The 228,447-nt window shown below is 62.7% G+C and carries 220 protein-coding genes and 1 tRNA gene (2 of these 221 running past the window's edge); 134 read left to right on the top strand and 87 right to left on the bottom strand.

What is annotated here, in order from left to right:
• The 9 genes from PY254_RS07440 to motB all read left to right on the top strand — a co-directional run.
• Positions 1-507, top strand: partial view of a response regulator transcription factor gene (locus PY254_RS07440; RefSeq protein ID WP_281014821.1) — the 3' portion only. It extends 96 nt beyond the left edge of the window; 507 of the gene's 603 nt are visible here — the last part of the coding sequence; the start codon falls outside the window, past its left edge; it ends in the stop codon at positions 505-507.
• 78 nt (positions 508-585) lie between these two features.
• Complete coding sequence (gene queA, locus PY254_RS07445; RefSeq protein ID WP_281014822.1) at positions 586-1,617, top strand: tRNA preQ1(34) S-adenosylmethionine ribosyltransferase-isomerase QueA; 1,032 nt, start codon at positions 586-588, stop codon at positions 1,615-1,617.
• 8 nt (positions 1,618-1,625) lie between these two features.
• Positions 1,626-2,234, top strand: coding sequence for a flavin reductase family protein (locus PY254_RS07450; protein ID WP_281014823.1), 609 nt, complete (start codon positions 1,626-1,628; stop codon positions 2,232-2,234).
• 49 nt (positions 2,235-2,283) lie between these two features.
• Positions 2,284-3,399 carry a tRNA guanosine(34) transglycosylase Tgt gene (tgt, locus tag PY254_RS07455; protein ID WP_281014824.1) on the top strand — a complete coding sequence of 372 codons (1,116 nt, stop codon included), beginning with the start codon at positions 2,284-2,286 and terminating at the stop codon, positions 3,397-3,399.
• A gap of 154 nt (positions 3,400-3,553) precedes the next feature.
• Positions 3,554-3,889 (top strand): preprotein translocase subunit YajC, encoded by a 336-nt coding sequence (gene yajC / locus PY254_RS07460; RefSeq protein ID WP_281014825.1) that lies wholly within the window; start codon positions 3,554-3,556, stop codon positions 3,887-3,889.
• A 110-nt stretch (positions 3,890-3,999) separates the two neighbouring features.
• Entirely contained in the window at positions 4,000-5,883 is a 1,884-nt protein-coding gene (gene secD / locus PY254_RS07465) for a protein translocase subunit SecD (protein WP_281014826.1), read from the top strand.
• Positions 5,884-5,892: 9 nt separating this feature from the next.
• Positions 5,893-6,855 (top strand): protein translocase subunit SecF, encoded by a 963-nt coding sequence (secF, locus tag PY254_RS07470; RefSeq protein ID WP_281014827.1) that lies wholly within the window; start codon positions 5,893-5,895, stop codon positions 6,853-6,855.
• 165 nt (positions 6,856-7,020) lie between these two features.
• Positions 7,021-7,890 carry a flagellar motor stator protein MotA gene (motA, locus tag PY254_RS07475; protein WP_281014828.1) on the top strand — a complete coding sequence of 290 codons (870 nt, stop codon included), beginning with the start codon at positions 7,021-7,023 and terminating at the stop codon, positions 7,888-7,890.
• Entirely contained in the window at positions 7,887-8,984 is a 1,098-nt protein-coding gene (gene motB / locus PY254_RS07480; protein WP_281014829.1) for a flagellar motor protein MotB, read from the top strand. The genes motA and motB overlap by 4 nt, the downstream gene beginning before the upstream one ends.
• Here motB and murU read toward each other — a convergent pair.
• Both murU and PY254_RS07490 read right to left on the bottom strand, forming a co-directional pair.
• Positions 8,954-9,715: an N-acetylmuramate alpha-1-phosphate uridylyltransferase MurU gene (gene murU / locus PY254_RS07485; protein WP_281014830.1), complete on the bottom strand. Its 762-nt coding sequence runs from the start codon at positions 9,713-9,715 to the stop codon at positions 8,954-8,956. The two genes, motB and murU, sit on opposite strands and share 31 nt — an antisense overlap.
• The gene (locus tag PY254_RS07490; RefSeq protein ID WP_281014831.1) at positions 9,712-10,722 is read right to left on the bottom strand and encodes an aminoglycoside phosphotransferase family protein; all 1,011 of its coding nucleotides are present in this window, start codon (positions 10,720-10,722) and stop codon (positions 9,712-9,714) included. Before PY254_RS07490 ends, murU begins: the two co-directional genes overlap by 4 nt.
• A gap of 346 nt (positions 10,723-11,068) precedes the next feature.
• On the opposite strand from PY254_RS07490, the gene PY254_RS07495 reads away from it, so the two are divergent.
• From PY254_RS07495 to panE, 9 genes are all read left to right on the top strand, one after another.
• Complete coding sequence (locus PY254_RS07495) at positions 11,069-12,352, top strand: MFS transporter (protein WP_281014832.1); 1,284 nt, start codon at positions 11,069-11,071, stop codon at positions 12,350-12,352.
• 157 nt (positions 12,353-12,509) lie between these two features.
• Positions 12,510-12,998, top strand: a complete 489-nt coding sequence (locus tag PY254_RS07500) for an SUF system Fe-S cluster assembly regulator (RefSeq protein ID WP_281014833.1) — start codon at positions 12,510-12,512, stop codon at positions 12,996-12,998.
• Positions 12,999-13,006: 8 nt separating this feature from the next.
• Positions 13,007-14,473 carry a Fe-S cluster assembly protein SufB gene (gene sufB, locus PY254_RS07505; protein WP_281014834.1) on the top strand — a complete coding sequence of 489 codons (1,467 nt, stop codon included), beginning with the start codon at positions 13,007-13,009 and terminating at the stop codon, positions 14,471-14,473.
• Positions 14,470-14,922, top strand: a complete 453-nt coding sequence (locus PY254_RS07510) for a lysozyme inhibitor LprI family protein (RefSeq protein WP_281014835.1) — start codon at positions 14,470-14,472, stop codon at positions 14,920-14,922. Before sufB ends, PY254_RS07510 begins: the two co-directional genes overlap by 4 nt.
• Before the next feature lie 157 nt (positions 14,923-15,079).
• The gene (gene sufC, locus PY254_RS07515; protein WP_281015181.1) at positions 15,080-15,832 is read left to right on the top strand and encodes a Fe-S cluster assembly ATPase SufC; all 753 of its coding nucleotides are present in this window, start codon (positions 15,080-15,082) and stop codon (positions 15,830-15,832) included.
• Positions 15,829-17,151 carry a Fe-S cluster assembly protein SufD gene (gene sufD, locus PY254_RS07520; RefSeq protein WP_281014836.1) on the top strand — a complete coding sequence of 441 codons (1,323 nt, stop codon included), beginning with the start codon at positions 15,829-15,831 and terminating at the stop codon, positions 17,149-17,151. Before sufC ends, sufD begins: the two co-directional genes overlap by 4 nt.
• 156 nt (positions 17,152-17,307) lie before the next feature.
• Positions 17,308-18,552, top strand: a complete 1,245-nt coding sequence (locus PY254_RS07525) for an aminotransferase class V-fold PLP-dependent enzyme (protein ID WP_281014837.1) — start codon at positions 17,308-17,310, stop codon at positions 18,550-18,552.
• Between the two features lie 87 nt (positions 18,553-18,639).
• Positions 18,640-19,554: a 1-acylglycerol-3-phosphate O-acyltransferase, YihG family gene (locus PY254_RS07530; protein WP_281014838.1), complete on the top strand. Its 915-nt coding sequence runs from the start codon at positions 18,640-18,642 to the stop codon at positions 19,552-19,554.
• Between the two features lies 1 nt (position 19,555).
• Positions 19,556-20,491, top strand: a complete 936-nt coding sequence (gene panE / locus PY254_RS07535) for a 2-dehydropantoate 2-reductase (RefSeq protein WP_281014839.1) — start codon at positions 19,556-19,558, stop codon at positions 20,489-20,491.
• Between the two features lie 69 nt (positions 20,492-20,560).
• On the opposite strand, the gene PY254_RS07540 is transcribed toward panE, so the two are convergent.
• Positions 20,561-22,597 carry a M13 family metallopeptidase gene (locus PY254_RS07540; protein WP_281014840.1) on the bottom strand — a complete coding sequence of 679 codons (2,037 nt, stop codon included), beginning with the start codon at positions 22,595-22,597 and terminating at the stop codon, positions 20,561-20,563.
• Between the two features lie 176 nt (positions 22,598-22,773).
• Here PY254_RS07540 and PY254_RS07545 point away from each other — a divergent pair, with 176 nt between their 5' ends.
• Both PY254_RS07545 and PY254_RS07550 read left to right on the top strand, forming a co-directional pair.
• Complete coding sequence (locus PY254_RS07545; protein WP_281014841.1) at positions 22,774-23,322, top strand: GNAT family N-acetyltransferase; 549 nt, start codon at positions 22,774-22,776, stop codon at positions 23,320-23,322.
• Positions 23,319-23,633 (top strand): Rieske (2Fe-2S) protein, encoded by a 315-nt coding sequence (locus PY254_RS07550; protein WP_281014842.1) that lies wholly within the window; start codon positions 23,319-23,321, stop codon positions 23,631-23,633. The genes PY254_RS07545 and PY254_RS07550 overlap by 4 nt, the downstream gene beginning before the upstream one ends.
• 134 nt (positions 23,634-23,767) lie before the next feature.
• Here PY254_RS07550 and PY254_RS07555 read toward each other — a convergent pair whose 3' ends face one another.
• On the bottom strand, positions 23,768-24,160 hold the full coding sequence (locus PY254_RS07555) for an EamA family transporter (RefSeq protein ID WP_281014843.1): 393 nt from the start codon (positions 24,158-24,160) through the stop codon (positions 23,768-23,770).
• Between the two features lie 434 nt (positions 24,161-24,594).
• Between PY254_RS07555 and PY254_RS07560 the strand changes: the two genes are divergently transcribed.
• Both PY254_RS07560 and PY254_RS07565 read left to right on the top strand, forming a co-directional pair.
• Positions 24,595-25,386 (top strand): PRC-barrel domain-containing protein, encoded by a 792-nt coding sequence (locus PY254_RS07560; protein WP_281014844.1) that lies wholly within the window; start codon positions 24,595-24,597, stop codon positions 25,384-25,386.
• A 243-nt stretch (positions 25,387-25,629) separates the two neighbouring features.
• Positions 25,630-25,830 (top strand): SHOCT domain-containing protein, encoded by a 201-nt coding sequence (locus PY254_RS07565; protein ID WP_281014845.1) that lies wholly within the window; start codon positions 25,630-25,632, stop codon positions 25,828-25,830.
• A 99-nt stretch (positions 25,831-25,929) separates the two neighbouring features.
• Here PY254_RS07565 and PY254_RS07570 read toward each other — a convergent pair whose 3' ends face one another.
• The 6 genes from PY254_RS07570 to PY254_RS07595 form a co-directional block, all read right to left on the bottom strand.
• A complete protein-coding gene (locus PY254_RS07570) occupies positions 25,930-26,337 on the bottom strand; it encodes a hypothetical protein (protein ID WP_281014846.1) in 408 nt (135 codons plus the stop codon).
• A 343-nt stretch (positions 26,338-26,680) separates the two neighbouring features.
• On the bottom strand, positions 26,681-28,963 hold the full coding sequence (locus PY254_RS07575; RefSeq protein WP_281014847.1) for a copper-transporting P-type ATPase: 2,283 nt from the start codon (positions 28,961-28,963) through the stop codon (positions 26,681-26,683).
• Between the two features lie 182 nt (positions 28,964-29,145).
• Entirely contained in the window at positions 29,146-29,400 is a 255-nt protein-coding gene (locus tag PY254_RS07580; RefSeq protein WP_281014848.1) for a heavy-metal-associated domain-containing protein, read from the bottom strand.
• Between the two features lie 455 nt (positions 29,401-29,855).
• Entirely contained in the window at positions 29,856-30,212 is a 357-nt protein-coding gene (locus PY254_RS07585; protein WP_281014849.1) for a hypothetical protein, read from the bottom strand.
• 105 nt (positions 30,213-30,317) lie between these two features.
• Positions 30,318-30,959 carry a hypothetical protein gene (locus PY254_RS07590; RefSeq protein WP_281014850.1) on the bottom strand — a complete coding sequence of 214 codons (642 nt, stop codon included), beginning with the start codon at positions 30,957-30,959 and terminating at the stop codon, positions 30,318-30,320.
• 106 nt (positions 30,960-31,065) lie between these two features.
• Complete coding sequence (locus PY254_RS07595) at positions 31,066-31,866, bottom strand: MipA/OmpV family protein (protein ID WP_281014851.1); 801 nt, start codon at positions 31,864-31,866, stop codon at positions 31,066-31,068.
• A 208-nt stretch (positions 31,867-32,074) separates the two neighbouring features.
• Between PY254_RS07595 and PY254_RS07600 the strand changes: the two genes are divergently transcribed.
• From PY254_RS07600 to PY254_RS07620, 5 genes are all read left to right on the top strand, one after another.
• On the top strand, positions 32,075-32,740 hold the full coding sequence (locus tag PY254_RS07600; RefSeq protein ID WP_281014852.1) for a response regulator: 666 nt from the start codon (positions 32,075-32,077) through the stop codon (positions 32,738-32,740).
• Positions 32,737-34,149, top strand: a complete 1,413-nt coding sequence (locus tag PY254_RS07605) for a sensor histidine kinase (RefSeq protein WP_281014853.1) — start codon at positions 32,737-32,739, stop codon at positions 34,147-34,149. The genes PY254_RS07600 and PY254_RS07605 overlap by 4 nt, the downstream gene beginning before the upstream one ends.
• A gap of 124 nt (positions 34,150-34,273) precedes the next feature.
• Entirely contained in the window at positions 34,274-34,582 is a 309-nt protein-coding gene (locus PY254_RS07610; protein ID WP_281014854.1) for a PepSY domain-containing protein, read from the top strand.
• Between the two features lie 69 nt (positions 34,583-34,651).
• Positions 34,652-35,128, top strand: coding sequence for a DUF2127 domain-containing protein (locus tag PY254_RS07615; protein WP_281014855.1), 477 nt, complete (start codon positions 34,652-34,654; stop codon positions 35,126-35,128).
• A 257-nt stretch (positions 35,129-35,385) separates the two neighbouring features.
• Positions 35,386-36,420 carry a glycosyltransferase family 9 protein gene (locus tag PY254_RS07620; RefSeq protein WP_281014856.1) on the top strand — a complete coding sequence of 345 codons (1,035 nt, stop codon included), beginning with the start codon at positions 35,386-35,388 and terminating at the stop codon, positions 36,418-36,420.
• 80 nt (positions 36,421-36,500) lie between these two features.
• Here PY254_RS07620 and PY254_RS07625 read toward each other — a convergent pair whose 3' ends face one another.
• The 5 genes from PY254_RS07625 to PY254_RS07645 all read right to left on the bottom strand — a co-directional run bounded on the left by PY254_RS07625 (position 36,501) and on the right by PY254_RS07645 (position 43,870).
• Complete coding sequence (locus PY254_RS07625) at positions 36,501-37,535, bottom strand: YncE family protein (RefSeq protein WP_281014857.1); 1,035 nt, start codon at positions 37,533-37,535, stop codon at positions 36,501-36,503.
• Between the two features lie 62 nt (positions 37,536-37,597).
• Positions 37,598-40,645 carry an efflux RND transporter permease subunit gene (locus PY254_RS07630; protein WP_281014858.1) on the bottom strand — a complete coding sequence of 1,016 codons (3,048 nt, stop codon included), beginning with the start codon at positions 40,643-40,645 and terminating at the stop codon, positions 37,598-37,600.
• Entirely contained in the window at positions 40,642-41,787 is a 1,146-nt protein-coding gene (locus tag PY254_RS07635) for an efflux RND transporter periplasmic adaptor subunit (RefSeq protein ID WP_281014859.1), read from the bottom strand. Before PY254_RS07635 ends, PY254_RS07630 begins: the two co-directional genes overlap by 4 nt.
• Positions 41,784-43,178 (bottom strand): TolC family protein, encoded by a 1,395-nt coding sequence (locus PY254_RS07640; protein WP_281015182.1) that lies wholly within the window; start codon positions 43,176-43,178, stop codon positions 41,784-41,786. The genes PY254_RS07635 and PY254_RS07640 overlap by 4 nt, the downstream gene beginning before the upstream one ends.
• A 68-nt stretch (positions 43,179-43,246) precedes the next feature.
• Positions 43,247-43,870 carry a phosphatase PAP2 family protein gene (locus tag PY254_RS07645; protein WP_281014860.1) on the bottom strand — a complete coding sequence of 208 codons (624 nt, stop codon included), beginning with the start codon at positions 43,868-43,870 and terminating at the stop codon, positions 43,247-43,249.
• Between the two features lie 168 nt (positions 43,871-44,038).
• On the opposite strand from PY254_RS07645, the gene PY254_RS07650 reads away from it, so the two are divergent.
• Complete coding sequence (locus tag PY254_RS07650) at positions 44,039-44,737, top strand: MtnX-like HAD-IB family phosphatase (RefSeq protein ID WP_281014861.1); 699 nt, start codon at positions 44,039-44,041, stop codon at positions 44,735-44,737.
• Positions 44,738-44,791: 54 nt separating this feature from the next.
• Positions 44,792-46,195: an aspartate aminotransferase family protein gene (locus PY254_RS07655; RefSeq protein ID WP_281014862.1), complete on the top strand. Its 1,404-nt coding sequence runs from the start codon at positions 44,792-44,794 to the stop codon at positions 46,193-46,195.
• Positions 46,196-46,380: 185 nt separating this feature from the next.
• Here PY254_RS07655 and PY254_RS07660 read toward each other — a convergent pair whose 3' ends face one another.
• Both PY254_RS07660 and PY254_RS07665 read right to left on the bottom strand, forming a co-directional pair.
• Positions 46,381-47,610 carry a beta-ketoacyl-[acyl-carrier-protein] synthase family protein gene (locus tag PY254_RS07660; RefSeq protein ID WP_281014863.1) on the bottom strand — a complete coding sequence of 410 codons (1,230 nt, stop codon included), beginning with the start codon at positions 47,608-47,610 and terminating at the stop codon, positions 46,381-46,383.
• Positions 47,610-47,882 carry a phosphopantetheine-binding protein gene (locus PY254_RS07665; protein ID WP_281014865.1) on the bottom strand — a complete coding sequence of 91 codons (273 nt, stop codon included), beginning with the start codon at positions 47,880-47,882 and terminating at the stop codon, positions 47,610-47,612. The genes PY254_RS07660 and PY254_RS07665 overlap by 1 nt, the downstream gene beginning before the upstream one ends.
• A gap of 65 nt (positions 47,883-47,947) precedes the next feature.
• Between PY254_RS07665 and PY254_RS07670 the strand changes: the two genes are divergently transcribed.
• Positions 47,948-49,018, top strand: coding sequence for a GNAT family N-acetyltransferase (locus PY254_RS07670; protein ID WP_281014866.1), 1,071 nt, complete (start codon positions 47,948-47,950; stop codon positions 49,016-49,018).
• Positions 49,011-49,892 carry an arginase family protein gene (locus PY254_RS07675; protein ID WP_281014867.1) on the top strand — a complete coding sequence of 294 codons (882 nt, stop codon included), beginning with the start codon at positions 49,011-49,013 and terminating at the stop codon, positions 49,890-49,892. Before PY254_RS07670 ends, PY254_RS07675 begins: the two co-directional genes overlap by 8 nt.
• A 1-nt stretch (position 49,893) precedes the next feature.
• Here the strand turns inward: PY254_RS07675 and PY254_RS07680 are convergent, their stop codons facing one another.
• The 10 genes from PY254_RS07680 to PY254_RS07725 all read right to left on the bottom strand — a co-directional run bounded on the left by PY254_RS07680 (position 49,894) and on the right by PY254_RS07725 (position 59,327).
• Positions 49,894-51,105 carry a DegT/DnrJ/EryC1/StrS family aminotransferase gene (locus PY254_RS07680; RefSeq protein ID WP_281014868.1) on the bottom strand — a complete coding sequence of 404 codons (1,212 nt, stop codon included), beginning with the start codon at positions 51,103-51,105 and terminating at the stop codon, positions 49,894-49,896.
• A 21-nt stretch (positions 51,106-51,126) separates the two neighbouring features.
• Positions 51,127-51,534, bottom strand: a complete 408-nt coding sequence (locus PY254_RS07685; RefSeq protein ID WP_281014869.1) for a DMT family transporter — start codon at positions 51,532-51,534, stop codon at positions 51,127-51,129.
• A complete protein-coding gene (locus tag PY254_RS07690) occupies positions 51,531-51,908 on the bottom strand; it encodes a DMT family transporter (protein WP_281014870.1) in 378 nt (125 codons plus the stop codon). Before PY254_RS07690 ends, PY254_RS07685 begins: the two co-directional genes overlap by 4 nt.
• Before the next feature lie 2 nt (positions 51,909-51,910).
• Positions 51,911-52,747 (bottom strand): alpha/beta hydrolase, encoded by an 837-nt coding sequence (locus PY254_RS07695; RefSeq protein WP_281014871.1) that lies wholly within the window; start codon positions 52,745-52,747, stop codon positions 51,911-51,913.
• A gap of 75 nt (positions 52,748-52,822) precedes the next feature.
• Positions 52,823-53,791 carry an efflux RND transporter periplasmic adaptor subunit gene (locus PY254_RS07700; RefSeq protein WP_281014872.1) on the bottom strand — a complete coding sequence of 323 codons (969 nt, stop codon included), beginning with the start codon at positions 53,789-53,791 and terminating at the stop codon, positions 52,823-52,825.
• Positions 53,788-54,549, bottom strand: a complete 762-nt coding sequence (locus tag PY254_RS07705) for an ABC transporter ATP-binding protein (RefSeq protein ID WP_281014873.1) — start codon at positions 54,547-54,549, stop codon at positions 53,788-53,790. Before PY254_RS07705 ends, PY254_RS07700 begins: the two co-directional genes overlap by 4 nt.
• A complete protein-coding gene (locus PY254_RS07710) occupies positions 54,546-55,676 on the bottom strand; it encodes an ABC transporter permease (RefSeq protein WP_281014874.1) in 1,131 nt (376 codons plus the stop codon). The genes PY254_RS07705 and PY254_RS07710 overlap by 4 nt, the downstream gene beginning before the upstream one ends.
• Positions 55,676-57,100, bottom strand: a complete 1,425-nt coding sequence (locus tag PY254_RS07715; RefSeq protein WP_281014875.1) for a TolC family protein — start codon at positions 57,098-57,100, stop codon at positions 55,676-55,678. Before PY254_RS07715 ends, PY254_RS07710 begins: the two co-directional genes overlap by 1 nt.
• A 95-nt stretch (positions 57,101-57,195) precedes the next feature.
• Positions 57,196-58,641: a sensor histidine kinase gene (locus PY254_RS07720; RefSeq protein WP_281014876.1), complete on the bottom strand. Its 1,446-nt coding sequence runs from the start codon at positions 58,639-58,641 to the stop codon at positions 57,196-57,198.
• Positions 58,638-59,327, bottom strand: a complete 690-nt coding sequence (locus PY254_RS07725; RefSeq protein WP_281014877.1) for a response regulator — start codon at positions 59,325-59,327, stop codon at positions 58,638-58,640. The genes PY254_RS07720 and PY254_RS07725 overlap by 4 nt, the downstream gene beginning before the upstream one ends.
• A 205-nt stretch (positions 59,328-59,532) precedes the next feature.
• Here PY254_RS07725 and PY254_RS07730 point away from each other — a divergent pair, with 205 nt between their 5' ends.
• The 4 genes from PY254_RS07730 to PY254_RS07745 all read left to right on the top strand — a co-directional run bounded on the left by PY254_RS07730 (position 59,533) and on the right by PY254_RS07745 (position 64,839).
• Positions 59,533-59,847, top strand: coding sequence for a hypothetical protein (locus PY254_RS07730; RefSeq protein ID WP_281014878.1), 315 nt, complete (start codon positions 59,533-59,535; stop codon positions 59,845-59,847).
• Entirely contained in the window at positions 59,844-61,541 is a 1,698-nt protein-coding gene (locus tag PY254_RS07735) for a sulfite reductase subunit alpha (RefSeq protein ID WP_281014879.1), read from the top strand. The genes PY254_RS07730 and PY254_RS07735 overlap by 4 nt, the downstream gene beginning before the upstream one ends.
• 257 nt (positions 61,542-61,798) lie before the next feature.
• Entirely contained in the window at positions 61,799-63,922 is a 2,124-nt protein-coding gene (locus PY254_RS07740) for a M1 family metallopeptidase (protein ID WP_281014880.1), read from the top strand.
• The gene (locus tag PY254_RS07745; protein WP_281014881.1) at positions 63,922-64,839 is read left to right on the top strand and encodes a hypothetical protein; all 918 of its coding nucleotides are present in this window, start codon (positions 63,922-63,924) and stop codon (positions 64,837-64,839) included. Before PY254_RS07740 ends, PY254_RS07745 begins: the two co-directional genes overlap by 1 nt.
• A gap of 115 nt (positions 64,840-64,954) precedes the next feature.
• Here PY254_RS07745 and PY254_RS07750 read toward each other — a convergent pair whose 3' ends face one another.
• From PY254_RS07750 to PY254_RS07760, 3 genes are all read right to left on the bottom strand, one after another.
• A complete protein-coding gene (locus tag PY254_RS07750; RefSeq protein ID WP_281014882.1) occupies positions 64,955-65,494 on the bottom strand; it encodes a GNAT family N-acetyltransferase in 540 nt (179 codons plus the stop codon).
• A 5-nt stretch (positions 65,495-65,499) separates the two neighbouring features.
• Positions 65,500-65,973, bottom strand: coding sequence for an SET domain-containing protein-lysine N-methyltransferase (locus tag PY254_RS07755; RefSeq protein ID WP_281014883.1), 474 nt, complete (start codon positions 65,971-65,973; stop codon positions 65,500-65,502).
• Positions 65,974-66,075: 102 nt separating this feature from the next.
• Positions 66,076-66,426, bottom strand: coding sequence for a ComEA family DNA-binding protein (locus PY254_RS07760; RefSeq protein WP_281014884.1), 351 nt, complete (start codon positions 66,424-66,426; stop codon positions 66,076-66,078).
• Positions 66,427-66,633: 207 nt separating this feature from the next.
• Between PY254_RS07760 and PY254_RS07765 the strand changes: the two genes are divergently transcribed.
• From PY254_RS07765 to PY254_RS07780, 4 genes are all read left to right on the top strand, one after another.
• On the top strand, positions 66,634-68,058 hold the full coding sequence (locus PY254_RS07765; protein WP_281014885.1) for a M20 family metallopeptidase: 1,425 nt from the start codon (positions 66,634-66,636) through the stop codon (positions 68,056-68,058).
• Between the two features lie 14 nt (positions 68,059-68,072).
• The gene (locus tag PY254_RS07770; protein ID WP_281014886.1) at positions 68,073-68,804 is read left to right on the top strand and encodes a YggS family pyridoxal phosphate-dependent enzyme; all 732 of its coding nucleotides are present in this window, start codon (positions 68,073-68,075) and stop codon (positions 68,802-68,804) included.
• A gap of 187 nt (positions 68,805-68,991) precedes the next feature.
• Positions 68,992-69,735, top strand: a complete 744-nt coding sequence (locus PY254_RS07775) for a C40 family peptidase (protein WP_281014887.1) — start codon at positions 68,992-68,994, stop codon at positions 69,733-69,735.
• Between the two features lie 136 nt (positions 69,736-69,871).
• A complete protein-coding gene (locus PY254_RS07780) occupies positions 69,872-70,489 on the top strand; it encodes a rhomboid family intramembrane serine protease (protein ID WP_281014888.1) in 618 nt (205 codons plus the stop codon).
• Positions 70,490-70,610: 121 nt separating this feature from the next.
• Here PY254_RS07780 and rapA read toward each other — a convergent pair whose 3' ends face one another.
• The 8 genes from rapA to PY254_RS07820 all read right to left on the bottom strand — a co-directional run bounded on the left by rapA (position 70,611) and on the right by PY254_RS07820 (position 88,935).
• On the bottom strand, positions 70,611-73,466 hold the full coding sequence (gene rapA, locus PY254_RS07785; RefSeq protein WP_281014889.1) for an RNA polymerase-associated protein RapA: 2,856 nt from the start codon (positions 73,464-73,466) through the stop codon (positions 70,611-70,613).
• 83 nt (positions 73,467-73,549) lie between these two features.
• Complete coding sequence (locus PY254_RS07790) at positions 73,550-74,227, bottom strand: Fe2+-dependent dioxygenase (RefSeq protein WP_281014890.1); 678 nt, start codon at positions 74,225-74,227, stop codon at positions 73,550-73,552.
• A gap of 54 nt (positions 74,228-74,281) precedes the next feature.
• The gene (locus PY254_RS07795) at positions 74,282-76,606 is read right to left on the bottom strand and encodes a catecholate siderophore receptor Fiu (protein WP_281014891.1); all 2,325 of its coding nucleotides are present in this window, start codon (positions 76,604-76,606) and stop codon (positions 74,282-74,284) included.
• A gap of 353 nt (positions 76,607-76,959) precedes the next feature.
• Positions 76,960-79,089: a M13 family metallopeptidase gene (locus tag PY254_RS07800; protein ID WP_281014892.1), complete on the bottom strand. Its 2,130-nt coding sequence runs from the start codon at positions 79,087-79,089 to the stop codon at positions 76,960-76,962.
• A gap of 217 nt (positions 79,090-79,306) precedes the next feature.
• On the bottom strand, positions 79,307-81,448 hold the full coding sequence (locus PY254_RS07805; protein WP_281014893.1) for a M13 family metallopeptidase: 2,142 nt from the start codon (positions 81,446-81,448) through the stop codon (positions 79,307-79,309).
• 131 nt (positions 81,449-81,579) lie between these two features.
• Positions 81,580-83,403, bottom strand: coding sequence for a M14 family metallopeptidase (locus PY254_RS07810; RefSeq protein WP_281014894.1), 1,824 nt, complete (start codon positions 83,401-83,403; stop codon positions 81,580-81,582).
• Positions 83,400-84,077: a DUF502 domain-containing protein gene (locus tag PY254_RS07815; protein ID WP_281014895.1), complete on the bottom strand. Its 678-nt coding sequence runs from the start codon at positions 84,075-84,077 to the stop codon at positions 83,400-83,402. Before PY254_RS07815 ends, PY254_RS07810 begins: the two co-directional genes overlap by 4 nt.
• A 430-nt stretch (positions 84,078-84,507) precedes the next feature.
• Positions 84,508-88,935 (bottom strand): chemotaxis protein CheB, encoded by a 4,428-nt coding sequence (locus PY254_RS07820; RefSeq protein WP_281014896.1) that lies wholly within the window; start codon positions 88,933-88,935, stop codon positions 84,508-84,510.
• Between the two features lie 323 nt (positions 88,936-89,258).
• Here PY254_RS07820 and PY254_RS07825 point away from each other — a divergent pair, with 323 nt between their 5' ends.
• From PY254_RS07825 to PY254_RS07905, 17 genes are all read left to right on the top strand, one after another.
• The gene (locus PY254_RS07825; RefSeq protein ID WP_281014897.1) at positions 89,259-89,831 is read left to right on the top strand and encodes a GNAT family N-acetyltransferase; all 573 of its coding nucleotides are present in this window, start codon (positions 89,259-89,261) and stop codon (positions 89,829-89,831) included.
• Between the two features lie 149 nt (positions 89,832-89,980).
• Positions 89,981-90,385 (top strand): hypothetical protein, encoded by a 405-nt coding sequence (locus tag PY254_RS07830; RefSeq protein ID WP_281014898.1) that lies wholly within the window; start codon positions 89,981-89,983, stop codon positions 90,383-90,385.
• Positions 90,382-91,875, top strand: coding sequence for an ATPase domain-containing protein (locus PY254_RS07835; protein WP_281014899.1), 1,494 nt, complete (start codon positions 90,382-90,384; stop codon positions 91,873-91,875). The genes PY254_RS07830 and PY254_RS07835 overlap by 4 nt, the downstream gene beginning before the upstream one ends.
• Before the next feature lie 24 nt (positions 91,876-91,899).
• Positions 91,900-93,510 (top strand): diguanylate cyclase domain-containing protein, encoded by a 1,611-nt coding sequence (locus PY254_RS07840; RefSeq protein WP_281014900.1) that lies wholly within the window; start codon positions 91,900-91,902, stop codon positions 93,508-93,510.
• A 303-nt stretch (positions 93,511-93,813) separates the two neighbouring features.
• A complete protein-coding gene (locus tag PY254_RS07845; protein WP_281014901.1) occupies positions 93,814-94,065 on the top strand; it encodes an SHOCT domain-containing protein in 252 nt (83 codons plus the stop codon).
• A 24-nt stretch (positions 94,066-94,089) separates the two neighbouring features.
• Positions 94,090-95,316, top strand: a complete 1,227-nt coding sequence (locus tag PY254_RS07850) for an acetate/propionate family kinase (RefSeq protein WP_281014902.1) — start codon at positions 94,090-94,092, stop codon at positions 95,314-95,316.
• Positions 95,297-97,732 carry a phosphoketolase family protein gene (locus PY254_RS07855; protein ID WP_281014903.1) on the top strand — a complete coding sequence of 812 codons (2,436 nt, stop codon included), beginning with the start codon at positions 95,297-95,299 and terminating at the stop codon, positions 97,730-97,732. Before PY254_RS07850 ends, PY254_RS07855 begins: the two co-directional genes overlap by 20 nt.
• A 111-nt stretch (positions 97,733-97,843) precedes the next feature.
• Positions 97,844-98,236 carry a SpoIIAA family protein gene (locus PY254_RS07860; RefSeq protein WP_281014904.1) on the top strand — a complete coding sequence of 131 codons (393 nt, stop codon included), beginning with the start codon at positions 97,844-97,846 and terminating at the stop codon, positions 98,234-98,236.
• A gap of 63 nt (positions 98,237-98,299) precedes the next feature.
• Entirely contained in the window at positions 98,300-99,766 is a 1,467-nt protein-coding gene (atpD, locus tag PY254_RS07865) for a F0F1 ATP synthase subunit beta (protein WP_281014905.1), read from the top strand.
• A complete protein-coding gene (locus tag PY254_RS07870; protein ID WP_281014906.1) occupies positions 99,756-100,148 on the top strand; it encodes a F0F1 ATP synthase subunit epsilon in 393 nt (130 codons plus the stop codon). The genes atpD and PY254_RS07870 overlap by 11 nt, the downstream gene beginning before the upstream one ends.
• The gene (locus PY254_RS07875; RefSeq protein ID WP_281014907.1) at positions 100,138-100,476 is read left to right on the top strand and encodes an AtpZ/AtpI family protein; all 339 of its coding nucleotides are present in this window, start codon (positions 100,138-100,140) and stop codon (positions 100,474-100,476) included. Before PY254_RS07870 ends, PY254_RS07875 begins: the two co-directional genes overlap by 11 nt.
• Entirely contained in the window at positions 100,469-100,777 is a 309-nt protein-coding gene (locus PY254_RS07880) for an ATP synthase subunit I (RefSeq protein WP_281014908.1), read from the top strand. The genes PY254_RS07875 and PY254_RS07880 overlap by 8 nt, the downstream gene beginning before the upstream one ends.
• Entirely contained in the window at positions 100,774-101,481 is a 708-nt protein-coding gene (locus PY254_RS07885) for a F0F1 ATP synthase subunit A (protein ID WP_281014909.1), read from the top strand. The genes PY254_RS07880 and PY254_RS07885 overlap by 4 nt, the downstream gene beginning before the upstream one ends.
• Before the next feature lie 28 nt (positions 101,482-101,509).
• Complete coding sequence (locus PY254_RS07890) at positions 101,510-101,791, top strand: F0F1 ATP synthase subunit C (protein ID WP_281014910.1); 282 nt, start codon at positions 101,510-101,512, stop codon at positions 101,789-101,791.
• A 3-nt stretch (positions 101,792-101,794) separates the two neighbouring features.
• Positions 101,795-102,646 (top strand): F0F1 ATP synthase subunit delta, encoded by an 852-nt coding sequence (locus tag PY254_RS07895; RefSeq protein ID WP_281014911.1) that lies wholly within the window; start codon positions 101,795-101,797, stop codon positions 102,644-102,646.
• Positions 102,646-104,211 carry an alternate F1F0 ATPase, F1 subunit alpha gene (locus PY254_RS07900; protein WP_281014912.1) on the top strand — a complete coding sequence of 522 codons (1,566 nt, stop codon included), beginning with the start codon at positions 102,646-102,648 and terminating at the stop codon, positions 104,209-104,211. Before PY254_RS07895 ends, PY254_RS07900 begins: the two co-directional genes overlap by 1 nt.
• Positions 104,208-105,101 carry a F0F1 ATP synthase subunit gamma gene (locus PY254_RS07905; protein WP_281014913.1) on the top strand — a complete coding sequence of 298 codons (894 nt, stop codon included), beginning with the start codon at positions 104,208-104,210 and terminating at the stop codon, positions 105,099-105,101. The genes PY254_RS07900 and PY254_RS07905 overlap by 4 nt, the downstream gene beginning before the upstream one ends.
• Positions 105,102-105,580: 479 nt before the next feature.
• Here the strand turns inward: PY254_RS07905 and PY254_RS07910 are convergent, their stop codons facing one another.
• Positions 105,581-105,814 (bottom strand): hypothetical protein, encoded by a 234-nt coding sequence (locus tag PY254_RS07910; protein WP_281014914.1) that lies wholly within the window; start codon positions 105,812-105,814, stop codon positions 105,581-105,583.
• Between the two features lie 225 nt (positions 105,815-106,039).
• Positions 106,040-109,555, bottom strand: coding sequence for a bifunctional diguanylate cyclase/phosphodiesterase (locus PY254_RS07915; RefSeq protein ID WP_281014915.1), 3,516 nt, complete (start codon positions 109,553-109,555; stop codon positions 106,040-106,042).
• A gap of 280 nt (positions 109,556-109,835) precedes the next feature.
• On the opposite strand from PY254_RS07915, the gene PY254_RS07920 reads away from it, so the two are divergent.
• Entirely contained in the window at positions 109,836-110,357 is a 522-nt protein-coding gene (locus PY254_RS07920; protein WP_281014916.1) for an RNA polymerase sigma factor, read from the top strand.
• Between the two features lie 2 nt (positions 110,358-110,359).
• Positions 110,360-111,025, top strand: a complete 666-nt coding sequence (locus PY254_RS07925) for a hypothetical protein (RefSeq protein WP_281014917.1) — start codon at positions 110,360-110,362, stop codon at positions 111,023-111,025.
• Between the two features lie 105 nt (positions 111,026-111,130).
• Here PY254_RS07925 and PY254_RS07930 read toward each other — a convergent pair whose 3' ends face one another.
• Positions 111,131-111,583, bottom strand: a complete 453-nt coding sequence (locus tag PY254_RS07930; RefSeq protein ID WP_281014918.1) for a DUF4442 domain-containing protein — start codon at positions 111,581-111,583, stop codon at positions 111,131-111,133.
• A 174-nt stretch (positions 111,584-111,757) separates the two neighbouring features.
• Positions 111,758-112,624 carry a thioredoxin gene (gene trxA, locus PY254_RS07935; protein ID WP_281014919.1) on the bottom strand — a complete coding sequence of 289 codons (867 nt, stop codon included), beginning with the start codon at positions 112,622-112,624 and terminating at the stop codon, positions 111,758-111,760.
• Between the two features lie 124 nt (positions 112,625-112,748).
• Here trxA and PY254_RS07940 point away from each other — a divergent pair, with 124 nt between their 5' ends.
• From PY254_RS07940 to PY254_RS07980, 9 genes are all read left to right on the top strand, one after another.
• Positions 112,749-113,366, top strand: coding sequence for a paraquat-inducible protein A (locus PY254_RS07940; protein WP_281014920.1), 618 nt, complete (start codon positions 112,749-112,751; stop codon positions 113,364-113,366).
• On the top strand, positions 113,363-114,016 hold the full coding sequence (locus PY254_RS07945) for a paraquat-inducible protein A (RefSeq protein ID WP_281014921.1): 654 nt from the start codon (positions 113,363-113,365) through the stop codon (positions 114,014-114,016). The genes PY254_RS07940 and PY254_RS07945 overlap by 4 nt, the downstream gene beginning before the upstream one ends.
• On the top strand, positions 114,009-115,703 hold the full coding sequence (locus tag PY254_RS07950; RefSeq protein ID WP_281014922.1) for a PqiB family protein: 1,695 nt from the start codon (positions 114,009-114,011) through the stop codon (positions 115,701-115,703). Before PY254_RS07945 ends, PY254_RS07950 begins: the two co-directional genes overlap by 8 nt.
• Positions 115,700-116,317: a PqiC family protein gene (locus tag PY254_RS07955; RefSeq protein WP_281014923.1), complete on the top strand. Its 618-nt coding sequence runs from the start codon at positions 115,700-115,702 to the stop codon at positions 116,315-116,317. The genes PY254_RS07950 and PY254_RS07955 overlap by 4 nt, the downstream gene beginning before the upstream one ends.
• A gap of 98 nt (positions 116,318-116,415) precedes the next feature.
• Positions 116,416-119,181: a leucine--tRNA ligase gene (leuS, locus tag PY254_RS07960; protein ID WP_281015183.1), complete on the top strand. Its 2,766-nt coding sequence runs from the start codon at positions 116,416-116,418 to the stop codon at positions 119,179-119,181.
• Between the two features lie 5 nt (positions 119,182-119,186).
• Complete coding sequence (gene lptE / locus PY254_RS07965) at positions 119,187-119,735, top strand: LPS-assembly lipoprotein LptE (RefSeq protein WP_281014924.1); 549 nt, start codon at positions 119,187-119,189, stop codon at positions 119,733-119,735.
• The gene (gene holA / locus PY254_RS07970; RefSeq protein ID WP_281014925.1) at positions 119,735-120,745 is read left to right on the top strand and encodes a DNA polymerase III subunit delta; all 1,011 of its coding nucleotides are present in this window, start codon (positions 119,735-119,737) and stop codon (positions 120,743-120,745) included. The genes lptE and holA overlap by 1 nt, the downstream gene beginning before the upstream one ends.
• Complete coding sequence (nadD, locus tag PY254_RS07975; protein WP_281014926.1) at positions 120,742-121,371, top strand: nicotinate-nucleotide adenylyltransferase; 630 nt, start codon at positions 120,742-120,744, stop codon at positions 121,369-121,371. Before holA ends, nadD begins: the two co-directional genes overlap by 4 nt.
• Positions 121,372-121,660: 289 nt before the next feature.
• On the top strand, positions 121,661-122,857 hold the full coding sequence (locus PY254_RS07980; protein WP_281014927.1) for a GGDEF domain-containing protein: 1,197 nt from the start codon (positions 121,661-121,663) through the stop codon (positions 122,855-122,857).
• A gap of 65 nt (positions 122,858-122,922) precedes the next feature.
• Here the strand turns inward: PY254_RS07980 and PY254_RS07985 are convergent, their stop codons facing one another.
• Both PY254_RS07985 and PY254_RS07990 read right to left on the bottom strand, forming a co-directional pair.
• Positions 122,923-124,797 carry a 3'-5' exonuclease gene (locus PY254_RS07985; protein ID WP_281014928.1) on the bottom strand — a complete coding sequence of 625 codons (1,875 nt, stop codon included), beginning with the start codon at positions 124,795-124,797 and terminating at the stop codon, positions 122,923-122,925.
• A gap of 52 nt (positions 124,798-124,849) precedes the next feature.
• Positions 124,850-125,791, bottom strand: coding sequence for an oxygenase MpaB family protein (locus PY254_RS07990; protein ID WP_281014929.1), 942 nt, complete (start codon positions 125,789-125,791; stop codon positions 124,850-124,852).
• Between the two features lie 237 nt (positions 125,792-126,028).
• On the opposite strand from PY254_RS07990, the gene PY254_RS07995 reads away from it, so the two are divergent.
• The 7 genes from PY254_RS07995 to PY254_RS08025 all read left to right on the top strand — a co-directional run bounded on the left by PY254_RS07995 (position 126,029) and on the right by PY254_RS08025 (position 130,409).
• Positions 126,029-127,120: a 3-deoxy-7-phosphoheptulonate synthase gene (locus PY254_RS07995; protein WP_281014930.1), complete on the top strand. Its 1,092-nt coding sequence runs from the start codon at positions 126,029-126,031 to the stop codon at positions 127,118-127,120.
• Between the two features lie 73 nt (positions 127,121-127,193).
• Positions 127,194-127,469, top strand: a complete 276-nt coding sequence (locus PY254_RS08000) for a GNAT family N-acetyltransferase (protein WP_281014931.1) — start codon at positions 127,194-127,196, stop codon at positions 127,467-127,469.
• A gap of 121 nt (positions 127,470-127,590) precedes the next feature.
• Positions 127,591-128,184, top strand: coding sequence for a DUF1345 domain-containing protein (locus tag PY254_RS08005; RefSeq protein WP_281014932.1), 594 nt, complete (start codon positions 127,591-127,593; stop codon positions 128,182-128,184).
• A gap of 135 nt (positions 128,185-128,319) precedes the next feature.
• Positions 128,320-128,712, top strand: coding sequence for a ribosome silencing factor (rsfS, locus tag PY254_RS08010; protein ID WP_281014933.1), 393 nt, complete (start codon positions 128,320-128,322; stop codon positions 128,710-128,712).
• Positions 128,713-128,863: 151 nt separating this feature from the next.
• The gene (gene rlmH / locus PY254_RS08015) at positions 128,864-129,334 is read left to right on the top strand and encodes a 23S rRNA (pseudouridine(1915)-N(3))-methyltransferase RlmH (protein ID WP_281014934.1); all 471 of its coding nucleotides are present in this window, start codon (positions 128,864-128,866) and stop codon (positions 129,332-129,334) included.
• 21 nt (positions 129,335-129,355) lie between these two features.
• Positions 129,356-129,805 (top strand): GNAT family N-acetyltransferase, encoded by a 450-nt coding sequence (locus tag PY254_RS08020; protein WP_281014935.1) that lies wholly within the window; start codon positions 129,356-129,358, stop codon positions 129,803-129,805.
• A gap of 28 nt (positions 129,806-129,833) precedes the next feature.
• Positions 129,834-130,409: a Maf family protein gene (locus tag PY254_RS08025; RefSeq protein WP_281014936.1), complete on the top strand. Its 576-nt coding sequence runs from the start codon at positions 129,834-129,836 to the stop codon at positions 130,407-130,409.
• Here the strand turns inward: PY254_RS08025 and PY254_RS08030 are convergent.
• Both PY254_RS08030 and PY254_RS08035 read right to left on the bottom strand, forming a co-directional pair.
• On the bottom strand, positions 130,393-131,241 hold the full coding sequence (locus tag PY254_RS08030) for a CPBP family intramembrane glutamic endopeptidase (RefSeq protein ID WP_281014937.1): 849 nt from the start codon (positions 131,239-131,241) through the stop codon (positions 130,393-130,395). The two genes, PY254_RS08025 and PY254_RS08030, sit on opposite strands and share 17 nt — an antisense overlap.
• Before the next feature lie 9 nt (positions 131,242-131,250).
• Positions 131,251-131,643 carry an MAPEG family protein gene (locus PY254_RS08035; RefSeq protein ID WP_281014938.1) on the bottom strand — a complete coding sequence of 131 codons (393 nt, stop codon included), beginning with the start codon at positions 131,641-131,643 and terminating at the stop codon, positions 131,251-131,253.
• A 116-nt stretch (positions 131,644-131,759) separates the two neighbouring features.
• Between PY254_RS08035 and PY254_RS08040 the strand changes: the two genes are divergently transcribed.
• Positions 131,760-132,626, top strand: coding sequence for a KPN_02809 family neutral zinc metallopeptidase (locus PY254_RS08040; protein ID WP_281014939.1), 867 nt, complete (start codon positions 131,760-131,762; stop codon positions 132,624-132,626).
• A gap of 145 nt (positions 132,627-132,771) precedes the next feature.
• Complete coding sequence (locus PY254_RS08045) at positions 132,772-133,158, top strand: YkgJ family cysteine cluster protein (RefSeq protein ID WP_281014940.1); 387 nt, start codon at positions 132,772-132,774, stop codon at positions 133,156-133,158.
• 156 nt (positions 133,159-133,314) lie between these two features.
• Here PY254_RS08045 and PY254_RS08050 read toward each other — a convergent pair whose 3' ends face one another.
• From PY254_RS08050 to PY254_RS08060, 3 genes are all read right to left on the bottom strand, one after another.
• Positions 133,315-134,097 carry a dioxygenase family protein gene (locus PY254_RS08050; protein WP_281014941.1) on the bottom strand — a complete coding sequence of 261 codons (783 nt, stop codon included), beginning with the start codon at positions 134,095-134,097 and terminating at the stop codon, positions 133,315-133,317.
• A 111-nt stretch (positions 134,098-134,208) separates the two neighbouring features.
• Positions 134,209-135,822 carry a tetratricopeptide repeat-containing sulfotransferase family protein gene (locus PY254_RS08055; protein WP_281014942.1) on the bottom strand — a complete coding sequence of 538 codons (1,614 nt, stop codon included), beginning with the start codon at positions 135,820-135,822 and terminating at the stop codon, positions 134,209-134,211.
• Between the two features lie 81 nt (positions 135,823-135,903).
• On the bottom strand, positions 135,904-137,820 hold the full coding sequence (locus PY254_RS08060) for a DEAD/DEAH box helicase (protein WP_281014943.1): 1,917 nt from the start codon (positions 137,818-137,820) through the stop codon (positions 135,904-135,906).
• Between the two features lie 159 nt (positions 137,821-137,979).
• Between PY254_RS08060 and fghA the strand changes: the two genes are divergently transcribed.
• Both fghA and PY254_RS08070 read left to right on the top strand, forming a co-directional pair.
• On the top strand, positions 137,980-138,828 hold the full coding sequence (gene fghA, locus PY254_RS08065) for an S-formylglutathione hydrolase (protein WP_281014944.1): 849 nt from the start codon (positions 137,980-137,982) through the stop codon (positions 138,826-138,828).
• Complete coding sequence (locus PY254_RS08070; RefSeq protein ID WP_281014945.1) at positions 138,825-139,379, top strand: GNAT family N-acetyltransferase; 555 nt, start codon at positions 138,825-138,827, stop codon at positions 139,377-139,379. Before fghA ends, PY254_RS08070 begins: the two co-directional genes overlap by 4 nt.
• 64 nt (positions 139,380-139,443) lie before the next feature.
• Here the strand turns inward: PY254_RS08070 and PY254_RS08075 are convergent, their stop codons facing one another.
• Positions 139,444-140,778, bottom strand: a complete 1,335-nt coding sequence (locus PY254_RS08075; protein ID WP_281014946.1) for a DEAD/DEAH box helicase — start codon at positions 140,776-140,778, stop codon at positions 139,444-139,446.
• 324 nt (positions 140,779-141,102) lie between these two features.
• Here PY254_RS08075 and PY254_RS08080 point away from each other — a divergent pair, with 324 nt between their 5' ends.
• Entirely contained in the window at positions 141,103-141,588 is a 486-nt protein-coding gene (locus tag PY254_RS08080; protein ID WP_281014947.1) for an FKBP-type peptidyl-prolyl cis-trans isomerase, read from the top strand.
• Positions 141,589-141,671: 83 nt separating this feature from the next.
• Here the strand turns inward: PY254_RS08080 and PY254_RS08085 are convergent, their stop codons facing one another.
• From PY254_RS08085 to PY254_RS08100, 4 genes are all read right to left on the bottom strand, one after another.
• Positions 141,672-142,157, bottom strand: coding sequence for a C40 family peptidase (locus tag PY254_RS08085; protein ID WP_281015184.1), 486 nt, complete (start codon positions 142,155-142,157; stop codon positions 141,672-141,674).
• Between the two features lie 159 nt (positions 142,158-142,316).
• Positions 142,317-143,567 (bottom strand): M56 family metallopeptidase, encoded by a 1,251-nt coding sequence (locus PY254_RS08090; protein ID WP_281014948.1) that lies wholly within the window; start codon positions 143,565-143,567, stop codon positions 142,317-142,319.
• Between the two features lies 1 nt (position 143,568).
• Positions 143,569-143,955: a BlaI/MecI/CopY family transcriptional regulator gene (locus PY254_RS08095; protein WP_281014950.1), complete on the bottom strand. Its 387-nt coding sequence runs from the start codon at positions 143,953-143,955 to the stop codon at positions 143,569-143,571.
• Between the two features lie 119 nt (positions 143,956-144,074).
• Positions 144,075-145,316 (bottom strand): hypothetical protein, encoded by a 1,242-nt coding sequence (locus tag PY254_RS08100; protein ID WP_281014951.1) that lies wholly within the window; start codon positions 145,314-145,316, stop codon positions 144,075-144,077.
• On the opposite strand from PY254_RS08100, the gene PY254_RS08105 reads away from it, so the two are divergent.
• Positions 145,315-145,557, top strand: coding sequence for a hypothetical protein (locus tag PY254_RS08105; RefSeq protein ID WP_281014952.1), 243 nt, complete (start codon positions 145,315-145,317; stop codon positions 145,555-145,557). The genes PY254_RS08100 and PY254_RS08105 overlap by 2 nt on opposite strands.
• Positions 145,558-145,569: 12 nt before the next feature.
• Entirely contained in the window at positions 145,570-146,349 is a 780-nt protein-coding gene (gene hutG / locus PY254_RS08110; RefSeq protein WP_281014953.1) for an N-formylglutamate deformylase, read from the top strand.
• 611 nt (positions 146,350-146,960) lie between these two features.
• Here hutG and PY254_RS08115 read toward each other — a convergent pair.
• The 7 genes from PY254_RS08115 to asnS form a co-directional block, all read right to left on the bottom strand.
• Positions 146,961-147,392: a RidA family protein gene (locus tag PY254_RS08115; protein WP_281014954.1), complete on the bottom strand. Its 432-nt coding sequence runs from the start codon at positions 147,390-147,392 to the stop codon at positions 146,961-146,963.
• Positions 147,389-148,054, bottom strand: coding sequence for a carbonate dehydratase (gene can / locus PY254_RS08120; protein ID WP_281014955.1), 666 nt, complete (start codon positions 148,052-148,054; stop codon positions 147,389-147,391). The genes PY254_RS08115 and can overlap by 4 nt, the downstream gene beginning before the upstream one ends.
• 32 nt (positions 148,055-148,086) lie before the next feature.
• Positions 148,087-149,574, bottom strand: coding sequence for an aldehyde dehydrogenase (locus PY254_RS08125; RefSeq protein WP_281014956.1), 1,488 nt, complete (start codon positions 149,572-149,574; stop codon positions 148,087-148,089).
• A gap of 80 nt (positions 149,575-149,654) precedes the next feature.
• Positions 149,655-150,446, bottom strand: a complete 792-nt coding sequence (locus tag PY254_RS08130) for an SDR family oxidoreductase (protein WP_281014957.1) — start codon at positions 150,444-150,446, stop codon at positions 149,655-149,657.
• An 18-nt stretch (positions 150,447-150,464) separates the two neighbouring features.
• Entirely contained in the window at positions 150,465-150,779 is a 315-nt protein-coding gene (locus PY254_RS08135; RefSeq protein WP_281014958.1) for a hypothetical protein, read from the bottom strand.
• Positions 150,776-151,609, bottom strand: a complete 834-nt coding sequence (locus PY254_RS08140) for a MalM family protein (RefSeq protein WP_281014959.1) — start codon at positions 151,607-151,609, stop codon at positions 150,776-150,778. Before PY254_RS08140 ends, PY254_RS08135 begins: the two co-directional genes overlap by 4 nt.
• Positions 151,610-151,623: 14 nt before the next feature.
• A complete protein-coding gene (gene asnS / locus PY254_RS08145; protein WP_281014960.1) occupies positions 151,624-153,024 on the bottom strand; it encodes an asparagine--tRNA ligase in 1,401 nt (466 codons plus the stop codon).
• A gap of 149 nt (positions 153,025-153,173) precedes the next feature.
• Here asnS and PY254_RS08150 point away from each other — a divergent pair, with 149 nt between their 5' ends.
• The 7 genes from PY254_RS08150 (at position 153,174) to radA (ending at position 159,262) form a co-directional block, all read left to right on the top strand.
• Positions 153,174-153,500, top strand: coding sequence for a HesB/IscA family protein (locus PY254_RS08150; RefSeq protein WP_281014961.1), 327 nt, complete (start codon positions 153,174-153,176; stop codon positions 153,498-153,500).
• Positions 153,501-153,721: 221 nt separating this feature from the next.
• Positions 153,722-154,153: a 30S ribosomal protein S6 gene (gene rpsF, locus PY254_RS08155; RefSeq protein ID WP_281014962.1), complete on the top strand. Its 432-nt coding sequence runs from the start codon at positions 153,722-153,724 to the stop codon at positions 154,151-154,153.
• 14 nt (positions 154,154-154,167) lie between these two features.
• Positions 154,168-154,398: a 30S ribosomal protein S18 gene (gene rpsR, locus PY254_RS08160; RefSeq protein ID WP_007081973.1), complete on the top strand. Its 231-nt coding sequence runs from the start codon at positions 154,168-154,170 to the stop codon at positions 154,396-154,398.
• Between the two features lie 135 nt (positions 154,399-154,533).
• The gene (gene rplI / locus PY254_RS08165) at positions 154,534-154,983 is read left to right on the top strand and encodes a 50S ribosomal protein L9 (RefSeq protein ID WP_281014963.1); all 450 of its coding nucleotides are present in this window, start codon (positions 154,534-154,536) and stop codon (positions 154,981-154,983) included.
• 200 nt (positions 154,984-155,183) lie between these two features.
• Positions 155,184-156,656, top strand: a complete 1,473-nt coding sequence (locus PY254_RS08170) for a replicative DNA helicase (protein WP_345781835.1) — start codon at positions 155,184-155,186, stop codon at positions 156,654-156,656.
• An 18-nt stretch (positions 156,657-156,674) separates the two neighbouring features.
• On the top strand, positions 156,675-157,763 hold the full coding sequence (alr, locus tag PY254_RS08175; protein WP_281014965.1) for an alanine racemase: 1,089 nt from the start codon (positions 156,675-156,677) through the stop codon (positions 157,761-157,763).
• Positions 157,764-157,876: 113 nt separating this feature from the next.
• Positions 157,877-159,262 (top strand): DNA repair protein RadA, encoded by a 1,386-nt coding sequence (gene radA, locus PY254_RS08180; protein ID WP_281014966.1) that lies wholly within the window; start codon positions 157,877-157,879, stop codon positions 159,260-159,262.
• Between the two features lie 7 nt (positions 159,263-159,269).
• On the opposite strand, the gene ccsA is transcribed toward radA, so the two are convergent.
• Positions 159,270-160,067: a cytochrome C assembly family protein gene (gene ccsA, locus PY254_RS08185; RefSeq protein WP_281014967.1), complete on the bottom strand. Its 798-nt coding sequence runs from the start codon at positions 160,065-160,067 to the stop codon at positions 159,270-159,272.
• A gap of 95 nt (positions 160,068-160,162) precedes the next feature.
• Here ccsA and ffh point away from each other — a divergent pair, with 95 nt between their 5' ends.
• The 5 genes from ffh to rplS all read left to right on the top strand — a co-directional run bounded on the left by ffh (position 160,163) and on the right by rplS (position 163,762).
• Complete coding sequence (ffh, locus tag PY254_RS08190) at positions 160,163-161,542, top strand: signal recognition particle protein (RefSeq protein WP_281014968.1); 1,380 nt, start codon at positions 160,163-160,165, stop codon at positions 161,540-161,542.
• A gap of 194 nt (positions 161,543-161,736) precedes the next feature.
• Entirely contained in the window at positions 161,737-161,997 is a 261-nt protein-coding gene (gene rpsP, locus PY254_RS08195; protein ID WP_281014969.1) for a 30S ribosomal protein S16, read from the top strand.
• A gap of 2 nt (positions 161,998-161,999) precedes the next feature.
• A complete protein-coding gene (gene rimM / locus PY254_RS08200; RefSeq protein ID WP_281014970.1) occupies positions 162,000-162,515 on the top strand; it encodes a ribosome maturation factor RimM in 516 nt (171 codons plus the stop codon).
• Positions 162,516-162,550: 35 nt separating this feature from the next.
• Positions 162,551-163,324, top strand: a complete 774-nt coding sequence (gene trmD / locus PY254_RS08205; protein ID WP_281014971.1) for a tRNA (guanosine(37)-N1)-methyltransferase TrmD — start codon at positions 162,551-162,553, stop codon at positions 163,322-163,324.
• A 42-nt stretch (positions 163,325-163,366) separates the two neighbouring features.
• Positions 163,367-163,762, top strand: coding sequence for a 50S ribosomal protein L19 (gene rplS / locus PY254_RS08210; RefSeq protein ID WP_281014972.1), 396 nt, complete (start codon positions 163,367-163,369; stop codon positions 163,760-163,762).
• Positions 163,763-163,864: 102 nt separating this feature from the next.
• Here the strand turns inward: rplS and PY254_RS08215 are convergent, their stop codons facing one another.
• Together PY254_RS08215 and epmB are read right to left on the bottom strand one after the other, a co-directional pair.
• Positions 163,865-165,907 carry an EAL domain-containing response regulator gene (locus tag PY254_RS08215; protein WP_281014973.1) on the bottom strand — a complete coding sequence of 681 codons (2,043 nt, stop codon included), beginning with the start codon at positions 165,905-165,907 and terminating at the stop codon, positions 163,865-163,867.
• A gap of 133 nt (positions 165,908-166,040) precedes the next feature.
• Positions 166,041-167,051 carry an EF-P beta-lysylation protein EpmB gene (gene epmB, locus PY254_RS08220; protein WP_281014974.1) on the bottom strand — a complete coding sequence of 337 codons (1,011 nt, stop codon included), beginning with the start codon at positions 167,049-167,051 and terminating at the stop codon, positions 166,041-166,043.
• A gap of 88 nt (positions 167,052-167,139) precedes the next feature.
• Between epmB and efp the strand changes: the two genes are divergently transcribed.
• The 8 genes from efp to PY254_RS08260 all read left to right on the top strand — a co-directional run bounded on the left by efp (position 167,140) and on the right by PY254_RS08260 (position 173,465).
• Entirely contained in the window at positions 167,140-167,718 is a 579-nt protein-coding gene (gene efp, locus PY254_RS08225) for an elongation factor P (RefSeq protein ID WP_281014975.1), read from the top strand.
• 136 nt (positions 167,719-167,854) lie between these two features.
• A complete protein-coding gene (locus PY254_RS08230; protein ID WP_281014976.1) occupies positions 167,855-169,186 on the top strand; it encodes a TRZ/ATZ family hydrolase in 1,332 nt (443 codons plus the stop codon).
• Positions 169,187-169,199: 13 nt separating this feature from the next.
• Complete coding sequence (locus PY254_RS08235; protein ID WP_281014977.1) at positions 169,200-169,451, top strand: YciI family protein; 252 nt, start codon at positions 169,200-169,202, stop codon at positions 169,449-169,451.
• Between the two features lie 92 nt (positions 169,452-169,543).
• Complete coding sequence (gene ubiG, locus PY254_RS08240; RefSeq protein WP_281014978.1) at positions 169,544-170,248, top strand: bifunctional 2-polyprenyl-6-hydroxyphenol methylase/3-demethylubiquinol 3-O-methyltransferase UbiG; 705 nt, start codon at positions 169,544-169,546, stop codon at positions 170,246-170,248.
• Positions 170,245-170,928 (top strand): phosphoglycolate phosphatase, encoded by a 684-nt coding sequence (gene gph, locus PY254_RS08245; protein WP_281014979.1) that lies wholly within the window; start codon positions 170,245-170,247, stop codon positions 170,926-170,928. The genes ubiG and gph overlap by 4 nt, the downstream gene beginning before the upstream one ends.
• A complete protein-coding gene (locus PY254_RS08250) occupies positions 170,925-171,779 on the top strand; it encodes an isoprenoid biosynthesis enzyme family protein (protein ID WP_281014980.1) in 855 nt (284 codons plus the stop codon). Before gph ends, PY254_RS08250 begins: the two co-directional genes overlap by 4 nt.
• Before the next feature lie 109 nt (positions 171,780-171,888).
• Complete coding sequence (gene folE2, locus PY254_RS08255; RefSeq protein WP_281014981.1) at positions 171,889-172,836, top strand: GTP cyclohydrolase FolE2; 948 nt, start codon at positions 171,889-171,891, stop codon at positions 172,834-172,836.
• A 32-nt stretch (positions 172,837-172,868) separates the two neighbouring features.
• Positions 172,869-173,465, top strand: coding sequence for a DUF1294 domain-containing protein (locus tag PY254_RS08260; RefSeq protein ID WP_281014982.1), 597 nt, complete (start codon positions 172,869-172,871; stop codon positions 173,463-173,465).
• A gap of 39 nt (positions 173,466-173,504) precedes the next feature.
• On the opposite strand, the gene yidD is transcribed toward PY254_RS08260, so the two are convergent.
• Entirely contained in the window at positions 173,505-173,777 is a 273-nt protein-coding gene (gene yidD / locus PY254_RS08265) for a membrane protein insertion efficiency factor YidD (protein ID WP_281014983.1), read from the bottom strand.
• A gap of 114 nt (positions 173,778-173,891) precedes the next feature.
• On the opposite strand from yidD, the gene dksA reads away from it, so the two are divergent.
• Positions 173,892-175,076 (top strand): RNA polymerase-binding protein DksA, encoded by a 1,185-nt coding sequence (gene dksA / locus PY254_RS08270; RefSeq protein ID WP_281014984.1) that lies wholly within the window; start codon positions 173,892-173,894, stop codon positions 175,074-175,076.
• 262 nt (positions 175,077-175,338) lie between these two features.
• On the opposite strand, the gene PY254_RS08275 is transcribed toward dksA, so the two are convergent.
• Both PY254_RS08275 and cysS read right to left on the bottom strand, forming a co-directional pair.
• Entirely contained in the window at positions 175,339-175,770 is a 432-nt protein-coding gene (locus PY254_RS08275) for a SufE family protein (protein WP_281014985.1), read from the bottom strand.
• Between the two features lie 61 nt (positions 175,771-175,831).
• Positions 175,832-177,202, bottom strand: a complete 1,371-nt coding sequence (gene cysS / locus PY254_RS08280; protein ID WP_281014986.1) for a cysteine--tRNA ligase — start codon at positions 177,200-177,202, stop codon at positions 175,832-175,834.
• 188 nt (positions 177,203-177,390) lie between these two features.
• Between cysS and PY254_RS08285 the strand changes: the two genes are divergently transcribed.
• The 11 genes from PY254_RS08285 (at position 177,391) to PY254_RS08335 (ending at position 188,832) form a co-directional block, all read left to right on the top strand.
• A complete protein-coding gene (locus PY254_RS08285) occupies positions 177,391-177,924 on the top strand; it encodes a glycine zipper 2TM domain-containing protein (RefSeq protein ID WP_281014987.1) in 534 nt (177 codons plus the stop codon).
• 302 nt (positions 177,925-178,226) lie between these two features.
• Positions 178,227-179,234 (top strand): N-acetylornithine carbamoyltransferase, encoded by a 1,008-nt coding sequence (locus tag PY254_RS08290; RefSeq protein WP_281014988.1) that lies wholly within the window; start codon positions 178,227-178,229, stop codon positions 179,232-179,234.
• Positions 179,235-179,241: 7 nt separating this feature from the next.
• Positions 179,242-179,862: an FMN-binding negative transcriptional regulator gene (locus PY254_RS08295; protein WP_281014989.1), complete on the top strand. Its 621-nt coding sequence runs from the start codon at positions 179,242-179,244 to the stop codon at positions 179,860-179,862.
• Complete coding sequence (locus PY254_RS08300; protein WP_281014990.1) at positions 179,859-180,332, top strand: OsmC family protein; 474 nt, start codon at positions 179,859-179,861, stop codon at positions 180,330-180,332. Before PY254_RS08295 ends, PY254_RS08300 begins: the two co-directional genes overlap by 4 nt.
• Positions 180,333-180,355: 23 nt before the next feature.
• The gene (locus PY254_RS08305) at positions 180,356-181,546 is read left to right on the top strand and encodes an argininosuccinate synthase (RefSeq protein ID WP_281014991.1); all 1,191 of its coding nucleotides are present in this window, start codon (positions 180,356-180,358) and stop codon (positions 181,544-181,546) included.
• A complete protein-coding gene (locus PY254_RS08310; protein ID WP_281014992.1) occupies positions 181,546-182,646 on the top strand; it encodes an acetylornithine deacetylase in 1,101 nt (366 codons plus the stop codon). The genes PY254_RS08305 and PY254_RS08310 overlap by 1 nt, the downstream gene beginning before the upstream one ends.
• Positions 182,643-183,959: an acetylglutamate kinase gene (locus PY254_RS08315; protein WP_281014993.1), complete on the top strand. Its 1,317-nt coding sequence runs from the start codon at positions 182,643-182,645 to the stop codon at positions 183,957-183,959. Before PY254_RS08310 ends, PY254_RS08315 begins: the two co-directional genes overlap by 4 nt.
• 55 nt (positions 183,960-184,014) lie before the next feature.
• Positions 184,015-184,971, top strand: a complete 957-nt coding sequence (gene argC / locus PY254_RS08320; protein ID WP_281014994.1) for an N-acetyl-gamma-glutamyl-phosphate reductase — start codon at positions 184,015-184,017, stop codon at positions 184,969-184,971.
• Between the two features lie 95 nt (positions 184,972-185,066).
• The gene (locus PY254_RS08325) at positions 185,067-186,362 is read left to right on the top strand and encodes an argininosuccinate lyase (RefSeq protein WP_281014995.1); all 1,296 of its coding nucleotides are present in this window, start codon (positions 185,067-185,069) and stop codon (positions 186,360-186,362) included.
• A gap of 14 nt (positions 186,363-186,376) precedes the next feature.
• The gene (proB, locus tag PY254_RS08330) at positions 186,377-187,564 is read left to right on the top strand and encodes a glutamate 5-kinase (RefSeq protein ID WP_281014996.1); all 1,188 of its coding nucleotides are present in this window, start codon (positions 186,377-186,379) and stop codon (positions 187,562-187,564) included.
• Positions 187,561-188,832 carry a glutamate-5-semialdehyde dehydrogenase gene (locus tag PY254_RS08335; RefSeq protein ID WP_281014997.1) on the top strand — a complete coding sequence of 424 codons (1,272 nt, stop codon included), beginning with the start codon at positions 187,561-187,563 and terminating at the stop codon, positions 188,830-188,832. Before proB ends, PY254_RS08335 begins: the two co-directional genes overlap by 4 nt.
• Positions 188,833-188,929: 97 nt before the next feature.
• Here PY254_RS08335 and PY254_RS08340 read toward each other — a convergent pair whose 3' ends face one another.
• The 3 genes from PY254_RS08340 to PY254_RS08350 all read right to left on the bottom strand — a co-directional run bounded on the left by PY254_RS08340 (position 188,930) and on the right by PY254_RS08350 (position 192,925).
• Entirely contained in the window at positions 188,930-190,114 is a 1,185-nt protein-coding gene (locus tag PY254_RS08340; protein ID WP_281014998.1) for an FAD-binding domain, read from the bottom strand.
• 396 nt (positions 190,115-190,510) lie between these two features.
• The gene (locus PY254_RS08345) at positions 190,511-192,073 is read right to left on the bottom strand and encodes a GMC oxidoreductase (protein WP_281014999.1); all 1,563 of its coding nucleotides are present in this window, start codon (positions 192,071-192,073) and stop codon (positions 190,511-190,513) included.
• A 6-nt stretch (positions 192,074-192,079) separates the two neighbouring features.
• Positions 192,080-192,925, bottom strand: a complete 846-nt coding sequence (locus tag PY254_RS08350) for an SDR family oxidoreductase (protein ID WP_281015000.1) — start codon at positions 192,923-192,925, stop codon at positions 192,080-192,082.
• A 223-nt stretch (positions 192,926-193,148) separates the two neighbouring features.
• Here PY254_RS08350 and PY254_RS08355 point away from each other — a divergent pair, with 223 nt between their 5' ends.
• Genes PY254_RS08355 through PY254_RS08370 form a run of 4 tightly spaced genes read left to right on the top strand, consistent with a single transcriptional unit; the run spans position 193,149 to position 195,916 of the window.
• Positions 193,149-193,658 (top strand): DoxX family protein, encoded by a 510-nt coding sequence (locus tag PY254_RS08355; RefSeq protein WP_281015001.1) that lies wholly within the window; start codon positions 193,149-193,151, stop codon positions 193,656-193,658.
• Positions 193,655-194,104, top strand: a complete 450-nt coding sequence (locus PY254_RS08360) for a cupin domain-containing protein (RefSeq protein WP_281015002.1) — start codon at positions 193,655-193,657, stop codon at positions 194,102-194,104. Before PY254_RS08355 ends, PY254_RS08360 begins: the two co-directional genes overlap by 4 nt.
• Before the next feature lie 10 nt (positions 194,105-194,114).
• Positions 194,115-195,026 carry an SMP-30/gluconolactonase/LRE family protein gene (locus PY254_RS08365; protein ID WP_281015003.1) on the top strand — a complete coding sequence of 304 codons (912 nt, stop codon included), beginning with the start codon at positions 194,115-194,117 and terminating at the stop codon, positions 195,024-195,026.
• Positions 195,027-195,049: 23 nt separating this feature from the next.
• On the top strand, positions 195,050-195,916 hold the full coding sequence (locus PY254_RS08370; RefSeq protein ID WP_281015004.1) for a VOC family protein: 867 nt from the start codon (positions 195,050-195,052) through the stop codon (positions 195,914-195,916).
• Between the two features lie 68 nt (positions 195,917-195,984).
• Here the strand turns inward: PY254_RS08370 and PY254_RS08375 are convergent, their stop codons facing one another.
• The 9 genes from PY254_RS08375 to PY254_RS08415 form a co-directional block, all read right to left on the bottom strand.
• Positions 195,985-197,421, bottom strand: coding sequence for a GH39 family glycosyl hydrolase (locus tag PY254_RS08375; RefSeq protein WP_281015005.1), 1,437 nt, complete (start codon positions 197,419-197,421; stop codon positions 195,985-195,987).
• 181 nt (positions 197,422-197,602) lie between these two features.
• Positions 197,603-198,103 (bottom strand): pyridoxamine 5'-phosphate oxidase family protein, encoded by a 501-nt coding sequence (locus PY254_RS08380; protein ID WP_281015006.1) that lies wholly within the window; start codon positions 198,101-198,103, stop codon positions 197,603-197,605.
• 104 nt (positions 198,104-198,207) lie between these two features.
• Positions 198,208-199,485, bottom strand: a complete 1,278-nt coding sequence (gene kynU / locus PY254_RS08385) for a kynureninase (protein WP_281015007.1) — start codon at positions 199,483-199,485, stop codon at positions 198,208-198,210.
• A gap of 109 nt (positions 199,486-199,594) precedes the next feature.
• Positions 199,595-200,113 (bottom strand): hypothetical protein, encoded by a 519-nt coding sequence (locus PY254_RS08390; RefSeq protein WP_281015008.1) that lies wholly within the window; start codon positions 200,111-200,113, stop codon positions 199,595-199,597.
• On the bottom strand, positions 200,110-201,144 hold the full coding sequence (locus tag PY254_RS08395) for an amidohydrolase family protein (protein ID WP_281015009.1): 1,035 nt from the start codon (positions 201,142-201,144) through the stop codon (positions 200,110-200,112). The genes PY254_RS08390 and PY254_RS08395 overlap by 4 nt, the downstream gene beginning before the upstream one ends.
• Before the next feature lie 80 nt (positions 201,145-201,224).
• Positions 201,225-203,339 (bottom strand): FUSC family protein, encoded by a 2,115-nt coding sequence (locus PY254_RS08400; protein WP_281015010.1) that lies wholly within the window; start codon positions 203,337-203,339, stop codon positions 201,225-201,227.
• A 91-nt stretch (positions 203,340-203,430) separates the two neighbouring features.
• Positions 203,431-203,802, bottom strand: a complete 372-nt coding sequence (locus tag PY254_RS08405; protein ID WP_281015011.1) for a hypothetical protein — start codon at positions 203,800-203,802, stop codon at positions 203,431-203,433.
• Entirely contained in the window at positions 203,799-204,362 is a 564-nt protein-coding gene (gene yeiP, locus PY254_RS08410) for an elongation factor P-like protein EfpL (RefSeq protein WP_281015012.1), read from the bottom strand. The genes PY254_RS08405 and yeiP overlap by 4 nt, the downstream gene beginning before the upstream one ends.
• Positions 204,363-204,494: 132 nt before the next feature.
• Positions 204,495-205,262 carry an SDR family NAD(P)-dependent oxidoreductase gene (locus PY254_RS08415; RefSeq protein WP_281015013.1) on the bottom strand — a complete coding sequence of 256 codons (768 nt, stop codon included), beginning with the start codon at positions 205,260-205,262 and terminating at the stop codon, positions 204,495-204,497.
• A gap of 195 nt (positions 205,263-205,457) precedes the next feature.
• On the opposite strand from PY254_RS08415, the gene PY254_RS08420 reads away from it, so the two are divergent.
• A complete protein-coding gene (locus PY254_RS08420; protein WP_281015014.1) occupies positions 205,458-205,916 on the top strand; it encodes an RcnB family protein in 459 nt (152 codons plus the stop codon).
• Between the two features lie 83 nt (positions 205,917-205,999).
• Here PY254_RS08420 and PY254_RS08425 read toward each other — a convergent pair whose 3' ends face one another.
• Genes PY254_RS08425 through PY254_RS08435 form a run of 3 tightly spaced genes read right to left on the bottom strand, consistent with a single transcriptional unit; the run spans position 206,000 to position 207,705 of the window.
• Positions 206,000-206,587 (bottom strand): GNAT family N-acetyltransferase, encoded by a 588-nt coding sequence (locus PY254_RS08425; RefSeq protein WP_281015015.1) that lies wholly within the window; start codon positions 206,585-206,587, stop codon positions 206,000-206,002.
• Between the two features lie 13 nt (positions 206,588-206,600).
• Positions 206,601-207,206: a YdeI/OmpD-associated family protein gene (locus tag PY254_RS08430; protein WP_281015016.1), complete on the bottom strand. Its 606-nt coding sequence runs from the start codon at positions 207,204-207,206 to the stop codon at positions 206,601-206,603.
• 10 nt (positions 207,207-207,216) lie between these two features.
• Positions 207,217-207,705: a GNAT family N-acetyltransferase gene (locus tag PY254_RS08435; protein ID WP_281015017.1), complete on the bottom strand. Its 489-nt coding sequence runs from the start codon at positions 207,703-207,705 to the stop codon at positions 207,217-207,219.
• A 108-nt stretch (positions 207,706-207,813) separates the two neighbouring features.
• Between PY254_RS08435 and PY254_RS08440 the strand changes: the two genes are divergently transcribed.
• A complete protein-coding gene (locus tag PY254_RS08440) occupies positions 207,814-208,446 on the top strand; it encodes a glutathione S-transferase family protein (RefSeq protein ID WP_281015018.1) in 633 nt (210 codons plus the stop codon).
• 44 nt (positions 208,447-208,490) lie between these two features.
• Complete coding sequence (locus tag PY254_RS08445) at positions 208,491-208,946, top strand: NUDIX hydrolase (protein ID WP_281015185.1); 456 nt, start codon at positions 208,491-208,493, stop codon at positions 208,944-208,946.
• Positions 208,947-209,033: 87 nt separating this feature from the next.
• Here PY254_RS08445 and PY254_RS08450 read toward each other — a convergent pair whose 3' ends face one another.
• The 4 genes from PY254_RS08450 to PY254_RS08465 all read right to left on the bottom strand — a co-directional run bounded on the left by PY254_RS08450 (position 209,034) and on the right by PY254_RS08465 (position 214,300).
• Positions 209,034-210,350 (bottom strand): metal-dependent hydrolase family protein, encoded by a 1,317-nt coding sequence (locus PY254_RS08450; protein ID WP_281015019.1) that lies wholly within the window; start codon positions 210,348-210,350, stop codon positions 209,034-209,036.
• 52 nt (positions 210,351-210,402) lie between these two features.
• Positions 210,403-211,305: a hydroxymethylglutaryl-CoA lyase gene (locus tag PY254_RS08455; protein WP_281015020.1), complete on the bottom strand. Its 903-nt coding sequence runs from the start codon at positions 211,303-211,305 to the stop codon at positions 210,403-210,405.
• A gap of 138 nt (positions 211,306-211,443) precedes the next feature.
• Positions 211,444-213,432 carry an acetyl/propionyl/methylcrotonyl-CoA carboxylase subunit alpha gene (locus PY254_RS08460; RefSeq protein WP_281015021.1) on the bottom strand — a complete coding sequence of 663 codons (1,989 nt, stop codon included), beginning with the start codon at positions 213,430-213,432 and terminating at the stop codon, positions 211,444-211,446.
• Between the two features lie 67 nt (positions 213,433-213,499).
• Complete coding sequence (locus PY254_RS08465) at positions 213,500-214,300, bottom strand: enoyl-CoA hydratase-related protein (protein ID WP_281015022.1); 801 nt, start codon at positions 214,298-214,300, stop codon at positions 213,500-213,502.
• 162 nt (positions 214,301-214,462) lie between these two features.
• Between PY254_RS08465 and PY254_RS08470 the strand changes: the two genes are divergently transcribed.
• The 3 genes from PY254_RS08470 (at position 214,463) to PY254_RS08480 (ending at position 216,309) form a co-directional block, all read left to right on the top strand.
• Positions 214,463-215,032, top strand: a complete 570-nt coding sequence (locus PY254_RS08470; RefSeq protein WP_281015023.1) for a hypothetical protein — start codon at positions 214,463-214,465, stop codon at positions 215,030-215,032.
• A gap of 88 nt (positions 215,033-215,120) precedes the next feature.
• The gene (locus tag PY254_RS08475; protein WP_281015024.1) at positions 215,121-215,444 is read left to right on the top strand and encodes a cupredoxin domain-containing protein; all 324 of its coding nucleotides are present in this window, start codon (positions 215,121-215,123) and stop codon (positions 215,442-215,444) included.
• A 4-nt stretch (positions 215,445-215,448) separates the two neighbouring features.
• Positions 215,449-216,309: an FTR1 family iron permease gene (locus tag PY254_RS08480; RefSeq protein ID WP_281015025.1), complete on the top strand. Its 861-nt coding sequence runs from the start codon at positions 215,449-215,451 to the stop codon at positions 216,307-216,309.
• Positions 216,310-216,473: 164 nt separating this feature from the next.
• Here PY254_RS08480 and rpsT read toward each other — a convergent pair whose 3' ends face one another.
• On the bottom strand, positions 216,474-216,737 hold the full coding sequence (gene rpsT / locus PY254_RS08485; RefSeq protein ID WP_281015026.1) for a 30S ribosomal protein S20: 264 nt from the start codon (positions 216,735-216,737) through the stop codon (positions 216,474-216,476).
• Between the two features lie 234 nt (positions 216,738-216,971).
• Between rpsT and murJ the strand changes: the two genes are divergently transcribed.
• The 11 genes from murJ to PY254_RS08540 all read left to right on the top strand — a co-directional run.
• Positions 216,972-218,567 (top strand): murein biosynthesis integral membrane protein MurJ, encoded by a 1,596-nt coding sequence (murJ, locus tag PY254_RS08490; protein WP_281015027.1) that lies wholly within the window; start codon positions 216,972-216,974, stop codon positions 218,565-218,567.
• Positions 218,568-218,615: 48 nt separating this feature from the next.
• Entirely contained in the window at positions 218,616-219,569 is a 954-nt protein-coding gene (locus tag PY254_RS08495) for a bifunctional riboflavin kinase/FAD synthetase (protein WP_281015028.1), read from the top strand.
• Between the two features lie 94 nt (positions 219,570-219,663).
• Positions 219,664-222,525, top strand: a complete 2,862-nt coding sequence (gene ileS, locus PY254_RS08500; protein ID WP_281015029.1) for an isoleucine--tRNA ligase — start codon at positions 219,664-219,666, stop codon at positions 222,523-222,525.
• Positions 222,526-222,686: 161 nt separating this feature from the next.
• Positions 222,687-223,187, top strand: a complete 501-nt coding sequence (lspA, locus tag PY254_RS08505; protein WP_281015186.1) for a signal peptidase II — start codon at positions 222,687-222,689, stop codon at positions 223,185-223,187.
• A gap of 87 nt (positions 223,188-223,274) precedes the next feature.
• The gene (gene ispH / locus PY254_RS08510; protein WP_281015030.1) at positions 223,275-224,237 is read left to right on the top strand and encodes a 4-hydroxy-3-methylbut-2-enyl diphosphate reductase; all 963 of its coding nucleotides are present in this window, start codon (positions 223,275-223,277) and stop codon (positions 224,235-224,237) included.
• Between the two features lie 52 nt (positions 224,238-224,289).
• A tRNA-Thr gene (locus PY254_RS08515) sits at positions 224,290-224,365 on the top strand.
• Positions 224,366-224,591: 226 nt separating this feature from the next.
• Positions 224,592-225,146 (top strand): GspH/FimT family pseudopilin, encoded by a 555-nt coding sequence (locus PY254_RS08520; protein ID WP_281015188.1) that lies wholly within the window; start codon positions 224,592-224,594, stop codon positions 225,144-225,146.
• A 23-nt stretch (positions 225,147-225,169) separates the two neighbouring features.
• Positions 225,170-225,673 (top strand): type IV pilus modification protein PilV, encoded by a 504-nt coding sequence (pilV, locus tag PY254_RS08525; RefSeq protein WP_281015031.1) that lies wholly within the window; start codon positions 225,170-225,172, stop codon positions 225,671-225,673.
• 32 nt (positions 225,674-225,705) lie between these two features.
• Positions 225,706-226,686, top strand: a complete 981-nt coding sequence (locus tag PY254_RS08530) for a PilW family protein (protein WP_281015032.1) — start codon at positions 225,706-225,708, stop codon at positions 226,684-226,686.
• Position 226,687: 1 nt separating this feature from the next.
• Entirely contained in the window at positions 226,688-227,281 is a 594-nt protein-coding gene (locus PY254_RS08535) for a pilus assembly PilX family protein (RefSeq protein ID WP_281015033.1), read from the top strand.
• A 67-nt stretch (positions 227,282-227,348) separates the two neighbouring features.
• Positions 227,349-228,447, top strand: partial view of a pilus assembly protein gene (locus tag PY254_RS08540; protein ID WP_281015034.1) — the start only. The gene runs 2,753 nt beyond the window's last position; 1,099 of the gene's 3,852 nt are visible here — the first part of the coding sequence; the start codon lies at positions 227,349-227,351; the stop codon falls past the right edge of the window.

A 228,447-nucleotide genomic window follows, 5' to 3' on the forward strand; every position in this document is an offset into this window, starting at 1 on the left:
GCGGCTGACGGCGAGGCCGCATGGCGCGATATCCAGAAGCACAAGCCCGATGCGCTGGTGACGGACATCGAGATGCCGGGCCTGACCGGTCTGGAACTGGCCCAGCGCATTCAGCGGCAGGAGTTGCCGATCAAGGTGGTGATCGTCACCACGTTTGCTCGCCCCGGGTTCCTGCGTCGTGCGCTGGATGCCGGTGTGTCCGGCTATCTGCTGAAGGATGCGCCGGCGGAGAATCTGGCCGAGGCGTTGCGTACGGTGCATCGCGGTGGTCGCGCGATTGACCCGCAGCTGGCGCTGGAAGCATGGTCGGAAGCCGATCCCTTGAACGACCGCGAGCGCCAGGTGTTGCGGCTGGCGGGCGAAGGCCAGTCGGCCGGTGACATCGCCACGCAACTGAATCTTTCGCACGGCACGGTGCGCAATTATCTGTCCGAGGCGATCGGCAAGCTCGGCGTGGCCAATCGCATCGAGGCGTTCCGGCTGGCGCGACAGAAAGGTTGGCTGTAGCGCCGCGCACCCGGGGATTTCGCAAGAAGCGGCCTGCTGCGAGATAATGCCGCGTTATCCACGCTGGCCGTCACCGTCTTGAAGAAGTCCGATTTCGATTTTGAACTGCCACCCGAGCTGATCGCGCAGGCCCCGCTGGCCGAGCGTTCGGCTAGCCGCATGCTCCTGCTTGATGTGCCGGCGCAGTCGCGGCAGGACCGCATGTTTCGCGAGCTGCCCGACTTTCTGCGGCCCGGTGACTTGCTGGTGTTCAACGACACCCGCGTCTTGCCGGCGCGCCTTTATGGCCACAAGGACACCGGTGGCGCGGTGGAAATCCTGATCGAGCGGCTCACCGGCGAACACGAGGCGATAGTGCAGCTCGGCGTCAGCAAGAAGCCGAAAGAAGGTGGCCGGATCGCGCTGGCCGATGGCAGCCATGCGGTGGTGCTGGGGCGTGATGAAGGCTTTTTTCGCCTGCGTTTCGAAGCGTCCGAGCCGCTGGAGAAGCTGCTGCTGAAGCTGGGCGAGATGCCGCTGCCGCCGTATATCGAGCGGCATGCCGATGCCAGCGACATGGAGCGCTACCAGACCGTGTTCGCGCGTGAACCCGGCGCGGTGGCGGCGCCGACCGCCGGTCTGCATTTTGATGAGGCGACGCTGCAACGACTGCGTGAGCGCGGTGTCGAGTTTGGCTATGTCACCCTGCATGTCGGCGCAGGCACGTTCCAGCCGGTGCGTGCGGATGATCTCAAAGATCACCACATGCATACCGAGTGGCTCAACGTCGGCGCGGAATTGGTAGGCCAGATCCAGCGCACTCGAGCGAACGGCGGCCGGGTGATCGCCGTGGGCACGACCGTGGTGCGCGCGCTGGAAAGCGCGAGCAAGGGCGGCGAGCTGCAGCCGTTTGCCGGCGAGACGCAGATTTTCATCTTCCCCGGCTATCAGTTCACCAGCATCGACGGCCTGCTGACCAACTTCCACCTGCCGCAATCGACCCTGATGATGCTGGTGTCGGCATTGGCAGGGCGGGAATTCATTCTGGACAGCTACCGGCATGCGGTCGAGCAGCGCTACCGCTTCTTCTCGTATGGCGATTCGATGCTGATCCTCCCACACGGCGAGTAAGCATCCTCATGCAAGTGGATTTCACCCAGCTCGACGCCGCCGAGTCCTACCGATGGCTGTCTTCCACCGTGACGCCGCGCCCGATTGCGTGGGTCTCGACGATATCCGCCAGCGGCGTCGCCAATCTGGCGCCCTTCAGCTTTTTCCAGGTGATCTGCGATGAGCCGGCGACGCTGCTGGTGAACGTCGGGCTGCATGCCGGTGGTCGGATCAAGGACACCGTTCGAAACGTGCGTGACACCGGCGAGCTGGTGATTCACCTGGTCAGCCGTGCAGCGGCGGAGACAATGAACGTCACCTCGGCCACGCTGCCGCACGATCAGAGCGAGTTTGCCTTGGCGGGTATTGAGACCGTGCCCAGCTGCCTGGTCAAGCCGCCGCGGATCGCCGCTGCGGCGGTGGCATTCGAATGCGAGTTGGCCGAAATCAAGCCTTATCCGGCTGAGAGTCCGCGCCAGTTCCTGATTTTTGCCAAGGTGCTGCTGGGGCACATCGACGCTGCCGTGATGACGGACGAGCGCCATGTCGACCCGGCCAAGCTTGATCTGGTGGGCCGCCTCAGCGGAAGTTTCTACAGCACTACGCGCGATCGTTTCGCGATGAAGCGTCCCGCTTGAAGTCCGGCAGAGCGAGCCGAGCGCGCAGCGTGCGGGTAAACTTGCGCGGATGACTTCCCTGACCTTCGATCTCTCGGCCACCGACGGCGCTGCCCGCCGTGGCCGCCTCACCTTCCCTCGCGGCACCATCGAGACGCCGGCGTTCATGCCGGTGGGCACGTATGGCTCGGTCAAGGCGATGACGCCGCGCGACGTGACCGAGACCGGCGCCGAGATCATCCTGGGCAACACGTTCCATCTGTTCCTGCGGCCGGGGCTGGAGATCGTCGAGAAGTTCGGCGGCCTGCACAAGTTCATCGGCTGGGACAAGCCGATCCTCACCGACTCCGGTGGTTTCCAGGTGTTCTCGCTGGCGCACAAGCGCAAGATCACCGAGGAGGGCGTGACATTTGCCTCGCCGGTGGATGGCTCGAAGGTGTTCCTGTCGCCGGAAGTGTCGATGCAGATCCAGAAAGTGCTGGATTCGGACATCGCGATGATTTTCGATGAATGCACGCCGTACCCCGCCACCGAGAAGGTGGCCTCGGATTCGATGGAGCTGTCGCTGCGCTGGGCGGCACGCTCGCGTCAGGCCTTCGACGAGCTGAAGAACCCGAACTCGCTGTTCGGCATCGTGCAGGGCAGCGTCTACGAAAACCTGCGTCGACGCTCGGCGGCAGGGCTGATCGATATCGGTTTTGATGGTTATGCGGTCGGTGGGCTGGCGGTGGGTGAGCCGGAGGCCGAGCGCAACCATGCGCTGGATTTCACCGTGCCCTTGCTGCCTGCCGACAAGCCGCGCTACCTGATGGGCGTGGGTCGGCCCGAGGACATCGTCGAGGCCGTACGCCGCGGCATCGACATGTTCGATTGCGTGATGCCGACCCGCAACGCGCGCAACGGCTTCCTGTTCACCGCCGAAGGCACGTTGCGTATCCGCAACGCGAAGTTTTCCACCGACACTCGGGTGATCGAGGAGGGCTGTGATTGCTACAGCTGCCGCAACGGTTTCAGCCGCGCCTACCTGCGTCATCTTGATCGTTGCAATGAAATTCTCGGCAGCCAGCTCGCCACCATGCACAACCTGCGTTACTACCAGCGGTTGATGGCGGGCCTGCGCGAGGCGATCGCCGGACAGGCACTGGAGGCGTTTGTGGCGAAATTTTACGCTCTGCGCGGGGTTTGAGCAGGGTTAGCGTTACTTTTCGCGGGGAAAAAGTGACTGTGACCCGGCCGGGAAGCTGCCGTGCACGCCCGGGGGGTGCATGGCATAATCGGGAATCTTTATTCAGGCATTCTGTCGAAAACCTCGACAGCGCCATAACTTGCGAGACAAATCCATGAGTTTTCCGATCTCTCCCGTGCTCGCCCAGGCCGCGGCTCCGCAGCCGGCCAGTAGTGGAAGCCTGCAAATGATCATCATGATGGTGGTGCTGTTCGGCCTTATGTATTTCATGATGATCCGCCCGCAGGCGAAGCGGCAGAAGGAGCATCGCGCGCTGATTGCCGGCCTGGCCAAGGGCGATGAAGTGGTCACCAACGGCGGCATTGCCGGACGTGTGGACGAAGTGGGCGAGACCTTCATCACCGTCGAGATCGCGGCCAACGTCAAGGTCAAGGTGCAAAAGGGCTCGGTGCAGCAGGTATTGCCCAAGGGTTCGCTGAAGTCTGTCTGAAGACGTGTCGCGCGCCGCCCGGCTTGGTTCGGGTGGTCATGGCGATGCAGCCTCTTTCCCGATTGTTGCTACCGCTGCGGCTTTTGCCGCGGCTTTGATGGATGCAAGGCATGAGTGATTTTCCTCGCTGGAAGTACGCGCTGGTCGCGCTGATGATGTTGTTCGGCGTGATTTACGCGCTGCCGAACGCGTTCCCGCCGCTGCAGGCGGTGCAGGTCACCGCAAATCGTGAAGCGCCGCCGATCAACGACGCCCTCAAACAGAAAGTCGAGGCCGGGCTGAAGGCGAAAAAAATTGCCGTGACGTCGGTCTTCGTCGAGGGCGACCACCTGCTGGCCACGTTCGCCAACTCCGACGTGCAGAAGAGTGGTTCGGACGAAATCAAGGCACTGCTAGGCGACGGCTACACGGTGGCGTTCAAGCTGCAGTCCAACGTGCCGCATTGGTTGGGCGCGATCGGTGCCCGTTCGATGCCGCTGGGCCTTGACCTGCAGGGTGGCGTGCACTTCCTGATGCAGGTCGACCAGAAGGACGCGATCGACAAGCAGGAAAACAGCTACGCCGACGACGTGCGCAGCCTGTTGCGGCAGAAGAACATCCGCTATGAGTCGGTGGTCCGCAATGCGGTTGCCGGGCAGGGCATCACGGTGATCCTGCGTTCCGCCGCCGATCGCTCCACCGCCTCGGATGCGATTGCCAACGAGTACACCGACCTCAACGTTTCCGAAGGCGCCAACACCGGTGACCGCTTCGTGTTGAACGTGGCGATCAAGCCGGAAAAGTTGCGTGAGCTGTCACGCAGTGCGATCACCCAGAACCTCGGCACCTTGCGTAACCGTATCAACGCGCTGGGCGTGTCCGAGCCGTTGATCCAGCAGCAGGGTGACAGCCGCATCGTGGTCGAGCTGGCCGGTGTGCAGGACCCGACCGAAGCGAAGAAACTGATCGGCGCCGTCGCCACGTTGCAGTACCGCCCGGGCATCGGTCAGCCTGGCGATCCGCGTGCCGTGGACGCGGCGCGTACGGGCAATATCCCGCCAGACGCCAACCTGTTCTACATGCGTGGTGATCATCGCCCGGTGCTGGTCAGCAAGCAGATCATCGTGACCGGCAACCAGCTGGTGGACGCTTCTTCCGGCATCGACCAGGAGAGTGGCACGCCGAAGGTCGACGTCACCCTGAACGCGGCTGGCGCCAGGAAGATGGCCGACTTCACGAATGCCAATGTCGGCAAGCCGATGGCGGTGGTGTACGTCGAAACGATTTACGAAACGAAGATTGTCGACGGCAAGGAAATCCGCGTACCGAAAGTCACCGAGACGGTCATCAATGACGCGAACATCGGCAGTCCCTTCAGCAGCAAGTTCCAGACCACCGGTCTGGGCAGCCCGAAGGAAGCATCCGAACTGGCCTTGCTGCTCAAGGGTGGCGCGCTGGCGGCTCCGATGGACATCGTCGCCGAGGGCGTGATCGGCGCCAGCCTGGGTCAGGACAACATCGACAAGGGTTTCATGGCGGTGATGCTCGGCCTGGCGCTGGTGTTGGTGGCCGCGGCGGTCTACTACAAGCTGTTCGGTCTGGTGGCCGATATCGCGTTGTTCTTCAACCTGGTGATCCTGGTGGCGGTGATGTCGCTGATCGGCGTCACCCTGACCATGCCTGGCGTGGCCGGTATCGTGCTCACCCTGGGCATGGCGATCGATGCGAACGTGCTGATCTGCGAACGCGTGCGTGAGGAATTGCGCAACGGTTCCAGCCCGCACGCCTCCATCCGCGCCGGTTACGAGAAGGCGTGGTCGACCATTCTGGACGCCAACGTCACCCACCTGATTGCCGCACTGGCACTGACCACAATGGGCAGCGGCGCGATCAAGGGCTTCGGCGTCACGCTGATGATCGGCATCCTGACTTCGCTGTTCACCTCGGTAACGTTGACGCATGCGTTCACCGCGGCGATCCACGGCAATCGCAAGCTCAAGACGCTGTCGGTCTAAGGAAACCCCATGGAAATCTTCAATCACGACAGCAATATCCACTTCCTGGGGATGCGCAAATACACCATTGCGCTCGCCATCCTGCTGATGATCGTCTCCATCGGCCTCATCGCGGTCAAGGGACTCAATTACGGCCTGGACTTCACCGGCGGCGTGTCGATGACCGTCGATTACGACCAGTCGGTGGAAATCGCCGATGTGCGCGCGGCGCTGGAAAAGGGCGGGCTGGATGGCGCCATGGTGCAGAGCCTCGGCGGCACGCGCGAGGTCTCCATCCGCATGCAGACCAAGGACGTGCCGGAAGCGGCCGATGCCAGTGGCAAGATCAACCTGGACCGCGTCGCCGCCAACGTCACCAAGGTGCTGCAGGCTGCACGCCCGGACGCCAAGTTGAAGAACCCCGAGTTCATCAGCGCCGAAGTGGGTGCCGAACTGCGCAGTGACGGTACCGTGGCTGCGGTGTTCGTGATCCTCGGCATCATGGCTTACCTGTGGATACGCTTCGAGCGTCGCTTCGCGATTGCCGCGGTGGCCACCGAAGTGCACGACGTGCTGGTCACGCTGGGCATTCTGGCGCTGGTGCAGCGTGAGTTCGACATGACCGTGCTGGCTTCGGTGCTGGCGGTGATCGGTTACTCGATCAATGACAAGGTGGTGGTGTTCGACCGTATCCGTGAGTTGTTCCGGCTGGCGCGCAAGGCCGAGCCGGAAGAGATTCTCAACCGCTCGATCAACAACACGCTGTCGCGAACCATCATCACCTCACTGTTCACCGCGATCACCATGGGCGCGCTGTTTTTCTTCGGCGGCACCGCGGTGCACGGCTTCGCGGTGACCATGCTGATCGGCATTCTGGTTGGCACGCTGTCCTCGATCTTCGTGGCCAGCCCGATCCTGCTGTGGCTGGGCGTGTCGAAGAAAGACTTGATGCCGGTGACCAAGGAAAACCCGGAGCTCGCACGGCGTCCGTAAGCGCAAGTATCTGCGGAGTCCACGAAAGGCCCGGCAATGCCGGGCCTTTCTGTTTGCGCGGGCTGTGATTTTTCTGCGACAGTCGACACCACGTGCGCCAGAATCCGGGTTACATATTTCTGGCCTGTGGTCGATAACTGGGGGTCGACCCCAAATGGAATCAGCATGCTTGTAGTTATTGGAACCCTGGTGGTCATCATCAGCGTGCTCGGCGGCTACATGCTGTCGCACGGCCACCTGCTGGCACTGTGGCAGCCGTATGAGCTGCTGATCATCGCTGGCGGTGCCGCCGGTGCATTCCTGATCGCCAATCCCATGAAGGTCGTCAAGGAGTCTTTCAGCGAAATGCTGGGTCTGTTGAAAGGTCCGGCCTATCGTCGGCAGGACTATGTCGACCTGCTCTCATTGCTTTACGACATTTTCAGTCTGATGCGAAAGAACGGCTTGCTCAGCCTGGAGTCGCATATCGAAGAACCCGCCAGCAGCGAGGTCTTTTCGGCGTATCCGCGATTGATGGGCGAGCATCATTTGATCGAGTTCATCACTGACTGCCTGCGCCTGATCGTGGGCGGCAGCATGAATCCGCATGAGCTGGAAGCACTGCTTGAACTGGAACTGGAGACCCATCACCAGGAAGCCGAGGCACCGGCGTCGGCCGTGATGAAGTCGGCCGACTCGCTGCCGGGCTTCGGTATCGTGGCGGCCGTGCTCGGTATCGTGACGACCATGTCGCAGCTCGGTGGCGACACCTCCAAGATCGGCGAACACATTGCCGGCGCACTGGTGGGAACCTTCCTCGGCATCCTGCTTTGCTATGGCTTTGGCGGGCCGTTGGCCTCGGCCATGGAAAGCCGGGCGCAGGAAGATGGCAAGGCGTTCGAGTGCGTGAAAGTGGCGATGATCGCCAACTTGCGCGGTTACAACCCGATGGTCTCGGTCGAATTTGCGCGCAAGTCACTGTCCGGCCATATCCGGCCGAGCTTTGTGGATCTTGAGGGGCATCTCAAGGGTGCACGTGCCGGGAACGGCGGATGAGCGACGATTCCGACCAGACCATCATCATCCGCAAGAGGCGCCGCCAGAAGCATGGCCATCATGGCGGTGCCTGGAAGGTGGCCTATGCGGATTTCGTGACCGCGATGATGGCGTTCTTCCTGGTGATGTGGCTGATCGGCGTAGGTACCCGCGAGCAGAAGGCGGCGATTTCCGAGTACTTCAAGAATCCCAGCATGACGCCCGGCACGGCGACTGTGGCGCCGCCAGGCAAGGACGGTCCAGGCGGTGCCAGCGACAGCATGATTGCGATGGGCGGCGCGATGGATATTTCACGCGGTCCCGGCAAGGACCGGCATGGCGTACCGGCGGTCAAGCACGACGTAGAGGAAGCGCGCAAACAGGCTCGTGCGGCGGACAAGGCGCGGCTGCAGGAGTTGATGAAGCATCTGAACGCGGCAATCCAGAACAGTCAGGCGCTGGCGCCGTTCAAGGATCAGCTGCTCATCGATATCACTCCGGAAGGTTTGCGCATCCAGATTGTCGACAAGCTCAATCGGCCGATGTTCGACATTGGCAGTGCCTCATTGAAACCCTACACGGTGCAGATCCTGCACGAGTTAGGCGAGACGATCGACGGCGTGCCGAACAAGATCAGCATTTCAGGTCATACCGATGACGCCCGCTATAGCAGTGAGCACAATTACAGCAACTGGGAATTGTCTGCCGATCGCGGCAACGCTGCCCGGCGTGCCTTGATTGACGGCGGACTGGACGCGGACAAGATTTCCCGCGTCGTCGGGCTGGCCGCCTCGGTGCCGTTTGACAAGCAACACCCTGCCGATCCGATCAATCGTCGCATCAGCATCATCGTGATGACCGATCAGGCTGAGAGTGCGGCGCGCGCGCAGGAGGCGCCGGACGCCAAGGGCGAAGTACCTCCGGCATCGTCGGCTTCCTCCGCGTCACCAGCGGCTTCCGCATCGTCAACGTTGCCGGTACCGCCCGTGGTGCAGCCTGCCTCCGTCGTGGCACTGCCGCCGTTGCCAGCGCTGCCTACGGTGATCAGCCGTGCCAACCCCGCCGGGATCGAGCCGGGCGAGGCTCAGCCGCCGGTGAAGTCAGCGTCACACTGACCCGTTGCCTGGTGACGCTCGACGGCAAGCCCCGTCAAGTGCGCGTCGATCTGTTCGAGGCGCGCCGGTGTGCCGACGTCGGTCCACTCGCCTTGATGGTGCACGCCGGTGACGGCATCTCGTTCCATGGCCGGCAGCAAAACGTGGCGCAGCTTGAAAGCAGGCGTGGTGGATGTCGGGTCGGCTGCGTTGCCAACGATATCCTTCCAGCCGTCCAGCAGTTCGCGGCGAAACACGCCGATGCCGCTGAACGTGAATTTCGGTGCCCCGGTGACATGCAGAACGCCTTGCGGATCCAGCGCAAAATCACCTTCGGGATGGTGCGCCGGATTGGCGACCATCAGCAGATGGGCCAGCCCGCGCGGTGCTGCCGGCAAGCTGGCCAGATCGGCGTCGCACCAGATGTCACCGCTGATCGCCAGGAACGGTTCGTGGCCAAGCAGCGGCAGCGCGTTCAACATGCCGCCGCCGGTTTCCAGCGGCGTCGGGCCTTCATAGGCGTAGCGAATTCGCAATCCCCAGCGCGAGCCGTCACCCAGCACGGCAGGAAACTGTTCGGCCAAGTGCGAGGTGTTGATCACCACGTAATGCACGTCAGCCGCCGCCAGCCGTTCCAGATGCCACACGATCAACGGCTTGCCGCCGACGCGCAGCAGCGGCTTCGGCGTGTGGTCGGTCAGCGGACGCATGCGCTCGCCGAGACCCGCGGCAAAGATCAGTGCGTGCCTCATGCGGCCACCGCCTGGCGCAGGTCGCGTGTGCCGACCTTTCGCTGCAGAAAACTCACCAGCTCGGCCAGTTCGGGATAGCGCTCCGCCACCTCGATCACGTAGTCATACACGCGGGGCAAATCGTCGAGATAGCCGGACTTTCCATCGCGGTAATACAGCCGGCAAAAGATGCCGAGCACCTTGATGTGACGCTGCAGTCCGATCAGGTCGAACCAGCGCAGAAAACGTTCGCGACAGACCGTGCTATCGATCAGGCCAGCATCCAGCAGGCGCATTCGGTACGACTCGGCCCACGCTTCCACTCGCATGCGATCCCATACGATGTAGCAGTCACGCAGCAGAGAGGCCAGGTCGTAGGTGATTGGGCCCAGCAGCGCGCCCTGAAAATCGATGATGCCCGGATTGTTGTGTGGCGTGATCAGCAGGTTGCGGCTGTGAAAGTCACGATGCACGAAGCAGCGTGGTTGTTCCAATGCATTTTTCAGCAACACGGTGAACGCTGACTCCAGCACGTCCCACTCTTCGCATTCGGGCGTGCAGCCAAGATGCCGTTGCAGGAACCACGTCGGCATGATCTCCAGCTCGCGTTGCAGGAAGGCATGGTCATACGCGGGCAAATCCTTGACGGCCACGTCGCGTTGCATTCGCAACAGTGCATCCATGGCGTCGCCATAGAGCGTGTCCACGCTGTGGTCGTTCAAGGCGGGCAGATAGAGCTGCGCGCCGAGGTCTTCGATCAGCAGAAAACCCTGCTCAAGATCCTGTGCGCGTACCGCCGGCACATGCAGCCCGGCAGCGGACAGCCGCGCGCCGATTTCCAGCCACGGTGCGGGATCTTCCTGTGCGGGCGGCGAGTCCATCACGATCCAGCTCTGTCCGGCCTGGTGCGTGCGCCAGTAGCTGCGGAAGCTGGCATCGGCAGACGCTGGTTCAAGCGTCAGCGTGGCGTCGGCCAGTACGGTACGAAGCCAGTTGAGACGGGCGGTGGCGCGAGGAGTGGCGATCATGGAAAGCAGCCGAAAAGAACAGCTGCAGCTTAGCGGGTAGATCGCCTTTCGGGGTGTTGGGCGAAGGTTTTGAGCGTGGCCTGTGCGTGCCCATGAGCCGGCCGTTTGAGGGTTCGGCGATACGCCGATGTCATCGCTGATCTGGCCGGTGCTGACCACACCGCTCGCCAGCCTTGCCAGGGAATGGTGTGCTGCAGTTGATTCCTGTCCCTCGCAAGCAGCATCAGACTCACGCTATCTGCCAGCACGCGCGCTCTTCGACGGCATCGTCGGGCAAGTCATGAGAATCTGCGTGCAGTGCCGGCGGTGGTGTATGAAGATGCTGGCTGGTCCAGGGTAATCCAACATGCACGACGATCAGCCGCACTCGACATGGCAAGCGCCTGCCGAAGAAGCTTCTTCAGCGGAGCCCGGCAGCGTTGGCTGGGGTTTTGTCGCCGCTTACGCCGCGTGTTACACCGGATTGTGGATGGCCTTGTTGTCGCCGATCCTGGTGGGCTTGACCTTGCGTGTGCGGGTGATCGATCCGCTGCATGCCGCCGGCAGTCTTTCCCTCGTGATGAGCGCGGGTGCCTTGCTGGCGATGTTCGGCAATCCCTTTTTCGGTCAGTTGTCGGATCGCACAACGTCGCGTTTTGGCATGCGCCGGCCGTGGCTGATCGTCGGTGCACTGGGCGGCTTGGTCGGGCTGGCCTTGGTGGCGCAAGCCGTGTCGATTCCGCAGTTGCTGTTGGGTTGGTGCATCACGCAGTTGGCCTTCAATGCGCAATTGGCCGCGCTGGTCGCCATCCTGTCCGATCAGGTGCCGCGGCATCAGCGGGGCACGGTGTCGGGCGTGGTGGGGATCAGCATGCCAGTGGGCATGGTGGGCGGTACATTCCTCGTGCAGATGCTGGCGGACTCCACGCTGGCCATGTTTCTTGTGCCGGGCGCTCTGGCTGTTGTCAGTGCGCTGGGTCTTGCCTGGGTGTTGCCTGATCGAACGCTGCCCGCAGGGACACATCCGCGTTATGCGTTGCGCGACTTTCTTGGCAGCTTCTGGATACGCCTCTGGCGCTTCCCTGATTTCGGCTGGGCCTGGAGCAGCCGCTTCCTGTTTTTCGCGGGGGTCTCGGTATTGTTGACCTATCAGGGCTTCTACCTGATCACACAACTGGGACGTGCGCCGGCGGAAGTCGCGCATTTGATCCTGCTGTCCACCCTGGTGCAGTCCGGCGCGCTGGTGATTTTCAGTGGGGTGGTCGGTCGATGGTCCGACGCCATCGGGCGGCGCAAGGTGTTCGTGTCAACCGCTGCCTTGATCTACACGCTGGCCTTGCTGGTGATCGCGTTTGCCGATTCCTACGGAGGGTTCCTGCTGGGCATGGCAATCAGTGGCGCCGGGCAGGGTATGTATCAGGCGGTTGATCTGGCCTTGGTGACCGACGTGTTGCCGCAGCGCGAAACGCATGCGGCCCGGAATCTGGGCATTTTCAATATTGCCAGCGTCATGCCGCAGTCGCTGGTACCGGCGCTGGCCCCGCTCATTCTGGTGGCGAGCCACGGCACGTATACAGCCTTGTTTGTGGTCGCGGCGGGTCTGGTGGCGCTGGGTGCGTGGGCCATTCAACCGGTCCGTGCGGTACGTTGAAAAGCTGGCCTGCCGACCACCCAGTGGTGCGTCGCGCGTGCCATGCAAGCTGTCGAAACGGCGGTTTTCCCGGCACGGGTACGGCACCGGGATTGACCTCGGCAGTTTGAATCAGTACCATTTTAGTCCCGATTCAAAAGCCCCCTCCGAGCGCCCCATGCTCCGCGTCAGCCGACTGACCGATTACGCCACCGTGGTGATGACCTGCATCGCTGCGCACCCGACCGAGGTGCTCAGTGCGGTGCAGATCGCTGACGAGACGCGGCTGGAGTTGCCGACGGTGAGCAAGCTGCTGAAGGCGCTGGGCCACGCCGCGTTGGTGGAATCCTTCCGTGGCGTCAACGGCGGCTATCGGCTGGCCCGTTCGGCCGACGACATTTCACTGGTCGAGATCGTCGAGGCAATCGAAGGCCCGATCGGCATGACCGAATGCAGCATGGCCGAAGGCCAATGCGATCGCGAAGCCCAATGCGGCGTGCGCGGCAGCTGGCAGCTGGTCAACAACGTGCTGGACAACGCGCTGCGCGCCGTCAGCCTCGCCGACATGCTGAAGCCACAACTCCCGCGGCCCTCGCGCCGAACGGTCGCCGTGGCCGTGAGCAGCATCGCGATGCCGGCCAAATCCCGCCGGGTCACCACCGAATGAACGAGATCATGAACGAGCAGAGCAGCACCGCCACCGCGTTGCGTGACAACGCCGCCGTCGCCGAGGCACTGGGCCGCACCTATAGCGCGGGCTTTGTCACCAAGATCGAGATGACCGGCCTGCCACCGGGGCTGGATGAAGATACCGTGCGGGCGATCTCGGCGGTCAAGGGTGAGCCGGAGTGGATGACGCAGTGGCGTCTGGAGGCCTATCGCCATTGGCTGACCATGCCCAAGCCCGACTGGGCCAAGCTCAATATCGATCCGATCGACTATCAGGCGATCAGCTATTACGCCGCGCCGAAGGTGCAGCCGAAGTCGCTGGCCGAGGTTGATCCAGCGTTGCTGGAAACCTACGAGAAGCTGGGTATTCCGCTGCACGAGCGCGCCGCGCTGGCGGGTGTGGCGGTGGATGTGGTGTTCGACTCCGTGTCGGTCGGCACCACCTTCCGCAAGCAGCTGGCCGCGGCTGGCGTGCTGTTCTGTTCGATGAGCGAGGCGATTCGCGAATACCCGGAAATCGTTCGCAAGTATCTCGGCAGCGTGGTGCCGACCGGTGACAACTTCTTCGCCGCGTTGAATTCGGCGGTGTTCTCGGACGGCAGCTTCGTGTTCATCCCCAAGGGCGTGCGCTGCCCGATGGAGCTGTCCACCTATTTCCGCATCAACGCGCAGAACACCGGGCAGTTCGAACGCACGCTGATCATTGCCGAGGAGGGCGCTCATGTGTCCTATCTCGAAGGCTGTACCGCGCCCAAGCGCGACGAAAACCAGTTGCATGCGGCGGTGGTCGAGCTGGTCGCGCTGGAAAAAGCGCAGATCAAATATTCCACCGTGCAGAACTGGTATCCGGGCGACGAAAACGGCGTGGGCGGCATCTACAACTTCGTGACCAAGCGGGGTGATTGTCGCGGTGACGATTCGAAGATCAGCTGGACCCAGGTTGAAACCGGCTCGGCGATCACCTGGAAATATCCTTCGGTGGTGCTGCGTGGTGATCGTTCGGTTGGTGAGTTCTATTCGGTGGCGCTGACCCATCACTTCCAGCAAGCCGACACCGGCACCAAGATGATTCACCTGGGCAAGCACACCAAGTCCAAGATCGTCTCCAAGGGCATCAGCGCCGGGCGCAGCTCGAACAGCTATCGCGGGCTGGTGAAGATGGAGAAGGGCGCCGAGGGCGCACGCAATTACACCCAGTGCGACAGCTTGTTGATCGGCAAGAAGTGCGGCGCGCACACCTTCCCGTACATGGAAGTGAAGAACCCCACCGCGATCGTCGAGCACGAGGCGACCACCTCGAAAATTTCCGACGAGCAGATGTTCTATTGCCGCAGTCGCGGCATCAGCGAAGAAGATGCCGTGTCGATGATCGTCGACGGCTTCTGCAAGCAGGTGTTCCGCGAGCTGCCGATGGAATTCGCGGTGGAAGCGAAGAAACTGCTTGAGGTCTCGCTGGAAGGAGCGGTCGGATGAAACTCGCTGCTGCGCTGACCGCGCTTCTTTTGGCGCTTCCCGTTGCCGTTCGGGCGGGGGACGCGGGTGGGGACTTCATCCAGTGCAATCCGCAAGGTTCGCAGACAGAGCTGAATGCCTGTGCGGGCGCGGGCTTTGGCCGCGCTGACGCCGAGCTCAATCAGGTGTGGAAGGCGATCCAGGCCAGATACGCTGATCAGCCACAGTTTTTGAGCCAACTGAAGACAGCGCAGCAGGCGTGGCTGGTATTCCGCGATGCGGAGCTGGCGGCGAAGTTCCCGCTGGCCGCCGGAGAGCGGGCGAACGTGCAGTACGGGTCGGTGTTCCCGATGTGCGAGAGCCAGTTCAAGGCCGAATTGACCAGGCAGCGCGTCGCGCAACTGAAGGTGTGGCTCGATGGTGTGGAAGAGGGCGAGGTTTGCAGCGGTTCGGTCAAGTTGAAAGAGTAATCGCGGTGACTCATGCCCATGCCACGCATATCGTGCTGCGATCCATCCACGCTAGTGACGTGTTGCAACCGCTGCGCTGATCGCGAGCCGTCGATGACGAAACCCGCGATGCCCTGTTGAACCCTCCAGAAATTATTTGTCAGGCAACCTCATGACCATGCTGAAAATTGAAAACCTGCACGCACGCGTCGCGGGCAAGGAAATCCTCAAAGGGTTGAGCCTCACCGTGAATGCGGGCGAAGTGCACGCGATCATGGGGCCGAACGGCGCCGGCAAGTCGACCCTGGGCAACGTGCTGTCCGGCCGCGACGGTTATGAAGTGACGGCGGGTACGGTGACCTACAACGGCATCGACCTGCTGGCGCTGGAACCCGAAGCACGCGCCGCTGCCGGCGTGTTCCTGGCGTTCCAATACCCGGTGGAAATTCCCGGCGTCAACAACACCTATTTCCTGCGTGCGGCGCTGAATGCGCAGCGCAAGCAGCGTGGCGAGAAGGAACTGGATTCCATGCAGTTCCTCAAGCTGGTGCGCGAGAAGCTGAAGGTGATGCAGATCTCCGACGAGCTGCTGCATCGCGCTGTCAATGAGGGTTTCTCCGGTGGCGAGAAGAAGCGCAACGAGATCTTCCAGATGGCCGTGCTGGAGCCGCAACTGGCGATCCTCGACGAGACCGATTCCGGCCTGGACATCGATGCGCTGAAGCAGGTCGCACAGGGCGTCAACACGCTGCGTTCGCCCGAGCGTGCATTCCTGATGATCACCCACTACCAACGCCTGCTCGACTACGTGGTGCCGGATTTTGTGCACGTGCTGGCCGATGGCCGCATCGTGGAAAGCGGTGACAAATCACTGGCGTTGCGGCTGGAAGAGCATGGCTACGCAGGCATCAAAGAGGGAGCGGCAGCATGAGCCAGCCGGCTTTGTTGCCCTTGGTCGAGTCGCTGCTCGACACGCCGCTGCCGGCCAGCGGCATTGCCTGGCTGGATGCCGCCAGGCAGGAAAGTCGCGAGGCCTTTGCGGCAGCGGGCTTGCCGGATACGCGGGTCGAGGCATGGAAATACACCGCCTTGCGCGCGCTCTCGCAGCGCCGCTTCGCGGGGGGTGACGCGACGGCACTGGCGCGCATGGTTGATGCCGCGACACTGGCCTTGCCCGGTGTGCAGGGCGCGCAGCTGGTTTTCGTCAACGGCGTTTTCCGCGCTGACCTTTCAACCTTGAACGCATTGCCCGAGGGGCTGACTCTGCAGCCGCTCTCGCAAGTGCTCAGCGAGGATGCCGAGCCGCTGCGCTTTGGCTGGTCGCGAGCGGCTGCTAGCGCCAAGGCGCAGGATGCCGGCGATGCTTTCGCGCGGATCAACGCCGCCAATGCCACCGATGGCATGGTGCTGCGGGTAGCGGCCAACACCACGATCGAGCAGCCGGTGCATCTGGTTTTCGTGGGCGCGGATGGCGAAGCCGAACTGGTCTGGCATGTGCGCAACCTGGTCGAGCTGGCTGCGGGTGCTTCGCTCACCCTGATCGAGCAGCACGTTGGCAGCGGCGAGCAGGCGCAGCTGGCGACCTTTGTCAGCGACATCCATCTGGGCGAAGGCGCAAAGCTGCGCCACACCACGCTGCAGAATGCGGCGCCGGCGACGAACCTGCTCCGCCACAGCCACCTGCGCCTGCAGGCGCGCAGCGAAGCGATCCTGCACGTGATCGAGCTGGGCGGCGCGCTGGTACGCCACGACCTGCAGGTCGAACTGGTCGGTGACGACGCGAAGCTGCAGACGCGCGGCGTGTTCATGCCGCACGGCCGCCAGCATATCGATACCCAGCTGGCGATCCGTCATCAGGCGCTGAACACCAGCTCCAGTTCCAACTGGCGCGGCGTGGCCAACGATCGGGCCCGCGGCGTGTTTCGCGGCGCGATCGTGGTGGCACCCGGCGCCGATGGCAGTGATGCCAGCCTCAGCAACAAGAATCTGCTGTTGTCGCCGAGCGCCGAAATCGACACCAAGCCGGAGCTGGAGATTTACGCCGACGAAGTGCAAGCCGCTCACGGTGCCACCGTCGGTCAGCTCGATGAGCGCTCGCTGTTCTACCTGCAGTCGCGCGGCATTCCGTTGGCCGATGCACGTGCCCTGCTGACCGCCGCATTCTGCCGCGCCGTGTTGGATGATTTGCCGAACTCCGAACTGCGCGAGCATCTGTCGGGTTTGCTGATCGCACAGTTGCCAGGCGCCTGATTCACGGAGCCGCGAAGTAGATCAAAACCCGGAAAAACCCTCTCCCCTGCGGGGAGAGGGAAGGGGTGAGGGGCCACGCCAACGCACAGCTTCATCGAAGCAGCACAGTCAATGCCCACTCTCGCGCCAAACCTCATCGAAGCGGACAGAGCCCGAATGAACGCACCAGCCAGCACGCCCACCGTCTTCGATGTCCAGCGCATCCGCGCCGACTTTCCGCTGCTGTCGCGCACCGTGCATGGCAAGCCGCTGGTGTATTTCGACAACGCGAATACCAGCCAGAAGCCGTTGTCGGTGATCGAGGCGATGAACGCTCACTATCGCCAGCACAACGCCAACGTGTCGCGTGCCGTGCATCTGCTGGGCGAAGAAGCCACGGCGGCTTATGAAGGTGCGCGCGACAAGCTGGCGCAGTTCATCAACGCGCCGTCGCGCAATGAGTTGATCCTTACCTCGGGAACCACCCAGGCAACCAACCTGGTGGCTTACAGCTACGCGCTGCCGCGTCTGAAACCGGGTGATGCGATCCTCACCACGGTGATGGAACATCACGCCAACATCGTGCCGTGGCAACTGGTGGCCGGGCGCGCTGGGGCCACGGTGAAAGCGGCGCCGATCAACCAGCGCGGCGAGCTGATCGTCGAGCAGTACATCGCCATGCTTACGCCCGAAGTGAAGCTGGCCTGCGTCACCCAGGTGTCCAACGTGTTGGGCACCGTCAATCCGGTGCGCGAGATTGCGCGTGAATGCAAAAAGCGTGGCATCCCGTTGCTGGTCGACGGCTCGCAGGCGGTGCCGCATCGGCCGGTCGACGTGCAGGCGCTGGGCTGCGACTTCTATGCGCTGACCGGACACAAGATGCTCGGGCCGACCGGCACCGGCGCGTTGTGGGCAAAGCGCGAACATCTGGAGGCGATGCCACCGTTCTTTGGTGGCGGCGAAATGATTCGTGAAGTGCGGTTCGAAGGCACCACCTTTGCCGAGGTACCGCACAAGTTCGAGGCTGGCACGCCGAATATCGCCGGCTTCGTGGGGCTGGCTGCAGCCATCGACTACTACCAGTCGGTCGGCTTCGACGCGATCCACGCCTGGGAGCAGCAATTGCTGGCCTACGCCACGGAGCGCCTGAGCGAGATTCCCGGCCTGCGCATTGTCGGCGAAGCTGCCGAGAAGGAAGCGGTGATCTCGTTCCTGATCGAGGGCGCGCAAGCCACGGACCTGGCTACCTTGCTCGATCTGCAGGGTGTGGCCGTGCGTTCCGGACACCATTGCGCGCACCCACTGATGCAGTTCTTCGGCGTACCTTCCACCTTGCGTGCGTCGTTGGCGTTCTACAACACGCGCGAGGAGGTGGACGAGTTCATCGTCGCCTTGCTCAAGGTGCGCAAGCTGCTGATGTGAAGCAGCTGCCGTTTCGCGCTTGCCAGCATGGCTCTTCCGGCCCGCGCAAGGCATCATGGTCGGCAGTTTTCCCTGCGTAGCCTGCCCATGCTTGTCTCCCTGCCTTCCGTGTTGCGCATCCCGCTGGCGATGCTGCTGCTTTTTTTGAACGTCGTGCTGCACGTGCTGCCGCTGATCGCGCTTGCCTTGCTCAAGGTGGTGGTGCCGCTGGGTTTCGTGCGGCGCCCGCTGTCACGCGTGCTGGTGCTGATCGCCGAGAGCTGGATCGGCTTCAACAATGTGCTGTTCAAACTGTTTACCCGCGTCCGCTGGCAAGTCGAGGGGCTGGACGGCCTGCGACGCGACGGCAATTACCTGGTGCTGAGCAATCACCAGAGCTGGGTCGATATTCCGGTACTGCAGAAAGTCTTCAACCGGCGCATCCCGTTCATGCGCTTCTTCCTGAAGCAGCAATTGATCTGGGTGCCGCTGCTGGGGCCGGCATGGTGGGCGCTGGATTTCCCGTTCATGAAGCGCTACTCGCGGCAGACCCTGTTGCGTCACCCGGAACTGCAAGGCAAGGACCGCGAGGCGACCAAGCGCGCCTGCGAGAAATTCCAGCACATGCCGGTGGCGGTGATGAATTTTGCCGAAGGCACGCGCTTCACCCAGGTCAAGCACGACGCGCAATCGTCGCCGTACCAGTATCTGCTGCGACCCAAGGCAGGCGGTGTGTCCTTCGTGCTTGATGCGATGGGCAAGGCGCTGCACGCGATCGTCGATGTCACCATCGTCTATCCGGAGGGCCCGTGCACGCTGATGGATCTGATTGCCGGCCGCGTGCACGACATTCGGGTGCATGTGCGCGAGCGACCCATCGATGCCGGATTGATCGGCAGCTATGACGAGGACGCGGCGTTTCGTGGCCGGGTCAAGGCATGGATGAATACCTTGTGGGTCGACAAGGACGCGCAGATAGCACGCATGCGTACGGCCACCGATGCCGCCTCGACGGGGCACTGACATGCGCATCCTGATGGTTGGCGCCGGTGCCACCGGCGGATACTTCGGGGGACGTTTGTTGCAGCACGGTCGCGATGTCACCTTCCTGGTGCGCGACCGGCGCGCCCGGCAACTGGCGCAGCATGGTTTGCTGATCCGCAGTGCCACCGGTGATGCTGATCTGCCCGCACCACCGACGATTGCTGCCCATGAATTGCGCGAGCCCTTTGACCTGATCGTGCTCAGCTGCAAAGCCTACGGACTGCAACAGGTGATGGCCGATATCGCCCCGGCCGTTGGCCCGCAGACGGCGATCCTGCCGCTGCTCAACGGCATGCAGCAACTGGATTTGCTGGATGAAAAGTTCGGTGCGCAGCAGGTTCTTGGCGGCCAGTGCGTGATCTCCGCCACGCTGGATGCGCACGGCGTAGTGCAGCACCTCAACCGGATGCACAGCATCACCTTCGGCGAGCGTGATGGCAGCAACTCGCCGCGCATGCAGGAAATCATCCGCGCCTTTGCCGATGCGGGGTTCGACTCGCGCCCCAGCAACACGGTGGTGCAGGAGATGTGGGACAAGTGGTTTTTCCTCGCCACCTTGGCCGGCATCACCTGCCTGCTGCGTGGTTCCATTGGCGAGATCGTGGCAGTTCCTGGCGGACGGGCGACCACGCTGGCGTTGCTGGAGGAATGCCGCACCGTGGCCGAGCGTGCAGGGCATGCGCCCAGTGAACGCGTGCTGGAACGGGCGCGCGGCATTCTCACCGATCCCGCATCGACGCTTGCCGCCTCGATGTTGCGCGACCTGCAGCACGGTCATCCGATCGAGGCCGATCATGTGGTTGGCGACATGCTGGCCCGGGCCGAGCGCGCCGATGGCGAGACTTCGTTGCTTGCCGTGGTCTACGCGCATTTGAAAGTCTACGAGGCCACGCGGGATTCCGCTGCTTCCGGCTGAGCAGCAGTGAAGAGCACAAAAAAGCCGCGGCCTTGCAGCCGCGGCTTTGTTTGACTCAGTGCTGCGGAGTTACCAGATTTTCACCTGCTTCGCGCCATCACGCACCATCGCATCGCCGCTCTTGCACTGGAACGCCTTGGCGAACTCCGGCATGTTCGATGGAGCACCGATGGCGCGGAATTGTGCCGGTGCGTGCGGGTCGGTGTTGAGCAAGGTCAACTGGGCTTCCGGACGGATATTGCCGCGCCACACCCGCGCCCAGTTGAGGAAGAAACGCTGGTCCTGGGTATAGCCGTCGATCTTGCTGGCCGCTTCGGTCGGGTTCTTCGACAAGGCCATTTGCAACGCGGTATAGGCCGCGTTGAGCCCACCCAGATCGCCGATGTTCTCGCCCATGGTGAGCTGGCCGTTGACGTGTTTGCCGGGCAGCGCTTCGTAGCCGTCGAACTGGGCAGCCAGTTTGTCGGTACGTGCTTCGAACGCGCTGCGATCGGCGGCAGTCCACCAGTTGACGTTGTTGCCGCTGGCGTCGAATTTGCTGCCCTGGTCGTCGTAGCCGTGGCCCATTTCGTGCCCGATCACCGCGCCGATACCGCCGTAGTTGATCGCGTCATCCGCCTTGGGGTCGAAGAACGGCGGCTGCAGGATCGCCGCCGGGAACACGATCTCGTTCTTCTGCGCGCTGTAGTACGCGTTCACCGTCTGCGGCGTCATGCCCCATTCGTCGCGATCCACCGGCTTGCCGATCTTCGCAACGCGGTAGGCGTAATTGAATTGCTGCGCGGCCTGCACGTTGGCGTAGTAGTTGGTCGGCTGCAAAGTCAGGCCGGACCAGTCGCGCCACTTGTCGGGGTAGCCGATCTTCGGCACGAAGGTGGCCCACTTCTGCAGCGCCTTCTGTTTGGTGGCGTCGCTCATCCACTCCAGTTGTTCGATGCGCGTCTTGTAGGCGGCGCTGAGGTTCTTCACCAGTTGCTCGGCACGCTGCTTGGAACTGGCCGGGAAGTTGTCGACCACGTACAACTGGCCGAGCGCCATGCCCATGCTGCCGTTGGTGGTTTCCAGCACGCGCTTCCAGCGCGGCTGCATTTCCTTCTGGCCGTTGAGCGTCTGCTGCTCGAATGCGAAGTCTTCCTGCTGGAACGGTGCCGACAGATACGGCGCGGCATTCGAGATTGCGTGATAACGGAAATACGCCTGCCACGTGCTGGCCGGAACATCGCCCAGCATCTTCTGCATTTCGGCGAAAAACTTCGGCTGCGCCATCGAGAAGCTGTTGCCCGCGTCCGCACCTTGCGCCTTGAAGAAGGCCGCCCATTCAAAACCCGGGGTCACCTTGTCGGCTTCGGCAATGCTGACCAGGTGGTAGCGGTTCTCTGGCTTGCGCATTTCCACGCGTGGCAGCGAGGCGGCGGCCAGTCGCGTTTCGAACGCGAGCACGGCGCTGGCCTGCTTCTGCGCTTCGGCCGGCTTGATGCCGGTGAGTTCGAACATCTTCGCGATGTGGCCGACGTAAGCGGTACGAATCTTCGCGAAGTCCGGCTTGCTGTAATAGTCGGTGGTGGGCAGGCCCAGGCCACCCTGGCCGGCGTAGGCAATTTCCTTGTTGGAATCCTTGAAGTCCGCATTGCCACCGAAGCTGAAGAGCACCGGCTCGCCGTGGGCATAACTGTCGCGGATATAGGCGGCCACGCCGGCGCCGTTCTTCACGGCGGCAATGCGTGCCAGCTTCGGTTTGATCGGATCAAAGCCGGCCTTGTCGATCGCCGCTTCATTCATGCCGCTGGCGTACAGATAGCCGATCTTCTGTTCGATGGAACCGGGCTTCGCTTGGGCGGCATGGCTGGCGGCGTTCTCGACCAGCTTGCGCTGCACATTGAGGCTGTCTTCGCGCAGCGCATCGAACGAACCCCAGCGCGTGCGATCGGCCGGGATCGGATGCGCGGCAACCCACTTCGCATTGACGAAGCCGTTGAAGTCGTTGCAGGCGTTGATCGAGCTGTCGAGTTCGCTGACATCAAACGTACTGGACGTAGCGGCAAGGGCGCCGGTGCTCAAGGTCAGGGCGACGGCAAGGGCCAGCGGTTTCAGAAGGCGATGGGGCATGAACGAAATCCTCAGCTTGGAGTGCATTCCCGGCGCGCCAATGGCTCGCAAGGAGTTGCGGAACAGCCAGTGGGACAAAACCAGCGCGTGCCGCCCAGTGTCGAAAGTCACGTGTACGCCCCGCGGGCTGCGCCAGATCATGGTGGACCCTTCCGGCCAGCCACTATCATTCGCGCATGACTACTCCTTCTATTCCGGTCTTCCGCGTGGCAACGCCCGCCGATGTCGACGCCATCGTTGCCTTGGTGCAGTCGGCGTACCGCGGCGAATCCGGCCTGCGTGGCTGGACCACCGAGTCGCATCTGCTGGATGGTCAGCGTACCGATGCCGCCGACGTCAGCGACTTGATCGGACGCTCCGGCAGCCGCCTGTTGCTGGCCGAGTCCGACGGTCGCCTGCGCGCCAGTTGCCACGTCGAACGACGCGACAGCCACGGTTATTTCGGCATGTTCGCGGTTGATCCCACACAGCAGGGCAGCGGTCTGGGCAAACAGGTCCTGGCCGAGGCCGAGCGCATCGCTCGCGAGGAATGGCAATGCAGCGGCATGCGCATGACCGTGATCGTGCAGCGCGAAGAACTGATCGCCTGGTACGGCCGACGCGGTTATCGCCGCACCGGCGAATACCTGCCATTCCCCTACGGTGACGAGCGCTTCGGCGTACCCCGTCGCGATGACCTGCGCTTTGAAGTGCTGCAAAAAGAGTTCGACGAGGTGGCCGCATGAACGGTTGGGTGAAAGTCGGTACCCGCAGCGATTTCCTGCCCGGCGAATACAAGATCGTCTGGGATGGCGACACCTCGATCGCGGTGTACAACCTCGACGGCGCGTTGTACGCCGTGGAAGACGTCTGCACGCATGACGGTGGCGAGCTGGCCGGTGGCGAAGTGTTCGGCTTCGAAGTGGAATGCCCGCGTCACGGTGCACGCTTCGATCTGCGCACAGGCGCGGTGACCAAGCCGCCGGCATATGAGCCGATCGCGAGTTTTCCGGTGCGCGAGGAAGATGGGGTGATCTGGACTCGCGACGATCGGTGAGGGGGTTGCGGGAGGTCGGCTATCGGCCCCAGAAGCAGTCAGTCGGTGCCTCGCTCAAGCTGTCGGATAGCCGTCGCTCAGCGCACTGACACGCACCACGTACCACCGTAAGCGTGTGCCCACGTTACGCAAATTCAAACGACCGTAAGTGAACCTGACTCCGTGTTTTCGATCCACGCCAACAGCGCGGTCAACACCGCCTCCAGGTTAAGCAACAACGATGCGGACGCTGCCGAGGTCTGCGTCAGACCGAACAGGAGTGCCACGGAGCCGAGTACGCCTCCGAACCCGATGGCGAGCAGGAGCCAGAGCCACTCTTTCGAGGTCATCGACGGTGCCTGCCAACCGCGATCGCGCGCAGTTCGGATCAACCCCAAGCCGACGCCGCTGCCGAGATACAGCAAACCGGCCAGAAGAATCGGCGATGTGTCGTGGAGCAGCCATTTGGCGATAGGCGTGCTGGCGCCAAACAGCAACGCCGCGGCAATCGCGGCAGCAATAGCCGGAGAGAATGAGATGCGGGGCATGCGCGAAGTCTAGCGGGCTTTGCAGAAGACGCGATCGCGTTTACTCCGTTGCACAGGACCACACCGAACCGAACCGCCGCCCGCAGTGCGTTTGTGCAATAGTGAGCCACAATGGCCGATTTGGAAGCGCGTGTCAGCTTCCTGCGCTCGTCGTTGTTCAGTCTCCCCAAAGCTGCTGTTCGTAACCGTCAGGAAACCGGCGGCAGCGCCTGTCGGCCAAGTCCGGATCTCCGCCCTTTCAGGTAGAAAGCCGCAAAGCGGACCCTCCCGACCGGCTGCAACGGGTCGTTAACCTGCGCTCAACGCGTTGCTGAACGTGTCATCGGTGTGTCCCATGAGTACTTTCCGAGACTGCCCGTCGCGCATCGACACGGATAGTGTGGGTAGGCAAGCAGCGCATCGCGCTTGTCCTTCGTCACACCTGGAGCATGGCCATGTTACGCAGCAGCAAGGATCTCGAGCATTACGCCATCCATGCCACCGACGGTCTGATCGGACACGTCCGGGACTTCTACTTCGATGACAAGGCGTGGGTCGTGCGATTTCTCGTGGTGGATACCGGAAGCTGGCTGCACGGGCGCGAAGTGTTGATTTCACCGATATCGCTCGGTCACTGCGATTACGTGAAACAGCTCTTGCCCGTGTCGCTGACCAAGGCGCAGGTGAAGGGGAGCCCGGACATTGATACGCACCAGCCGATATCGCGTCAGCACGAAATGGGCTACCTGAGCTATTACGGCTATCCGTATTACTGGGGTGGCCATGGTTTGTGGGGTGCAGGCTCATTCCCGAGCCTGATGCTCACCTCGGTCGATGATCCCGATGGGCGCGGTGTGCTGCCGCATGCCTCGCCGATGCACGAGGCAGGGTCGGCGCCCGGCGATGATCCGCATCTGCGCAGCATCAACGCGATGAACAACTACTGCATCGAGGCCACTGACGGCGAGATCGGGCATGTCCGCGGCTTTCTGGTGGAGGAGGGAACGTGGGCCATTCGGTACCTTGTGGTGGAGACAAGTCATTGGTGGTTGGGCCATCAGGTCCTCATCGTGCCGGAGTGGATTCGTGCGGTGAGCTGGCTCGATCGATCGGTCAACGTGGTCGTCACTCGACACCAAATAAGTACGGCTCCCGCCTATGATGCCGCGCTGTTGCTTGAACGCAAGGACGAAGAGGCTCTCTTCAAGCACTACGGAAGCCCCGGATATCGGGGTCTGCCGTTCTGACGTTCTGGATGATTTCAGCCGCCGTGTCCCCCCGCAATTGGCGACTATGGATGTGATGACACAGTCGACGGTGCAACGTGGTGCGTTCATCATGGTTTTGACGCTGGCCGTTGGCGTCCGCGCGGTCAGTTTCGCCCGAACTCGGTTCGGCTACGGCAAAAGGAGCGTGCGCCGAAATTTGATTCAACAGACTGGAGGTGTGCGATGTGGGGTCACATGGGTGCTTATGGTGGAGGGTGGGGCATGGGTTTCGGCATGATCGGCATGGTGCTGTTGTGCGTGCTTTTTATTGTCGCGATCGTCGTGCTGGTGAGGTGGACTTCCGGATCGGGGCCGCATGCACCACCTCATTCCAAGTCGGCTCTGGACGTCCATAAAGAGCGCTATGCGCGCGGCGAGATCGACAAGCAGGAGTTCGAGGAAAAGAGACACGATCTGGACTGATGCCGCGCGCTTATCCGGCATGGCTGTGATGTTGTACATGGCGAAACCACAGGTCTGCGCCGTAGCCGATGCGCCGGGGTTACCAGTGCGCGTCAGTGTCTATGGCTTGAGACGGCGCACGGTGACCAGGATGGCAACGGGAACCACGATCCATTGCAGTAACGGTGAGGCGCCGATACCGGCAATGAGCGGCATCGATGCCGCGTAAGCCCAGCTATGCACGAGATAGACGTTGCGCCATTCGCTCAAGGCCGTGTAGCCGACGGTCGAAGCCAGCATCACCGCTATTCCCACCCATGGCTTCGTGTACGGCCTTGGGCGAGAGCGCGTAACGCCGATCACAATCAGGTACGCGATCGCCGTGATGATGCAGTCGCCGAGTGTGCAGTGGACTACCGCATACGCGACGCTGGTGTGCATCGCGGACAGATCGTAAAGGCCCAGTTGTGCGAGTTCCCAGACGAGATTGAAGACAAGTGCGAGCGTCAACCAGAGCAGTTCGTACAAGGTGACAGGCCCGACTCGACGCGATGTTGCGGCCCATCGTAGTCGGCGCCGAAGTTTCGCCTGGATGGGAGCCGGCCCAGCGTTGCCCCTGCTCGGAGACGGGCCGGCGTTGGATGCTGTTGTGTCCGAGTGCTTCATTGTTCTTGGGTGGTCAGTCTGGCGTACAGCGGCGAGGCTCGACCACATTGTGCAAAGCAGCGTTGCCACTCTTTCAAGACAGGGTATGCCGGCGTGGAAATCGATCCTGCGTCACTGTTTCGATGGCATGGGTGCGCGCATACGCGGGACGCTATCCATCAAGGAGCCGGACAATAGCGAAAAATGTTGCATCCCCACCTTTCTCCTAAAGCTTCAGCGTGCGCAAACGCAATGCGTTCACGATGACCGATACGGAGCTGAGCGACATCGCAAGCGCGGCAACGATCGGACTGAGACGAAGGCCGAAGGCCGGGTAAAGCACACCGCCGGCGATCGGTATACCGATCGCGTTGTACGCAAAGGCGAAGACCAGATTCTGGCGGATGTTCCGCATCGTTGCGCGGCTCAGCGCCATGGCACGCGCGATTCCCGCAAGGTCGCCTTTCACCAGGGTGATGCCGGCGCTCTGGATGGCGACTTCGGTTCCTGTTCCCATGGCGATGCCGACAGCAGCCTCAGCCAGCGCCGGGGCATCGTTTACCCCGTCGCCCGCCATGGCGACGATGCGTCCCTCGGTGGCGAGCTTCTTGACGATCCGGCTCTTGTCCTCCGGCAAGACATCCGCTTCCACTTCCTTGATGCCGAGCTTGTGGGCGACCGCCTCGGCCGTGGTCTTGTTGTCGCCGGTCAGCATCACGATCCGCAGGCCGTCTTTTCGCAGGCTATTGAGTGCCGCTTGCGTGGTCGACTTGATCGGGTCGGCAATGGCGAGGACGCCGCCCGGCTTGCCGTCTACGGCGAGGAACAGCGCCGTCGCGCCGTCGCCGCGAAGCGCATCGGCCTTGGGCACAAGATCGCCCAGCGCGATGCCGAGATCCGCCATCAGCTTCGCATTGCCCAGCGCCACCGACCGGCCGTCGATTTTGCCAGTGACACCTTTGCCCGTGACGGAGGCGAAGTCCGTCGCCTCTTTAATGGCAGCTTTCCGCTCGCTTGCGGCGGCGACGATCGCCGCTGCAAGCGGGTGTTCGCTGGATCGCTCGAGACTGGCCGCCAGCGACAGAATCTCCGGCTCCGACAATCCCGCTGCCGGAACCACCGCCGTCACCTTGGGCTTGCCTTCGGTGAGCGTGCCGGTCTTGTCGACGACGAGGGTGTCCACCTTCTCCATGCGCTCCAGCGACTCGGCTGACTTGATCAGAACGCCGGCGCCGGCGCCTTTGCCGACGCCGACGCCGATCGACATCGGAGTGGCCAAACCCAGTGCGCAGGGGCACGCGATGATGAGGACAGAGACCGCAGCAATCAGGGCGTAGGAGAACGCGGGCGTGGGACCCCAGATACTCCACGCGATAAACGTCAAGACGGCAGTGCCGAGTACGGCCGGGACGAAATAACCCGATACGGTGTCCGCCAGTCGCTGAATGGGCGCGCGGCTCCGCTGCGCCTCACTGACCATCGTCACGATGTGCGCGAGCATGGTGTCCGCGCCCACTTTGTCAGCGCGCATGACGAAAGAGCCAGTCCCGTTCACCGTCCCTCCGATCAGCTTGTCGCCGGGCTGCTTCGCGGTGGACATCGACTCGCCAGTGACCATGGACTCGTTCACCGCGCCCTTGCCCTCAAGTACTTCGCCATCCACCGGTACGCCGTCGCCAGGACGCACACGCAGGCGATCGCCGACGTGTACCAGTTCGAGCGCTACGTCTTCATCCGTTCCGGCAGCGGTCACGCGATGTGCCGTCTGCGGCGCCAGTTTGAGCAAGGCGCGAATCGCCCCGCCGGTCTGCTCACGGGCGCGCAACTCCAGCACCTGGCCGAGCAATACGAGCACCGTGATCACCGCGGCTGCTTCGAAGTAGACCGGAACCACGCCGCCCATCCCGCGAAAGCCAGCGGGGAATATTCCGGGCGCAAAGGTCGCAACGACGCTGTAGAGGTAAGCGGCCCCCGTACCGAGGGCGATCAGGCTGAACATGTTCAGGCTGCGATGCACGACCGATGCCCACGCGCGCGTGAAAAACGGCCAGCCCGCCCACAGCACGACGGGGGTCGACAGCGCGAATTGAATCCAGACGGAGATACGCTCCGGCACCAGGTCATGCAGACCAAACGCCGGGATATGGCCGCCCATTTCCAGCACAAAGACCGGCAAGGCCAGCACCAGCCCGACCCAGAAGCGCCGGCTCATGTCGGCGAGTTCGGCGTTTTCGCCGACCTCGGCCGTTCCCTCCACCAGCTCCAGCGTCATCCCGCAGATCGGGCAGTTGCCCGGCTTCGGCTCGCGAATTTGTGGGTGCATCGGACAGGTATAAATGGCGCCCGGCTTGGTCGAGCCGGGCGGAGATATGTCCGGGAGGCTGTCTTCATGGACGGCGTGTGTTCCATGATCCGCTACGGGCGTCACCACGATGCTGGCTGCAAGCGCAGTACCGAATTCACGAAGTTCCGCGAGCATCACTTCCTGCGGATCAATAGGCTCTGACATGGGTCGACCTCCGTGGACGTGAATTCGTTGGCCAGCAGTGGATTCGCAACGATGTGCACCGCAGCGCGACAAGCTGGGCGGCGACACGCGCTCACTTCGCTGTAGCGGTTCTAACGCAAGCCAAGCGCTGCCAAAAACGGAATCCCGCTGAGGACTCAAACAGCGCGGCGCCGCTTGCGAGATCAGCCGCAGCATCCGCCCTTGGTTCGAGTTACGGTCGCTTCTTCGCCCGCAGCCGCGACACCATAGCCAGCATCCTTTACGGCCGATTGCAGGCGCTGCCGAGAGGTCAGCTTTTCGTCGAAGTCGACGGAAGCCGTGCCGGGCAGCGATATATCAACACGCCCAACGCCGCGCAAGGCTTTCAGTGCCCGGGTCACTTTGCTGACGCAGCCGCCGCAAGTCATTCCCGTCACGCTCATTGTTTCGGTTTGCATGGTCGTTCCTCGTGTGGCGGGTGATCGGACAGAAAAGCGCTCAGAAATGCCGAGTGTCGACATCCACGTCATGTTGGTCGGAAGTCCCGACATCGCGACGCTGGCAACCGGTGGTCTTGCACAGTGCACGCGGGTGGGAAATTTCTCGTGCGGCACCGCACATATGCCAGCCTAGCGCTGATGTGTGTGTCGGTGGCAGCCTCGGCTTATACCTAGAGCTGGCCAGTCGGCACCTCATCCGCGGTCGCTGCGCGTCGGCGTCGAGTTCTACCTGTAGACGTCTGCCAGCTTGGTGTGCTTGAACATCAGCGCGTTGTTCGCCATGCCAGGCCTCCCATCACCACCCCGAGGCAACCTGAGCGGGCGAACGAGCGCAGTGACGCACTCATACGCTCATCCGCACGCAGTTTCCGTGGTTTCCGGCAGCCTCAACTCTGGATGCTGATTTGGATGGATCAGGGTTTGCTGAAGCCCATGTGCAGGGTGATTTTGTCACCCGCTTTCAGGCTGGCCATCGACTTCGGCGGGAAATGGACTTTCAAGGCCATGCCTCCGGCCGCGATATCGACGACGCCTGTCGTCGTGTCGGCAGCGGTCACAGTGGCTGGCATCATGTGCATGCTGCCCATCATGTCCTTGTGCATGTCCTTGTGCATGCTATTCATGTCCGAATGCATGGCACCCATCTTGTCCATGTTTTGCGGGCTTCCGGCCGGCATGGTGTCCTGAGCCCAAGCGGAACCGCCGAAGGCGAACGCCAGCGCCAACGAACCTAACAGCGGAACCAACGATTTGCGGGACATGGTCGTCATGATCTATCTCCAGAATTAGGTTGCAATACGCAACGGCGCAACACTGCGCTCGGATAGGTGACGAGGAGTTGAAGGCGACGGTGTGCCCCAAGTGTCGAAGAGGTTCTATGCGGTTGGCGTACTGGCCGTTCGAATTTGTGGCCTTGCGCTCGGACATTCCGCCGGCTGATGGTTCAACCCCTCGGCCTCGATCTTGAAGCTGACCGCGGCGGGCTTGCCGTCTTTCCATGTCACCCGAAGCACGTACAGCGAGTCGAAGTCCTCGTTGGCCCAGTGTGGAACTTGTACGTGACCACCGCTGGCGTCGATGAGTTGCTGCGCGGCCTGCTGCGCGAGGTTGTGTTCCCACGCGACGTAGATCGTGGCGGTGCTGTTGGCCGGCTTCAGCAGTTCCTGTTCCAGCGGCTTGAGGTTGGTCAGGCCGAACGCGGTGTTGACTGGCAGGCCGAGGCGGATGGCGGTGGGTTCGATGGTGGCCAGTGGGCGCACGTAGTTGTATGGGACGCCTTTGTCCTTCGCCTTTGTTCCCGGATCGGGCGCATAGATCGCGCTGGGCGCACCGAATTTCGCCAGCAGCACTGGCGGCAGTGCCAGCGCGCGATTGAAGCCCTGACAACTGAGTTGACCCAGCCCGAGCGTCGGCTTTTCGCCATGCCGGAGGAACACGATGGTCTGCTCGGCGTGGGCAGGTGGCATGCCTGCGGTGAGCGCGACGGCGGCGAACAGCGCTGCAAGCATCCTGGTCATGTCGACTCCTCGTGCCCGGTCTGGATACGCCGCGAGTGTATGCCCGGGCAAAGTCAGCTGCGTACTTTGTGTCGCCAACAATGCACAGGGCGAGGAGGGCCTCGCTTCAACGGTGGTAGATAAACGCGAGCGACTCGTTCCATTGCGTGCGCGCACCGAACTGCGTTACCAGCGGGCTGTTGCCGGCCCCGCCGAGCAGTCGCCCATAGATCACCGCGAGCGCGATGCCGGTGTGTTTGCTGGTGGGCATGAACAGGTCGTACTCCAGCGAGGCGAGCTGGCTGCCGGCGCCGGGTTGCCACGACTGAACCTGCAAGGCGCTGGCTTGCGACCGGCTGATACCGAAGAAGCGGTGCATGGCCGCGCTGTTCATCGCCTGCCAGCTGAGCTGCAGCGACTGTTGCAACAACCCTGCCGGCGGCAGGTCCCACGCGGCATAGAGCTTGAGGTAGGCGCCGGCGCCATTGGTGTCATGGCTCAGGTCCGCGCCGGCATCAAGCTGCTTGTCGAGCTGCCATTCCAGGTAGCCGCCAAGGTTGAGTCGTGGCGATAGCGGTGCGATCTTGTGGCGCAGCACGCCGAGATCGCCGCTCTCGCGGCCCCATTGGTAGTCGCCATAGATGCCACCGTGCAGCATCGGTCCACCGATCAGGTCCAGATGCAAGCCGTCCTGGGTCGACAAGCTCAGGTGGTCGGGAATCTGGATGTCGATGTAAGGGATCGGTTGAGTTCGCGAGGTCTTGGCTCCGGCCCAGGCTGGCAGGCGCGTGATACCGATGCCACCGGCGAAGGTGGGCTCCTCTTCGGTGCCGGCCATGCACGCCGAAGTCCACAACAGGCAGGCCAGCACGCCGGCAGACGCCAGCTTGCGGAGGAATGGCGCGCGGAATTTGTTCGTTCGGGACATGGAAGGCAAGCTTAGTGGCTGGTGTGTCGAGGTGGGAGCCCGAGTGCCGCACGGCGTTGAGCTTTCGTTTTGCGGCCACTTGTTGGCAAGTATGTGGCATGGTCAGGTGCCACCTAAGCGTTTTGCAAGACAGTTGCGCGATAGTGGCAACGCGGCTCTGGCATGGTTGGTTGACCTGCCGCCGTGGCCGTAAATGTAGGGAGGCTCGATGCACATCATTCTGGTGGAAGACGATCCGCAGTTGGGCGCCGCGATCGAGCGTGCGCTGGAGCGTCTTGCCTATACCGTCAGCTGGCTGCGCAGTGGTCGCGAGGCCTTGATGGCGTTACGCGACGAGACGGCTGACCTGGTGTTGCTGGACCTGGGCTTGCCCGGCATGGATGGGCTGGACGTGCTGGTGGAAGCGCGTCGCGCCCATGTGACCACGCCGGTGATCGTGATGACAGCGCGCGACGGCGTGCAGGCGCGGGTGCATGGTCTGGATGCCGGCGCCGACGACTATCTGATCAAACCGTTCCATCTCGACGAGTTGTGTGCGCGCATCCGTTCGATCAGCCGGCGTAGCCAGGGCTTGGCCGTCAACCGCATTGAAGTAGGCGTGTTGATGCTTGATCTGGGTATCTCGCAGGTGACGTTCCGCGGTGAGGTGGTTGAGCTGACCCGGCGCGAATTCGCCTTGCTGCAGATACTCATGGAGCGTGCCGGCAAGCTGGTACGCCGGGAAAGCCTGATCAACTCGCTGTATGGTCTGGACAATGTGGTCGGTGACAACGCGCTGGAGGTACTGGTGCATACGTTGCGCAAAAAGCTGAGCTTTGATGCCATCCGCACGGTGCGCGGCTTCGGCTACATGATTCCTCGAGACCCCGGATGAGTCAGCAGAGTCTGCGTGGCCGGCTGCGTTGGCTGATCCTGCTGGTGATGCTCGCGGTCTTGCTGCCGCTGGCGGTGCTCAGCTTCCGGCGCACCATGCAGGAAATCAATGAATTGTCAGACGGCAGGTTGGCGCAGTCTGCGCGTACCTTGCAGGTCATTGTCGAGCAGGAGGGTGCCGAGTCGCTGGGTGGCGATGATGCACAGAGCAAATCCGTGCCGATCGAGGCACTTCAAGTACATATCCTGCATCGACAAAGCCATGCGATCGAATCCGAAGTGGGGTTTCAGGTATTCGACGCGACCGGCCGCCTGATCATGGCAACCAGCAACCTTGCTGCGTTGCCCGCGCCCCAACCGACTGACGCCGATTTTCACGATGTCCGGGCCGGTGGGTATCGCTGGCGACTGTTCACCCTGCAGGACAAATCCGATGGTGTGGTGATCCGCACCGGCGAGCGTTACGACAGCCGCCACGATATTTTGTGGGCCTTGTGGTTCGATCATGCGCTACCGCTGCTGTTCGGCTTGCCGCTGCTGGGACTGCTGGTGGGCTGGGCGGTCAAGCGTGGCCTGCGACCGTTGCAGGAGCTGACCAGTGCGCTGGCCTCACGTTCGCTGGGTAGCCGGGAGCCGATCATGCTGGAACAGGCACCGCAGGAATTACTGCCGGTACTCGATGCCTTGAACGGGCAGTTGCAGCGGCTGGCTGACGCGCTGGAGCGCGAGCATCGTTTCAGCGCCGATGTGGCACACGAGCTGCGCACGCCGCTGGCCTCGATCATGCTCAATATTGAAAGTGCGACGGCTACGTGCGACGCGACTGAAGCCGAAACCAGCCTCGCCGGTGCTCGCCACAATGTCGCGGCGCTGGCGCGGCGGGTGGAGCAATTGCTGGCACTGGCCCGACTGGAATCCGGCACGGCTGACGAGCAGCGGCAGTCGATTGACCTGGTTGGCGTGGCCATTGATGTGATCGAGGAACTGGCACCCGTAATTGCCGAGTCCGGCGCGGAGCTTGGCTTCAGTCATGACAATTTGCCGGTACGGGTGCAGGGGCACGAAGCCGCACTCGCCGCTCTGCTGCGCAACCTGATCGAGAACGCCATGCGTCATGTGCCCGCCGGTGGCCAGGTACAGCTGTCGATTACGCAGGGACCGAACGCTACGACGATTGATGTGGCCGACGATGGCCCGGGCATTCCACTCGAACGGCGCGCCGCAGTATTTGCCCGTTTTCATCGAGAGTCCGCCAGTCGCGGCGAAGGCTATGGTCTGGGCTTGTCGATCGTGCAGCGCGCGGCGGAACTGCATGGGGCAAGCATCGCATTGCTTGACTCGCCATTTGGGCGCGGGTTGCGGGTGCACATTGCCATTCCGCATCCTCAAATTCTGTACACAAGCGCCTGACGGATAAACACCACCTGACCAGAGCCGCGATAGCAACAGGGGGCGCGCAAAAAAGTCCCTGCGCTAAGCGTCAGCAAAGCTCCTCCTGCGATTCTGGACGTCCCCACTGAAGAAGGAAGAAGTCATGCGTAAGGTATTCGTTTCCGCTGTCTCGATGTCCCTGCTGCTTGCGGGTGCTGCCATGGCGGCGCAGGCCCCGTCGACGGCAAAGCTGGAGGCACAGGCGAAGGTCAGCATGACCAGCGCCCGCGCCATTGCGCTGAAGGCCTATCCCGGCAAGATCGTGAAGGAAGAGCTGGAGCAGGAGAAGGGTGGTAGCGGTCTGCGCTATTCGTTTGATATCAAGTCAGCCAAGGCGACCCACGAGGTCGGCGTGGACGCAAAAGACGGCAAGATATTGGAGAACTCGGTCGAAGGTGCGGATAACGACTGAGCACGACGCATCAAGCGGTTCGGTTGATTCATTCGACCGAACCGCTATCGCGTGCGAGCCTGCCTTGCGATGAAATGCGAACTGAAGGTCTTTTATCACCGTGCCTTCGACGTCGGCATCTTGCTGAAAGGCGTGGATGGTCTGCTCGAGTTGATCGCGGGCATGACCTTGTGGCTCACCCCCCAATCTGCCTTGGTGGGGGGCGTGCGTTGGCTTGCCCGGCAGGAGTTGATCGAGGACCCGGGCGATCCCGTGGCAAACTTTCTGCTGCATTTCGTGCAGGGGTTGCCGGTCGGCAGCCGCCACTTTGCCGCGGCGTACCTGCTCGGCCATGGTCTCGTAAAGCTGGGTCTGGTAGCCGGGTTGTGGCGTGGCGCACGGTGGGCCTACCCGACGGCCATCGTGACTCTGACAGCCTTCATCGGCTACCAGAGCTATCGATGGATTCAGCAACCGTCGGCTTTTCTCGCGGCCCTGACCGTGTTTGATGTGTTCATCGTGTTGCTGATCACCGTGGAGTGGCGCTCGCGTCAAGTCCTCGCATGAGATACGGCCCGTAGTAGCTGCCGGCCAGCCAACCAGCTTGACCCTCAACGGTCGATAAGCGTGCTGAAAGCTAAATGATTCATGCTGAAGGCATGACTATCCCAAGTGACGCCCGTTCCGTCATCGCTGCACCCCTAACCGTTGCAGGCTCCCTGCAGGCCCGGGTCTCATGGGATGCGCGGGGGCGAGCGTGGGCTGCCTCGATATTGCGCCGCAGATTGCGCCGTGTCGGCCATCATTTGTGCGAGCCAGGCGGGTTGCCCACAACCGGAATTCATCGGGTGCTGGTGTGCCGGCCTAACCATCGGCTGGGCAACAACGTGCTGATCAGTCCACTGATTGCCGAAATCGAGGCGCTGTATCCCGGAGCGGAAATCGACGTGCTCGGCAGCCATGCAGCCGAGAGCCTGTATGCCAGTCGCTTCAGTATCAACCAGGTGTTTGTGTTGCCGCAGAAAATTGCGCGGCACCTGTGGTATTCGGTCGGCGTCTTGCGCGCGTTGCGGCGTGGTCGCTATGACCTGGCGATTGATGCCTGCAACGGCTCGCAGTCCGGGCGCATCGTGCTGGCGTTGGCGCAGGCGCGCTACAAGCTCGGCTTCCCCGATCCGGTATTGAATCCTGACTCGGCCTGGCATGCTTTGGCCTGTCCCGATCATCTGGCGCACCGCAACGTCTTCCTGCTGCGTCAGGCTTATGCCGGGTCCACGCGCACCGACTATCCCCCGCTCAATGTAGAGCTCACGCCGGAGGAAAGACACGAGGCGGCCACCGTGCTGGACAGGGTTTGCGGTGCAACGCGCCTGCAACGTGGCGCGACGGTGGCGATCTTCCCCAATGCCACGGGTGCGAAGTGTTACAGCGAGGAGTGGTGGCAACAGTTCGTGGATACCTTCCAGTCGCTGTGCCCGCAGGTACGCCTGCTGGAAATGCTGGCCGCGCATGGGCGTTCACAGCTCGGTTCGCGATTGACCCCGTACTACTCGCGCAACCTGCGCCGGATGACGGCGATGATTTCCTGCATGGACGGGTTCATCAGCGCCGATTGCGGCGTCATGCACCTGGCCACGGCAAGCGGCACGCCCACCCTGGGTCTGTTCTCGGTTACCGCACCGGCCAAGTACGCACCTTATGGCGGCGCCAACGCCGCGCTCGACACGCGCGCCATGGATGCGGTGGCCGTGGCTACCGCCGCTGCCGAATGGTGCAACGGGATGTTGTCGACGCGTGCGCTCATGGATGCTGCGGCGGCACCCAATGAATCCGTGCCGGCCCTGCATGTCACACCATGAATCCGCGCCGGTCGTGACCGGCGCGGATTCATGCTACTGCGATGGCCATAATCAACGGCTGCCTGTAGCAGCCGTTTTCTTTACGGGCGACCCACGGTGAGTATGCCGAAGCTGTCCGGCACCAACATTGGCCGGCCGTTCGGCTGACGTGTCGCACCCAGCTTCGCTGCGGACAGATACAGCCGGTGCAGTTTCGGGTCCAGCGTCAGCGTGCGCGCACTGGTCTGGGTGGGAATGGTGGCGCTGACGCTGTAATGGTCCGCGTTGTCCTCGTGTACTGCGGTGATCGTGCCGCTCTGGCCATTGGAGCTGTAGATCATCGACTCGGCCGCATCGAACTCGACGGCGTCGGGGCCCTCGCCGATCGGCACGGTGGCGACGTGGTGGCCGTCGAGCGCGTCGGTAACCGCCATCACCTGGTTGTCGCAAACCGAGAACAGGCGGTGATGCGGCACGTCGAAGGCCAGCCCGCTGGGCGACTCGCACGGTGCCAGCGGCCACACGTGCAGAACCTTGTTGCTATGCGTATCGATCTCGACCAGCTCGGACTTGTCCTCGATGTTGTTGTAGATGTGACCGGCGCCATCGGACACCGCGAATTCCGGTTTGCCGGGCAGGTCGATGGTGGCGATCACCGTGCCCTTGGCCGGATCGATCACGCTGGCCGAATGGCCTTTGCCATTGAAGGTGAACACGTGGTGCGACGCGCTGTCGTAAAGGATCGCATCCGGATTCAAGCCGGTGCCTTCGATCGTCGCTACCGTCTTCAGCGAGTCCAGATCGAACTCGGTCACGGATGCGGCCTTGCCATCACTGATGAAACCGCGATGCAGGTCTGGCGCCAGCGCAATGCCGTGCACGCCCGCGGTGTTCGCAATGGTGCCGATCTGTTTGTTCTGGTCGACATCAATCACCAGGACGCGGTCGCCGCGGCTGACAAACAGGTGGCGATGCGGTGCATCGAAGCTGAGGTAGTCCCAGCCGCCCGGGCCACCCAGCGGCAACGTCGACAACAGCTGCGGCGTGGGTGGTGCGGGCTGCGCGGCATTAGCGGCCAGCGGCAGCATCAGCAGTGCCAGTGAAGCCGGTAGAACGGAACGAAGCAGTTTTTTCATGGCAGGCACCTTGGTGGGTGGGGTTGGGAACCCATCATCACGTGGACGCACAGGGGTGAAACTCAGGTGCTAGCGGCACGGGGGCGACGCAGCACGGAATACAGCACCGGCATCACCAGCAGCACCAGTGGCAACTGCAGCAACATGCCGGAGATGATCGCCACCGCCAGCGGTTGTTGCATCTGTGAACCCTGGCCGAGCGCGAGCGCCAGCGGCAGCAGGGTTAGGATCGCCGCCAGGGTCGACATCAGGATCGGCCGGGTTCGGTGTTCGCCAGCTTCGTGCAGGGCATCGTGCAGCTGCCGTTCCTTTTCAGCGTCCTGCAGTTCGGAAAAATAGAAAATCGCCAGTTCGGTGACGATGCCCACGATCATGGTCATCCCCATCATCGCGGAGATATTGAGCTCGATGCCGGTCAACCACAGTCCGACGAATACCGCCGGAATGGCCAGCAACGGCATCGCCATGATGGTGATCGCCACGCGGAAGCTCTCGTAGAGAAACAGCAGCAGGGTGAATACCAGCGCGAGGGCTGCACCGAAGACGATCATCAGGCCGCGGAATGCCTGCTGCTGCTGCTGATAGGTGCCGCCGAACTGGAACACCACGCCCTTGGGCAACATGTCTTTTTGAGCCAGTACCTTCTTGACGTCTGCAATGGTCGAGCCGAGGCTGCGCCCGCTGATGCGCCCGGTGACCGCGACCATGCGCTTGAGGTTGTCGCGGGTGATTTCGGGTTGCCCCTGTACCTGGGTCAGCGTGGCGAGGCTGGACAGCGGCACGCGGTGGCCGTCGGCGGCACGAATCGGCAGGTCGGCAACCTGATCGATCCGGCTATACGAACTCAAGGGAAGGCGTACCCGCACGCCGACCAGTTTGTTGTTTTCCGGCAGCTGCGCGGCCACCGTGCCATCGACTGCGGCGGCTACCTGGTCGGTGACACTGACCGGGTCCAGTCCGACCAGCGCCGCCTTGACCGGATCCACCTTGATGTTCAGCGCATCGCCGGCGGGATTGATGCCGTCCAGAACGCCGACCACGCCGTTGATCTTGCCGATGGCCGCCGCGACCTTCTTTGCGGTGGCGTCGAGCTGCTCCGGCGTTCCCCCATACAGCTGTATCTCGATCGGCTGGGGTACCGCTACCAGGTCGCCGATGAGATCTTCCATCAGTTGCGACAGGTCGATATCCAGTCCCGGCACCTGCTGCTCGACCTTGGTGCGCACTTGAGTCATCACCGCTTCGGTCGATGGTCGCGAGCCGCTTTTCAGGCGCACGAAGAAGTCGCCGGTGTTCGCTTCGGTCAGTCCGCCGCCCAACTGCAGGCCGGTTCGACGCGAGTAGGTATCCACGTAGGGGTTCGCCTGGATGATCGTTTCCACTTGCCGAAGCACCCGATCGGTCTCCTCCAGTGAGGTGCCCGGTGGCGTCCGGTAGTCGAGAATGAACCCGCCTTCATCCATGTGTGGCATGAAACCGGTGCCCACGCGCGTGTAGGCGAGACCACCCAGCGCCAACACCGGCACGATCACTACCAGCACCCACCACGGGCGTTTCAGCCAGCGTGCGAGCACGCTTTGATAGCCGTTCATCATGCCGCGGGTGAAGCGGCCGCGTGGATGCTCCACCATGTGCTTTTGATCGAGAAAACGTTCGGCCAGCAGCGGTACGGCAACCCAGGTCAGCAGGTAAGAAATGATCAGTGCGCTGGCCATGGTCAGCGACAGGGCCTTGAAGAACGCGCCGGTAACGCCGGAGAGAAACGCTAGCGGCAGGAAGATGATGATCGTGGCCGAACTTGAGCCGGTCAAAGGCCGGGTGAACTCGAACGCAGCGCTGGCAATGCGCTCGTGCACCTTGCCTTCACCCCCGCCGACCCGACGCATGATGTGTTCGAGCATCACGATGATGTCGTCGATGATCAATCCCACGGCGGCCGCCATCCCACCCAGAGTCATCATGTTGAAACTCATGCCCAGTACCGACAGCAGCAGCACGGTGATGGCCAGTACAGCGGGCACCACGATCAGCGCAATCAGAATCACCCGCGTGTTGCGCAGGAACACGAAGAGCACGAGTCCGGCCAGCACGATGCCGATCAGGATCGCGTCGCGGACACTGCCGGCGGCGGCCGTCACCAGTTGGGTCTGGTCGTACCAGTTGGCAATCGTCACGCCCGCTGGCAATTGTGACTGGTAGTCGGCCAGTTGCTGCTTGACCTCCGATGCAATCTGCACCGTGTTGCTGGCCGGCTGCTGATACACCTGCAGCAAGACCGCATTCTGGCCATCGGCATTGACCCGAATCCACTGCGGGACGTGGCTCATGCTGACGGTTGCCACATCGGTGAGGCGTACGATCCCGCCGGGTCCGGCACGCACCACGATATTGCGCAGCGCCGCCAGCGTTCTCGGCTGGTTGTTGGCGAGCATCAGGTACAGCTTGTAATGATCTGAAATCCGCCCCATGGCCTGGATCGTGGCTGCCTTGCTGACCGCTGCAGAAACGTCGGCCATGCTCAGATCCAGAGCGCGTAAGCGTCCCGGATCGACATCGGCATGGAACTCGGCCTGCTCGCCGCCCTGGATATCGACATGGGCAACACCGCTGATGCCACTGAGCATGGGACGCAGCTGGTATTTGGCCAGGTCGTAGAGTGCGGCGGGTGAAAGCGTGTGCGAACGCAGGCTGTAGCCGAGCACGGGAAACGTGGTCGGGTCCATCCGGCGTGTGCTCAGCTGGGTGCCCGTCGGCAACTGCGGCAGGACTTCACTTACCGCGCCGTTGATCTCCTGCAGCGCCGTATCCATGTTGGCGCCCCAGTTGAATTTGACTTCGATCTCGGCGCTGCCACGGCTGGTGGTCGAGCGTACATCCTGCACACCGCGAACCCGGCGCACCGCCACCTCGATCGGCGTGGTCACCTCGATCGCCATCTGATCGGCCGGACGATCGCCCGCATCCAGGCTGATCTGCACGCGCGGAAACGCCACGTTGGGGAACAGCGCCACCGGCAGAAAGAACGCGCTGGCAATGCCGCCGAGCATCAGCATGAACGCCAGAAACAGCAGCGAACGTCGATGCTGTTGCATCCATTGCGTGGCGCTCACTGTGCCTGCCCCGGCTTCCCGGTGGGCGGTGTTCCGGCAGGTACCGCCGGCGTGGTTGAAGCGGTCTTGTCTCCGCTCGGATGATTGCTCTGCTCGCTGACGGCGGCGCCGTCGTCGAGTTCGTAAACACCCAGCACGATCACCCTGGCCTGCGGATCAAGCGGGCCTTCCACACCCACCGTGACACCATCCGGGCTACGCAGCGTCACGTCGACGCGCTTGGCGTGGCCTTGCTCAACCTGAAACAGATAATCGCCGTGCTCGTCCTGCAACACGGCATTGCGTGGCACCGCCCAAGCCTTGAAATCATCGGTGCGGATCTGCGCGTCCAGCGGCGCGCCAGCGATGAGGCTGGCGCTGGCGGCGGCTGGCAATTCGACCTGGGCGGTGAGCAGGTGGGTCTGCGCGTCGATCGACTGGCCGACCATGCGCAGTTTGCCTACAAAGGTTTCTTTCGAGCCGTATACGGGCCGCACCTGAACAGCCATGCCGGGACGCAGCAGCGCACCATCCTGCGGCTGCACGCCGAACAATCCAACCAACGCGTGCGCTGGTGTGAAACTGAGCAGTGGTGCATTGGCGGCAACGCGTTCGCCAAGGCTAACCTGCAGCAGCGTGACTACGCCATCAGCAGGCGCGCTGACCGTTTCAGTCGCGGCGCCGCCGCCCATGGCGCGCTGCGCGTCGAGTGCGGACTGGGCATCGGCAAGCGCCTTGCGCGCTGTCGCCAGCTGCGATTGAGTGGCCAGTCGCTGCGCAGCCAGTTGTTCGGTACGCTTCAACTCGCCTTGTGCTGCCGTCAGTGCGCTCTGTGCCTGCTGAAACGCGCTGTGTGCCGCGGGGTCCGGGGTGATCGTCAACAGCGGCTGACCGCGTGTGACGGTTTGACCCGCTGTTACCTCCAGCGCCGTCACCTGGCCGGCGTGGGCCAGGCTGATCGAACGCGCATGTTGCGGATCGCCCACCGCGCTGCCCCAGGCTTCGACGGTGTCGTGAAAGAGCTGCTGCCGGACGCTGGCGGTGGTCACGGCCACCTGACCCGCGGGTACTGCGGCCTCATCCTCATCCGGCTGGTGACAGCCGAACAGCAGGCAGGACAGCACGAGCACCCAGGCGGCGCGTGGAAGGTCGGATCGGTTCATCGGGTGGTGGCCTGCCGCGGGACGGACGAAGTGTTGATGAGGTCGGTGTTGCCGAGCAGCGCCTCCAGAGCGATTGACTGCCGGGCACGCTCCTGTTTCAGCGCGAGCAGTTGCAGATCGGCTGCCAGTGCGTTGCCACGAATGGCCAGCCAGGTTGGCCAGTCCAGCGTGCCGGCCAGCCACGCGCGCCCGGCGGCGTCGCGCGCCTGGTCGAGTTGGTGCGCATGAGTGTCGAGTTGAATGATCTGGCCATCCAGCGTGGTGAGGTCGCTGCTGATGCGCTGCAGGTCACTGCGTGTTTGCTGCAAGCGCGCTGCATAGTCGTCGTGCAATTGCTGGCGCGTCGCGCGTTCGATCGCGATATTGCCGCGGTTGCGGTCGAACAGTGGCAGGGTGATGCCGATGCTGAAGCCATTGGTGTAAACCGCGCTGGTATCGCGAGCGCTGTTGAAGCCGAGTGTCAACGCCGGGAATTGGGCCAGGATGGCACCACGCAATTTTTCCTGCTGCGACTGGTAGCCGGCCTGCAGCGCCAGCAAGTCGGGGCGACGCTGCGGCAAGTGATGCAGTGCGGTTTGCAACTGCTGCGCTGTTGGTGTGGGTGCGTAAGCCGTACCGCTGAGCTGGAGTGGTGCATCCGCGGCCAGCCCCAGCAACAGGTGCAGTTCACTGTCAGCCTGATGGGTGGCGATGGCGTTGTCGGCGAGCCGCGTGCGCACGTCTGCTACGGCATTCAAGCCCACGCTGGCGCCGTCATAGGTGAGATTGCCTGCTTGCAGGGCAGCGGTGATCGCACGGTCAACCTGAGCCAGTGCCTGCTGCTCGGCGTCCAGCGCGTCGTGCTGTGCGCGCAGGTTCAGCACCTGATCGAACAGCAGGCGTGCCTGCGCTACGGTCTGCCACTCTTCCCACAACAAGTCGAGGTTGACCTGTTCGGCCTGGCTGCGTGCCGCCGCTTTGCGCGACGAGCGCGTCAACAGCGCGCTGATGTCTTCGCTGAGGCCGAGGCTGTAGGCGTTGCTCAGGCCGACCGCCGATTGTCGTGGAATGTCGGTGGACACAGCCAGTTGCGGGTCGGGCAGCAGGCCGGCGGCGAACGCTTGCGCGCGTGCGATGCCCAGTTCGTCGCGCTTGAGTCGCAACGACGGGCTGTTCGCCACGGCGAGCATTGCCACTTCGGTGGCATCCAGTCCGTCGCTGGGATCGAAGCGATGGGTTGCCAGCACCGGCAGCGACATCGCCGCGGTCGGTGCGCCCAGCTGTGCCACGCTGCCGGCGCCGTGACCCTCGTCCAGGGGAAGGTCGTGATAGGTGGCGCAGGCGGATAGAGTGGATGTGATCGCGAGAATCAGACACAGCCATGCGACGGTGCGAGTCGTTGGCGTGAACATCGGTCGAAGCAGGCCAGTGCACAGGTGTTTGGTGAGTGGGCTCACGGAAGCTGGGGTTCTACTCATCATTATTTGAAATGGTGGATGAAGCCGACCTGGAAGCCGCCGGGCAGCCAGCCGAGGATCAACGGAGAGTTTCGATGCGATGCCCACAAGCCGACGCCGGTGCCGATCGCTGCGCCGACCAGTACGTCACTTTGCCAGTGGCCGTGAGTCTTGACCCTCGCCACGGCATCGTAAACCGGTAGCAGTGCCAGCGCGTAAATCGCGGGATGATCCTGGCCGTAATTGACCATGAACGGCGTGACTGCCGCCGAGATCGCGGCGACTTCACCACTGGGGAAACTTTGCGCGTGGGTGCCGGAAAACCAGCGGTTGGGATCACTGGTCTGCGAGGGGCGTTCACGCTGGAACGCCAGCTTAAGTCCCGTCGTGCCGATGCTGGTTACCGCGAGCGCGTCCACGGAACGCCAGAAGGTATCGCCCAGTTTGCTCTGGTCGCCGAAGACCAGCGCACCCCCGAGCACGGTGGTGATGGTGCCGGCCATCAACAGCTTCTGGTCCTTGCGCTTCCAGATGCCGCTGTTGTCATAGTGGATGCGATGGTCGATGCCCAGCGGACCGCCTGACGCGAAGGTGCTTGTCGAGGTCAGCAGGGCCACACAGAACAGCAGCGGGGGCAGGGTGCGCATGTCTTTCTCCGGGCCAGACAACTTCTGCTGACCATTGCACACCAAAGCTACGCAGGACAGCTTTTGGTTTGCTTAGAAAGGGGCGGAAACCTTGTCGACAGGCGCGGAAAGGAGCTGGAAAGGCAGGGTTCCTAAGATGGCATGAACTGATATCCGTGTGAGTGTGCAATGCCCGTGCCCGGCTGGACCATCCTGTGCGATTTCGACGGCACCATTTCCGTCGAGGACGTGATCGATTCACTGCTCGACCGTTTCGGCCGTCCCGGTTGGGAAGTGCTGGAACAAGACTGGCGCGCCGGTCGCATCGGCTCGCGCGAGTGCATGGCCGGACAGGTCGACCTGCTGCAGATGACGCGTGACGAACTGGACGCGCATCTGGCCGAGATATGGATCGACCATGCGTTTCCAGGCTTCGTGGCCAAGGCACGCGAACTTGGCGTGCCGCTGCGGGTCGTCAGTGACGGCCTTGATTATGCAATCCACCGGATTCTGGCGCGTTACGGCCTCAATGACCTGCCCCTGGCGGCGAACCATCTGGCGCCGGCCGAGCCGCCGAAGCAATGGCAGCTGACCTCGCCGTTCCAGGCGGACGGCTGCCGCAGCGGCACGTGCAAGTGCGCTTGCGTGGCACAGGCGCGTGAAGGCGGTGCAAAAACCTTGTTGATCGGCGACGGCGCCTCGGATTTCTGTGCTGCCGACCGCGTCGATTTCGTGTTCGCCAAGCATCGGCTGATCGAACACTGCCGTGCTACCGGCATTCCCTATGTGCCGATCACCGGCTTCGAGGACGCCCTCGAATTGTTGCCGCAACTGCTCGACGGCAGTCTGCTGGAACGTTCCGCCGTGGCTGCCTTGTCGGCAGCGTGAGCTGCACCGGCACACACGTTTTCCCCCTTCTGTTTCCCCGATACCGGACTCCCCATGAACGCTTTCGACAAGAACACTTCGGTGGTGATCGACGATGCCCAGCTGCTCGCCGATGAGGCGAAATACAGCTCGTTTGGCGACACTGTGCATTACGTCGACCCGCCGAAAATCTTCCGCGGCTGCAACGGCAGCTACATGTACGACACCGCCGGCACGCCGTTCCTCGACCTGCAGATGTGGTACTCGGCGGTCAACTTCGGTTATGGCAACAAGCGTCTCAACGACGTGCTTAAGAACCAGATCGACCTGTTGCCACAGGTGGCCAGCCAGTACCTGCACCAGACCCGCATCGAGCTGGCCAAGACGATTGCGCTGGATGCGAAGAAGAAGTTCGGTCTGGACGGTCGCGTACATTTCAACGTGGGCGGTGCGCAGGCGATCGAGGATTCCTTGAAGATCGTGCGCAACGCGCGTAACGGCAAGAGCCTGATGTTCGCGTTCGAAGGCGGCTATCACGGCCGTACGCTGGGCGCTTCATCGATCACCTCCAGCTACCGCTATCGCCGCCGCTTCGGCCACTTCGGCGAGCGCGCGATGTTCCTGCCGTTTCCGTATCCGTTCCGTCGCCCCAAGGGCATGACGCCGGAAGAATACTCGGATAGCTGCGTGAACCAGTTCGCCCGTCTGTTCGAGACCGAATACAACGGCGTGTGGGATCCGAAAACGAACCAGTGCGAATACGCGGCGTTCTACGTCGAGCCGATCCAGGGCACCGGTGGCTACGTGATTCCGCCGCCGGGCTTCTTCAAGGGTTTGAAGAAGGTGCTCGATCAGTACGGCATCCTGATGGTCTCCGACGAAATCCAGATGGGTTTCTGGCGCACCGGCAAGCTGTGGTCGATCGAGAACTTCGGTGTAACGCCAGATATCGTGGTGTTCGGCAAGGCGCTCACCAACGGCCTCAATCCGCTGTCCGGTCTGTGGGCGCGCGAAGAGCTGATCAACCCGACCATCTTCCCGCCGGGCTCGACCCATTCCACCTTCAATTCCAATCCGCTGGGTACCTCGCTGGGTCTGGAAGTGATCAAGATGGGGTACGAGCTGGACTACGAGACCACCGTGCCGAAGAAGGGTGCGCATTTCCTCGAAGGCTTGCGTGACCTGCAGAAGCGGCACAAGGAAATCGGCGACGTCGATGGTCTTGGCCTGGCTCTGCGCGCGGAAATTTGCACGGAGGATGGCTTCACGCCGAACAAGGCGTTGCTCGACCGCATGGTCGATATCGGCCTGGCCGGTGACCTGGAGCACAACGGCAAGAAGATCGGCCTCGTGCTCGATGTGGGCGGCTGGTACAAGAACGTGATCACGTTTGCGCCGTCGCTGGAGATCACCCATGAGGAGATCGATCTGGCGATCAGCTTGCTGGACCAGTTGCTGACCAAGGCCAAGAAGGGTTGATACTGCTTGTGCGCCGATCGTGCGCAAACGGAACCCGGCGCGCGAGCGCCGGGTTCCGTTTTCTTCCTCAATGCGCAGGGCGGGCACTGCCCGCCTGCCGTTATGACGTACGGCGCCTGGAGCGGCGGGCAAGGCCCGCCCTACAATGTGGCGCGACGTGGTTTGCTTCTATGGTCGCGGTGCCGTCATGGTGCGCGCTTGAGCGCCAATACCGCGTTCAGTCCGCCAAACGCGAACGAGTTGCTCAGCGCGGCCCGCACGGGCATGGCGCGGGCGATGTTCGGAACATAGTCGAGGTCGCAGGCTGGATCAATCTGGTCCAGGTTGGCGGTAGGCGGTACCACGCTGTCGCGCAGCGCGCCGATCACCGCGACCAGTTCGAGCGCACCGGAGGCGCCCAGCGCATGGCCATGCATCGACTTGGTGGAGGACACCGCGAGCCGATCGGCATGCGTGCCAAACGCCAGCCGGATCGCCCGGCTTTCAGTGACGTCATTGGCCTGGGTGCCGGTGCCGTGCGCGTTGATGTAGTCGACATCCTGCGGTGCCAGTCCGGCATCAGCCAGTGCCTGAGTCATCGCCGCCGAGGAACCGTCGGCACTGGGCATCACGATGTCGGTGGCGTCAGCGGTCATGCCGATGCCCGCCAGTTCGGCAAGAATCGTCGCGCCGCGCGCCTGAGCGTGCTCCAGCGATTCCAGCACGAAGACGCCGGCCCCCTCGCCGAGTACCAGTCCGCGGCGATTGGCGCTGAACGGCCGGCAGGTGTCGTCGGCCAGCACTCGCATCGCTTCCCACGCGCGCAGCGCGCCGTAGGTCAGGCAGGCTTCGGTGCCGCCGGTGATGGCGACATCCGCCATGCCGTAACGGATCATCTGCGCGGCCTGGATGATCGCGTGGTTGGCCGAAGCACAGGCGCTGGCCACGGCAAACGTAGGCCCGCGCAGACCCCAGGCAATACTGATCTGGCTGGCCGAGGCATTGGTCATCAGCCGCACGATGCTGAGTGGATGGCAGCGCTGTGCGTTCTCCGCGTAAAGTCGGCGGCTTTGTTCGTCCTGCGTGGTTTCCCCGCCGACGCCGGTGCCCACGACCACCGCGGTACGTGCGCCCAGAGCGCGGTCGCTGAAATCGATGCCGGACTGGGTGATCGCTTCGCGTGCGGCATGCAGGGCGAATTCGGAGGTGCGGTCCAGCAGGGGCAGCGTACGTTCATCGATTCCCGTCGCGGGGTCGAAACTGGCCGGCACCTGGGCGGCAATCTTCACGCGCAGCCGGTCAGCATCCGGATGCCGCAGCGGACCAATCGCGCTGCGGCCTTCACGCAAGCCTTGCCACAACGCATCGGCGCCGCTGCCAAACGGACTGATGGCCCCCATGCCGGTGATCGCGACACGGCGCGGAAGACTGGGCATCAGTGTGCGCCTTCGCCGGCCGCGGCCTTGTTGTCCAGTCCTTTCTGCACCGCCTCAACCAGGCTTTGCACCGTGTCGCTGTCGAAGTTGGCGCCTTGCTGGTCGGGGAAGGTGATGTTGAAGTGCTCCTCCATGTCGAAGATCAGCTCGATCGCGTCCAGCGATGCCACGCCCAAGTCTTTCAGCGTCGACTCGGGCTTGATGAGGCTGACATCGACCTTCGCCTGCTTGGCGATGATCTCGAAAACTTGCTGTTGGGTCGTATCGTTCATGGCGCGGGGATTCCTGGCGGCAGGCAATATCTTGCATGAACCAGTCTAGGGACGCTCGCTTACACATGCCTTTCATCGCACAGCTCGAGCCGGACAGCTTGTTGGCTCACTTCATGGCGCATCCGCCCGCGGGTTTTGTGGCGGATTTCTCGGCGCAGGGCATGCCCGGCTTCGTGGCCCCGTTCGACCTGCTGACCACAGCCGACGACGCGCTGCGTCGGCGCATTACCAGCTTGCCGGGGTATCGTTGGTGGGGCGGTCTGCTGCGCTGGCGCACGCGCTTCGCCGGCAGCACCGTTTGTGAATATGCACCCTTGCCCGCCGCGGTGGCACCCGCTGCGCTGGCGCAGGGATTGAAACAGGCCTATGCCGGTGACTGCCGCTTGCTGATCGTCAAGGACATTGCACAGGACTCACCGTTGCTCGGCGAGGCCGACAATGCGTATGCGCGCGAATTCACCCGCGCCTGCGAGGCACAAGGCTTCGTGCTGCTGGAGGGCCAGGCGCTGGCCTGGGTGCCGATCGACTTTGACTCGAACGATGACTACTTGGCGCGGCTGTCTTCCGGTCGGCGCAAGAACATCAGGCGCAAGCTGCGCTCGCTGGCCGATCTGCAGATCGAGGCGGTGCCGACCGGTGATGCGCGTTTCGCCGATGAGGCTACGCTCGCCGCGTTCCACGCCCTGTTTGACAACGTGTACGCGCAAAGCGAAACCCATTTCGACCGGCTCGGCGCGGCGTTCTTCCGGGCCCTGCTGCAGGATGCTGCCAGTGGCGGCGTGGTTTTTGTCTATCACCACGCCGGGCAGATGATCGGCTGGAATCTCTGCTACGAACACGGCGGCAAGCTGATCGACAAGTACGTCGGCTTTGCCTACCCGCAGGCACGCGAGCACAACCTGTACTTTGTCAGCTGGATGCACAATCTCGACTACGCCCTCCAGCGCGATCTCACCCATTACGTCGCCGGCTGGACCGATCCCGAAGTGAAGTCCTTTCTTGGTGCCAGCATGACCTTCACTCGCCACGCGGTGTATGCGCGCAATCCGCTGTTGCGCGTCTTGCTGCGCCGTCTCGGCAGCCACTTCGAGAGTGATCGACAATGGCAGGCCGCGAAGGAGTCGGCGCATGAGTGAGATTGCCAACCGCCCGGTAGTACTCGACATCGATCGCTCGGTGGGGCCTCTGCGTGATCGTCTGGTGGTGCCGCTGGAGCATTGGCAGGAGTCACTCCGCTTCGCTTGCTCGCTGGCAACCATGCGCCGCTTCGCTGTGGCGCTGGACGAACTGCTGCCGGCAGACCACGGTACCGTGTTCCTGGGCAGCGGCGATTTCCATCACCTGAGTTGGCCACTGATCGCCCGTCTTCCTGCCGACCGTCCGTTTCAGGTTGTGGTGCTGGACAACCATCCCGACAACATGCGCTTTCCGTTCGGGGTGCATTGCGGCTCCTGGGTGCGCAAGGTGGCGATGCTGGCGCAAGTCAGTCACGTGCATGTGCTTGGTATCACCTCGACCGATATCGGCAGTGGCCACGCGTGGGAAAACTACCTGACACCGCTGCGTCGACAGAAGCTCACTTACTGGAGCATTGGCGTGGACACCGAGTGGTCGCAACGGCTCGGCCTGGCGCACGCGTTCCGTAATTTCGATACGCCCGAGGCGATGGTCGATGCGTTTGTCGACTCGCAGCGTACGCAGACGCTGCCGAGTTATCTGTCGATCGACAAGGACGTGTTCGCGGCTGAGGTAGCTCGCACCAACTGGGATCAAGGCCGGCTGCTGACCCGGCATGCGCTGAGCATGATCGACAGCCTGCGTCACGGCCTGGTGGGCAGCGATATCAATGGTGAGGTGTCGCACTACCGCTATCGCAGCTGGTGGAAGCGCCGGTTGTCCGCGATGGACGAGCAGCCAGAGATCGATCCGGCGATGCTGGACGAGTGGCAGGCGCAACAGCATGCGCTGAACCTGCAACTGCTCGCGGGAATTGCTGCGCGTTCGGTGTGACTCAGCGCAGCACGGTTTCCAGTACCCCACAGATCGCTTCGAAATCCGCGTCGTTCATCCACGGGCTGTTGCTGATGGTCAGGCTGCGTGAGGCGAAGTCACGTGCATGCGGTACGTCCGGCGTGGGCACAAGACCGCCGAGGTAGGCGTAGTCGGGCAGGGCATGGATGAAGAGGCGGCTGACGCCATGGCCGGAGGACCACAGTTCGGTGAGCGCGGCATCTCGCCGTTGCGGGTCGGGCAACAGCAGCAGGAAGAAGGGCCAGGCGCCTCGGGCATCGGCCGGATCCTGCATCACGCGGACGCCGTCGATGCCACGCAGCCGAGGCAGGCGCCGCTGTGCCAACACCCCCCGTTGTACGTCGAAATCCGGAAGTCGTGTTGCTGCATGCGTTCCTACCGCCTGTCGCCAGCGGCCGACACGATGCAGTGGAATCGTCAGCGGGAAATCATCACCGACGGCGGTGACCGGATCACCACGTCGCAGCGCGCGACGCAAGGGACGGCCATACGCGAGTTGCAGGCCGCCGGGGCGATACAACGCTGCGTAGCCAAGCAACTCGATGCTGCGCTGACATTCCCGGATGACACTTCTCGGCACGATGCGTGCCGAGGTGTGCGCCAGCTGTTTGCGCAATGCCGGCTCACGCGCCAGCAACAGGCCGCCTTCATAGATCGACAAGCCTTTGCCGGCGGCAAGGCTGAAAAAACTAACGTCGCCGCCCATGCCGACACTAACGCCATGGTGGCGTGCGCCCAGCGCCTGCGCGGCGTCCTCGATGACGTACGCACCGACGAGGCGGGCCACGGCAAGCGCATCCTCGACATCGGCGACACGGCCAGCCAGATGGGTGGGGATGATCGCCAGCGTATGTTCGTCGCAGACCGCGCGCAGTGCGGCGGGATCCATGTCGTAGTGATCGGGGCGCAGATCACACAGCTGCAATTCCAGCCCGGCCTGATGCACCGCGATGGCGACCAGCGGGCAGGTGAAGGCGGGTGCCACTACGCGGCGACGCGCAGGTTGCAATTCGCTCAGCGTGATCAACGCGATCAGCAGGCACGCGGTGCCGGAGCATTCCAGTTGCAGCGGCGGCGTGCCGAGCTGCGCGGCAATGTCGGCAGCCAGCGTCGGTGCACCCGGTCGCAGGTCGCTCAGCCGCAGCGGCAGTCCGGCGGTGGGTGGCAGTTCGTGTTGGCGACGGGGCAGCATGCGCGCAGCGTAGCGGAGCGCTCAGGCTTGTGCCGGAGCGGACTCTTCTTCCGGTACTTGCTCGCGGCTCTCGGCCAGGCCCAGGCACACGATACCGGCGACGATGGCGATCGCGCCCAGCACGCGGGCAAGCGTGAGGTGTTCGTCGAACAGCCAGATCGACAACAGCATCACCGACACCACTTCCAGGTGCGAGGCGGCGAACGCGGGCCCGATCGGCGCATGTTTGAGCAGCGCCATCCAGGTGAAGAACGCGCCCACGTAACCGACGACCGCGCCGTAGACCCAGGGCTGGCCGAACACACGCAGCACCCATGCGACGCTGGCCTGCACCGGCAACGCCTGGGTGCCGGCGTACTTGAAGCTGATTTGCGCCAGCGTGTCGAACACCATCAACAGCAGGAAGCCAAACAGGTAGAAGCGCTTCATCCGGCGACTCCCACGATTACCACGCCGAGTGTCACCAGGCTGATGCCGATGACCCGAAGCCGGGTCAGCTTTTCACCGAACAAAAACCGTCCGGCAATCATGATCGCCACGATATTGATCGAACCGAGCAACACACCTTCGGACAGCGGAATCAGCGAAAGAAACGCGATCCAGACCAGAAATTCGATCACGTAGCAGCCCACGCCGAGCCATAGCCAAGGCCGCGCAGCCATGTATTTCCAACGCTCCAGACCGTCGCCGGCATGCTGATCCCCGGCGGCCGCCTTGAAGGCCAGCTGGCCCCCGGTATCGAGGATGACGTTGAGCAGCCACAGGCTGGCGACCAAGGTTGAGAAGGCACCGGTGGAAGGCATGCTCAGGCCGCGGCGCGCTGGGCATCGCTGGCTTCGGCGATGCTGCCGAAGAAGGTTGCCGAGCGCTCGATCAGGGTGCGTCGTTGCTTGTCGATGGTGATCATGTGGTAGCTGTCGTCGAGCAGCAGCAGTTCGGTGGGTGCGTTGACTTCACGCATCACCAGTTCAGCGTTCTTCACGCTGGCCACATCGTCTTCGCTGGCGTGGGCGACCAGGCAGGGCGAACTTACCTGCGGCAGTTGGCGTCGCACGTCAGCCGCGAGGCCATACATTTCGGCCAGTGAATACCACGGGTTGCCGGGCAGGCCGGCCGCGGCGCTGTCGCCGCTCAGCATTGCCGTGCTGACCTGGGCACGCAAACGCTCGTCGCGGATGCCGTAAGGCGGTTGCTCCATGAAGCTGCGCCCGCGCCCGATCCCGACTTTCTTCAGCAGCGGCAGCAGGAACGACAGCCGCGCCATGCGCGGGATGCTCCAGCCGTCGTAGCGGAAGGTGGCACCGTAGACACCGACGCCGGCGATCTGCTGCGGCCGGTCCGCTGCCAACTTCAGTGCCAGCAGCGCGCCCATCGACAGGCCGCCGACAAACAGATGGTCGACCTTGGTGAGCATGGTGTCGGCAGCCGCTTCCACGCTGGCGTACCAATCGCGCCAGCCGGTGGCGAGCAGATCGTTGGCATCGCCACAGTGTCCGGCCAGTTGCATCCCGTGTACGGTAAAACCGGCCTTGTTCAGGCCCTTGCCGAGCAGGCGCATTTCCATCGGCGTGCCGGTGAGGCCGTGGATCAGCAAGACGCCGCTGCGGCCACCCTCGAAGAAAAAGTCGGTTTGCTGGATCACGCGGTTGCCTGAAGAAGTGAGCGGTCGCCGAATCGCGCCGGCGGTTGCCCCGAATGATCGCCGATGGCGGTTTCCTCAGTCTTTCGCTGGCGCCGTGGCGGGGGCTGCCTTGGTCGGCGTGGTACCGGCACCGAAGCGTACGATCACCCGTTGGCCGATGCGCAGTGACTGCGGTTGGTCGAACGCGAGTACGCACTCCACCGTGCGGGCATTGGCGCGCACCTGCGGATCGTTCTCCAGTGAGGCGGGGCCGTAAACCTGACCAACACGCAGGACATGGGCAGGCCACGGGGTGGGGTTGCCGGCGCTGTCGGCGACGACTTCGGCTGGCATGCCGGGGTGGATGGTGCCGACAAAACTCTCGTTGAGCTCGGCGCGCACGATGCGTGGCTTGTTTGGCAGCAGCACGAACAGCGGTCCCGAGCTGGGCGATATGCTGGCTCCCGGTTGCGCCGAGACGTGTATCACCTCGGCGTCGAACGGTGCGACCAGGCTGCGCTGCTTCACTTCGTAGCGGGCCTCGTCCAGCTTGCCGCTGGCGATGTCGATGGCGGCACGGTTGGTTTGCCGATCCGCATCGAGCAGGGCGGCGGCTTCGCGGGCATCATCGGCGCTCTGACCATCGCCCGCGCCCGCAGCAGCTGCAGCCGTCAGGCGCTGCGCGCGCTGTTTCGCGGCGGCCAGCTTGATATCGAGCAATCCTGCCTGCGCGCGTGCCTGTTCCAGTTCAGCCTGGGCGCTGGCCTGTGCCAGCTTGGCTGGCTCGGCATCCAGCGTGGCTAGCAGTTGCCCCTTGCTGACATGCTCGCCTTCATGCACGGCGACGGTGGACAGAACGCCTTCGCGCGCCATGGTCAGATTCAGCAGGCCGCCTTCGATGTCGATCCGGCCACGCGCGACGGCCGCGTAAGCGGTTGGCTGGGCAGCGTCGGATTTGGGTGCCTCGCCGGCAGAACACCCGGCGAGCAGCACGACCATGACCAGCGCCATGCAGTGATCAAGTTGGATGACGTGTCGCAATGAATGAAATACGGACGGCTTCATGGCGAAGTTCTCTGGGGATCGATGACCGTCGCCGAGTTGCGGCGGTCGCTGAGGATGCGGCCATCTTCCATCGCTAGTACCCGATCCGCGTGGACGACCAGCCGCGGATCATGGCTCACGCACAGCACAGTCGTGTCGTGGGAGTGGGCGATCCGATGCAGGATGTCGATGATGATCTGGCCGTTGGCGGCGTCAAGCGCGCTGGTCGGTTCGTCGGCGAAAAGCAGCTGAGGTTGCTTGGCCAGCGCGCGGGCGATCGCCACTCGCTGCTTTTCGCCGCCGGAAAGTTCGGACGGGCGCAGTTGCATGCGATGGCCCAGGCCAACTTCTTCCAGCGACTGTTGTGCGCGCTGGCGCGCCTCGCTGCGGGTGAGCCCCATGTGGTTTAGCGGCAATTCAACCTGCTCGAACGCGCTTAGCGCGGGGAACAGGTTGAAGCCCTGGAACACGAAGCCGGTATGTTGCAGGCGGAAGCGTTCGCGCGCACGCAGGTCAAGTTGGCCGAGGTCGCTGCCGAGCGCATGCACGCTACCACTGTCGACTTGCTGCAGTCCGCTGAGAATCGCCAGCAGGGTGCTCTTGCCGCAGCCGGAAGGCCCCGAGATCAGGGTCAGTTCGGCCGCTTCGATGCTCAAGCTCAGGCCGTCGAGAACCTGCGTGCGCTGATGGCCGGAGACGAAGGCCTTGCTGACTTCGCTTGCCTGCAGTGCCGGCGAGTGCGCCGTTTCGGTGAGATGGGAAGACGGCATCGTGTTCATCGCAGCAAGGTTGCCGGATCAGCGCGACGAAGGCTGCGCATCGCTGCAAGTCCGGATACGGCGGCCAGTCCCATCACCAGTGCGATGCAAGTCAGCGCGGCCGGGATATTCAATACCACGGGCACATCCTGGCTGCGCGCCAGCAACAGCAGCACGATTCCAAGCAGGCTGGCGCCGAGCAGGCCGAGCGCGCCAACCCAGAAGGCTTGTTCCAGCACCACCTTGCGCAGCGCACTGACGCCGACACCTAACGCATTGAGGGTAGCGTATTCGCGCACCGAGCCGTTGACGGCGGCGATCAGCGTCTGGCTGGTGATCACGGCGCCAACCAGGAAGACGATGCCAGCGAGGAACATGACACCGGCACCGGCGCCGGTGTCGAACAGCCAGTAGCGAACCGAAATGTTCGCGAAGTCGCTGGCGCTCCACGCGGTGTAGGGGCCAAAGGAGGTCGTGCCACGCAGGCGTGCAGCCACTGCGTTGGCTTGGGTGGGGTCACGCAAGCTGGCGACCAGATAAGTGGGGCCGTTGTCGGGGAGGTCATTGTCGAGTCGTCGTGCGGTGTCCAGCGAGCACAACACGTTTACGCCGCCCAGACCGCGCAAGCCGCTGCTGATGCCGACCACCCGCACGCGTTGACCATTGATGGTTGCCATCTGACCGATGCCGACACCCAACTGGTCCAGTGCGGAACGGTCGACGATGATCGCGTTGGGTTCGGCCAGTCGTGCGCGCATGGCCGGTGGCAGGACTTTGGCGAACATCAGGCCGTCGGCGGCCGGATCGATGCCGGAGACGTAGACCGAGACGCCGCCCGTCTCGCGTGGTCCGCGCCAGTCGCCGTCGACCCACAGATAGGGCTCGACTCGCTGCACCTGCGGGTCCATCAGCATGCGCGATTCGATATCGGCATCGATCGAGCGGCCAAGTCCCACGCTTTGCGTGCCGGGGTAGCCCACCCAGACGTCACCCGCCGAGCCGGTGACATACAGGCTGGTGCTGCCAAAGATGCCAAGTACCAAGGCGATCTGCAGCAGTTGCAGCAGGCCGGCAAAGCCGACCGCCAGCATCGCCGGAAGAAAGCGCCGCCACTCGTAGATCAGTGTTTTACGGGCGAGCGCGACCATCAGTGCTGTACCTCGTCCGGATCGCCAGCAACCGGTAGCGGGGCGCCCCCGAGTGCCTTGAACAAAGCGACGTACGCGAGGTCGTGAGCGGCGCGAGCGTCCGCCAGATCGAGCGCAGCCTGATCGACGACCACGCGGCTTTCGTTGCGATCAAGCGGGCTGGCCAACTGCAGGTTCACGCGAGTTTGCACGGCCTTGTCGGCGCGTTGCAGGGCCTGCCATGCAGCCAGGCTATATTGCTCTCGCAGTCGCTGTTGCTGCACGCTGCCAAGTGCGGTTTCCACTTCGCTCACGCCTTGCAGCACCGCCTGTCGATAAGCCAGCACACTGGCTTTCAGCTGATGGTCGCGGGCGTGTTGGGCAGCGAGCCGAATGCCCCAGTCAAACAACGGAATGCTTATCTCTGGCCCGAACGAGTCAATCGCGTTTGGCGTGCTGGTATGCTTGCGGTTGTTGTCGATGTCAGTGGACCAGTTGATCGAGCCACCGAGGCCGATCCGTGGAAAACGGTCGGCGTGGGCGATGGCCAATTCGCCGGCCGCGGTCAGGACCTCGGCCTCGGCACGTGCGATCTCCGGCCGGCTGCGCAACATGTCGGCTGGCGTGCTGTCAACTTTCCAGCTACCCAGCTCCGGTACGGGGGCCGTTTGTAGCCAAGTGGGGTCTGGATGGTTCTGCCCCAGAAGTGCCGCTAGTTTTTGCGCGCTGGCGTTGATGGCTGTTTTTGAGGCAGCGAGTGCCGACCGGGCCTGTTCGAGTGCTGCCTGTGCGCGGTTCGATGCATCCGGTGCTGCAAGCTGCAGACGTTGCCGCGCTTGCGCCAGCTGCAATGCATCGCGGCGCGCTGCGCTGATATTCGCCAACAAATGTTCCTGTTGCTGGGCAGTGCGCAGGTTGATCCATTCGCGCACCACCTCAGCCACTAGTGTTACCCGGACAGCGCGCAGGTCCGCTACGCCGGCGTCGAGTTGGCCCTGCGATTCGCGCCGGGTGCCTTCGGCACGGCCGAACATTCCCAATTCCCAGCTCGCATCAAAGCCGACCAGGAAGTAGGAAGCGCTAGCATCCGGGTCGATTACGTCGTTGGTGCTTGCGCGTAACGACGGCAGATAGTGGTCGCCTGAGCGCTCGTGCATCGCACGCACCGCGCGCAGGCGCTCGATGGCCTGGGCCAGATCCAGATTGCCTGTCAGTGCACGCTGGACCATCGTGTCGAGATCAGAATCGTGGAAATTGTGCCACCAGCCGTTGAGGTCGGTGGGCTGCACCGTACTGGCGGCAATCTGATGTTGCCATTGCGCCGGTATCGGTGGCTTCAGCTGTGGGACGGGTGCGGCACAAGCGGCGAGCACGCTGCAGGCGGCACCTACCAGCCAACTGCGCCAATGTATCTTCCTGGTGGCCTTGCTCAGACGATGTGACACGGGGTACTGATTTCCATGGCGACGTTCCAGTGAAGCTATCTGATTGTCTCCGAGGAATCTTTCTTTCCCCTGAGCCACATCGATAGACGGTGCAATCATGCCTTATAGCTGCCTTGTTCATCGCGAGCGGCAGTGAGTGTGGAGGGACTGTCAGGTACCGGAAAGTGCACCTCGACACACAGGCCTTGCGCATCGGCAAGGCGATAGCTCACCGTGGCCTGGTGCCGTTCGGCAATGCGCTGGACGATAGCGAGTCCCAATCCGCTACCATCTTCGTGGCTGCCGGCCACACGAAAGAAACGCTCGCTCAGTCGTGGCAGCAATTCGGGCGGCACGCCGGGCCCGTTGTCCTCGACGATGAGGCTGCTGCTGCCATCGGCATGTGCCTGCAGCTTGACCGTGACGATGCTGCCGCGGCCGGCGTAGCGCATGGCGTTGTCGACGAGGTTGTCCAGCAGATCGTTCAGGCTGGCAGCGTCACCGATCACCGGGCAGACTTCGCTGCCGCCTTCGTAGCCGAGATCCACGCCCGCACGGAGGGCTTCGTGCACCCGCTGTGATACGGCGTCGGGAATCATTCGGGCGAGATCGATCAGACCACGCTCATCCATATCCAGCGACGGTGCCTGCGCGCGCGTCAGTGAAAGCAACTGGGCGGCTGTGCGTGCCGTGCGCCGGGTCAGTCGCTGGATGTGCTGCAGCGCGTCTCTCATGGTTTCCGGTCGCGGATCGGCTAGCGCGTGTTCGATATGCAGGCTGAGTCCGGTCAGCGGCGTGCGCAACTGGTGAGCGGCGTCTGCAATGAAGCGGTCGTGCAGCGCGAGCATCTTGCGCAGGCGATCGAACAGCGCGTCGATGGTGCGTGTCAGGGGGCGAATTTCCAGCGGAACATCGGGGCCATCGATCGGGGTTAGCTCATGGTTGCGCGTGGCCAGTCGCGCGGTCAGTGGATCCAGCACGCGCAGGCCGCGGCCCACGCCAAACCACAGCAGTGACAGCACGCTGACGACCAGTAGCGTTTGTATCACCGTCGCCAGCAGCAGGATTTCGCGCGCCTGCTGGTGGCGGTCCCGGAAGGTCTCGGCGGAGGTGACGATCAGGCTGTCGTGTGGATCGTGGAGTATGGCGACGTGGACGGATGCGGCCCGTAGTGGCTTTCCGGCCAGTGTCGTGTCGTACAAGACGGGATGCTTTCCGATCAGTGGGACCTGTGCCGGCAGCGGAAGCTGGCCGTTCCCGGCCAACAACCCATGCAGGGTGCTGCGTATGCTGAAGTAGCTGCGGCCGCCCGGATCGTACTCGAGCAGAAAGCGCGCCTGGGGTGACAGGTCCCCACCCAGTTGCTGGTCGCCGACCATGGTTGCCAGGGTTTGTACGTCTTCGCCCAGGTCTCGGTCGTGCACCCGATTGGCATAGGTGAGGGAAATGCCATAGCTGGCTACCGCATCCAGCAAAAGCAGGACGCCCATCGGCACCAGCAACAGCAACAGCAGCCGCCCGCGCAAGCTTGGTCGGGACGAACGCGTATGCGAATGCGTCATGCGGGATCGCCCCCGAAACCATCCATTTCCTCCAGCAGATAACCCAGCCCGCGGATCGTGCGTACACCGGTGCCGCTGCCACGCAGCTTGCGGCGCAGACGGTGGATGGCGATGTCCAGGCCGTTGTCGGTCAACTCCTGGTCCCAGTCACACAGGGCGGCGACCAGCTGCGCGCGACTGGTGACGCGATCGGCGCGCAGGGCGAGAGCCTCCAGCAGGCCGAATTCGCGCGCCGTGAGTTCCAGCGGCGTTTGCTCGATCCATGCACGGTGGCCGGGCAAGTCCAGCCGCAGTCGACCCAGTTGCAGTTCCGGCTTGCCTTGACTGCTGGCACGACGCAGCAGTGCGCGCACACGCGCCTCGAACTCGGCCAAGGCGAAGGGCTTTACCAGATAGTCGTCGGCACCGAGGTCAAGTACGCGGACACGTTCGGCCAGTCCGTCGCGGGCGGTCACCACCAGTACCGGCAGGCTGGTGCCGCGCTTGCGCAATCGGCGCAGCACCTCGCTGCCGTCCAGCGCGGGCAGGCCCAGGTCGAGTATCAGCAGGTCATATTCATGGTCGTGCAGGGCTGCGTCGGCGAGATTGCCGCGCGACACGTGGTCGATGGCATGCCCGCCATGGCGCAGTGACGCACAGATGCCTTCGGCGATGTCGGAGTCGTCCTCGGCCAGAAGAATACGCATCGGGATACTCCGGGGGTGCTATGACGAGGCATCAGGTTCCGCATTGAATTGCGGCTTATCATTGCGAATGATTCGCGTTTACTGTCTAATGAACTGACCGGGTAGCCGGAATGCAGTGCTCTGCAGCCTGCCACCGCGTTCATCCAGACCCCTACTCCTTGTCGCAGTTCCCCGAATTGGCCGGCGACGCGAAAGACGGACAAACATGCTGCGGTTCCAGCTACCCCGCGCACTCCATTATCCGCAGCGACGCGCGGTTTGGATATGCGAGCGGCGCCCGTGGCAGGAGATCAGCCCGACGCTGTATCTGTTTGGATGGCTGCCAGGTGTGCTCATCGGTGGCGCGATCGCCCGCGCGCGAAACATGGTGGCGACACCGCTGGTTGCACCCAACCAGATAAGCGGTATGGATGACCGAAGGCGCACGAAGCTGGCCGACAAGCGTTCCGCCACCAACTTCAACGGCGATGAATTCGTCAGGTGCGTGTTGTTCGTCTTCCCTGGAATACCGTGCTCATGATGCAGCGTGATGCAAGCGTGATACGCCGTGCGGCGCTCAGCAATGCACGGCTGCTGGCGGCTTTCGGACTGCTCACGATGTTGTGCCTTGCGTTGCAGGCAGGCGGGTGGAGCTGGATCGACCGACGTGGCGAGTATTGGCTGGACTGGACGCTGGCGTGGCTCGTGCTGCCGATCTTTCTTGGCGGGTTGCACCATCGGCGGGCTTGCGTGCTGCGCAGGCCAACCGTCGTGCAGGAAATGGCGGCTGACGCATCCGCCATTGGCGGCGCTTACGCTGTCGGCGATGTGCATGTCGTGCCTGCGGATAGTGCCGTACGCGTGGTCTACGCCAGCCAGACCGGTTTTGCCGAGCAGCTGGCGCGGCAAACTTTGCAAAGTCTGCAGCTTGCAGGCGTGAGCGCACGACTGGATGGCATCGACCAGCTCACGATGGAAGAGCTACGCGCTGCCGACCGCGTGTTGTTCGTGGTCAGCACCACCGGTGACGGCGAGCCGCCGGACAGCGCGCTCGCGTTGCACCGGCAAGTGATGCATCAGCATGCCGCGCTGGCTGGTCTGCGCTACGGTTTGTTGGCACTGGGTGACAGCGACTACGAAGACTTCTGCGGTTTCGGCCGTCAGCTGCAGCGCTGGTTGCAGGCCAGTGGTGCGCAGCCCTTGTTCGATCCGGTGGAGGTGGACAGTGAGGACGCGGCGAGCTTGCGGCATTGGCAGCATCATCTTGGTGCGATCTCCGGCATCAGCGATTTGCCGGACTGGCAGGCGCCGAAATATCAGGCGTGGAAACTGGTTGAGCGAGACCTGTTGAACGCCGGCAGCGTGGGTGAGCCCTGTTTTCATCTGGCGCTTGAGCCGCTGGAGGGCAGCGTCAACTGGCAAGCTGGGGATCTGGTTGAAGTCGGTCCGCGCCATGCATCGACCCGGGTAGCGACGTGGCTGGCGACGCACGCACTGGATGGCCAGATCAGAGTGGCGTTCGGACGCAAACAGCGACTGCCGCTGGCGGATCTGCTCGCGCGCTGTCGGCTGCCTGAGTCGGACGAGGTGGTCGGGCTGGACGAAGATGCCGTGGCGGCGATGCTGCAGTTATTGCCGCATCGCGAGTACTCGATTGCGTCGCTGCCGGAAGATGGCGCCATTCATTTGCTGGTGCGCCAGATGCGCGGGCGTGGTGGCTATCTCGGGCTCGGCTCGGGCTGGCTGACCGAGCACGCAGCGATCGGCACCGAGATCGCCTTGCGCGTGCGCAGCAACGCCAACTTCCACGCGCCACGCGATGCGCGGCCGATGATCCTGATCGGCAATGGCACCGGGCTGGCGGCTTTGCGCGCACTGCTCAAGGCGCGCATCGCGGCGGGTCATCGACGCAATTGGCTGCTGTTTGGCGAGCGTCAAGTGGCGCATGATTTTCTTTACCGCGAAGAGATCGAGCGATGGATCGCCGATGGTTGGATCGAGCGTGCGGACTTTGCGTGGTCGCGCGATCAGGCCGAACGCGTCCATGTAAAGCAGCGACTGCGTGAGGCGCCGGAGACTTTGACGCGATGGGTGGATGCGGATGCGTGCATTTATGTGTGCGGCAGTCTGGATGGTCTGGCACCTGGTATTGATGCGGTGTTGCGCGACGTGCTCGGCAGTCACCGCGTGGAGCATTTGCGCGAACAGGGTCGCTATCGGCGCGACGTTTACTGAACGCGTCGTCGAACGCGCTGTCGATGCGGTCGGGCTGACAGCAGGATCTTTCGTCGGACACGCATGACCAATGGCCTATGCCGGATTTGCTGCCTGCGGGCACTCTGTGACGATTGTCCAGGGGAGCGACAAACATGCGGCCAGTTGCATGCAAGTGGGGATATTTGTGTGCCGTAACCTTTGCGGTTGCGGCACTGCCAGTGATGGCACAGACAGCGGCGCCAGCGCCGGCAAGTACAACGGTCAATGAATCGGTGATGGTTCCGGTCAGCGCCAGTTCGGTGGCTGCCGACATTCCGTTGGTCTCATCGACGGCGGCGAATTTCCAGGTGCCCAGTGCGACCGACGCCTGGGGCGGTCCACGCGGTGAACATCCGGCCACCTTGTCCGACCAGGTGGTGAGCTACACCATCCAGGCCACGCTGGACCCGGCCAGGCACACGGTCGACGCGAAGCAGACGATGACCTGGCGCAATCGCAGCAACCAGCCGGTCAGCAAGATCTACCTGCATCTTTACCTCAACGCGTTTGAAGGTCCGGGCAGCACGTTCTTCACCGAGCGGCGCATGTTTTCAGGCAGCGGTCATTCGCGCGGCAACGCCAGCCTGAAAGACGGCGAGTGGGGCTACATCGAATTGAACAAGGTGCAGCAAGGTGGCCAGAACGTGAGCTGGCGCTTTGTGCATCCCGATGGCGGTCCGAAGACCGACAAGACCGTGGTGGAGCTGGATCTGCCGCAGGCGGTCCCGGCCCAGGGCACGTTGAATCTGGATATCGATTTCCACGATCAGCTGCCACGCGTGGTTGAGCGCACCGGCTGGTTTGGCGACTTCCACCTGGTCGGCCAGTGGTTCCCGAAGATTGCAGTGCTGGAACTGGCCGGCGAACGCGGTGCCACGGCGCCGCGCTGGAACGCGCATGAATTTCACTACCAGAGTGAGTTCTACGCCGACTACGGCAACTTCGACGTCAAGCTGACCGTGCCCAAGGGCTATACCGTCGGCGCGGTGGGTGAAGAGCAGGGCGTACCGGTGGAAGCGGGCGACAAGGTCACCCATCATTTTGTGCAGACCGACGTCGAAGATTTCGCCTGGGTCGCTGCGCCGGGTTACAAGGTGCAGCAAACCACGTGGACCGGACCCGGCAGCCCCAAGGTCGACTTGCAGGTGATCTATCCGCCTGAGTACGAGGCCAGCGCGCAGCCGGCGCTCAAAGCCAGCACCGATTCGCTGACCTATTTCTCCAATACGCTGGGTCCATATCCCTACAAGACGGTCACCGTCGTGGTGCCGCCGTACAACGCCAGTGAGGCGGGTGGCATGGAGTACCCGACGTTCTTCACCGCCGAGGGTTACAACAACGTCACGCCGAACACGTCGAGCCAGTACGGGATCGATTTCGTCACCATCCATGAATTCGGCCACGGCTATTTCATGGGCATCCTCGGCTCGAACGAGTTCGAGGAACCGATGCTGGACGAGGGCATGAACCAGTACTGGGACGACCGCATGCTGGTCGATCGCAAGCAGGACATCTGGGTCACCACGCCACTGCTGAGCAAGCTGGGCTTTGCACCGCACCTGAATCCGTTCGAAGCGGAGCGTCTCTCGGGCGTCGTCGGTATTGGCGTGCCGTCCGATTCGCTCGATTCCAATTCCTGGGATCGCATGTCCAGCAACAGCTACGGTTCGGTCTACTCGCGCACGGCAGCGACCATGCGCACGCTGGAAAACCTGCTCGGCCGCGAGGCAATGGGCAAGGCGATGAAGCTGTATTACGAGCGCTGGAAATTCCGTCATCCCGACGCAGCCGATCTGCGCGATGCGCTGGCCGAAGGTTCCGGCAAGCCGGAACTGGTCAATGCAATCTTTGCCTCGCAGGTCTATGGCACCGACAAGGTCGACGCCAGCGTGATCTCGATCGAGAACGAGGAACAGGTGCCGCGTACGGGTACCGATCTGCGTGACGGCAAGCGCGTCACGCTGACCGACAAGGATGTGGACAAGCAGATCGACGACGCCCGTGCCGCATGGAAGAAGGCGAACAAGGACGCCAAACATGGCGGTCCGTATTCGTGGCTGTCGACGATCACCGTGCGTCGCACCGGTGCGGCGGTGCCGCGCAGCGTGCTGGTCAGGTTCGCCGACGACAGCAGCGAGACAGTGCAGTGGGATGATGCCAGTCGCTGGAAGCGGTTCACCTTCACCAAGCCGGTCAAGGCGGTATCCGCCACGGTCGATCCCGGGCAGAAGATTCTGCTGGACGCGAATACGCTCAACGACAGTCGGACCACCAAGGCCGATGGCACCGCTTCGCGTCGCTGGAGCGCGGATGTCGCCTCCTTCTTTCAGACTTTCTACGCCTTGATGGGGACGCTGTGATGAAGACTGCACGTATTTCACGCCGCGTGGATTCGGCTGCCCTGATGCGCGCGCCGTTCGCCGCCATGCAGTGGCGATTGTTGCTGCTGTGGGTGTTGCTGCTGCTGTTGCCAACGGCGGTGGTCAGTCTGCCGTTCTGGCGCGCCATCAGCAGCGTGCTCGATCATTCGATCCATGTGCAGGAGTGGGCCACGACCTTCAGTGGCGCGATGCTCACTGATGGCATGACAGCGCTCAACATGTCGAGCTGGTTCGGTGGTCTCGCCTTGTCGGGCATGCTGCTGACCGTGCTGCTGTTGCCGTTTCTCAACGGCATGGTGGTGGGTACGGGGCGGGCTGGGCGCACGCTGGGGTTCAGTCATCTGCTTCAGTGCGGCGTCGTCGAGTACGGTCGCATGTTCCGCCTGATGCTGTGGTCGCTGCTGCCATATGTGGTCATGGCTGCGCTGATTGGCATGGTGATGGGCATGGCAGGCGACGTTGGCGACAAGGCCGTACTGGAATCGCAGGCTGACCGGGCTTCGCATCTGGCGCTGTTCGTTGCCGGCGTGTTGTTCGTGCTGGCGCAGTCAATTGTCGAGTCCAGCCGTGCGGCCTTTATTGCAGACACCGGGCTGCGCTCGGCCACGCGTGCAATGGGTCGCGGCGTCATGCAGTTGCTGCGTCGTCCGTTCAGTACGTTGCTGGGCTACCTGCTGATCAGCGTCATTGGCTACGCGATCGCCATGGCGATCGGAGTTGCTCGCGTGCACACGCCTGCGGTCGGTGTGGTTGGCCTGCTATTGGCGATGTTGCTGGCTCAGCTGTTGGTGCTGGTGATCGGCTGGGTGCGCGTGGCGCGCCTGTTCGCGCTGGCCGAGGTGGCGCGCTCGCTGACCTCGTCGCGCAGCGGTAGCGGCATGCCGTCGGCACTCTGAAGTACGGATTGCGGAGGGCAGGTCGGCTCTCCGCAATCCTTTGGTCTTTGCAGGGTGTTGCCATCAGGTATCGGTTTGGCGGACTTGCGCGTGCCGGCGTCAGACGAGGCAGCGCTCAGCCGTAGGCGCGGCGATGCTCGCGGTGTGGCGGGTAGTAGGCAAACACGTGGCTGTGACTGCCGTAGAAGTCCATGTCTTCGATGTGCTCGCCACCCAGACGTTCGGCGACGCGGTCCGAGGCTTCGTTGCCGATACGCACCAGGCTGATGACGCGCTTGGCGTGCAACTGGTTCCAGGCAAATTCCAGTACGGCGTTGCCCGCTTCGGTGGCATAGCCCTGATGGCGGTGTTCGGGCTTGAGCATCCAGCCCATTTCCAGATCCGGCCAGCCGTCGGGATACATCAGGCCGGCGCGACCGATGAATTCACCGGTCTGCCTCAACTCCAGCGCCCACATGCCGCAACCACGCAGCTGCCAGTGACCCAGCAACATCGCCAGTGAGCGCCATGCGTTGGTGCGATCCAACGGCTGCCCGTCGCCGATCCAGCGCGTACTGGCCGGGTCGGCCAGCATCGAGGCGTAATCGTCGAAATGGCGCTCGGTCAGCGCAGTCAGGCGCAGACGCGCCGTTTCTATGGTTGGAATATCAAACATCACGATCAGCGGTGGGCGGCAGCCAGCAGTTGAGCCAGTGCATGAGTGCTGCTGGCAAGACTTTCGTGCCAGGACAATCCGGTGATTGTCTCACCTGTGACCGAATCGACAAAATCCTCGGCCTGGCCCGGTGGCAGCAGGTGCCGGTAATCCACCGTGATCTCGCTGCCGGCGGGCAGGTCGGTCAGCGCAAACACAAAGCCCAGATGCCACAGGCCATTGGGCGTGAAGCTGTGGTTGATGAAGCACTCATCCGGCCAGTCGGGCGACAGCGTGTAGCGGTCCTCGAACCAGCGGGCGCTGGCATGGAACTGCGCACGCAATTCCGCCGAGGCCATGATGTCGGCGTAGCGATAGGTTTCGGTGATGCCATCCGGCGCGGTAATAATGCTGCCCGCAAGAACTGTTTCGTCGAGAAACAAACCGTTGCCGGCGCCGTGTATGGCCGAGGCGGCAATGTGATAACGCGGCAAAATCATGACCGGAAGGGCGCTGGGCAGGGCGCGCGAGTGTAGCGCAAGTGGCACGGTCCGCTGGGGGGCCGTGCCACTTGCCGGCGAAATGAAATGTCGCGTGCCGGCTTATTCCTCAACCTTGTCCTGCTTGCTCTTGTGGGCGGCCTTGGCTGGCGCATCAGCTTGGGCGACAGCATCGGCGCCGTCTCCCGCTGCCAGCTGGATGGCGCTGCGGTTCCGTTCGATCGTGGCCTTGCCGATGCCTTTGACGTGCTTGAGGTCGTCGGCTTTCTTGAACGGGCCGTGCGCTTCGCGCCAGGCCACGATGGCCTCGGCCTTGGCTGGGCCAATGCCATCCAGTGACTTGGCGATGGTGGCCGCATCAGCCTGGTTGATGTTGACCGGGGTGGCTGCCAGCAACAGGCCGGGCAGGGCGACGGCCAGTGCGAACGCAACGGCGGCGAGTTTGTTGAGCATGTCCTTTCTCCTTGGCGGTGATGACGGCATCCGGGTGCCGTGATGGCACTATCGCGCCGCGTCTGCCGGCCCGCACAGTGGGAGCAGCCGCAGAGTGGGCGTACGCGCTCGGCGTGCGTGTCTGTGGGTTGCGGCTGATCGCCTGTCGGCGTGGTGGAAGCCCGCTGTTACAATGGCTGACTTGATTCGCCTGCTGGAGTGAAACCCATGGATACTGCCCGCCTTTCGCGCTACGTCAGCGGCATCTGGGACGACGAAATCGTCCCTCAGCTGGTTGAATACATACGTATTCCCAACAAATCGCCGATGTTCGACAAGGACTGGGTGGCGCATGGCTACATGGATGCGGCAGTCAAGCTGATGGAAACCTGGGCGCGCTCCAAGCTGAGCCAGCTGCCCGGTGCCACACTGGAAGTGGTGCGCCTTGAAGGCCGCACGCCGCTTATCTATATAGAGGTGCCCGGTCAGGGCGACGACACCGTGATGTTGTACGGCCACCTGGACAAGCAGCCGGAAATGACCGGTTGGGCCGACGACCTTGGCCCGTGGAAGCCGGTGATCAAGGGTGATCGGCTGTACGGTCGCGGCGGCGCCGACGACGGTTATGCGATCTTCGGTTCGCTGGCCGCGCTACTGGCGCTGCATGAGCAGGGCATTCCGCACGCGCGCTGTGTGGTGATGATCGAAGCCTGCGAAGAGTCGGGCAGCTACGACCTGCCGTTCTACGTCGACCATCTGGCCGAGCGCATCGGCAGCCCGTCGCTGGTGGTGTGCCTGGATTCCGGCTGCGGCAACTACGACCAGCTGTGGCTGACCACCTCGCTACGCGGCATGACCGGCGGCAACCTCAGCGTGCAGGTGCTGGAAGAAGGCGTGCATTCGGGTGACGCGTCCGGCGTGGTGCCGTCCAGCTTCCGCATCCTGCGCGAGCTGCTGTCGCGACTGGAAGATCCGACCACCGGCACGATCAAGCCGAAAGAACTCTACGTCGATATCCCGCAGCAGCGCATCGATCAGGCGCGGTTGTCTGCCGAAGTGCTGGGCGACGACATCTACGACAAATTTCCGTGGGTCGACGGCATGCAGCCGGTGACCAAGGATCTGGCCGAGCTGGTGCTCAACCGCACCTGGCGCCCGCAGCTGGCGGTTACCGGCATCGGCGGCATCCCACCGCTGGAAAGCGCCGGCAACGTGCTGCGTCCGTTCACTTCGGTCAAGCTCAGCCTGCGCGTGCCGCCCACGTTGAGCGGCGCCAAGGCGGGTGAGTTCGTCAAGCAACTGCTGGAGAAGGACCCGCCGTACGGCGCCAAGGTTACTTTCACGCTGGAAAAGGACGGTTCCGGCTGGAACGCGCCAGCGCTGTCGCCGTGGCTTGCTCAGGCGGTCAGCGAGGCTTCGCAGAATCATTTCGGCGCGCCGGCCACCTACATGGGCGAGGGCGGCAGCATTCCGTTCATGGGCATGCTGGGCGAGAAATTCCCGCAGGCACAGTTCCTGATCACCGGCGTGCTCGGCCCGCATTCCAACGCACACGGCCCGAATGAATTCCTGCACATTCCGACCGGCAAGAAAGTCACCATGGTGGTTGCCGAAGTGGTGGCGCGTCATCACCAGCAGGGCAGCAAGGCCTGATCAGGGCGACGCGCATGGACAACGACAACGCGTGGCTGGCCGACAACTGGGCGCAGATCCGGCGTCGGGTTGACTCTGCCTGCCACGAGGCCGGCCGCGACCCGGCCGAGGTGGCGATCCTGCCGGTCAGCAAGACCTTCGGCCCTGATCTGATCCGCGCCGGGGTGGCGCTGGGCATGCGCCGCTTCGGCGAGAACAAGGTGCAGGAGATCCGCGACAAGTTTGCGCCGCTGGAGGATTGCGACGTCGACTGGGTGATGATCGGCCACCTGCAGACCAACAAGGCCAAGGACGTGGCCCGGCTGGCCAGCGAAGTGCAATCGCTGGACCGGCTGGAGCTGGCGCAGGCGCTCGATCGAAGGCTGCAGCATGAAGGGCGCGCGATCGACGTGTTGGTGCAGGTGAAGACCTCGGCCGAGCCCAGCAAGTACGGACTGCCACCTGAACAGCTAGCCGGTTTCCTGAGCGCCTTGCGTGGCTGCGACACTTTGCGCGTACGCGGCCTGATGACCCTGGCGATCCACTCCACAGAAACCGAGGAAGTGCGCGGCTGCTTCCGCCTGCTGCGCGAATTGCGCGACCAGTCGGTGCTACAAGGTCATGATGTTCAAGGGTTATCCATGGGTATGAGTGGTGATTTTCCGCTGGCCATTGCGGAAGGTGCGACTGAGGTGCGAATCGGTACGGCGATCTTTGGAAAGCGGGCTTACCCGGATTCGTATTACTGGCCTGAAGCAAAGGTCTGAACGTAAATGCATTGGAATCAATCAATTAGTTGATTGTGCGCGGCATCCCAGTTTTTCGGAACGGCAGAGTTCAGTTAACCGTAATCGAACATCTGGCTAGCCCCTTCTTGTTAAGTTCACTCCTTCGTCACGTTTTTGGCTGCCTCCGCGGGGCCAATCCAGTGAATAACAAGGATCTTTCCCCAGCATGTCCTTCAAGCATCTGACTGCCGCCACCGCGCTCCTCTCTGTGCTGCTGGTATCTGCACCCCTTCAAGCCAAGTCGCTTGCGCCGCTCGCCACTGTTGCTGGCAAGGTCGCTACCGTAATGCCGGCCCCGCTGGATGCCATGCTGATTGACAGCTTCAGCACGCCGTTGCTGGCTGAGTTCCCCGCGTTCAACCCGGTTGCCGGCCTGGCCCAAACCGTGGTTCCCGAGGCGGGTGCGATATTCGCGGATAACACCGCCGCCGTGGCAAAGAACGTCGAGGCGAACGATGGTGATGGAGAAGATGCCGCGGTTGCCGCAGTAAGCGCGAACATCACCGACCTGCGCAAATCCCTGCTCGCGGTGGCGATGGGGCTGCGCGATACCCGTTATGTGCGCGGTGGTCGCGATCCGTCGACCGGGTTCGATTGCAGCGGTTTTGTCCGTTACGTATTTGCCCATGCGGTGGGCATGCAGTTGCCACGCAATTCGGCGTCGCAGTTCCTCGCTGGCCTGAAGGTCAATCGGGCCGACATGCAGCCGGGTGACCTGGTGTTTTTCCGTACTCACGGCAAGCGCGCGATCTCGCACGTCGGCATCTACATCTCCAATGGTCGCTTCATCCATTCGCCCGCGACAGGCAAGTCGGTCGAAATTTCAAGCTTGAAGGAAGGCTATTGGGCCAAGCGCTTCGCGGGCGCCAAGCGCCCGGAAGCGATGGCGCAGGTTGCCGACAAGAGTTGAGTCTGAACCCACTGGTTTCCCTGAAGCCGCCGCAAGGCGGCTTTTTTCTGCGCTTCGCGGATGAACGAAAGCCGGCTTGCGCGGTCTGCAGTCGCAATCACCCTTGCCCATACAAGGCACCGTCTGGAACTTGCTGATGCCCTTTGATCTGCCACCTGTCACCCGCAACCTGCTGATCGCCAATGTGGCCGTGTTCCTGCTGCAGCAGGTGATGGGTCAAATGTTGTTGGTCCACTTCGCACTGTGGCCGCTCGGTTCGGGCCTGTTCGAGATTTGGCAGGTGGTCACCAGCGCGTTCATGCACGGTGGTTACATGCATATCGCCTTCAACATGCTGGCGCTGTACATGTTTGGCGGCACTATCGAACGGACCTTTGGCGCGCGCAACTTCACGATCTACTATTTCGTCTGTGCGATCGCCGCTTCGTTGCTGCAGCTGGCGGTGCTGTGGTTCTTTCCGCCTGCGCAGTATGGCCCCACGCTCGGTGCGTCGGGAGCCATCTTCGGCCTGTTGCTGGCGTTCGGCATGCTTTATCCGCAGGAAAAGGTGTTTCTGATCTTCCTGCCGATCCCGACCCCAGCGTGGCTGTTTGTGACTCTGTACGCGGCGGCGGAGTTAACCATGGGCGTGACCGGGATCGAGCCGGGCGTCGCCCATTTTGCGCACCTTGGCGGCATGCTTGGTGGCATCGTGCTGATCCAGTATTGGCGCGGGCGCCTGCCGTGGAAGCCGCAGCGGCGCCTGATGCGTTAAGCGATGGGGCACCGGCTGCGTAGGGCGGGCACTGCCCGCCGGCTTCTGGCTTTTTTGGCGAGATCGAACAAACGGCGGCGGGCAGTGCCCGCCCTACGGCGTTGCTGTGTGTGCAGAGGCGTCAGCGTAGCGCGAGAAAGTCCGCGCTGACCACGAAGCGCACCGCATCCAGGCGCAGGCGCGACTGTGGCAGTGCCTCCAGCAAGGCGGAGCGTTCGGCAACCACGGCAGCAATTTCTGCTTCGCTGACCGACGGGTTCACTGCACGCAACGCCAGCAGGCGCGACAGCTCGGCATCCAGCACGCTGGTGGCCAATTCGGTGGCCTCTTCGATACGTGTTTTCGCCTGTACGCCCGCCAGTGCCTCGGTGCGCTCCAGCATCGGCGGCACCAGCTTGCCGAGGAATTTGCGGTAACGCACCACCTCGATATTGCGGTCGGGCGCCTTGCGTAGTGCGACCTCGCTGGGCGCAAAATCGGCGCGTTCGACCAAGCGGGTGTCTACCGTGACCACGATCGGCAGAATCGGCAGGAAGCGTTCGGCATCGAGCTTCCGGTCAGCCACGCATTCGAGCAGGAATACCGCTTGCAGCAACGCGGTACGCGCGGGCAACACGTCATCCACCATGAACGCGGCGTTGCCCTGTTCGCCGGACAGCGCCAGATCCATGGCACCAGCTACCAGCGGGTGATCGAGACGCAGTAGTGGCAGTTCTTCGCGCGCCAGTGCCACGTCGCGCACGAAGGTGACCGATTGCGGACCATCGGCGAAGCCGGGCAGGGCGTCCGTAGACAGGTATTGCGGATCAAGCAGCAGCACCTGGCCGCCGAGCTCTTCGGGATGGATGCCGAAGGCTTCCAGCAGGTGCTGCACGAAGGCATCGCGACCGGGGTCGTGGTCTTCGCGGGCGAACGCCTGCTGCAGTTCGTCGGCATGCAGGTCACGACTGGACGACAGTTCCAGCAGATGGTCGCGACCACCGCGGATCAGTTCGGCCATCTGTTCGTGGCTGGCATGGGTGTCGGTCAGCAGCGCGTCCAGTTCCTGGTCGCGGTTGTCGTCGCCACGAGCGTGTTCGTCGGCGAGTCGCGTCAGTGGTTCGCCGTAGCGGCGCAACAGCTCGCGGCCATCGGCCGGGCTCATGCGGAACGCATCCACGCCTTCGTCATACCAGCGTGCCAGCACGTGTTGGGCGCTATCGGCCACGGCAAGGATGTGGATGTTGATGTCGTGCTTCTGGCCGATGCGGTCGAGGCGGCCGATGCGCTGTTCGAGCAGGTCGGGGTCCAGCGGCAAGTCCCACAGGATCAGTCGGTGGGCGAACTGGAAGTTGCGCCCTTCCGAGCCGATCTCCGAACACAGCAGCAGGCGTGCACCGTCCGGCTGGGCGAAGTACGCGGCGTTGCGGTCGCGCTGGATGATGCCGAGGCCTTCGTGGAAACGTGCCACGCCGACGCCGCTGCGCGTGCGCAGTACTTCTTCCAGCGCCAGCACCTTGGCCTGGCTGCGGCAGATCAGCAGAAACTTGTCCTGCGGATGTTGCTCCAGCACGGTGATCAGCGCGTCCACGCGCGGGTCGGTGCTGTAATCCACTTCGATCAGCGCGGGCGGTTGCTGGATATCGGCGTGGAACTCGGCCAGCAGGGACAGGCGAGTGCTTTCATCGACGGTGTCGGCGTCCAGCAAATGCCATTCGGGCAGGCGCTTGGGAAAGCCGCCCACGCCGGCGCGATTGTTGCGGAACATCGCGCGGCCGGTACCGTGGCGGTCGATCAGCGCAGCCAGCAGTTCGCGCGCATTGGCCGGCTTGGTCGAGTCGGCCAGTTGTGCGGTAAGTGCCTTGTCGCCGTGAAACGCATCGGCGAGCGTCGTGCGCTGCACGTCGTCCAGCGGCTGACCATCGAGCAGGCGGTCGGCAATTTTCGACAGCGCCTGATAGGTTTCAGCCTCCGCCAGATAGCCGTCCAGATCGTGATAGCGCTGCGGGTCGAGCAGGCGCAGGCGGGCGAAATGGCCGCTGCGGCCGAGCTGTTCCGGCGTGGCGGTGAGCAGGATCACGCCAGGAATGGCGGCAGCCAGCTTCTCCACCATCGTGTAACGCGGGCTGGCCGCTTCCGGTGACCACGCCAGGTGATGAGCTTCGTCCACCACCAGCAGGTCCCACGGCGCCTCCAGCAATTGCTTGGCGTACTTCGGCGAGCCTTCCAGGAAGCCGAAATCGGCGATCACCAGTTGCTCGTCCTCGAACGGATTACTGGCATCGCCGGATTGCTCATCGTCGGATTGCGTCAGCGCCTCGCAGCGTTCCTCGTCGTAGATCGCGAAGCTGAGGTTGAAGCGGCGCAGCATCTCGACAAACCACTGGTAGACCAGCGTGTCGGGCAACAGCAGCAGCACGCGCGAGGCGCGGCCGGTGGCCAGTTGGCGCGCAATGATCATGCCCGCTTCGATGGTTTTGCCCAGACCCACTTCGTCGGCCAGCAACACGCGCGGCGGCCGCCGGGCCGAGGCGATGCCGGCTACGCGCAACTGATGTGGCACCAGGCCGATACGCGCGGCGCCGAGGCCCCACATCGGTGAGCGACGCGCTTCGGCGCGCCGCTTGAGTCCCTCAAGGCGCAATTCGAAATGCGCCACGGTATCGGTACGGCCGCCGATCAGGCGATCGTCGGCCTGGCTGACGCTCTGTTCGTCGTCGAGCTGGCCTTCTTCCAGTTCGCGCCCTTCGCCGCGATAAATCAGCAGCTCATCGCGAATCTCCACCCGCTCGACCAGGAACGCGATGCCCTTGCCGGCAACGCGCTGGCCAGCGCGGAATTCGGCGCGCAGCAGCGGTGCGGAGTCGATGGCATAAGGGCGTAGCACGCCGGCCTTGGCGAACAGCACCTGCACGCCGCGTCCTTCGACGCGCAATACGGTGCCGAGGCCGAGCTCGGGTTCAGCGGAGGAGATCCAGCGTTGACCAGGAACAAACATGTTTCAGCCGCATTTTTGCAGGGGGTCGACAATTATCCGCCCCGCGGCGCGTGGTGGGAACCGTTGTTTGCAATCAATCCTGCTCAGGTCTCCGACCACTGGCGCAGCAGGTTGTGGTAGATGCCCGTCAGTTGCAGTAGCGCAGCCGCATCCGCGGCGGTTCGGGTGAGGCTCTGGATCGAACTGTCCAGTTCGAACAGCAATCGCCGTCGGCTGTCGTCGCGGATCAGGCTTTGCACCCAGAAGAACGAGGCCACGCGGGCACCGCGGGTTACCGGGGTGACTCGGTGCAGGCTGCTGGAGGGATACACGATCAGGTCACCCGCGGGCAGTTTCACCTCGTGCTCGCCGTAGGTGTCGCTGACGATCAGTTCGCCGCCGTCGTATTCGTCCGGCTCGCTGAGGAACAGCGTGCAGGAAACATCGCTGCGCATTTGCATGTCGGCAGACAGGGCCATCACCGCGCCATCGACATGGAAGCCGTATTCGCCACCACCTTCGTAACGGTTGAAGCGCGGCGGCAGGGTGCGCAGCGGAAGCGCCGCGGCGTGGTAAAGCGGGTTGCTGGCCAGTGCACGCAGGATCAGCTGGCCGAGTTGCAGACGCAGCGGTGAGCTATCCGGCAGCTGCTGGTTGCGCTTGACCCTGGCGCCTTGCATGCCGACCGTCTCACGGCCGTCAGTCCAGTCGGCAGCATTCAGCTCGGCGCGAATCCGGCCAACCTGTTCGAGGGTGAGTACGTCGGGGATGTGCAGCAGCATGGCCATTCCTGAAACCCTGCTTCGGCGGTCGAAGCAGGGCTGTGAGACGCAGGATCAGAAGCGGATATTGGCGCTGAGCATCGCCGCCCGCGGCGTGCCTGGCGTGTAGCGGTAGCCACTCTTGTTGATCGCCGCGACGTAGTCCGTGTTGAACACGTTGTACAGATTGAGTTGCAGGTCGAAGTGCTTGTTGACCGGATAGCTGGCCATTGCGTCGAACACCCAATAAGCCTCGGTGAACGCCGGGGTGCCGACGGCGCCGTCGGTACCGCGCTTCATTTCACCGGAGTAACGTGCGCCGCCGCCGATGGTGAGGTTGAACGGCAGGTGATAGGTGGTCCATGCAGTGAACGCACTCTTCGGTGTGTACGCCAGATCGCTGGAGCCATCGTTTGAGACGGCCTTGCCGCTGATCACCGAGGCATCCATCGTGGTGTAGCCGGCGCTCACCGCCCAGTCGTCGCTGAGCTTGCCCACCATGCTCAGTTCAATGCCCTGCACGCGTTTCCTGCCGATCTGGTAGTACTGCAAGTCCACCGGGTCCTGCACCAGATCGTTGGTAACGGTGGTGCGATACAGCGCGCCGGTCAGCAGCAGCTTTTCGCCGAGCAGATCCCACTTGCTGCCCAGTTCGACCGTGCGTGCTTTCTGCGGATCGAAGTTCGGGTTGTCGGCGCTGTTGCTGCGATCGCTGAGGGTGAGTGTGTTGCCGCCTGGCGGCTCTTGCGACACAGCAAAGTTCGCGTAAATGCTGCCGTTCGCACTGGGCTTGTACAGCAGGCCGAGTTTGTAGTTCGGCAGGTTGCCGGACTTGCTGGTGTCGATCCCGGGTACCACGCTGCCCGCCGGCAGCGCGCCGCAGACAGGTGCGCCGCGGCTGCCGCAGATGACGCTGCTGCTGAAGTCGGTCTTGTAGTGATCCATGCGCAGGCCACCATTGACCTGCCATTGCTCGCCGAACTTCAGTGTGTCAAACAGATAGGCTGCTTCGGTGTCGGTCTGGCCATGACTGTCAGCGCCATTGGCGGCGTAGAGCAACCCGCTGACATCGGCGTCGGGGTGGTACAGGTTGGCCGCGGGCCACGCGCTGCCGGCGAGCGCAGCCGTCCCGGTGGTCGCGGCCTTTTCCTGCGACAACTCGATGCCGGCGCTGAGGTTGTGCGTGATCGCACCGGTTTCGAAATTCGCGGTGACGTTGCTCTGGTTGGTGAGGACGCGATGGGTCTGGTTCTTGAACGTCGGGTTGCTGCGCGCGAGCGTCCACGTCGAAGCATCATTCACATTTGGTGTCAGCAAATTCGCCGTGCTGCCCATGAACGAGGTCAGCAGATAATCCTCATGGGTGCGACCCCAGCGCGTGATGTTGTGCAGCGCCACGTTCGGCGAGAAGTCGTGCTCGACGATCACCGTGAACATGTCGGCGTTGACATCATCATGGTCGGATGTGGTGCCGTAGAAATTCTGCGAATCCACCATCGCTGCGTTGGTGAGGAATGGCCGGGTGGCATCCGGGCTGCTGTAGCCGGGCAGGCCGATGGTGGGCACGCCGCCGTCGGGCACGTTGTTCTGCTGCACGTGCAGGAAGTCGATATAGACGCGGGTCGGTGTTTTCAGGCCAAACGCGAGTGACGGTGCGACGCCCCAGCGGTTGGCCTCGACCCGGTCGCGGCCGGGTGAGCCGCTGTCCTGACCCATCACGTTCAAACGGAATGCCGACGTATCGCCGAGGGTCTGGTTCCAGTCGGCGGTGGCACGCCGGTGCTGGCCGCTGCCATAGCCGAGCGAGCCGGAAACGCCATTGCCCAGCTGCGGCTGCTTGCTGGCCAGGTTGACTGCGCCAGTGGGTGCGGTGCGACCGTAGTCGGTGCCGGCGGGGCCCTTGGTCACTTCGATCTGCTCGGTGTTGAACACGTCGCGCGAGATCGAACCGAGGTCGCGCACGCCGTCGACGAAGATGCTGCCGGAGGTGTCGAAGCCGCGCATGTAGATGCTGTCGCCGGTGCTGGTGCTGCCGTTTTCGCCGACGTAGAACGTGCCTACGCCCGGGCTGTTGCGCAGCGCCTCGGTCAGCGTGGTGGCGCCTTGCTGCTGGATCAGTTCCTTGCTGATTACGCTGACGGTCTGCGTGGTATCCAGCAATGGCTGGGTGAATTTCGGCGACGACAGCGTATCGACGCGGTAGTCGTTGCCGGTAACCGCTTCCACTTTCACGCCGGGCAGATTTTTCGCGTGGGCCACTTGCGCTTCGGTAACGTCGGTAGCTGCGGCGGGTAGCGCCAACGCCAGGCCAGTGAGCAGGGTTGCCGTGCTCAGCACGTGCATCGCTGTGGCTGGCTTGCGCGAGACGACAGCGTGCTTGCGTGATTTGATCGGTGTCATGGGAACTCCATAAAGTGCAGGGTTTGCATGTAGTCAGGGCCTGGCGGGTCTGGCGTATGCAAGTGCCTTGCAGTGGCTGGATGCAGGATTTCGAGCCGGCCGAAAACGCGCCGAGGGAAATCAGCGTTCGTCGTTTCGTCCGACGTTCAACTTTCTGGATGCGGCTGGCAGTGGGTTCGCCGCACAGTGGCGACGAAGCCCGTGGCGAAGGTGGATACGATATTAAGAATGAGAATGATTTGCAATACATGAAACGAGGTACGGGTGAAACGCCATGAAAAAGGCCCCGCATCTGCATGCGGGGCCTTGGCTTGATCAGGTCGCGATGGACTGCGACCGAGGTAGTTGGCGAATTACCAGATCTTCACCTGCTTGTCGGCGTCACGCACCATCGCGTCACCCGGCTTGCACTGGAACGCATTGGCAAACTGCGGCATGTTCGACGGCGCGCCCATCGCACGGAATTTCTCCGGCGAATGCGGATCGGCGTTCAGATAAACCATCTGCGCCTTCTCGCGGATATCGCCCCGCCACACACGGGCCCAGTTGAGGAAGAAGCGCTGGTCTTCGGTGTAGCCCTCGATCTTCTTGCCCGCTTCGGCCGGGTTCTTCTTCAAGGCCGTCTGCAGTGCGTCATACGCGATGTTGATGCCGCCCAGGTCGGCGATGTTCTCGCCCAGGGTCAGCTTGCCGTTGACGTGCATCTCCGGGTGATCGGCAAACGGTGCATAGGCATTGAATTGGTCCACCAGCTTGCCGGTGCGCGCCTCGAACTGCTTCTTGTCGGCATCGCTCCACCAGTTGACGTTGTTGCCGTCGCCGTCGAACTGACTGCCTTCGTCGTCGAAGCCGTGGCTGGCCTCATGGCCGATCACTGCGCCGATGCCGCCATAGTTGATCGCATCGTCCGCCCGCGCATCGAAGAACGGCGGCTGCAGGATCGCGGCCGGGAAGTTGATCGTGTTGTCGGTCGGGTTGTAATAAGCGTTGACCGTCTGCGGCGTCATGCCCCAGTCCTGACGATCGGTCGGCTTGCCGATCTTGGCGATGTCGTAGTCATAGTTGAACTTGCCGGCCGCCTGCATGTTGGCGTAGTAGCTGTCCTTGCCGATGGTGAGGCCGTCCCAGTTGCGCCAGGTTTCCGGGTAGCCGATCTTCGGCAGGAACTTGGACCATTTGTCGAGCGCCTTGGTCTTGGTTTCCGCACTCATCCAGTCGAGATTCTCGATGCGTGCCTTCAGTGCCTCGCGCACGTTGGTGACCAGCTCTTCCGCACGGGCTTTGGCTTCCGGCGTGAAGTATTTGGCCACATACAACTGCCCCAGCGCCTGGCCCATCGCACGGTTGACCGAGCCCAGCGAACGCTTCCACTGCGGCTGCTGTTCCGGCTGGCCGCGCAGGGTCTTGCCGTAGAAATCAAACTGCGCGTCGACGAACGGTTCGGACAACGCCGAGGCGGCACCGGAGATCGTGTGTGCCTTCAGATAGGCCTTCCACTCGTCGATCGGTGCGCTGGCGACCAGCTTGTCGAACGCGGTGAAGAAGGTCGGCTGCGACAGCGAGAAGCCCTTGTCGATGGTGACGCCCTGCGCCTTGAAGAACGCGTTCCAGTCGAAGTGCGGGGTGATCTTGTTCGCTTCGGCCACGGTCACGAAGTGGTACTGGTTTTCCGGCTTGCGCATGTCCACCGGCGCAATCGAGTGCTGCGCCAGATCGGTTTCGAACTTCATCGCCAGATCAGCCTGCTTGCTCGCATCGGCGGCACTGCTGCCGGTCATCTCGAACAGCTTGGCGAGGTACTTGACGTAGCCATCGCGCACGTCCTTTTTGGAGGCGTCGGTGTAGTAGTCAGGCGTGGGCAGGCCGAGTCCGCTCTGCGAGGTGTAGGCAATCTGCATCTTGGCGTTCTTGAAGTCGGCGCCCGCACCGAACTCGAACACCGCGCCATCGCCCTTGGCGAAGGACTGGTTCAGCCATGCCGGCACGTCCTTGTCGGACTTCAATGCGTCGATGGCGGCCAGATCAGATTTGATCGGCTCGAAGCCGGCCTTGTTGCGCGCGTCCATGTCCATGCTGGAGTGATACAGCCAGCCGATCTTCTGGTCGATCGAACCGGCTTTGGCGCTGTCGGCGTTCTTTTCCGCGTTCTCCGCCAGCTCGCGCTGCTCGGCCATGCTCTTTTCATGCAGGATGTTGAACGCGCCCCACGAAGTCTGGTCAGCCGGAATCGGGTTGGCTTTGACCCACTTCGCGTTGACGAAGCTGTTGAAGTCCTGACAAGCCTGGCTGCTGTCGCCCAGCTCGCTGACGTCGAAGATGCTCTTGCCGAGGTCAGCCGCGGCGGTGGCGTTGGCGTTGGCGGCTGCCGGTGCCGTGCTGGCAGCGGCTGGTGCCGTCGCGGCCGGCTCCTGCTTGCCGCAGGCGCCCAGCGCCAGACTGACGGCGAGTGCCAGTGCAACGGGCTTCAGATAGTGCTTGGTCATGGATGTCCCCTGATGGAAGTTCGGTTGGGTGTTGGTCGGAACGCGTCGCCTGGCCCCCCGGGCGCGAGCCTAACTTGCCCACGCTAGGCCAAACGTCATGGCCCATACAGTGTCAAAGGTCAGGGGTCCGACGGCCGCAAGAAAAAGGCCCCGCATCTGCATGCGGGGCCTTGGGCATTTCACGGCGCGCTGCATTGCGCCGGTGGTGCTTGCCGAATTACCAGATCTTCACCTGCTTGTCGGCGTCACGCACCATCGTATCGCCCGGCTTGCACTGGAATGCAGTGGCAAACGCCGGCATGTTCGACGGTGCGCCGATCGCGCGCAGCGAAGCTGGTGCGTGCGGGTCGGTATTCAGCCGCAGCAGCGCCTGCTTCTCGCGGATGTTGCCGCGCCACACACGCGCCCAGTTGAGGAAGAAGCGCTGGTCTTCGGTGTAGCCGTCGATCTTTTTGCCGGCCTCTTCCGGGTGGTTCTTCAAGGCCACCTGCAGCGCGTCATAGGCCACGTTCAGGCCACCCAGGTCGGCGATGTTCTCGCCGAGGGTCAGCTTGCCATTGACGTGTGCGTCCGGCTGATCCTTGATCGGTGTGTAGTCGTTGAACTGCTGCACCAGCTTGGCGGTACGTGCATCGAACTTCGCACGATCGTCCTTGCTCCACCAGTTGACGTTGTTGCCGGCACCGTCGAACTGGCTGCCTTCGTCGTCGAAGCCGTGGCTGGCTTCGTGGCCGATCACCGCGCCGATGCCGCCGTAGTTGATCGCGTCATCCGCCTTGGCATCGAAGAACGGCGGCTGCAGGATCGCGGCCGGGAAGTTGATCGTGTTGTCGGTCGGGTTGTAGTACGCGTTGACTGTCTGCGGGGTCATGCCCCATTCCTTGCGGTCGGTCGGCTGGCCGATCTTGGCGAGGTCGAAGGCATAGTTGAACTTCGATGCGGCTTCGAGGTTGGCGTAGTAGTTGTCCGGCACGATGGTCAGGCCGTCCCAGCTGCGCCACTTGTCGGGGTAGCCGATCTTCGGCAGGAAGGTATCCCACTTGGCGATCGCCTTGGCCTTGGTCTCGGCGCTCATCCAGTCGAGGTTCTCGATGCGTGCCTTCAGTGCGTTGCGCACGTTGGTGACCAGCTCTTCGGCACGGCTCTTGGCCTCCGGGGTGAACTCGGTCTTGACGTACAACTCGCCCAGCGCCATGCCCATCGAACCGTTGACCGCGCCCAGTACCTGCTTCCAGCGCGGCTTCTGTTCCGGCTGGCCGCCCAGGGTCTTGCCATAGAACGCAAACTTGTTGTCACGGAAATTCTTGCTCAGTGCGTCGGACGCGTCATCAATCGCGTGGAAGCGCAGGTAGGCCTGCCACTGATTGATCGGTGCGCTGGTCAGCAGCTTGTCGAACTCGGCAAAGAATTTCGGCTGCGACAGCGAGAAGCCCTTGTCGATGGTCACGCCCTGGGCCTTGAAGAAGTTCTCCCAGCTGAAATGCGGGGTGACTTTGTCGGCGTCCTTGACGCTGACGAAGTGGTACTGATTTTCCGGCGTGCGCATTTCGACCGGCGCCAGCGATGCATCCGCCAGCTTTGTCTCGAACGCCATCACGGCATCGGCCTGCTTCTTCGCGTCGTCGGCGGACACGCCGGTCAGCTCCAGTGTCTTGGCAATGTAGTCGAGGTAGGCCTTGCGCACGTCTGCCTGCTTCGGGTCGGTGTAGTAATCCTTGGTCGGCAGGCCCAGGCCGCTCTGATAGGTGTAGCCGATCTGTGTGTCGGCGTGCTGGAAGTCGGCGCCGGCACCAAACTGGAACACCTGGGCGTCGCCTTCGGCGAAGCTCTTGTTGAGGAAGCTGACCACGTCCTTGCCGTTCTTCAGCTGGTCGATCTCGGCCAGCTTCGGCTTGATCGGATCAAAGCCGGCTTTCTCGATGGCCGCATCGTCCATGCCGGAATTGTACAGGTTGCCGATCTTCTGCTCGATCGAACCGGCGGCTGCCTGGTCGGCGCCCTTGGCGGCGTCCTCGACGATCTTGTGCTGGGTATTCAGGCTGTCCTCGGCCAGCTTGTCGAACGCGCCCCAACGGGTACGGTCGGCCGGAATCGGGTTGGCAGCGACCCACTGGCTGTTGACGAAGCCATTGAAGTCCGCGCAGGCATTGATTTTCGGGTCCAGCTCGCTGACGTCGAAAATGCTCTTGCTGTCGACTGCGGCGGCGGTGGCAACGGTCGTGGCGGCAGTGGCGGCAGTGGCGGCAGTGGCCGGCGCGGTAGCGGCGGGCGGCTGGGCCGATTCCTGCTTGCCGCAGGCGCTCAGAGCAAAGGCCACGCTGATTGCCAGCGCGATGGGCTTCAAATACTGCTTGGTCATGGATGTCCCTCAGATAAAAATGGATGCCTGGCGTGGGGCCAGGGGATGTACATCAACAGCTACCGTCCCCACAGCAGCCGTCAAGACCGTTGAAGCTAGGCCAAACGTCACGAATGGCCCAGTGTCATAGGTCAGGGGTGGGCGGCAGAGGCTGCTGTGGACAAGTTCTTGAGCTGCGCAGCATTCAGGCGCAGCACCGGGTAGTCGCCCACCTGCTGCGCGGCGTACCAGGGCGAGCGCAGGAAGAACCAGTGCAGTCGAGCGTAGCTGTTGCCCGCAAACGCGGGGTCGTCGTGCAGCTTCTGCTCGAACGCGGTTTTCAGGGCCGGGTCCTTCGCCATCATCTCGCGCGCCAGTTTTTCCAGCACGCGCGGTTCGCCGTATTCCTTGGCCTCGAACGTTGCATTCAGAAAGCCCCACTGCAGCAGCGAATCCGGCGCTTGCGGTTCCAGCAGGTTGATCGCCACGTTGGCGGCGCGCTGGTTCATCGGCACGATCACCGAGCCGGCGGGCAAGGTCACGTCGCGCGGCACGGTCTGCAGCTTGAAATCGCGCAGCATCAGATGACCTTCAAATGACTTGTCCGCCCAGCGCGGGTCATCCAGTTGATAGCCCGTCGCATGAATCGTCACCGGCGCGCTGGTACGTCGGTAGGTGATGCCGTGCGCGTCGAGCTTGTCGATGATCTGCGTCCACTGCCGCGGCACCACGTAGGCAGCCGGCGGCGTGATGGAGATATCCGGCAACAGGCCGTTCCAGTTCGGGATGGTGTACGTCTTCGGCTGGCTCGGGTCGTAGTGAATCCACTCACTGTTGGAGATGTCGCTGTGGGTCAGCGTGAACGCAAAACCTTTCAGCGTATACGGCGCGGATGCGGGATCAGCCTTGAAGGTGATTGGTACCGAGGCGTTCGTTTCGCCAGCGCGTGCGATGGTGTCCGCATCGGCCTTGGTGGTGGCGGCAAGCAGGGCATTCGGATCGCGATTGACCTGTTCCAGCATCAACTCAACCAGGTCGTAGACCGCATGCACGCGGTTCGCATACGGCTTCAACATGTGTGTTTCGATCAGCAGTGCCGGGCGGTTCTGCAGCGCGGCATAGCCGGTGGAAAAGCGCGGACCTGAACCGAAATTCACGATGCCCTTGCGGGGGTCCGTGCCGTCCTTGAACTCCAGATAGACCGAGCCGAGATGGCCGCGCTTCTCGTACGCAGGCATCGCGCGGTTGACGATCGCGTCGTGCTGCCAGTCGCTTACCGCCGGATCAAGCTTGTGCGGATCTTCGGTGTACCAGGTCAAGTCGTATTGATAGTCCGCGCCATCGGTAGTGTGCACGTCGATCAGGAAATCCGGCAGCCACTTCTGCCAAAGCTTCAGCCAGGCCAGCATTTCCGGCGCATCGGCCTTGATGTAATCACGGTTTAGATTGAGGTATTGCGACTGCCCGCGGAAGCCCATGCGGTCCGGGCCGTTCTGGTTGATGCGGTGATACGGGCTGGAATTCTCGTGGCCGTCCACGCTGAACACCGGGATGAAAACCAGCACCACACGGTCGAGCACGTGTGGATATTTCTTCGTGATCGCGATATCGCGCAGCAACATCAGCCCGGCGTCCTTGCCCTCGATCTCACCGGGATGAATGCCGGCCTGCACCAGCACCACTGGCTTGTGCGCGGCGCGTGCGGCGGCCGGATCAAACGTGCCGTCGCCACTGGCAATCACCACCGTCATCGGCCGGCCTTCCGGCGTGCTGCCGAAAGTTTCCAGGCGGATGATGCCAGGCGCCGCGCGTTGCAGTCGCTGCAGATACGCCACCGTGTCGGCGTAGCTCGGCGTGGTACGGAACTGCGCGGCTTCCGCTGGCGTGGTCCAGTCCGTTTTGCCGGTGCTGTTGGCATGTGCTGAAAATGCCGCAGTGCCGAGCAGGGCGAAGCAAACAAGGTGGCGAAGATTCATGCGCGTGGCTCCGTTTCGCCGTGACGCAGATGTGCCGGCGGCGCGGGCAAGGTCTCCGGCGCCACCGCGCCACCGGAAATGATGAAGGCCATCGCCTGATCCATGGTCCAGTCGGTCGGCGTCAACTCGTCCACCGGCACCAGTTCCAGATAACCACCCGTGGGGTTGGGCGTGGTCGGGATATAGACGGCCGCCATCTCGCGACCGGTACCTTCCTCCACCATCACCCGCGTGACAAAGCCCACTACCTTCATGCCGCGCCGTGGGAAGTCGATCAGCACCACGCGCTGCATCCCGCTGGGCTTGTTCTGCAGCACCGCCATCAATTTCTTGGTGCCACCGTAAATCGTCTGCACCAGTGGAATGCGCGCCAGCAAGCCATCGAACGCGCTGAGAAAACGCTGGCCGATCACCCGGTTCGCAATAAAGCCAAGCAGGTACAGCGCCACCAACGTGATCAACAACGCCAGAATGAAGTTCAGCCACTCCATCTTCAGCGATTCAGCGGCGTGCGGTGCCACCAGCGCCAGCGTGTTGAGAAACCCTGCCACCAGCGGCGCACCGATGCCGGCCAGCATGCCGAGGATGAATTTGAACACCAGCCAGGTCACCCACAACGGGATGAAGGTAAGCAGGCCGGTGAGCAGGTAGCGTTTGACGCGAAACGGGCGCATGGGAAATCCGGAGCTGTCGGGGGTTTGCGTCATTGTAGGTCAGGGCAGAGCTCACGCGTCGCGCGTTGTCTGGCTGGTGCTTTGCGCCTTCCATCGTTCGTCAGCGCCATCACGGCGCTGCCGCCGTTCGCTCGTTTCAACATGCACTTTTTGCCGCGACCTGCCGAGCTACCGTCAAATGACGCGGAGTCGTCACGCAGACAGAACGTCGGGCTGTTGCGCCCAGGGAGTAGCTGACAACGCGCGTTCCGCTGGTTTGGGTTGCGTCGCACCCAAGCGGAGTAACAGGCCGCAGTTCCTTCTTCGCACTTGGCGGAGGAAGGTGGCAGCTCGCCTTTCCCTGGCAAGCGATACCGTCGCATTCGACCGGGCTGCATGCCTGTGCCGGCACGAGAGGCGAGTCCCATCGTGCACAAACGATCGCGTGCGGTCAGGAAACCGGCGGCGGCAGGGCGGCATCCTCGGTCGACGCAGCCACCGCCAGCCGCGCCAGCGCCGGGATGGATGTTGAACCCGTCCGTTTCATGATTTGGGCACGGTGGTTTTCCACCGTACGCTGGCTGATCCCCAGATCCACGGCAATGTTTTTGCTGGGCTGACCGGTCAGCACCAGATCCATGATCTGCTTCTGCCGGGGTGTGAGGTCGGCGATATGGTCGAACGCGGCATGTTGCCATGCGGCCAGTTTGTTGGCGTCGCGGGTGTGATCCATCGCTCGCGCAATGCTCTCGAGCAGGTCAGTACGTTCGAATGGCTTCTGAATGAAGTCGGTTGCCCCGGCTTTCATGGCATCGACGGCAAGGGATATGTCGCTGCTTCCGGTAATCACGATCGTCGGCACCTTGTTGCCGAGGTCACGCAGGTGCCTTAGCAAGGCAATGCCTTTCATGCCGGGAAAATTGGCATCAACCAGCAGGCAGCACCCAAGGCCGGGTTTATAGGCATCCAGAAAGGCTTCACATGACGGGAAGTCCTTCACCAGGTGTCCAGCGGCTTCCAGTACCTCGCGCAATGTTTTGCGCACTACGCCATCGTCGTCGACAACGTAGATGAGGCTCGGGCCGGAAGGTTCGTCGCTTTCAATGTCGGTCAGGTTGCTGTCCACGCGGCGCAGGGTTGACCTCGGCTGCGCTGACGCCAGCAGGCGCTGAATCACGTAGGTAACCTCTTTCAGCTTGGCTGGCTTGTTCAATTGCGTGCAGTGTGCCAACGCAACCTCGCGCGAGGTCCGGGTGGAGATGTCACCGGTAAGCACGATGGCCGGTATGTCGCGGCCAAGCTTTTCGCGCAGCTTGATGATGAGCTGCAATCCCGTCATTCCGCGGGGCAGGTTGTGATCAGTGAGGATCAGATCCGGCTGCACGCCGCCCTTGGCAATCCAGTCCAACGCAGCGATGCCATCGGCTGCGAGTGCCACCTGATGCCCGCGGCCCTTGAGAATGGAGCCCAGCAGTTCGAGCAAATCGGGTTCGTCCTCGACCACCAGAATCATGCCCGTGTGCCGGGCCGCATTGCCATTGGCATCGAGTGCCGAAGCACCCTTCAGAGGGAGCATTCCCGCGTTTTCCAGCGGCGCCAGTGCTACGTCAATAGCGAACATCGAGCCCTTGCCGACCACGGACCGCACGCGAATCTCATGGCCGAGCAGGTTGCCAAGGCGTTGCACGATCGACAGTCCCAGGCCCTGGCCACGGGAGCGTTCGCGCGCCGGATTGTCCAGTTGATGGAACTCCTCGAAAATGGGCTGCAACTGCTCGGGCGGAATACCCGGACCGGTGTCCCAGATCTGGATGCTCAGCCAGCCCTTGTGTCGGCGACAACCGAAAAGTATGCGTCCCTGCCTGGTGTACTTGAGCGCGTTGGCAAGCAGATTGCGGATCATCTGCTCAAGCAGCCTGGGATCGCTTTGGATGGCCAGGTGGCATGGCACCACGTGCAGGGTGAGCCCCTGCGAGGAGGCGTGATAGTTGAACTCGTCGCCCAACCGTTCCATGAGGTCGACGAGCGGGAAGCTGACAGCATGCGGCTGCACCTGGCCGGATTCGATCTCGTTGATGTCGAGCAAGGCGTTGAGCATGCCGGACATCGCCCTGAGGGCGTCACCGATACGGCCGGTCAGCTTGCGCTGCTGCGCGTCTTCGACGGTGTTCAGCAAAAGACCTTGCAGGAGTTTCAGCGTTTGCAGCGGTTGGCGCAGATCATGGCTTGCCGCGGCCAGGAAGCGCGATTTCGCAGCGTTGGCCGATTCGGCTTCCTGCTTGGCCGCGACCAGCGACTGTTCGCCATGTCTCTGCTGGGTGATGTCGGTAAACGTTATTACGACACCTTCGACGCCGTTGTTGTCAGTGCGATAGGGAAGAATTCGCCGCACAAAAAACACGCCGCTGCGCGATTCAATTTCGCGCTCGATCGGAACCAGCTTGTGCAGAACCGTGCGCGCATCGGCGAGCAGTTCCCCATCGGTCGCCAGCGAACGCAGATCCGCCAGGGGCCGGCCGATGTCGCCAGGGATGACGCTGAAAAGTGCCTTGGTCGCGGGAGTGTAGAGGCGGATCTTCAGCTCGGTATCGAGGAAAATCGTGGCTACGTCCGTGCTGTTGAGCACGTTCTGCAAATCGTTGGATGTCGTGCGCTGGTGTTCCAGGGTTTCCTGCAGCTGCCCGTTCAGCGCGGTCAGTTCTTCGTTCAGTGATTGCAGCTCCTCTTTGGAGGTGAGCAATTCCTCATTGGTGGACTGGCTCTCTTCGTTGACCGAAAGCGCCTCCTCGTTGATGGCCTTCTGCTCTTCGCTGGACGCTTCCAGGTCCTGAATCGCGCCCTGCAGTTCCGCACGGGTGGCTTCAAGTTCGTGTTCAAGCTGGTTGATGCGCGGAGCATCGCCTGGTGTCACTGGCGACTTCGCGCTGACGCCACCAGGCCTCTCGTCGACGAAACAGACCAGCAGGAAGGTTTCCCCACCGCTCGCCACTTTTCGTACGTCAAGACCGAAAGGCACCAGATTCGTGCCGTGCCCGCTGCTGCAGTTTTCCAGCGTAGCCCGCCCCGATGGTTGATTGGCCAACTGGATGGCTGAACGTAGCTTGCTGCGCAATCCCGCTGACGCCATCGAGAACAAGTCGTGCGTGGGGTGGCCCGGAGCCACCTGCAGGTAGCGACCTGTCGGGCCCAGGTGATAGAGACACTCATGCTTCAGGTTGATCAGAACGGCCGCTGGCGCAAAAGCTTCCATCACGCTGCGCCGGCAAAGCTCTGCCAGGGCCGTCTGACGCAGGTGGCTCTGGCTCGGTGCGGGGCGCGTCCTCGATGGCTCGTCGTCATTCGCACCGAGCAGGAAATTGAGCTCGCCCGGATGACTGTGGCCGATACGGCGATAGAGACGTGCCGGCTTGGAGATCACCTCGAATCGAGCGTCGATGTGACCGGCGGTTTCCGAGCTGCCCAGCAACAGGACGCCATTGGGCTTGAGCGCAAAGTGGAACAACGCGATGGCCTTGGTCTGCGCATCTGCACCCAGATAGATCAGCAGGTTGCGGCAGGACACCATGTCCAGCCGCGAAAACGGCGGGTCACTCAACACGTCCTGCACGGTAAACACCACGGCACCGCGCAGGTCGGGAAGCACCCGATAGCCGTGTTCGTCTTTCGAGAAAAAGCGCTGCAGTCGCTCTTCCGACACTTCGGCCTTGATGGTTTCCGCATACAGGCCTTCGCGAGCACTGGTTACGGCGTCAGCATCGGCGTCCGAGGCGAAGATCTGCAGTTTGATATTCTTTTTTTCAGCCTGAATGGCTTCGCGAAACAGTATGGTCAGCGAATAGGCTTCCTCGCCCGTACTGCAACCGGGAACCCAGATTCGCAGGGGTTGATCGGTTTTGTGCGCCCTGATCATGTCGGGAATGATCGTGGTGGCCAGCGTGTCGAACACATCGGTATCGCGGAAGAAACGGGTCACGTTGATCAACAGGTCCTTCGCCAGCAGCTCAGCCTCGTGGCCATCTTTGCGCAGGAGCTGCAGGTATTCATCCATGTGATGGGTTTCGACACCTGCAATCAGCATGCGTCGTTCAATACGCCGCTGCAGCGTGCCCTTTTTGTACAGGCGAAAATCATGTTTGGTCGTTTCGCGCAACAGCTCGATGATCGCGGTCAGGCTGCCTTCCTCGGGGGCCGCTGCAGCGTCCGATAGCATGCTGCTGCCAGCCGGCAGCCGCTTGCCGTAGCGGGCCAGGACCTCGGGCATCTTGTCGATCAGCAGTACGTGGTCGACCGCTCCGGTGAGGACAGCATTGCGCGGCATGCCGTCGTAGCCGGCTTCCTTCGGCTCCTGCACCAGCACCAGACCCCCGTTTTGCTTGATGGTCTTCAGCCCGATGCTGCCGTCAGCACCGGTGCCCGAAAGGACGATGCATACCGCGCAGTCCCGATAAGCTTCACCGAGCGAGTGCAGCAGAAAATCGAAAGGCAGGCGCCCGCCGTGACGGACCGGCGGCTCCGAGAGGTGCAGGGCGCCGTCATCGACTGCCAGATAAGTACCCGGCGGAATGACATAGAAGTGATTGGGCTCGATTTGCATGCCGTTGGCAGCCTGGCATACCGCCATGGCGGTGTGGCTGGCCAGCAGTTCAACCATCATGCTTTCATGGTTCGGGTCCAGGTGCTGAACCAGGACGAAGGCCATGCCGCTATCCGCCGGCAGCGCGCGCAAAAGCTGCCGTGCCGCATCCAGGCCACCTGCGGATGCGCCGATACCCACCACAAGAAAGCGGCCGGACAGGGTGCTGGAACGGGCATCGGGAGCGGAGGCCTTGGCGGCTTCTGGCCGGCCCGTTCCCGTCTTGAGTGGACGGCTTGCCGACATGATCACTTCTCTGGAAGGCGTTCCGAAGAGGAACTCGCTTGGACTCTACTCCGCTTGTTGTAATGCGGTGTGCAGGGCGTGAAGAACACGGGCACCGGCCGTCACACATCAAGCGGCGGTGCGAAAATTCCTGCGGAGCCGGGTGGTCTCTGTTCCAACTGTTGACGCCGGTGGTGCTTCAGTTCCGACCTTTGAGGCCGTGCTGCGACCGCCGCCAGAGCATGAGTAGTTTCCGAGCCTTTTGCGCTGCCGTCAGGACGGCTAGCGTGGACAGTGGGCGCGTTTGACGGTCCATCCTGTTGCGCAACGTTGCGGAGACACCCATGCAAATGCCACAGATTCAGGTTGAAACGAAGTTGACCCGGCATGCTCCTGATCCCGCAAAGTCGGACCACTGGATCGACAAGTTGAGTGACGGCACCCGCGTACTGGTCCGGCCCATCCGTGCGGAAGATCGCCAGCTTGAAACTGACTTCATCATGGCGTTGTCGCCCGAGTCCAGGCGCTTCCGCTTTCTGGGTGATTTCAAGCGGCCCAGTGAAGCGCTGCTGGATCAGTTGCTGGATATCGATGATTCGCGAAAAGTGGCTTTCGTTGCGCTCGTTCACGACGACGGTCATCTGCGCGAAATTGGTGTAAGCCGGTTCGCGGCAGAGCCCGATGGCCAGCGCTGCGAGTGCGCGATCACCATTTCTGACGAATGGAACCATCGCGGCTTGGGTGTGACCCTCATGAAGCATCTGATCAGCGTGGCGCGCGAGAAGGGTTTCGCACAGCTTTTTTCGATCGACAGCGCGGTCAACCTGCCCATGCGGGATCTGGCAAAAGAGCTGGGCTTTAGCCATCACGCCGTCGCCGACGATGCCACGTTGGTCAGGTACGAACTCGATTTGTAATCAGCCACTATCTCAGCGTTATCCATCACGCGAACGTGCGGTGTCCGCGCCGGCGCAAGGTCGCCAACACGCAACGCCTCACATCGCCTGCATCGCGGGTTCTTTCGTCCCGAAAAAGTCATGGATCATCCACGTCATCTGAAACGCCCATGCTGAAAGCCCTTTTCGCCAGCCAGTCTATGGGTGCCGATGCGTCACGCGTGGCGGCGATGGCGGTCGCAATGTGGAAAAACGTCGGTATCGCACTGGCGCCGATCATTGGCCGGACGGGTGTCGATGCGCTGTTCACACGCAGCATCCACATGACGCGCGCAGCGCATCCCTGCCTGGCGATCATTGCGGAAGACAACACGCAAGGTGACATTCTTGCCGCCTTGCAGGCCGTGCTTGTGCAGCAGCCAGATACCACAGCGGTCGCGGCGAATATCGCCCTGCTGCAGAACTTCGAGGATCTGCTCGGTTCGCTGATCGGCTTGTCGCTCACCAAGCGGCTGCTTCGCCCCGTATGGGACAAACCTTCAAGCGGCCAAACCGAGCAGGACGCCACCCTATGAGCAACGCAAAAGCCACCATTCACCGCATGCAGACCGGCATACCCGGGCTCGATGAGGTACTCGGCGGCGGGTTGCCGGAGTTTTCGTTCAACGTGATCGCCGGGCCGCCCGGATGCGGCAAAACCACGCTCGCACATCAGATGATGTTCGCGCTGGCGACGCCCGAACGTCCGGCGTTGTACTTCACGGTGCTGGGCGAATCACCGTTGAAGATGCTGCGTTACCAGCAGCAGTTCGAATTCTTCGACAACGAGAAGGTCAACCGTTCGATCCACTACATCAACCTTGCCGACGACATGCTCACGGGTGATCTGGGTCGGGTGCTGGCTAGAATCATCGCCGAGGTGGAGGCGTTCGCGCCATCGCTGGTGTTCGTCGATTCCTTTCGCTCGGTGATCCTGGCCGGTCAAGGCCATGACGATGGCAACGGCTTCATCAGCCTGCAGCAGTTCGTGCAACAACTGGGCATATTGATGACCAGCTGGCAGGCCACGACCTTCCTGATCGGCGAATACTTCAGCGATAGCGAACCCAGCCCGGTGTTCACGGTGGCGGACGGGCTGATCAGCCTGCAGCAAAGCGCGCAGCGCAATTCGATGGTGCGCAAGCTGGAGATCACCAAGATGCGCGGTCAGCCGAGCTTGCCGGGCCTGCATACATTTCGCATTGATGACTCCGGAGTTCAGGTATTTGCGCCGCCGAAGGTGACAGCAACTACCGCATACAGTCCGGCGTTGCCGATCACGGCCAGGCTCTCCATGGGTGTACCTGGACTGGACGAGATGATGTGCGGTGGGCTGCCGCGCGGGTTCTCCCTGCTGGTGGCGGGTCCTTCGGGGTCGGGCAAGAGCATTCTGGCGGGGGAGTTTCTGGTCGAGGGTGCGCGCCTTGGCGAGACGGGCGTTATCGCTGCCTTCGAACAGCGACCCACCCAGTCGCGCGGCCGCCGGATTGCCGAGCTGATCGAGAGTGGTCGCATTGGCGTGGTGGATACCCGCGCATCGACCTTGTCGGTGGATGAAGTTGCCACGCTGCTGATCGCGGAAATAGCCCGCCTCAAGGCGACCCGGGTGGTCATCGACTCGTTGTCTGGCTTCGAACTCGCGCTGGCGCCGACCTTCCGCGAGGACTTCCGTGAATCGCTATCGCGCATGGTATCGGCGCTGGCGACCACCGGCGTCACCGTGTTGATGACCTCCGAACTGGAAGACCGCTATACCGAGTTGCGCTTCAGTCCTTACGGCACGGCCTTCCTCACCGACGCCATCATCGTGCAGCGTTACATCGAGATGGAAGGCCGGTTACGGCGCATGATGGCGGTGGTGAAGATCCGTGCCAGCAACCATTCGACCGAACTGCGTCTGTTCCACATCGATGATGACGGCATCAAGATCGGTCAACCGTTAGCCGGCTATGAGGGGTTGTTGAGCGGTAGCCCCACTCACAGCCAGTCCAGTGCGCAGTACTCGAAGGGGTTGGGTGATGGATAACCTATTTGACACCGGTGGCTGGTCATGAACGGCCAGCCAGACGGGCACAGCATCGTCTCGGCCAGCCACACCGTTGCGTTGCTGGATGCGCGGGCGGCTGAGCTGCGTGCTGAGCTGCTGAAACTGCGCCAGCAGCTGGCTGAGGTTGAAGGTGACTTGAGCGACAGTCAGGCGGCGCGGTTGCTGGAGGCAAACCAGAAGCTGGTACTTGCGGTACTGCAAGCTGACAGAACCGCCGAGGTAGCGGTGGCAAATCTTGCTGCGGCGAATGATTCACATCAGCGCGATGCATTGACTGGAGTGCTTACCCGCGCGCTGGGGATCGATCGATTGGAAAACGCGATCGACATGGCGCGCCGTAACGGAAAGCGATTGGCCGTATTGTTCCTGGACCTCGACCATTTCAAGGCGGTGAACGACCACCTGGGCCACGCCAGTGGCGACCAAGTGCTTCAAATGACTGCGCAACGCCTGCAGTCTGTCTTGCGGGATTCCGATACCGTGTCCCGCTATGGCGGCGATGAATTTATGCTGATTCTGCCTGACGTTTCAGGCGCTGCCGACGTCGGCCTGTTGGCCAGCGATCTTTTGGCTGCGCTCATCATGCCGGGCGCGGTGGGTGGACACACGCTGCAGCAATCGGCCAGCCTGGGCATCAGTCTCTATCCCGACGACGGCGAAGACGCAACCACCCTGATCCAGCGCGCGGATGCCGCGATGTACCGTTGCAAGCGCCGCGGCAGCGCGGGCTTCGAGTTCTATACCCCACAGGATGTGGACGAAGGTCGCGGCGAATTACCGCCGGGCCTGATTCCAGCGTCATCGACATCGCACGTTGACGTGCTGGCGATCTCCGCGTCGCGCCAGCAGGATCTTCGTGAGGCCAACGAACAATTGGTGATGTCGTCACTGGTGGCGCAGGAATCCGAGGCACAGGCAAGGCAGGCGCACCGGCAACAGATAGCGTTCATGGCCATGGTTGCCCATGAGTTGCGGAATCCGCTGACACCTTTGCGTCTGGCGACCGATATGCTGACCAACCGGGGGCTCGCCAACGAGGTGCCGATCGAGCGTCTGGCAACGCTCATCACCAGCCAGATAGCCCGCATGGCACGCCTGATCGATGACTTGCTGGACGGTTCACGCCTCAGCACCGGCAAGCTGCGGCTGGAGTTTGACGAGGTGGACGTGCTTGGCGTTCTCGATCAGGCGATCATGGCCTGCCGGCCCGGCATGCATGCGCGGCAGCAGCAATTCAGCGCCGATTTGCTGTCCGGCCCATTGAATGTTCACGGTGATCCCATACGGCTGGCACAGATCTTCAGCAACCTGCTGGACAACGCCAGCAAGTACACCCCCGAAGGTGGCGAGATAGCGCTCGGCATGACCCTGGTCGACCACACACTCTCGATCTTCGTGCGGGACAATGGCGTCGGCATCACCGATGAAATGTTGCCGCAGATCTTCGATTTGTTCGTACAGGATGCACAGGTACTTGCGCATTCCAGTGGCGGCCTGGGCATTGGGCTCGCGGTCGTTCGCGAATTGGTGGAAGGCCATGGTGGAACGGTCACTGCTCACAGCGCGGGCCGTAATCTGGGAAGTGAATTCGTGGTGACGCTGCCGCTGGCCTGAACACGCTGCGCGCAAGTGGACGGGTGCAGCCTGTGGCCGCGCGGCTACTGCGCGGCCACGCCTTGATCGCACAGCCACGCAACCGGTCGAGCATAGGTAGATGCCGAGGCTGCCGCCGCTGCAGGCACAGGGTTAGGCTGATCGCTCTTCGGTGTATCTGAAGGATTTCCCTCCAAACAACGCCGTAGAGCCTTTGGATTAGCAGAGGCGTGAGGTCGGTGTTTCCGTTCCGCGAGGCGTAGTGGCTGGCTTGCGCGATCCGGCGACCTTGCGAATCCACGATCCGCCCTGCGAGGAACGACCATGCATGCCCATCTCTGGAATAACTGGTACTTCGGCTTGGGCTGGGGCTGGTTCTTGTGGTTGGGCATCGTTTTGCTGCTTTTTTTCAGCATGGTCAACTGGCGCTATGCCTTTGCGGTTCTCAGGAAACACCGGTTGGACGCGGGGGTGCAGAAGGACGCGCCGCATAGGCTCAACGCGCGCTATGCCGGCGGCGAAATCACTCGTGAAGAATTCAACCACGTGAAATCCGACATTTCGAAGACGGCATGACGCCGGCTTGATGACATAAACCAGATGGCATCCACCACGCCTCCTATCCTGGCCATCCATGGCGGCTCGTCGAGTATCAAATTTGCCTTGTTTGAGGCAAGTGAGGTGCCGGGACGCAGCGTGGGTGGGACGGTTGAGCGGAGGGGTCTGTGGCAGGCCACGCTGGAAATAAACGGCCCGCATCTGGCTGACCATGTCGTGCGGCCGGTGAAAGCGCCAGACCATGCGGCGGCTGTAAATATTCTGATCGATGAAATTCAGCAGCGCAGGGGCGACGACGTCCTGGTCGCCGTGGGGCATCGGGCGGTGCAGGGCGGCCCGAACTACAGCGCGCCACCGTTGATCACCGATGCCTTGGTCGAGGACGTGCGTAGACTCTTTTCCTTCGATCCGGAGCATCCGCCAGAAGAAGTCTGGTTGATCGAGGCGGTCCGTCGCTGGTTTCACGGCTTGCCGCAAATCGCCTGTTTCGACACGGGCTTCCCTGATGATCTGCCGCGTGTTGCACCGCGGCCGGCGATCCCTCCGCGTTACAAAAAACGGAGCGTTCGGCGCTACGGCTTTCACGGACTTTCGTACGATGTCCTGATGGGAGAACTGGCCGACACGGTCGGAGCGGAAGCGGCCCAGGGCCGCATCAACCTGGCGCATCCGGGCAATGGTGCCAGTCTGGCCGCTGTCCATCACGGCCCATCCATCGATGCCAGCATGGGCTTCACGCCGACCTGCGGCGTGCTTATGGCTACGCGCTCCGGCGACATCGATCACGGTTCGATTGGCTATCTGGCGCAGGCGCGAAAGACGGGTGCCAGGCAACGCAACACGATGACCACGCCCCCAGCGGGCCTGCGTGGCGTATCGCAGACCCGTGCGGACCTGTGCGATCTGCCTGCTGCCGAAACCGGGGCAGTCCGGGCTGCGAAAGTGATCGTGCTGTTTTGTCACCGGATCAGTCAGTGGACAGGTGCATTTGCGGCGGCACTCGGCGGGCTGGATACCGTGGTACTTGCTGGCGCTACGGGTGAAAGCGCGCCAGCCATCAGACAAAGGATCTGCGACGGCCTCGGCTTTCCAGGCGTCGAGCTGGACCCGCAGCGCGACGCCCACGATGCCTCGCTGATCTCGACCGCCGCCGGGCGTGTCCAGACGCGCGTCATCCACACCGACGAAGAAATCGTCATCGCGAAGTCGGCAGCTCGCCTCCTCCATCTTCACCATGGAACCCCCGCCCATGAATACCAACACGGTTAACACGATACCCACGCTTGCGCCTGCTCTATTGCAGCAGATGAACGCCTATTGGCGCGCCGCGAATTATGTGTCGGTCGGCCAGATCTATCTCTATGACAACCCTTTGCTGCGTGAGCCATTGACGCTCGCGCACGTGAAGCCGCTGGTGGTCGGTCACTGGGGCACCACGCCGGGTCAGAATTTCATCTACGTGCACTTGAATCGCGTGATCAAGAAGTACGACCTGGACATGTTCTACGTGTCCGGTCCGGGTCACGGCGGTCCGGCGGTCGTCGGCAACGTCTATCTCGAAGGTAGCTGGACCGACGTTTACCCGGATGTTACCCGTGACGAGCCCGGGCTGAAAAAGTTGTTCAAGCAATTCTCGTTTCCCGGTGGCATCTCCAGCCATGTGGCGCCCACCACGCCGGGTTCGATTCACGAGGGCGGCGAGCTGGGCTATTCGCTTACCCACGCGTTCGGCGCCGTCTTCGACAATCCAGACCTGATCGTCACTTGCGTGGTCGGTGACGGCGAGGCGGAAACCGGCCCGCTGGCGACAGCCTGGCAATCCAACAAGTTGCTCGACCCGATCACCGACGGCGCGGTGCTGCCGATCCTGCATCTGAACGGCTACAAGATCAGCAACCCGACCGTGATGGCGCGCATCGAGCATGAAGAGCTGGAGCAGTTTTTCCGTGGCTGCGGCTGGACGCCGTATTTCGTGGAAGGCGACGATCCCGACACCATGCATGAACTGATGGCCAGCACGTTGGACAAGGCGATCGAGGACATTCGCGCGATGCAAAGCGGCGCCCGCGATGGAAAGGATACGGCACGACCGCGCTGGCCGATGATCGTGCTGCGTTCGCCCAAGGGCTGGACCGGGCCGAAGGTGGTCGATGGCCTGCAGATCGAAGGCACGTTTCGTTCGCACCAGGTGCCCCTGCTGGTGAATGCGGCGCATCCCGGGCATGTGCCGTTGCTGGAAAGCTGGATGAAAAGCTACCGGCCCGAGGAACTGTTCGACGAGCACGGGCGTTTGCTGCCCGAGCTGGAAGACCTGGCACCGAAGGGCGATCGCCGCATGGGCGCCAATCCGCACACCAACGGCGGCTTGCTGTTGCGCGATCTGCGTATGCCGGACTTCCGCGCGCATGCGGTGCAGGTGGCAACACCTGGCGCCGTGGAGGCGCAAGACACCATGGTTCTGGGACACTTCCTTCGCGACGTAGTCAGGCTCAATCCGCACACGTTTCGTTTGTTCGGTCCCGATGAAACGTTGTCCAACCTGCTGGGCGCGGTATTTGAAGTCACCAACCGCCAATGGGATGCCAACAAACAGGACAACGACGAATTCCTCGCGCCTGCCGGACGTGTGCTGGACTCGATGCTCAGCGAGCACCAGTGCGAGGGCTGGCTGGAAGGCTACCTGCTGACCGGCCGGCACGGTCTGTTCAACAGCTACGAAGCGTTCATCCGCATCGTTGATTCGATGTTCAGTCAGCATGCGAAGTGGCTCAAGGTCACCAAGGAGCTGCCATGGCGCCGGCCGATTGCCTCGTTGAACTACCTGCTTGCCTCGCACGTATGGCAGCAGGACCACAACGGCTTCACCCACCAGGACCCCGGCTTTCTCGATCACGTGATCAACAAGAAGGCCGACATCGTGCGCGCGTACCTGCCGCCGGATGCCAACTGCCTGCTGTCGGTGATGGATCACTGCCTGCGCACCCGCAACTACGTCAACGTGGTGGTCGCGGGCAAGCATGCGCTACCGCAGTGGCTGACGATCGAAGCGGCGGTGACGCACTGTACGCAAGGCATCGGCATCTGGCAGTGGGCCAGCAACGATCAGGACAGCGAGCCCGATGTAGTGCTGGCCTGCTGCGGCGACACGCCGACGCTGGAAGTGCTGGCTGCCACATCCATCCTGCGTGAGCACTTGCCCGAGCTGAAGGTTCGCGTGGTCAATGTGGTTGACCTGATGAAGTTGCAGTCGTGTTCCGAACATCCGCATGGGCTAAGCGATGCGGATTACGACTCGTTGTTCACTCGCGACAAGCACATCATTTTTGCCTTCCACGGCTACCCGTGGCTGATTCACCGGCTTACCTATCGACGCACCAATCGCGAATTGCATGTGCGCGGTTACAAGGAGGAGGGCACCATAACCACGGCGTTCGATATGCGCGTGCAGAACGATCTGGATCGCTACCACCTGGTGCAGGACGTGGTCGATCGCGTGCCGGGGCTGGGCTCGAAGGGTGCGTATCTCAAACAGCAGATGCGCGACAAGCTGATCGAACACAAGCACTACATCGACCAGCACGGCGAGGACATGCCCGAAATCAGGAACTGGAAGTGGGGTATGGCCAAGTCCGGCAACACGTCCACGGAGTCTGTGGATGCAGGAGCGCGAAGAGGCGACAAGTGAGATCTCTTTGATAGACCACAACCTCGTGTGGCCGCCCCGACACATGGATTCAACCGGTCTGGCTCCTGTGGCTGAGATGCAGCAACAGGAAGCAAAACAGGAGAACGACACATGCTTGAACATCAACTGCTTTTGCCCGAAGGGATACTCGTTCTCGAGCCCGCCGGCCCACTTCATGTCACTGATTTCGAGGATCTGGCGCGGGAGATCGATCCCTATATCGCGGAACATGGAAGGCTATCGGGTTTGATGATTCGCGCCAAAGCATTTCCAGGCTGGGCGGATCTCCATGCGTTTCTCGCGCATGTGCAATTCATCAAAAACCATTACCAGAAGATCGTCCGACTGGCGATGGTTACCGACAGCAGACTTCTGGAGGAAATACCCAAGATCGCCGCCCATCTTGCGCATGTGCAGGTCAAGCACTTTGCGGAATCTCAATACGAGGACGCGCTGCATTGGCTCCAGACGCGTGCTCCGTTGATGACCCCTGATGGGACATGAAGTGCTGCAACGGTTTGTCGCGGAAACATGTCTGGCCTGCCCAACCCAAAAGGGGTTGATGTCATGCTGATCCCGGATACCCACAAGGTGGCTGCTACTGGACGCGGGAAAGTCGTTTCGATACGCGGCAGTGTTGTCGACGTGGAATTCGTTGGTGGTTTACCGCCAATCTATTCGCTGCTGCACGCCGGTGAATCAAGCCAGATCATCATCGAAGTGATGACGCAACTCGATGCGCGGCGCGTGCGCGGCATCGCGTTGACGCCAACCCAGGGGCTGGCGCGAGGCATGTCGGTGGAGGACACCGGCGGGCCGCTGCGGGCCCCTGTCGGCAAGCAGATCATTTCGCGCATGTTCGATGTGTTCGGCCATGCCATTGACCACCAACCGGCGCCGCTGGACGTCCAGTGGCGTTCGGTACATCGCGCGCCGCCGTCGCTGTCCGAGCGTTCCACCAAATCGGAGATCTTCGAAACCGGTATCAAGGCGATCGATGTGCTCGTGCCGCTGGAGCGTGGCGGCAAGGCGGGCCTGTTCGGCGGCGCGGGTGTCGGCAAGACCGTGTTGCTCACCGAGATGATCCACAACATGGTCGGTCACCAACAAGGCGTGAGTATCTTCTGCGGCATCGGCGAACGCTGCCGCGAAGGCGAAGAACTTTATCGCGAGATGAAGGCGGCCGGCGTGTTGCCAAACATGGTGATGGTTTTTGGCCAGATGAACGAGCCGCCGGGAAGTCGATTCCGGGTCGCGGCCACGGCGTTGACCATGGCCGAGTATTTCCGCGATGACGAACATCGCGACGTGCTGCTGCTGATCGACAATATTTTTCGCTTCATCCAGGCCGGCATGGAAGTCTCCGGCTTGATGGGACAGATGCCATCGCGGCTGGGCTACCAACCCACGATGAGCACGGAGTTGTCCGGGCTGGAGGAACGCATTGCCAATACCCGGGCCGGTGCCATTACCTCGATTCAGGCGGTGTATGTGCCGGCGGATGACTTGACCGATCCGGCGGCCGCGCACGTGTTCTCGCATCTGTCCGCGTCGATCGTGCTGTCGCGCAAGCGTGCGAGTGAAGGCCTTTACCCGGCCATCGACTTGCTGCAGTCCAATTCGAAAATGGCCACGCCCGGCATCGTTGGTGAACGGCATTACAAACTGGCGCAGCAAATTCGACGCACCCTGGCGCAATACGACGACCTCAAGGACGTAGTGGCGATGCTCGGACTTGAGCAACTCTCTCCCGACGATCGCAACGTCGTCGCGCGCGCCCGACGGCTGGAACGCTTTCTGACCCAGCCGTTTTTCGCCACCGAGCAATTCAGTGGAGTCAAAGGCAAGCTGGTCAGCCTGCACGATTCGCTCGATGGCTGCGAGCGCATCCTGCGCGATGAGTTCAAGGACTATCCGGAGAGTGCCCTGTACATGATCGGTGCGATCGGTGAAGCCCAAAAGCCCGCCGCTCCCGCGGCGACCGGTGCGGCGCCTTCCACCAGAAGTGAACCGGCGAGCGCCCATGAGACTTGAGGTGCTGCTGCCCTATGGCGTCTTTCTGGAACAGAACGACGTATCGCGCATCGTGGCAGAGACCAGCGATGGATCGCTCGGCCTGTTGCCGCATCGCCTTGACTGCGCCGCTGCGCTGGTCCCCGGCATTCTGACTTACGCCACTCAGCAGAACGCGTCGGTCTATATCGCCGTCGACGAGGGCGTGATGGTGAAGGCTGGCGACGATGTACTGGTTTCTGTACGACGCGCCATTGGCGGCAAAGATCTTGGTGAATTGCAGGAGGCCGTGAAGCGCGAGTTCCTGACCGTCGACGAACAGCAGCGCAGCGTTCGCGCCGCGCTGGATCGATTGGAAAGCGGGCTGATGAGTCGGCTCGCGGAATTTCCGCATGAACGATGAACAAGAGTCACTGCCGCCGGATCAACGGACGCGTCTCGACAGCGAGCTAAGCCGGAAGATCGCTCGCAAGCTGCGGGTACAGCGTGAGGGCAAGCTGGGCGTGTGGTCCGGGCTAGGCATGTTCGGGCTGGTCGGCTGGTCAGTGGCTGTGCCAACGACGATCGGCGCGTTGCTCGGCATGTGGTGGGATCACCGCCATCCCGGCCCGCATTCATGGACGCTGGCACTGCTGGTGGCTGGTTTGGTCATCGGCTGCGTCAACGCGTGGCATTGGATAGCACAGGAAGACAAGGCCATGCACGATCAATCGGAGAACGACGATGAATGAGGCGGCGCATCTCGTGCTTGCCGTGCTTGCAGGCGTGCTGCTCGGCACGTTCTTTTTTGCTGGGCTTTGGTGGACGGTCAAGCGGAGCATGGTCTCTCCGCAACCCGCGCTGTTGATACTGGGCAGTTTCCTGGTGCGAACCGCCATCGCGGTTGGCGGCTTCTACCTTGCCGTGCAAGGCGGCTGGCAAGGTCTGCTGGCATGCATGGGTGGTTTTCTGGTGGCGCGCGTGTTGCTGACGCGGTTCATCGGTGCGCAGCATCCAGAGCCTGCCAGGCAAACCCCGCGACTGTCGCCATGAACCTGACCTCTGACCAGCTCATTTTCTGGCACTACGGCTTTGTCGTCCTCAACGGCACGATTGTCACGACCTGGGCGCTGATGCTGTTGTTGGCGCTCGGCTCAAAACTCATCACGCGCAAGCTGACGACTGACGGCGAAGTATCACGCTGGCAGGCGGCGCTGGAAATCATCGTCACGGGCATCAATGCGCAGATCAAGGAAGTGGGACTGAACCATCCGGAACGGTATCTGAGTTTCCTGGGCACCTTGTTCCTGTTTGTCGCCACGGCCAGTCTGTGCATCGTGATCCCCGGCTATACGCCGCCGACGGGTTCGCTTTCGACCACCGCTGCGCTGGCGCTGTGCGTGTTTGTGGCGGTGCCGCTGTTCGGCATGCGCGAGCAGGGCTTTCTCGGCTATCTGAAGACCTATGTCGAACCCACGCCGATCATGCTGCCTTTCAACATCATCAGCGAGCTGTCGCGAACGCTTGCGCTGGCCGTGCGCTTGTTCGGCAACATGATGAGCGGAGCGATGATCATCGCCATCCTGCTCACGATCACGCCCTTTCTGTTTCCGGTGGTGATGACCTCGCTGGGTCTGCTCACAGGCATGGTCCAGGCCTACATTTTCAGCATCCTTGCCGCCGTCTATATCGCCGCCGCCACAGTGGCTCGTACGACCAAGCCGCGTCGGCCAGTTCGTCCCACCGCCACGCATTGAAACGGCATCACCTCTCAAGGAGTTTTCCATGGACAGCAGCGTACTCATCGCCCTGGCGTCGATCGTCACGGCCGGGTTGACGACCGGCTTCGGCTGCATGGGTCCTGCGCTTGGCGAAGGCAGGGCGGTGGCCTCCGCCATGACCTCGCTGGCCCAGCAGCCCGACGCTTCGGCGACGATCACCCGCACCTTGTTCGTCGGCCTGGCGATGATCGAGTCGACCGCCATCTACTGCTTCGTCGTTTCGATGATCCTCATCTTTGCCAATCCATTCTGGAACCACGTCATCACCGCTGCCGGAGGCAAGTAGGTCATGCTCATCGACTGGTTCACCGTGGTGGCCCAGGTGCTGAATTTCCTGATCCTGGTGTGGCTGCTCAAGCGTTTTCTGTACCGCCCCATCCTCAACGCCATTGATGTGCGCGAGAAGCGGATTGCGGCCGAGGTCGCCGACGCCAATACCAAAAAAGCCGAGGCGGAAAAGGATCGTGACGCGTTCGAGGCCAAGAACAAGGCGTTCGACGAACAACGTGGCGCGCTGCTCAAAAAGGCGACCGAGGCGGCTGCCGTCGAACGGGAAAGGTTGCTCGTCGAGGCGCGCAAGTCGGTTGAAGCATTGAATGAAACGCAGCACGCCGCGTTGCAGGCCGATGCAAGCCGGCTCAGCCAGGCGCTTCGTGACCGGGTGCAGCAGGAAGTTTTTGCCATCACGCGAAAGGCTCTCGTCGACCTGGCTTCGACCAGTCTGGAAGAGCGCCTGGCAGAGGTTTTCGTACGGCGTCTTGGCACGCTGGACGACACGATGAAGAAGACCCTGACCCAGGCGATTTCGGTATCGTCGGATGCAGCGGTTGTGCGCAGTGCGCTTGATCTTCCCGCCGCGCAGCAGGCAACCATCCAGAAGGCGCTCGACGACGCCTTTGCGACCGACGTGCATGTCCGATTTGAAACGGCACCGGCACTCATCAGCGGCATCGAGCTTGCGGCCGGCGGACAAAAACTCGGCTGGACGATAGCCGGCTATCTGGCGTCATTGAACCAGTGCGTCGATGAGGTTCTGGCGCGGCCGTCGCCACTGTCTTCGCCGACGCCGGCACCCACACCCACACCCACTTCCACGACCACACCGGCTCAGTCCAATCCTGCGGCTGTTACCAAGACCTGATGAATACGCCAACGGAAAACCTGCAGCGCGTGCTTGATGGCACATTCGACGGCATGGGCCAGGCCCGGGCCGCGTTCAAGCCAGCGTTGATCTTGCGCGAAGTCGGCTTTGTCACTCGCGTGTCCACCGGCATCGCGATGGTGTCGGGACTTCCCGGCGTGGGCTATGAGGAACTGGTGCAGTTTCCCGGCGGCCTGTTGGGCATCGCACTCAACGTCGATGAAGGCGAAATCGGCGTGATCCTGTTGGGCGACTACCAAAGCCTGCAGGCTGGCGACGAGGTCGAGCGCACCGGACGGGTGATGGACGTCGCGGTCGGTGAGGCGTTGCTGGGTCGCGTGATCGATCCACTCGGCCAGCCGCTCGACGGCAATGGCGTGCCAGCCACAAGTCAGCGTCTGCCCGTGGAGCGCCCGGCGCCGGCAATCATGGATCGCGCCCCGGTGGGTGTGCCGTTGCAAACCGGGCTGAAAGTGATCGATGCATTGATTCCGATCGGACGCGGCCAACGCGAATTGATCCTCGGTGATCGACAGACCGGCAAGACCGCGATTGCCATCGATACCATCCTCAACCAGCGCGGTCAGAACGTGATTTGCGTCTACTGCGCGATAGGCCAGCGCGCCTCCGCTGTAGCGAAGGTGGTGGCCACGCTGCGCGAGAAGGGAGCCATGGACTACACCGCGGTGGTGGTAGCCGAAGGCAACGATGCGCCAGGACTGGTCTACGTCACGCCGTATGCGGCGACCAGCATTGCCGAGTATTTCATGGAGAAGGGGCGTGATGTGCTGGTCGTGTACGACGACCTGACGCAGCACGCACGCGCCTATCGCGAGCTGTCCCTGCTGCTGCGTCGGCCGCCCGGTCGCGAGGCATTCCCCGGCGATATTTTCTACATCCACTCGCGCATGCTGGAACGGGCGACGCATTTGAACGAGGAGCGCGGCAACGGTTCGCTCACCGCGTTGCCGATCATCGAAACCGAAGCGCAGGATATTTCCGCCTATATTCCGACCAATCTCATTTCGATCACTGACGGGCAGATCTATCTGTCGCCCACGCTGTTCGATCTTGGCGTGTTGCCGGCGGTCGATGTCGGCAAGTCAGTATCGCGGGTGGGTGGCGCAGCGCAGCGGGCTGCCTATCGGGCGGTTGCCGGCAATATCAAGCTGGCTTATGCGCAGTTCGAGGAGCTCGAATCGTTCGCCAGGTTCGGTACCCGGCTTGACGCAGCCACGCGCAAGTCGATCGACCACGGGCTGCGTATTCGTGCATGCCTCAATCAGCCCGAATCCCAGCCGATGTCGCTACTCGAACAGGTCATCGTGCTGCTGGCGTTGACGGCTGGGCTGTTGGACCCGGTGGCCCTCGACAAGATGGGGGAAGCAGAACAGGGCTTGCGCAAGGCGACGGCAGAGGTTTCGGCAGACGTCAAAGATCGACTTTCCTCCGCCGATAAGTTCAGCGATGCCGACCGTCAGTCCATTCTGGATGTGGCGACGGGTGCGCTCGCGCCATTCCAGCCACCGCGCGACACCAAACCCGCCACCGCGCCCGCGACATGAGTGGCAACCTGCAAAGCCTGCGTCGCAAAATTGATGGCGCGCGCGATCTGCAAGGCGTCGTGCGATCGATGAAGGCGTTGGCTGCGTCCAGTATCGGCCAATACGAAAAGGCCGTTCGATCCCTGGCTGACTATCGCCGCACCGTGGAACTGAGTCTGGCCGTGTCGTTGCGCGAGGGCGTTTCAACGCCGTTGGCAACCCGGAGAAAGGTGGCGATCAAATCCATCGGCGCGATTGTTCTTGGCTCGGACCAGGGCCTGGTTGGTGGATTCAACGAAGTGTTGGCTGAGTTCGTGTCGGGCACGCTCACAGCGCTGCCCGGCAAGGTCAAGAAAATATGGGCGGTGGGTGAGCGTATCCAGTTGCTGATGAGGGATATCGAGCCAGCACACACCGTCGCTTTGTCTGTTCCTGGCTCCGTGCACGGCATAACGCCACTCGTCGGTCAGCTGCTTATCGACATCGAGGCGGCACGCGAGCGCGGCGAAGTCGAGAACATTCATGTTTTTTACAATCATCCCAAATCGGGTGCTGTCTACGAACCGGTGAGCACGCAACTGCTGCCACTGGATCGGGAGTGGGGCCATGCGTTCGCGGCGATTCCCTGGCCGAGCAACAACGTGCCGCAAATCATCGGACCGGCTGCGCCGGCGTTGCAGGCATTTATCCGGGAATATCTGTTTGTGGTTCTGTATCAGGCCTGCGCGGAATCCCTGGCCAGCGAAAACGGCAGTCGGCTGGCAGCGATGCAGCGGGCTGAAAAGAACATCCAGGACATGCTGGAGACTTTGAACGGCAGCTTCCGGCGGATTCGACAGGAGTCCATCGACGAGGAATTGTTCGATGTCATCGCCGGTTACGAAGCGCTGGCGGGAAAGTTGTCGCCGTGATGGGACCGCCGAAGGTCAACGCGAGTCACCGCTGAACCCTGCGCGTTTGAGGGCTCTTGCCAGATCAGGAGATGCCCGCGTCAACTGCCACCGCAAACGGCGGCGGTAGTTGTCGATCATTCGCACCACGGGGCCCTGATTGAAGCCGAGGTGCCCGGGCGAAATCTAGCGGGCAGCGTGGGCTGGTTTGTTGGCGCAAGGCCGATTGATGGTTGCCTGAAGCCCGACGGAACCCCGTCGTGAGGGTTCAGTTTGTTGACCAGTCATCGATGGACGACCGGTTGCCTGGCGGGCGTCTACGGGGATGTCGACAGCTTTCCGTGGGCGAGGAAAGCGAAGCAATGGCGGGGAATAAGGGGGAGCGGGCAATCAGGTCGGAAACCGGCGCCAGTCCCGTCAAAGCTGGCGCGCCCCTGCAAGCAGGCGCATTGGCACGTAGGGCGCGCCAAAGAAAATCTGTCAGCTGGCGTGCGGGCTTGTTACGCAGGCTCAGATATTCGGCGTCGCGAACCGATAGGCTTGAAGCATCGCATGATGTTTGCACGGGTTACGGCGAAGAACGACCGACGCTGGCCGTGGAACAGCAGAAGCTGCGTGCCAAAGAACAACAGCGCGACGTCGAGCAGTACCGGGTCGAACAGGAAGCTCAGTGCGGCCAGTTCCGGAGTCGTGATGAGGATGACGATGGCAAATGTGGCGGTGACCGCGAGCAAGACCCGCCACCACCGTTGCTTCAGTCGGCGTTTGCGCGGCAATCCTGCTGGCAGATCGGTTCGCATGCTGGCGTCGTGGAAGGCTGCGTATGGGCCATATTCACTTGCCATGCTGGCTGGGTGAATCGGCACCGGAAGTATCGTTTGTGGAGGCTCAGGCGCGAGTGTCATGACTGAGCTGCATCGGCGTTTGGTGATGCAATGCTACCTGGTTGGTGCGGGCACTTATGACAGGCGGCGGCCCGAGGCCGGTTCAAGAAACAATGTCTCGAAACTCTCACGTGGTATCGGCTTGCTGAAGAAATAGCCTTGCATCTCGTCACAGCCAAGCACGCGCAGCAGGCGCAGTTGTTCATTGGTCTCGACGCCTTCGGCCACCACTTTCAAGCGCAGCGAATGGGCCAGGTTGATGATGGTGGCGACCAATGAAAGCCCCTCCGGGCCGGCCGTCATGTCGACCACGAACGAGCGATCTATTTTCAGCACGTCAAGCGGCAATCGCGCGAGGTAGCTCAGCGAGGAGAAGCCGGTGCCGAAGTCATCAATGGCAATGCTCACACCCATGTCGCGAATGGCTTGCAGAGTGGCCACACTGTGTTTGACGTCGGCCATGATCAGGCTTTCGGTGATCTCCAGTTCCAGACCCTGATTCATGCGCTCGTCACGGGCGACGACCTTTTCCAGATCATCAATGAAGTTGCGATGGCGCAATTGCAGTGGTGAGACGTTGACGGCAATACGCACGCCGGCCCTGCCAGAATCGAGCCACCCCAGGTAGTCTTCGGCGGCCTGGTGCAGTGCCCAGCGGCCCACCTCCTTGATCAATCCGGTTTCCTCAAGTACCGGAATGAACTGGTCGGGCAGCATGAGCCCGGAACGGGGGTTGTTCCAGCGAATCAGCGCTTCCGCACCGATCACCTTGCTGTTGGCAATGTTTACCTTGGGCTGGTAATACAGCACGAATTCGCCGTGGTCGAGCGCACTGCGCAACTGATTTTCCAGACTCAGTTTGCTGGCTACCCGCTCCGTCATGCGCTTTCGGTAAAACAGGTAGGAATCACCGCTGGCCTTGGCCTGCTTGAGTGCTGCCTCGGCGTTCCTGAAGAGAATGTCGACGGTGGAGCCGTCGTGTGGATACACGGCCATGCCCACCTTCGCCGTGATCAGCAGCACCGCATCATTGAGATGGAACGGGGTGTTCTGCAATGCCTCGATGGTATTTTCGACGAGTGCCGAAAGCTCGTGATGGAGCCTGACTTCGGGCATGACCACGGCAAAATGATCGGCATCGATACGGGCTACCAGGCTGGCGTCGCCGACGTTGATCGAAAGCCACTCCGCCACCTGCTTGAGTAACGAGTCACCTGCACCGCGGCCGAGACTGTCGTTGATGTTCTTGAATCGTTCCAGGTCGATCAACCCAATGGCCAGTCGATGCCGGCGGGTGGCGGCACTACGGATGTACTGCGCCAGTCGTTCGAGAAAAAGGCTGCGATTGGCAAGCCCTGTTAGCACGTCATAGTAGGAAAGATAACTGAGTCGTTTCTGCTGGTTGACGTGATCGATGGCGAGCGCAATGTTGGCCGCCACCTCTTGCAGCAACGTCAACTCTTCTTGATGAAAGGAATCGATATGCTTGGAATACAAGGCCAGCACGCCATGCGTCTCGCCTACCGCCATCAGCGGAAGCACGACCACCGAACGAACCCCTTCCTCTGCGTATCTATGGCCAAGACTGAGTTGCGGGTCATTGAGCGAGTTGTTCGAAACAATCGGCCCGCGCTCACGGATGGCACGTGAGACCATGGTGGTCGAAGTCGCTTGATCGAGTGCGAGGTTTGCCCTGACTTCGGCCAGTAAATCGTCGCTCTTGCCGGCGGAGGCTACTGGAACTACCGTGCCAGTCTGGTGATCAATCATGGCGACCATCGCCATGTGGAATCCAGCGGCTTCGACGGCGATCCGGCACGATTCTCGAAAGAGCTCGTCGCAATCGGCTACGCGAACAATCAGTGAATTGATGCCGCTGAGCACGGCATGCACGCGAGTGAGATGGGTCAGCCGAATCTGTTCCAGCCGGCGCTCGGTAATATCCATCGCCAGGCCTTCGACGATGAATTCCCCATCTTCCACCCGGCTGTCGATGGCGCGATCGTAAAACCAGTGCCAATTCCCTGCGGCATCGATGATGCGGTATTCGATCTGGAACGGCACGCCGGTTTCCTGGTAGGTTTGGAAGGCCAGGGTGATGCCTGCGGCGTCCTCGGGATGAATGGATGTACTCCACAGCATCGGGTGGGCGAGCATGTGCTCCACCGAATAGCCGAGAATTGCAGTGACCCTCGCTGAATAGTAGATACCGCCCTTGCTGCGGGAATAGCGGTAGACGATATCCGGCGAGTTCTCGATCAGCCGCCGGTAGCGACGCTCGCTACGTTGCAGCGACTGCTCTGCGTTGCTGCGCTCGGTGATGTCGCGGAAGTACAAGACGCGACCATAATGCAGGCCGTTCGATCCGTTGCAGGCGGCGGAATAGCGATCCACCTTCCGGCCATCTTTAAGCGACATTTCTGCATGACTTGCCTCGTCGCGGTGCTCGTTCAGATAGTGAACGCGCGCAGCAAATACTTCCGGGTTTTCGAGCTTCTCAGTGATTGCCTGAAACACCGGTGCACTCGGCCCCTCACCGGCCAGCTCGGGCGGAAGCTGCCACAGATCGAGGAAATGCTGGTTGCAGGAGGTGATCTGACCATTGCCGTCAACCACCAGGATGGCGTCGGGTGATGCCTCCTGTTGTGTCTTGAGAACGGCATTCTGGAGAACGACTCGCTCGTTCGCCTGGCGGCGTTGGGACTCGCGCGAGAAGTTGTCGAGCGCGAAACTGATGTCGGTGGCCATGTCCAGCAAAAGGTTGCGGGTCGCTTCGTCAAAAGCGGCGACTCGATCCGAATACAGGATGAATACGCCGACGATAACGCTGTCGCGGTACAGCGGCAGGGCAGCCACCGAAACCAGGCCAGCGAGTGCAGCATGAGCACGCCACGGTGCGGTGGTTGGGTCGGCCAGAACATCCTGACACCAATAGATACGTGTCTCGCGAATGGCTGTGCCTATGGGGCCGCGACCGAACGGACTGCTGCCATCGGACGAGGCGTGGATGGCGCTTACGTAACCGGTGTCGTCGCCGAAACTGGCCACGGGTTGCACGGCCAGGGTGTCTGGTTCGAGCCAGCCGATCCACGCCATCTTCATGCCGCCCAATTGCACGGCGGTACGGCAGACCAGCGGAAACAGTTCCTCTTCCGGGATGCGGTGCACGATCGCCCGGTTGGTTTCACTCAGGGCAGCATCCAGACGTGCGTGGCGAGCGGATTCTGCCTCAGCAGCCTTGCGCTTGCCGATATCGCGCAGGTTGCACTGGGCGATCTTGACGCCGTCACTGTCACTAATACTGCCCACAAACTCGACGTCAACAGGGGTGCCGTCTCGGCTGGTGAGCGGGAAGTTTTCGCAACGGATGTGGCGGCTGCTTTGCAGTTGGACAAAGACGGCATGCCGTTCGGCCTGCCCGGTGGGCGAACCCAAATCCCACAACGCTGTGCCGAGCAATTCGGCCTGCGAATAGCCCAACAGGCGGGTAAGGCTGGGGTTTACGTCCTCGATTTGGCCGGTGTTTGCATTGACCAGCAGGATGCCGTCTTCAGCGCCCTCGAACATGCTGCGGTAGCGACTGTCGGACATTTCCATACCTGCGGGCTTCTGCTCGCCAGATCCGTCATTAGTCGACAAGGGCAACTCGGGTGGGCCATGCATGAAACGGAACTCTGAACGCCTCGGAAAAGCGCCTGAGTTTCATCCTAGCAGGCTGATCAGGCCGCTGGTCAAGGCCATGTTGAGATAGCGTGAAGGAATCAGGCGACATTTCACAAAAGCAGGCCGTGGCGGCGATGGGTGGCGACCGATTGTGATTTTTTCTGCAGCCAGGCGAATCATGGAGTGACCACAACGGAGTGCGACCTTGATGACAGCCAGGAAACAGCAGCGGCACTTCGAGCTGCTGCTGCACGGGCATCGACGCGTCGTCTTCAAGGTGGCGGGGCTCTACAGCCGCAGCGCCGCGGATCGGGACGACCTGGTGCAGGAGATCAGCGCGCAACTGTGGCGCTCGTTCGGCAGTTACGACGAAGCGCGGGCGAAGTTTTCCACCTGGCTGTACCGGATTGCGCTGAACGTGGCGATCTCGCAGGCACGGCGCGAGCGCTGGTCGGAGTCCGATCGCTTCGAACCGCTGGACGCACATCACCTGGAAACCGTCGGTGGTGGCGAGGGCATCACCGAACAGGACGACCGATTGACCGCGTTGTACGCGTTCATCGGACAGCTCGATCCGCTCAATCGCGCATTGATTCTGCTCTATCTGGAAGACCGCAATTACGGCGAAATGGCCGAGATTCTGGGCATCAGCGAAACCAACGTGGCGACCAAGATCAGTCGCATCAAACAGAAACTGCGCGGCCAGATGACCGCGCCCACCGGAGCATGACGATGGAACTCGATGAGTTGAAACAGGCATGGGCGCGCATGGAGATCCGCCAAGAGGGCATGGAGGAACTGCTGCGGCAGGACTTTCGGGATCGGCGGATGGAGAAGTCGCGCGCCTCGATGCGCCGATCGCTGTGGTGGCTGGGGCTGGAAGTGGGGGGCTGGATCGTCTTTGTGGTGTGGGCGGCCACGTTCTGGGTGACACACCGACATACGCCGCATCTGCTGTTGATGGGCCTGCTGCTGCACGTGTATGGCATCGGCGCGATCTGGTCGTGTGCCACGCAACTGTTCCTGCTGGCGCGGATCTTTCTGTTCGATGCGCCGGTGCTGGTGTTGCAGCGCAGGCTGGCCCAACTGCGGCGGTTCCGTGTCTACAGCACGCTGGCGCTCGGCCTGCCGTGGTGGTGCCTTTGGTTGTTGGTGCCACTGGTGGCGATCGCGGACTTTGGCGGCGTGGATTTGTACGCGGCGGGAGCGTCCTGGATTTGGGCGAACATGGCGGTGGGGCTGGTCGGTATGGCAGTCAGCGTGTGGCTGGCGCGTCGTTTCGCGGGACGGCCTGTCCGCTCGCCATTCCTGCAGCGCATCGTCGACGACATGAGCGGTCGCAACCTGCTCGGCGCGTCGCGGCAACTGGACGAGATTGCACGCTTCGAACGGGTGTGATGGCGGGGCATATCGTGCCGATGCGGAGGGCGGTCATGGCGCGCCGCTGTTGGCCGGGCGGGTGTTGAACGGCAAGAGCCGGCGGGCCGCGCCCGCCCTGCGTGATCAGCGCGCCTTCGGCTTCAGCCGCACATAGATCTGCTTGCGTACTACCGCGACGACCTTGCCGGAGGCAGTGGTGACTTCAGTCTCGAACCAACGCAACACTTTTTCGCCACCAGCGGCGGCGGTGCGCAGTTCCTCGACCACGCCGGCGTCGAGCTTGAAGTGGGCGTAAACGTCTTCGTAACCGGGCGCCACGAAGTCGATGCTGCCGGCCTTGTCCCACACGTAGTAGTCGCCGCCGAGCTGATGCATCGCCAGCAGCATCCAGAACGGGTCGACCATGGCGAACAGGTTGCCGCCGAATTGGCTTTTCACGTAATTGCGGTTCCACGGGCGTAGCCGCAGCACCACCTTGGCTTCGGTGTAATCGTCGCTCAGCGACTGCAGGCGAATCGCATTGACCAGGAACGGCGGCCACAGGTTGAGCAGGTGGCGGAAGGTGGAGGCGCGCATGGAGGCTCGCAAGACGGGTGAGCGGCCAAGTTTACCTGAACGTACGCCATAGTATGGAATGGAATGCGCCATTCCGTAGGGCAGGCATTGCCACCCGTTCTTCATTCCGTCGGGGAGCGAGAGCCGGCGGGCAGTGCCCGCCCTACGCATGTTTGCGACTCCCGATTCACCGCTTTAGAACAACATCGACGCCATCCGCCGGCGATAACGGCCAACCAGGTCGGCATCATCCAGCGTGGCGAAGGCGGCGAGCAATCGCTTCTTGCCCTGACCGTCGTTCCAGTCGCGTGCTTTTTGCAGGATCAGCAGGAACTGTTCGAGCCCGCCGGCGGCGTCGCCTTCGAGCAACAGTCGCACGCCCAGCTGATCGTGGGCCTCCCAGTCTTCGGCGTTGGCCTGTATGCGCTGCTGCAGGGCGGCCAGCTCGGGTGCGCCCTTGAGTGAATGGGCCAGCTCGAGTTCGCTGCGCAGGCGAATGGCACGGGCATCGGTGGCGAGGTTGGCGGGCAGTGCGGCCAATTCGGCTTCCGCCGCTTCGATCTGGCCGTTCTGCATCAGCGCCACCGCCAGATCCAGTTTCAGGCCGGCTTTTTCCGGCTCGGCGGCGATGGCCTGTTGCAGGCGGTTGACGGCTTGCGCCGGTTCCTCGGGCACCGCCTCCGCCGTGTCGCCAACCGCGGCTGCTTCCAGTGGTTGCACGTGGCGCAACAGGAACTCGCGCAGTTGACCTTCGGGCAGCGCGCCGGCGAAACCGTCGAGCACCTGGCCGTCTTTCACCAGCATCACGGTGGGAATGCTCTTGATGCCGAACATGCCCGCCAACTCCTGCTGGCTGTCCACGTCGACCTTGCCCAGACGGAACGCGCCGTTGAATTCGGCGGCGAGTTTTTCCAGCATCGGTCCGAGCGTCTTGCAGGGTTCACACCACGTTGCCCAGAAGTCGACCAGGATCGGTGTGCTCAGTGATGCCTGCAGCACCTCGGCTTCGAAGGTCTGCTGGTCCACGTCGAAAACATGGGAAACGGTGGCGGCATCGGTCACGGAAAACTCCAGCTTTGCGGATGTCGGTTCAGATCAGGGCTCACACGCAGCATATCAAGCAGCGCGTTCAGGCCAGATTTGCGAGAATCCACACATTGTCACGCCGAAGCAAGGCACCGAGTGCATGGGCAAGGCTTCACCTGAAACGCTGCTGGTCTGCGAACACTGCGACACGGTCTACCGTCGGCGCGCACTGGTGCGTGGCGAAGTGGCACGTTGCGCGCTGTGTGGCGCCGAGCTTGAGCGCCACCACATCCTCAGCGTGAATGCGATGCTGGCGCTGATCCTGACCGCCGCGATCGTGTTCGTGCAAGCCAATATGTGGCCGATCGTGACGCTCGGCCTGAGCGGCCAGCACAGCAGCACGACGCTATGGGGCGTAATTCTGGCGATGTGGCATGAGCACTCGCAGGTTGTCTCGGTACTGGTCGCCGCCACGCTGTTCTTCTTTCCCCTGCTGAAGATGAGCATGCTGGGCTGGTTGTTGTGGTTCGCCCGTGCCGGCCGGCGAGCGCCTGGGTTCGTGCCGTTGATGGTGGCCTTGCACAAGCTGGGTCCGTGGACGATGAGTGAGGTGTTCGTGCTGGGTGCGTTGGTGGCGATCGTGAAGGCGCACGCGTATTTCGAGGTCACCGCCGATCCAGGTATCTACGCCTATGCCGCGCTGACCCTGCTGATCACGGTTTTTGCCGGAGTGGATCTGCGCCAGTTGTGGGATGAGGATCTGGAGGCTCGCGCGTGAATGCACTGGCGCGCGCTGCGGAACTGGATCTGATCGCCTGCACCGTGTGCGGACTGGTCTGCCGCAACGTGCCGGGAGACCCGCACCTGGATGGCGATGGCATCGATGATGCGATGGCCTGTCCGCGCTGCGGCAGTACGCTGCGTCGGCGCAAGCCGAACAGCGTTGCGCGGACGTGGGCGCTGCTGATTGCCGCGTTCCTCATGTATATCCCGGCCAATGTGCTGCCGATCATGCGCACCGCCAGTCTCCATGACGTTGATGACAACACCATCATCAGCGGTGTGGTGGAGTTGTGGCGCGCCGGCTCGCCGTATCTGGCGGTGATCGTGTTCACCGCCAGCATCGTGGTACCGGTGTTGAAGTTCCTTGCGCTGGGGACTTTGCTGCTGAGCAGCCAACGCGGCAGTGCCTGGGCGCGGCCGCAGCGTGCGAAGCTGTACCGGCTGGTCGAGTTGATCGGCTACTGGTCGATGCTGGATGTGTTTGTGGTGGCGCTGCTGACGGCGCTGGTGCGCTTCAGCGTGTTGAGCCTGGTGGAGCCGTTGCCGGGCGTGATTTTCTTTGGCCTGACCGTGGTCTTGACCATGTTTGCCTCAATGAGTTTTGACCCCCGCCTGATCTGGGATGGCATGGATTCCGATGACTGACGACAAGCAAGCCGAGCCGGTGCCGCCGAACGAGGGCGCCTTGCCGCGACCGGTGGTGAAGCGGCGCCGTTTCAATGCCTCGCTGATCTGGTTGATTCCGGCGCTGGCGGCCGTGATCGGCTTGTCGCTGGTGATCAGCAACTGGCTGCAGGCCGGCCCGCAGATCGTGATCAGCTTGCAGAGTGCGGAAGGTCTGGATGCAGGCAAGACGCCGGTGAAGTACAAGAACGTGGTGATCGGCCGAGTCAACAAGATTCACCTCAGTGGTGACCGCAACCATGTGCTGGTGAACGTGGCGCTGGAGAAAAGCGCCGAGGGTTTCGCCACCAAGGACACGCGGTTCTGGGTAGTGCGTCCGCGGATCGGACTGGGCGGTGTGTCCGGTATCGATACCTTGCTGTCCGGTGCCTTTATCGGTGCCGACGTAGGTGATTCGAAGGAATTCCAGGACGAGTTCAAGGGTCTGGAAAACCCGCCTTCGGTGACCAATGGTGCGCCCGGTCGCAGTTATATTCTGCACAGCGACGATCTGGGTTCGTTGGATATCGGTTCGCCGGTGTACTACCGACGCATCCAGGTGGGTCGGGTGGCGTCGTACCGGCTGGACAAGGACGGCAAAGGCGTCTCACTGCAAATTTTTGTCGATGCGCCGAATGATCGGTTCGTCACGCGGTCCTCGCGCTTCTGGAATGCCAGTGGCGTGGATGTGTCGCTGGGTGCCAATGGCCTGACGCTCAACACGCAGTCGCTGGCTACGGTACTGGCCGGTGGCGTGGCGTTCCGCGATCCGCCGGGCCCTCACGACGCTACCCCGGCGCCGGAAGACAACGCCTTTACGCTGTTCGGTGATCAAGCGACTGCAATGGCGCCGCCGGACGGTGCCCCGACGTATATTCGCATGCGCTTCGAGCAGTCGGTGCGCGGGTTGGCAGTGGATGCGCCAGTGGAATTCCTGGGCATCAATATCGGCAAGGTGGTATCGCTGCGTCTGGACTACGACGAGCAAAAGCAGCGCTTCCCCGTGCTGGTGGGGGCGCTGATCTATCCGCAACGCCTCGGTACTGCCTACGACAAGCTGGAAGCGCTGGCCAAGGCCCAGGGTGAGAGCCCGGATCTGTCGCAAATGGTCGGGCGGCTGGTGGATCACGGCCTGCGCGCGCAGGCGCGCACCGGCAACCTGCTGACCGGCCAGTTGTACGTGGCGCTGGATTTCGTGCCAAAGACGCCGAAGGTGGCATTTGATGCGAGTGCAAAACCGCTGACCATTCCGACTGTGCCCGGCAGTTTTGACAAGCTGCAGGAACAGATGGCCGAGATCGTCGACAAGGTCAACAAGATCCCGTTCGACAGCATTGGTCACAACCTCGACCAGACCCTGGCCGGCCTCAACACCACCATCAAGAAGGTCAATGGCGAAACGTTGCCGGCGGTGAACGACACCTTGCATGGCGTACAGCAGACCATGGGCACGGCGAACAATGCGCTGGCCAACGATTCGCCGCTGCAACAGAACCTGGGTGCCACGCTGGAACAGGTCCAGCGCATGGCGCGTTCGCTGCGCGTGCTGACCGACTATCTGGGCGGACATCCGGAGGCGCTGATCCGTGGTCGTCATGCCGATGCCAAGGCGGCACCGATCAACACCACCACGCCGGCGCCGAAGCCAGTGCAAGGGAGCAAGCCATGAACCGTCATGCCAAGCCCGTTTCGCTCCTGATGGCGGCCAGTCTGTTGCTGACAGCCTGCGCCTCGGCGCCGATGCATTACTACACCCTGGTTGCGCCGATGGATGGCATGGCAGCGCCGACAACGAATGCGGCGTCGTTGCCGTTCGAGCTTTTGCCGGTAGGCATTCCGGCCCAGGTCGACCAGCCGCAACTGGTGGTGCGCGAAGGCGGGCAGGGCATGGCCGTGCTCGGCAGTGAGCGCTGGATCGCACCGTTGGGCGATGAAGTGCGCAGTGCCTTGTCGTCTGACCTGGCCCGCGAGTTGCTCAGTCAGGATGTCAGCGGCTTGCCTGCAGGGGACAAGCCAATGCTGCGGATCAAGCTCGACCTGCGCCGGTTCGATTCGCAGCCTGGTGGGCAGGCGTTGATCGAAGGCGCCTGGAGTGTGCGTTTGCTGCACGGAGCGCATCCAGCCACATTGTCGTGCACCAGCCAGATCAGCGAGCCGGTCGGGCCGGGTTACCCCGCGCTGGTGCAGGGCCATCAGCAGGCGATCGCCCGGATGGCCACGCAGATCGCCGCCGTCGGCCGTGCATTGGGCGCGGGAGAAGCCCCCACATGCCCGCTGGAATAGCGTTTCAGGCTTGGCGCGTGACCCGCGCTGGGCTAGTCTGACCAGTTCCCTCAGGCCGGCATCTGCCGGCCCGCAACCACCGCAATGGCAGCATGATCATGCAGGACACCCACGCCCCGACCCCTTCCGAGCAGGACGAAGCCGGCTATCGCCCGCAAGCGGTGGAAGCCGCCGCGCAGAGCTACTGGACCGCGCGCCGCGCCTACGAAGTGGTCGAAGACGACAGCCGCCCGAAGTTCTACTGCCTGTCGATGCTGCCGTATCCGTCCGGTGCGCTGCACATGGGGCACGTGCGCAACTACACGATTGGCGACGTGATCAGCCGCTACCAGCGCATGCAGGGCAAGAACGTGCTGCAGCCGATGGGTTGGGATGCGTTCGGCCTGCCGGCGGAAAACGCCGCGATCAAGAACAAGACCGCGCCGGCGAAGTGGACCTACGCCAACATCGAGCACATGCGCAGCCAGTTGCAGTCGCTCGGTTATGCGATCGACTGGAGTCGCGAATTCGCCACCTGCCGCCCCGACTATTACCGCTGGGAACAGCTGATGTTCACCCGCCTGCTGAAGAAAGGCATGGCCTACCGCAAGAACGCGGTGGTGAACTGGGACCCGATCGACCAGACCGTGCTGGCCAACGAGCAAGTGGTGGACGGCAAGGGCTGGCGTTCCGGCGCGGTGGTGGAGAAGCGCGAGATTCCCCAGTGGTTTCTGAAGATCACCGACTACGCGCAGGAATTGCTCGATGGTCTGGACACCTTGCCGGGCTGGCCCGATGCGGTGAAGACGATGCAGCGCAATTGGCTCGGTCGCAGCGAAGGTCTGGAGATTCGCTTCGACGTCAACGATGACGATGCGCCGGTGGAACCGATCAAGGTGTTCACCACCCGTCCCGACACGCTGATGGGCGTGACGTTCCTGTCGATTGCCGCCGAGCATCCGCTGGCCCACTACGCGGCGCAAGCGCGCCCGCTGCTGGCAACATTCATCGAGGATCTGCGTCACGGTGGTGTTTCCGAAGCCGAGCTGGAAACGCAGGAAAAGCGCGGCATGGACACCGGTCTGCGTGCCGTCCATCCGATCACCGGCGAGGCCTTGCCGGTCTACGTGGCGAACTTCGTGCTGATGAACTACGGCACCGGTGCGGTCATGGCGGTGCCCGGGCACGACCAGCGCGACTGGGAATTTGCCAAGCGCTACAGCCTGCCAATCAAGATGGTGGTGGTTGACCGCAGCGTGCTCGATGCGGTGCGCGAGATCGGCCACGATCTGTCCACGGGTGCAGGCGCCGATCCGATGGGCGCCGCGCTTGGCGGCGGCAATACCGACGCCTACGACACCAAGTCGGCGGTGCAGGTGATCGAGGACTTCGAAGCCCGGATCATGCAGCAGTGCGCGTTCACCGAGCGCGGCATCCTGGTCAATTCGGGCGAATACGACGGGCTGGATTTCCAGCAGGCGCTGGATGCACTGGCCACGCGTTTCGAAGCCGAAGAACGCGGCCAGCGCCGGGTCAATTTCCGCTTGCGCGACTGGGGCGTCAGCCGCCAGCGTTACTGGGGCTGCCCGATCCCGGTGATCTACTGCCCGAAGTGCGAAGCGGTTCCGGTGCCGGAAGACCAGTTGCCAGTCGTGCTGCCCGAAGACGTGGCGTTCAGCGGCGTGCAGTCGCCAATCAAGGCCGATCCGGAATGGCGCAAGTGTGTGTGCCCGCAATGCGGTGGTCCGGCCGAGCGTGAAACCGATACCTTCGACACCTTCATGGAGTCGAGCTGGTACTACGCGCGCTACACCAGCCCGGGCGCGAATGCGCAGATCGACCAGCGTGCGAATTACTGGCTGCCGGTGGATCAGTACATCGGCGGCATCGAACACGCGATCATGCATCTGCTGTACTTCCGCTTCTATCACAAGCTGCTGCGCGACGCGGGCATGGTCAACACCGACGAGCCGGCGCAGAACCTGCTGTGCCAGGGCATGGTGATTGCCGACACGTTCTATCGCGACAACGCCGACGGTTCGAAGGACTGGATCAATCCCGCCGATGTCGAGATTCGCCGTGACGACAAGGCGCGGGTGATTGGCGCGGTGTTGAAGGCGGATGGCCAGCCGGTGAAGATCGGCGGCACCGAGAAGATGTCGAAGTCGAAGAACAACGGCATCGATCCGCAGACCATGGTCGGCAAGTACGGCGCCGACACCGTGCGCCTGTTCTCGATGTTCGCCGCGCCGCCGGAGCAGTCGCTGGAGTGGAGCGAGGCTGGCGTCGAAGGCATGGCGCGCTTCCTCAAGCGGTTCTGGCGCGAAGTCACCACGCACGTAGCAAACCCGGATCATCCGGTAACCGATCCGGCGGCACTGGATGCCGGTCAGAAAGCGCTGCGTCGCCAGTTGCACGAGACCATCCAGAAGGTCAGCGACGATTTCGGTCGGCGCCATGCGTTCAACACCGCCATCGCGTCGCTGATGGAACTGCTGAATGCGCTGGGCAAGTTCAACGATCAGAGCGAGCAGGGCCGCGCGGTGCGCCACGAAGCGCTGGAAGCGATGGTGCTGCTGCTGAATCCAGTGGTGCCACATGTCAGTCATGCGCTGTGGCAGGTATTGGGTCATCCCGAAAGCGTGCTGGAAGACCAGCCGTGGCCGCAGGTGGATCAGGCCGCGCTGGTGCGCGACTCGCTGACGCTGGCCGTGCAGATCAATGGCAAATTGCGCGCTACCATCGAGGTTGCCGCGAATGCATCGAAGGAAGAGGCCGAGGCGCTCGCCATGGGGCAGCCGCAGGTGATGCATTTTCTGGAAGGCATGACGGTACGCAAAGTGATCGTGGTACCCGGCAAGATCGTCAACATCGTCGCAGGATGACATCCATGAGCTTCATGAAAGCGGGCCGCCTGTTGCAGGCTTCGTTGTTGCTGACCATCGCCATGGCAGTGTCTGCCTGTGGCTTCCATCTGCGCGAGAAGGCAAGCTTGCCGCCGCAGATGCAGCGTGTGCATCTCACCGTCAATGGCGGGGGCGAGCTGGAGCGGCGGTTGAGTCGCGCCCTGGTGACTTCCGGTGTTGTCGTCGAAGACAAGAGTGGTCCAGGTATCGCCGAACTGCGCGTGCCGGTTGCCGCCTTCAGCAACGAGATGCTCAGTGCCGGTGGCTACGTGCGGATCACCGAATACGCGGTGCGCTACCACGTCGAGTTCGAGGTGGATGCGGTCGACGGTCATTCGTTGTTGCCGCGCCAGCGCATCGATATGTCGCGCGAGTTCAGCTACGACGCCAGCAATACCGTGGGCAACGAATCGCAGGTGCAGGAACTGCAGCGCAGCCTCAACGACGACATGGTGCAGGCGATCCTGTTCCGTCTGCAGGCTGCCGGCAAACACCAGTTGGCCGAACCGACCAACGCTGCCAGCACGCACTGATGCCGCTCAGCGCAGGCCAATGGCAGAAAGCGCTGGCAGCGGACAGCCTGCAGTCGGTCTACCTGTTGGCTGGCGAGCAGTTGCTGGTGTTGGAAGCGGCCGATGCGCTGCGTGCGCAGGCACGCAAGCTTGGCTACAGCGAGCGTGAAGTGCTCGAGGTGGGTCAACATTTCGACTGGAATGATCTGGCCCGCGCGGGCGCGTCGATGTCGTTGTTTGCCAGTCGTCGGCTGATTGATTTGCGTTTGCCGACCGGCCGCCCCGGCACCGAAGGCGCCAAGGCGATCAACGCGTTCTGCGCCGACCCGCCGCCGGACGTCACCTTGCTGATCACCGCGATGGAGTGGAGCAACAAGCATGACGGCGCGTGGAGCAAGAAACTCGATGGCAGTGGCAGCATGGTGGTGTTCAACGCGCCACGACCGAATGAGTGGGCTGGCTGGATCACCGCACGGCTGGCTGCCCATCGGCTGACCGCCACCCCGGACGCGGTGGCGCTGCTGGCCGAACGTGTCGAGGGCAATTTGCTGGCAGCGGCCCAGGAAATCGACAAGCTTGCGGTTCTGCATGGCGAGGGTCGCATCGACGCCAGCGAGATGGAAAACCTGGTTGCCGACAGCGCCCGTTACGACGTGTTCAAGCTCACCGACGCGGCATTCATGGGCGACGGTGCTCGCGCGCTGCGGATTCTTGCCGGCTTGCGTTCGGAGGGCGACGAACTGCTCGCCTTGATGGGCTGGCTGGTCAACCAACTGCAGCTGGCCCTGCGCCTGGCCAATGCGTCTGATCTGGCGGCCCAGTTCCGCGCCGAACACCTGTGGCAGGCACGCGAGACGCTGTTTCGCCAGGCGCTGCGCCGCGCACCGCGTGAACACTGGCTGCAATGCCTTGCGCGCGCTTCGCGCATCGACCGCATGGTCAAGGGCCGCGAACAGGGCAACCCCTGGCAGGAAGCCGAGCGCTTGATTGCCGCACTGGCCGAACCGCGGGCGGCGCGGGCACTGGCGTGACCCTGGCGATCTTCGGCGGCACCTTCGACCCGGTCCATCTGGGTCATCTCAGCGTGGCATGGGAAGCTGCGGAACTACTCGATGCCGAGGTCCGCCTGTTGCCGGCCAGCGTGCCACCGCATCGTGCTGCGCCGGTGGCTTCGGCGCCGCAGCGTGCGGCGATCCTGCGTGAGGCATTGAAGGGACAGTCGCGACTGGTGCTGGATACGCGCGAACTGGACCGTTCCGGTCCCTCCTATACGATCGACACGTTGCATGAACTGCGTGCCGAACAGGGCGATCGTCCGTTGGTATGGCTGGTGGGCGCCGATGCGTTTGCACAACTGGCCAGCTGGCATCGCTGGCGCGAGCTGTTCGAGGTGGCGCATCTTGGCGTACTCAGCCGTCCGGGTGCGTCGGCCGCATTGCCGGAGGAACTGGAGCACGAGGTGGCAGGTCGGCGGGTGGTCGCTGCAGCGGACTTGCGCGGATTGCCCGCGGGCAACGTCATCGAGCTGGCGGTGACGCCGCTGGAAATTTCCGCCACGCGTATCCGCGGCCTGCTGGCGGCCGGCCGTGATCCACGTTACCTGCTGCCGGCCGGACTGTTCAACGACTCCTCCTTGCTGGCGCCCTACCGAGCTTGAATGAACACCGAAACCCTGTCGTTAGTGAGGCGGAGCTCCTGCGTCACGGTGGGGCGAGTGCACGGTCAGAGTGGGATCGTGGTGCCGAGCTTTCGGGTGAGCAGTGGCATGCGTGCGCTCGGTGACGTGCGCGTGGCCGGCCAGTGCGTTGACACACGGCATAAAGTTCTTACGGTATAAGTCGATACAGATGCATTGTCTGGTGGTTGGGGTACTTCGCGTTCTTACCACGCCATGGCGGTGACTCGGGGAGAGGGGTCGCTTGCCGGCACGAACGGTATCGAGCTTCATGCAGATCGAAACGCTTTCGTTGATCACCGCGATCCAGTCGATCGTGCTTGCGGCCATGTTGTGGATGGGCAGCCAGTCGGCAGCCGGTAGCGCAGGCTTCAGCTTGCGTCTTCGATCCGTGGCGTTGGGCGTGGAAGGGCTGGGCTGGGGCGCCCTGGCGCTGCAGGCGTGGATGACGCCTGCGCAACTGTTGCTGGGCGGCAATGCGCTGAATCTGCTGGCGCAGGCGCTGGTGGTGGTAGCGGTGCGCATGTTGCTGGGCGAACCGCCGCGCATTCGTCTGGTGGTGGTAATTGCCTTGCTGGGGTGGATGAGTGTCAGCTGGTTTGGCCTGATCGATCCGAACTATCGCTTGCGTACCTTTTTCGGCTCGCTGGCGATCCTCGCCAATTTGTTGTTGCAGGCGCAGGCGTTGCTCAATGGCCGCTCGCGGGCGCGCACGCTCATGCTGGTGCTGTGTGCGGTGTCGGCACTGCTGCTGCTTTGGCGCAATGCCATGCTGTGGTTCGCGCTGGTGGCGCCCGTCAGCGCGGCTGAGCAGGGTGTCGGAAATTACCTGTATCTACTGTTCGCCGGGATGCAGCCGGTGTTTGCGAGCATCGCCTTCCTGCTGATGTACAGCGACGTGCTGCAGGGCAAATTGCGCATGCTCGCGCGGACTGATGCGCTTACGGGTGTCAGCAACCGACTGGCGGTTGGCGAGCTGGCGGTAAAGATGCTGGCGACCGCGGCACGGACGCGGCAGTCGGTAGGCGTTTTGATGCTGGACGCCGATCACTTCAAGAAAGTGAACGACCGCTTTGGCCATGCCGGTGGCGATCAGGTGTTGCTGGAGCTGATGGCCAGCGTGACGGCGACCTTGCGCGCTGGTGATGAAGTGGGTCGCGTGGGCGGCGAGGAGTTTGTAGTGTTGGCGCCCAATACGTCGCTGAGCGGCGCGGTGACCCTGGGTGAACGCATTCGCCAGACGTTGGCCACCACGCCGGTGATCATCGATGGCGAGGCGTTGAATCTGACGGTTTCGATTGGCGTGGCGGTGGCCTTGCCCGGCGATCGCGATGTCGCTGGCGTATTGCACCGTGCGGACATGGCGCTTTACGCAGCCAAGCACAACGGGCGTGATTGCGTGATGTCTGCAGTCGACCTGGAAGTTGCCGACGCCGCCCGCGAGGCGGTCGCCGACGTTGTTCGTTGATTCGGCATGCGGCCTGGCCACCGATCACGTTCCCGCTGGCGGGAATGCCGCGGCAACCGGTGCGGTCAGCTCGCCTGCAACTGACCCTGCACTTCGTTGATGGAATCGCGGATGCGTTTGCTGAACACTGAGTCGAGATGGTGGATCAGCAGCAGGCGTTCGGTGGCGCGGGTCATTGCCACGTAGAGCAGGCGCGCCTCGTCGGCTTCCGATTGGCCTTCCTTGGGCAGGCCGCCGATGCCCGGAATGATCACGAACGGGAATTCCAGTCCCTTGCTGGAATGCATGGTGACCAGCTTCACGCTGTCTTCCACCACGAACAGGGTCTGTTTGCCGGCGTTGTCGGCCAGCCGGCTGGGGATGTCCAGCCGCTTGAGCACTTCGTGCAGCTTGTCACCTTCCCACTGGTTGCGGTAAATCACTGCCATGTCGGAATACGGGCGGCCAAGCGCGTGTTCGTCGCGTAGCCGCGCGAGCAGCACATCCATCTGTGCGTGGGCGGTGTCGGTACGGATCAGTTCGGGTACGGCGCCGCGGCGGCCGGCACTTTCGGGCGCAATCAGTGGCACGCCGTCGCCATCGTCTTCATCACTGCGCGAGGCCAGCAGGTCCTGCGCGAACACCCGTGCAACCGAGAGAATTTCCAGCGTGTTGCGGTAGTTGAGCTTGAGGATGGTGGTGCGGCCCTGCGCCTGCACGCCAAGACTTTTCCAGCTGATCTTGCGGCGGTTCGGGTTGCCATAGATGTTCTGCGCGTCGTCGTACAGCACCAGCAGCGAATTGGTTTCCGGGTCGATCATCTGCACGATCAGCTTGTACCAGTCCGGTTCGAAATCATGGCCTTCATCGATCAGCACCGCGCCGTATTGGGCGCGTGGGATCTGCCCGCGATCGACGCCGGCAATCACGGCGGGCGGCAACGCCTCGACGAACGCCTTGCCGCTGCCGGTGGGCAAGGGCTCGTGGTACGCCACCAGCATTTTTCGGCACCATTTGTGGAAGTTGTAGACCTGCACTTTCTCGCTGAGGCCGCGCTCGCCGATCAACTGTTCCAGTCGCGCCGCCAAAACCTTGTTGTAGCAAAGCACCAGGATCGGCTTGGTCATCTCGCGCGCCAGCTGCATCGCGCGGAAGCCGAGGATCATCGTCTTGCCCGAGCCGGCCACGCCGTGGATCACCCGGTGCTCGCCGCCAATCGAGCGCGCCAGTTGCTCCTGCTGGGCGTCCATCACCTTGACCAGGTCGGGGATTTCCAGCGGCCGCACGGCGGCATCGGTGGGGCCGAACAGGCCGAACTGGCCGCTGCCTGCTTCCACCCGCAATTCAGGGAACAGGTGCCAGCGCACACGGTCGATCTGCGGTAGCGTCATGGCCACCGGATAGACCTGCGGGAACATCGCCCACAAGCGCTCCTGCAGGACTTCGGCCTCGACTGTCTCGTAAATCTCGTCGCGGCAGATCACCAGATGCTCGGGCAGTACTTCGCCCAGCGCACCCTCGTCAAACTGCTTGCGAGTGATGTTGGCCAGCACCACGCCCCAGCCCCACGGCATGATCAGCTTGCCGGCGTAACGCGAACCTTCGGGGTGCCGCAGCGCCGGGTCGCGTTCCAGAACCACGCCGATTTCCAGCGCGTACGAGCGTGCCTGCAGCAGCGGGCTGGTTTCCTTGACCAGGCCGCGCTCGGTGACCAGGGTGAACTGGGTGCTGTCGGCATGGCGGATGGTGTCGGCCTTCCAGTCCTTGACCTCCAGCACCAGCATGCCGCGGCGCGGGTGGAACACCACGAAATCCGGATGCCGCTGCTTCAGCCCGACCGGTACGTCGTACCACAGCAGGTAGTCGTCTTCGAGCTTCTGTTCGAGCCGTTCGGAAACGCGCTTTTCGCCCCCGGTCATCCGTGGCAGACAGCTGTTGCGGCTGGGAATGAGTGTTGCCACGAGAACCCCTGAATGTGCTTGCCCGTCGACGTTAGCCGATGCGGCGAGGCTGTCAATCCTGCGTGGGCAATCGATCCCAGCGATGCAGCTGCTCCGGCGCGATATCCATGCGTCGACACGCGCGGCTGGCGATGCCATCGCGCAGCGCAGCGCGGAAGATCGGCGCCATCGACCACAATGCGTGGGCCGCCAGGCGAGCCCGGCGCTGCTGCTGCGGCGGGCGCTCCAGCAGCGTGGTCGCCCAGTCTGGCAGCAGTGCACTGCCTGCCAGCAGGAACAGATCCCGCGACAGCCCTGCAGCGGGGACCGGCAGACGCACCCGGCCCAGCAGGTCGAGCACCACGCGGGAGCGCTCGGTATAGGCGAGCTCGGGCTGGATACGCCTGAAGTACTCAGCCACCTCGCGCTCACTGGCAGGCACAGCTTGCGCACCTAACGCTTCGGCGATCTGGCGAACTTCGCGGTAATAGCGATCGGCCGCACCCACCGGCATGGCGATATGGCTGTAGCGACGATAGCCTTGCAGGAAACAATAGGCTTCACTCACATGCACCCAGGTCAGCAGGTCCGGGTCATTCGCACTGTATGGACGTCCATCTTCCCCGTGACCGCTGATGTGATCGTGGATTTTTCGTACATGCGTGATCAACGCCTCGGTCTGAGCGCGCGGGGCATAGGTAGTGCCGCCGACGAACGCGGTGGTGCGACGCAGCCGGCCCACCAGGTCATCGCGGAAACTGGAGTGATCCCACACCCCGGCCAGCGCCAGTGGATGCAAGGTCTGCAGGGTCAGCGCGGCCAGTCCGCCGGCGAGCATGCCGGGGAAATCCGAATGCACGTGCCAGGTGGCGCTGTCTGGCCCGAACAGACCGGGGTCGCCGTGTGGCTGGTCATAATCGAGACTGCCGCTGTCGGCGCGCGGAAACGCACTGAGTACCCAGCGGCGGATGGGTTCGCGCACCGGGCGCGTGAGCAGGTCGAAGGTCGAAGACATGGGGGCAGTTTATCGTCTCGATATGATTTGGTTTGCGCCGAGCGCCGGTTGTGCTATCAATGGCCCCATGCATTCCGCCACCGCCCGCCTGTATTTCTGGTTTTATGGCTATCCGAAGCCAACGGCGGCGGCGCGGGCGCGATCTTTTTGAACTGATCGACACAACCACACCGAACCGCCAGCATCCCTGGCGGTTTTTTGTTGGCCGCCTTCCGGGAAACCCTCAGGAGAGCCGCCATGCACACCACCGACGACCTGCGCATTCGCGCACTTACCCGCCTCAGCACCCCCGCCGAGGTCATGCACGACTGCGCGGCGACGGCCGAAGCCATCGCTACCGTGGAGGCGTGTCGCGCATCACTCCACGCCATCATCGCCGGCAAGAATGATCGGCTGGCGGTGGTGATCGGGCCGTGCTCCATCCACGATCCGCGCGCTGCGCTGGAATACGCCGAGCGCCTCGCCCCGCTGCGCCGCGAGCTCGGCGATGCATTGGAAATCGTGATGCGCGTGTATTTTGAGAAGCCGCGCACCACGGTGGGCTGGAAGGGACTGATCAACGACCCGGACCTCGATGGCAGCTTCCAGATCGACAAGGGTCTGCGCGTGGCGCGCCGCTTGCTGTGCGACATCAATGCGTTGGGCGTGCCCGCTGGCTGCGAATTCCTCGACATGATCACCCCGCAATACATTGCCGACCTGGTTGCCTGGGGTGCGGTGGGCGCGCGTACTACCGAGAGTCAGGTGCATCGCGAACTGGCCTCGGGCCTATCCTGCCCGGTGGGGTTCAAGAACGGCACGGATGGCAACGTGAAGATCGCCGTGGATGCGGTGCAGGCCGCGGCACAGCCGCATCATTTCATGGCGGTCACCAAGGACGGGCAGGCGGCGATTGCTTCCACCAGCGGCAATGGCGACTGCCACGTGATCCTGCGCGGTGGCAAAGTGCCGAACTACGATGGCGCCAGCGTGGATGCCGCCTGCGCATCGATCGGCAAGGCCGGGCTGGCACCCCGCGTGATGATCGACGTCAGCCACGCCAATAGCGGCAAGCAACCTGAGAATCAGCCCCGGGTCATCGACGATCTCGCCGCGCGCATGGCCGCTGGCGAGCAACGCATTCTCGGCGTGATGGTCGAGAGCCACCTGATCGGTGGCCGTCAGGAACTGCAGCCCGACCTGCCGCTGCGTTACGGCCAGAGCATCACCGATGGCTGCATTGACTGGGATAGTTCGGTCGAGGTGCTGACGACCCTGGCGCATGCCGTGCGCCAGCGGCGTCGGCACGCCGCTTCCATCTTGCTGTCGGAGGGGATCGCCGCAGCCTGATGGGGCGGTTGTGCACGCGAAACTCCCCCGCGGCTTACCATAGGCGCTGGTTTGTCCATGCGTGGGAGTTCCCGTGTCATTTGCCATCCAGCACGATCGCGCCGCCCAGCGTTTCCATACCACGGTTGACGAGGTGGTATGCGTACTTGACTACCAGCTCGCCGCCGGCGTGATGACCATAAGCCACACCGGTGTGCCCGCTGAAGTGGGTGGCCGCGGAGTGGCCTCGGCGCTCGTGCAGTTCGCGCTGGACACGGCGCGCAACGAAGGCTGGAAAGTTGTGCCGGCCTGCTCCTATGCTGCCGTCTGGATGCAGCGGCATCCAACCTATGCCGATCTGCTGGCCTGAACACACACCCGGGAAGTGAGCTATGAGCCAGCCTTCAACGCAGGGCAAGCGTAAAAATGTGAAGCCGCGCAGTTGGCGTCCGTGGGGATTCGCCAGAGGGCGTCCACGAACGATCGGGTCGATGCTGGTCTTCGTGCTGGCGGTGGCCGCACTGCTGACCTGCGGGCTTCCTTTGTCCAGCGCTGTCCTGCTGTCCTTCGATCTCGCGGCGGCCATTTTCCTTGGCGTGATGGCACATCTGTTCAACCAGTCCGCGCCGGAAAAGATGCGCACGCAGGCGCAGGCCATCGATGCCGGGCGCTGGAGCGTGCTGCTGGGCGGCGTGGTGCTGTCGGGCGTGGTGCTCGCTGCGCTCGGCATGGAGCTGCATGCGGCGCGAGATGGCGGGTTGCTGACGCTGGCGGTCGGCGTGGTGAGCGTGGTGCTCAGCTGGCTGTTCCTCAACGTGATGTTTGCCGTCCATTACGCCCACGGCTATTACGGTGACTTCGGCGAACAGCACGCCGGGCTGGAGTTTCCTGACACGCCGGAGCCGGATTATTGGGATTTTGCCTATTTCGCGATTGTCATCGGCATGACCTTCCAGGTCTCCGACGTGCAGATCACCAGCCGCTACCTGCGCCGGGTCGTGCTGTTGCACAGCGTGATCGCGTTCTTCTTCAACGTGTTCATCATCGCGATCACGGTGAATATCGTGGCCGGGCAAGGCAGTTGATCCAACCAGAGTGTCTCATCTTCGATGGGTCGCCCCCCGGAGCCCCCCGGGCCGGGGTGAGGTGCTGCTGCGGCAGGCCGGGTATACTTCGCCCGCGCCATCTTGCGCAGTGACTCCGCACCGAGGCCCATCCCCTTGAGCAATGCCCGTACCAACAAGTCCGTCACCACGGCCACCCTGCGCAAAGCGGTCATCGATGCGCTGGAAGAATTGAAAGCCAAGGACGTGCGCGAGATCGACGTCCGCGGCAAGACCTCCATCGCCGACCTGCTGGTCATCGCGTCGGGCACCTCCGCCCGCCACGTCAAGTCGATTGCGGATGAAGTGGCCAAGTTCGCCAAGAAGGCCGGCGTGATGCCGCTGGGCATCGAAGGCGAGACCGAAGGCGAATGGGTACTGGTGGATCTGGGCGACGTGATCGTCCACGTGATGCTGCCGCGCATCCGCGAGTTCTACGGTCTCGAGCGCTTGTGGACGGTGGGTGACCACGGCCATGAAGCCGGCACCGAAGCCGCACAAGCGAGCTGAGCTTCGCGTGGATGTGTCGCAAATCGGGCCCGTCACCTCAATCCTCGGCAATGGCTCCATGCATTGGGCTGCCTCCTGCATCCATGCAGTCGCTCTCCTGCTGGGAGCGGAGGCGAACGCAGCGCTGCGCGCATTTCGTTGATGGATGCCCATGCGTGCGCGCCTGATCGCCGTCGGTGAACGCATGCCGGCGTGGGTGGCGGAGGGCTTTGCGGAATACCGCAAACGGCTGTCACATGATCTGCCGCTGGATTTGGTCGAACTGAAACCCGGCGTCCGTGGCAAGGGACGCGATGATGCACGGGCGATCCAGGACGAGGGTGCGGCGATTCTGGCCGCGCTGCCTTCAGACATCCACGTCATTGCACTGGATGGTCGGGGCAAGGCCTGGTCGAGTGAAGAACTTGCCGCGCAACTGGAAAAATGGCGCATGGCCGGGCGTGACCTGGCCTTTCTCATCGGCGGTCCCGATGGACACGCGCCCGACGTGTTGCAACGTGCGGATCAGCGCTGGTCGCTGGGCTCGCTGACCTTGCCGCATATGCTGGTACGACTGGTGCTGGCCGAGCAGTTGTATCGTGCCACCACGATCATGAGTGGCCATCCCTATCACCGTGCCTGAGGCTTTCGGAGTGCGTGCGACATGTCCTTCTCGATTCGTCAGGCCAGTGCGCTCGATCTCGATCGGCTGGTGCCGCTATTCGATGGCTACCGACAGTTTTACGGCCAGCCGTCGGACCCGCAACGCGCGCGTGATTTTCTGGCGGCACGATTGGCGAATGAGCAATCGTTGATCCTGCTGGCCTGCGATGATCAGGGCCCCGCGCTCGGTTTCACCCAGTTGTATCCGCTGTTTTCCTCGGTGCGCACCGTGCGCACGTATCTGCTCAACGACTTGTTCGTGAGCGCCTCGGTACGTCGTCGTGGCGTGGCGGGCGCGCTGCTGCGAGCAGCGGCAGAGCAGGCGCGTGCGCTGGGTGCGGCCAGTCTGTCGCTGGCGACTGCGCTGGACAATGCGCCGGCACAGGCCTTGTACGAATCGCTGGGCTGGCAGCGCGATGAGCAATTCTGCGAGTACGGACTGACCCTTTGACGTTTGCTCGACACCTTCTGGAATCGGCATGCTCTATCTCGCCTCGCAATCCCCGCGCCGTCGCCAATTGCTGGAACAGCTCGGCGTCGCATTCGCCGTGGTCGATGTCGACGTGCCAGAGCAGCGCGAGCCAGGTGAAGCGCCGCAGGATTATGTGAGTCGGGTGGCGCGCGACAAGGCGCGAGCGGGCCTGGCGTCGCTGGGTGATGCGGCGCAGGTGTGGGTGCTCGGTGCTGACACCGAAGTCGTGCTGGATGACGAGGTGTTCGGCAAGCCGCGTGATGCGGCGGACGCCGCGGCGATGTTGCAGCGACTGGCCGGCCGCACGCATACGGTGATCTCCACGCTGTGGCTGCTCAGTCGAAGTGAGGAATTCAGCGAGGCATGCCAGTCGCAGGTACGTTTTACCGAGCTCGACGAAGCGGCGATCGAAGCTTACGTGGCAACCGGCGAGCCGTTCGGCAAGGCCGGCGCGTACGCGATCCAGGGTCGCGCCGCGGCGATGATCGAACATCTGGCCGGCAGCTATTCCGGGGTGATGGGCCTGCCATTGTTCGAGACGGCGCGCCTGCTGCGGCGTGGCGGAATCAGCCCAGCGCCTTGATCGCCACGAACCAGCTCGCGACCGCCACCAGATTGTTGGTGGCGTGTGCCAGCACGGCAGGCCAGATCGAACCGGAGCGCAACCGCAGGATCGCCAGCAAGACGGCCAGCAGCAGCAGGGCCGGCAAGGCATACCACTGGTAATCCAGTCCCGGCAGATGAATCAGCGCGAACACCAGTGAGGTGAGCGCCACCGCCCAGCCGGCGCGCCAGCGCCGCAGCAATGCCGACAGCAAGACGCCGCGGAATAACAGTTCCTCGACGACTGGCCCCACGCAAACCACCACCAATGCCAGTAGCACGCGCGGTGCCAGTGGCGTCTGGCTGCCAATCTGCTGGATGTCCTGGCTGACCGTTTGTCCGCGCGCGAGCCATTCGGTCAGCACGGAACCGAGCCACGGCAGCGCCAGCCCGATGGCGATGGCGGGCAGGAAGAACCAGGCAGTGGTGGGTGCAACAAAGCCCAACCCGGGGGGCTGTCCCTGCGCCCAGTGGGATCGCCACTGCCGATGGGCCAGCCATAGCGTCACGGGCGCAGCGAAACCGAGTGAGGCGACCGCCAGCCATGCCTGCATGTGGGGCTGTGCGAGGGTGCTGCTGATGGCACCCTCGGTCATCCCGTGGTGGTCGAGCAGCGCAGTGATGATGACGCCCAGTGCCGCCACCGCCCCGACGAGAAACTGCAACGCGAAGTAGCCGGCGATGATGCCTGCGGCACTGCGCAGACTCGGTGGTGACTCGCCGTTAACGTCGTGGGCGGCGGGAGTGGGTGCAATCGTTTTGCTGTGGCTGGCTGACCGGCGGTGCTCAGGCGTGTGCTCTGGCGTCGGCATACCCCGGGTTCAGCCGACCATCATCGCGCGGGCCACGCCGATGCCGGCCATGATCAGCAGGGCGACCCAACTGAGCATCGCCAGGCCGAAGCCCGGGCCGCGCTTGGCGGGGTCCTTCAGATAAGCGACCGCGTACCATACCCGGCCGACCAGCCAGACCAGTCCGGCGATACCGGCCCAACCGCTGAAGCCAAAATTGGCGGCCAGCCACAGCGTGGGCAGGAACAGCACGGCCTGCTCCAGGGTGTTCATCTGCACTCGATAGGCGCGCTCGAACGCGGGATGGCCAGTCACCGCAGGCGCCTTGATCTGATACTTGCCACGGGCACTACCCACGAGCCAGCCGGTACCGAACATCAACAGCACGGTGAGCAGGGTTACCAGGGCGGGCAGATGGGTCATGCTGAAATCCTCACGAAGGGTGGCCTACTTTAACGGTGTTTATCGGCATGGCGCGATTCGGGGCTGCGCGCTATCTTCGCAACGGAACATTGGGACAACCACTCGGCGGGGGATTTATGGATTGGCGAAAAGGTGGCAGCAGCAACAACGTCGAGGTCGACAGCGGCAGTGGTGGCGGTGGCGGCGGCATGCGTTTCGGTGGCGGTCGCGGCATGGGTCTGGGCACCATTGTGGTGCTCGCGCTGATTGGCTGGATCTTCTTCAAGAATCCGCTGGCGCTGCTCGATCAAGGTGGCCAGGTCGGTGCGCCCAGCCAGGCAAGCGTGCCCGCGCAGGTCGATCCCGAGCAAAAAGACTTCGTCAGTGCAGTACTGCATTCGACCGAGCAGACCTGGGGCGAGATATTCAAGGCGCATGGGGCGACCTATATCGAACCCAAGCTGCACTTGTTCAGCGGTGGCGTGAACACCGCCTGCGGCAGCGCCAGTACGGCGGTGGGCCCGTTCTATTGTCCCGGTGACCAGAAGGTCTATCTGGACGTGGCGTTCTTCCAGCAACTGCAGGACGAATTGCACTCCTCCGGTGATTTCGCCCGTGCCTACGTCATTGCGCACGAAGTGGGACACCACGTGCAGAAACTCACCGGCGTATTCGACAAGGTGGATCAGGCACGCCGTCGCGGCGCGCCGATGGACGGTGCCGATGGCCTGTCAGTGCGGCAGGAACTGCAGGCAGACTGCTACGCAGGGGTGTGGGCCAACCACAGCCAGAAAGACCTGAACTGGCTGCAGCCCGGTGATATCGAGTCGGCGCTGAACGCCGCCAGCCACATCGGTGATGACACTTTGCAGCAGCAGGCGCAGGGCCGCGTGCGTCCGGACACGTTCACTCACGGCACCTCGGCGCAGCGCGTGAAGTGGTTCAAGACCGGCTTCGCCAGTGGCGAGATGGCTCAGTGCGATACCTTCGCCGGCGAGCCCTGAGCAGACCGGTACGCGATCCGGGCTGAGTGCTTTCCATCTTTCCGCCGGTTGTGCAACGAGGAGTGTCTTTTCCCACTGCACAACCGGCGGTTTGCGCTCTAGAATCCGTTCCCTGCGTGCCACGGGGCGCGTATCGGTCGACTCGATGGATCACCCCTGTTTGCGTTGCGGTGCCTGCTGCGCGTTCTTCCGCGTGGCCTTCCATTGGTCGGAAGCCGAAGCTTTTCTTGGCGGCAACGTGCCTCCCGAGTTGACCGAAAAGCTCGACCCTCATCGGCTGGCCATGCGTGGCACGAATGCCGCAAAGATACGTTGCGTAGCACTGCAAGGCGTGGTGGGCGAGGCGGCGCATTGCGGTATCTATCCGCAACGGCCGTCGGTGTGTCGGGAAGTGCAGCCGTCGTGGGAGTTTGGCGCAATCAGTCCGCAGTGCGACAAGGCCCGGCTGGCGCATGGTCTGGCGGTGTTGACGCCGGAAGACTGGCTTGATCCCTCGCACGCCAGCGAGCCGCCGTTGCCGCAGAGCGCTTGATACCCGCCCTGGTTTGTCATCATCCGAATTCTGTGAGCTGAAGCAAAGGCTTCGCAGCGTGATCAGGGCCATCAGCCTCCACACCTGAGTTGAACCATGCGACGGCGCGGATCAATGGGATCGTGGCGGATGTGCAGGAGCCAACTCCCGGGCACCTCAGTCGAAGCGGTAAATATCCATCGCCAGAAGGCCCTGGTCGATACCGGCATCGATCCGTTGCGCACGGATGTCTGCACCGGCCGCTCCCAACGCCACGAATAGCGGGAGCAGGTGCTCGTCAGTGGGATGGGCGCGACTGGCGAACGGCGCCTGGCGTCGATAGTCGAGCAGCGCGTCGGTGTCGCCGGCGGCAAGTTTGCGCTCGATCCATTCGATGAACGGGCGCACGTACGGCGCCGGTCGTTGGTCGCTGTAGCCCGCGCGGAAGTCGTGCAAGTTATGCGTGATGCTGCCCGAGCCGATAACCAGCACATGCTGCTCGCGCAGTGGCGCCAGTGCCCGACCCAGCGCGTAGTGGTGCGCCGGACCCCGTTCCGGCTGGATCGATATCGGCACCACCGGAATGTCGGCCTCCGGATAAAGCAGTCGAAGCGGCACCCATGCACCGTGGTCGAGTCCGCACCGTGGGTCGAGTGAAGGGGTCAGGCTGGCGGAGTCCAGCAAGGCAGCGACCTGCCTGGCCAGCGCGGGTGCACCGGGCGATGGATAGCGCAGCGCATAGAGTGGCTCGGGAAAGCCGCCGAAGTCGTGGATGGTCTCCGGTGTCTGTGCGGCGCCCACCAGCGGCTGATGCGACAACCAGTGCGCGCTGGCTATCACGATTGCCTCAGGTCGTGGCAGCGCGGCGGCCAATTCGGCCAGACGCTCGCCGGTAAGAGCGGGCTGCAACGCGGTCATGGGCGAGCCGTGTGAGATGTACAGGCTGGGCATGTGGTTCATGGCTATAGGGTCTCGTTGAATCCTCAGCCCTCATGCTGGTGGCTGGCGGCGCACTTTGCGGCGGCGCTGGGGGAAACGCTGTGTCGCCGGCGGCGCACGATACGGTCGCCGTCAGCCGAATTTCGGCAGACCCAATCCGAAGCGCAGGGGATCGAGCAGGGCGCCGTAGTGACCGGCGCGCGCCGTATCCCGGCGCAGTGGCTGGCGCACCTGCGCGGCACTGGCCGTGCGTACGCTGCGCGATGCGCGGTGGTAGTCGAGGCAGCTCGGCTCGAACGGCAGGGCACAGAACGCCAGCAGCGCACGAATCTCGTCTTCCGGCGCGGCCAGTAGCGCTTCGTAGTGCTGGATACGGATGCGTTGGGGTTCGGCGGACTGCCACACGCCCATCACGCGTTCGTAGTCGCGGATATACGCGGCGATGTCGGTCAGCGTGCAGGCGAAATGCGGCAATCGATAGAACTGCTGCTTGTAACAGGACCAGCCGGCTTCCAGCGCATCGCGGCGGGCGTCGATGATTCGCGCGCCTGGCAACATGGCGCCAAGTACGCCGGTCAGCAGCCAGTTCGATGGCAGTTTGTCGGTGTGCCGCGGCTTGTGTCGACGCCAGCGTGCGGTGAGCGTCAGGTAACGCTGGCCAAAGCGTTGCCAGTCCGCTGCATCGGCGGCGCCGATCCACTGCAACAGGGATTGCTGGCGGCGGCGGGATTCTTCGCCGAGCACCTGTTCCAGTTCGCTCAGTTCGCTGGCACCTTCCACGTGGGAGTGTGCGGCGAGAATCTGTTCGAACAGGGTCGAGCCGGAACGTGGCAAACCGACGATGAAGATCACCTCGTGACCAAGTTTCAGATCGATGGCTGAAGGCAGTTGCCGGGACGCGACCAGCAAGGCGTCCGCATGCGCATGGAAAGCCGCAGCCTGCCACGGCCTGAGTTCGCGCAATTCGGAGTTGGCGCGGTTGAGCGCGTCGAAGGCTTCGCCGTAGCGGCCCTGGTCTTCGCAGACCTTGCCCAGCGCAAAGCCCATCGCAATGCGGTCGGTAGGTGTGATGGCGGGCTGGCGCCATGCCACGCTCAACTGTTCACGATCGGCGTCGGATAGCGGGCGTGTCTTCATGTTCGCCAAGCCGCGCCAGGCATCCCCGCAGGCCGGATACAGCGCCAACGCGGCGCGGTAGCGTGCATCGGCTTCATCGAAACGACCGGCGTGGACCAGGGCATCGCCGAGCAGGATCAAGGCCGGCAGGAAATCCGGTGCGAGCATGTGGGCTTGCTGCAAGGCTTCGATCGCGGCCGTGGTGTCGCCATGCAACTGCAGGTTGCGACCCAGGTTGAACCAGGGCATCGGTGCGGCCGGTGCCAGCGCGCACGCACGTCGCCAGCAGGCGAATGCCGCTTCCATGTCACCGCGAGCGTGCTGTACGCCAGCCAGATCGGAATGCGCCAGTGCGTAGTCCGGCCATTGTGCCAGCGCGCGCTGCAGGCAGACCCGTGCTTCGTCATGGCGTTGAGCACGGGTGTGCAGAATGCCGTAAAGACGCAGCGCTTCGGGATGCTCTGGCACCAGCGCAAGCACGCCCGCCAGGGCCTGCCGCGCTGCTGGCTCGGCACCGTCGCGAATCGCTCTGGCGGCCGCCTGCAGTTGCAGCACGGCAGGCGGCGGCAGCCCGTCAAGGCGCGGCTCGGAACCGTTGGGTGTTGGATGTTCGGCGTGGCTGCTGGACATGCGGCGGGTTCGCGATAGCGATGACCCCGCCGATGTTACGTGGTCGCGCCGTCGCTTATCGAGCGGCGCGACGCGCTACGGTTACTTGCGCCGTGGTGGCTTGTCGCCAGTGGGACGCGGCTTGAAACTACCGGGCTTCTTGAAGCCGCCCGGCTTGTGCGATGGCGGTGTGCTGGTACCGGTGTCGCTGCCGTCCCACTCATGGATGCGCAACTGCTGCTGCACCACCCACACTTTCTTCAGGTGCTCGAACACTTCCTTCGGCATGCCGTCGGGCAAATCGATCAGGCTGTAGTGATCGCGAATGCTGAGGCGACCGATGAACTGGCTTTCCAATCCGGCTTCGTTGGCGATGGCGCCGATGATGTTGCCCGGCTTCACGCCATGCTCGTGGCCAACTTCGACTCGGTAGGTGCGCTTGCCTTCTTCGGTGGCGTGCGCGCGAACGGGTCGATTACCGAATTCGCGCGGCGGGGCACTCTCATGCGCGGCGTGTTCGCGGGGACGATGTTCACTGGGGCGTGATTCACGTGCCGGCTGCTGAGCCGCAGCAGCGTCGCGCGCCTGTGGCGGGCGGCGCTCACTACTGGTGCGCTCGCGCGGTGCTGCGCGTTCAACGCGCTCGCGCGTTGCCGGTTCGTATTTCTCGCGCTTCGGCGCCGGTGCCAACAGCAGCGGCTGTTCGCCTTGGGCAATGCGCGCGAGCGCGGCGGCGATCTCGATCGCCGGTACGTTGTGTTCCTGCTCGTACTGCTCGATCAGCTTCTGGAATTCGCCCAGGCTGCCTTGCGCCAGCGTGTCGCTGATGCGTTGCTTGAACTTGCCGATACGCACGTCGTTGACCACGTCGACCGACGGCAACTGCATCTGCTCGATCGGCTGGCGGGTGGCGCGCTCGATGGCGCCCAGCATGCCGCGCTCGCGCGGGCTGACGAACAGGATCGCTTCACCGTGGCGACCGGCACGGCCAGTGCGGCCGATACGGTGCACATAGCTTTCGGTGTCGTACGGAATGTCGTAGTTGAATACGTGGCTGATGCGTTCCACGTCGAGGCCGCGCGCGGCGACGTCGGTGGCAACCAGAATGTCGAGCTTGCCATCTTTCAACTGCTGGATGACGCGCTCACGCTGCGGCTGGGCGATATCGCCATTGATCGCCGCAGCAGCCAGACCGCGGGCCTGCAGCTTGCCAGCCAGCTCCTCAGTTGCAAGCTTGGTACGCGCGAAAATGATCATCGCGTCGAACGGTTCGGCTTCGAGGATGCGGGTCAACGCATCGAGCTTGTGCATGCCGCTGACAAACCAGTAGCGCTGGCGAATGTTCGGCGCGGTGGTGGTGGTGCTCTTGATGGTGACTTCGACCGGGTCCTTCAGATGGCGCTGCGCGATCTTGCGGATCACCGACGGCATGGTCGCCGAGAACAACGCGACCTGGCGTTCGGGCGGGGTCGCCTGCAACACTTTTTCGACGTCGTCGATGAAGCCCATGCGCAGCATTTCGTCGGCTTCGTCGAGCACCAGATACTTCAACTCGGACAGGTCGAGCGTACCCTTGTCCAGGTGATCGATGACGCGACCGGGCGTGCCGACCACGACGTGCACGCCGCGCTTGAGCGAATGCAACTGCGGGCCGTAGCTCTGGCCACCGTAGATCGGCAGCACCTGCAGGCCGCGCATGTGGGTGGCGTACTTCTGGAACGCCTCGGCCACCTGGATGGCCAGTTCACGCGTGGGTGCCAGCACCAGCGCCTGCGGCTTGCCGGGCTTCAGGTCCATGCGCGAAAGGATCGGCAGCGCAAAGGCGGCGGTCTTGCCGGTGCCGGTTTGCGCCTGGCCGAGCACATCGCGGCCTTCCATCAGTGGCGGGATGGTGGCGGCCTGGATCGGCGAGGGCGACTCGTAGCCGACATCGGCCAACGCGCGCATAACGTCGGGATGCAGCGCAAGTGCGCCAAAACCGGACGGTACCGGGGCGTTGTCGGAATCAGGGGATGACATGGGGATACCTCGGATACAGAAGGCAACGCCGGGAATGCGACGCGCGGGTCGGCCATTCTACCAGTGTCAAGGCGTGCGCGTGGCGGTTCTGCCTGAGCGTGAAAGTCAGGCTTGTCCGGGTATCCTCGAATCTGACCCATAGAGCAACCGGAACCCGCGATGACCATGCTTGAAACGATCTCCGAACAGCGCCTGCATGGCGGCGTGCAGGGCATCTACCGGCATCAGTCGGAGGCCTGCGCCGGCCCGATGCGGTTTGCCCTTTACCAACCGCCGCAGGCGGCCAATGGGCCTTGTCCGGTGTTGTATTTCTTGGCCGGGCTTACTTGCACGGAGGAGACCGCCACCATCAAGGCCGGTGCGCAACGGCTGGCGGCGCAGTACGGCATGGTGTTGGTGATGCCGGATACCAGCCCGCGCGATACCGGCATCGCTGCCGCGACGGGTGACTGGGAATTTGGTGAGGGTGCCGGTTTCTACGTCGATGCCACGCAGGCGCCGTATGCGGGGCGCTTCAACATGCATCGCTATGTGGTCGAGGAATTGCCCGCGCTGATCGCCGCGAATTTCCCGGTCGACAGCTCGCGCAGCGCCATTTGCGGGCATTCGATGGGTGGACATGGAGCGCTGACCATCGCGTTGCGGCATCCCGGTCGCTACCGCTCGGTGTCGGCGTTTGCGCCGATCGTCGCGCCCAGCCAGGTGCCTTGGGGACAGAAGGCGTTGCCGCGCTATCTCGGTGACAATCCGGCCGCGTGGGCAGACTACGATGCGTGTGAACTGGTGCGCAGGCAGACGTTCGACGGCACCATCCTCATCGATCAGGGGGAAGCTGACTCTTTCCTCGATGGGCAGCTGAAACCGGAACTGTTCGAACAGGCTTGTACCGAGGCTGGCCAGCCCCTGTTGCTGCGCCGACACGCGGGCTACGACCATAGTTACTGGTTCATCAGCAGCTTCATCGACGATCACCTGCAGCATCACGCGAAGGCGTTGGGTTTGCGGTGAACGCGCCTGCCGTATTGCTGACCGAACGCACCCGCATCCGCTTGCCCGTGGCGTCCGATGCGGCGAAGTTGCTGCGCTTTCGTGTGGAAAATCGTGCCCATCTGGCGCCGTGGGAACCCTTGCGCGAGGAAAGCCATTACACCCTGGAAACTTGCCTGAAGGCGATTGCCGACGGTCAGGAAGCGGTGCGGCTTGATCGTGGTTATGCCTTCGTGGTGCTGAGTCCCGACGAAGCACGCCTGCTTGCCAGCTTCACGCTGAGCCACGTGATGCGCGGTCCGTTTCAGGCCTGCCTGCTCGGCTATGGCGTGGCTGCCGATCAACAGGGTCAGGGCCTGATGCGCGAGGCGCTGGAAGCCGGGTTGGCGTGGGCGTTTGGCGAGTTGGGTCTGCATCGGGTGATGGCGAACTACCTGCCGCGCAACGAACGCAGCGCACGGCTGCTTGAACGCCTCGGCTTCGAGCGCGAAGGCTGGGCCCGTGCCTATCTGCGAATCGCCGGACAGTGGCAGGACCATGTGCTCACGGCGAAGATTTGCGGCAGTGATTGAGGCCTTCCAAAACGAACGTGGCGGCCCAAGGGCCGCCACGTCTGCTGTCACGTTGTCGAAAAACTCAGGCCTTGGCGGCCGGACGAGCAGTCGATCGACGGCGCTGGTTACCGGCGGCATGCTCGCCACGACCACCCTGTGGCGCATAACCGCTCGGTCGTGCCGCACCGGCCGGCTTGCCCTGACGCGGGGCCCGTGACTGCTGTTGACGCTGGCCACCACCACCCTGTTTCGGGCGCGGCGCACCGGCATCCAGACGCAGCGGGGCCGACGGCTCGTAACCTTCCACTGGCGTGATCGCGATGTCCTGCTTGAGCAGCTTGCGGATATCGAACAGCAGGCCGCTTTCATCGTGGCTGACCAGCGACAGTGCCAGGCCTTCCATGCCGGCACGACCGGTGCGGCCAATGCGATGCACATAGTCTTCGGCAATCGACGGCAGATCGAAGTTGATCACGATCGGCAACTGTTCGATGTCGATGCCGCGAGCAGCGATGTCAGTGGCGACCATCACGGTGATGCGGCCGCTTTTGAAATCGCTCAGGGCACGGGTACGGGCGTTCTGGCTCTTGTTGCCGTGGATCGCCGCGGTGCGCAGGCCTGAAGCATTCAGGAACGTCACCAGCTTGTCGGCGCCATGCTTGGTACGGCTGAACACCAGCGCCTGACGGCGGCTGTCCTGCGACAGCACGTGCAACAGCAGATCGCGCTTGCGCGCCGCGTCGACCGGATGCACCTGGTGGCTGACCAGGGTGGTGACGGTGTTCGGTGCGGAGACCGAGATCTCCTTCGCGTTATGCATGAACTCCATCGCCAGCGTCTTGATCGCCGGTGCGAAGGTGGCCGAGAACAGCAAGGTCTGACGCTTTTTCGGCACCGACTGCAGGATGCGCTTCAACGCAGGCAGGAAGCCCATGTCGAGCATGCGGTCGGCTTCATCGAGGATCAGCGTTTCCACCGCGGAAAGTTCCAGCGTGCGCTGCTGCATGTGATCGATCAGGCGACCGGGCGTGGCGATGACGATGTCGACGCCGCGACGCAGCGCGTTGATCTGCGGGCCCATGCTGACGCCGCCGAAGATGGTGGTGGCACTGACCTGCATGAACTTGCTGTAGTCGCGGATATTTTCGTTGATCTGCGCAGCCAGTTCGCGGGTCGGCGTAAGGATCAGCGCACGCGGGCGGCGGGTCATGGTCTGGCCGCTGGTGGACAGCTTCTGCAGCAACGGCAGCGCAAACGCCGCGGTTTTGCCAGTGCCGGTCTGGGCAGCGGCCAGCAGGTCGTGACCTGCCAGCGCGGGCGGAATCGCCGCTGACTGGATCGGGGTGGGTTTGGTGTAGCCGTAATCGGCAAGCGCACGCAACAACGCGGGCGCAAGGCCCAGCGAATCGAAGGACATGTAACACTCCTGAGCAACCCGGAGTGTTCATACCGTGTTGCAGACTTAGGGGAAGGGGGCGACGGTGTGTCGCAACGCTCGTTAGAAATGAGCGCGGGGCGAAGTATAGCTGATCTGGCGGGATAACATACGAAAAGCTTGCTGCGAAACTGAACAGCTACCCGAAGTGCCGTCACTATTCTGCGTGCCGCGCAGGTTGCGGGTGAGCGGCGACCGTTCGCGGCCCGGCGCAAAGAGAGCGCCAGCAAGGCCGCGATCCGGTTCCCATGCGAGGTACGCCGGGCTGCTAGAATCTGCGGTTTGATCCCATCGACGAGACACCCAATGAAGGCTGGCAAGGACAAGGTCATCGCAATCCATTACACGTTGACCGTGGATGGCGACAAGGTGGAAAGCTCGCATGATCGCGACGAACAGTTGTGGATACTCCTCGGTCACGGTCAATTGATTCCTGGCCTGGAAACGGCGCTTGAAGGTCACCAGGCCGGTGACACGCTGTCGGTGGACATTGCGGCTGCCGATGGTTACGGCGAGCGCGAGGAAGGCCAGATCCAGCGTGTGTCGAAGAAGTATTTCCCGCAGGCCAATCGCCTCAAGCCGGGCATGACTACCGTGTTGAGCCTTAAAGAAGGTGGTCAGCGCGCGGTGACCGTGCACAAGGTCGGGATGAGCACGATTGATGTGGACCTGAATCACCCGATGGCCGGCAAGACGCTGCATTTTGACGTGACCATCGGCGAAGTACGCGATGCCACCGAAGAGGAAGTCGAGCACCGGCACGCCCACGCGCCGGGTGCCGAAGCGCACTGATTCGCTGGCTGAAAGCGGAACGAATGGCGGCGCCCTGGGGCGCCGTCATTGTTTGGTCCAGTGGCGGCGCCGGTGCGCGCGCCTCAGTTCAGTACCCGTCGCCCGTAAGCGAAGTGATCGCCCCAGTAAGGTCCATCGATATCGTCCAGCCTGACGGTGCCACCGCTGTTTGGCGCATGCACAAATCGCCCCTTGCCCACGTATACACCGACGTGACTGATCGCTCCGCCGATGTCGAAGAACACCAGGTCACCGCTGGCCAGCTGGTTCATCTTGCGTACTTTCTGGCCGTCCACGGCGGCCATTTCATGCGAGGTGCGCGGCAGCTTGATGCCGGTCGCGGTGCGGTAGATGTAGTCGACCAGTCCGCTGCAGTCGAACCCCCCGGCCGGCGTGTTGCCGCCCCAGCGATACGGTGTGCCAACCAGCCCGATGGCGCGGAACAGTATGTCGTTTGCCTCACTGGCGGTGGCAGCCGATGGCGCCCGTGCCGGCAGGTCGGCCAGTGTGGAATGGGAAGTCCTGTAGGTAGGCTGGGGCCGGTGAGGATTGCCGGAGCAGGCTGTCAGGACCGTTGCCGTGAGCACCCACAAGGCCCGTCGAACGCCATGCAGCGGGCGGCGTGACAGGGCAGGTCGGGCAGCAGGTTGCAAGCTCACAAGACAACCTCGGTGTGGGATGTGTCGAGGTTATCAAGTCAATAATTCATATGCAAATCAAGCAATTCGTCAGCTTTTCGAATTCGATTTCTCGCCTTGGCTGTTCTGCGGCTTGGCGGGTAATGGGCTTAGCGCGAATTTCACCGGCACGCGTGCATAACCTTCGACCGCTACGCCGTTTTTCGTTTGTGGGTTGAAGCGCCACTGCCGGGCGGCGTTGCTGGCGGCGGCAATCAAATCGGCGGACTTGGTGGTGCTGTGCTGCGGATCGTAGGTGATGCTGCCTACGGTGCCGTCCATGTGAACTTGAACAAGCAGGATGACGGTACCTTCTTCGTGGTTCTTGAGGGCTGCAGCGGGATAGCTGGGTTGCAAGTTCGAGTTGAAGGTGAGGTCAGATTCGGCAGACTGGTCTGGCGCCGGCTTGGTACTGGCCTGCGCAACCAGCGTGCTGCCGGCCATCAGCGCGGCCAGTCCGAGGTAACCGATGCGACGGCGCAGCGCGCCGGGACGATGACGCTGGATCATAGTGAGTCGCTCCTTCAGTTGTGGCTCGCTGAGCCAGGGAATCAAGGTCGGTGCGGCGGGATGGCCGGCACTGTGCATCAGTACGTGGGCGTAGTCCGCTTCGTCCTGTGGCGCATGGCATAGCAGGTGTTCGTCGCAGGCCAGTTCCTGATCGAGCCGGAAGCGCGGCAGTGCAAACCAGATCAAGGGATGAAACCACAGTGCGGCGGCGGCCAGCTCTGCCAGCAGGTTCCACAGCGCATCACCGCGGCGCAAATGGGTCAATTCATGGCGCAGGATCAATTGCCGTTCGGTGGCACTGAAACGCTGCAGGAAATCCGCTGGCAGCAACAGCAGTGTGCGTGGTGCGCTCGGCAGCAGGGCAGGCCCAGCCGGGTGCAGGCGCAGGCGCGATGAATCGAGTGTCTGCAGTTCCTGCAGCAGCGCGGAGAGCATGGCTGCGGGCAGGTGGTGACTTTGTCGATGCAGACGAACGAGCTGCACGAAAAGTCGCAACAGGCAGACCGTCGCCCCGGCCAGCCAGGCGGACTCCAGCCACGCCATGCGCGAGGTGTGATGAAGCGCCGCGGTCGCGCCATCGATGTTGCCGGCGAAGACCGGCATGGTGGGCAGGGTTGCCCATTGAACCGGCAACGCAGGCAGCCACGGCAACACGGCCAGCAGCGGTGGCAGCAGCCACAGCATGAATGCCGGGCGGGCGCCGAACAGCTGCCGCAAGGGGCGTCGCGCCAGCAGCACAAAAGTCATGGCCAGCGTCGTAAGCAGCAAGGAGTGCAGCAGCGTGGCATTCATTTCAACGCCCCTTCTTCTCGATGGCGTCGAGCAGCTTGCGCAGCTCGGCGACGTCCTTCGCGCTTAGCTTTTCGTGTGCACTGAAATGCACCAGCAGCGGCGAGAGCCGGCCGCCGAATACCCGGTCAAGCAGGTTACGGCTTTCCTGTGACTGCCACTGTTCACGCGTCAGGGTGGGCGAGTAGAGGTAGCGGCGCCCGTCCTTTTCGGCAGCGGCTGCGCCCTTGCCCAGCAAGCGGTTCAGCAGCGTACGAATGGTTTTCTCGTGCCAGTTGCTGTCCTGTTGCAGGGCCGCCACGATGTCTTCGGAACTCTGCGGCGACTTGCGCCACAGCACGTCCATCACCCGGCTTTCGGCCTCACTGATCGGCGGGAGTGACTTGGACATGCTGCGGTCTCCATGGATTACGCTTGTAGTTTCAGTTAAGACTACATGCGTAATTCAAAAGCCGCAAGTGACTGCCATCGCGGCGGACTGGCGGCTCCTGTTGATCAGAAGAATTGGCGTCAGGGCTTTTCGACCGTGATGGTCTGCTCGGTGATGGTCTTGCCTTGCGCATTCGACGCGCGCAAACGATAGCGGCCCATCGGTAGATAAAGGCGCGAGACGACATCGCTCCCCGTGAAGGCGTAACGATCGGCAGCAATCGCATCTTCGGACTCATCGGCGCGGATAGCGTCGACGACACAGGGAAAGCTGGTTCTGCACATCCGCGCGCTGATCGGCCAGGAGCGACGTTCGCCTTCTCGCATCAGCCAGTTCGGTCGTTGCTTGATGGTGGCCGTTGGCAACATGAGATGGTCACGATCTGCTGAGCGCACGATCAGTGGCTTTCGGAACAAGCCACCTTCCACCACGCCGGCGGCTGCCGGAGGCAGTAGTACGGTGGCGTCATGGGCGTTTGGGCTGGCACTCCATGGTTTGCCGGTGGCACGGTTGATCAGCACGATCGGGCCATGCGATGGGAACGACGTTACCAGTTGGTGGTAGATGTCTTGTTCGGGGGGAATCTGCTCGCGAATGGCGGTCTGATCGATCGACAGTGGTTCGATGCCGCTCAACTGCTGCAGATACATCGCCATGGGCTCCACATTGCCGAGTCGTCCCTTGGCTTTGTCGATGTGCGCGTAGCCGGCGTGCACGAACAGTTTGGCGTGAGGGTCTCTGGCGAAAGTTTTTTCGTAAAGATTCCTGGCCTGGCCAGACTCCCGGTCACTCTGCGAATCGGCGTCCGCCTCATAAGCGATCACGGTGAAACCTAGCTTGATCGCGGTCCGCACGATATCGCCATAAGTGGGTTCATGCAGGTATTCCGTGCCACTGGACTGGACGGGATAGCCGCGCTGCATCAGCTCCTTGTCTTTAGCGGACAAGGCCTCGGCGGCGAAGTAATTGAAACCGAGTGCGCGCAGGCGCGGCAGCAAGGCCAGGGTCAGCAGGCGCGTATGCGCGTCGTGATGCGCCTCGTTGACCATGACGAGGCGGCGGTTGGCGGCCAGCTTGGTGATCACCTCGACGGCATCTTCGGCCACCCATGCGGCCGGCTGTGGCGAATTGGCGGCAGGCGGCACATGCCTTTTCAAAGGAAAGTCGAGCAGTGCTTCGTTGTACAGGCCCAATTCGTTTTCGACGGTAGCGAGCATCTGCAGTCCCAATTGCTGGTCGGCAACGGGAAGTTTTGGTGTCATCTGCAGCACGTATGTGTAGCGAGCGAGATCGTTGGGTTGGCGATGCAGTTCGCGAAACATGTCGGTGGCGGTCGGGCTGAAATCTGTCGCGGCTGCCGAAGCGACCAAGACGGCCAGGGTGCAGATTGCCAGCGCGGCCATGCAGGAGAACATCCGACTCGACATGGTCGCTTCTCGTAATGAAGATGGCTCAAGCCTGCCCTTGAATCATCCGTGCGGCAAGTACCGTTGGGCTGCCATCGCGCTGGTGGCGGTGATGGCTTGCATCGTTTTGCGCGGAAGTCCGCGTCGGGTCGAGTAGTACAATGAAGCGATGACTACTTTCACCTTGCAGCGCGGCCATGCGCCGCTGTTGATCAGTTTGCCGCACGATGGCAGCTTCATTCCTGCCGGGATTGCCGCGTCCATGCATCTCGCCGCGCAGCGTTCGCCCGATACCGATTGGCATGTGTCGCGGCTGTATGAGCCGTTGGCACAGGCGCTGGGCGCAAGCGTGCTCAAGCCGCTGGCGTCGCGCTACGTGATTGACCTGAATCGCCCCGCCGATGGCCACGCGCTGTATCCGGGTCAGCGCGAGACGGGCCTGGTTTCCACCATCGGATTCGACGGCGAACCTTTGTATCGTGATGGACAGGAGCCGGATCGGGAAGAAGTTCAACGCCGGATAAACACGTACTGGCGCCCTTATCACGAGGCTTTGGCACAGGAACTTGCGCGACTGCAAGCTGAGCACGGCCGGGCAATTTTGTGGGAGGGGCATTCCATCCGCAGCGAGGTGCCCATGCTGTTCGAAGGACGCTTGCCGGACTTCAACCTGGGCACGGCCACTGGAACAAGTTGTGACGCGGCCTTGCAGGAACGTCTGCAGGCTTGCCTGGCGTCGCAATCGCGCTTCAGCTTTGCGGTCAACGGTCGCTTCAAAGGCGGCTATATCACCCGTCATTACGGCGCAACTGCCGCTGGCGTGCAGGCCGTGCAGCTGGAATTGGCCCAGCTCAATTACATGGATGAGAGCAGCTTTGAGTACGACGAAGTACGTGCGCCCCCGGTGCAGGCGCTGATCCAGCAGTTGCTGGAAATTTGTCTGGCTTGACTGTGTTAAGCAAGCGGTGTTGCCGCATTATCAGCGGTTTCCGTGCAACGAAGTGACGGTCCGACGGTAGCTCGAGACGTAATATGTTTCGGTTACAAATCGACGATTGGCGATGTCAAGATTCTTTCGACGTACGAAGCGGGGAGCGGTGTTTTTCGTTCAGCCGCGGTATCCGCTTGCAGTCGCATTGTCGGCTCGTCGCGCCACTCGAGTTGCCGGGTTCCGGCCGGGTTCGCGATATTCATCGTCCGAGGTTCGACATCATGATGCGTAAACTTCTGATCGCCTCCCTGTTGGTGGCTGGCGTTGCACTCTCCGGTTCCGTGCTGGCTCAGGCGTCCGCGCCGACGGCGCCAGTTGCTCCCGTCGCTGCTGCAACCCCCGCAACCGCTCCTGCCGCCGCTCCTGCGCTGAAGACTGCCCGGCACCACAAGGCACACCACAAGGCGCACCACAGGGCTGCGAAGAAAGCTGCGGCTGCTGCCGCGCCGGCGTCCACGCCCGCAGGTTGATTATGTTGTCTTGAGCAAAAACCCCGCCAGTGCGAACTGGCGGGGTTTTCTATGGGCAATGAATGGAGAGGCGCTGGCAGGGGTGAGGTGCGGCGTGACTCAGTGCGACCCGATGGGGCGTGCCGCCACGCACTTCAGTTCGATCGCGATAGGCGTCGGCAAGGCCGCGATGCCCACGGTGGTGCGGCAGGCATCCACGCCAGTGAAGTACTCCGCATACAAACGGTTGTAGGTCGCAAAGTCGCGTTCCATGTCGGTAAGAAAAACCGTCACGTCGACGAGATCGCCCCAGCCGGCGCCGCTGGCTTCGAGCACGGCGCGGACGTTGGCGAATACCTGCCGACATTGCGCCTCGATGTCGTAGCCGATGAGCTTGCCATCGGCGTCGTGCACGTTCCCGGGGATCGCGTTGCTGCCAGGTTGGCGGGGACCCACGCCAGACAGAAACAGCAGGTTGCCCACGCGCCGCGCATGTGGATAGGCGCCGACCGGAGCGGGCGCTGCGTTGGTGCGGATGCCTTCGCCGCTCATGCTTCGCGACCCCAGCGTCGGGTCAGTTCAAGTACGGCACTGTTATACGCATCGGGCAATTGCTCGCGACTGCGTACGTCGAGGCCAAGATCGTGGATATGGCCGTTGTCCAAACCATAGATCCATGCGTGTACGGCCAGTTGCTGGCCGCGTTCCCACGCTTCGCGCACCACGGTGGTGTGGCAGACATTGAGTGCCTGTTCCAGCGCGTTCAGTTCACAAAGGTGCGCATGGCGCATTGCGAACGACTGTGCCGGGTCGAGCTTGTCGGCATGTTTCATCGCGATGTCCGTGATATGTCGCAACCAGTTGTCGATCAGTCCGAGCCGGCTTTCTTTCAATACCGCGCCCACGCCGCCGCAGCCGTAATGACCGACCACCAGGATGTGCTTTACCTGCAATACATCGACGGCGAACTGGATGGTGCTGAGCGCGTTGAGGTCGGTGTGTACGACGACGTTGGCCACGTTGCGATGCACGAAGATCTCGCCCGGCGGCAGGTCGACGATCTGCGTCGCCGGCACGCGCGAATCCGAACAGCCGATCCACAAGTAACGCGGCGCCTGTTGCTGCGACAGTTGCTCGAAAAAGGTCGGGTCCTGCGCGGTAACCTGATCGGCCCAGCGTCGGTTGTTGTCGAGCAGATCCTTCAGTGAATTCATCTTCGGCTCCATGGGTTCGGGCCGGCGCGTCTTCACGGGTGTGTGGAAGATGCGCCGTAGGCGATGCAGATGTTTTTCGGTTCGGTAAAGAAGTGCAGGGCTTCGCTGCCACCTTCGCGACCGACGCCGGATTGTTTGACGCCACCGAACGGCGTGCGCAGATCACGCAGCAGCCAGCAGTTGATCCAGACGATGCCGAATTCAAGCTGAGCAGCCATGCGGTGTGCGCGTGACAGGTCCTGCGTCCACAGCGATGCGGCCAGGCCATAGCGACTGTCGTTGGCGATCGTCAACGCCTCCGCCTCGTCTTCGAACGGAATCAGGCAGACCACCGGGCCGAAGATTTCCTGCTGGTTGGTCAGTGCCGCAGAGGGCAGTCCTTCGATCACCGTTGGTGCGATGAACCAGCCGCCGGCGCAACGTCCGGGCAGGGTGATGGCTGCGCCACCGCAAAGTATGCGGCCGCCTTCGTTGCGGGCTTGCTCGATGCAGCCGAGCACCTTGTCGTAATGGACCTTCGAGACCATTGCGCCGAGGTCGCTGCTGGAGTCGTTCGGGTCCCCCACACGCAGTTCCTGCACCTTGGCCAGGTAGCGCTGGCGGAAGCTGTCATAGATGGACTTCTGCACCAGCAGGCGTGAGCCGCACAGACAGATTTCGCCCTGGTTGGCAAAGCCCGAGCGCACGATGGTGTCGAGATTGGCGTCGGAAAGGTCGGCATCGGCGAACACGATCGCCGGATTTTTTCCGCCCATTTCCAGCGACAGTTTCTTGAACTGTGCCGCGGCAAGGCTGGCAATGCGTGCGCCGGTAGCCGTGCTGCCGGTGAACGAGACGGCTTTCACTGCGGGGTGTTCGACGATTGCCTGGCCGACCTCGAGACCCCTCCCATGCACGATGTTCAGCACGCCAGGTGGAAAGCCGGCCTCGATGCTCAACTCGCCGAGCAGGGCAGCGGTGCACGGGGTGACCTCCGACGGTTTGGCTACCACCGCGTTGCCACTGGCCAGCGCCGGCGCGATCTTCCAGGTGAACAGATAGAGCGGCAGGTTCCAAGGACTGATGCAGCCGACCACGCCGAGCGGCTGGCGCAAGGTGTAGTTGATCGCACCGGCGCCGGGAATGCCCGTTTCCATCGCATGCGATTCGCTACCCCAACCGGTGATGGCGGCGGCGAAATAGCGCAGGTTGCTGACGGCGCGCGGAATGTCGAGTCGGCGCGCCAGGCTCAACGGCTTGCCGCTGTCACGTGACTCCAGCGCTGCGAATGCCTCCAGGCTGGCTTCGATCAGGTCGGCCAGCCGATACAGGCACTGTGCGCGTTGCTCGAGTGGCGTGCTGGCCCAGCCGGCTGCTGCGCGACTGGCCGCTTCGATGGCGGCGACGACATCGCTTGCGACGGAATCGGGACAGTGCGTGAAGACCGTGCCGGTGGCGGGCTCATGGACATCGAGCCACCTGTCGCCAAGCGACGCCTGCTGGCGACCATCGATCAAATTGGCTAGGCGCGGAATAGGCATCTGTTCGAGTTTAGAACCAGCGCGCGGCAATTGCACCGGACGGCGGCGTATGCGTGTGCGTTGCACAGCATGCCTTGGCGTTAACTCAGTGCACGGGTACGACCGCCATCCACGGCAATGCTGACACCGTTGACGTAGGCCGCCGCCGGAGTGCACAGGAACGCGATGACGGCCGCCACTTCACTGGCCTCGCCGAAGCGGCCTGCCGGGATGGTGGCGATCACGCCTTGCGCGACTTCATCCTCACTCTGGCCACTGGCAGTCGCCTTTGCGCTCAGCAGGCTGTCCAGACGATCGGTGCGGGTGTAGCCGGGCAGCACGTTGTTGACCGTGATGCCGTCGGCAGCCAGTTCAGTGGCCAAGGTCTTGGCCCAGCCAGCTACAGCGGCGCGCACGGTGTTGGACACGCCCAGACCGACGATGGGTTCTTTCACCGAAGTGGAGATCACGTTGACGAGTCGACCGTAGCCGCTGGCACGCATGCCGGGAAGCAAGGCCTGCAGCAATGTCTGGCCGGCCAGCAGGTGCTGACGAAAGGCGGTCTCGAAGGCCGCGGGTTCTGCACTGCTGGCGGGGCCGCCCGGTGGGCCGCCGCTATTGTTGATCAGGATGTGCACGGCAGACGTAGCGGCAATGTCCACCGCCGTGCTGTGCAGGGCGGCCGTGTCCAGCATGTCCACGCTGCGCCACTGGTGCTGCTGCCCGGCATGCTTTCGCGGGAGTTGCTCGACAACTTTTTTGAGCTTGTCCGACGAACGCGCGAGCAAGGTGATATTTGCGCCCAGTTCGGCCAGCTCGATGGCACTGGCGCGACCGATACCTTGCGAGGCACCGCAGACCAGTGCGTGGCGACCATTCAGATCAAGTTGCATGGTTGTTTCCTCGACAGTTCAGTGCAGCAACAGGCGCATCGCCAGCGCCCCGAGCCAGCAGGCCCAGCCCAGCCACTGGCTGTAACGCCAGATCCACTGCCAGCGGGTGATCGCTGCATCACCCAGCGCAGGGAGCGCAGGCGAACGCAGCACCTGCTGCATGCTGGCCCAGATGCGAAATCCGGAAAGCTTGCCTTGCCCCGCTTCCGCAATGACTTGCCAGTGTTGCGGATAGCGTTGACGCAAAAGTTTGGCGACGCGAAACGGTGCCACATAGGACAGCACGAACAAGCTGACGCCGCAGGCCAGCAGGGCGAGGTAGAGGATGATCACGGCGTGCTTCCGTGCGGGCTGCCGGTGTTGTCCGTGCTTTTGCTACTCCAGGGCAAGGGCAGTACGGTGCGCAATGTGTTCAACACGCCGTCACCCTTGGCGGCTTTCTTGCAAATCGCGTTGTCGAGCGCGTTTTCGTAGGTGTTGTTCATCAGGCCAACCCACAAGGAGCCGTCCGGCCCGTGCGGAATGCTGAAACTTCCGGCGGAGCTCATCTGCAAAGAGGCGGCAGTGGAGGTGGAGATGGATGCGGGCGACTGCTCCCAATAGGTCTTGCCGGCTTGCTGTTCGGCGGAACTGTAAACCAGCAAATAGCGCGCCTTCGGGTCTTCGATCTTCATGCTGCCGAAGGCGCCGCTGGTGTCGTCGCTCCAGCCCATGTGCTCGCACAAACCAATGTCTTCGGAGCGGATCGGCTGGAACGCTTCGTCGAGCAATACGATGGTTGGCGCGAACAGGTAGCTGGCATGCAGCCAGCGGCCATTCAACTCGGACTTCACGGCCACCCGGTATGGCAGTTTCACGCTGGTTGGAAGCCGGAAAGCGAGAAAGTAACTCTGCGTGCCATTCAGGTTGGCAACCATACTGCCGTTGCCCAGCACGAACTTTTGCGGCTCCCACGGCAAGGTGCTGCGGAAGGAAAAGTCGGCGAAGCTGCTGCAGCATGGACTGGCCTGCATCAGCTGCAGTTGCGCCAGTTTCAGTGAGTCGCCGGTATTTTGCGCAGGAGCGCGAAAGTTGGGCGGCAGCAGGGACTGGGCCGTACGACAGCCACCCAGCAGCAGGCTCATGGACAGTGCGGCGATGGTGGCGAGGCGACGAAACGACATGAGGTTGACGGTACTCAGAATTCAGCGGTGCCGGCGGCACGCGGGTAAGGGATGGCGTCGCGGATATTGGCAAGGCCGCAGATGTACACCAGCAGACGCTCGAAGCCTAGGCCGAAGCCGGCGTGTGGCACCGTGCCGTAGCGACGCAGGTCGCGATACCAGCCGTAACTTGCCGGGTCCAGGCCGAACTGGACCATGCGCCGGTCGAGGTAGTCCAGCCGTTCTTCGCGCTGGCTGCCGCCGATGATTTCGCCAATGCCCGGCGCCAGCACGTCCATCGCCGCCACGGTTTTTTCATCGTCGTTCAAGCGCATGTAGAACGCCTTGATCGCTTCGGGGTAGTTCATGACGACCACGGGCCGGCCGATATGTTTTTCAGCCAGGTAGCGTTCGTGCTCGGTCTGCAGGTCGATACCCCAGGCCACCGGGTATTCGAACTTTTCGCCCGACTTCTTCAAGATCTCGATCGCGTCGGTGTACTCGATGCGCTCGAACGGTTGGGCGATGAACGCCTCCACGCGCGTGATCGCGTCGCTCTGCACGCGCTCGGCGAAGAACGCCATATCATCCGGGCGCTCATCCAGCACCGCCTTGAAGATCGCCTTGAGGAAACCCTCGGCGCAATCGGCGTTGGCGGTGAGGTCGGCGAACGCGATCTCCGGTTCGACCATCCAGAATTCGGCCAGATGGCGCGGGGTGTTGGAGTTTTCTGCGCGGAAGGTGGGGCCGAAGGTGTAAACCTTGCTCATCGCCAGGCAATAGGCCTCAACGTTGAGCTGGCCGGATACGGTGAGGAACGCTTCGCGACCGAAGAAATCCTTGCGGAAGTCGATCTTGCCGTCGGGCAGGCGCGGCAGGTTGGCCAGGTCCAGCGTCGACAGCCGGAACATGTCGCCCGCACCCTCGGCGTCCGAGGTAGTGATGATCGGGGTATTGATCCAGAAAAAGCCCTGCTCGGTCAGATGGCGATGGATCGCTGTCATCATGGTATGGCGCACGCGGGTCACCGCGCCAAACAGATTGGTGCGTGGGCGCAGATGGGCGACTTCGCGCAGGAATTCCATCGAGTGCTGCTTGGGCTGGATCGGGTAGGTTTCCGGATCGTCGACGAAGCCGGTGACAGTAACTTCGTCCGCCTGCAGCTCGAAACTCTGCCCTTTGCCCTGCGAAGCCACCAGAGTTCCCGTGACGATCACGCCAGCGCCGGCGGTGAGGTGTTTCACCTCGCTTTCGTAATTGCCCAGCGTTGCCGGCACCACCGCCTGAATCGGGTCGAAGCAGGAGCCGTCGGTGATATTGACGAACGACAGGCCGGCCTTGGAGTCGCGCCGGGTACGCACCCAGCCGCGCACGGTAACCGTGTTGCCGGCTTCGAGCCTGCCGGAAAGAGCCTGCTTCACACTGACCACGGCCATCGGTTGAAACTCCTGCTGATACGCCGCATGTCGACGCTGGATGAATGAATGGCTCGCGCACGGCAACGTGTGGGAGCAAACCGGCATGATAATGTAGCTATTGCCCGCGCTGCGACTTTCCGGGTCACTTCGAGTTTGGATCTATGGTCATGAGCATCACCATCACTGCCGCCGCCAACGAACGCATGCGCCATTTCCTGGCCTCGACACCCACGGCGGCCGGGGTGCGCTTTGGGGTCAGGCGCACCGGCTGTTCCGGCTTTGCCTATGTGGTGGATCTGGCCGAGTCGAAGGGCGAGGACGACCACGTGGTCGAGGTGGATGGTCTGCCGCTGATCGTTGACGACAAGAGCCTGGCGCTGGTCGACGGCACCGTGATCGACTTTCAGCGACAGGGCCTGAATGCCAGCTTTGTATTCCACAACCCGAACGCGACCGGCGCCTGCGGTTGTGGCGAGAGCTTCACGGTCAGCTGAGTCGCCGCCCGGCCTCAGCGAGCACGATTAGTCGCGGTTTGAGGGCGTTCGGCCCGTTGCGCCGAGCCTTGTGTCATCAATGGCTTGCGTGTGCCTGCGCCGGCACCGTACAATTCCGCTTCTGTCCGCACCCTAAACAGGCGCCGGCAGGACACTTGCCTCACCGCATCAGCGGGAGGCTGCGAGGCCGCAAGGCCGCATCCACAAGGAGTCAACCCACAATGACCCTGCGTCATTACGAAGTTGTGTTCATGGTCCATCCGGACCAGAGCGAGCAGGTCCCCGCGATGCTCGAGCGCTACAAAGCGCTGATCGAGACCGACGGCGGCAAGATTCACCGTCTGGAAGACTGGGGCCGTCGTCAGCTGGCCTATCCGATCGTGAACCTGGCCAAGGCACATTACGTGCTGCTCAACATCGAAGTCAGCCAGAACGCACTGAACGAGTTGGAGTCGGGCTTCCGCTTCAACGACGCCGTGCTGCGTCACCTGGTGATCCGTCGTGACGAGGCCGATATCGAGCCGTCCTTCATCCTGAAATCGAAAGAAAAGGATGATGCCAAAACCACTCGTCGTCGCGACGACGAAGGTGATGGCGAGGGCCGCGGTCGTGACCGCGACGATAGCGACAACGATCGCGACAGCGACGACTGATCAGGAGCACAGCCATGTCCAAATTTTTCCGCCGCCGCAAGTTCTGCCGCTTCACTGCCGAAGACGTGAAGGAGATCGACTACAAGGATCTCAACACCCTGCGTCAGTACGTCACCGAGAACGGCAAGATCGTGCCGAGCCGCATCACCGGTACCAAGGCGCGTTACCAGCGTCAGCTGGCCACCGCGATCAAGCGCGCCCGCTTCCTGTCGCTGCTGCCGTACACCGACAACCACGACGTCTGATCGTGACGAACCGCAGCATCACGCTGCGGTTCAAGGTTCTGCCCGGCTTCGGCCGGGCGGAGCTGCAGACATCCTTCGGACAACCGTCCTCTGGCTGCGTCGGGCCACACCGGCGCTAACGAAAAGGGAAGCATCATGGAACTCATTCTTCTGCAGAAAGTCCGCAACCTCGGCACGCTGGGCGACAAGGTCGTCGTGAAGCCGGGTTACGGTCGCAATTTCCTCCTGCCGCAAGGCAAGGCTGTCCGCGTGAATGCCGCCAATTTGGCTGCGTTCGAACAGCGTCGCGCTGAGTACGAAGCCAAGGCCAATACCGCCTTGTCCGATGCCGAAGCACGCAAGGCCAAGCTCGCTGACGCGTCGGTGACGATCACCGCGCATGCCAGTGCCGAAGGCAAGTTGTTTGGTTCGGTCGGCCCGCGCGACATCGCCGAGGCACTGGTGGCTGCTGGTCACGAAGTTCACAAGAACGAAGTGATCCTGGGCGAAGGTCCGCTGCGCAACACCGGCGAATTCGACGTGGTGATCAGCCTGCATGCCGATGTCCAGACCACCGCCAAGGTGATCGTGGTCGGCGACAAGTAAGTTTCACCCCCATCGACCCGATGGAAGCATCCGGGCGCCGCAAGGCGCCCGTTTGTTTTTGGGAACAGGGAACAGGGAACAAAGGCGGAGCGGTGCGATGCTCTCCCCGTTCCCCGTTCCCCGTTCCCTGCCTTATCCCCATCAACTCACAGCTTATCCACAGACTTATTGTCTCGACGGGTGAGACGCCGCCGCGCATGATGGTGGGGGTACGACTACCCACGAATGATTGGTGCGCCGCACGTCGTTGGTGGAGGCAATTCTCCCGAGGTAAGTGCATGTCTTTCGCCCCTGATCGCAAACCTTCATCGCCGGCTATCGAGGCGCTGCGGGTGCCGCCGCATTCCATCGACGCCGAGCAAGCCGTGCTGGGTGGTTTGATGCTGGCGCCTGATGCGCTGGACAAAGTGGCCGATCGGCTGGCCGAGGGCGACTTTTACCGCAAGGATCATCGATTGATCTGGCGGGCGATCAACGAGCTGGCGAACAAGGGCATGCCGTGTGATGCGGTAACTCTGGGCGACTGGTTTGAAACCAACGGACTGGCCGAGATGGTCGGTGGTGCGGGTTACCTGATCGAGCTGGCCAACAGCACGCCCAGTGCGGCGAATATCGCCGCTTACGCGGAAATCGTGCGTGAGAAATCGGTGCTGCGTCAGTTGATCGATGCCGGCACGTCGATCACCGAGGACGGTTATCGACCCGAAGGCAAGAGCGTGCAGGAGGTGCTGGAAAGCGCCGAGCAGCGCGTGTTCCACATTGCTGAATCCGGTGCGCGTGGCAAGAAGGATTCGGTATCGATGCGTGAGGCGGTGAAGGACGCTTTCCGGCTGCTCACCGAGCGCTACGAGAATCGCGGCCAGCTCACCGGTGTCAGCACCGGTTTTACCGACCTGGACAAGCTTACCTCCGGCTTGCAGCCGTCGGATCTGATCATCGTGGCGGCGCGTCCGTCGATGGGCAAGACGGCGTTTGCGCTGAACATCGCCGAGGCTGCCGCACTGGGCGGCAAGAAGGCGGTAGTGGTGTTTTCGATGGAAATGTCATCCTCGCAGCTTGCGTTCCGGTTGATCTCATCGGTAGGCCGCATCCACCAGCAGAACCTGCGCAACGGCGATCTGCAGGAAGAGGACTGGCCGCGCGTGTCCAACGCGATTGCGCTGCTTTCCGAGGCCAAGATCTTCATCGACGACACGCCCAGTCTGTCGCCGGTGGAAATGCGTTCGCGCGCCCGTCGGCTGCACCGCGAGCACGGGGGGCTGGGTTTGATCGTGATCGATTATCTCCAGCTGATGCAGGTGCCCGGGAACAAGGAGAATCGCGCCACCGAAATTTCAGAAATTTCGCGTTCACTGAAGGGACTTGCCAAGGAGTTGAACGTGCCGGTGATCGCCCTGTCGCAGTTGAACCGTTCGCTGGAACAACGCGCAGACAAGCGTCCGATGATGTCCGACTTGCGCGAATCCGGTGCTATCGAGCAGGACGCCGACGTGATCATGTTCATCTACCGCGACGAGTACTACAACAAGGAGTCGCCGGACAAGGGCGTCGCCGAAATCATCATCGGCAAGCAGCGCAACGGTCCCACCGATACCTGCAAGTTGACCTTCCTTGGTCACTACACCCAGTTCGTCAATTACGCTTCTGATTCGTTTGTCGGTTCGTTCGACTGACGTCGTGGCGGGATCTCGATGAGTCGCACTACCGTCGCCACCATTCATCTCGGTGCATTGCGCCACAATCTGGCGCGGTTGAAGGCGCTGGCTGCACCGGCGCAGGTGATGGCTGTGGTCAAGGCGGATGCTTACGGTCACGGGTTGGAGCGCGTGGCGCGCGCGTTGAACGGAGAGGCAGAGGCCTTCGCGGTGGCGGCGCTGGGAGACGGCTTGCGCTTGCGCGCGGCCGGACATCGTCAGCGCATCGTGGTGCTGTCCGGTCCGGATCAGGCCAGCGATATTGCCGAGATGCAGCGGCTGGGGCTGGAGGCGGCGATTCATCACGACGCTCAGTTGGCCTGGTTGGCGGAGGCCGTGCCGACGCGCGGTCATCTGCGCATCTGGCTGAAGATCGACACCGGCATGCATCGTCTGGGTTTTGCTCCCGAGCGGGTCGCCGAGGTGCATGCGCGGCTGGCGGCCATGCCCGGGGTGGACCCGGCGATCGGGCTGCTTACGCATTTCGCCGAGTCTGAAGTCTTTGGTGGTCTTCCGACTGCCGCGCAAATCGAACGTTTCAATGCGTTGACTCAAGGTCTTGACGGACCCCGTTCGCTTTCCAATTCCGCTGCCGTGCTCGGCTGGCCCCAAGCGCGCGCCGATTGGGTACGCACCGGCGGATTGCTGTATGGCTTGTCAGTGGTGGAGGGCAAGACGGGGGCCGACTTCGGCTTCCGTCCAGCGATGACACTGTCCACCCGGCTGGTCGCGATCAACCGGATCGGCAAAGGCGAGCGGATCGGATACAACGGCAGTTGGACCTGCCCCGAGGACATGCCGGTCGGCGTTGCAGCGGTTGGTTACGGCGACGGCTACCCGCGCAGCGCGGTAGCGGGCACGCCGGTGCTGGTGGGCGATTGCGTGGTTCCGTTGATCGGTCGCGTGTCGATGGACCTGATCACGCTCGACCTGCGCAAGGCATCGATGGCAAAGGTCGGTGATCGCGTGGTGTTGTGGGGCCCGGCATTGCCCGCTGAAACCATCGCGGCACAGTCGGCCACGATTTCCTATGACCTTACCTGCGGCATGACGCGTCGGGTGCTGTTCGTTGATGACGAGCAATAAGCTGCGCGTTTGAAGACGAACGCTGACAGCTCGCGTTGACTGCGGCGTCTCGCGGTTTGCGATGATCGCAGTCTAAGCTGCGCTTCCTCACCTCGCTTTTTCTGGAACTTCGCATGGCCAAAGCCAAGACCGCCTATGTCTGCACCGAGTGCGGCGCCGAGCACAGTAAATGGCAGGGCCAGTGCATTGAATGCGGCGTGTGGAATACGCTCAGCGCCATCGTGCTGGAGCCCGCCACTGCGGGCAAGGCATCGGTGGGCGCGCAGCGTTCAAGTTACGCGGGCGCAGCCGCCGGGTCGCCGAAGATCACCCCGCTGACCGAAGTGATGTTGACCACCGAGGCGCGCGCGCTGACCGGCATCGGCGAACTGGATCGCGTGCTCGGCGGCGGTCTGGTGCAGGGTTCGGTGGTGCTGATCGGTGGTGATCCTGGTATCGGCAAGTCGACTTTGCTGCTGCAGGTGCTGGGTACCTTGGGCGCGCATTTGCCCAGCGTGTATGTCACTGGCGAAGAGTCGCTGGCGCAAGTTGCCTCGCGCGCGCAACGTCTGGGCTTGCCGCTGGAACCGCTGCAGGCGCTCGCGGAAACTTGCATCGAGCGCATTCTCGAACAGGCGATGGCGACGCGACCGAAAGTGCTGGTGATCGATTCGATCCAGACCATCTGGACCGAATTGCTCACCGCGGCGCCCGGCTCGGTCAGCCAGGTGCGCGAATCGGCCGCCAAGCTCACCCGCTTCGCCAAGGAGACCGGCACCTCGGTGTTCCTGGTCGGCCACGTCACCAAGGAAGGTGGTATCGCCGGCCCGCGCGTGCTCGAGCACATGGTCGATGCGGTGCTGTATTTCGAGGGTGAAGTCGGCAGTCGTTTTCGCGTGCTGCGCGCGTTCAAGAACCGCTTCGGCGCAGTCAACGAGTTGGGTGTGTTCGCGATGAGCGACAAGGGTCTGCGCGAGGTGCCGAACCCGTCGGCAATCTTCCTGTCTTCGCATGCCGGTCCGACCTCGGGCAGTGCGGTGATGGTGACTCGTGAAGGTACCCGGCCGCTGCTGGTCGAAGTGCAGGCGCTGGTTGATCAGTCCTCGCTGGGCAACCCGCGTCGGGTTACCTTGGGGCTGGAGCAAAATCGTCTGGCCATGCTGCTGGCCGTGCTGCATCGGCATGGCGGGGTAGCGGCGTACGATCAAGACGTGTTCGTCAACGTGGTCGGTGGTATTCGTGTGCAGGAAACTGCAGCCGACCTGCCCGTGTTGCTGGCAGTGCTGTCGAGTCTGCGTGACCGGCCGTTACCGGAGCACACGATCACGTTCGGTGAGGTCGGGCTGTCGGGTGAGATTCGCCCGGTGCCGAACGGCGAGGAGCGTCTGAAAGAAGCCGCTCATCACGGCTTCAAGCGCGCCATCGTGCCGAAGGCGAACGCGCCGAAGAGCGGCAAGGTGGGTGACATGGAAGTCGTCGGCGTGGAGCGGCTGAGCGAGGCGATCGACGCCTGCCGTTGAGCGGCATCTAGATTGGGCGGTGCAGTACCAGTTCCAGCACCGCCTTGCTGCCGAAGAACGCCAAGGCCAGCACGGCCATGCCGACCAGGGTCAGGTTAACTGCGCGCTTGCCACGCCAGCCATACCGCCAGCGGCCGTAGAGCAGTACGCCGAACACCAGCCAGGCGACGATCGACAGCACGGTCTTGTGCACCAGATGCTGGCCGAACAGGTTGTCCACGAACAGCACGCCAGTCAGCAGGGTCAGCGAGAGCAGCACGAAACCGGCGCTGATCAGACGGAACAGCAGGGTTTCGGTCAAAGTCAGTGGCGGCAGTGCGCGCAACCAGCGGCCAAACTGGCGATGCCGCAGTGCGCGCTCCTGAATCGCCAGCAGGATTGCAAACACGGCGGCTATCGACAGAATCCCAAACGCAATCAGTGCCACTGTCACATGCAGCTTGATCTGCCAGTCCATCGGTTGCGGCAGCGTCGGTGGGGCCAGGAAGCTGTCCACGGCCACCAGCAGAGCGGTCAGCGGGAACACGATGACGCCCAGTGCGGCGACCGGGCGCGAGGCGTTCACCAGCAGCGTCAGCGCCGAGACCACGAAGGCAACCAGTGACAGCGCCGCGAAGAAGTGCAGGTCCAGCGCGCCGCGATGCATGCCCAGCAGAATGCCGCCGTGCAGAATTACGGCCATCCCGGCCAGGCCCAGTGCGAGTCGATTCAGTGGCTGGCCGCCGCTTAGCAATGGACGGGCGAGCACCCCGGTGGCGGCGAGGTAGAGCACGATGGCGAGCAGCGCGAGCACGTGTGTGGTCATAGCCGCGAAGTGTCGCACAGGCGCTTGCTGGCGTGCATGCGAAGCGGCCGGTTCGGTCAGCTATAATCACCGCTTTCCCGTTTGCCGGTTCCGCCATGTTCGAGTCGCTCAGTCAACGCCTTTCCACCACCGTCAACCGCCTGCGTGGTCGCGGCCGACTGACCGAGGAGAATATCCGCGAGGCCCTGCGCGAAGTACGCATCGCGCTGCTGGAGGCGGATGTGGCGCTGCCGGTGGTGCAGGCGCTGATCCAGCGGATCAAGGTGCGCGCGGTCGGCCAGGACGTGATGAAGAGCCTGTCGCCAGGCCAGGCACTGGTCAAGGTAGTCAGTGACGAGTTGACCGTGGTGATGGGCGCGGCCAACAGTGAGCTGAATCTGGCACAGCAGCCGCCGGCGGTGGTGTTGATGGCCGGCCTGCAGGGTGCGGGCAAGACCACCACGGTGGCGAAGCTGGCGCGGTTGCTGACCGAGCGCAAGAAGAAAAAGGTGATGGTGGTCAGCTGCGACGTGTATCGTCCGGCGGCCATTGAACAACTGCGCACGCTGGCCGAACAGGTCGGGGTGAAGTTTTTCCCGTCCGAGGCGGGCCAGGACCCGGTGGCGATCGCCAAGGCGGCGGTGGCTGCGGCGCGTCGCGAAGTGGTCGACGTGCTGATCGTCGATACCGCGGGTCGCTTGCATGTCGACGAGGCGATGATGGCCGAGATCAAGGCGCTGCACGCCGCGATCACCCCGATCGAAACCTTGTTCGTGGTCGACTCGATGACTGGCCAGGATGCTGCCAACACCGCCAAGGCGTTCAACGAAGCGCTGCCGTTGACCGGCGTGATCCTGACCAAGACCGACGGCGACGCCCGTGGCGGCGCGGCACTGTCGGTGCGCTATGTCACCGGCAAGCCGATCAAGTTCCTCGGCGCGGGCGAAAAGAGCGACGCGCTGGAGCCGTTCCATCCTGACCGCCTTGCTCAGCGCATTCTCGGCATGGGCGACGTGTTGTCGCTGGTCGAGGAAGTGGAGCGCAAGGTCGATCAGGACAAGGCGCAGAAGCTCGCCGAAAAGGTGATGAAGGGCAAGCGCTTCGACCTGAACGACATGAAGGATCAGTTGGAACAGATGGGTAACATGGGCGGGCTGGCTGGTCTGATGGACAAGCTGCCGGGCGTGTCCAATCTGCCGGACAGCGTGAAGTCCAAGGTCAACGACGGCGAAATGAACAAGATGATTGCGGTCATCAATTCGATGACCAAGAAGGAGCGCCGCCATCCGGACTTGCTGAATGGCTCGCGCCGTGCCCGTGTGGCTCGTGGTTCCGGTACGCAGCCGGCTGACGTCAATCGTCTGCTGAAGCAGTACATGCAGATGGAAAAGATGATGTCCAAGCTGTCCAAGGGCGGCACCAAGGGCCTGATGCGACAGATGCGCGGCGCGATGAAGGGCATGGGTGGCATGGGTGGTCTGCCGCCGATGCGCTGAAAGGCGAGAAACCAGTGGAGAAGATTGAGAATTGCGCCAAGCGCACTGAGGCGGGTTCTCTCTCGTTTCTCACTTCTCGCCCCTCACTCCTGTCCTGAGCTCTTCCCTTTTTTCGAAAAACCGCTAAAATGCCCCGTTTACCGCGCACGGCTCTCGTGTGCCTGCCGCCGGTTCGGCAATTCTGGAGTTTTACCATGGTCAAGATTCGTCTTTCGCGCGGTGGCGCCAAGGGCCGTCCGTTCTACCACGTTGTCGTGACCGATCAGCGCAACAAGCGCGACGGCCGCAACATCGAGAGCGTCGGCTATTACAACCCGGTTGCGTCGGGCAAGGACAAGCGCCTTGAGCTGAACATCGAGCGCGTGAAGGAATGGGTGGGCAAGGGCGCCCAGCTGACCGACAAGGTCGCTGCCCTGGTCAAGGAAGCCGGCAAGCTGCAGCAGCCGGCTGCCTGAGCATGACGGCAGCCAGTCGGCGCGTCCTGATTGGGCGCATCGTCGGGCTGTACGGTGTGCAGGGTTGGCTCAAGATCGAATCCTGGGCCGAGCCACGTACGCGGATCTTCGATTACCAACCGTGGCTGCTCGGTGCAGCGCCCGGTACGGAACGCGAGATCATCGGAGCCAAGGGTCGTACGCAAGGCAAGGGCATGGTTGCCCAATTGCCGGGCGTGGACACTCGCGAACAGGCAGCAGCGCTGATCGGTACCGACATTTATGTCGCCCGCGCGCAACTGCCTGATCCGGCGGAAGGTGAATATTACTGGGTCGATCTCGAAGGACTCGAGGTTGTCACCACGCTGGATGTGTCACTGGGGCGGGTCAGTCACCTGTTCGCCACCGGTGCCAACGATGTCGTGGTGGTCCGGGACGGTGCGCGCGAGCGGCTGGTTCCCTTCATCCAGGGTTCGTATGTGCGTTCGGTGGACTTGTCTGCAGGGCGCATGGTGGTGGACTGGGATCCTGAATTCTGACGTCGCCGGTTTCGCGGGCTAAAGGGTCAAGGATCATGCGTATCGACGTCGTCAGCCTGTTTCCCGACTTCGTGCGTCAGTGTGCTGCGGTTGGTGTGGTGGGACGCGCGCAGCAACGTCAGTTGTTGCAGGTGGAAACCTGGAATCCGCGCGACTACAGCAGCGACAAGCACCGCAGTGTGGACAGCAGCTCGTATGGCGGCGGTCCGGGCATGGTGATGATGATTGAACCTTTGCGCACCGCTTTGGCGGCGATGCGTGAGGCGGCACCGGAACCGGTGCATCTGGTTTATCTCAGTCCGCAGGGAGCGCGGCTGACGCAGGGCAGGGTGGAAGCGCTGGCGAGGCTGCCGCGTATCGGCCTGCTTTGTGGGCGTTATGAAGGTGTGGACGAGCGTCTGCTGGCGCACGAGGTCGACGAGGAGCTCTCCATCGGCGATTATGTGCTGTCCGGTGGTGAACTTGCTGCGGCGGTGATCATCGACGCGGTAGGGCGTTTGCAGGATGGCGCGTTGAACGACGCGGCATCGGCCGAGCAGGATTCATTCTCGAATGGGTTGCTCGACTGTCCGCACTATGCAAAACCGGTGCAGGATGCACTGGGTTCGGTACCGGCGGTGTTGCTCTCCGGTGACCATGCGGCGATCGCCCGCTGGCGCCTCAAGCAATCGCTGGGACGAACCTGGTTGCGCCGTCCGGACTTGTTGTCACAGCATGGACTGGATGCGACTTCCCGGGCTTTGCTGGATGAATTCCGTCGTGAACATCCCTTGCAGGGGCAATCACGGCAAGACGATGCGGTCGAGTGACCGCAACATTGCTTTCGATTTAAGTGAACCGACAGGTGCGCCATGAACAAGATCATTGAACAGTTTGAATCCGAGCAGATCACCCGCCAGCTGCCGGAATTTGGCCCCGGCGACACCATTGTCGTTAACGTCAAGGTGAAGGAAGGCAACCGCGAGCGCGTGCAGGCTTTCGAAGGCATCGTCATCGCCAAGCGTAGCCGCGGCCTGCATTCGGCCTTCACTGTGCGCAAGATTTCGCACGGTACCGGCGTGGAGCGCGTGTTCCAGGCGCATAGCCCGGCCATCGATTCGGTGTCCGTCAAGCGCAAGGGCAAGGTCCGTGGCGCAAAGCTGTATTACCTGCGTGGGCTGGAAGGCAAGGCTGCGCGCATCAAGGAAGACGTGGCTGCCGCTGCGGCTGCCAAGTCTGCGGCCAAGGCTGCTGCCGCTGCCGAGTAATTCCGGCGATTGCGCGCTGCGCACGAAAAACCCGCGGATCGCTCCGCGGGTTTTTTATTGCCTGCGACAGGATCGCCGGATTTTGCCCGGCGTCCCTCGTGCTTATTCCAGTCGCTGCGGAATCTGCAGGAAGTTACCCTGCACGAAGTCCACGCCGCAGGAGAACAGCAACGAGGTGCTGGTGGCGTCCTCCACCCACTCGGCAATCGCCTGACGCTTCAACTCGTGAGCTTGCTGGCAGATTTCGGTGATCTTCTTCTGGCTTTCCGGATGCTGCGGCAGTTCGGCCATGTAGCTGCGGTCGATCTTCAGATAGTCTGCGTCGACGTGGTTGAGCAACTGGAACGAGTTCAGGCCTGAGCCAAACTGTTCCAGGGCAAAACGTCCGCCGAGCTTTTTCCAGCCGTTGACGAACTCTTGCGCCGGCCGCAGCAAGGTCATCAGCTTGCTCTCGGTCATTTCCAGCACCAGCTGGCAACGCTTCAACGGGGCTTTTTGCATCCGCTCGGCCAGCCACGGCAGCATCGTTTCGTCCTGTAGCGACGCCGCCGTGAGCTTGACGAACAGTGTGGTCTGCAAGCCGGAACGTTCGTGCTCCTGAAGGATCTTGATGATCCGCTCCAGCACCCAGCGGTCAATTGCCGTGGTGAGGTTGTGCTTCTCGGCGATCGGCATGAAGAAGCCTGGCAGCACTTCTCCCTGCGGGCCGTTCATGCGCAGCAGCACTTCCGAATAGTCACCTTCGGCATCCTGCAGGCTGATGGTTTGCTGGTGATAAAGCACCAGGCCTTCGCCAGCTAATGCCTTCTGCAGCAGATCCAGCCAGTAGCGATCCCGCTCTTCGTCGGCCTTCTCTCGTGCCGCCGGGTCGTGCAGCTCCACCTTGCTGCCGCCAAGGCTCTGCGCGGTGCGCAAGGCGTTGCTGGCCTGGTTGAGCAGCAGCTCGCTGTTCGCGTTCTTTTCGCCGAGCAGGCTGCCGCCAACGCTGGCGGTGACCGACATCGAGCGCGTGCCGGCATCAAAAATCTCGTTGCTGACACTGTGCTGCAGTTTCGCGATCCATTCGCGAACGGCTTCGTCCGTACGCGTGTCCAGCAACACGCCCAGGGTGTGATCAGCCAGCATGCCGGCGATATCGTCGGCGCCGAGCAGCATGCGGATTCGATCGGCGAAACTGGCCAGCAATTCGTCGGCCTTGCCTAGGCCAATGCCGCCCACCAGGCCGGTCCAGTTGTCCGGCTCGATCAGCAGCAGGCACTGTCCCTTCTTGCCCTTGGCAGCTGCGGTGATTGCGTCGTCGACCTGGGTCAGCATGTGCGTGCGGTTGTACAGGCCGGTAACCGAGTCGCGCTGCAGCTGTTCCAGTACGGCGGGGTCGACCATTTGCCGGCGGAACACGATCTGCAGGCAGCGTTCGCCTTCGAAGGTGGCCGGGGTGAATTCGACGGTGGCATCAAAGCGGGTGTCGTCGGCGCGGCGCGCTCGCAGGGTCAACTGCGCGGGGAACTTGCCCTGGTGCGCCTGGCCCCTGAGCAAGGTCTTCATTTCTTCGGCGTTGGAAGAGTCGATCATGTCCAGCAGCGGCAAGCCGAGCAGGTCATCGAAACTTTCGTAGCCAAACGTGTCCAGGTAGGACTGGTTGGCGCGAACATGCATGCCTTCGTGCACGTAGGCGATGGCATCGGTGGACGAGTCGAGCAGCGCGTCGCAACGGCGCTCGGTTTCACGCAGGGCGGTGTGCAGCCAGCGAACCTGGCGCCGCGTACGCAGCGCGTCGAACTCTCGCTTCAGCACCGCGATAAGTTGCTTGGGATGACTGCGCGAAGCGATGCCGCGGGCGCCGCGGGCGAACAGGTCGGCGACCAACTCGTTGTCCATCGCATTGACCAGGCCAATCAGCGAGAAGTCACGGCCGTAAGCCTCCAGCACCTTCATCGCCTCGTCCAGGCTGATGGTGGTGACCGCCGAATCGAAGATGACCAGGTCGGGTTCCAGCTCGCTGACCGCGGCCTGCATCTGTTCGACGTTGGTGGCGCGAGCCGGGCGAACGGCGATACCACTGTTGCGCAGCAGGCTGATGATCTGTTCGGCCTCTTCGAGCGAGCTCTCGACGAAGAGAATCTTGATGACGTAATCGTTTTTCATGTGGCCTGATGCTGTCCGGTGGTCATCGAGGGCGGTTCGGATAGGCCGAGCGGGATGGGTCTGGCTATAGGTTGTAACGGATTCTGCTTGCAGTCGCCAGCAAAAAACGGCATCGAAGGCATGCGGAGCAGCCTCACAGCGGGCGCTTGGAGCCGTCGCCAGCGACTTCGCGCACCAAACGAGGTACCAGATAACCCGGCAGGCGTGTGCGCAACGTGTTCATCAATGCCTGGGCACGGGAGTCACTGACCTCGAAATGAGCCGCGCCCTGCACTCGATCCAGTTGGTGCAAATAGTAAGGCAGCACGCCGGCGGCGAACAGACGTTCGGACAGAAGCGCCAGTAGCTCGGCGTCGTCATTGACTCCGCGCAGCAGCACGGATTGATTGAGCACGGTCGCCCCGGCAGTCTTCAGCCGAGCCACGGCGGCATCGACGCTGGCGTCCAGTTCGTTGGCGTGGTTGGCGTGCAATACCACGACTTTTTGCAGCGGGAGGGCGCCCAGCCAGTCAATGAAGGCTTCGTCGATTCGCTCCGGCAACACTACCGGCAGGCGCGTGTGGATGCGCAGGCGGATCACCTGTGGCAGCTCGGCCAGGCCATGGCTCAACTCCGCCAGCTTGTGGGTGGCTAGCGCCAGCGGGTCACCGCCGGACAGGATCAGCTCGCGAATCGACGGGTCGGCCTTGAGCTGTGCCAGTGCGTCATGCCATTGCGAGGCCGCGGCAATCTCCTCGCCGTACGGAAAATGGCGACGGAAGCAGTAGCGACAGTTCACCGCGCAACTGCCGCTGGCGATCAGCAGGGCGCGACCATCGTATTTGTGCAAAAAGCCCTGGCCGGACTTCGAGGCCATGTCGCCTACGGCATCGCTGGTGAAACCGTCGACCTGATCGTGCTCGAACCGTTGCGGCAGCACCTGCAACAACAGCGGGTCGGTCGGGTCGTTGTGACGCATCCGTGCCACGAATCCGCGCGGGACCCGCAACGCAAAGCCGGCATCATCCGCTGGCAGCAAGTCGCTGCGATGGCCCAGCCCTACCGCCTGCAACAGTTCGGCCGGATCGGTGATCGCATCGCGCCAGAGCTCGCGCCAGTCGGATATGACAGGCGATAGGCGGGAATGGGGGCTTGCGGTTATCATATCGGGCCTTGGATCGGGCAATGACGCCCGTGACAGACATCCATTTTAGCCGCCCCTCGGGCGAAATCGACTCCGGAGCAGATAGCGCATGGCGACCCTTGGCCTCAACGACGTCAAAACGGGCAAGAAGATCCTTCACAATGGTGATCCGTGGATCATCACCGAAGCGGACTTCGTCAAGCCCGGCAAGGGTCAGGCGTTCACCCGCATTCGCATCCGCAACTTGAAGGATGGTCGCACCACCGAGCAGACGCTGAAGTCGAGCGACTCCTTCGAGGAAGCCGACGCCACCGATACCGACATGCAGTTGTCCTTCATCGACGGCATCGGCAAGGACCGCATCTGGAACTTCATGAACATGGAGACCTTCGAGATGGCGCCCGCCACGCTGACCGCGATGGGCGATACCTGGAAGTGGTTGAAGGGCGAGGAAGAGTGCGTGGTCACCTTGTTCAACGGCGGCATCGTGGCCGTACAGGCACCGAAGTTCGTGGAGCTGAAGATCGTCGAGACCGATCCGGGCGTTCGCGGCGACACCTCGGGCGGTGGCGGCAAGCCGGCCACGCTGGAAACCGGCGCGGTGGTGCGCGTGCCGCTGTTCGTCAATCAGGACGAAATCATCAAGGTCGACACCCGCACCGGCGAGTACGACAGCCGCGTGAAGTGAGTGATGGGAGCCTCGCGCTCCCCTCGCTGATCGAAACGGTCGTGCAAGCGCGTGACCGGTAAAGCGAATGGGGCGGGCGCCGCAAGGTGTGCCGCCCCATGTCGTATTCACTAGTACTGCTGCATGGAGCTAACCAATGAGCCAGATCAATCCGCAATCCGTCGACTTGATGATCGAGGCGCGCTGGGTTGTGCCGATCGAGCCGCATGCGGTGGTGCTGGAAGATCATGCTGTGGTGGTACACGGCGATCGTATCGTCGCCTTGCTGCCGATTGCTGATGCCCGTGCAGCCTATGCGCCGCGCGAGCGCGTCGAATTGCGCGAACATGCACTGATCCCCGGTCTGATCAACAGCCACACGCACAACCCGATGACCTTGCTGCGTGGACTCGCCGATGATCTGCCGCTGATGGTGTGGCTGCAGCAGCACATCTGGCCGGCCGAGGCAAAGGTGATCGGGCCGGAGTTCGTGCGTGATGGCGTCGAGCTGGCCGTGGCCGAGATGTTGCGCGGCGGCACCACCTGCGCCAACGAGAATTATTTTTTCCCCGACGTGATCGGCGCCACTTATCGCAAGCTGGGTTTTCGCGCGGTAGTAGGCCTGCCGGTGATCCAGTTCCCCACCGCCTGGGCGAAAACCCAGGACGAATACTTCGAGCGCGCCGGCGAAGTGCACGACAGCTTCATCGGCGACAGCCTGCTCACCACCGCGTTCGTGCCGCATGCACCGTATACCGTGTCGGATGAGAGCTTCGAGCGCATCCGCGTGCTGGCCGATCAGCTGGACATTCCGGTGCATCTGCACACGCACGAGACCGCGCAGGAAGTCGAAGACGAAAAAGCCAAGAGCGGGTTGCGCCCGTTCCAGCGGCTGCAGAAGCTGGGCATCGTCAATGATCGACTGGTTGCCGTGCATATGACCCAGCTGACCGATGGCGAGATTGCCGCATGCGCCGCGGCCGGCGTATCGGTGGTGCATTGTCCGGAATCCAACCTCAAGCTGGCCTCCGGTTTTTGCCCCGCAGAGAAGCTGCGCAAGGCGGGCGTCAACGTGGCGATCGGCACCGATGGTTGCGCATCCAACAACGACCTGGACATGTTCGGTGAAATGCGTACCGCCGCCTTGCTGGCCAAGGCGGTGGCCGGTGACGCCGCGGCATTCGACGCGGCGTTCGCACTGCGTGCGGCCACCCTCAACGGTGCCAAGGCGATCGGGCTGGAGGCAAAAATCGGTTCAATCGAGGTCGGCAAGCAGGCTGACTTCGCCGCCGTACGGTTGAGTGATCTGGAAACCCAGCCGATGTTTCATGTGATCTCGCAACTGGTTTATGCGACCGGACGGCATCAGGTCAGCGATGTGTGGATCGCCGGCGTACGCAAGCTGGCGGCGCGTGAGCTGGTGGATATGGACACCGGCGCCATCCTGACCCGCGCACGCGCCTGGCGCGAGCGCATTGCCTCGGCCTGATAGGGAGTCCACGGTGAGTCGTTACCTGATCCTGCTGATGCGCAGGCCGCATCTTGATCCGGCCGTGATACCGCTGCATCTGGCGTATCTCGATGGCCTGCGTGAACAGGGGCAGGTGGAGCTTTCCGGTGGCTTCAGCGACAAATCCGGCGGCGCTTATTTGCTGCAGGCGAGTGATCTGGCAGAAGCCACGTCGATCGCGAACAACGACCCGGCGCACATCAGTGGTGGCTGGGATATAACGGTATACGAATGGCAGACCTGAATTTTTGCGCTCATCCGTGAGTGCAAACAGCAAAAGGCGGCCATCCCTGGCCGCACTCTTCAATAGAATCACCGCTTATCATGGATTCCAGCATGACCGTCGCCAACGTCAGCCCCGATGAAATTGCCCGCTTCGACAGCCTGGCGGCACGCTGGTGGGACCCGGATGGCGAGTCGCGCCCCTTGCATGATCTGAACCCGGTGCGCGCCGCCTACATCGCCGCACGCACCGATCTGCGCGATGCGAGGGTAGTCGATGTCGGTTGCGGCGGTGGCCTGCTCAGCGAGGCGCTGGCGCGCGCTGGCGCACGCGTCACCGGTATCGACATGGGCAGCAAGGTTATTGACGTGGCGAAGCTGCATTTGCACGAGTCGAATCTGAGTGTTGATTACCGCGTGCAGTCCTCGGCTGCGCTGGCGGCTGCCGAGCCGGAAAGTTTCGATGCGGTGTGCTGCATGGAACTGATTGAACATGTGCCCGACCCCGCGGCGCTGGTGAACGACCTCGCTGCGATGTTGAAGCCCGGCGCGTGCTTGTTCATGTCGACCATCAATCGCACGCCGGTGGCGTTCGGCGCAGCCATCGTGGGCGCCGAATACGTGATGCGCATGTTGCCGCGAGGCACCCATCACTACGCGCAATTCCTCAAGCCCTCCGAACTCGGTCGTCTGCTGCGCCAGGCCGGACTGGAACTGGAAGACGTCTCCGGTCTGGGCTACAACCCGCTCACCCGCAAGGCATGGCTGAGCAAGGTCACCGCCATCAATTACGTGCTCAGCGCACGCAAGCCGGCATGAGTCGTTCGCTTCCGAAAGACATCCAGGGCGTGCTGTTCGATCTGGACGGCACCTTGCTCGACAGCGCGCCTGACCTCTACGCTGCCTTGCTGGCGCAATGTGCGGAAGAGGGCGTACCGCCGCCGCCCTACGGGCCAGTGCGCGAAGTGGTTTCGCGCGGTGCGCGCGCCGTGCTGCGGTGCGCGTTTGCCCATCTAGACGAGGATGCCTTGCTGGCGCGGGTGCCGCGCTATCTCGAGCTCTACCAGCAAGTGATGGCGCAGCAAACACAAACGTTCGACGGTGTGGATGAGCTGCTGGCAGGGATCGAGGCGCAGGGGCTGCGTTGGGGCATCGTCACCAACAAAGCCGCGTTCCTCACCGATGAGCTGGTGCAACGCATCGGTTGGGCCGAGCGCGCCAGTGCGGTGGTTTCCGGTGACACCTTGCCGGTGAAGAAGCCCGATCCGGCACCAGTGCTGCTGGCCTGCGAGCGCGCGCAGCTGACACCAGAGTATTGTCTGTTCGTTGGCGATGATCGCCGCGACATCCAGGCCGGCAAGGCCGCCGGGCTGTACACGGTGGCGGTGAGCTGGGGTTATCTGGATGGCGGCGATCCCCGTGACTGGGGCGCCGATCGGGTGGTGAATCATCCGGCGGAATTGCTCGCGCTGTTGCAACGCGAACCGAGCGTCGCATGATCGAGCTGATTGAACAGAACGCGGTGCTGCAGGGCTTCATCGACAAGTGGCTGGCGGTGCAACCGCAGCAGCGCATTGCGCTGGCCTTTGTCGATGGTCGCCGCTACCCCGGTCATGTTGCGCTGGCGGCGCTGGAACAGGAGCTGCTGGGCGCGGCCTACGGCATCCGCGAACCGCAGGTCGCTGTCGCCAAGCTCGGCTGGTGGGCCGAGGAGCTGGCCGGCGCCGCGGCCAGCGGCGGTCGCCATCCACTGAGCCAGGTGCTGTTCGACGACGAGCGCGCGCATATGATCACCAGCGAGGTGTGGCTGGCGCCGGTGCTGGCGGCGATGTCACAGCTGGAGCAGGGCACCGCGGCCGACTTCGCCGGGCAGATCGACGCGGCGATGCCGCTGCATGGCGCACTGGCTGCGCTGGAAACGGCGTGGTGGTACGGCGCAAACGCGTCGTGCGAACATGCCGCGCGCGTGGCGGTGCTGAATCATCTTTTGTATGCGCTGCTGCGGCTGGACTCGGACGCCGAACGCGACCGCCTGCCGCTGCCGATGGCGCGGTTGGCCCGGCATGGTCTGGATCGCACGCAGTTGCGTGGCAGCAGTGAAGCGCGGCAGCAGGCGATCAAGGCGCAACTGGAAGACTTGTTGGCCAGTTGGAGCGCATCGGCCAAGCTGGCGGGACCGTTGAGCGTATTTCGCGCGCTGGAGTCGCGCCATGCCAACAAGCTGGCGCAGCGCGCCGTGCGTTCCGGCGATGCGCTGGCCACCTTGCAGGCAGGTCAGCCGCGTACCGGACTGGCGACGGCGCTGCAGGCGTGGCAGGCCGCGCGTGCGTGGCAGCGCCAGCGCGGGTAGATTCGTTCAAGACGCAGCGTTTCCCCCACGTCACTATTGCGCCGTGGGCTGCGTGCCCCAAGATTGCTGGCTTCACCGGTGCGTTGCTGCGCCGAGCTCAGGACTCACCATGCCGAATCAGGAAAATACCGCTCGCCTGCTGCCCGATGTGGCCGTTCACGCGCAACCCCATCTCGCCGGGGCGCTGGACTGGGTGGGCATGGCCGATATCCAGGTGCCGGTGCTGTTTGACGCCGGTGATGGCCAACCGCAGCGTGCCAGCGCACGGGCGGGCGCCTTCGTCAATTTGAAGCGGCCGGACAAACGCGGCATCCACATGTCGCGGCTATACCTGCAAGTCGAGCAGGCGTTGAGCACACAGCCACTAACGGGTGCCATGCTGCATGAGCTGTTGCGTGGTTTTCTCGATTCGCACAAGGATCTGTCCGATCGCGCCTGCCTCAGCATCCGCTTCGAGCATCTGGTGCGTCGACCCGCGTTGAAGAGTGCCAACAGCGGCTGGCGTGCCTATCCGGTTTGCATCGAAGCCAGCCTGACTGGCGACGAATTCTTGCTGGAGTTCGGTACCGAGGTGGTCTACTCCTCGACCTGTCCGGCATCGGCAGCGTTGTCGCGGCAGCTGATCCAGGATCAATTCGCCAATGACTTCGCCACGAATCAGCCGCTTGACCATGCCGCCGTGCTGGCGTGGCTGGGCAGCGAGAAAGGCATTGTGGCCACCGCGCACGCCCAGCGCAGCGTGGCGCGCCTGCGCGTGCGCCCGGTGCCGGGTGCCGGCTTCCATCTGATTGACCTGATCGATCGGGTCGAACACGCGCTGGGTACACCGGTGCAGACCGCGGTGAAGCGAGAGGACGAACAGGCCTTTGCGCTGGCCAATGGCGGCAACCTGATGTTCTGTGAAGACGCGGCGCGGCGCATTCAGAAGGCGCTTGATGCCGACGCTCGCCTGGGCGACTTCCATGTTCGCGTTGAACATCAGGAAAGCCTGCATCCACATGATGCGGTGGCCTACGCCAGCAAAGGAGTGGAAGGCGGTTACGGTTCGTCCGTATAGTCCGCACGGGTTGGGCGAGAGCCGGGGAATTTGTGCGCGAACAGGGTTGGCTGGTCGAGTGGGATGATGCGCGTGGTTTCGGCTTTGTCGTCACTCACGGTGGCGATCAGCGTGTCTTCGTGCATGTCAGGCAATTCGCACCGGGCAGGGCGCGCCGACCCCGGCAGGGCGACATCCTGGTCTACGAGGTGAAGCGCGGTGAGCGCGGCCGGTTGATCGCCGATGCCGTCCGCTTTTCCAGCGCAGCGAAGCGCCAGGCTCGGGACACGCGACGCGCCCACTGGGGTTTGGCCGAGACGGTTGCGCTGCTGTGGGGCATGGGTCTGATCGCGATGCTGCTGACAGACAAAATACCGTGGCAGGTTGCCGCGGGCTATCCGCTGCTGAGCGTGGTCGCCTGGCTGGTCTATCAGAAGGACAAACGCGCCGCTGGCAGCGGTCGCTGGCGGACGCCGGAGTCCACGTTGCAATTGCTTGCTTTGCTGGGTGGTTGGCCTGGTGCGTGGTTGGCGCAGAAATATCTGCGACACAAGTCGAGCAAGACCAGCTTTCAGATCACCTTCTGGTTCATGGTGGCGCTGAATCTGATGGGCTTGTTCTGGCTCGTTCCGCGGTTGCTGGCGGTATAGCCACGTTGGCCGCGGCTTGTCGACAGTGTGATATGCCGATCAATCCGGACCCGCGGGATCGTCCTTGCAGCGGCAACGCGGAAGATGAAACTGCTCGGGCACCGGGTCCTCGCCACCAGTGCACAGTGGCTGGCAGCGCAGCAGGCGCCAGCCGGTCAGCACGCTGCCGCGCCACGGGCCGAAGCGGGTGACAGCAATGCGTGCATAATCAGAGCAACTGGGGTGAAAGCGGCAGTGTGGACCAAGCAATGGACTGATCAGGCGCTTGTACAAATGCAGCAACCACAGTATGAATCGGGTTGGGGTAATCATGTGCTGGAACGGTTGGCCTCTGGTAATGGTACAAGTATTCCAGAGGTAGACTTGCTGGTGCAGGACACATGGGCTATAACACCCGGCCGCCACGGCCATTAACGGTGAAGGGATATGGCGAAAACAACGCGTAGTTCGACCGCCGCCAAGGCGCAAAAGAGCAAGGCTTCGTCTGCAGCGAAGGCGGGCAAGTCGAAAACAGTTGCAGGCAAGGTCGCGGCGGTGAAAAGCGCGGGCAAGGCGCCGGTCAAGCCGGCACCGAAAAAGGTTGTCACCAAGGCCAAGCCGAAAGCTGCGACCAAGCCCGTGGCGAAGAAGGTTTCTGCCAAGCCGGTCGCCAAAAAGTCCGCTGCCAAACCGGTGGCGAAAAAATCAGTCGCCAAGTCACCTGCCAAAAAGCCGAGTCCGGCCAAGGCGGTGGCGCCCAAGAAGGTTGTTGCCAAGAAAGTGGTTGCCAAGAAGTCCGTTCCCGCTAAAACCGTTGCCAAGAAAGCTGCTGTCGCGAAGCCCGCGCCGAAGAAGGCTGCACCCGTGAAAAGTAGCGCAGCCGCCAAGCCGGTAGCGAAGCCGGCTGCGAAGGCCGCTGCCCACAAGCCCGCGCCATCCAAACCGGCGGCGAAGCCGGTCGTCAAAACCGCTACCAAGGCGGTCAAGCCGGTTGCTGTTGCGGCGGCAAAACACGTATCCCCGGCACCCGTCAGCACCTTGTTCAAGGGCAAGGTGGCGAGTGCCACCGCCATGGTCACACCGCGGGCAGATGCTGCCGCGGACCATGCCTCTTCCTCCAAGAAACAGAAAACGTCGTCGTCAATGAATAAGCTTGCTACAAAAAAACTCGATAATGGTGTCACCCAGGAAGATGGGCGATACGCGCTTCCCTCCACCAGCACGATCAGTTTGCCCAAGGGTTATCGCCCCTCGTCGAACGAGGAGTACATGAGCCCGATGCATCTGGCGTACTTCCGCAACAAGCTGCGCGATTGGCGCGATCAGCTTGTCGAAGAGTCGCGTCAGACCATGGACAACCTGCGTGACGAAGTGCGTGACGTTGGTGATGAGGCCGAACGTGCCACCCGCGAGACCGAAAACTCGCTGGAACTGCGCACGCGGGACCGCTATCGCAAACTGATCTCCAAGATCGACAAGGCGTTGCGTCGAATCGAAGAAGGCAGCTACGGTTTCTGTGAAGAGACCGATGAGGAAATCGGTGTCGATCGTCTCGACGCGCGACCGATTGCTACCTTGTCACTGGATGCCCAGGAACGTCGCGAGCATCTGCAGAAGCAGATGGGGGATTGATTTGTGCGCTCCTCGGTGAGCGCAAAGATCAAACCGGCATCCGTGCCGGACTCTTCAAAAAAAGCCCCGCTTCGAGCGGGGCTTTTTCGTGGAGCGACGCGCTGCGGCGCTTTCACGGATCACTCTCTGCCGACGGCCGCGGCGGCGTAGCTCGTCAGTTTCGCCAGTCGTAGGGCGGGCGCCGCCCGCCAGCCGCTGTTCATCACGCCGTGGTGATACGAGCGGCGGGCAGCGGCCCGCCCGACGTGCTTGCGCGTGGATCTCAGGCCAGCGCCAGCGCGGCGTATCCCTTCAGCTTCGTGAGCATCGCGGCCAGCCCGTTGGAGCGGGTCGGCGACAGGTGTTTGGCCAGCCCGATGGTGCCGATGAAGGACGGTTCGGTGGCGAGGATTTCCGCTGCCGGGCGGTCGGAGTAGACGCGCAACACCAGTGCGATGAGGCCGGACACGATCGCCGAGTCGCTGGCCGCCTCGAAGTGCATGTTCGAGGCATCGCCCGAGGGCAGCAGCCAGACCATCGACTGGCAGCCGTGCACGCGATAGTCGTCGCTCTTGCACGTCTCGGGGAAGTCGGGCAACTGCTTGCCGAGGTCGATCAGATACTGGTAACGCTCGGTCCAGTCGCCGAAAAACGCGAATTCCTCGGCGATCTGTTGTTGCGCCTGTTCGGCGCTGGTTGTGACGGTGCTGTTCATCCCGCCATTATCGCGCGGACCGGGACGGGAAGCGCAATGCGCTCCCGGTCTGGTCGAAGCGTCACGACTTGACGATGCTCCAGCGGGTGCCTTGTGCGCCATCTTCAATCACCACGCCCATGGCGCCCAGTTCATCGCGGATGGCATCGGCGCGCGTGAAATCACGCGCGGACCGCGCCGCGCGACGCTGTTCCAGCAAGTCTTCGATATGCGCTTCGTCAATCGCCTCGTCGCCACGCCGGAACCAGGCCTCCGGCGCCTGTTGCAGCAAGCCGAGCAGGACGCCACCACCGAGCAACGCGGCCTTGGCCTCGGCGCTGCCGGACTGGCGCGCGGAATCGGCCAACACCGACAACTCGGCCAACGCCTGCGGCGTGTTGAGGTCATCGCACAAGGCCGCTTCGACGCGCTCCGGCACCGGCAACGCGCCATCAGGAAGTTCAATCGCGGCGAGGTCGCGCAGCACGCGGTACCAGCCATCCAGCGTACTGATGGCTTGATTGATGGCCGCTTCGGACCAGTCCAGCGGCTGCCGGTAATGGCCGCTCAGCAAGCGCAGTCGCAGTGCCTCGGCCGGATACAGCTTGAGCAGTTCGTGCACCAGCAGCACATTGCCCAGCGACTTGGACATCTTGCGGCCGTCGAAGGTGAGCATGCCGTTATGCATCCACCAGCGCGCGAACACCTTGCCACCGTGGGCGCAGGTGGACTGTGCCACTTCATTCTCGTGATGCGGAAACAGCAGATCCACGCCGCCGGCATGGATGTCGATGGATTCACCCAGATGCGCCGCGCTCATCGCCGAGCACTCGATGTGCCAGCCGGGCCGGCCGCGGCCCCACGGGCTGTCCCAGCCCGGCAGTTCCGGCGTGGAGGGTTTCCACAGCACGAAATCGCCGGCATTGCGCTTGTACGGCGCCACTTCCACTCGCGCGCCGGCAAGCAGTTCTTCCGGGTCGCGGCCGGACAACTGGCCGTAAGCGGCGAACGAGCCGACGTCGAACAACACATGGCCTTCGGCGGCATAGGCATGGCCGCCGTCGATCAGGCTTTCGATCATCGTGATGATTTCTGCGATATGGGTAGTGGCGTGCGGCTCGATATCCGGCGGGGCCACGCCAAGCCCGGCCATGTCATCGCGATAGGCCTGCGCAAAACGGTTCGTGATCGCGTCGATCTGCACGCCCTGCTGTTGCGCGGCGGCGTTGATCTTGTCGTCCACGTCGGTGATGTTGCGGGCATACAGCACCTGCGGGTAATGCCGGCGCAGCAGACGCACTAACACGTCGAACACCACCGGTCCGCGGGCGTTGCCGATATGCACGTAGTTGTAGACGGTCGGCCCGCACAGGTACATCGTCACCCGTTCAGGGTCGAGCGGTGCAAACGGCTCGCTGCGGCGAGTCAGGCTGTTGTAAAGCGATATCGGCATGGTGAAATCCGCGGCATGGGCCGACCGCGCGGGGCGCGGCCAGCCCGGCATCTTAACAAGGTGTAAGCGGCCGAGTCGCGTCAAGCGGCTGGTGGTCTGATTCTAAGGGTGTATTCAGCGTGAATTTGTTGCAATGGCCTCCAGCAGGCGCGCGACGCGCTTTGTAGTTCAGTAACTCGGAGGTCGTGATGACCAAGCTGTGGCTCCCCGCGCTTGCCCTTGCCTTGATGGCAGGCAGCGTCTGTGCACAGGATGTGCGTTACGCCAACTCCAACAACAGCGATGACAACGCCCACTATGGTTGGGCCGATGTGTTGCGTGCCGACCCGGTGCAGGGTGTCACCCGTACCGAAGTGCCTCGGCAGGAATGCTACGACCAGCCGGTGGTTCGTCATGAGGGCGGCAACAGCACGGCGGGTACCGTGCTTGGCGCGGTGATCGGTGGTGTGCTGGGCAACACCGTGGGCAAGGGGGATGGCCGCCGGGCGGCCACCGTCGTCGGTGCGGTCGCGGGTGGTGCGGTCGGCAATCGCGCCAGTCGGGGTCAGGACTATGAGTCTACCCAGACCCAGTGCCGCGAAGTCAGTTCGGTGAGTGAGCAGCGCCGGATCATTGGCTACGACGTGGAATACCGCTATCGCGGCGAGGTTTATACCTCACGCCTCAGCTACGATCCCGGCGAGCGCCTGCGCGTGCGCGTGCGGGTCGACCCCGCCGACTGAGCCAGCAGGCAACGCCGCCACTTGTTGGCGGCGTTTGCATTTGGGTGGCCAAATTATTTGTTGCATGGCAGCGAAATTGTCGGCATGATGCCGGACAGTTGCCTGGAATCCTCATGTCTACAGCCGTCTATACCGCTACCGTACTCACCAGCGCCCGCGCGGCTGCTGGCATGACGTCGCGTGCGCGCCGACCGTTGTATCGACACTCGGCCGGGTAGGCAGTCGCACGCGTTTTCAAGGTGCATCGACGACGAAACCCGGCTCTTCAGCCGGGTTTTTTGTGTTTTGGAATGGAGTAAATCATGGCATTGCGACACTTCATCACCACCCAGGATTACAGCCGCGCCGAGATCGACGCCTTGCTGGAGCAAGCTGCGGCATTCAAGCGTTCGCCGCGTGGCCAGCAACTGGCTGGCAAGTCGATCGCGCTGCTGTTCTTCAATCCGTCGATGCGCACGCGCACCAGCTTTGAGCTGGGCGCGTTCCATCTGGGCGCACACGCCATCGTGCTGTCACCGGGCAAGGATGCGTGGCCGATCGAGTTCGAGGTCGGCACTGTGATGGACGGTGACACCGAGGAGCACGTTGCCGAGGTGGCGCGGGTGCTGTCGCGCTACGTCGACCTGATCGCGGTGCGTGCGTTCCCGAAATTCCAGGACTGGTCGGTGGATCGGCAGGACAAGGTGATCAAGGCCTTCGCGCAGTACGCCACGGTGCCGGTGATCAACATGGAGACGATTACCCATCCCTGCCAGGAGTTGGCCCACGCACTGGCCATGAAAGAGCACCTTGGCGATTTGACCAAAAAGAAATACGTGCTGACCTGGACCTATCACCCGAAGCCCTTGAACACGGCCGTGGCGAACTCGGCGCTGTTGATCGCAACCAGGATGGGCATGGACGTGACCCTGCTTTGCCCCACACCCGACTACGTACTGGATGAGCGCTACATGGAGTTTGGCCGTCTGAATGCGCAGCAGAACGGCGGCTCGCTGAAGGTCAGCCACAACATCGAGGAAGCCTACGCTGGTGCCGATGTGGTCTATGCGAAGAGCTGGGGCGCATTGCCGTTCTTCGGTCAATGGGACAAGGAAAAGCCGGTGCGCGAAGCCAGCAAGCACTTCATCGTCGACGAAGCGAAGATGGCGTTGACCAACCACGGACTGTTCAGTCACTGCCTGCCGCTGCGCCGGAACATCAAGGCCACCGATGCGGTGATGGATTCACCGGCCTGCATTGCCATCGACGAGGCCGAAAACCGGCTGCACGTGCAGAAGGCGGTGATGGCTTCGCTGATCGGGCAGGTCTGAGTCGGCCATGTACACACCGAAGCCGTTCGAGGAAACGCGTGCCGACGTCCTGGCTGGACTGATGCGTGCCTATCCGTTCGCCACCGTGGTAGCGAACACCGCGAACGGCTTTGTCGCCAACCATCTGCCGTTCGAGCAGGTCGATGGCGTGTTGCATGGCCACGTGGCACGCGGCAACGAGTTGGTTCAGATGGATGGTACCGAGGTGCTGCTGGTGTTCCGCGGGCCGGACGGCTACATCAGTCCGAATTGGTATCCAACCAAGCACGAGACCGGGCGCGAAGTGCCGACATGGAACTACGCGGTGGTGCACGTGCATGGCCGTCTGCGCGTGATCGACGATGCGGCGTGGCTGCGCGTGCTGCTGGAGCGGCTCACTGATCATCATGAGGCGAATCAGCCGCGGCCGTGGAAAATCACGGACGCGCCGGAAGATCACATCGAGAAATCCCTGCGTGCGATTGTCGGCCTTGAGGTTGTCGTCGATCGCGTCGAAGGCAAGTTCAAGCTGAGCCAGAATCATCCAGCACGCAATCGTGCCGGGGCGGTCGCTGGTCTGCGCGAGCGCAATGCTGATGGCGATGTGGAGTTGGCTGCACTGATGCTCGAACAGGAGCCAAAGACATGAGCGTCCAGCATCATTATCGAGTGGACGTGGAGTGGACCGGCAACCGCGGCAGTGGGACGGACAGCTACCGTAACTACGGCCGCGATCACGTGATCCGTATCGACGGCAAGCCCGAGCTTGCTGGGTCGGCTGATCCCACGTTTCATGGTGATGCGACCCGTCACAACCCCGAAGATATGCTGGTCACGGCGTTGTCGGCTTGCCACATGCTGTCGTACCTGCACATGGCGACCGTGGCTGGCGTGGTTGTCATCGCGTATTGCGACGCCGCCGAGGGCACGATGGTCACTGCAGGCAACGGTGGTCACTTCACCGAAGTGGTGCTGTGTCCGACGGTCACCATCAGCGCCGGCAGTGATCCGCTGAAGGCGCAGGCCGCTCACGATGATGCGCACCACGCCTGCTTCATTGCCAACTCCGTCAATTTTCCGGTGCGCTGCGAACCGCGCATCGTCATCGCCTCCGTCTGACCTATCCCCAGGATCTGCAAGCCATGAGCAAAGACATCGTCCTCGCGTTTTCCGGTGGCCTCGACACCAGTTTCTGCGTGCCTTACCTGCAGGCTCAGGGATGGGCCGTGCACACGGTGTTTGCCGACACCGGCGGCGTCGACGCTGAAGAGCGTGCGTTCATCGAGCATCGCGCGAAGGAACTCGGCGTGGCCAGCCACGTCACCGTCGATGGCGGCCCGGCAATCTGGGACGGTTTCGTCAAGCCATTCGTATGGGCTGGCGAAGGCTATCAGGGTCAATACCCGCTGCTGGTGTCGGATCGCTACCTGATCGTCGAGGCTGCGCTGAAGCGCGCTGCGGAGCTGGGCACCAAGGCGATCGCGCACGGGTGCACCGGCATGGGCAACGACCAGGTGCGTTTCGACCTGGCAGTGAAGGCGCTGGGTGATTACCAGATCGTGGCGCCGATCCGCGAGATCCAGAAAGAGCACACACAGACCCGCGCGTACGAGCAGAAGTATCTGGAGGATCGCGGCTTCGGCGTGCGCGCCAAGCAGCAGGCTTACACCATCAACGAGAACCTGCTCGGCCTGACCATGTCCGGTGGCGAGATCGACAAGTGGCAGGCGCCAGGCCCCGGTGCAGCCGGTTGGTGCAAGCCGCGCGCCGAATGGCCGTCCAAACCGTTGCAGGTGAAGATCGCCTTCGTCAACGGCGAAGCAGTGGCGCTGGATGGTGAAAAAATCGCCGGCCACGTGATGCTGGCGAAGTTGAACAACTTGTTTGCCCAGTACGGTGTGGGCCGTGGCCTCTACACCGGCGACACCACGATCGGCCTGAAGGGTCGGATCATCTTCGAGGCGCCGGGCTTGACCGCGTTGCTCACTGCGCATCGTGCGCTGGAAGAGGCCGTGCTCAGCAAACAGCAGAACCGCTTCAAGCCCGAGGTGGCGCGCAAGTGGGTGGAGCTGGTTTACGAGGGCTTCTTCCACGATCCGCTGAAGACCGATCTTGAAGCGTTCCTTGCTTCCAGCCAGTCGACCGTCAATGGCACGGTGACGCTGGAGACTCATGGCGGCAGCGTCGGCGCCGTGGCGGTGGAGTCGAAGCACATTCTCAATGCCAAGGGCGCCACTTATGCCCAGTCCGCCGACTGGGGTGTCGAAGAGGCCGAAGGTTTCATCAAGTTGTTCGGCATGAGTTCGACGTTGTGGGCCGAGGTCAATCGCTGATGAGCGCCTTGCTCGAGGCCACGCTGAAGCATCTGGCGGCGCTGGTCGGTTTCGACACGCGCAATCCGCCGCGTTCGATCGATACCGGCGGCATTTTTGACTACCTGCGTGCGCACCTGCCTGGCTTTAGCGTGACCGTGACCGATTTCGGCGCTGGCGCGGTAGCCATGCATGCCGTGCGCGGCGAGCCGAAGTATCTGTTCAACGTGCATCTGGATACGGTGCCGGATTCGCCGGCGTGGACGGCTGACCCGCAAACCTTGCGAGTGACTGCCGATCACGCGATTGGCCTGGGAGCTTGTGATATCAAAGGTGCGGCGGCAGCGTTGCTTGCAGTGGCGAATGCCAGCAACGGACCGCTTGCGCTGTTGTTTTCCACGGATGAGGAAGCCAACGACCCCCGCTGCATCGCCGGCTTCGTCAGCAATCCGCACACTTATGAGGCGGTGATTGTGGCCGAACCCACCAAAGGTGAGGCCGTGCTTGCCCACCGAGGCATCCAGTCGGTACTGATGCGGTTTGCTGGTCGTGCCGGTCACGCTTCGGGCGAGCAGCAGCCAAGTGACAGTGCGTTGCATCAGGCGATGCGTTGGGGCAATGCCGCGCTGGATTTCGTGGCGGCGCAATCACACGAACGCTTCGGTGGACTCACCGGCCTGCGCTTCAACATCGGCCGCGTCGAAGGCGGCATCAAGGCGAACATGATCGCGCCAAGCGCCGAGGTTCGCTTCGGCATGCGGCCGTTGCCGACGATGAATCCTGATCAATTGCTGACGCAGTTCCGTTCACTGGTGGAGCCACAGCCGATGGAATTCGCCGAGACGTTCCGCGGCCCTTCGCTGCCCGCTGGCGATACCGCGAATGCTGAAGCCAACCGGCTGGTCGCCCGCGACCTTGCTGATGAACTGGGTATTCCAGTGGGCAACGCGGTGGATTTCTGGACCGAAGCGGCGCTGTTTTCCGCAGCCGGCTATACCGCGTTTGTCTATGGCCCCGGCGATATCGCACAGGCGCACAGTGCCGATGAGTGGGTCGCGCTGGATCAGTTGCAGCATTACGCAGAAGTCATTCATCGCATCGTCGATGGTAGAAACGCATGAGCACCGGTAATCGCACCCGCAAGACCATCGTGCGCCTGCTTTCGAGCATGGGCAGCGCGAAGGAAATTCAGCAATACCTCAAGCGATTCTCCGAGATCGACGCCAAGCGCTTTGCCGTGGTCAAGGTTGGTGGCGCTGTGTTGCGCGATGAACTGGTTGATCTGGCTTCATCGCTGACCTTTCTGCAGCAGGTTGGGCTGACTCCGATCGTGCTGCACGGTGCCGGTCCGCAGCTCGACGAGGAGCTGGCTGCCGCCGGCATCGAGAAGCACACCATCGACGGCCTGCGCGTCACTTCGGCGAAGGCGCTCGGCATCGTGCGTCGGGTGTTCCAGCAGCAGAATCTGAAGCTGGTGGAAGCGCTGCAGTCGATGGATACGCGTGCCACCTCGGTAGGTACCGGCGTGTTCACGGCGGACTATCTGGATCGCGACACTTACGGCCTGGTCGGCAAGGTGCGTAGCATCAACCTGGCGCCGATCGAGGCCAGCCTGCGCGCGAACTCGATCCCGGTGATCGCCAGCCTGGGTGAAACCGACGAAGGGCAGATCCTCAATATCAATGCGGACTTCGCCGCCAACGAACTGGTACGCGTGCTGCAGCCGTACAAGATCATCTTTCTCACCGGCACCGGTGGATTGCTTGACGAGAACGGCAAGCTGATCGACTCGATCAATCTGTCCACCGAGTTTGAACACCTGATGGCGCAGCCGTGGATCAACGGCGGCATGCGCCTGAAGATCGAACAGATCGCGGACCTGCTGGCTGATTTGCCGCTGACTTCATCGGTATCGATCACCCGCCCGTCCGAGCTGGCCAAGGAGCTGTTCACCCACAAGGGCTCGGGTACCCTGGTACGACGGGGCGAGAAGGTGCTGCGCTTCGATACGTGGGAAGGCGTGGACCGCGAGCGCATGCGTCGCCTGATCGAATCGAGCTTTGGCCGCACCCTGGTCGCTGACTACTTCGAGCGCACCATGCCGTTCCGCCTGTACGTCAGCGAAAACTATCGCGCCGCGATGATTCTTACCATGGAGGACGGACTGCCCTATCTGGACAAGTTTGCCGTGCTCGATGATGCCCAGGGCGAAGGCCTCGGTCGCGCTGTGTGGCAAGTGATGCGCGAGCAGAACCCGCAGTTGTTCTGGCGCTCGCGCCATGGCAACTCAGTCAATCCGTTCTATTACGCCGAATCGGACGGCTGCCTTAAACAGCCGCGCTGGAAGGTGTTCTGGTATGGCATCGAGGGCTTCGACACCATCGCACGCTGCGTGGCGCATTGCGCGGCGCGGCAGCCGACGTTGGTGGATTGAGGTCCTTGCCTTCTTCGACACGACGAGCTGGTAGAGCCATTGCAGGAGTGAATCGGTGACAAATTCAAAGAAGACCATCGGCATCGTCGGCGCTCGTGGGCATACCGGTGCCGAGCTGATCCGCATGATCGCGAATCATCCAGCGCTGGAGCTGGCTTTCGTTTCGTCGCGCGAGTTGGATGGCCAGCGTGTCGATGCGCACGTACCCGACTATCGCGGTGAGCTGCGCTACAGTGCGCCGGCGCATGAGGACCTGCCGAAGCTGGGCGCCGAGGTGGTGATACTCGCGCTGCCTAATGGAAAGGCCGCCGCGTGCGTGGAGGCATTCGACAAGGCCGGTGTCGATCCGTTGATTCTGGATCTGTCGGCCGACTACCGTTTTGATCCGGCATGGTATTACGGCCTGCCCGAACTCACCCGCGCACAGTGGCGTGGCGAACGACGCATCAGCAATCCCGGTTGCTATGCCACCGCGATGCAGCTGTCGATCGCGCCGCTGAAGGATCTGTTGGCCGCGCCGCCGGTGTGCTTCGGTGTTTCCGGCTACTCTGGCGCCGGCACTACGCCGTCGGACAAGAACGACCCGGACAAGCTGCGCGACAACCTGATGCCGTATGCGCTGACCGGCCACATGCACGAAAAGGAGGCCTCGTTCCGGCTGGGTTTGCCGGTCGAATTCATGCCGCACGTGGCGCCGCACTTCCGTGGACTGACCGTTACGACCAATTTGTATCTGGCCCGGCAAATGAAGCGCGATGATGTATTGCAGCGCTTTCGCGCGGCCTATGCCGATGAGAAGCTGGTAAGCCTGGTTGATGAGGCACCGTGGGTCAGCCGTATCGCGCACAAGCATCACGCCGAGATCGGCGGCTTCACCATGTCGGCCGATGGCAAGCGGGTAGTCGTGGTGTCCACGCTGGACAACCTGCTGAAAGGTGCGGCTACCCAGGCCATGCAGAACATCAACCGCGCGATCGGCGTGGACGAATACACCGGCATTTCCTTGTCGTAGGAGCCCGCTCGCGGGCGATGCTTCTTGCCTGACACGAACGGAACAAGAGCATCGCCCGCGAGCGGGCTCCTACGAACAAACATCAGGACATCACCATGACCCAACCCCTCTGGCAAAAATCCGGCATCCAGATCGACGCGAAGATCATGCAGTTCCTCGCCGGCGACGACGTACTGCTGGATCGCGAGTTCTTCCTGCACGACATCACCGCCAGCAAGGCGCATGTGGAAGGGTTGGCCAATATTCGCGTAGTCACCGCTGACGAAGCCACGGCACTCAAGCGTGAACTGGATGCACTGGCGGCGGATTTCATCAGCGGCGCTTTCGTGCTGGATGATCGCTTTGAAGACGGCCATTCGGCGATCGAGGCGCGGCTGACCGAGCGTCTCGGTGACGCCGGCCGTCGCGTGCACACCGGGCGCAGTCGCAACGACCAGATCCTGGTGGCGACGCGGCTGTGGCTGAAGGACAAGCTCACCACATTGGAAACCCATTGCCGCGCGATCGCCACCGTCTGTCTCGATCGTGCGTCGCGTGAGTCGCTGCCGTTGCCGGGCTACACGCATTTGCAGCGTGCGGTGGTCTCGTCCACCGCGATGTGGTTTGCCGGTTTCGCCGAAGGCTTCGTCGACAATACGCTGCGCGCACGCCAGACGTTGGCGTTGATCGACGCCAATCCGCTAGGCACGGCGGCCGGCTATGGTGTGAACATGAAGCTGGATCGCGAGCACACCACGCAGGCGCTCGGCTTTGCGCGCATGCAGATCAGTCCGATCTATGCGCAACTTTCTCGCGGCAAGTTCGAGATGGCGGTGCTGGAGGCGATCGGTGGCGCGTTGCTCGACCTGCGCCGGATGGCGTGGGATCTGTCGTTGTTCACCACCGCCGAATTCAACTTCGTGAAGCTGCCGTCCGAGTACACCACCGGCAGCTCGATCATGCCGAACAAGCGCAATCCCGACGTGATCGAACTGCTGCGCGCCAGCTACGCCAGCATCGCTGCTGCGCGGACCGAGATCGAGCAGCTGTTGTCGCTGCCGTCCGGCTACCAGCGTGACCTGCAATTCTCCAAGGGCTCGATTTTTCACGGTGTGCGCCATGGCCTGATGGCGCTGGAGCTGGTGCCTGACCTGCTCGCGCGGCTGGCGTGGAATGGGCCCGCGATGCGCGCTGCGATAGAGCCGGCGATGTACGCCACCGACGTGGCCATCGAACAGGCGGCTGCCGGCGTGCCGTTCCGCGATGCGTATCGCGCGGCAGCGGAAACCGCGGCATCGGCGGGGCAGGGACGCACACCGGAAGGCAGTCTCGCCGCGCGCGTCTCACCCGGCGCCGGTGATGACTTGCGACTGGATGAATTGCACGCGCGCTTGCGCGCACTGAACGATTGAGCGGAGATACGGGCATGGCGGCGAGCGACACTTCGAACACGCACACCGATCTGCCCGAACAGGAATTGCCGGCATGGCGTCGCGCGGTACTGAAAGTCGGTAGCAATCTACTCGCCGCTGACGGCGGCGGGCTCACGCCGCGATACGCCGAAGCGCTGGCCGCGTTCATTGCAGCCAGTCAGGCGGATGGCCGCGAGGTGGTGCTGGTGTCCTCGGGCGCCGTGGCGGCGGGACGTGCGTTGCTGCGTCAACATGCGAGCAAGGGAGACGGGCTGGCTGCGCGACAGGCGCTGGCCGCCTTGGGCCAGGCGCCGATGATTGCGCTATGGCAGTCGCTGTCCGCGCGGCCGGTGGCGCAGGTGCTGCTGACCCATGACGACCTGCGCAATCGCCGCCGCTACCTCAACGCTCGCGCCACCCTGCGCGAGCTGCTGCAACTCGGCGTACTGCCGGTGATCAACGAAAACGACACCGTCTCGGTGGACGAGTTGAAACTGGGTGACAACGACAACCTGGCCGCCATCGTCGCGGCGCTGGTCGATGCCGACCTGTTGCTGATCGCCTCCGACGTCGATGCGCTGTACAACGCCGACCCGCGACGTGACCCGATGGCCAAGCCGATCACGCACGTCGCCACGCTGACAGCAGAGATCCTGGCGATGGCCGGTGACAGCGGCAGCAACGTCGGTACCGGTGGCATGCGCACGAAGATGCAGGCCGCGACCAAAGCCGGCGCCGCCGGCATTCCCACGGTGTTGTTCAGCGGACGCAATGTGGCAACCGTGCAGGCGCTGCAGCATGGGCGGCTGCGTGGCACCCTGATCGCTGCTGCCTCCAGCCGTATGCATGCGCGCAAGTACTGGCTGCGGCATGCGCCGACGGCCGCTGGACATATCCGCGTCGATGCGGGCGCCGCGCGCGCGCTGGCCGGTGGGCGCGTTTCGCTGTTGCCGGGCGGTGTGCTCGGTGCCGACGGCGAGTTTCATCGCGGTGATCTGGTGGAGGTCGTCGACGCGGCTGATGTCGTTATTGCACGTGGACTAAGTCAGTACGGCGCCACCGAGGTGCGACGACTGGCCGGTCGACATAGTCGTGAAATTGATGCGGTATTGGGTTACAGCTACGGCGAGGAAGTGGTGCATCGCGACGACCTCATCACCATCGACGCGCCGCTGGCACCGGTACGGGAGATCAGCGCATGAGTGCCATCCGGGAACAGGCGCTGGCCTGCCGCGACGCCGTGCAGGTAGTGGCGGCGTTGGGTACTGACGCCAAACGGGCGCTGCTGCGCGACATGGCATCGGCGCTGCAGGATCAGTGTGCTGTCCTGTTGGCGGCGAACGCCGAGGACATGGCTCACGCTGCGGCGAACGGCGTGCAGGGCGCGATGCTCGATCGCCTGCGCCTGGACGAGGCGCGCGTGGCCGGCATCGCCAATGCGTTGCGCGTAGTCGCCGAGCTGCCCGATCCTGTCGGCGTGGTGACTCGTCGCGAGACACGTCCGAACGGGCTGTCGATCGAACGCGTACGCATACCGCTGGGCGTGATCGCGATGATCTACGAGGCGCGTCCGAACGTCACCGCCGATGCCGCCGCGCTATGTCTGATGGCCGGCAATGCGGTGATCCTGCGCGGTGGTTCCGAGGCGATCCACTCGAATACGGCGATCGCCAATGCATTGCGCGGCGCCCTGGTGAAGAACGGTGTCCCGCCCGCCGCGCTGACCCTGGTCGAGGATTTGCGTCGCGAGGCGATGGTCGAGCTGCTGCAGCTCACCGATATCGTCGATCTGGCGATCCCGCGTGGTGGCGAGGGGCTGATCCACTTCGTGGCCGAACACGCGCGGGTGCCGGTGATCAAGCACTACAAGGGCGTCTGTCATCTGTACGTTGATCGCGCCGCTGATCTCGCCCTTGCGCTGGACCTGTTGATTGACGGCAAGACGTCACGCCCCGGTGTGTGCAATTCGCTGGAGACGTTGCTGGTCCATCGCGACGTGGCGGCAGCCTTCCTGCCGCATGCTGCACACGCTTTGCGCGAGCGCGGTGTGGAACTGCGCGGTGATGACGCCAGCCGTGCGCTGGTCGCCGACATGCACGTCGCCAGCGATGACGATTACGCCGCCGAGTTCCTCGACCTGATTCTCGCCGTGCGCGTCGTCGACGATTTCGATCAAGCGATCGCACACATCCGACGTTACGGCTCCGACCACACCGAAGTCATCGCCACCAACGACGAAGCTGCCGCGCGACGCTTTGTATCTGCGATCCGCTCCGCAGTAGTGATGGTTAACGCGTCCTCGCGCTTCAGCGACGGTGGCGAACTTGGGCTGGGTGCCGAAATCGGCATCTCCACCACCCGTCTGCATGCTTATGGACCGATGGGTGCGGAGGCGCTCACGGTGGAACGGTTTGTGGTGCGTGGGGAAGGGCAGGTAAGGCATCGGCAGAGCCGTGTTTCCGGGGAATAGGACTTGCGCGCGGACGGGACGCCGCGGATGCTGGCGATCCGTCTGCACCTCGAAACGTCAGTGCGGTGCTTTCAGGCGAACCCACCGCACCGACATGTCACATCGCGTAGTCGGGCAGCTTGATGTCGTCGTGCAGATAGCGCCCCATCAGTATTTCCGGAAACACTGGCAGTTTCATCAACGAGGTGCCGAAGTTGCGCGCGGCAACACCGAAGCGACTCTGTGGAACGAATGAGGACACCAGCGATGTCGCGCGTTTCTGTTTGCCCAGTACAAACGCCTTCATGCGGTTTTCGTAACGGCTGAGCGCCGCCGTGCAGTCGCCGCGGCCGTCATGAATTTCGCCGGCCAGTACATAGGCTTCGGCCATGGCCAGCCCCGCACCTTCGCCGGCTATCAGTGACGGACATGCGGCCGCATCGCCGACCAGCGTCGTTCTTCCCTGGGTCCAGCTGTGCATGCGAATCTGGCTGATCTTGTCGAAGTAGAGGTTGCGGACGTCTGGAAGCGCCGAGATAATCTGCGGGCATTCCCAGTCCAGGTCAGCGAAAGCAGTCGTCAACGCCAACTTGCGCTCGGCTTCGTTGGACGGGCTGGCGCCAGCGAGGTACTCGTCGCGAAACGCCAGGAAGAAGAGTGTCTTGTCATCGCGTATCGGGAAGCGGGATACGTATCGACCGGGGACGCCATGCATGACCGAGACAAGCTGGTCGCGCGGTCGGTAACTTTCCACCTCGAATGCGGCAACCTGGCAGCCCAGCGGATACTCGAATTTCGACTCGGGCCCGAACGCGAGTTCACGAACCCGGGAATGCAATCCGTCGGCGCCAACTAGCAGATCCACTTCACGCGGCGCGGCATGCTCGAAGCGGATTCGAACGCGCTGCCCGTCATCGTCAATCGCGGCAATGCTGTCGTCGAAGATCGTCTCGACCCGGTCGTCCAGCAAGGCGTAGATCGATGCGGCAATGTCCGAGCGCGCCAAGGCCATCAACCGATTATTGGTCAGCCGCATCAGGACCTGTGCCGGATAGCCTCCACAGGTGCGTCCTTTTTGATCCACCATGCGCAGCTCATCGACATGGTGTTTCTGGCCCATAAGGTGTGGCAGCAACCCCATCCTCTCGGCGACGTCATAGCCAAGCCCCCATAGATTGAGGATGTAACCACCCGTACGAACGGCAGCGGCCTTTTCGATCAGCAACACCTCGTGGCCAAGTTTGCTCAGCCAGTACGCGAGCGTTGCACCGGCGATACCGGCCCCGTTGATGGCTATCTTCATGATCACCCGTCGGTTCGTCTTCCAGGCTCAACGCACTTGTGGTGCTGTTTGAAGACATGTTGCGGTGTCCCTTAGCCTTACCGTTTGAAGCCGTATTGGCAGGCTTGCCTTCGACTAGCCTAGTCCGCTCCGCCGTGTGAGGGCCAACGTCTCATTGCGTTTGAAATCGGGGTCAGGTTCACTTCCTGACATTCAGTCAAGTAAAGCTGTACCGGGCGGCTATATAGCCGCGGTGAAAGGGCGTATCCCAGCACAGATCCAGATGCGCAAGGGGCGCGGGCTGGGGCGCACCACCGTGCTCAGCTCATGAAGCAATGGGCTGCCCACAAATAAGCGGGCTGGAAGTGGCACTGGAAGGTGAATCTGGTTCTGTTTGTCTGTCCCACGCATGGCTCACTAAAACCGTGCCTTGATACGGTCTGCCACTCGCAGTGCATTGGCGATGATGGTGAGCGTCGGGTTCACTGCGCCGATCGAAGGGAAGAAGCTGGCGTCGGTGAGGTAGAGGTTTTCCAATTCGTGCGCTTTGCAGTCCAGGTCCAGCACGGAGGTCGCCGGGTCGGTGCCGAAGCGGGCGGTGCCGGCCTGGTGCGCGGTTCCGCCGATCGGGATGTTCTTGCCTAGATAGAGGCTGCGTTCCAGCAGCACCGGGTGCGCGCCGATCTTGCTCAACATTTGTTCGAGTTTCTTCTTGAGCCGATGGTGCGCTTCCATGTTGTTCTCGGTGAGTTCGAGCCGCACCTTGTCGCCGTCGTAGCGGATGCGGTTCTCTGGGCGAGGCAGGTCTTCGCTGGACAGCCAGAAGTCCATCGAGTGGCGCGCCATCATCTCGAACGGCATCTTCGGCAGCCATTCCAGCCATGAGGGCAGCGCCTCACCGCGTATCTGCGCGTCGTTCGAGCGGGCGCACATCTGGATCAGGCCGAGCGGGTAGTTCCAGTCGTCGCTGCCGAAGTACCAGTCGCTGACGGCTAGCGTCTTCTGGAACACGGTGTCATTCGGTTCGCGCAGCAGCGCCATCAGGATCGACTGGTTGTGCCGCATGTAGTTTCGTCCGACCTGATCCGAGCCGTTGGCGAGGCCGTGTGGATGTTGATCGTTCGCCGAGCGCAGCAGCAGCAATGCCGAGGACAGCGCGCCGCAGGCGACCACGACAATGTCGGCGGTGTAGCGTTCGGGCTCGCTGTCCCGAATGACGTTGACGGCGGAAATGGTCCTGCCCGAGCTGTCGGTTTCCAGCGTGGAGACATAGGCGCCGGTAAGCAGGGTGAGGCTGGGGTGGGCTTTCAGCGCCGGGTCCACGCACATCACCTGTGCGTCCGCCTTGCCGTTCAGCGGGGAAGGGTAGCCATCGAAGTACGGCGTGCGGATGCAGGGGCTGTCGGGCGTGGTCTTGCCATCGATCTCGTCGAGCAGGATGCCCAGCGGCAGATGGAACGGATGCAGGCCGTCACTCTGCAGGCTGTCGTGCAGCGCCTGCACGCGCGGCTCGTGCGTCACCGGCGGGTACGGGAATGGACGGCTCGATGGTGGCTCGTTGGGATCCTCGCCACGCTGGCCGTGCACATGAAACAGGGCCTCGGCTTCGGCGTAGTACGGCTCGAAATCGGCGTACTTCAGCGGCCACGCCGGCGAGATGCCGTCGCTGTGCACGATCTCCTCGAAGTCACGCTCGCGCAAGCGAAACAGGGCGGCGCCGTAGACCTTGGAGTTGCCGCCCACGTAGTAGTGCAGGCCCGGCTGGAAGCTTTCTCCGTCCTTGCCGTACCACGTCTCCTTGGCCTGATAGATCGCATCGACGAACACCTTCTGCGAGTCCCAGTTGTCCACCGAGCGCGGCAGGTAGTCGCCACGCTCCAGCAGCAAAATCCGCTTGCCGGTGGCTGCCAGCTTTTGCGCCATCGACGCACCGCCGGGGCCACTGCCGATCACGATGACGTCGTAGTGATTGCCGGACATGGTCGATCAACCGCCGGTGGCAAAGCCGGGATAGAGCGTCATGCCGCCATCCACGAACAAGGTGGTTCCGACTACGTAATCGGACTGGTCAGAAGCCAGCCACACCGCTGCGCGCGCGATATCCTCCGGCTCGCCGATGCGGCCATAAGGCACCAGGGTCATCAGCGCCTTGTACGCTTCCGGGGTACTCCATGCACTGGTGTTGATCGGCGTGCGTATCGCACCGGGCGCGATGGCGTTGACCCGTATTTTCAGCGGTGCGACCTCCTGCGCCAGGCTTTCCATCAGTTGCTTGATGCCGCCCTTGGACGAGGCGTAATTGGCATGGCCGGCCCAGGGAATTTCCTGGTGCACTGAACTCATGCAGATGATCTTGCCGGCGGCGCAGGAGATCGATGGCACCACGCCGCGTCGGCTGAATTCGCGCACGGCCTCACGCGCGCACAGAAATTGCCCGGTGAGGTTCACGCCGATGACCTTGTTCCACTGCGCCAGGGTCATGTCCTTGAACGCGGAGTCGCGTTGCAGGCCGGCATTGGCGACGAGAATGTCCACCGTGCCGAAGGCCTCGATCATCTGCTTGAACATCGCTACCACCTGGTCTTCGTCGGAGACGTCGGCCTTGATCTTCATCGCCTTGACGCCGAACGCCTGCAATTGATCCACCACGGCTTGCGCGGCAGCGTCGTCGACGACGTAGTTGACCACCACGTCCGCTCCGGCCTCGCCCAGCGCCAGTGCCACGCCACGCCCGATGCCGGAATTGGCACCCGTGACGATGGCCTTCTGGCCGGTGAGCAAGCGAGGCACGGCAAGCTTCGGCGCGGTGGAATTTGTGCTGGGCTCAGTCACGATGGCATCCCGTGTGGGTAGTTGGACAAGACCTCGACCATGCACCTCGCTGCGTTGCGAATACGTGAGAAATCCACCGGCATCGGTCGCAAGTTTTCACGATGTGTGGGCCGACCCGCGATGTCTTTCGTTTCTGACCGACATGCGAATCAGCAGACCGCGACGATCCTTTCACCGCCGCACGCCCATGCTGATTCTTTCTGCTCGTGCGGAGTCGATACTCTTGTTCACGCTCATCGTCAGTCTGCTGATTCGTCTCACGCTGGTGGCGTTGTTCCTGCCATTCAGCGCGCTGGACAAACTGCTGAATGCCACAGCAGCAGTCGATCAGGCGCAGGGCACGGCTCGGTCGCGTGTGCTGGCGCGCGTATTCATCGCGCTCGGATTGTTGGTCGAGGTGGTGATGTCGCTTGCCGTGCTCACCGGCTTTTTCGATCGGCTGGCGGCGGTGATCCTCGCCGGCTATTGCGCGGTCACTGCGATGTTGTGGAAGCAGTTCTGGAAGACCAAGGACTTTCGCCTGAAAGGTCCGAGCAAAGGACGCGCGGTGTTCTGGGATTTCATGAAGAACTTTGCACTGGCCGGTGGATTCATGATCCTCGCCACCGGTGGCACCGCCTTGGGTGTGCAGGAGTTCGTGCGGCATCCGTTGTCCTCCTCGCAGCCTTATGCCACCCAACCACGGCTTCCGGTGGCGCATGCCGCGAACCCTTCTGCAGGAGACCCGCCATGATCGACAAGGCAAAGCCCACGGTAGCTTACTGCCAGCTCTGGACTGACCAGCACGGTGTCAGCCATCAGCAGGTGTGCCACATGACCGAGTTCGAACTGAGTTCGATCGGGGGTGGCGCGGACCCGCAATGGAAGGGACGCAAGACCTGCGGCAAGACAACGGTGATGACCACCGTGTTGCCAGTGGGCTGGTCTGGCGACTGGCATGAAAACCCGATGCCGCAGTGGATTATTCCCTTGTCGGGACGCTGGTCGGTCGAATCGATGGATGGCGATCGGCGTGAGTTCGGGCCGGGCGACATCTCGTTTGGTGGCGACCAGCACTGCTGCGAGAAAGACGGTCGCAAGGGGCATCGTTCCGGCACGGTCGGCGACGCGCCGGCGGTGCTGATGCTGGTGCAGTTCGAGGACATGCCGGTGCCTGCGTCACCCGGCGTATTCAAGTGAGGCCGCGGTCATGAGTCATGCTGACGGCTTCGTCGTACTCGATCCAAAGTTTGATCAGTACGTGCTGTCCAATGCGCCACTGGAAGAACTGGTCGGTGGTTTCCGCTGGCTGGAGGGACTGGTGTGGATGGGCGACGCCGATTGCCTGCTGTTTCAGGATCTGCCGCGCAATCGCACCATGCGCTATATCGAGAATGCCGGCGTGTCGGTGTATCGCGAACCGTCGCACTACGCCAATGGGCAATGTCGTGATCGCCAAGGCAGGTTGATATCGTGCTCACATCGCAATCGCTGCCTGTATCGCACCGAGCTGGATGGCAAGGTCACCATGCTGGTGGATCAGCATGCGGGCAAGCGGCTCAATGCACCCAACGACGTTACCGTGAAATCCGACGGCACGATCTGGTTCACTGATCCCCTCTACGGCATCCAGCGGGATTACGAGGGCGGCATTCAGCCGTCCGAACAGCCGCCGGCGCTGTACCGCTTCGATCCGGAGAGTGGGGAAATCACCGTCGCCGCGGGTGATTTCGACGGCCCCAACGGACTGGTCTTCTCACCGGACGAGCGTCGACTCTATGTTTGCGAAACCGGCGACGCGACCAGCCAGGACCCAAAGCAGTACATCCGCGTGTTCGATGTGGACACCAAAGGCGAGCTGCAGGGCGGCGACATCTTCCACAAGGTCGAGCCGGGCTTTGCCGATGGTCTTTGCATGGACGAGGAGGGCAATCTCTGGTCCAGTGCCGCCGATGGCGTGCATTGCATCGACTCCGCTGGGCGCTTGCTGGGCAAGATCCTGGTGCCGGACCGGGTGTCCAACCTTACCTTTGGTGGCTACTGGAGGAACCGCTTGTTCATTGGCGGCTCGCATACGCTGTACGCGATCTTCCTCAACCGTCGTGGCGCGGGATGGCCGTGATGCCCGCCGCACCCGGGGTCCACGTGGCGCGCTTGCAGCATGTGCGGCTGTGCAGTGCGGACGCGAAATTGCTGTCCAGATTCTACGAATCGGCCTTGGGCTTTCGGCAGGTGGCGGTGGAGCACCTTTCGGGTGCTCGTGCGCAAGAGCGCTTCGGGATGGCGGGGCGAGTGTTGCGGATCACTCTCGCGCTCGGTGCACAGCGTGTGAAACTGGTGCAATTCGTTGATCGGCCAGGGTGCGCTTATCCCGCTGACTTGCGCAGTTCGGACGTTCGTTTCCAGCACATCGCCATCGTGGTATCCGACATGACTGCGGCCATGGCGCAGCTTTCCCAAGTGAGCGGGTGGAGCCCGATTACGCGGTATGGGCCGCAGCAATTGCCCATCTCATCCGGTGGCGTGACGGCTTTCAAATTTCGCGATCCAGAAGGGCACCCTCTGGAGCTGCTGGCTTTTCCCGATCACGCCACGCCAGCGTATTGGAGCCACATGCACGGGCAGGGTGCATTTCTTGGCATCGATCATTCGGCCATCAGCGTGGCTGACAGTGCGCGCAGCATCGCGTTCTACGAGGGGTTGGGTCTTTCCGTGTCCGGCCATTCGCTGAACGATGACGCGACCCAGGGGCTGCTCGACGATCTTGCGCATCCGGTGGTCGAGGTGACTGCGTTAAGCGCGGATCACGTGCCGCCGCATCTGGAGTTGCTGTGCTATCGCGAGTCGGGTCGAGCCGCGCCGACCGAGCTTCGTGTCAATGATATCGCGACCACCTGCCTGATATTCGAGCCCATGCCGCGATCAGCACGGCCCCCGACGGGCGGCCGCTCCCTATGCAACCTGGTGGATCCGGACGGCCATCATCTGGCGATTTCCTGGCCAGAAAGCTGATTCAACCAGTCAGTCCCTGCAGTAGACGACGCGAGGGATAGGAGCGCTTTACCCGTGGGTCTACTCGCTCACGCCCAGTCGAAGTGGACCGTGGCGACGGCCTGCGGCGGCATGTCGACTTCAAACACGATCTGGCCGTCTTTGGTCGTGGTCGTCAGCGCTTCGGTCTTCAACTTCGATACTTCATGCAGTTCTGCGACCAACTCGGTACTCAGGTACTCCGGTTTGCCCATCTGCTCCCAGCGGCGCTTGGCGTTGGCGTGTTCCAGGTCGATGCGCTGGATCATGGCCGATGTCACTTGTTTTGCGCCTGCAAGCGTGAAGGTCACGGTTTCTGTCTCAATCGCGTGACGTGGGAGGGCGAAGTTGTTCAGCACGAGGGTGGCACTGTTGCCGTCGCGCACCAGCCAGGCGTCTACCGTGGCGTGGCTACCTTCGACCGGCATCATCTCGGTGCCAAGCGCGTGCAGCATTTCATAGGCGCGATAGGAGGGCTTGGCGATGCCGTGGATATTCATCAGACCGAAACCACCCTGAAACGGCACCGAGGGGAAATAGTTTTCCTCGAAGATGTCCGAGAACGTCCAGTAGCTGTAGCCCTGCACCAGACCGTTCTGCTCCAGCACGGTTTTCATGATGAAGGCGGCGGCGTACGGATCGTCGTGCATCGGGTCGCGCGGGTTGGATGACGTGCACCACTCGGTGTAATACACGGGCAGGTTGCCGGCCTGCTTTCTCACCTCGGCCGCTTCTCCGCGCAGTGCGCTGCGCTTGCTTTCCGATAGTTGGGTGACGGTGTCGTCACCGGGTTTGCCGAAGTCATCGGTCGGATAGTGGTGCGTACTGATGAAGTCCACTGGCAGATCATTTTTCTTGCAGAACGCGAGGAAGTCATCCACCCAGGCGTTGTCTGCGGTGGCCGGGCCACCTACTTGCAGCTGATTATCGACCGTCTTGATCGCCTCGACGGTGTAGCGATACAGCGCGAAATAGTCCTCCTGTTTGCCGCTGCCGAACGCGGTAAGGTTGGGCTCGTTCCACACTTCGAAAAACCACGAACGCACTTCGTCGATGCCATAGCGTTCTACCCAATGCGTGACGATTTTCTGGATAAGCACCGACCATTGCGACAAGTCGCGGGGTGGGCTGACGTTGGCGCGATAGTGAAACTGGAGTTGACCGGACGATGACAGACACGAGGGCATGAAGCTCAGTTCGACAAACGGCTTCATGCCGATCGACAGCAAGTAGTCGAAGATCTGGTCTGCGTTGAAAAACGAGTAGATGAACTGGTCACTCTGGTCGATCAGCGTGCCCATGTCGTCGCACAGAATGCCGTGGAAGCGCACATGCCGCATGCCGAGCTCGTCATGCGCGCGCTTGAGTTGGGCCTGCCAGTCGGCCCGCAAGGCCAGCGTGGCGTGGCCACTGCCTACGGTGTGTTCCCAGAAGTGGGGCAGGTCGGTGACGGTGCCGGCGAGATTGCCGCTGAAGCTTGCTGCCATGACGAGGGGCCTGTTGGATGGACGGCAACGCGAGTGCCGCCGCCATAAGTGTCATCTGGCGAGCGATCTGTGCGCTCACCGGCGATACGTGCGGCCAAGGGCGCGCAGTACGAAACCGAGCATGGACGCGTCCGTGTTTACAGCCGGTGATCGTAAAAAAATGCGCGTGGCGCGGCTGACGTCAGCCTTGCAGATGTCCGTGTTCACCGAGGTTACTCGGTGACTCATCCAGCATGCCGCGGGCGAAATCGAAGGCGCGCGCGATGAAATTGTCGGCGGCTTCCCAATAGGCGGCGTCACGCACGCGAATGCGTAACACCATCAGGTTAGGGTCGTGGGGACCGTCGGGGAAAAAGATCTTTTGCGCCGGGCTCCACAACTCGTTGATGGTGTCCTCGTCGCGGTCCATGCGAGCGCGACCGCGTACCGACACGTAGCGATGCTCACCGGGATGGGCATAGGCGACGTTGGCGCCAGCGTCGTCGGTGAGATCCTGAATTTTGTGGCTTTTGGCGTCGGTGAAGAAGATCAGTTCGCCGTTGGCATCCAGTTTCAGGGTCTGCAAGGGCCGACTGACCAGTGATCCGTCACGGATACGCGTGGTCAACATCGCCACCTCGATGTCCTTGATCAGCTCACCCAGCTTGTGCAGATCGGTGTTGTCCGGTGCTTCGTTCTTCATGGCGATGTTCCGGCAGTTGAAAGCCAAAGCATCGCGCAGGTTTCCTCAACGCTGGATGAAATGCACGGCTTGGCGCCTAACTGCGGCTGAACTCGACGCAGGACTCAGCCGGCCTGCTTCCACCGGCGCACGGCTTCGGCAAATGCGCGGCAATCGGCGAACCGGTTGTACAGCGGTGCGGGCGAGATGCGGATCACATCCGGCTCTCGCCAGTCGCCGATGATGCCTTGCGCCATCAGGTATTCGAACAACGCGCGACCGCGTTCGCGGCCATCGACTACGCGGATCGACAGTTGCGCACCACGGCGGGCGGGGTCGGAGGGTGTCACCACGTCCAGCACATCGGCCAGTTGCGTTTGCACCAACCATTCCAGATAGCCGGTGAGTTGTCGGGATTTCTCGCTCAGCGCGGCCATGCCGGCGCGGCGGAAGATTTCCAGCGATATGCGCATGGGTGCCAGTGCAAGGATCGGCGGGTTGGACAACTGCCAGCCGTCCGCGCCGGGCGTGGGCTGGAATTCGGGGCCCATCTGGAAGCGGGTGTGCTTGTCATGGCCCCACCAGCCGGCAAAGCGCGGCAGTACTGCGGTGGCATGGCGTTCGTGCACGAAGGCGCCGCCGACGGCGCCGGGGCCGCCGTTCAAATATTTGTAGCTGCACCAGATCGCGAAGTCGGCATTGCTGTCGTGCAGTTGCAGCGGCAGGTTGCCGACCGCGTGGGCGAGGTCGAAACCCACCGTGCAGCCATGCTTGTGGCCCAGTTCGGTGATCGCTTTGAGATCGAACGCCTGGCCGGTGCGGTACTGCACGCCGGGCAACATCACCAGCGCGATGCGCGAGCCGTGTTCAGCCAGCGCGCGTTCGATCGCGGCGAGTGAGGTGGTGCCGTTGGGTTCATCCGGTTGCAGCTCAATCAGCGCCGTGGCGGGATCGAAGCCATGGAAGCGGATCTGCGATTCCACCGCGTACCGATCGGTGGGGAATGCGCCGCCTTCGATCAGGATGGCCGATCGCTCGGCGGTCGGGCGATAGAAGCTCACCATCATCAGGTGCAGGTTCACGCCCAGCGTATTCATTGCTACCACTTCGCCAGGCTGTGCGCCGACCACGGCAGCGAGGTCGGCACGCACGTACTCGTGGTAATCCATCCATGGCAGGCGACCCTTGAAGTGGCCTTCCACACCCAGCTCGCCCCAGTAGTCCAGTTCGGCGTTGACGGCGTCGCGCACGGCGCGCGGTTGCAGGCCCAGCGAGTTGCCACAGAAATAGGTGCTGTCGCGCCCTTCGTGCGGCGGGATCAGGAACTCGTCGCGGAAGGCGCGCAGGGGATCGGCGGCATCACGGGCGTTGGCCCAGTCCGCGGTGGCCTGGTAGTCGAGCATGGTGGTGTCCTGCGTGGCAGTGTGTAGGACTGCACCCTGTGCGCGATGCTCTTGTGTAACGGGACCGAAAGCATCGCGCCCAGGGTGCGCTCCGACGGGAGCGTGGAATTTACTTAAGTTGCGCGGCCAACGCATTGCAGCCTTTGTCGAAGTCGGCCTTCCAGTCGGCACCGGCCTGGGTTTCGCTGGGTCGCATGCAGCGCAGCTGGATGGCGTGGCCGTTCTTGAGCCAATAGTGCTCGGTGTAGCTGAAGGTGGTGCCGTTTTCCTGCGCGGTGTAGATGTTGCTGTTCGGCTCCGGCAGCCTGGCCGCCACCTTGTAGCCGGGCAGTTCCATCGCCTTCGCGGTGGCTTCGCTGCGGTACTGGTTGAATCCGCTGACATCGTCGACCCGTTTCACCGTGACCGTGACGCGGGCGAGGCTGGTCTTGCCGGTGGGCGAGGGATCGGGCACCTGGAATACATGGGCTTCGGGGTCGCCCTGAGTTTCCATGATCGCGAGCCAGCTGTCCGGCGTGCTGAAATTCACCGCGCCGTCGGCCATGCTGACGTCCCTGGCGAATGCACCCGTGGCGAGCATGGCGGTGGCAAAAGCGATGGCGAGTGTGGTGCTGCGCAGAATGTTCATGCGGGTACCTTTGTGGTGGAGTCGGGTGCGAAACGGTGTAGCGGCAGGCCCAGCCATTCCAGCGCCGTGCCATGGAACAGTCGCGCACGGTCGGTATCGTTCAAGCCCAGTGCTTCGATGCCGCTGCCGGGCTCTTGTTCGCCCAGCGGGAAAGGATAGTCGGTGCCCAGCATCACCTGGCGGACACCCGTCACATCCAGCAGATAACGTAGCGCCTGATCGTCATGCACGCAGGAGTCGAAAAAGAAGCGTTGCAGGTACTCGCGCGGATTGCGCGGGTTGTCGGTGGCAACCAGATCCGGGCGCATCTTGAAGCCGTGCTCGATGCGGCCGATGGTCGACGGGAAACTGCCGCCACCGTGGGCCAGCATCACCCGCAGTTTCGGCAGGCGTTCCAGCACGCCGCCGAAAGCCAGGCAGCAGGCGGCACGTGATTGCTCGGCCGGCATGCCGACCAGCCACGGCATCCAGTATTTCGGCATGCTGGCCATGCCCATCATGTCCCACGGATGTACCAGAATCGCCGCGCCCAGATCGGCCGCCGCTTCGAAGAATGGGAACAGTTCGGGCGCGTCGAGATTCCAGTCGCCGCAATGCGAGCCGATCTGCACGCCCTGCAGGCCCAGCTCGTCGATGCTGCGTTCCAGCTCGCGGATGGCCAGGTCCGGCGCCTGCAGCGGCACCGTGGCAATGCCGGCGTAATGCCGTGGATAGTCACGGCACATGCCGGCCATGTGGTCGTTCAGATGACGATGCAGTTCCAGCGCTTGATGCCCCGGCGCCCAGTACGAGAACAGCACCGGCACGGTGGAAATCACCTGCACGTCGACGCCGAAGCGGGCGTAATCGTCGATCCGCGTTTGCGGGTCGAACGCCGAATCCCACACCTCGCGAAAGAATTTGCTGTCCTTGTAAATGCGGTGTCGCCCATCGGTATGGGTCATCACCGGAAAGCGATCGTCGCCGTACTTGGCCGCCAGATTCGGCCAGTCACGGGGCAGGATGTGCGCGTGGGTATCGATCTTGAGCATCCACGCAGTGTAAAACCTCTGCGCGCCGGCGTCGCCTGTGCCGCGGTTTGCCGGGAAAACGGCGTCGGGCTGCGGTCTGGCTAGATCGGCACGCCGTAGTCGTCGGTCGAGGCTTGTTGCCGGCTGCGTTTGACGACATGGGCAAGCGTGTCGATGTTGTCGACCAGGCGGTCGCTGATACGCACCAGCAGCTCGGCCGCCGAAGTGTCGGTGGATGCTTGTACATCTTTTGCCAGCTGAAGCTGTCGCGCACGCAGGTCCGGCATCTCGGGCATGACGGGGCCGCCACGCAGCGTTGCAGAAATCACCTGCAGCGTGCTGGCGCAGTGCTCGACAAAATCACGTGCTTCGGCTTGCGCGGGTGATCCGGCAAGGTCGTCGATCATTGCCTCCAGAGTCATCGCGGTGCGCGCCAGTCGGTTGCCGTTGGCAAACAAGGTGCGCGCCAGCGCCAACAGCGCCGGTGGCGTGGCGGGTTCACTGCGCATCCGTTCCATCGACGCTTGCGCGTTGACCCGCGCAGTGCGTGCGGCGCTGCGGGTTTCGTTTCTTGCGTGGCTGTTCGGGCTGACCAGGACGCGCAGGTAGTCGGCGTAGGCATCCAGCATCGTGGTCAGTGCGGCGCGCGCGCGACCGCGCTCCCAGGTGGGCCAGACCACGTAGGCCAACAGCGCGATGCCACAGCCCAGCGCGGTGTTGATGACCCGGTCCGCCACGGCAGCGGCGGGTGCCACGCCTTCGAAGGAAAGCAGGATGACGACGGTACCGGTCAGTGCGGCCACGGCGATGCCGTAATGCGCGCCGGCAAGGTAGCGGAAGGCCATGCACAGCACGGCCATCAACGCCAGATGCGCCCACGGCTGGGCCGGCGTGATGTAGAGCAGCACGGTGGTCAGCACCAGGCCGAGCACCGTGCCCAGCACGCGCAGCAGACCAAAATTGAAGGTGGATGCGAAATCCGCCCGCAGCACGATCGCCGCGGTCATCGGCAGCCAGTAGCCGTGCGGCAAATCCAGTAGTCGCGAAAGCGCGAGTGTTCCGCTGAGACAGACGGCCATGCGCACGGCATGGCGAAACGCGACGGATCGCGGCGTGAGGCTGGCGCGCAAGAGGGCCCACGGGGCGCTGCCGCGAAGTGTGGATGGCAGGTGCGTTTCCGCGGCGCTGGCGCGCAGTTCACCGCGACTGCCGGCCCAGTCCGCGTTGCGCACGGCGGCAGCGATCTGGCCGATCAGTGCCTGCACGTGTGCACTTCGACCGTCGCGGGTGCTTGGTTCGCTCGGGCTGCCGTGGGTTGCGGTGATGGATGGCGCATGCGCGCGCAGCGTCAGCAACAGGCGCGCTGCCTGCTCGGGTGAATCGCCATCTTCCATTGCATCGGCAATCGACTGCAGGACGCCGCCGGCATCATCGCGGAAGCTGGACGGCAGCGCGACGGCGTCATCCAGTTCGATCATGGCGGTCAGTTCCAGTCGGATGCGCTCGGCCAGTTCCAGCAAGACGCGAAACGCTTCCATCGCGCGACCGTGGGCGTGATGTCGACCCAGCAGCGTTTGCTGCAAGGTGGTCATGGCCTCACTCAACGCCGGTGCATCCGCTTCGTCATGCCTCGTCTCGCGGGCGAGGGCAGACAGGCCGCGATAGACCACCACCAGTGCCTGCCGCTCTGGCCAGTAGCGTTGCAGCGGCCAGCCCACCAGCGAAAAACTGGCCAGCAACAGCCCACCGCCGAAGATCAGCGCCGCGCTACCCAGCGCGTTGTCCAGCGTGGTGGGCGTGGAAGCGGTGACCATCAGCAGGATCATGCTGGTCATGCCCACACGGGCGGTATCGGTGCCGAACACCACCAGCAGCCCACCGGCAAAACCGCAGATCGCGGTGGCCAGCAACAGCGGCAGCAGATTGCCGCCGATCAGAAAGCCGATCAGCGAGGCCAGCGCCGCGGCCAGTGCCGCCAGCAGCAGTTGCCGCAGCCGCTGCCGGTACGGGCCGGGCTGATCGGAGAACATCGTGTTCAGTGCGCCCGCACCCACGCCCAGTCCGATCTGTGGATGGCCGGTCGCCATGCCGATGCCCAGCGGCAACACCACCGCGGCGGTATTGCGGATGACCACCCGCCACGGCACGTCCGGCCGCTTGAAGCGGGTCAGGCTCTCGATCGCATGGGCGCGTAGCGAGTAGTCGTTGGGTGGCATGAGGGGGGCGCTGGCGTGCTGGCGAGTGCTGATTCTGCCCTATGCCGGCAGGGATCACTGCATGGTTATTGCTGTTGTGGATGAAGCTTGTTCAATCGCCGGAGTCGGTATTTTTCGGCATACCGTCATCGTCGAATCCAGTCAGTCGCCTGGTGACCCGGACATTGCCGCGATAGTGCTGGCGCAACGACTGCAGATCTGCCGCAAGTGAGTTGCAGCGCAACTTGTCCATCTCCCGATTGACCTCGGCATCGCGCGCCGATCCATCGCCACCGAATTCACCGGCGAAATGCAAACAGTTTTCGCTGCGTTCGATGAACTGTGCGACGGAGGCTGGCCAGTGGGTATCGACACGGCGGTTGGGCCGTGCCGACACACTGAGGTTCACGACGATCAACAACGTGCCAAGGACGAACCGCCAGCCAAGTCGGCAGTGAAATTCCTTGTGCAGATTGAAAATCACGCGCGACCGGCGAACTCGCCAGTGAGCGTATTCACCCAGACCTTCTCATCATTGCTGATGTATTCCGGCACCTGCACTTCGACACCGGTGTTGAGCTTGGCTGGCTTGTTGCGCTTGGTGGCGCTGGAGCCTTTCATTTCGGGTGCGGTATCGACCACGGTCAGCACGATGCTGGTAGGTACCTGCAGGCCGACCGGTGCATCGTCGATTACCTGCACGTAATAGCCCTCGATGCCCTCTGCAACGTAACCGGCGTTGTCGCCGACAAGTTCGGGCGAGAGCAGGTACTGGGTGTAATCCTCCGCATCCATGAAGACGAAAACGTCGCCGTCCATGTACGAGAAATTCGCCGCGCGGCGGACCAGGTCCATCTCGCGCAGCTCGTCGTCAGCACGCAGACTGAGGTCGAATTTGCGTGCGCCGGGGATCGAATACAGGGTGAAGCGGAAAGTGACGTTGCCACCACGCGCACTCGGCGAGCTGCGCTCGATGTCGCGCACCTGATAGACGGTGCCGTCGTGTTCGACCACGTTGCCTTTCTTGACGTCGGAAGCTTTCATGGATGTAGGGCCGGGAAGGGGGTGGAAGGGCGGGAGCGGGGAACAGGGAACGGGGAACGCGGAAGAGCGAAGAGCGAAGAACGAAAGCCACGGCGTTGCCGCCTTTTGCGTTTGTTCCCCGTTGCCGGTTGGTCACTTGGCTTGCAATCGCACCGCGCCGTCGAGTCGAATCGTTTCACCGTTGATATAACGGTTGCCGAGAATGAAGGCGACAGTGCTGGCGTATTCGTTCGGCTGACCGAGGCGCGACGGGAACGGAATGGAAGCGGACAGCGACTGCTGCACGGACTCGGGCATGCCGTCGACCATCGGGGTCCAGAAGATGCCCGGGGCGATGGTTACCACGCGAATGCCGAAGCGGGCCAGTTCGCGTGCCATCGGCAGCGTCATGCCGACCACGCCACCCTTGGATGCGGAGTAGGCGGCCTGGCCGATCTGGCCTTCGTAAGCTGCGACCGAAGCGGTGTTGATGATCACCCCGCGCTCGCCGTCTTCGCCCGCCTCGTTGTTCTGCATCAGGGTGGCGGCGGCCTTGGCCACATTGAAGCTGCCGACCAGATTCACCATCACGGTGCCGGAGAATGTTGCCAGCGGCATCGGGCCTTCCTTGCCCAGCACGCGACCGGCGCCGAGGATACCGGCGCAGTTGATCAGCACGTTCAAACCGCCCATAGCGTGATGCGCGGCAGCGACATTGGTGCTCACGCCATCTTCGGAAGTGACGTCGGTGCGGAAGAAGCGCGCGGCGGTGCCCAGCTCTTTCGCGGCGGCGTGGCCCTTCTCGTCGTTGACGTCGAACAGCGCGACCTGACCGCCGTGGGCGACAATATGCTGTGCCACGGCGTGGCCGAGACCGGACGCGCCGCCGGTGATGATTGCCTTGACCTGATCGAGTTGCATGAGTAGTCCCTGGAACAATGCCGAAAGTCCGTCATGGTAGCTGACCGGCGCGCACTGCTGCAGGCTGAACGTCAAAGCTTGTCATGGCAAGTGATTCATCCTCCGTTGGGGCAGTGCCGCCCATGTTGAAGTCGAAACAAGAGAAGCCCGGGAAGCTTTGCCGGGTGTTTGGTACCCAACGTGAGGAATCGACGCATGAAGAAGCTGCTGAGCTTGTCTGCCGCGTGCGGTGTGATGCTGATGTTCGCCAGTGGCTCGGTGCTGGCGCAGGATCACGATCGCGACCATGGCCATGACCGTGACGGGTATGAACAAAGTCAGGACCATCACGACAATGGTCATCACGACAGGGGTCATCACGATGATCGTCATGATCATGACCGCGATGATCATCGCGACGATCGTCACGACTATCGGGGCCACGAACAGGTGCGCTATGTCGACTGGCATGATCGTGGACGGCATGAGGGCTGGTATCGCCGTGGCGGTTATCTCCCCGTGGAATACCGCACCCGCTACGTGGTGACCGACTGGCGTCGCGACCGGTTGCGCGAGCCGCCGCGTGGTTATCACTGGGTGCGCAGCGACAACGGTGATTACCTGCTGGTGGCGGTCGCCACCGGGGTGATCGTCGATCTGCTGCTCAATCATTGATCAGTGCGATCGCAGAACCGTCGTAGGGCGGGCACTGCCCGCCAGCGCTTGGATTTGAGGAAGGGCGGCGGGCCGTGCCCGCCCTACGTGTGTGATGGCGAATCAGCGAACGTCGCCAGCAGCGCTTGCCATGCTGCTGGCGGCAACCGGGGAAACGGAGTGACGGCCGCAGGTGGATTCGTCGCTTGCTGCAGTTCCTTCTGCCACACCCCCACATCCCACCACTGCCCCAGTTTGTAGCCGCATTGGCGCCAGACGCCGGCGGCGCTGAAGCCCATCGCTTCATGCATGGCCACGCTGACGGTACCGGGCAGGGTGATCACGCCGACCGCCTGGGTGATGCCCTGCAGCCGCATCACCTCCAGCAGCGCGCCATACAGTCGGCGCGCGATGCCTCGGCGGTGGGCCTCGGCATGCACGTAGATCGAGGTCTCGGCGATCCAGTCATAGGCGGCCCGCTCGCGGAAGCGGCCGGCGTAGGCATAGGCCAGCACCTCACCAGCTTCTTCCCAGACCAGCCACGGGTAGTGCTGCAGGCGGCTGTGAATGCGTTCGCGCATGGTATCGACGCCGGGTAGAACCGTCTCGAACGTGGCGGTACCCGTGCTTACCGAGGGCGCGTAGATCGCGTGGATGGCGGCGGCATCTTCGTTGCGGGCAGTACGGATCATCGTGGAATGGCCTTCAGCATTTCTCATATTTCCAGTGGCGCTTCTTGCCTTCAGTCAGCCATTCCAGTGTCGAAGCGAGACGTTTCTGGCGAGTGGTGTCGGTTTTGGCATCGCTGATCCAGTCGACGTATTCGCGTTGCGCGCCCGGCCCGAAACTGGACCAGGTCTGGCGTGCTGCGGCGTACTTCTTCTGCGCGAGTGGCGCGGCGAGATCATCGGGCAGGCTGGGGGCAGGGCGCTCGACCGTCTTTGGACGAGACAGTTTCTTGCCCGCTTCAGCCAACGCCATCGCCTGGCGGAGATAGGCGCTCATCTGCTTGTCCGCCGGCAGGTCGCCCAGCGACGCAAGCTTGCCAAATTGCCCCATGCCATCCTCCTCGGCATCGGCGCCCAGCACTTCCTTGTACAACCAGAAGCGGAAGCTGCAGTGCTGCTTGAAGGCGGCCATCAGGCACACGATGCTGCCGTGATGGCTGAAGAACGGCATGCTCCACTTGATACCTTCCTCAACCTCGGGGCAGGCCGTGTGAATCAGCGCCCGCAAGTGTTCCAGGATCGGTTGGGCGAACTCGGCCGACCTGGCGATATAGGCGTCGACGCGTGGGTCGTGATTTGTCATGAGGGTTGCCTCACAGCTCGCGGATGAAAAAGCGATCGCAGCTGAAATGCCCGGTGCCACCCAGCGGTGCGCGTAGCGTGGTGAACCCGCTGCGCTTGTAAAGTACCTGCGCGGCATCCATGCCGGTCAGCGTTTCCAGATAGCAGCGCTTGAAGCCGTGCGCGCGCGCGGCGTCGAGGCAGCGCTGCATCATGGCGCTGCCGGCACCGATGCCGCGTGCAGCGGGCAGGAAGTACATCTTGCGTAGTTCGCATACGTCTGGCTCGCCATTCTGCAGCGGCGCAACGCCGCCACCGCCGATGACTACGCCATCGCGTTCCACCACGAAGTAGCTACTTCGTGGTTGCGAGTACGCCGCGTGCAACGTGTCCACTTCGGCGTCGTGAATGGCAAAGCCGGGGCCGTCGGCGCCGAACTCGGGCATCACGACACGGATGATGGCGGCCATGGCCGCGTTGTCACGTGGTTCGATGGGACGGATCAGGAAGGCACTGGTCATGGCGTGTCGATTTTTCCGCTGGATTGGCACAGGTGGCAAGTTTGCAGGAATCGTAGCGGTGCGGAATAGATGTAGTGTGGTCCAGGTCTGCCACCAGAGGGTGATCCTGTGCTGATCTACGATGCCGTAAGCCCCGCGCCGCGTTGCCTGCGCATGTTCCTGCTGGAAAAACAGCTGCAGCTGTCGGCGGTGACGGTCGATGTGATGGCTGGCGAGAACCGCGAGAGCGCTTATCTGGGTATCAATCCGGCCGGGCAAACGCCGGCACTGCGGCTGGATGACGGCAGCACGCTGGCCGAAGCGGTCGCCATCGCCGAATACCTGGAGGAGTTGCATCCGCGGCCATCCCTGATCGGCAGCTCGCCAGCGGAGCGTGCGCAGACGCGGCAATGGTGGCGTCGGGTCGAGCTCAACGTGACCGAATTCATCCACAACGCCTTCCACTACGCCGAAGGGCTGGCGCGCTTCACGTCGCGTATTCCGGTGTTGCCGGAAGCGGCCGATGGTTTGAAGCAGGTGGCGCAGGATCGCTTGCGCTGGCTGGATGCGATGTTTGGTGAGGGGCCGTATTTGTGCGGCACGCGCTTCAGTGCCGCCGATATCTGGTTGTACGTGTGGCTGGATTTCGGTCTCAGCGTGAATCAGCCGTTTGCGCGTGACTTGCCGCACATCGGTCCATGGTTCGACCGCGTGGCGGCGCGGCCCAGTGCGGAAGCGAGCCGAAGATTGCTGGCGCTGTGATGAATCCGGACGAACGTCGCAGAAGCCTGGCTGTGCGTTGCAGCATGGTTTCGGTGGTGGTGCTTCGGGGCGCGGGTGCGGACACGCAGATGCTGATGGCATGTCGAGTGGGTCCCTATCTCGCTGGTGCGTGGAGCTATATCGCGGGCCATGTACAAGATGGTGAGGCGGGCTGGCAGACGGCACAGCGCGAGCTGTTCGAGGAAACCGGTCTCACGCCCGAACGGCTTTATGCCACCAGCTTCTGCGAGCAGTTCTATGTTTCCCGGCCGGATGGCATTGAGCTGGTGCCGGCCTTTGTCGCCCGCGTGGCTGATGACGCCGTGGTAAGGCTCAACGCGGAACATTCGGCGTTCCGCTGGCTATCGCTCGCCGAGGCTGCCGCCCTCGTGCCTTTCGGCGGCCAGAGGGAGTTGATTGATCACGTGCGCCGCGAATTCATCGAACGCGAACCGTCGGCGTTCCTTCGCCTGGCAGCGGCAGTGAGCAGCGAACACTAGCTACTTCGTCGAGACAACCAAAGTATCTTGCCCCCCTCGTGCTGACGGTTGCCGGCGACCTTGATCGGGCGGGCCGGAAGCCGCCGCTCAGGGTGTTGCGGCAGGCGCGAGATAGGTTGTGCCTGCCTTCATCACGAAGACCGGATGCTGCAGATCCTGGATCTGCTGGCTGGGATCGCCGGTGAACGCGACGAGGTCGGCATCCAGGCCAGCAGCGATGCGGCCGAAGCGGCTGGACTGGCGCAGGATCTTCGCCGCCACGTCGGTTGCCGCATGCAGCGCCTGCGCCGGTGTCATGCCATAGGCGACCATGGCGGCCGGCTCGCGCCAGTTGTCGCCATGGCGGAACACGCCGACGTCGCTGCCGTTGCCGATGAGCACGCCCAGTTTCAGCGCGGTGCGGAATGCGTGCTCGGCCTCGCGCATGTGCTCGGTGGGCTCGCTCTTGCCGGGCACGTAGTGCTGGAAATATTCGGCGGTGGCTTCAACTGCGGTAAGTGTCGGTTCGTACGCCGTACCGTGCTGCTTCATCAGCTTGAAGGTCGCCTCGCTGGCGCCATAGCCGTGCTCGACGCTGTCCACGCCGGCTTCCACGGCCATGCGCACACCTGCATCGCTGGCTGCGTGTACCGCGACAGGGCGGCCGATTTGGTGCGCGGTATCGACCAGCGCCTTCAGTTCGGACGGAGTGAAGGTGGGTGCGGTCGTGCCGTCCGGGCCGACGCGGTAGTCGCCATAGATCTTGATCCAGTCCGCGCCGCGTGCGGCCTGCTCGCGTACGGCAGCCATCGCGGCGTCGACGCCGCTGACTTCCTGCGCGCCGCCGGGCAGGTCAAGGTCCGGCCGAAAGCCGCGCGGGCCAGGTCCGTAGCTGGCGGTGGCGACGATGGCGCGGGTTGCCACGAACAGGCGCGGGCCGGGAATCATCCCTTCGTCGATGGCCCGCTTGACCGAAACATCGGCGAAACCGGCACCTTCGGTGCCGAGGTCACGCAAGCTGGTGAACCCGGCCAACAGGGTGGCTTTCGCGTGCGCGGCGGCTGCCAGCGTGCGGTAGTCCTGCGGCTCGGTCAGCACCTGGTCGTTCCACAGCGTCTCGTTGTACGGATGCAGGAACAGGTGCGAATGCAGGTCGATCAAGCCGGGCGTCAGCGTGCTGCCGGGCAGCTTGATTCGCTGCGCGCCGACGTGTGCGTGGATCGAGTCGGCAGGGCCCACGGCGGCGATCACTCCATCGTGTACCAGCACCGCCCAGCCGGTATGCGCGGTGTCACCGTCAGCCGTCCATACGCGATCGGGCAGCAGCAACCAGTCACCTTTCGGCGTAGCAGCCATCACCGGCAGGGAGCAGAGCAGGAGCAGTACGATCGCTGCCGTCTTCCAGATCATCAAGCTTGCGCGCATCGGTTTGTCCGGTTGGCCGAAGCGCCGATGATAGCGAGCTTTTGGGCTTCGATCAGTCAGCGGCAGTGCGCGCGCGGGTCACCCGGCTGGCCGTTTCCTTGTGCAATTGCGAGGAAAGCCACGCGCCGGTAGCGACCAGCAGGTCCAGATCCACGCCGGTTTGCATACCCATCCCGTGCAGCATGAAGACCACGTCCTCGCTGGCCACGTTGCCGGTGGCACCCTTCGCATACGGGCAGCCGCCAGTGCCGGAGACCGAGCTGTCGACCACGCGCACGCCCTCTTCCAGACAGGCCAGGATATTCGCCAGGGCCTGACCGTAGGTGTCGTGGAAATGCACGGCGAGTGCTTCCATCGGTACGGCCTGCGCGACCACCTGCAGCATCGCGCGCGCCTTGGCCGGCGTACCCACGCCGATGGTGTCGCCGAGTGAAACCTCGTAGCAGCCGAGTTCGTGCAGGCGCTTGGCCACGCGCACCACGTCGCTGACGGGCACTTCGCCCTGATACGGGCAGCCCAGCACGGTGGAGACGTAGCCGCGTACCTTGACGCCATCAGCCCGGGCTTGCTCGATCACCGGCATGAAGCGCTCGATGGATTCGTCGATCGAGGCATTGATGTTCTTGCGGTTGAACGCTTCGGACGCCGCGCTGAAAACGGCGATTTCAGTTGCGCCGACTTCACGCGCGCGTTGGTAGCCCTGCAGGTTCGGTACCAGCACCGGATAGCTCACGCCCGGAGCCTTGCGGATGCCACGGAACACCTCGGCGGCGTCGGCCAGCTGCGGCACCCATTTTGGACTGACGAAACTGGTCGCTTCGATGGTCTGCAAACCGGTAGCGGAAAGCCGGTCGATCAGCGCGATCTTCACCTCGGTCGGTAGCAGGGTCTTCTCGTTCTGCAGACCGTCGCGGGCGCCAACTTCGACGATGCGGACGTGGTTGGATGAGTTCATCGGCTGCTCCAGTGGGTACATGGCAGCAGCCCGCTCGCGGGCGATGCTCCTGCTCTGATGCTAAAGATCAATTCAAAAGTACTTGACGATGTATCACGGCTGAGTGGGGCGGGCAGTGCCCGCCCTACGTCGCCGGCTTCAATCGGCAAAAAGCACAAGCACGGCATCGGCTTCGACGAACTCGCCTTGCGTCGCATTCAAGCTTTCGATGGTGCCGGCGCGCGGCGCCTTCAAGGCCAGCTCCATCTTCATCGCCTCCATCACCAGCAGTTCCTGGCCTTGTTCGACCACGTCGCCGACTTTCACCTTGACCAGCACGATCCGGCCGGGCATCGGCGCGATTACCTGGTTGCCGCCGGCGGCGTCGCTGGATTCCCATGCGAATGCGGCGGCGCGGGCAAAGCTGTAGCGCTGGCCGTGGGCGTCGTGCAGCAACACCCGTGCGTCGTCGCTGCGCAACGGGATACGACGTGATTCACCGTCGAAGCGTGCACTCAGGTCGTTGTCGAGCAACTTCGCGCCGCGCACTTCGCAGCTTGTTTCACCGTGATGCAATTGATAGTCGCCGGCGTGTCCGCGCGCCTCGATCTCGAAGCGCTGTTCGCGCCAGGTCAGCGCGACGATGCGCTTGCCGGCGTGACCAATGCGCCACGCGTCAGCACTGGACCAAGGCGAATGCGGGTCGCTCGCGCTGCTGGCGACGTGCGACTCGTCATACAACAGCACGGCCGCAGCAGCGGCAAACAGCACGTCTTCAGTGGGCGGTATATCGCCGACCAGAAATTCTTCCAGATGACGGTCGAGATAGCCGGTATCGATGCGTCCCTCGACCACCGTGGGGTGGCGCACCAGCCGTTCGAGAAAGCCGATATTCGATTTCGGGCCGACGATTTCGCTGGCCGCCAGCGCCTCGCGCAAGCGCTGCAGGGCTTGCGCGCGGTTTGCGTCATGCACGATCAGCTTGGCGATCATCGGATCATAGAAGATCGTCACCGTGTCGCCTTCGATCACGCCACCGTCGATACGCACGTGGGTGGACGGCGCAGGCAGTCGCAACGTCTGCAGCTTGCCGGAGCCGGGCAGGAAGTTCTGGTCGGGGTCTTCCGCGTACAACCGCACCTCGATCGCGTGACCGCGCGAGATGACTTCATCCTGGCTCAGCGGCAGCGGTTCGCCGTCGGCGATGCGCAATTGCCACTCCACCAGATCCACGCCGTGGGTCAGTTCGGTCACCGGGTGCTCGACCTGCAGGCGCGTATTCATTTCCATGAAGTGGAAATCGCCGGCGGGACCGACAATGAACTCCACCGTGCCGGCACCCACGTAGTTCACGGCTCGTGCGGCGGCTACCGCAGCGGCGCCCATGGCAGCGCGGCGTTCCGGCGTGAGGAACGGCGAGGGAGTTTCCTCCAGCACCTTCTGGTAGCGACGCTGGGCCGAGCATTCGCGCTCGTCCAGATGGATCACGTGGCCGTGGCGGTCGCCGAAGATCTGGAATTCGATGTGGCGCGGATGCTCCACGTACCGCTCCAACAGCATCGAGGCATCGCCGAAGGCGGCCTCTGCCACGCGCTGCGCCGTGGCCAGCGCCTCAGGGAATTCCGCGTCGCTACGCACGACATGCATGCCCTTGCCGCCACCGCCGGCGGAAGGCTTGATGATCAGCGGATAGCCGACTTGGTGCGCCTGTTCGGCAAGGTAGGCGTTGTCCTGCTTGTCGCCGCTGTAACCGGGCACCAAGGGCACGTCGTGTTTGGCCATCAGTTGCTTGGCGGCGGCTTTCGAGCCCATCGCGTCGATGCTTTCCGGATCGGGGCCGATGAACACGATGCCGGCGTCCTTGCAGGCGCGCGAGAAAGCGGTGTTCTCCGAAAGAAAGCCGTAGCCGGGGTGGATCGCCTGCGCGCCACTCTTTTTTGCGGCATCGAGCATGGCGTCGATACGCAGGTAGGAGTCAGCCGGGCGCGGCCCACCGATCGGCCATGCTTCGTCAGCCAGACGTACATGCTGCGCATCCCTGTCCGCTTCGGAATACACGGCAATGGTGTGGATGCCGAGGCGGCGACAGGTGCGGATCACGCGACAGGCGATCTCGCCGCGGTTGGCTATCAATACACGTTCGAACATGCGAATCCCTGGAGCCGTGTGGGTCGATGCAAAGCGTCTAAAACTAACAGATCGGACGCTGAGCCGATTATTCGGCGGCGCTGCCGACCCAGCTCGGCGCCCGCTTGTCGAGGAAGGCTGTCAAGCCGTGCTGACCTTCCGGCGACACACGCAAGCGAGCGATCAGTGCGGCGTTTTCCGTATCGATGCGTTCGGCCTCGATCAACTCGGCACCGCCGATGCGCAAGGCCAGTTGCTTGGCTTCGCGTTGTGCCAGCGGACCGGCTTTGCCTAAGAGGTACAACTGCCGTTCGATCGCCTCGTCCAGCTCCGTAGCTGGAACAGCGGCGTGCAACAGGCCGATGCGCGCGGCGGTGGCTGCATCGAACACTTCGCCGGTGATGAACAACCGGCGCGCTTCGCGCAGGCCGATCGCGGCGACCACGTACGGCGAAATCACCGCCGGCACCAGGCCCAGTTTCACTTCGGACAAGGCGAACTTTGCGGTGTCCACGCCGATCGCGATGTCGCAGCAGGCGACGAGACCTACGCCGCCGCCATAAGCCGCGCCGTTGACCCGAGCAATGGTCGGTTTGGACAGGAACTGCAGATTGCGCATCAACCGCGCCAGCCGCAGCGAATCCTCACGATTTTCCTGCTCGCTGGCGCCCGCCATGCCGCGCATCCAGTTAAGGTCGGCGCCGGCGGAGAAGCAGCTGCCATTGCCTGACAGCACGACGGCACGGACGGTCGGGTCGGTATCGGCGGCGGCCAGCGCCTCGGTCAGCGCGGCGATCAGGGTGTCGTCGAACGCGTTGTGGATCTGCGGCCTGTTCAGGGTGATTTCGGCGATGGCGCCGCGGCGTGTGACGAGAATGGTTTCTTGCATGGGAGGCCTGCTTGAGTGTCGCGATCAGCTCATCATCATAACGAGGACATCCGGCGGCAACGAGTTGGGTGAACGATGACCACGCCAAACCGGCGCTTGCGGCCGGTCCTTGAAAGCGGCGATGATGACGGGACTAGGAATCGTTCTCAATTGGAATCCATCATGTCGCGTCGCCTGATCGAGCTGTTAGCCATCCTTGGAGTTGCCGTTGCGGCCATTGCCGTGACCACGGTAACCGTGGCTGCGCAATCGTCACCGCCAGTGGATAGTCAGAAGACGGCGCTGGCCAGCGAGGTGGCGGCGCTGAAGGCGCAGGTCGCCCAGTTGCAATTGCAACATCCGGCGCCGGAACTCGGCCAGCAGATGCTGCAACTGCAGATTCGGCATGACCGTTTGTGGTGGGCCGGGCAATCGGGCAACTGGACGATGGCTTACTTCATGGTCGGTGAACTGGGCGAGGCCTTGCGTGGGATCGAGCAGACCAACGGTGACGCGCCCGAACTGCAGCCAGAGAAGTTGTCGGAATTGATGCCGTCGATCATGAATCCAGCCATCAAGGAGGTGCAGGAAGCGCTGGCTACGCAAGACAAGGCGGCCTTCTCCAAGGCCTATGACAAATTGTCGGCTGCCTGCACGGCCTGCCATCAAGCGGCCGGCAACACGTTTCTGATCATGCAGCGCCCCCAAACGCCGCTGCTGGACAACTTGCGCTACGACCCGGTCGCCCAATAGACGATATGGGACTTAAACGGCGTGCGAGGGTTCGCTTGCGGGCATAAATGCGAACCATTACCATTCACTAGTCTTTCCGGAGCTCGCCATGAAACGTTTTCTGATCGCGGCGCTGTTTGCCCTGCCGCTTGTGGCGATCGCCACCGAAGTGCCGATGTTCACCTTGACCATCAAGGACCACCGTTATCAGCCGACCACGCTGAAAGTGCCGGCCGATACCAAGATAAAGATCAAGGTCATCAATAACGATTCGACGCCCGAGGAGTTCGAGAGTTCGGACTTCAGCCGCGAGAAGATCGTCATGCCCAACAGCAGCATCGAGGTGTTCGTCGGGCCGCTCAAGGCTGGCGAGTACAAATTTTTCGGCGATTTCCATCAGGACACCGCCCAAGGCGTCCTGATAGCGGAGTAGGTCCATGTGGGGTATTGCGCTACTGGTATTTCGTGAAGTTCTCGAGGCGGCGCTGATCGTCACCATCGTCGCCGCCGCCACGCGTGGCGTGGCTCGACGGGGCTGGTTCATCGGCGGCGGTATTGGCCTGGGTGTGTCAGGCGCCTTGCTGGTGGCAACATTTGCCGGGGCGATAGCTGGCGCAGCCAGTGGTGTGGGGCAGGAATTGTTCAACGCCTGCGTATTGTTCGCCGCGGTACTGATGATCGGCTGGCACGTGATCTGGATGTCCAGCCATGGCCGCGAATTGGCGCAGCACATGAAGGCTGTCGGCGGTGCGGTGCAGACCGGCGCCAGCTCGCTGTCCCTGCTTCTCGCCGTCGTGGCGTTGGCGGTATTGCGTGAAGGCTCGGAAGTCGTGTTGTTCCTGTACGGCATGATGGCTGGTGGTGCCGACGGGCTGGTTCGGGGTCTGGCCATCGGCATTGCTGGCGGCAGCACGGTCGGCTTCCTGCTGTATTTCGGCTTGTTGCGGATTCCGTTGCGCTACTTCTTCACCGCCACAAACTGGATGCTGGTGTTGCTGGCGGCGGGTTTGGCCTCCAGTGCGGCACGTTATCTGGTCCAGGCCAATCTTCTGCCTGAGCTGGGCAGTCAGATATGGGACAGCTCGTGGCTGCTCTCCGACGGCTCGGTGCTGGGCAAGATGCTGCATATCCTGATTGGTTACGATGCGCGACCGTCCGGTATCCAGCTGGTCTTCTACGCGGTCGTGGTGATCGCGCTGATGCTTGGTACGCGACTGCTCGGTGGTTCGCCACGTCAGGCGGCGGTTCGCCCTGCAAGCAAGGCTGCTGCCGCCCCTGAGCTCGACGCCGTCGTCTGATGCGGACCGCGCTGGCGGAACGGGTCGGCTGGTCGTAGTGGCGATGGTGGCCAGAGCCGCGTTCGCCGCTGCAATCAGGTGTTGCGGTCTCTGTCACCCACGTTGACGCACAAAAAAAGCCGGCTTGCGCCGGCTTTTTCATGCAACGTGAATCGCGCTCTGGCTCAGGCCAGTTCGCGGATCTTCGCGTTGAGACGGCTCTTGTGACGAGCAGCCTTGTTCTTGTGGATCAGGCCACGCGCGGCGTAACGATCCATCACCGGCTGGGCGGCGGTATAGGCGGCAACGGCGGCAGCCTTGTCCTTGGCCTCGATGGCCTTGACGACCTTCTTCAGGGCGGTACGGACCATGGAACGTGCGCTGATGTTGCGCAGGCGGCGCTGTTCGGACTGGCGCGCGCGCTTCTTCGCGGACTTGATGTTGGCCAAGGTAGAACTCCGGAATGCAGGTTGAGGTTGGAAAAAGACGCCAATTATGCGGGCGATTCGCCGATGCGTCAATCATTTACGCTGCGGAACCTTGCCCGTTAACCGTGCATGCTGATCGCGAAGCCTCCATTCTGTCACATTCGGGCTGTCATCCGGCCCGTACGGGCTGTCAAACTGTGCGCCCCGCGCGATCGGCGCCGAAGGCAATAACAGCAACTCATGAAGTCACCCAGCATGCTCCGTGGACTGCTCTCGTTCAGCAGCATGACGATGATTTCCCGCGTACTCGGCCTGGTACGCGATATCTCGATGAGCCACGTGTTCGGCGCCACGGTAGCCACCGACGCGTTCGTGGTGGCGTTTCGCATCCCCAACTTCATGCGCCGGCTGTTTGCTGAAGGCTCGTTCTCCACTGCCTTCGTGCCGGTCTTTACCGAGGTGAAGGAAACCGGAACCCATGAAGACTTGAAGCGGCTGATGGCGACCGTCGCCGGCACGCTGGGTGGCGTGTTGCTGGTAGTGACGGCGCTGGGCCTGATCTTTGCGCCGCAATTGGCCAGCGCCTTCATTCCCGGTGCGCTCGACCAGCCGCACAAGTTCGATCTCACCACCGAGCTGGTGCGCTGGATGTTCCCGTTCCTGTTGTTTGTCTCGTTGACGGCACTGGCCGGTGGCGCACTGAACAGTTTCAGCCGTTTCGCGATGCCGGCGCTGGCGCCGGTCATTCTGAATGTCTGCATGATCGTGGCAGCGCTGTGGATTGCGCCGCATCTGCATACGCCGATTCTTGCGATGGGTTGGGCTGTGTTGCTGGCCGGCGTGCTGCAACTGCTGTTCCTGCTTCCCGCGTTGCGCAAGCTGGACCTGCTGGTGTGGCCCCGCTGGGGATGGCGCCAGCCGCAGGTGAGAAAGATCATGCAGCTGATGGTGCCGACGTTGTTTGGTTCGTCGGTGGCCCAGATCAACTTGCTGCTGGATACCATCGTGGTTTCGCTGCTGGTGACCGGCTCGCAGACCTGGCTGTGGCAATCGACTCGCTTCCTTGAATTGCCGCTCGGCGTATTCGGCGTGGCGTTGGGTACGGTGATCCTGCCGTCGCTGTCACGCCACCACGTGAGTACCGATCGGGCCGGCTTCTCCAGGGCGTTGGACTGGGGGTTGCGCATCACCTTGCTGATTGCGGTACCGGCGGCGATTGCGCTGGCGCTGCTGGCCGAACCGCTGGTGGCAACACTGTTCCAGAACGGTCAGTACACCGCCTTCGATACCCGCATGACCGCCGCCGCGGTGCTGGCGCTCAGCGGCGGCTTGCCGGCGTATGCCTTGGTCAAGGTGCTGCTGCCGGCGTTCTATGCGCGGCAGGACACACGTACGCCGGTGAAAGCGGGTGTGGCGTCGCTGGTGATCAACATGGTCTTCAACGGCTTGCTGATCGCCCTGTTCTTCGAGTTGTGGGCGCCAGCATCGGTGAAGCAGGGCAGTTGGCTGGCTGGCATTGCGCAGGTGCCGGGTCTGCATGTGGGTTTGGCGCTGGCCAGTGCGCTGTCGAGTTACGTCAATTTTCTGCTGCTGTGGCACTGGTTGCGAAAGGCTGGTGTTTATCAGCGGCAAGCCGGCTGGTCGCGGCATTGGGTGCGGTTGGGCTTGTCGTGTCTGGCGATGGCCACGGTATTGCTGCTGGGGCGCTGGTTCTGGCCGGAGTGGCTGCATGGCGTTCCGGTGCTCACCCGGCTGTGGCGTCTGGCAGCTCTGGTGATGGCTGGCGCGGCGGCTTATGTCGGCGCGTTGTTCGCCAGTGGCTTCCGCCTGCGTGACTTGCGCGGTGCTTGAGCGCGCGCCACGGCTGATCGTGCCTCGTCCGGCCGGTATACTCATGCGATGACGAGACTTTCCAGGGATGTCGCGGGCCCGTGCCTGACGCCGCGCGGCAGCGTAGTGGCGATTGGCGCATTCGATGGCCTGCATCGCGGTCATCAGGCACTGCTCGCGCAGGTGCGCGAGCGTGCGCAAGCGCTGGATTGCACTCCCGTGGTGCTCAGCTTCGAGCCGCTGCCACGGGCGTTCTTCTCGCCCGAACCGGTACCGCGCCTGTCCAGCGTGCGTGAAAAACTGCGCGGCTTTGCCGCCGCCGGCATGGAGCACGCTTTGTTGTTGCGCTTCAACCGGGCACTGACTTCGATGTCGGCTGAAGATTTCGTGCGTCGCGTGCTGGTCGAACGGCTGGCGGCGCGTGAGGTATGGGTCGGTGGTGATTTCCGCTTTGGTCACAAGCGCGGCGGTGACGTGGCCTTGCTGGAGCAGATGGGTGCTGAACTCGGCTTCAGTGCCCGCACCATGCCGCTGGTCCAGCTCGACGGTGAGCGCGTTTCCGCCAGTCGCGCGCGCGGCATGCTCGCCGCTGGGAATTTCGCTGGAGTGGCACCGCTGCTGGGACGTCCGTTCGTGATCGACGGCAAGGTGGAATACGGCAACCAGCTCGGCCGCACGCTCGGTTATCCCACCGCCAATATCCATCTGCAGCAGCGGGTCAGTCCGGTCCACGGTATTTTCGCGGTGCGCGTGGGCCTGGGCGAAAGCGAATGCAGCTGGCCCGGCGTGGCCAGCCTCGGCGTGCGCCCGACCGTGAATCAGGTCAGTCAGCCGCTGCTGGAAGTCCATCTTTTCGATTTCGACGGCGATCTGTACGGCCAGCGCATGGCGGTGGAGTTTGTCGCCAAACTGCGCGACGAGCAGAAGTTCGACGGGCTGGAGCCGCTGAAGGCGCAGATGGCGCTGGATTCGTGTCAGGCGCGCGAGCTGTTGGGCATGAATCCGCAGCTGGTGGGTGCGTGAACCGTATTCCGGTGCGCACCCATATCCTTTAACTTTGCAATCTTGTGTCCGCCGTTCGGCGGGCAGCAACATATCAGCGATGGCATCCAGGCACATGACCCACGATTACAAGAGCACGATCAACCTGCCGCAAACGGCATTCCCGATGCGCGGCGACCTGCCGAAGCGCGAGCCCGACTGGCTGGCCGAGTGGGAGCGTGTTGATCGCTACGCGCAGATCCAGCAGAAGACCGCACACCGCGACAGCGTGTTCGTGCTGCACGACGGTCCGCCGTATGCGAATGGCGCGATCCATATCGGTCATGCGGTCAACAAGATTCTCAAGGACATCACGGTCAAGTCCAAGCTGTTATCCGGCCATCGTGCGCCTTACGTGCCGGGTTGGGATTGCCACGGCCTGCCGATCGAAATTGCGGTTGAAAAGAAATTCGGCAAGCCGGGCGACAAGCTCGATGCCGCGCAATTTCGGCAGAAGTGCCGCGAATACGCTGCCGAACAAGTCGATACCCAGCGCAACGACTTCAAGCGCCTGGGTGTACTCGGCGACTGGCAGAAGCCGTATCGCACGATGGATTTCAGTTACGAAGCCGACATGCTGCGTGCACTGGCGAAGATCGTGGCCAACGGCCATGTCATGCGTGGTGCCAAGCCGGTGTACTGGTGTTTCGACTGCGCTTCTGCGCTGGCCGAGGCCGAGATTGAATATGGCGACAAGCAGTCGCCGGCGGTGGATGTGGCCTATGACGCCGTAAACGCGCCGGCGCTGGCCGCGAAATTTGGCGTTGATGCGGGCGACGCCATCGTCGCCATTCCGATCTGGACCACCACGCCGTGGACACTGCCGGAAAGCCAGGCAGTGTCGCTGGGACCGGATCTGGAATACGCACTGATCGAAGGCCCGGCGCGCGGTGATCGTCGCGTGTTGCTGGTGGTCGCCAGTGCGCTGGTCGAGAAGGTTGCCCAGCGTTATGGCATGGAGCAGGCCAACGTGCTTGGTCATGCCGTCGGTCAGGCGCTGGAGCATATCCAGCTGCAGCATCCGTTCTATGAGCGCGTGGTGCCGGTGATCGTCGGCGATCACGTGTCGGCGGAAGACGGTACCGGCGCCGTGCATACAGCGCCCGATCACGGCGTCGAGGATTTCGTGGTGAGCAACCAGTACGGCATCGGTCTGCTCAACTACGTCGGTCCCCGCGGAGCTTATCGCGCTGACACGCCGGCGGCCGATGGCGTCGAACTGGGCAATATGCATATCTGGAAGGCCAACGAGGCGCTGATCGATGTGCTGCGCCAGCGCGGCGTGTTGCTCGCCTTCGCCAAGATCGAGCATAGCTATCCGAACTGCTGGCGGCACAAGACGCCGGTGATCTACCGCACCACGCCGCAGTGGTTCGTGTCGATGGAACAAGCTGATCTGCGCAAGACCGCGCTGGCGTCGATCAAGGACGTGCGCTGGGTGCCGGGCTGGGGTGAAGAGCGCATCGCCGGCATGGTGGCCGGGCGCCCGGACTGGTGTATCTCGCGTCAGCGCACCTGGGGTGTACCGATTGCGTTGTTCGTGCACAAGGCGACGCAGGAGCCGCATCCGGACTCTGTCGAGCTACTGGAGCAGGTGGCGAAGAAAGTGGAGCAGGGTGGCATCGATGCATGGTTTGCTCTGGAGCCAGCGGAGTTGCTGGGTGCCGATGCCGACGATTACGAGAAAGTCACCGACGTGCTGGACGTCTGGTTCGATTCCGGCGTGACCCATTACGCGGTGATCGGCCAGCGCCCGGAACTGCAGCAGGGCGATGCGTCGACGTACAAGGTGATGTATCTGGAAGGCTCCGACCAGCATCGCGGCTGGTTCCAGTCTTCCTTGCTGACTTCCGCGGCGATCCACGGCCGCGCGCCCTACAATGACGTGCTAACTCACGGTTTCGCGGTCGACGCGAACGGCCGCAAGATGTCCAAATCACTGGGCAACGTGGTGGCGCCGCAGAAGGTGATGGATACGCTCGGCGCCGACGTGCTGCGTCTGTGGGTGGCTTCGGCCGACTACCGCAACGAGATGACCGTCTCCGACGAGATCCTCAAGCGCGTGTCCGATACCTATCGACGCATTCGCAACACCGCCAAATTCCTGCTCGGCAATCTCGACGGATTTGATCCGACACAGCATCTGCTGCCGGTGGAAGAAAGCTTGCTGCTTGATCAATGGGCGGTACAACAGGCGTTCGACGTGCAGCAGGCGCTACTGGCTGCCTACGAGCGTTACGATTTTCCCGAAGTGGTGGCGCGTATCCAGAACTTCTGCACCAACGAACTGGGTGCGCTGTATCTGGATATCACCAAGGATCGGCTCTACACCATGCCGACCGACAGTCGTGGTCGGCGCAGTGCGCAGAGCGCGATGTACCGCATTGCCGAGGCGCTGGTGCGCTGGCTGGCACCGGTGTTGAGCTTTACCGCCGAGGAAATCTGGCAGCAGCTGCCGGGCGAGCATGGCGAGAGTGTGCTGTTCGAAACCTGGTATGACGGCCTTTCCGCACCGCAGAGTTCGCCGGAACAACGGCGTTACTGGACCGACTTGCTGGCGCTGCGCGATGCATCCTCACGGGTGCTCGAAAACATGCGCAAGTCCGAGCAACTGGGTGCGGCACTGGAAGCAAAACTGGTGGTTCATGCCGATGCCGCGCTGGCTGCACGCTACGCGGAGTCTGCCGACGAACTGCGCTTCTTCTTCATCACCTCCGACTTCAGCTTGGCACCACTGGCTGCGCGTACTGATCAAGCGGCAAAGGTGGAACTGGAGGGGGCTGATGCCTGGGTTTCCGCCAGCGTCAGCGACGCGACCAAATGCGTGCGCTGCTGGCACCGTCGCGACGACGTGGGCAGCCACGCCGAGCACCCGGAGCTGTGCAGTCGCTGCATCGGTAATATCGAAGGTCCGGGCGAAGATCGCCGCTGGTTCTGATCGGACATGCGGGGATGGCGGACTGTGCCCGCCCTACGCAGCGAATTTCGTAGGGCGGGCACGGCCCGCCGGTTGCACGCGCCAGGTTTCGCAGGGTCGGCACTGTCCGCCGGGTCTTGAGCGTCCCCATCTGAAACGTTTCATCACCGAGTTTCATGACCATGCATCCCAAACCCAATGCTCTCCCGTGGCTGGGGCTGTCCGCCGCGGTCATCGCACTCGATCAGCTCAGTAAATGGTGGGCGGTGCATGCCCTGCAGCCGATGGGCGTGCCGCATCCGGTGATTCCGGGTTTCCTGAACTGGACGCTGACGTTCAATCCAGGGGCCGCGTTCAGTTTTCTGGCCAGTGGCGCTGGCTGGCAGCGCTGGTTCTTTGTGACACTGGCAGTGGTGATCAGCGCGGTGCTGGTTGGCTGGCTGGCAAGAACCTCGCGGCGCGACTGGCGTACCAGCTTGCCGCTCGCACTCATCATCGGTGGCGCGATCGGCAACCTGATCGATCGCTTGCATGCTTCGCAGGTCACCGACTTCATACACGTGTACTTCCGTCAGTGGAATTATCCGGTCTTCAACGTGGCGGATTGCGGGGTCACGGTCGGCGCGGTGATGTTGATTGTGTTCGGCCTGTTCGGCGGCAAGTACGAAGATCGCGTGCGATAATTTGCTGTCGTCGTCTTTCGCGTGACGCAAGACGCTTTATCCATCTCCCCAGCGGCCAGGGGGAGGGCCAAGGTCATCTGATTTCCCATGGACATCCTGCTAGCCAACCCGCGCGGCTTCTGCGCCGGCGTCGATCGTGCCATCGCCATCGTTGAGCGTGCGCTCGAGTCTTACGGTGCCCCGATTTACGTGCGGCACGAGGTAGTGCACAACCGCTACGTAGTCGACAAGCTGCGCGCCGACGGTGCGGTGTTCGTCGAGGAGTTGCATGAAGTACCGGACGGTGCCACGGTGATTTTCAGCGCGCACGGTGTCTCTCAGGCAGTGCGCGAAGAGGCTGACCAGCGGCATCTGAAAGTCTTCGATGCCACCTGTCCGCTGGTCACCAAGGTGCACATGGAAGTGGCGCGACTGGGACGCATCGGTCGTAGTGTGGTGTTGATCGGGCACGCCGGCCATCCGGAGGTGGAAGGCACGATGGGTCAGTGGAATCGGACCAACAGCGGTGAAATTCTGCTGGTGGAATCGCTGGAAAATGTCGCCACGATGACTCCGAAATTTCCACAGTTGTTGTCGTACGTCACCCAGACCACACTGTCGGTGGATGACACCAAGGCGATCATCGAAGCGTTGCGCGCGAGATTTCCGGAGATCGAGGGTCCTCGCAAGGACGATATCTGCTACGCCACACAGAACCGCCAGGACGCCGTACGTCGGCTGGCCGACGCGGTCGATCTGATGCTGGTAGTCGGCTCGGTCAACAGCTCCAACTCCAATCGCCTGCGCGAACTGGCCGAGAAGCAGGGCGTGCGTTCCTTCCTGATTGATGGCGCCGAGCACATCGAGCGCAGCTGGCTCGATGGTGTGAAGCGCATCGGTCTGACCGCGGGCGCGTCAGCCCCGGAGAAGTTGGTGCGCGAGGTAATTGCCCGCCTGCAGTCGTGGGGCGCCGGCAGCGTGAGTGAGCTGGATGGTGAGCCGGAAAACATCACGTTCGCGTTGCCCAAGGAATTGCGCGTGGTGGGTGGCGCCGGTTCCACCCACTTCTGAAGCGCCAAGCTTGCGTCGTCCAGGCACTACACCGTAAAATCTGCGGCTCTTTGCCGGAATAGCTCAGTTGGTAGAGCGGCGCATTCGTAATGCGTAGGTCGTAGGTTCGATTCCTATTTCCGGCACCAGACACCCAAAGGCCCGCGCAAGCGGGCCTTTGTTTTTTACGCAGGCCTCCCGTAGTCGTGACTCCGGTCACGTTTGCCGTGGCGCTGCGGGCCGCTCGTCGGGCAATTTGTACCGCTGGTCGGCTGAGGGCTGGCGGTGCACAGCTGGCTGAGTAGAGTGGTGTGGGGTATCAGGGAGAATTCCATGCAAGTCTTGTTGTGTCAGCGAGCCGTCTCGTTGATCACCGTGCCAAAGCCAAAGCTGGCCGGGCTCCGCGCCCAGCGCGGGTTCACGTTGGTGGAGCTGCTGGTCACGCTGACCATCGCAACGATTCTGATGATGATCGCGGTGCCAAGCTTCAAGAACCTCACCTTGTCTAATCGGCTCACTACCAGCGCCAACGATATCGTCCATGCAATCAATGTTGCACGGATGGAAGCGATCAAGCGCAATGCGAGCACACAGTTGTGCAGCAATTCATCGAGTGCCAATTCCAGTAGTGACCTGGGGGCCGCTTGCGGTGATGAAACAGGCGCGGTCTGGGCGACCAAGGGTGGCAATGTCACTCAGGTACTCGCCGGAACACCAAATTTGACCGCGCCACTGCAGCTTACGGGCAACGCGGCCGCGCTGCGTTTCGATGCACAGGGACTGGCTCGGAAAGTTGGTGATACCAGTCTTTACGTTGGCACCGTGGTTGATATCTGCACCAGCCAGATGAGCACCAACAATCATCGAAAAATCTCGATGGTCGCGGGTTCGATCGTCGAAACAAAACCCAGCTCGGGAAGTTGCCCCTAGTGATGAACAAGATGACTGATCTTATGTCCAACAATCCCGTGCGGGCACACATCGTTGGTCAGCGCTGCCTGCAGGGCGGCGTCGGCTTGATCGAAGTGCTGGTCGCCGTATTGGTGCTTTCCATCGCCTTCCTCGGCATCGCTGCGCTGCAGGCCATGTCGTTGTCTACTAATAACAGTGCCATGGCGCGCAGTATGGCGACGATATCGAGCTACTCGATCCTCGATGCGATGCGCGCGGATTTCAACACCGCCAAGGCGGGAACCTATAACCACACGGGTTCAGGGTCCATCAAGGCCAATGCCTGTCCGGCTGGAACCGGTGGCTCACTCGCCGATGCCCAGGTCAGCCAGTGGTGCGGCCAGCTCAAACAGGCGCTGGGTGCTTCTGCCACCACTACCGGTGACATCAATTGCAGCACCGTTAACGACAACGTCGATTGCACCGTCACCATCACTTTCGACGACAGCCGTGCTGGTGTCGGTGGCAGCAGCGTCCAGAGCGTCACCACCAGGGCCATGCTATGAGCCGTCGTTTCGCATTTTCGAGTTCGCGTGCCATGCGTGCTTCAGCGGGTTTCACCTTGATCGAGCTGATGGTGGCCATGCTGTTGGGTCTGATTGTGATCGGCGGCGTGGTCAGCGTGTTTCTGGCCAACCAGCGCACCTATCGCACCAACCAGGCGCTGGGTGACGTGCAGGATGGTTCGCGTGTCGCCTTCGAGATGATGGCGCGTGACATTCGCGATGCCAGTCTCACCGGTTGCACCAACAATGGACGCGTGGCCAACGTGCTCAACAACCGTGCCACGGCTTGGTGGGCGAACTGGAACAACGCCGTGATGGGTTATGGCGGCAGCACCGGCGATCCGGCAACCGGCACGGCCTTCGGAACGGCGGTATCGACGCGGCTCGCGGGCACGGATTCGCTGATGGTGCTTGGCGGTACTGGTTCGGGTGTCAGTGTGAAGGTCAACGCCGAGCCGGCTGGCACCTTCACTCTCAATGAAACCAATTCCGGCCTCAGCGCCGGTGACGTGATGATCGTGTGCGATCCTGATCATTCCGTGCTGGTGCAGATTACCGGGCTGGCCAGCGGCACGATAACCCACGACGCTAGCTCCGGCACGCCCGGCAACTGCGGACTAGACTTGAGTTTCCCGACCGTGTGCGCAAGCACCAGCAGCTATGTCTTCGTTACCAACTCGCAGATCAGCAAGCTGACGGCGGCGGATTGGTACATCGGAACCAATCCGGCCGGTGGGAGTTCGCTGTATCGCGTGGGCCTGGATAATGTTTCCGGAACACCCACCGCGACAAAACAGGAAATGGTGCGTGATGTCACCGCGATGGCGATCACCTATCACCAGACCGGTACCAACAGTTTCGTGACGGCGCCCAATGTCACCAGTTGGGTGCTGGTCGATGCGGTGCGGGTGAGCCTGACACTGGAAAGTGTCGACAAAAAGGCCGGCACCGACGTCAAGCCAATCTCGCGCTCCTTTACGGCGACCACCACCATCCGAAATCGGGTGATCTGACATGAATCGCGCTCACGTTTCCCAACACTCCGTTTCTGGTCATGGTCAGCATGGCGTCGCCTTGGTGGTGGCGCTGTTGCTGCTGATCGTGATTACCTTGGTCGGTCTGGCCGCCGTGCGCGGCACGATCATGCAGCAGCGCATGGCGGCGAACCAGTTTGACCGCCAGATCGCGTTCCAGAGCGCCGAGGCCGCCATGCGTGCGGCGCAGGCGCGTGTCGCAAACTTTCCCGCTGACATTGCGCGCAACTGTCAGGCGGGCGGTGTGTTTTGCGAGGGCAATCCGTTCGAGGACCCGAACCTGGATACCAGCAAGATCATCACGGTAGATTCGGGCACTGGCGCCGGCCAGTTCGCGGCCAGCAACCTGGCCACGGGTCAGCCGCAGTACGTGGTCGAAAACATGGGCAACTGGTACGACCCCAGCACCAGCACGGGCTATGGCCAGAGCGCGAACGCGCACAACTATGGCGCTCAGGGAACATCCACCACGGCCGTCTATTACCGGGTCACCGCACGCAGCGGCAATCCGGCCAGCGCTGGCACGGGTGATCGTGCAGTGGTCGTGCTCCAGGCCATGATCAAGCGCGGCTGATCCACCGTTTCATATCGACACGGCGCATGGGCCTTTCCATGACGCATTATTCGAGAGCGCTATCGTCATGAACACATCATCCCGTCCAAGCAGTAAATCCGGCAGTTTCCTCAGCCGCTTGCTGTACACCGGTTTGTCGATCTGGATGCTGGGGGCCGTCTACACGCCGGCACTGGCAGCGGTCAGCGTGGACCAGTCGCCGTTGATCATCCAGCGCTCGCTGCCACCCAACCTGGTGCTGATCCTGGACGACTCCGGGTCAATGGATTGGGACTACATGCCCGACTATGGCTATCTGAGCGCAACGGGTGACGACGACTTGCGCAATTCCGCCGTCAACGGTGTGTATTACAACCCGACGATCACGTATACGCCGCCGCCGAAAGCGGATGGTTCGAACTATCCGGCATCGCCGAGTCTGACCGGCGCGTACAAGGACGGGTTCCGCGATACCAGCACCACGGATGTGACGAAATACAATGGTGGCAACACCACCTATGCGCGCAGGTTTCCGTATTTCACGAAGTTCACCGTCATAGTCACGTCCACCTTGGATGCCAACCCCGTCTACACCTACAGCTGTCCGAGCGGTTACTCCCCGTACGGGACGACGCGATGCAAGAAGAACACCATTCCCAACAGAAACAGTGTCATTGATGCGACGGCGACCATCACCTCGTACTCCTGCAGTGGCGCCGACGTTCTGACCGGGACGTCGACCTGCACGCATACCGACTACGTGGACAAATATTTCTTCACCTATACGACCGGTGCCGCCAATACCAAGTACTACGTGGGCGACACGGCTGACTGCGCCTTGCTGCCTTCGGCGAGCAGCGCGGTCTGCACTGGCTCGGCGTCGGTGAAACAGAATGTGGCGAACTGGTTCTCGTATTACCGCACGCGCATGATGATGGCCAAGAGCGGCCTGATGAATTCGTTCTCCACGCTGGACCCAACTTTCCGCGTGGGTTTCGGCTCGCTCAATGGCAACAACGACAGCGGGCTTCCCTCCAGCACAGCATCGTTCAACAGCATGACGATCGCCCAGGTGGCGCCATTTGGCAACACTTACACCGCGCAGCAGAAGAACAAGTTCTGGAGTTGGTTGAACGCCATTTCCCCGGGCAACGGCACGCCGTTGGTCAGTGCCCTGGATGGCGTCG

Origin of the sequence: Rhodanobacter sp. AS-Z3, assembly GCF_029224025.1 — a bacterium.
Lineage (GTDB): Bacteria > Pseudomonadota > Gammaproteobacteria > Xanthomonadales > Rhodanobacteraceae > Rhodanobacter.

Bases quoted from the DNA above. Each gene is read 5' to 3' on its own strand.
- efp (WP_281014975.1), top strand. From the start codon at position 167,140: ATGGCGACCCTTGGCCTCAACGACGTCAAAACGGGCAAGAAGATCCTT.
- PY254_RS07830 (WP_281014898.1), top strand. From the start codon at position 89,981: ATGCTGAAAGCCCTTTTCGCCAGCCAGTCTATGGGTGCCGATGCGTCA.
- motA (WP_281014828.1), top strand. From the start codon at position 7,021: ATGCTTGTAGTTATTGGAACCCTGGTGGTCATCATCAGCGTGCTCGGC.
- PY254_RS07490 (WP_281014831.1), bottom strand. From the start codon at position 10,722: ATGATCGCCACTCCTCGCGCCACCGCCCGTCTCAACTGGCTTCGTACC.
- PY254_RS08300 (WP_281014990.1), top strand. From the start codon at position 179,859: ATGAGCGTCCAGCATCATTATCGAGTGGACGTGGAGTGGACCGGCAAC.
- PY254_RS07730 (WP_281014878.1), top strand. From the start codon at position 59,533: ATGCTGCGGTTCCAGCTACCCCGCGCACTCCATTATCCGCAGCGACGC.
- PY254_RS07780 (WP_281014888.1), top strand. From the start codon at position 69,872: ATGCCCTTTGATCTGCCACCTGTCACCCGCAACCTGCTGATCGCCAAT.
- PY254_RS07655 (WP_281014862.1), top strand. From the start codon at position 44,792: ATGAACGCTTTCGACAAGAACACTTCGGTGGTGATCGACGATGCCCAG.
- PY254_RS07950 (WP_281014922.1), top strand. From the start codon at position 114,009: ATGACTGACGACAAGCAAGCCGAGCCGGTGCCGCCGAACGAGGGCGCC.
- secD (WP_281014826.1), top strand. From the start codon at position 4,000: ATGAGTGATTTTCCTCGCTGGAAGTACGCGCTGGTCGCGCTGATGATG.
- sufD (WP_281014836.1), top strand. From the start codon at position 15,829: ATGAGCCAGCCGGCTTTGTTGCCCTTGGTCGAGTCGCTGCTCGACACG.
- PY254_RS07875 (WP_281014907.1), top strand. From the start codon at position 100,138: ATGAACGATGAACAAGAGTCACTGCCGCCGGATCAACGGACGCGTCTC.
- PY254_RS08090 (WP_281014948.1), bottom strand. From the start codon at position 143,567: ATGAATGCCACGCTGCTGCACTCCTTGCTGCTTACGACGCTGGCCATG.
- rpsF (WP_281014962.1), top strand. From the start codon at position 153,722: ATGACCCTGCGTCATTACGAAGTTGTGTTCATGGTCCATCCGGACCAG.
- PY254_RS08435 (WP_281015017.1), bottom strand. From the start codon at position 207,705: ATGACCAGTGCCTTCCTGATCCGTCCCATCGAACCACGTGACAACGCG.
- PY254_RS08100 (WP_281014951.1), bottom strand. From the start codon at position 145,316: ATGTTTCGCGAACTGCATCGCCAACCCAACGATCTCGCTCGCTACACA.
- PY254_RS08325 (WP_281014995.1), top strand. From the start codon at position 185,067: ATGACCCAACCCCTCTGGCAAAAATCCGGCATCCAGATCGACGCGAAG.
- leuS (WP_281015183.1), top strand. From the start codon at position 116,416: ATGCAGGACACCCACGCCCCGACCCCTTCCGAGCAGGACGAAGCCGGC.
- PY254_RS08075 (WP_281014946.1), bottom strand. From the start codon at position 140,778: ATGTCCTTCGATTCGCTGGGCCTTGCGCCCGCGTTGTTGCGTGCGCTT.
- PY254_RS08025 (WP_281014936.1), top strand. From the start codon at position 129,834: ATGCTCTATCTCGCCTCGCAATCCCCGCGCCGTCGCCAATTGCTGGAA.
- ffh (WP_281014968.1), top strand. From the start codon at position 160,163: ATGTTCGAGTCGCTCAGTCAACGCCTTTCCACCACCGTCAACCGCCTG.
- PY254_RS07805 (WP_281014893.1), bottom strand. From the start codon at position 81,448: ATGACCAAGCAGTATTTGAAGCCCATCGCGCTGGCAATCAGCGTGGCC.
- PY254_RS07530 (WP_281014838.1), top strand. From the start codon at position 18,640: ATGCTTGTCTCCCTGCCTTCCGTGTTGCGCATCCCGCTGGCGATGCTG.
- PY254_RS07450 (WP_281014823.1), top strand. From the start codon at position 1,626: ATGCAAGTGGATTTCACCCAGCTCGACGCCGCCGAGTCCTACCGATGG.
- panE (WP_281014839.1), top strand. From the start codon at position 19,556: ATGCGCATCCTGATGGTTGGCGCCGGTGCCACCGGCGGATACTTCGGG.
- PY254_RS07905 (WP_281014913.1), top strand. From the start codon at position 104,208: ATGAGTGGCAACCTGCAAAGCCTGCGTCGCAAAATTGATGGCGCGCGC.
- PY254_RS07825 (WP_281014897.1), top strand. From the start codon at position 89,259: ATGCAAATGCCACAGATTCAGGTTGAAACGAAGTTGACCCGGCATGCT.
- PY254_RS07700 (WP_281014872.1), bottom strand. From the start codon at position 53,791: ATGAAGCCGTCCGTATTTCATTCATTGCGACACGTCATCCAACTTGAT.
- PY254_RS07860 (WP_281014904.1), top strand. From the start codon at position 97,844: ATGCTTGAACATCAACTGCTTTTGCCCGAAGGGATACTCGTTCTCGAG.
- PY254_RS08345 (WP_281014999.1), bottom strand. From the start codon at position 192,073: ATGTCCGGCAATCACTACGACGTCATCGTGATCGGCAGTGGCCCCGGC.
- PY254_RS08060 (WP_281014943.1), bottom strand. From the start codon at position 137,820: ATGTCATCCCCTGATTCCGACAACGCCCCGGTACCGTCCGGTTTTGGC.
- PY254_RS07680 (WP_281014868.1), bottom strand. From the start codon at position 51,105: ATGCTGCCCCGTCGCCAACACGAACTGCCACCCACCGCCGGACTGCCG.
- PY254_RS08380 (WP_281015006.1), bottom strand. From the start codon at position 198,103: ATGAAGAACGAAGCACCGGACAACACCGATCTGCACAAGCTGGGTGAG.
- PY254_RS08315 (WP_281014993.1), top strand. From the start codon at position 182,643: ATGAGCACCGGTAATCGCACCCGCAAGACCATCGTGCGCCTGCTTTCG.
- PY254_RS07895 (WP_281014911.1), top strand. From the start codon at position 101,795: ATGCTCATCGACTGGTTCACCGTGGTGGCCCAGGTGCTGAATTTCCTG.
- PY254_RS08530 (WP_281015032.1), top strand. From the start codon at position 225,706: ATGCGTGCTTCAGCGGGTTTCACCTTGATCGAGCTGATGGTGGCCATG.
- PY254_RS07650 (WP_281014861.1), top strand. From the start codon at position 44,039: ATGCCCGTGCCCGGCTGGACCATCCTGTGCGATTTCGACGGCACCATT.
- rpsP (WP_281014969.1), top strand. From the start codon at position 161,737: ATGGTCAAGATTCGTCTTTCGCGCGGTGGCGCCAAGGGCCGTCCGTTC.
- pilV (WP_281015031.1), top strand. From the start codon at position 225,170: ATGTCCAACAATCCCGTGCGGGCACACATCGTTGGTCAGCGCTGCCTG.
- PY254_RS07855 (WP_281014903.1), top strand. From the start codon at position 95,297: ATGAATACCAACACGGTTAACACGATACCCACGCTTGCGCCTGCTCTA.
- PY254_RS07575 (WP_281014847.1), bottom strand. From the start codon at position 28,963: ATGTCAGAGCCTATTGATCCGCAGGAAGTGATGCTCGCGGAACTTCGT.
- kynU (WP_281015007.1), bottom strand. From the start codon at position 199,485: ATGCTCGACTACCAGGCCACCGCGGACTGGGCCAACGCCCGTGATGCC.
- murJ (WP_281015027.1), top strand. From the start codon at position 216,972: ATGCTCCGTGGACTGCTCTCGTTCAGCAGCATGACGATGATTTCCCGC.
- PY254_RS08305 (WP_281014991.1), top strand. From the start codon at position 180,356: ATGAGCAAAGACATCGTCCTCGCGTTTTCCGGTGGCCTCGACACCAGT.
- PY254_RS08340 (WP_281014998.1), bottom strand. From the start codon at position 190,114: ATGAAGATAGCCATCAACGGGGCCGGTATCGCCGGTGCAACGCTCGCG.
- PY254_RS08275 (WP_281014985.1), bottom strand. From the start codon at position 175,770: ATGAACAGCACCGTCACAACCAGCGCCGAACAGGCGCAACAACAGATC.
- PY254_RS07955 (WP_281014923.1), top strand. From the start codon at position 115,700: ATGAACCGTCATGCCAAGCCCGTTTCGCTCCTGATGGCGGCCAGTCTG.
- PY254_RS07930 (WP_281014918.1), bottom strand. From the start codon at position 111,583: ATGCGCGCCTCCACCTTCCGCCACCTGCTCAACCTGTGGCCGCCGTTC.
- PY254_RS07705 (WP_281014873.1), bottom strand. From the start codon at position 54,549: ATGAACACGATGCCGTCTTCCCATCTCACCGAAACGGCGCACTCGCCG.
- lptE (WP_281014924.1), top strand. From the start codon at position 119,187: ATGAGCTTCATGAAAGCGGGCCGCCTGTTGCAGGCTTCGTTGTTGCTG.
- PY254_RS08455 (WP_281015020.1), bottom strand. From the start codon at position 211,305: ATGAACTCATCCAACCACGTCCGCATCGTCGAAGTTGGCGCCCGCGAC.
- rplI (WP_281014963.1), top strand. From the start codon at position 154,534: ATGGAACTCATTCTTCTGCAGAAAGTCCGCAACCTCGGCACGCTGGGC.
- PY254_RS08495 (WP_281015028.1), top strand. From the start codon at position 218,616: ATGACGAGACTTTCCAGGGATGTCGCGGGCCCGTGCCTGACGCCGCGC.
- PY254_RS07845 (WP_281014901.1), top strand. From the start codon at position 93,814: ATGCATGCCCATCTCTGGAATAACTGGTACTTCGGCTTGGGCTGGGGC.
- PY254_RS07885 (WP_281014909.1), top strand. From the start codon at position 100,774: ATGAACCTGACCTCTGACCAGCTCATTTTCTGGCACTACGGCTTTGTC.
- PY254_RS07640 (WP_281015182.1), bottom strand. From the start codon at position 43,178: ATGTTCACGCCAACGACTCGCACCGTCGCATGGCTGTGTCTGATTCTC.
- PY254_RS08535 (WP_281015033.1), top strand. From the start codon at position 226,688: ATGAATCGCGCTCACGTTTCCCAACACTCCGTTTCTGGTCATGGTCAG.
- PY254_RS08050 (WP_281014941.1), bottom strand. From the start codon at position 134,097: ATGAACCACATGCCCAGCCTGTACATCTCACACGGCTCGCCCATGACC.
- PY254_RS08125 (WP_281014956.1), bottom strand. From the start codon at position 149,574: ATGCCTATTCCGCGCCTAGCCAATTTGATCGATGGTCGCCAGCAGGCG.
- PY254_RS07880 (WP_281014908.1), top strand. From the start codon at position 100,469: ATGAATGAGGCGGCGCATCTCGTGCTTGCCGTGCTTGCAGGCGTGCTG.
- can (WP_281014955.1), bottom strand. From the start codon at position 148,054: ATGAATTCACTGAAGGATCTGCTCGACAACAACCGACGCTGGGCCGAT.
- PY254_RS08020 (WP_281014935.1), top strand. From the start codon at position 129,356: ATGTCCTTCTCGATTCGTCAGGCCAGTGCGCTCGATCTCGATCGGCTG.
- dksA (WP_281014984.1), top strand. From the start codon at position 173,892: ATGGCGAAAACAACGCGTAGTTCGACCGCCGCCAAGGCGCAAAAGAGC.
- PY254_RS07675 (WP_281014867.1), top strand. From the start codon at position 49,011: ATGAGTGAGATTGCCAACCGCCCGGTAGTACTCGACATCGATCGCTCG.
- PY254_RS07495 (WP_281014832.1), top strand. From the start codon at position 11,069: ATGCACGACGATCAGCCGCACTCGACATGGCAAGCGCCTGCCGAAGAA.
- PY254_RS07545 (WP_281014841.1), top strand. From the start codon at position 22,774: ATGACTACTCCTTCTATTCCGGTCTTCCGCGTGGCAACGCCCGCCGAT.
- PY254_RS07795 (WP_281014891.1), bottom strand. From the start codon at position 76,606: ATGACACCGATCAAATCACGCAAGCACGCTGTCGTCTCGCGCAAGCCA.
- PY254_RS07550 (WP_281014842.1), top strand. From the start codon at position 23,319: ATGAACGGTTGGGTGAAAGTCGGTACCCGCAGCGATTTCCTGCCCGGC.
- atpD (WP_281014905.1), top strand. From the start codon at position 98,300: ATGCTGATCCCGGATACCCACAAGGTGGCTGCTACTGGACGCGGGAAA.
- yidD (WP_281014983.1), bottom strand. From the start codon at position 173,777: ATGATTACCCCAACCCGATTCATACTGTGGTTGCTGCATTTGTACAAG.
- PY254_RS07625 (WP_281014857.1), bottom strand. From the start codon at position 37,535: ATGAAAAAACTGCTTCGTTCCGTTCTACCGGCTTCACTGGCACTGCTG.
- PY254_RS07555 (WP_281014843.1), bottom strand. From the start codon at position 24,160: ATGCCCCGCATCTCATTCTCTCCGGCTATTGCTGCCGCGATTGCCGCG.
- PY254_RS07840 (WP_281014900.1), top strand. From the start codon at position 91,900: ATGAACGGCCAGCCAGACGGGCACAGCATCGTCTCGGCCAGCCACACC.
- PY254_RS08335 (WP_281014997.1), top strand. From the start codon at position 187,561: ATGAGTGCCATCCGGGAACAGGCGCTGGCCTGCCGCGACGCCGTGCAG.
- PY254_RS07590 (WP_281014850.1), bottom strand. From the start codon at position 30,959: ATGACCAGGATGCTTGCAGCGCTGTTCGCCGCCGTCGCGCTCACCGCA.
- yeiP (WP_281015012.1), bottom strand. From the start codon at position 204,362: ATGAAAGCTTCCGACGTCAAGAAAGGCAACGTGGTCGAACACGACGGC.
- PY254_RS08395 (WP_281015009.1), bottom strand. From the start codon at position 201,144: ATGCTCAAGATCGATACCCACGCGCACATCCTGCCCCGTGACTGGCCG.
- PY254_RS08375 (WP_281015005.1), bottom strand. From the start codon at position 197,421: ATGGCAGCAAGCTTCAGCGGCAATCTCGCCGGCACCGTCACCGACCTG.
- PY254_RS07850 (WP_281014902.1), top strand. From the start codon at position 94,090: ATGGCATCCACCACGCCTCCTATCCTGGCCATCCATGGCGGCTCGTCG.
- lspA (WP_281015186.1), top strand. From the start codon at position 222,687: ATGCATCCCAAACCCAATGCTCTCCCGTGGCTGGGGCTGTCCGCCGCG.
- PY254_RS07615 (WP_281014855.1), top strand. From the start codon at position 34,652: ATGAAATGCGAACTGAAGGTCTTTTATCACCGTGCCTTCGACGTCGGC.
- PY254_RS07635 (WP_281014859.1), bottom strand. From the start codon at position 41,787: ATGAACCGATCCGACCTTCCACGCGCCGCCTGGGTGCTCGTGCTGTCC.
- PY254_RS07565 (WP_281014845.1), top strand. From the start codon at position 25,630: ATGGGTTTCGGCATGATCGGCATGGTGCTGTTGTGCGTGCTTTTTATT.
- PY254_RS08040 (WP_281014939.1), top strand. From the start codon at position 131,760: ATGGATTGGCGAAAAGGTGGCAGCAGCAACAACGTCGAGGTCGACAGC.
- PY254_RS07765 (WP_281014885.1), top strand. From the start codon at position 66,634: ATGGATACTGCCCGCCTTTCGCGCTACGTCAGCGGCATCTGGGACGAC.
- PY254_RS07810 (WP_281014894.1), bottom strand. From the start codon at position 83,403: ATGAATCTTCGCCACCTTGTTTGCTTCGCCCTGCTCGGCACTGCGGCA.
- PY254_RS07900 (WP_281014912.1), top strand. From the start codon at position 102,646: ATGAATACGCCAACGGAAAACCTGCAGCGCGTGCTTGATGGCACATTC.
- PY254_RS07870 (WP_281014906.1), top strand. From the start codon at position 99,756: ATGAGACTTGAGGTGCTGCTGCCCTATGGCGTCTTTCTGGAACAGAAC.
- holA (WP_281014925.1), top strand. From the start codon at position 119,735: ATGCCGCTCAGCGCAGGCCAATGGCAGAAAGCGCTGGCAGCGGACAGC.
- PY254_RS07690 (WP_281014870.1), bottom strand. From the start codon at position 51,908: ATGCCTTCCACCGGTGCCTTCTCAACCTTGGTCGCCAGCCTGTGGCTG.
- PY254_RS08215 (WP_281014973.1), bottom strand. From the start codon at position 165,907: ATGAAAAACGATTACGTCATCAAGATTCTCTTCGTCGAGAGCTCGCTC.
- gph (WP_281014979.1), top strand. From the start codon at position 170,245: ATGAGTCGTTCGCTTCCGAAAGACATCCAGGGCGTGCTGTTCGATCTG.
- PY254_RS07600 (WP_281014852.1), top strand. From the start codon at position 32,075: ATGCACATCATTCTGGTGGAAGACGATCCGCAGTTGGGCGCCGCGATC.
- PY254_RS07770 (WP_281014886.1), top strand. From the start codon at position 68,073: ATGGACAACGACAACGCGTGGCTGGCCGACAACTGGGCGCAGATCCGG.
- PY254_RS08425 (WP_281015015.1), bottom strand. From the start codon at position 206,587: ATGATCCGTACTGCCCGCAACGAAGATGCCGCCGCCATCCACGCGATC.
- PY254_RS07745 (WP_281014881.1), top strand. From the start codon at position 63,922: ATGAAGACTGCACGTATTTCACGCCGCGTGGATTCGGCTGCCCTGATG.
- PY254_RS07800 (WP_281014892.1), bottom strand. From the start codon at position 79,089: ATGACCAAGCACTATCTGAAGCCCGTTGCACTGGCACTCGCCGTCAGT.
- fghA (WP_281014944.1), top strand. From the start codon at position 137,980: ATGACCATGCTTGAAACGATCTCCGAACAGCGCCTGCATGGCGGCGTG.
- PY254_RS08170 (WP_345781835.1), top strand. From the start codon at position 155,184: ATGGTGGGGGTACGACTACCCACGAATGATTGGTGCGCCGCACGTCGT.
- PY254_RS07645 (WP_281014860.1), bottom strand. From the start codon at position 43,870: ATGCGCACCCTGCCCCCGCTGCTGTTCTGTGTGGCCCTGCTGACCTCG.
- PY254_RS07610 (WP_281014854.1), top strand. From the start codon at position 34,274: ATGCGTAAGGTATTCGTTTCCGCTGTCTCGATGTCCCTGCTGCTTGCG.
- PY254_RS07670 (WP_281014866.1), top strand. From the start codon at position 47,948: ATGCCTTTCATCGCACAGCTCGAGCCGGACAGCTTGTTGGCTCACTTC.
- PY254_RS08250 (WP_281014980.1), top strand. From the start codon at position 170,925: ATGATCGAGCTGATTGAACAGAACGCGGTGCTGCAGGGCTTCATCGAC.
- PY254_RS08450 (WP_281015019.1), bottom strand. From the start codon at position 210,350: ATGCGCGCAAGCTTGATGATCTGGAAGACGGCAGCGATCGTACTGCTC.
- PY254_RS08150 (WP_281014961.1), top strand. From the start codon at position 153,174: ATGAGCATCACCATCACTGCCGCCGCCAACGAACGCATGCGCCATTTC.
- rpsR (WP_007081973.1), top strand. From the start codon at position 154,168: ATGTCCAAATTTTTCCGCCGCCGCAAGTTCTGCCGCTTCACTGCCGAA.
- PY254_RS07980 (WP_281014927.1), top strand. From the start codon at position 121,661: ATGCAGATCGAAACGCTTTCGTTGATCACCGCGATCCAGTCGATCGTG.
- PY254_RS08475 (WP_281015024.1), top strand. From the start codon at position 215,121: ATGAAACGTTTTCTGATCGCGGCGCTGTTTGCCCTGCCGCTTGTGGCG.
- asnS (WP_281014960.1), bottom strand. From the start codon at position 153,024: ATGGCCGTGGTCAGTGTGAAGCAGGCTCTTTCCGGCAGGCTCGAAGCC.
- PY254_RS08140 (WP_281014959.1), bottom strand. From the start codon at position 151,609: ATGTCGTTTCGTCGCCTCGCCACCATCGCCGCACTGTCCATGAGCCTG.
- PY254_RS08095 (WP_281014950.1), bottom strand. From the start codon at position 143,955: ATGTCCAAGTCACTCCCGCCGATCAGTGAGGCCGAAAGCCGGGTGATG.
- murU (WP_281014830.1), bottom strand. From the start codon at position 9,715: ATGAGGCACGCACTGATCTTTGCCGCGGGTCTCGGCGAGCGCATGCGT.
- PY254_RS07725 (WP_281014877.1), bottom strand. From the start codon at position 59,327: ATGCGTATTCTTCTGGCCGAGGACGACTCCGACATCGCCGAAGGCATC.
- PY254_RS08030 (WP_281014937.1), bottom strand. From the start codon at position 131,241: ATGCCGACGCCAGAGCACACGCCTGAGCACCGCCGGTCAGCCAGCCAC.
- PY254_RS07560 (WP_281014844.1), top strand. From the start codon at position 24,595: ATGTTACGCAGCAGCAAGGATCTCGAGCATTACGCCATCCATGCCACC.
- yajC (WP_281014825.1), top strand. From the start codon at position 3,554: ATGAGTTTTCCGATCTCTCCCGTGCTCGCCCAGGCCGCGGCTCCGCAG.
- PY254_RS07510 (WP_281014835.1), top strand. From the start codon at position 14,470: ATGAAACTCGCTGCTGCGCTGACCGCGCTTCTTTTGGCGCTTCCCGTT.
- PY254_RS08400 (WP_281015010.1), bottom strand. From the start codon at position 203,339: ATGCCACCCAACGACTACTCGCTACGCGCCCATGCGATCGAGAGCCTG.
- PY254_RS07820 (WP_281014896.1), bottom strand. From the start codon at position 88,935: ATGTCGGCAAGCCGTCCACTCAAGACGGGAACGGGCCGGCCAGAAGCC.
- PY254_RS07665 (WP_281014865.1), bottom strand. From the start codon at position 47,882: ATGAACGATACGACCCAACAGCAAGTTTTCGAGATCATCGCCAAGCAG.
- PY254_RS07605 (WP_281014853.1), top strand. From the start codon at position 32,737: ATGAGTCAGCAGAGTCTGCGTGGCCGGCTGCGTTGGCTGATCCTGCTG.
- ileS (WP_281015029.1), top strand. From the start codon at position 219,664: ATGACCCACGATTACAAGAGCACGATCAACCTGCCGCAAACGGCATTC.
- trmD (WP_281014971.1), top strand. From the start codon at position 162,551: ATGCGTATCGACGTCGTCAGCCTGTTTCCCGACTTCGTGCGTCAGTGT.
- cysS (WP_281014986.1), bottom strand. From the start codon at position 177,202: ATGCCGATATCGCTTTACAACAGCCTGACTCGCCGCAGCGAGCCGTTT.
- PY254_RS08415 (WP_281015013.1), bottom strand. From the start codon at position 205,262: ATGCAACTCGATCAGGTCAAGGCAATCATCACCGGCGGCGCGTCCGGT.
- alr (WP_281014965.1), top strand. From the start codon at position 156,675: ATGAGTCGCACTACCGTCGCCACCATTCATCTCGGTGCATTGCGCCAC.
- PY254_RS07685 (WP_281014869.1), bottom strand. From the start codon at position 51,534: ATGAAGCGCTTCTACCTGTTTGGCTTCCTGCTGTTGATGGTGTTCGAC.
- PY254_RS07755 (WP_281014883.1), bottom strand. From the start codon at position 65,973: ATGATTTTGCCGCGTTATCACATTGCCGCCTCGGCCATACACGGCGCC.
- folE2 (WP_281014981.1), top strand. From the start codon at position 171,889: ATGCCGAATCAGGAAAATACCGCTCGCCTGCTGCCCGATGTGGCCGTT.
- PY254_RS08460 (WP_281015021.1), bottom strand. From the start codon at position 213,432: ATGTTCGAACGTGTATTGATAGCCAACCGCGGCGAGATCGCCTGTCGC.
- PY254_RS08055 (WP_281014942.1), bottom strand. From the start codon at position 135,822: ATGTCCAGCAGCCACGCCGAACATCCAACACCCAACGGTTCCGAGCCG.
- PY254_RS08230 (WP_281014976.1), top strand. From the start codon at position 167,855: ATGAGCCAGATCAATCCGCAATCCGTCGACTTGATGATCGAGGCGCGC.
- sufB (WP_281014834.1), top strand. From the start codon at position 13,007: ATGAACGAGCAGAGCAGCACCGCCACCGCGTTGCGTGACAACGCCGCC.
- PY254_RS07760 (WP_281014884.1), bottom strand. From the start codon at position 66,426: ATGCTCAACAAACTCGCCGCCGTTGCGTTCGCACTGGCCGTCGCCCTG.
- ccsA (WP_281014967.1), bottom strand. From the start codon at position 160,067: ATGACCACACACGTGCTCGCGCTGCTCGCCATCGTGCTCTACCTCGCC.
- PY254_RS08035 (WP_281014938.1), bottom strand. From the start codon at position 131,643: ATGACCCATCTGCCCGCCCTGGTAACCCTGCTCACCGTGCTGTTGATG.
- epmB (WP_281014974.1), bottom strand. From the start codon at position 167,051: ATGATAACCGCAAGCCCCCATTCCCGCCTATCGCCTGTCATATCCGAC.
- PY254_RS07940 (WP_281014920.1), top strand. From the start codon at position 112,749: ATGGGCAAGGCTTCACCTGAAACGCTGCTGGTCTGCGAACACTGCGAC.
- tgt (WP_281014824.1), top strand. From the start codon at position 2,284: ATGACTTCCCTGACCTTCGATCTCTCGGCCACCGACGGCGCTGCCCGC.
- rapA (WP_281014889.1), bottom strand. From the start codon at position 73,466: ATGTTTGTTCCTGGTCAACGCTGGATCTCCTCCGCTGAACCCGAGCTC.
- PY254_RS07925 (WP_281014917.1), top strand. From the start codon at position 110,360: ATGGAACTCGATGAGTTGAAACAGGCATGGGCGCGCATGGAGATCCGC.
- PY254_RS07710 (WP_281014874.1), bottom strand. From the start codon at position 55,676: ATGGTCGCGCTCGCCCGTAAAACACTGATCTACGAGTGGCGGCGCTTT.
- rimM (WP_281014970.1), top strand. From the start codon at position 162,000: ATGACGGCAGCCAGTCGGCGCGTCCTGATTGGGCGCATCGTCGGGCTG.
- PY254_RS08295 (WP_281014989.1), top strand. From the start codon at position 179,242: ATGTACACACCGAAGCCGTTCGAGGAAACGCGTGCCGACGTCCTGGCT.
- PY254_RS07720 (WP_281014876.1), bottom strand. From the start codon at position 58,641: ATGACGCATTCGCATACGCGTTCGTCCCGACCAAGCTTGCGCGGGCGG.
- PY254_RS07525 (WP_281014837.1), top strand. From the start codon at position 17,308: ATGAACGCACCAGCCAGCACGCCCACCGTCTTCGATGTCCAGCGCATC.
- PY254_RS08360 (WP_281015002.1), top strand. From the start codon at position 193,655: ATGATCGACAAGGCAAAGCCCACGGTAGCTTACTGCCAGCTCTGGACT.
- secF (WP_281014827.1), top strand. From the start codon at position 5,893: ATGGAAATCTTCAATCACGACAGCAATATCCACTTCCTGGGGATGCGC.
- PY254_RS07920 (WP_281014916.1), top strand. From the start codon at position 109,836: ATGACAGCCAGGAAACAGCAGCGGCACTTCGAGCTGCTGCTGCACGGG.
- ispH (WP_281015030.1), top strand. From the start codon at position 223,275: ATGGACATCCTGCTAGCCAACCCGCGCGGCTTCTGCGCCGGCGTCGAT.
- PY254_RS07580 (WP_281014848.1), bottom strand. From the start codon at position 29,400: ATGCAAACCGAAACAATGAGCGTGACGGGAATGACTTGCGGCGGCTGC.
- rlmH (WP_281014934.1), top strand. From the start codon at position 128,864: ATGCGTGCGCGCCTGATCGCCGTCGGTGAACGCATGCCGGCGTGGGTG.
- PY254_RS08365 (WP_281015003.1), top strand. From the start codon at position 194,115: ATGAGTCATGCTGACGGCTTCGTCGTACTCGATCCAAAGTTTGATCAG.
- rplS (WP_281014972.1), top strand. From the start codon at position 163,367: ATGAACAAGATCATTGAACAGTTTGAATCCGAGCAGATCACCCGCCAG.
- PY254_RS07500 (WP_281014833.1), top strand. From the start codon at position 12,510: ATGCTCCGCGTCAGCCGACTGACCGATTACGCCACCGTGGTGATGACC.
- PY254_RS08045 (WP_281014940.1), top strand. From the start codon at position 132,772: ATGGATCACCCCTGTTTGCGTTGCGGTGCCTGCTGCGCGTTCTTCCGC.
- PY254_RS07835 (WP_281014899.1), top strand. From the start codon at position 90,382: ATGAGCAACGCAAAAGCCACCATTCACCGCATGCAGACCGGCATACCC.
- PY254_RS08105 (WP_281014952.1), top strand. From the start codon at position 145,315: ATGTCGGTGGCGGTCGGGCTGAAATCTGTCGCGGCTGCCGAAGCGACC.
- PY254_RS07890 (WP_281014910.1), top strand. From the start codon at position 101,510: ATGGACAGCAGCGTACTCATCGCCCTGGCGTCGATCGTCACGGCCGGG.
- PY254_RS07815 (WP_281014895.1), bottom strand. From the start codon at position 84,077: ATGCGCCCGTTTCGCGTCAAACGCTACCTGCTCACCGGCCTGCTTACC.
- proB (WP_281014996.1), top strand. From the start codon at position 186,377: ATGGCGGCGAGCGACACTTCGAACACGCACACCGATCTGCCCGAACAG.
- ubiG (WP_281014978.1), top strand. From the start codon at position 169,544: ATGACCGTCGCCAACGTCAGCCCCGATGAAATTGCCCGCTTCGACAGC.
- motB (WP_281014829.1), top strand. From the start codon at position 7,887: ATGAGCGACGATTCCGACCAGACCATCATCATCCGCAAGAGGCGCCGC.
- PY254_RS08005 (WP_281014932.1), top strand. From the start codon at position 127,591: ATGCTGGTCTTCGTGCTGGCGGTGGCCGCACTGCTGACCTGCGGGCTT.
- PY254_RS07750 (WP_281014882.1), bottom strand. From the start codon at position 65,494: ATGTTTGATATTCCAACCATAGAAACGGCGCGTCTGCGCCTGACTGCG.
- PY254_RS08115 (WP_281014954.1), bottom strand. From the start codon at position 147,392: ATGAGCGGCGAAGGCATCCGCACCAACGCAGCGCCCGCTCCGGTCGGC.
- radA (WP_281014966.1), top strand. From the start codon at position 157,877: ATGGCCAAAGCCAAGACCGCCTATGTCTGCACCGAGTGCGGCGCCGAG.
- PY254_RS08290 (WP_281014988.1), top strand. From the start codon at position 178,227: ATGGCATTGCGACACTTCATCACCACCCAGGATTACAGCCGCGCCGAG.
- PY254_RS07595 (WP_281014851.1), bottom strand. From the start codon at position 31,866: ATGTCCCGAACGAACAAATTCCGCGCGCCATTCCTCCGCAAGCTGGCG.
- PY254_RS07995 (WP_281014930.1), top strand. From the start codon at position 126,029: ATGCACACCACCGACGACCTGCGCATTCGCGCACTTACCCGCCTCAGC.
- PY254_RS08130 (WP_281014957.1), bottom strand. From the start codon at position 150,446: ATGCAACTTGATCTGAATGGTCGCCACGCACTGGTCTGCGGTGCCTCG.
- sufC (WP_281015181.1), top strand. From the start codon at position 15,080: ATGCTGAAAATTGAAAACCTGCACGCACGCGTCGCGGGCAAGGAAATC.
- PY254_RS07915 (WP_281014915.1), bottom strand. From the start codon at position 109,555: ATGTCCGACAGTCGCTACCGCAGCATGTTCGAGGGCGCTGAAGACGGC.
- PY254_RS08080 (WP_281014947.1), top strand. From the start codon at position 141,103: ATGAAGGCTGGCAAGGACAAGGTCATCGCAATCCATTACACGTTGACC.
- PY254_RS07790 (WP_281014890.1), bottom strand. From the start codon at position 74,227: ATGCTGCTGCACATCCCCGACGTACTCACCCTCGAACAGGTTGGCCGG.
- PY254_RS07660 (WP_281014863.1), bottom strand. From the start codon at position 47,610: ATGCCCAGTCTTCCGCGCCGTGTCGCGATCACCGGCATGGGGGCCATC.
- PY254_RS07740 (WP_281014880.1), top strand. From the start codon at position 61,799: ATGGTTCCGGTCAGCGCCAGTTCGGTGGCTGCCGACATTCCGTTGGTC.
- hutG (WP_281014953.1), top strand. From the start codon at position 145,570: ATGACTACTTTCACCTTGCAGCGCGGCCATGCGCCGCTGTTGATCAGT.
- PY254_RS08470 (WP_281015023.1), top strand. From the start codon at position 214,463: ATGTCGCGTCGCCTGATCGAGCTGTTAGCCATCCTTGGAGTTGCCGTT.
- PY254_RS07990 (WP_281014929.1), bottom strand. From the start codon at position 125,791: ATGTCTTCGACCTTCGACCTGCTCACGCGCCCGGTGCGCGAACCCATC.
- PY254_RS08390 (WP_281015008.1), bottom strand. From the start codon at position 200,113: ATGAACATTCTGCGCAGCACCACACTCGCCATCGCTTTTGCCACCGCC.
- PY254_RS07585 (WP_281014849.1), bottom strand. From the start codon at position 30,212: ATGACGACCATGTCCCGCAAATCGTTGGTTCCGCTGTTAGGTTCGTTG.
- PY254_RS08430 (WP_281015016.1), bottom strand. From the start codon at position 207,206: ATGACAAATCACGACCCACGCGTCGACGCCTATATCGCCAGGTCGGCC.
- PY254_RS07540 (WP_281014840.1), bottom strand. From the start codon at position 22,597: ATGCCCCATCGCCTTCTGAAACCGCTGGCCCTTGCCGTCGCCCTGACC.
- PY254_RS08310 (WP_281014992.1), top strand. From the start codon at position 181,546: ATGAGCGCCTTGCTCGAGGCCACGCTGAAGCATCTGGCGGCGCTGGTC.
- PY254_RS07775 (WP_281014887.1), top strand. From the start codon at position 68,992: ATGTCCTTCAAGCATCTGACTGCCGCCACCGCGCTCCTCTCTGTGCTG.
- PY254_RS08465 (WP_281015022.1), bottom strand. From the start codon at position 214,300: ATGCAAGAAACCATTCTCGTCACACGCCGCGGCGCCATCGCCGAAATC.
- PY254_RS08480 (WP_281015025.1), top strand. From the start codon at position 215,449: ATGTGGGGTATTGCGCTACTGGTATTTCGTGAAGTTCTCGAGGCGGCG.
- PY254_RS08420 (WP_281015014.1), top strand. From the start codon at position 205,458: ATGAAGAAGCTGCTGAGCTTGTCTGCCGCGTGCGGTGTGATGCTGATG.
- PY254_RS08285 (WP_281014987.1), top strand. From the start codon at position 177,391: ATGACCAAGCTGTGGCTCCCCGCGCTTGCCCTTGCCTTGATGGCAGGC.
- PY254_RS08445 (WP_281015185.1), top strand. From the start codon at position 208,491: ATGGTTTCGGTGGTGGTGCTTCGGGGCGCGGGTGCGGACACGCAGATG.
- PY254_RS07735 (WP_281014879.1), top strand. From the start codon at position 59,844: ATGATGCAGCGTGATGCAAGCGTGATACGCCGTGCGGCGCTCAGCAAT.